General features: G+C 41.3%; 199 protein-coding genes, 13 tRNA genes and 1 other RNA gene (2 of these 213 only partly in view). 132 read left to right on the forward strand and 81 right to left on the reverse strand.

Annotated features, from left to right (window positions below; translation table 11 throughout):
• From ftsW to IEZ33_RS07910, 11 genes are all read left to right on the forward strand, one after another.
• Window positions 1-804, forward strand: partial view of a putative lipid II flippase FtsW gene (ftsW, locus tag IEZ33_RS07860; protein ID WP_191603127.1) — the 3' portion only. 402 nt of this gene lie to the left of the window's left edge; only the last 804 of its 1,206 coding nucleotides appear in the window; the start codon falls outside the window, past its left edge; its stop codon occupies window positions 802-804.
• On the forward strand, window positions 788-1,867 hold the full coding sequence (gene murG, locus IEZ33_RS07865; protein ID WP_191603128.1) for an undecaprenyldiphospho-muramoylpentapeptide beta-N-acetylglucosaminyltransferase: 1,080 nt from the start codon (window positions 788-790) through the stop codon (window positions 1,865-1,867). The genes ftsW and murG overlap by 17 nt, the downstream gene beginning before the upstream one ends.
• Window positions 1,860-3,281: a UDP-N-acetylmuramate--L-alanine ligase gene (murC, locus tag IEZ33_RS07870; RefSeq protein ID WP_191603129.1), complete on the forward strand. Its 1,422-nt coding sequence runs from the start codon at window positions 1,860-1,862 to the stop codon at window positions 3,279-3,281. Before murG ends, murC begins: the two co-directional genes overlap by 8 nt.
• Window position 3,282: 1 nt before the next feature.
• Window positions 3,283-4,239 carry a D-alanine--D-alanine ligase gene (locus IEZ33_RS07875; RefSeq protein WP_338040946.1) on the forward strand — a complete coding sequence of 319 codons (957 nt, stop codon included), beginning with the start codon at window positions 3,283-3,285 and terminating at the stop codon, window positions 4,237-4,239.
• Window positions 4,236-4,919 (forward strand): cell division protein FtsQ/DivIB, encoded by a 684-nt coding sequence (locus IEZ33_RS07880; RefSeq protein WP_191603130.1) that lies wholly within the window; start codon window positions 4,236-4,238, stop codon window positions 4,917-4,919. The genes IEZ33_RS07875 and IEZ33_RS07880 overlap by 4 nt, the downstream gene beginning before the upstream one ends.
• 59 nt (window positions 4,920-4,978) lie before the next feature.
• Window positions 4,979-6,244, forward strand: a complete 1,266-nt coding sequence (gene ftsA / locus IEZ33_RS07885; protein WP_191603131.1) for a cell division protein FtsA — start codon at window positions 4,979-4,981, stop codon at window positions 6,242-6,244.
• A gap of 43 nt (window positions 6,245-6,287) precedes the next feature.
• Window positions 6,288-7,520, forward strand: coding sequence for a cell division protein FtsZ (gene ftsZ, locus IEZ33_RS07890; RefSeq protein WP_191603132.1), 1,233 nt, complete (start codon window positions 6,288-6,290; stop codon window positions 7,518-7,520).
• 103 nt (window positions 7,521-7,623) lie between these two features.
• Window positions 7,624-8,535 carry a UDP-3-O-acyl-N-acetylglucosamine deacetylase gene (lpxC, locus tag IEZ33_RS07895; protein WP_191603133.1) on the forward strand — a complete coding sequence of 304 codons (912 nt, stop codon included), beginning with the start codon at window positions 7,624-7,626 and terminating at the stop codon, window positions 8,533-8,535.
• A gap of 141 nt (window positions 8,536-8,676) precedes the next feature.
• On the forward strand, window positions 8,677-11,394 hold the full coding sequence (gene secA / locus IEZ33_RS07900; RefSeq protein WP_191603134.1) for a preprotein translocase subunit SecA: 2,718 nt from the start codon (window positions 8,677-8,679) through the stop codon (window positions 11,392-11,394).
• 15 nt (window positions 11,395-11,409) lie between these two features.
• Window positions 11,410-12,630: a bifunctional glutamate N-acetyltransferase/amino-acid acetyltransferase ArgJ gene (argJ, locus tag IEZ33_RS07905; RefSeq protein WP_191603135.1), complete on the forward strand. Its 1,221-nt coding sequence runs from the start codon at window positions 11,410-11,412 to the stop codon at window positions 12,628-12,630.
• Window positions 12,630-13,013, forward strand: coding sequence for a (deoxy)nucleoside triphosphate pyrophosphohydrolase (locus IEZ33_RS07910; RefSeq protein ID WP_191603136.1), 384 nt, complete (start codon window positions 12,630-12,632; stop codon window positions 13,011-13,013). The genes argJ and IEZ33_RS07910 overlap by 1 nt, the downstream gene beginning before the upstream one ends.
• Window positions 13,014-13,060: 47 nt before the next feature.
• Here the strand turns inward: IEZ33_RS07910 and IEZ33_RS07915 are convergent, their stop codons facing one another.
• The gene (locus tag IEZ33_RS07915) at window positions 13,061-13,858 is read right to left on the reverse strand and encodes a response regulator transcription factor (protein ID WP_191603137.1); all 798 of its coding nucleotides are present in this window, start codon (window positions 13,856-13,858) and stop codon (window positions 13,061-13,063) included.
• 113 nt (window positions 13,859-13,971) lie between these two features.
• Here IEZ33_RS07915 and IEZ33_RS07920 point away from each other — a divergent pair, with 113 nt between their 5' ends.
• The 12 genes from IEZ33_RS07920 to IEZ33_RS07975 all read left to right on the forward strand — a co-directional run bounded on the left by IEZ33_RS07920 (window position 13,972) and on the right by IEZ33_RS07975 (window position 33,303).
• Complete coding sequence (locus IEZ33_RS07920) at window positions 13,972-14,250, forward strand: peptidylprolyl isomerase (RefSeq protein ID WP_191603138.1); 279 nt, start codon at window positions 13,972-13,974, stop codon at window positions 14,248-14,250.
• 27 nt (window positions 14,251-14,277) lie between these two features.
• Window positions 14,278-14,706, forward strand: a complete 429-nt coding sequence (locus IEZ33_RS07925; protein WP_191603139.1) for a protein tyrosine phosphatase family protein — start codon at window positions 14,278-14,280, stop codon at window positions 14,704-14,706.
• Window positions 14,707-14,868: 162 nt separating this feature from the next.
• Complete coding sequence (locus IEZ33_RS07930; protein ID WP_191603140.1) at window positions 14,869-16,740, forward strand: retention module-containing protein; 1,872 nt, start codon at window positions 14,869-14,871, stop codon at window positions 16,738-16,740.
• 5 nt (window positions 16,741-16,745) lie between these two features.
• On the forward strand, window positions 16,746-17,000 hold the full coding sequence (locus IEZ33_RS07935; protein ID WP_191603141.1) for a hypothetical protein: 255 nt from the start codon (window positions 16,746-16,748) through the stop codon (window positions 16,998-17,000).
• 334 nt (window positions 17,001-17,334) lie between these two features.
• Window positions 17,335-17,760 (forward strand): hypothetical protein, encoded by a 426-nt coding sequence (locus IEZ33_RS07940; RefSeq protein ID WP_191603142.1) that lies wholly within the window; start codon window positions 17,335-17,337, stop codon window positions 17,758-17,760.
• A gap of 17 nt (window positions 17,761-17,777) precedes the next feature.
• The gene (locus tag IEZ33_RS07945; RefSeq protein WP_191603143.1) at window positions 17,778-18,110 is read left to right on the forward strand and encodes a hypothetical protein; all 333 of its coding nucleotides are present in this window, start codon (window positions 17,778-17,780) and stop codon (window positions 18,108-18,110) included.
• Window positions 18,101-24,997 (forward strand): beta strand repeat-containing protein, encoded by a 6,897-nt coding sequence (locus IEZ33_RS07950; protein WP_191603144.1) that lies wholly within the window; start codon window positions 18,101-18,103, stop codon window positions 24,995-24,997. The genes IEZ33_RS07945 and IEZ33_RS07950 overlap by 10 nt, the downstream gene beginning before the upstream one ends.
• Window positions 24,988-25,161, forward strand: coding sequence for a hypothetical protein (locus IEZ33_RS07955; protein WP_191603145.1), 174 nt, complete (start codon window positions 24,988-24,990; stop codon window positions 25,159-25,161). Before IEZ33_RS07950 ends, IEZ33_RS07955 begins: the two co-directional genes overlap by 10 nt.
• An 82-nt stretch (window positions 25,162-25,243) precedes the next feature.
• Entirely contained in the window at window positions 25,244-25,795 is a 552-nt protein-coding gene (locus IEZ33_RS07960) for a hypothetical protein (protein ID WP_191603146.1), read from the forward strand.
• 17 nt (window positions 25,796-25,812) lie between these two features.
• Window positions 25,813-31,152 carry a beta strand repeat-containing protein gene (locus tag IEZ33_RS07965; protein WP_191603147.1) on the forward strand — a complete coding sequence of 1,780 codons (5,340 nt, stop codon included), beginning with the start codon at window positions 25,813-25,815 and terminating at the stop codon, window positions 31,150-31,152.
• A 161-nt stretch (window positions 31,153-31,313) separates the two neighbouring features.
• A complete protein-coding gene (locus IEZ33_RS07970) occupies window positions 31,314-31,925 on the forward strand; it encodes a helix-turn-helix domain-containing protein (protein WP_191603148.1) in 612 nt (203 codons plus the stop codon).
• A 31-nt stretch (window positions 31,926-31,956) separates the two neighbouring features.
• A complete protein-coding gene (locus IEZ33_RS07975; protein WP_191603149.1) occupies window positions 31,957-33,303 on the forward strand; it encodes a class II 3-deoxy-7-phosphoheptulonate synthase in 1,347 nt (448 codons plus the stop codon).
• 90 nt (window positions 33,304-33,393) lie between these two features.
• Here the strand turns inward: IEZ33_RS07975 and bfr (IEZ33_RS07980) are convergent, their stop codons facing one another.
• Complete coding sequence (gene bfr / locus IEZ33_RS07980; RefSeq protein ID WP_191603150.1) at window positions 33,394-33,861, reverse strand: bacterioferritin; 468 nt, start codon at window positions 33,859-33,861, stop codon at window positions 33,394-33,396.
• Window positions 33,862-33,875: 14 nt separating this feature from the next.
• Window positions 33,876-34,340: a bacterioferritin gene (gene bfr, locus IEZ33_RS07985; RefSeq protein ID WP_191603151.1), complete on the reverse strand. Its 465-nt coding sequence runs from the start codon at window positions 34,338-34,340 to the stop codon at window positions 33,876-33,878.
• Between the two features lie 184 nt (window positions 34,341-34,524).
• Between bfr (IEZ33_RS07985) and IEZ33_RS07990 the strand changes: the two genes are divergently transcribed.
• On the forward strand, window positions 34,525-34,725 hold the full coding sequence (locus IEZ33_RS07990; protein ID WP_191603152.1) for a (2Fe-2S)-binding protein: 201 nt from the start codon (window positions 34,525-34,527) through the stop codon (window positions 34,723-34,725).
• Between the two features lie 20 nt (window positions 34,726-34,745).
• Here IEZ33_RS07990 and IEZ33_RS07995 read toward each other — a convergent pair whose 3' ends face one another.
• The gene (locus IEZ33_RS07995; protein WP_206696918.1) at window positions 34,746-35,486 is read right to left on the reverse strand and encodes an SDR family NAD(P)-dependent oxidoreductase; all 741 of its coding nucleotides are present in this window, start codon (window positions 35,484-35,486) and stop codon (window positions 34,746-34,748) included.
• A 3-nt stretch (window positions 35,487-35,489) separates the two neighbouring features.
• Window positions 35,490-35,924 carry a thiol-disulfide oxidoreductase DCC family protein gene (locus tag IEZ33_RS08000; protein ID WP_191603153.1) on the reverse strand — a complete coding sequence of 145 codons (435 nt, stop codon included), beginning with the start codon at window positions 35,922-35,924 and terminating at the stop codon, window positions 35,490-35,492.
• A 203-nt stretch (window positions 35,925-36,127) separates the two neighbouring features.
• On the opposite strand from IEZ33_RS08000, the gene IEZ33_RS08005 reads away from it, so the two are divergent.
• The gene (locus IEZ33_RS08005; RefSeq protein ID WP_240009668.1) at window positions 36,128-37,459 is read left to right on the forward strand and encodes a DUF3422 family protein; all 1,332 of its coding nucleotides are present in this window, start codon (window positions 36,128-36,130) and stop codon (window positions 37,457-37,459) included.
• Between the two features lie 33 nt (window positions 37,460-37,492).
• On the opposite strand, the gene fdhD is transcribed toward IEZ33_RS08005, so the two are convergent.
• The 3 genes from fdhD to IEZ33_RS08020 form a co-directional block, all read right to left on the reverse strand.
• Window positions 37,493-38,308: a formate dehydrogenase accessory sulfurtransferase FdhD gene (gene fdhD, locus IEZ33_RS08010; protein WP_191603154.1), complete on the reverse strand. Its 816-nt coding sequence runs from the start codon at window positions 38,306-38,308 to the stop codon at window positions 37,493-37,495.
• A gap of 84 nt (window positions 38,309-38,392) precedes the next feature.
• Window positions 38,393-39,802, reverse strand: a complete 1,410-nt coding sequence (locus IEZ33_RS08015) for a sigma-54-dependent transcriptional regulator (RefSeq protein ID WP_191603155.1) — start codon at window positions 39,800-39,802, stop codon at window positions 38,393-38,395.
• A gap of 35 nt (window positions 39,803-39,837) precedes the next feature.
• On the reverse strand, window positions 39,838-41,604 hold the full coding sequence (locus IEZ33_RS08020; RefSeq protein ID WP_191603156.1) for a transporter substrate-binding domain-containing protein: 1,767 nt from the start codon (window positions 41,602-41,604) through the stop codon (window positions 39,838-39,840).
• A 388-nt stretch (window positions 41,605-41,992) separates the two neighbouring features.
• On the opposite strand from IEZ33_RS08020, the gene IEZ33_RS08025 reads away from it, so the two are divergent.
• Window positions 41,993-42,967 carry a TAXI family TRAP transporter solute-binding subunit gene (locus tag IEZ33_RS08025; RefSeq protein WP_191603157.1) on the forward strand — a complete coding sequence of 325 codons (975 nt, stop codon included), beginning with the start codon at window positions 41,993-41,995 and terminating at the stop codon, window positions 42,965-42,967.
• Between the two features lie 177 nt (window positions 42,968-43,144).
• Window positions 43,145-45,742, forward strand: a complete 2,598-nt coding sequence (locus IEZ33_RS08030) for a TRAP transporter permease (RefSeq protein WP_191603158.1) — start codon at window positions 43,145-43,147, stop codon at window positions 45,740-45,742.
• A gap of 96 nt (window positions 45,743-45,838) precedes the next feature.
• On the opposite strand, the gene IEZ33_RS08035 is transcribed toward IEZ33_RS08030, so the two are convergent.
• From IEZ33_RS08035 to IEZ33_RS08060, 6 genes are all read right to left on the reverse strand, one after another.
• Window positions 45,839-47,374, reverse strand: coding sequence for a M10 family metallopeptidase (locus tag IEZ33_RS08035; RefSeq protein ID WP_191603159.1), 1,536 nt, complete (start codon window positions 47,372-47,374; stop codon window positions 45,839-45,841).
• Between the two features lie 185 nt (window positions 47,375-47,559).
• Window positions 47,560-49,494: a RecQ family ATP-dependent DNA helicase gene (locus IEZ33_RS08040; RefSeq protein WP_191603160.1), complete on the reverse strand. Its 1,935-nt coding sequence runs from the start codon at window positions 49,492-49,494 to the stop codon at window positions 47,560-47,562.
• A gap of 43 nt (window positions 49,495-49,537) precedes the next feature.
• Window positions 49,538-50,002 (reverse strand): CreA family protein, encoded by a 465-nt coding sequence (locus IEZ33_RS08045; protein ID WP_191603161.1) that lies wholly within the window; start codon window positions 50,000-50,002, stop codon window positions 49,538-49,540.
• A gap of 4 nt (window positions 50,003-50,006) precedes the next feature.
• Window positions 50,007-50,819: an ion transporter gene (locus tag IEZ33_RS08050; RefSeq protein ID WP_206696919.1), complete on the reverse strand. Its 813-nt coding sequence runs from the start codon at window positions 50,817-50,819 to the stop codon at window positions 50,007-50,009.
• Between the two features lie 224 nt (window positions 50,820-51,043).
• On the reverse strand, window positions 51,044-51,751 hold the full coding sequence (locus tag IEZ33_RS08055) for a GIY-YIG nuclease family protein (protein WP_191603162.1): 708 nt from the start codon (window positions 51,749-51,751) through the stop codon (window positions 51,044-51,046).
• A 92-nt stretch (window positions 51,752-51,843) separates the two neighbouring features.
• Complete coding sequence (locus tag IEZ33_RS08060) at window positions 51,844-52,470, reverse strand: O-methyltransferase (protein WP_191603163.1); 627 nt, start codon at window positions 52,468-52,470, stop codon at window positions 51,844-51,846.
• Between the two features lie 261 nt (window positions 52,471-52,731).
• Between IEZ33_RS08060 and thrS the strand changes: the two genes are divergently transcribed.
• The 25 genes from thrS (at window position 52,732) to IEZ33_RS08185 (ending at window position 71,132) form a co-directional block, all read left to right on the forward strand.
• The gene (gene thrS / locus IEZ33_RS08065; RefSeq protein ID WP_191603164.1) at window positions 52,732-54,669 is read left to right on the forward strand and encodes a threonine--tRNA ligase; all 1,938 of its coding nucleotides are present in this window, start codon (window positions 52,732-52,734) and stop codon (window positions 54,667-54,669) included.
• An 8-nt stretch (window positions 54,670-54,677) separates the two neighbouring features.
• Window positions 54,678-55,211 (forward strand): translation initiation factor IF-3, encoded by a 534-nt coding sequence (infC, locus tag IEZ33_RS08070; RefSeq protein WP_191603165.1) that lies wholly within the window; start codon window positions 54,678-54,680, stop codon window positions 55,209-55,211.
• Window positions 55,212-55,278: 67 nt separating this feature from the next.
• On the forward strand, window positions 55,279-55,473 hold the full coding sequence (gene rpmI, locus IEZ33_RS08075) for a 50S ribosomal protein L35 (protein ID WP_191603166.1): 195 nt from the start codon (window positions 55,279-55,281) through the stop codon (window positions 55,471-55,473).
• Window positions 55,474-55,518: 45 nt separating this feature from the next.
• Window positions 55,519-55,875 carry a 50S ribosomal protein L20 gene (gene rplT / locus IEZ33_RS08080; RefSeq protein ID WP_191603167.1) on the forward strand — a complete coding sequence of 119 codons (357 nt, stop codon included), beginning with the start codon at window positions 55,519-55,521 and terminating at the stop codon, window positions 55,873-55,875.
• Window positions 55,876-55,994: 119 nt separating this feature from the next.
• The gene (gene pheS, locus IEZ33_RS08085; RefSeq protein WP_191603168.1) at window positions 55,995-56,990 is read left to right on the forward strand and encodes a phenylalanine--tRNA ligase subunit alpha; all 996 of its coding nucleotides are present in this window, start codon (window positions 55,995-55,997) and stop codon (window positions 56,988-56,990) included.
• A 25-nt stretch (window positions 56,991-57,015) separates the two neighbouring features.
• The gene (pheT, locus tag IEZ33_RS08090; RefSeq protein ID WP_191603169.1) at window positions 57,016-59,400 is read left to right on the forward strand and encodes a phenylalanine--tRNA ligase subunit beta; all 2,385 of its coding nucleotides are present in this window, start codon (window positions 57,016-57,018) and stop codon (window positions 59,398-59,400) included.
• Between the two features lie 3 nt (window positions 59,401-59,403).
• Window positions 59,404-59,703, forward strand: coding sequence for an integration host factor subunit alpha (locus IEZ33_RS08095; RefSeq protein WP_191603170.1), 300 nt, complete (start codon window positions 59,404-59,406; stop codon window positions 59,701-59,703).
• A 276-nt stretch (window positions 59,704-59,979) separates the two neighbouring features.
• Window positions 59,980-60,056, forward strand: a tRNA-Pro gene (locus tag IEZ33_RS08100).
• 12 nt (window positions 60,057-60,068) lie between these two features.
• Window positions 60,069-60,144: transfer RNA gene (locus IEZ33_RS08105), tRNA-Thr, on the forward strand.
• A 50-nt stretch (window positions 60,145-60,194) separates the two neighbouring features.
• Window positions 60,195-60,270, forward strand: a tRNA-Thr gene (locus tag IEZ33_RS08110).
• A 29-nt stretch (window positions 60,271-60,299) separates the two neighbouring features.
• A tRNA-Thr gene (locus tag IEZ33_RS08115) sits at window positions 60,300-60,375 on the forward strand.
• Window positions 60,376-60,403: 28 nt separating this feature from the next.
• Window positions 60,404-60,479, forward strand: a tRNA-Thr gene (locus IEZ33_RS08120).
• 26 nt (window positions 60,480-60,505) lie between these two features.
• A tRNA-Thr gene (locus tag IEZ33_RS08125) sits at window positions 60,506-60,581 on the forward strand.
• Between the two features lie 10 nt (window positions 60,582-60,591).
• Window positions 60,592-60,667, forward strand: a tRNA-Val gene (locus tag IEZ33_RS08130).
• A gap of 47 nt (window positions 60,668-60,714) precedes the next feature.
• Window positions 60,715-60,791 (forward strand) — tRNA-Asp (locus IEZ33_RS08135).
• Window positions 60,792-60,844: 53 nt separating this feature from the next.
• Window positions 60,845-60,920: transfer RNA gene (locus IEZ33_RS08140), tRNA-Val, on the forward strand.
• Between the two features lie 47 nt (window positions 60,921-60,967).
• Window positions 60,968-61,044: transfer RNA gene (locus IEZ33_RS08145), tRNA-Asp, on the forward strand.
• 53 nt (window positions 61,045-61,097) lie between these two features.
• A tRNA-Val gene (locus tag IEZ33_RS08150) sits at window positions 61,098-61,173 on the forward strand.
• 47 nt (window positions 61,174-61,220) lie between these two features.
• Window positions 61,221-61,297, forward strand: a tRNA-Asp gene (locus tag IEZ33_RS08155).
• Window positions 61,298-61,350: 53 nt separating this feature from the next.
• A tRNA-Val gene (locus IEZ33_RS08160) sits at window positions 61,351-61,426 on the forward strand.
• Window positions 61,427-61,964: 538 nt separating this feature from the next.
• On the forward strand, window positions 61,965-62,990 hold the full coding sequence (locus tag IEZ33_RS08165; protein ID WP_191603171.1) for a helix-turn-helix transcriptional regulator: 1,026 nt from the start codon (window positions 61,965-61,967) through the stop codon (window positions 62,988-62,990).
• A 148-nt stretch (window positions 62,991-63,138) separates the two neighbouring features.
• Window positions 63,139-63,969 carry a hypothetical protein gene (locus IEZ33_RS08170; protein WP_191603172.1) on the forward strand — a complete coding sequence of 277 codons (831 nt, stop codon included), beginning with the start codon at window positions 63,139-63,141 and terminating at the stop codon, window positions 63,967-63,969.
• Window positions 63,966-69,290, forward strand: coding sequence for a tyrosine-type recombinase/integrase (locus tag IEZ33_RS08175; RefSeq protein WP_191603173.1), 5,325 nt, complete (start codon window positions 63,966-63,968; stop codon window positions 69,288-69,290). Before IEZ33_RS08170 ends, IEZ33_RS08175 begins: the two co-directional genes overlap by 4 nt.
• 412 nt (window positions 69,291-69,702) lie before the next feature.
• On the forward strand, window positions 69,703-70,221 hold the full coding sequence (locus tag IEZ33_RS20610) for a hypothetical protein (protein ID WP_476738643.1): 519 nt from the start codon (window positions 69,703-69,705) through the stop codon (window positions 70,219-70,221).
• A 188-nt stretch (window positions 70,222-70,409) separates the two neighbouring features.
• On the forward strand, window positions 70,410-71,132 hold the full coding sequence (locus IEZ33_RS08185; RefSeq protein ID WP_191603174.1) for an NYN domain-containing protein: 723 nt from the start codon (window positions 70,410-70,412) through the stop codon (window positions 71,130-71,132).
• 284 nt (window positions 71,133-71,416) lie between these two features.
• Here the strand turns inward: IEZ33_RS08185 and IEZ33_RS08190 are convergent, their stop codons facing one another.
• Complete coding sequence (locus IEZ33_RS08190) at window positions 71,417-71,806, reverse strand: hypothetical protein (protein WP_191603175.1); 390 nt, start codon at window positions 71,804-71,806, stop codon at window positions 71,417-71,419.
• A 37-nt stretch (window positions 71,807-71,843) separates the two neighbouring features.
• On the opposite strand from IEZ33_RS08190, the gene IEZ33_RS08195 reads away from it, so the two are divergent.
• A protein-coding gene (locus IEZ33_RS08195; RefSeq protein ID WP_420844856.1) for an IS3 family transposase occupies window positions 71,844-72,994 on the forward strand; the annotation gives its coding sequence in 2 pieces (ribosomal slippage) (window positions 71,844-72,081 and window positions 72,081-72,994; 1,152 coding nt in all).
• Here IEZ33_RS08195 and IEZ33_RS08200 read toward each other — a convergent pair.
• Both IEZ33_RS08200 and IEZ33_RS08205 read right to left on the reverse strand, forming a co-directional pair.
• Window positions 72,991-74,556 carry a UvrD-helicase domain-containing protein gene (locus tag IEZ33_RS08200; protein ID WP_191603176.1) on the reverse strand — a complete coding sequence of 522 codons (1,566 nt, stop codon included), beginning with the start codon at window positions 74,554-74,556 and terminating at the stop codon, window positions 72,991-72,993. The two genes, IEZ33_RS08195 and IEZ33_RS08200, sit on opposite strands and share 4 nt — an antisense overlap.
• A 2-nt stretch (window positions 74,557-74,558) precedes the next feature.
• The gene (locus IEZ33_RS08205; protein WP_191603177.1) at window positions 74,559-76,439 is read right to left on the reverse strand and encodes an ATP-dependent nuclease; all 1,881 of its coding nucleotides are present in this window, start codon (window positions 76,437-76,439) and stop codon (window positions 74,559-74,561) included.
• Between the two features lie 287 nt (window positions 76,440-76,726).
• Here IEZ33_RS08205 and IEZ33_RS08210 point away from each other — a divergent pair, with 287 nt between their 5' ends.
• The 3 genes from IEZ33_RS08210 (at window position 76,727) to IEZ33_RS08220 (ending at window position 79,351) form a co-directional block, all read left to right on the forward strand.
• Entirely contained in the window at window positions 76,727-77,323 is a 597-nt protein-coding gene (locus tag IEZ33_RS08210; protein WP_138611608.1) for a tyrosine-type recombinase/integrase, read from the forward strand.
• Between the two features lie 267 nt (window positions 77,324-77,590).
• The gene (locus IEZ33_RS08215) at window positions 77,591-77,905 is read left to right on the forward strand and encodes a hypothetical protein (protein WP_033103256.1); all 315 of its coding nucleotides are present in this window, start codon (window positions 77,591-77,593) and stop codon (window positions 77,903-77,905) included.
• A 3-nt stretch (window positions 77,906-77,908) separates the two neighbouring features.
• Entirely contained in the window at window positions 77,909-79,351 is a 1,443-nt protein-coding gene (locus tag IEZ33_RS08220; protein ID WP_191603178.1) for an SNIPE associated domain-containing protein, read from the forward strand.
• Window positions 79,352-79,520: 169 nt separating this feature from the next.
• Here IEZ33_RS08220 and IEZ33_RS08225 read toward each other — a convergent pair whose 3' ends face one another.
• Entirely contained in the window at window positions 79,521-80,429 is a 909-nt protein-coding gene (locus tag IEZ33_RS08225) for a LysR family transcriptional regulator (protein WP_191603179.1), read from the reverse strand.
• A gap of 112 nt (window positions 80,430-80,541) precedes the next feature.
• Between IEZ33_RS08225 and IEZ33_RS08230 the strand changes: the two genes are divergently transcribed.
• Together IEZ33_RS08230 and IEZ33_RS20715 are read left to right on the forward strand one after the other, a co-directional pair.
• Window positions 80,542-81,747, forward strand: coding sequence for an NADH:flavin oxidoreductase/NADH oxidase family protein (locus IEZ33_RS08230; protein WP_191603180.1), 1,206 nt, complete (start codon window positions 80,542-80,544; stop codon window positions 81,745-81,747).
• 393 nt (window positions 81,748-82,140) lie between these two features.
• On the forward strand, window positions 82,141-82,806 hold the full coding sequence (locus IEZ33_RS20715; protein WP_476738644.1) for a Fic family protein: 666 nt from the start codon (window positions 82,141-82,143) through the stop codon (window positions 82,804-82,806).
• Window positions 82,807-83,122: 316 nt separating this feature from the next.
• Here IEZ33_RS20715 and IEZ33_RS08240 read toward each other — a convergent pair whose 3' ends face one another.
• Window positions 83,123-84,034, reverse strand: a complete 912-nt coding sequence (locus tag IEZ33_RS08240; RefSeq protein WP_191603181.1) for a LysR family transcriptional regulator — start codon at window positions 84,032-84,034, stop codon at window positions 83,123-83,125.
• A gap of 171 nt (window positions 84,035-84,205) precedes the next feature.
• Between IEZ33_RS08240 and IEZ33_RS08245 the strand changes: the two genes are divergently transcribed.
• The 18 genes from IEZ33_RS08245 to IEZ33_RS08335 all read left to right on the forward strand — a co-directional run bounded on the left by IEZ33_RS08245 (window position 84,206) and on the right by IEZ33_RS08335 (window position 104,945).
• On the forward strand, window positions 84,206-85,651 hold the full coding sequence (locus IEZ33_RS08245) for a dihydrolipoyl dehydrogenase (protein WP_191603182.1): 1,446 nt from the start codon (window positions 84,206-84,208) through the stop codon (window positions 85,649-85,651).
• A 122-nt stretch (window positions 85,652-85,773) separates the two neighbouring features.
• A complete protein-coding gene (locus IEZ33_RS21005; protein WP_191603183.1) occupies window positions 85,774-85,863 on the forward strand; it encodes a thioredoxin domain-containing protein in 90 nt (29 codons plus the stop codon).
• A 474-nt stretch (window positions 85,864-86,337) separates the two neighbouring features.
• Window positions 86,338-86,889, forward strand: a complete 552-nt coding sequence (locus IEZ33_RS08255; RefSeq protein WP_191603184.1) for a carboxymuconolactone decarboxylase family protein — start codon at window positions 86,338-86,340, stop codon at window positions 86,887-86,889.
• A gap of 59 nt (window positions 86,890-86,948) precedes the next feature.
• A complete protein-coding gene (locus IEZ33_RS08260; RefSeq protein WP_191603185.1) occupies window positions 86,949-87,413 on the forward strand; it encodes a nuclear transport factor 2 family protein in 465 nt (154 codons plus the stop codon).
• A gap of 46 nt (window positions 87,414-87,459) precedes the next feature.
• Entirely contained in the window at window positions 87,460-88,104 is a 645-nt protein-coding gene (locus IEZ33_RS08265) for a glutathione S-transferase family protein (protein ID WP_191603186.1), read from the forward strand.
• Between the two features lie 44 nt (window positions 88,105-88,148).
• Entirely contained in the window at window positions 88,149-90,182 is a 2,034-nt protein-coding gene (locus IEZ33_RS08270; protein ID WP_191603187.1) for a 2Fe-2S iron-sulfur cluster-binding protein, read from the forward strand.
• Between the two features lie 771 nt (window positions 90,183-90,953).
• Window positions 90,954-91,721, forward strand: a complete 768-nt coding sequence (locus IEZ33_RS08280; protein ID WP_191603188.1) for an FCD domain-containing protein — start codon at window positions 90,954-90,956, stop codon at window positions 91,719-91,721.
• A gap of 43 nt (window positions 91,722-91,764) precedes the next feature.
• On the forward strand, window positions 91,765-92,811 hold the full coding sequence (locus IEZ33_RS08285; protein WP_191603189.1) for a LacI family DNA-binding transcriptional regulator: 1,047 nt from the start codon (window positions 91,765-91,767) through the stop codon (window positions 92,809-92,811).
• 166 nt (window positions 92,812-92,977) lie between these two features.
• On the forward strand, window positions 92,978-94,075 hold the full coding sequence (locus tag IEZ33_RS08290; RefSeq protein WP_240009669.1) for a mandelate racemase/muconate lactonizing enzyme family protein: 1,098 nt from the start codon (window positions 92,978-92,980) through the stop codon (window positions 94,073-94,075).
• Window positions 94,076-94,200: 125 nt separating this feature from the next.
• Window positions 94,201-95,163: an ABC transporter substrate-binding protein gene (locus IEZ33_RS08295; RefSeq protein ID WP_191603190.1), complete on the forward strand. Its 963-nt coding sequence runs from the start codon at window positions 94,201-94,203 to the stop codon at window positions 95,161-95,163.
• 74 nt (window positions 95,164-95,237) lie between these two features.
• Entirely contained in the window at window positions 95,238-96,824 is a 1,587-nt protein-coding gene (locus tag IEZ33_RS08300; RefSeq protein ID WP_206696920.1) for a sugar ABC transporter ATP-binding protein, read from the forward strand.
• A 13-nt stretch (window positions 96,825-96,837) separates the two neighbouring features.
• Window positions 96,838-97,848 carry an ABC transporter permease gene (locus tag IEZ33_RS08305; RefSeq protein WP_206696921.1) on the forward strand — a complete coding sequence of 337 codons (1,011 nt, stop codon included), beginning with the start codon at window positions 96,838-96,840 and terminating at the stop codon, window positions 97,846-97,848.
• On the forward strand, window positions 97,845-98,849 hold the full coding sequence (locus tag IEZ33_RS08310; RefSeq protein ID WP_206696922.1) for an ABC transporter permease: 1,005 nt from the start codon (window positions 97,845-97,847) through the stop codon (window positions 98,847-98,849). The genes IEZ33_RS08305 and IEZ33_RS08310 overlap by 4 nt, the downstream gene beginning before the upstream one ends.
• A 110-nt stretch (window positions 98,850-98,959) precedes the next feature.
• Window positions 98,960-100,588: a GMC family oxidoreductase gene (locus IEZ33_RS08315; protein ID WP_191603191.1), complete on the forward strand. Its 1,629-nt coding sequence runs from the start codon at window positions 98,960-98,962 to the stop codon at window positions 100,586-100,588.
• A gap of 211 nt (window positions 100,589-100,799) precedes the next feature.
• Window positions 100,800-101,819: a sialic acid TRAP transporter substrate-binding protein SiaP gene (locus tag IEZ33_RS08320; protein WP_206696923.1), complete on the forward strand. Its 1,020-nt coding sequence runs from the start codon at window positions 100,800-100,802 to the stop codon at window positions 101,817-101,819.
• A 24-nt stretch (window positions 101,820-101,843) separates the two neighbouring features.
• Window positions 101,844-102,419, forward strand: coding sequence for a TRAP transporter small permease (locus IEZ33_RS08325; RefSeq protein ID WP_191603192.1), 576 nt, complete (start codon window positions 101,844-101,846; stop codon window positions 102,417-102,419).
• 12 nt (window positions 102,420-102,431) lie between these two features.
• Complete coding sequence (locus IEZ33_RS08330; protein ID WP_191603193.1) at window positions 102,432-103,709, forward strand: TRAP transporter large permease; 1,278 nt, start codon at window positions 102,432-102,434, stop codon at window positions 103,707-103,709.
• Between the two features lie 180 nt (window positions 103,710-103,889).
• Entirely contained in the window at window positions 103,890-104,945 is a 1,056-nt protein-coding gene (locus IEZ33_RS08335) for a sugar kinase (protein ID WP_206696924.1), read from the forward strand.
• A 395-nt stretch (window positions 104,946-105,340) separates the two neighbouring features.
• On the opposite strand, the gene IEZ33_RS08340 is transcribed toward IEZ33_RS08335, so the two are convergent.
• From IEZ33_RS08340 to IEZ33_RS08360, 5 genes are all read right to left on the reverse strand, one after another.
• Entirely contained in the window at window positions 105,341-107,245 is a 1,905-nt protein-coding gene (locus IEZ33_RS08340; RefSeq protein ID WP_191603195.1) for a monovalent cation:proton antiporter-2 (CPA2) family protein, read from the reverse strand.
• A 218-nt stretch (window positions 107,246-107,463) separates the two neighbouring features.
• Window positions 107,464-108,906 carry an aldehyde dehydrogenase gene (gene aldA, locus IEZ33_RS08345; protein WP_191603196.1) on the reverse strand — a complete coding sequence of 481 codons (1,443 nt, stop codon included), beginning with the start codon at window positions 108,904-108,906 and terminating at the stop codon, window positions 107,464-107,466.
• Between the two features lie 14 nt (window positions 108,907-108,920).
• On the reverse strand, window positions 108,921-109,931 hold the full coding sequence (allD, locus tag IEZ33_RS08350; protein WP_191603197.1) for an ureidoglycolate dehydrogenase: 1,011 nt from the start codon (window positions 109,929-109,931) through the stop codon (window positions 108,921-108,923).
• A 12-nt stretch (window positions 109,932-109,943) separates the two neighbouring features.
• Window positions 109,944-110,963, reverse strand: a complete 1,020-nt coding sequence (locus tag IEZ33_RS08355; protein ID WP_191603198.1) for a zinc-binding alcohol dehydrogenase family protein — start codon at window positions 110,961-110,963, stop codon at window positions 109,944-109,946.
• Complete coding sequence (locus IEZ33_RS08360) at window positions 110,963-112,459, reverse strand: mannitol dehydrogenase family protein (protein ID WP_191603199.1); 1,497 nt, start codon at window positions 112,457-112,459, stop codon at window positions 110,963-110,965. The genes IEZ33_RS08355 and IEZ33_RS08360 overlap by 1 nt, the downstream gene beginning before the upstream one ends.
• 57 nt (window positions 112,460-112,516) lie before the next feature.
• Here IEZ33_RS08360 and IEZ33_RS08365 point away from each other — a divergent pair, with 57 nt between their 5' ends.
• Both IEZ33_RS08365 and IEZ33_RS08370 read left to right on the forward strand, forming a co-directional pair.
• A complete protein-coding gene (locus IEZ33_RS08365; protein WP_191603200.1) occupies window positions 112,517-112,660 on the forward strand; it encodes a hypothetical protein in 144 nt (47 codons plus the stop codon).
• Window positions 112,661-113,068: 408 nt separating this feature from the next.
• Window positions 113,069-113,272, forward strand: a complete 204-nt coding sequence (locus IEZ33_RS08370) for a DUF4172 domain-containing protein (protein ID WP_240009694.1) — start codon at window positions 113,069-113,071, stop codon at window positions 113,270-113,272.
• Window positions 113,273-113,616: 344 nt separating this feature from the next.
• On the opposite strand, the gene arsJ is transcribed toward IEZ33_RS08370, so the two are convergent.
• From arsJ to IEZ33_RS08395, 5 genes are all read right to left on the reverse strand, one after another.
• The gene (gene arsJ, locus IEZ33_RS08375) at window positions 113,617-114,828 is read right to left on the reverse strand and encodes an organoarsenical effux MFS transporter ArsJ (protein ID WP_191603201.1); all 1,212 of its coding nucleotides are present in this window, start codon (window positions 114,826-114,828) and stop codon (window positions 113,617-113,619) included.
• A 10-nt stretch (window positions 114,829-114,838) separates the two neighbouring features.
• Complete coding sequence (locus tag IEZ33_RS08380; protein WP_191603202.1) at window positions 114,839-115,849, reverse strand: ArsJ-associated glyceraldehyde-3-phosphate dehydrogenase; 1,011 nt, start codon at window positions 115,847-115,849, stop codon at window positions 114,839-114,841.
• Between the two features lie 136 nt (window positions 115,850-115,985).
• Window positions 115,986-117,008: an ACR3 family arsenite efflux transporter gene (gene arsB / locus IEZ33_RS08385; protein ID WP_191603203.1), complete on the reverse strand. Its 1,023-nt coding sequence runs from the start codon at window positions 117,006-117,008 to the stop codon at window positions 115,986-115,988.
• 11 nt (window positions 117,009-117,019) lie between these two features.
• Entirely contained in the window at window positions 117,020-117,781 is a 762-nt protein-coding gene (locus IEZ33_RS08390; protein WP_191603204.1) for a metalloregulator ArsR/SmtB family transcription factor, read from the reverse strand.
• 341 nt (window positions 117,782-118,122) lie between these two features.
• A complete protein-coding gene (locus IEZ33_RS08395) occupies window positions 118,123-119,298 on the reverse strand; it encodes an MFS transporter (RefSeq protein WP_191603205.1) in 1,176 nt (391 codons plus the stop codon).
• Between the two features lie 183 nt (window positions 119,299-119,481).
• Between IEZ33_RS08395 and IEZ33_RS08400 the strand changes: the two genes are divergently transcribed.
• The gene (locus IEZ33_RS08400; RefSeq protein WP_191603206.1) at window positions 119,482-120,363 is read left to right on the forward strand and encodes a LysR family transcriptional regulator; all 882 of its coding nucleotides are present in this window, start codon (window positions 119,482-119,484) and stop codon (window positions 120,361-120,363) included.
• Window positions 120,364-120,545: 182 nt separating this feature from the next.
• On the opposite strand, the gene IEZ33_RS08405 is transcribed toward IEZ33_RS08400, so the two are convergent.
• Window positions 120,546-121,535 carry a zinc-dependent alcohol dehydrogenase family protein gene (locus IEZ33_RS08405; protein WP_191603207.1) on the reverse strand — a complete coding sequence of 330 codons (990 nt, stop codon included), beginning with the start codon at window positions 121,533-121,535 and terminating at the stop codon, window positions 120,546-120,548.
• Between the two features lie 112 nt (window positions 121,536-121,647).
• Here IEZ33_RS08405 and IEZ33_RS08410 point away from each other — a divergent pair, with 112 nt between their 5' ends.
• Together IEZ33_RS08410 and IEZ33_RS08415 are read left to right on the forward strand one after the other, a co-directional pair.
• On the forward strand, window positions 121,648-122,541 hold the full coding sequence (locus tag IEZ33_RS08410) for a LysR family transcriptional regulator (RefSeq protein ID WP_191603208.1): 894 nt from the start codon (window positions 121,648-121,650) through the stop codon (window positions 122,539-122,541).
• Window positions 122,542-122,696: 155 nt separating this feature from the next.
• Window positions 122,697-123,638 carry a 2OG-Fe(II) oxygenase family protein gene (locus IEZ33_RS08415; RefSeq protein ID WP_191603209.1) on the forward strand — a complete coding sequence of 314 codons (942 nt, stop codon included), beginning with the start codon at window positions 122,697-122,699 and terminating at the stop codon, window positions 123,636-123,638.
• Between the two features lie 152 nt (window positions 123,639-123,790).
• Here the strand turns inward: IEZ33_RS08415 and IEZ33_RS08420 are convergent, their stop codons facing one another.
• Window positions 123,791-124,588, reverse strand: coding sequence for an SDR family NAD(P)-dependent oxidoreductase (locus IEZ33_RS08420; RefSeq protein ID WP_191603210.1), 798 nt, complete (start codon window positions 124,586-124,588; stop codon window positions 123,791-123,793).
• 512 nt (window positions 124,589-125,100) lie between these two features.
• Between IEZ33_RS08420 and IEZ33_RS08425 the strand changes: the two genes are divergently transcribed.
• On the forward strand, window positions 125,101-126,270 hold the full coding sequence (locus IEZ33_RS08425; RefSeq protein WP_191603211.1) for a coiled-coil domain-containing protein: 1,170 nt from the start codon (window positions 125,101-125,103) through the stop codon (window positions 126,268-126,270).
• 100 nt (window positions 126,271-126,370) lie between these two features.
• Here the strand turns inward: IEZ33_RS08425 and IEZ33_RS08430 are convergent, their stop codons facing one another.
• Window positions 126,371-127,531 (reverse strand): iron-containing alcohol dehydrogenase, encoded by a 1,161-nt coding sequence (locus tag IEZ33_RS08430; protein ID WP_191603212.1) that lies wholly within the window; start codon window positions 127,529-127,531, stop codon window positions 126,371-126,373.
• 221 nt (window positions 127,532-127,752) lie between these two features.
• Here IEZ33_RS08430 and IEZ33_RS08435 point away from each other — a divergent pair, with 221 nt between their 5' ends.
• Window positions 127,753-128,628, forward strand: coding sequence for an AraC family transcriptional regulator (locus IEZ33_RS08435; RefSeq protein WP_191603213.1), 876 nt, complete (start codon window positions 127,753-127,755; stop codon window positions 128,626-128,628).
• A gap of 96 nt (window positions 128,629-128,724) precedes the next feature.
• On the opposite strand, the gene IEZ33_RS08440 is transcribed toward IEZ33_RS08435, so the two are convergent.
• The 6 genes from IEZ33_RS08440 to IEZ33_RS08465 form a co-directional block, all read right to left on the reverse strand.
• Window positions 128,725-129,498 carry a 3-hydroxybutyrate dehydrogenase gene (locus tag IEZ33_RS08440; RefSeq protein WP_191603214.1) on the reverse strand — a complete coding sequence of 258 codons (774 nt, stop codon included), beginning with the start codon at window positions 129,496-129,498 and terminating at the stop codon, window positions 128,725-128,727.
• 30 nt (window positions 129,499-129,528) lie between these two features.
• Entirely contained in the window at window positions 129,529-130,857 is a 1,329-nt protein-coding gene (locus IEZ33_RS08445; protein ID WP_191603589.1) for a TRAP transporter large permease, read from the reverse strand.
• A gap of 46 nt (window positions 130,858-130,903) precedes the next feature.
• Window positions 130,904-131,512 carry a TRAP transporter small permease subunit gene (locus tag IEZ33_RS08450; RefSeq protein ID WP_191603215.1) on the reverse strand — a complete coding sequence of 203 codons (609 nt, stop codon included), beginning with the start codon at window positions 131,510-131,512 and terminating at the stop codon, window positions 130,904-130,906.
• A gap of 96 nt (window positions 131,513-131,608) precedes the next feature.
• Complete coding sequence (locus tag IEZ33_RS08455; RefSeq protein ID WP_191603216.1) at window positions 131,609-132,667, reverse strand: TRAP transporter substrate-binding protein; 1,059 nt, start codon at window positions 132,665-132,667, stop codon at window positions 131,609-131,611.
• Between the two features lie 286 nt (window positions 132,668-132,953).
• The gene (locus tag IEZ33_RS08460; RefSeq protein ID WP_191603217.1) at window positions 132,954-134,372 is read right to left on the reverse strand and encodes a sigma-54 interaction domain-containing protein; all 1,419 of its coding nucleotides are present in this window, start codon (window positions 134,370-134,372) and stop codon (window positions 132,954-132,956) included.
• Window positions 134,373-134,655: 283 nt separating this feature from the next.
• Complete coding sequence (locus IEZ33_RS08465; protein WP_191603218.1) at window positions 134,656-135,132, reverse strand: BamJ family beta-barrel-assembly machinery protein; 477 nt, start codon at window positions 135,130-135,132, stop codon at window positions 134,656-134,658.
• Window positions 135,133-135,320: 188 nt separating this feature from the next.
• Here IEZ33_RS08465 and IEZ33_RS08470 point away from each other — a divergent pair, with 188 nt between their 5' ends.
• The 4 genes from IEZ33_RS08470 (at window position 135,321) to IEZ33_RS08485 (ending at window position 137,017) form a co-directional block, all read left to right on the forward strand.
• Window positions 135,321-135,752: a GNAT family N-acetyltransferase gene (locus tag IEZ33_RS08470; RefSeq protein WP_191603219.1), complete on the forward strand. Its 432-nt coding sequence runs from the start codon at window positions 135,321-135,323 to the stop codon at window positions 135,750-135,752.
• Between the two features lie 79 nt (window positions 135,753-135,831).
• Window positions 135,832-136,023 carry a CopG family transcriptional regulator gene (locus IEZ33_RS08475; RefSeq protein ID WP_191603220.1) on the forward strand — a complete coding sequence of 64 codons (192 nt, stop codon included), beginning with the start codon at window positions 135,832-135,834 and terminating at the stop codon, window positions 136,021-136,023.
• A 110-nt stretch (window positions 136,024-136,133) separates the two neighbouring features.
• Window positions 136,134-136,472 carry a zinc ribbon domain-containing protein YjdM gene (locus IEZ33_RS08480; RefSeq protein ID WP_191603221.1) on the forward strand — a complete coding sequence of 113 codons (339 nt, stop codon included), beginning with the start codon at window positions 136,134-136,136 and terminating at the stop codon, window positions 136,470-136,472.
• Between the two features lie 164 nt (window positions 136,473-136,636).
• On the forward strand, window positions 136,637-137,017 hold the full coding sequence (locus tag IEZ33_RS08485; protein WP_191603222.1) for a VanZ family protein: 381 nt from the start codon (window positions 136,637-136,639) through the stop codon (window positions 137,015-137,017).
• A 66-nt stretch (window positions 137,018-137,083) separates the two neighbouring features.
• Here IEZ33_RS08485 and IEZ33_RS08490 read toward each other — a convergent pair whose 3' ends face one another.
• Window positions 137,084-137,584, reverse strand: coding sequence for a lactoylglutathione lyase family protein (locus IEZ33_RS08490; RefSeq protein ID WP_191603223.1), 501 nt, complete (start codon window positions 137,582-137,584; stop codon window positions 137,084-137,086).
• A gap of 94 nt (window positions 137,585-137,678) precedes the next feature.
• On the opposite strand from IEZ33_RS08490, the gene IEZ33_RS08495 reads away from it, so the two are divergent.
• Window positions 137,679-138,584 (forward strand): LysR family transcriptional regulator, encoded by a 906-nt coding sequence (locus IEZ33_RS08495; protein WP_191603224.1) that lies wholly within the window; start codon window positions 137,679-137,681, stop codon window positions 138,582-138,584.
• Between the two features lie 66 nt (window positions 138,585-138,650).
• Here the strand turns inward: IEZ33_RS08495 and IEZ33_RS08500 are convergent, their stop codons facing one another.
• A complete protein-coding gene (locus IEZ33_RS08500) occupies window positions 138,651-139,400 on the reverse strand; it encodes a DeoR/GlpR family DNA-binding transcription regulator (protein WP_191603225.1) in 750 nt (249 codons plus the stop codon).
• 168 nt (window positions 139,401-139,568) lie between these two features.
• On the opposite strand from IEZ33_RS08500, the gene IEZ33_RS08505 reads away from it, so the two are divergent.
• From IEZ33_RS08505 to IEZ33_RS08530, 6 genes are read left to right on the forward strand one after another with little or no spacing between them, the layout of a single operon-like run.
• Entirely contained in the window at window positions 139,569-140,549 is a 981-nt protein-coding gene (locus IEZ33_RS08505; RefSeq protein ID WP_191603226.1) for an ABC transporter substrate-binding protein, read from the forward strand.
• 5 nt (window positions 140,550-140,554) lie between these two features.
• The gene (locus tag IEZ33_RS08510; protein WP_191603227.1) at window positions 140,555-142,252 is read left to right on the forward strand and encodes an ABC transporter permease; all 1,698 of its coding nucleotides are present in this window, start codon (window positions 140,555-140,557) and stop codon (window positions 142,250-142,252) included.
• The gene (locus IEZ33_RS08515; RefSeq protein ID WP_191603228.1) at window positions 142,240-143,283 is read left to right on the forward strand and encodes an ABC transporter ATP-binding protein; all 1,044 of its coding nucleotides are present in this window, start codon (window positions 142,240-142,242) and stop codon (window positions 143,281-143,283) included. The genes IEZ33_RS08510 and IEZ33_RS08515 overlap by 13 nt, the downstream gene beginning before the upstream one ends.
• Window positions 143,280-144,503 carry an MBL fold metallo-hydrolase gene (locus tag IEZ33_RS08520; RefSeq protein ID WP_191603229.1) on the forward strand — a complete coding sequence of 408 codons (1,224 nt, stop codon included), beginning with the start codon at window positions 143,280-143,282 and terminating at the stop codon, window positions 144,501-144,503. Before IEZ33_RS08515 ends, IEZ33_RS08520 begins: the two co-directional genes overlap by 4 nt.
• On the forward strand, window positions 144,500-145,054 hold the full coding sequence (locus IEZ33_RS08525) for a histidine phosphatase family protein (protein WP_191603230.1): 555 nt from the start codon (window positions 144,500-144,502) through the stop codon (window positions 145,052-145,054). Before IEZ33_RS08520 ends, IEZ33_RS08525 begins: the two co-directional genes overlap by 4 nt.
• A complete protein-coding gene (locus IEZ33_RS08530) occupies window positions 145,051-145,503 on the forward strand; it encodes a phosphatase domain-containing protein (protein WP_191603231.1) in 453 nt (150 codons plus the stop codon). The genes IEZ33_RS08525 and IEZ33_RS08530 overlap by 4 nt, the downstream gene beginning before the upstream one ends.
• Window positions 145,504-145,747: 244 nt before the next feature.
• On the opposite strand, the gene IEZ33_RS08535 is transcribed toward IEZ33_RS08530, so the two are convergent.
• The 4 genes from IEZ33_RS08535 to IEZ33_RS08550 form a co-directional block, all read right to left on the reverse strand.
• A complete protein-coding gene (locus tag IEZ33_RS08535; protein ID WP_191603232.1) occupies window positions 145,748-146,635 on the reverse strand; it encodes a LysR family transcriptional regulator in 888 nt (295 codons plus the stop codon).
• A 186-nt stretch (window positions 146,636-146,821) separates the two neighbouring features.
• Window positions 146,822-147,214 carry an acyl-CoA thioesterase gene (locus IEZ33_RS08540; RefSeq protein WP_191603233.1) on the reverse strand — a complete coding sequence of 131 codons (393 nt, stop codon included), beginning with the start codon at window positions 147,212-147,214 and terminating at the stop codon, window positions 146,822-146,824.
• Between the two features lie 53 nt (window positions 147,215-147,267).
• On the reverse strand, window positions 147,268-148,275 hold the full coding sequence (locus IEZ33_RS08545; RefSeq protein WP_191603234.1) for a GGDEF domain-containing protein: 1,008 nt from the start codon (window positions 148,273-148,275) through the stop codon (window positions 147,268-147,270).
• Window positions 148,276-148,432: 157 nt separating this feature from the next.
• Complete coding sequence (locus IEZ33_RS08550; RefSeq protein ID WP_191603235.1) at window positions 148,433-148,777, reverse strand: SUI1 family translation initiation factor; 345 nt, start codon at window positions 148,775-148,777, stop codon at window positions 148,433-148,435.
• Between the two features lie 141 nt (window positions 148,778-148,918).
• Here IEZ33_RS08550 and IEZ33_RS08555 point away from each other — a divergent pair, with 141 nt between their 5' ends.
• Complete coding sequence (locus IEZ33_RS08555; RefSeq protein ID WP_191603236.1) at window positions 148,919-149,416, forward strand: hypothetical protein; 498 nt, start codon at window positions 148,919-148,921, stop codon at window positions 149,414-149,416.
• Between the two features lie 93 nt (window positions 149,417-149,509).
• Here IEZ33_RS08555 and IEZ33_RS08560 read toward each other — a convergent pair whose 3' ends face one another.
• The 4 genes from IEZ33_RS08560 to IEZ33_RS08575 form a co-directional block, all read right to left on the reverse strand.
• The gene (locus tag IEZ33_RS08560) at window positions 149,510-151,564 is read right to left on the reverse strand and encodes a TonB-dependent receptor (protein WP_191603237.1); all 2,055 of its coding nucleotides are present in this window, start codon (window positions 151,562-151,564) and stop codon (window positions 149,510-149,512) included.
• Between the two features lie 277 nt (window positions 151,565-151,841).
• Entirely contained in the window at window positions 151,842-152,582 is a 741-nt protein-coding gene (locus tag IEZ33_RS08565; protein ID WP_191603238.1) for a pseudouridine synthase, read from the reverse strand.
• Entirely contained in the window at window positions 152,579-153,520 is a 942-nt protein-coding gene (locus IEZ33_RS08570) for a D-2-hydroxyacid dehydrogenase (RefSeq protein WP_191603239.1), read from the reverse strand. Before IEZ33_RS08570 ends, IEZ33_RS08565 begins: the two co-directional genes overlap by 4 nt.
• Window positions 153,521-153,532: 12 nt before the next feature.
• Entirely contained in the window at window positions 153,533-154,153 is a 621-nt protein-coding gene (locus IEZ33_RS08575; RefSeq protein ID WP_191603240.1) for an arylesterase, read from the reverse strand.
• 35 nt (window positions 154,154-154,188) lie between these two features.
• Here IEZ33_RS08575 and IEZ33_RS08580 point away from each other — a divergent pair, with 35 nt between their 5' ends.
• From IEZ33_RS08580 to IEZ33_RS08605, 6 genes are all read left to right on the forward strand, one after another.
• Complete coding sequence (locus tag IEZ33_RS08580; protein WP_191603241.1) at window positions 154,189-154,884, forward strand: ABC transporter ATP-binding protein; 696 nt, start codon at window positions 154,189-154,191, stop codon at window positions 154,882-154,884.
• 7 nt (window positions 154,885-154,891) lie between these two features.
• Window positions 154,892-157,354 carry an ABC transporter permease gene (locus IEZ33_RS08585; protein WP_240009671.1) on the forward strand — a complete coding sequence of 821 codons (2,463 nt, stop codon included), beginning with the start codon at window positions 154,892-154,894 and terminating at the stop codon, window positions 157,352-157,354.
• A 27-nt stretch (window positions 157,355-157,381) separates the two neighbouring features.
• Window positions 157,382-159,712, forward strand: a complete 2,331-nt coding sequence (locus tag IEZ33_RS08590; protein ID WP_191603242.1) for a DNA polymerase II — start codon at window positions 157,382-157,384, stop codon at window positions 159,710-159,712.
• A 70-nt stretch (window positions 159,713-159,782) separates the two neighbouring features.
• Window positions 159,783-162,377, forward strand: coding sequence for an EAL domain-containing protein (locus tag IEZ33_RS08595; protein ID WP_191603243.1), 2,595 nt, complete (start codon window positions 159,783-159,785; stop codon window positions 162,375-162,377).
• An 88-nt stretch (window positions 162,378-162,465) separates the two neighbouring features.
• Window positions 162,466-163,026, forward strand: a complete 561-nt coding sequence (locus IEZ33_RS08600; protein ID WP_191603244.1) for a TetR/AcrR family transcriptional regulator — start codon at window positions 162,466-162,468, stop codon at window positions 163,024-163,026.
• A complete protein-coding gene (locus tag IEZ33_RS08605; protein WP_191603245.1) occupies window positions 163,019-163,294 on the forward strand; it encodes a glutaredoxin family protein in 276 nt (91 codons plus the stop codon). Before IEZ33_RS08600 ends, IEZ33_RS08605 begins: the two co-directional genes overlap by 8 nt.
• Window positions 163,295-163,305: 11 nt before the next feature.
• On the opposite strand, the gene IEZ33_RS08610 is transcribed toward IEZ33_RS08605, so the two are convergent.
• Both IEZ33_RS08610 and IEZ33_RS08615 read right to left on the reverse strand, forming a co-directional pair.
• Entirely contained in the window at window positions 163,306-164,076 is a 771-nt protein-coding gene (locus tag IEZ33_RS08610; RefSeq protein WP_191603246.1) for a TatD family hydrolase, read from the reverse strand.
• Window positions 164,076-165,266, reverse strand: a complete 1,191-nt coding sequence (locus IEZ33_RS08615; RefSeq protein WP_191603247.1) for an EAL and HDOD domain-containing protein — start codon at window positions 165,264-165,266, stop codon at window positions 164,076-164,078. Before IEZ33_RS08615 ends, IEZ33_RS08610 begins: the two co-directional genes overlap by 1 nt.
• A 108-nt stretch (window positions 165,267-165,374) precedes the next feature.
• Here IEZ33_RS08615 and IEZ33_RS08620 point away from each other — a divergent pair, with 108 nt between their 5' ends.
• Window positions 165,375-166,310 (forward strand): chemotaxis protein CheV, encoded by a 936-nt coding sequence (locus IEZ33_RS08620; RefSeq protein ID WP_191603248.1) that lies wholly within the window; start codon window positions 165,375-165,377, stop codon window positions 166,308-166,310.
• A 57-nt stretch (window positions 166,311-166,367) separates the two neighbouring features.
• Here IEZ33_RS08620 and IEZ33_RS08625 read toward each other — a convergent pair whose 3' ends face one another.
• Window positions 166,368-167,006: a UPF0149 family protein gene (locus IEZ33_RS08625; protein WP_191603249.1), complete on the reverse strand. Its 639-nt coding sequence runs from the start codon at window positions 167,004-167,006 to the stop codon at window positions 166,368-166,370.
• A 93-nt stretch (window positions 167,007-167,099) separates the two neighbouring features.
• On the opposite strand from IEZ33_RS08625, the gene IEZ33_RS08630 reads away from it, so the two are divergent.
• The 5 genes from IEZ33_RS08630 (at window position 167,100) to IEZ33_RS08650 (ending at window position 171,137) form a co-directional block, all read left to right on the forward strand.
• Window positions 167,100-168,857 carry a RecQ family ATP-dependent DNA helicase gene (locus IEZ33_RS08630; protein ID WP_191603250.1) on the forward strand — a complete coding sequence of 586 codons (1,758 nt, stop codon included), beginning with the start codon at window positions 167,100-167,102 and terminating at the stop codon, window positions 168,855-168,857.
• A gap of 23 nt (window positions 168,858-168,880) precedes the next feature.
• Window positions 168,881-169,375 carry a SprT family zinc-dependent metalloprotease gene (locus tag IEZ33_RS08635; protein WP_191603251.1) on the forward strand — a complete coding sequence of 165 codons (495 nt, stop codon included), beginning with the start codon at window positions 168,881-168,883 and terminating at the stop codon, window positions 169,373-169,375.
• A gap of 90 nt (window positions 169,376-169,465) precedes the next feature.
• Window positions 169,466-169,621 (forward strand): hypothetical protein, encoded by a 156-nt coding sequence (locus tag IEZ33_RS08640; protein WP_191603252.1) that lies wholly within the window; start codon window positions 169,466-169,468, stop codon window positions 169,619-169,621.
• A gap of 103 nt (window positions 169,622-169,724) precedes the next feature.
• Window positions 169,725-170,561, forward strand: coding sequence for a tRNA 2-thiocytidine(32) synthetase TtcA (gene ttcA / locus IEZ33_RS08645; RefSeq protein WP_191603253.1), 837 nt, complete (start codon window positions 169,725-169,727; stop codon window positions 170,559-170,561).
• A gap of 9 nt (window positions 170,562-170,570) precedes the next feature.
• A complete protein-coding gene (locus IEZ33_RS08650) occupies window positions 170,571-171,137 on the forward strand; it encodes a YfaZ family outer membrane protein (RefSeq protein ID WP_191603254.1) in 567 nt (188 codons plus the stop codon).
• A 78-nt stretch (window positions 171,138-171,215) separates the two neighbouring features.
• Here the strand turns inward: IEZ33_RS08650 and IEZ33_RS08655 are convergent, their stop codons facing one another.
• The 12 genes from IEZ33_RS08655 to ccoN all read right to left on the reverse strand — a co-directional run bounded on the left by IEZ33_RS08655 (window position 171,216) and on the right by ccoN (window position 182,768).
• Window positions 171,216-171,758: an adenine phosphoribosyltransferase gene (locus tag IEZ33_RS08655; RefSeq protein ID WP_191603255.1), complete on the reverse strand. Its 543-nt coding sequence runs from the start codon at window positions 171,756-171,758 to the stop codon at window positions 171,216-171,218.
• 23 nt (window positions 171,759-171,781) lie between these two features.
• The gene (gene fnr, locus IEZ33_RS08660; RefSeq protein ID WP_191603256.1) at window positions 171,782-172,540 is read right to left on the reverse strand and encodes a fumarate/nitrate reduction transcriptional regulator Fnr; all 759 of its coding nucleotides are present in this window, start codon (window positions 172,538-172,540) and stop codon (window positions 171,782-171,784) included.
• A 27-nt stretch (window positions 172,541-172,567) separates the two neighbouring features.
• Window positions 172,568-173,926 carry an oxygen-independent coproporphyrinogen III oxidase gene (hemN, locus tag IEZ33_RS08665; protein ID WP_191603257.1) on the reverse strand — a complete coding sequence of 453 codons (1,359 nt, stop codon included), beginning with the start codon at window positions 173,924-173,926 and terminating at the stop codon, window positions 172,568-172,570.
• A gap of 155 nt (window positions 173,927-174,081) precedes the next feature.
• A complete protein-coding gene (locus tag IEZ33_RS08670) occupies window positions 174,082-175,044 on the reverse strand; it encodes a sulfite exporter TauE/SafE family protein (protein WP_191603258.1) in 963 nt (320 codons plus the stop codon).
• Entirely contained in the window at window positions 175,044-175,196 is a 153-nt protein-coding gene (gene ccoS / locus IEZ33_RS08675) for a cbb3-type cytochrome oxidase assembly protein CcoS (RefSeq protein WP_191603259.1), read from the reverse strand. The genes IEZ33_RS08670 and ccoS overlap by 1 nt, the downstream gene beginning before the upstream one ends.
• Window positions 175,197-175,218: 22 nt before the next feature.
• Entirely contained in the window at window positions 175,219-177,597 is a 2,379-nt protein-coding gene (locus IEZ33_RS08680) for a heavy metal translocating P-type ATPase (RefSeq protein ID WP_191603260.1), read from the reverse strand.
• A 3-nt stretch (window positions 177,598-177,600) separates the two neighbouring features.
• The gene (locus IEZ33_RS08685) at window positions 177,601-178,071 is read right to left on the reverse strand and encodes a FixH family protein (RefSeq protein WP_191603261.1); all 471 of its coding nucleotides are present in this window, start codon (window positions 178,069-178,071) and stop codon (window positions 177,601-177,603) included.
• Between the two features lie 55 nt (window positions 178,072-178,126).
• The gene (ccoG, locus tag IEZ33_RS08690) at window positions 178,127-179,539 is read right to left on the reverse strand and encodes a cytochrome c oxidase accessory protein CcoG (RefSeq protein ID WP_338040947.1); all 1,413 of its coding nucleotides are present in this window, start codon (window positions 179,537-179,539) and stop codon (window positions 178,127-178,129) included.
• Between the two features lie 100 nt (window positions 179,540-179,639).
• Entirely contained in the window at window positions 179,640-180,536 is an 897-nt protein-coding gene (gene ccoP / locus IEZ33_RS08695) for a cytochrome-c oxidase, cbb3-type subunit III (RefSeq protein ID WP_191603262.1), read from the reverse strand.
• A complete protein-coding gene (locus tag IEZ33_RS08700; RefSeq protein ID WP_191603263.1) occupies window positions 180,529-180,708 on the reverse strand; it encodes a cbb3-type cytochrome oxidase subunit 3 in 180 nt (59 codons plus the stop codon). The genes ccoP and IEZ33_RS08700 overlap by 8 nt, the downstream gene beginning before the upstream one ends.
• A 9-nt stretch (window positions 180,709-180,717) precedes the next feature.
• Complete coding sequence (gene ccoO / locus IEZ33_RS08705; protein WP_191603264.1) at window positions 180,718-181,320, reverse strand: cytochrome-c oxidase, cbb3-type subunit II; 603 nt, start codon at window positions 181,318-181,320, stop codon at window positions 180,718-180,720.
• A gap of 11 nt (window positions 181,321-181,331) precedes the next feature.
• Complete coding sequence (gene ccoN / locus IEZ33_RS08710; RefSeq protein WP_191603265.1) at window positions 181,332-182,768, reverse strand: cytochrome-c oxidase, cbb3-type subunit I; 1,437 nt, start codon at window positions 182,766-182,768, stop codon at window positions 181,332-181,334.
• 199 nt (window positions 182,769-182,967) lie between these two features.
• Here ccoN and IEZ33_RS08715 point away from each other — a divergent pair, with 199 nt between their 5' ends.
• Together IEZ33_RS08715 and tusA are read left to right on the forward strand one after the other, a co-directional pair.
• Window positions 182,968-183,552, forward strand: coding sequence for an alpha/beta family hydrolase (locus tag IEZ33_RS08715; protein ID WP_191603266.1), 585 nt, complete (start codon window positions 182,968-182,970; stop codon window positions 183,550-183,552).
• A gap of 52 nt (window positions 183,553-183,604) precedes the next feature.
• Complete coding sequence (gene tusA, locus IEZ33_RS08720; protein WP_191603267.1) at window positions 183,605-183,838, forward strand: sulfurtransferase TusA; 234 nt, start codon at window positions 183,605-183,607, stop codon at window positions 183,836-183,838.
• A gap of 27 nt (window positions 183,839-183,865) precedes the next feature.
• Here the strand turns inward: tusA and IEZ33_RS08725 are convergent, their stop codons facing one another.
• From IEZ33_RS08725 to IEZ33_RS08755, 7 genes are all read right to left on the reverse strand, one after another.
• Complete coding sequence (locus IEZ33_RS08725) at window positions 183,866-184,378, reverse strand: sugar O-acetyltransferase (RefSeq protein ID WP_191603268.1); 513 nt, start codon at window positions 184,376-184,378, stop codon at window positions 183,866-183,868.
• A 96-nt stretch (window positions 184,379-184,474) separates the two neighbouring features.
• Complete coding sequence (gene tal, locus IEZ33_RS08730; RefSeq protein ID WP_191603269.1) at window positions 184,475-185,425, reverse strand: transaldolase; 951 nt, start codon at window positions 185,423-185,425, stop codon at window positions 184,475-184,477.
• On the reverse strand, window positions 185,425-186,474 hold the full coding sequence (gene dusA / locus IEZ33_RS08735; RefSeq protein WP_191603270.1) for a tRNA dihydrouridine(20/20a) synthase DusA: 1,050 nt from the start codon (window positions 186,472-186,474) through the stop codon (window positions 185,425-185,427). The genes tal and dusA overlap by 1 nt, the downstream gene beginning before the upstream one ends.
• A 518-nt stretch (window positions 186,475-186,992) precedes the next feature.
• The gene (locus tag IEZ33_RS08740) at window positions 186,993-190,013 is read right to left on the reverse strand and encodes an aminotransferase class III-fold pyridoxal phosphate-dependent enzyme (RefSeq protein WP_191603271.1); all 3,021 of its coding nucleotides are present in this window, start codon (window positions 190,011-190,013) and stop codon (window positions 186,993-186,995) included.
• A 502-nt stretch (window positions 190,014-190,515) separates the two neighbouring features.
• Window positions 190,516-191,196, reverse strand: coding sequence for a type 1 glutamine amidotransferase domain-containing protein (locus IEZ33_RS08745; RefSeq protein WP_191603272.1), 681 nt, complete (start codon window positions 191,194-191,196; stop codon window positions 190,516-190,518).
• Window positions 191,197-191,261: 65 nt separating this feature from the next.
• Entirely contained in the window at window positions 191,262-192,293 is a 1,032-nt protein-coding gene (locus IEZ33_RS08750; RefSeq protein WP_191603273.1) for an NADP-dependent oxidoreductase, read from the reverse strand.
• A gap of 123 nt (window positions 192,294-192,416) precedes the next feature.
• On the reverse strand, window positions 192,417-193,010 hold the full coding sequence (locus IEZ33_RS08755; RefSeq protein WP_191603274.1) for a TetR/AcrR family transcriptional regulator: 594 nt from the start codon (window positions 193,008-193,010) through the stop codon (window positions 192,417-192,419).
• 213 nt (window positions 193,011-193,223) lie between these two features.
• Here IEZ33_RS08755 and IEZ33_RS08760 point away from each other — a divergent pair, with 213 nt between their 5' ends.
• The 4 genes from IEZ33_RS08760 to IEZ33_RS08775 all read left to right on the forward strand — a co-directional run bounded on the left by IEZ33_RS08760 (window position 193,224) and on the right by IEZ33_RS08775 (window position 197,687).
• Window positions 193,224-193,991, forward strand: a complete 768-nt coding sequence (locus IEZ33_RS08760; protein WP_191603275.1) for a response regulator — start codon at window positions 193,224-193,226, stop codon at window positions 193,989-193,991.
• A 10-nt stretch (window positions 193,992-194,001) separates the two neighbouring features.
• The gene (locus tag IEZ33_RS08765; protein ID WP_191603276.1) at window positions 194,002-195,591 is read left to right on the forward strand and encodes an ATP-binding protein; all 1,590 of its coding nucleotides are present in this window, start codon (window positions 194,002-194,004) and stop codon (window positions 195,589-195,591) included.
• A 111-nt stretch (window positions 195,592-195,702) separates the two neighbouring features.
• Complete coding sequence (locus IEZ33_RS08770; protein WP_191603277.1) at window positions 195,703-196,428, forward strand: hypothetical protein; 726 nt, start codon at window positions 195,703-195,705, stop codon at window positions 196,426-196,428.
• A gap of 221 nt (window positions 196,429-196,649) precedes the next feature.
• On the forward strand, window positions 196,650-197,687 hold the full coding sequence (locus tag IEZ33_RS08775; protein ID WP_191603278.1) for a DUF2235 domain-containing protein: 1,038 nt from the start codon (window positions 196,650-196,652) through the stop codon (window positions 197,685-197,687).
• A 125-nt stretch (window positions 197,688-197,812) separates the two neighbouring features.
• On the opposite strand, the gene IEZ33_RS08780 is transcribed toward IEZ33_RS08775, so the two are convergent.
• Together IEZ33_RS08780 and IEZ33_RS08785 are read right to left on the reverse strand one after the other, a co-directional pair.
• Window positions 197,813-198,001, reverse strand: a complete 189-nt coding sequence (locus IEZ33_RS08780; RefSeq protein WP_191603279.1) for a DUF6435 family protein — start codon at window positions 197,999-198,001, stop codon at window positions 197,813-197,815.
• Between the two features lie 313 nt (window positions 198,002-198,314).
• Window positions 198,315-198,527, reverse strand: coding sequence for a hypothetical protein (locus tag IEZ33_RS08785; RefSeq protein ID WP_191603280.1), 213 nt, complete (start codon window positions 198,525-198,527; stop codon window positions 198,315-198,317).
• A 459-nt stretch (window positions 198,528-198,986) separates the two neighbouring features.
• Between IEZ33_RS08785 and IEZ33_RS08790 the strand changes: the two genes are divergently transcribed.
• Window positions 198,987-199,544, forward strand: a complete 558-nt coding sequence (locus IEZ33_RS08790; RefSeq protein ID WP_191603281.1) for a YaeQ family protein — start codon at window positions 198,987-198,989, stop codon at window positions 199,542-199,544.
• A gap of 92 nt (window positions 199,545-199,636) precedes the next feature.
• Here IEZ33_RS08790 and IEZ33_RS08795 read toward each other — a convergent pair whose 3' ends face one another.
• The 4 genes from IEZ33_RS08795 to IEZ33_RS08810 all read right to left on the reverse strand — a co-directional run bounded on the left by IEZ33_RS08795 (window position 199,637) and on the right by IEZ33_RS08810 (window position 204,060).
• Window positions 199,637-200,389, reverse strand: coding sequence for a dienelactone hydrolase family protein (locus tag IEZ33_RS08795; RefSeq protein WP_191603282.1), 753 nt, complete (start codon window positions 200,387-200,389; stop codon window positions 199,637-199,639).
• Window positions 200,390-200,485: 96 nt separating this feature from the next.
• Window positions 200,486-201,118: an ATP-binding cassette domain-containing protein gene (locus tag IEZ33_RS08800; RefSeq protein WP_191603283.1), complete on the reverse strand. Its 633-nt coding sequence runs from the start codon at window positions 201,116-201,118 to the stop codon at window positions 200,486-200,488.
• 12 nt (window positions 201,119-201,130) lie between these two features.
• On the reverse strand, window positions 201,131-202,828 hold the full coding sequence (locus IEZ33_RS08805; RefSeq protein WP_191603284.1) for an ABC transporter permease: 1,698 nt from the start codon (window positions 202,826-202,828) through the stop codon (window positions 201,131-201,133).
• Window positions 202,829-202,869: 41 nt separating this feature from the next.
• Window positions 202,870-204,060, reverse strand: coding sequence for an ABC transporter substrate-binding protein (locus IEZ33_RS08810; RefSeq protein WP_191603285.1), 1,191 nt, complete (start codon window positions 204,058-204,060; stop codon window positions 202,870-202,872).
• 185 nt (window positions 204,061-204,245) lie between these two features.
• Here IEZ33_RS08810 and IEZ33_RS08815 point away from each other — a divergent pair, with 185 nt between their 5' ends.
• From IEZ33_RS08815 to IEZ33_RS08825, 3 genes are read left to right on the forward strand one after another with little or no spacing between them, the layout of a single operon-like run.
• On the forward strand, window positions 204,246-205,391 hold the full coding sequence (locus tag IEZ33_RS08815; RefSeq protein WP_191603286.1) for a succinylglutamate desuccinylase/aspartoacylase family protein: 1,146 nt from the start codon (window positions 204,246-204,248) through the stop codon (window positions 205,389-205,391).
• Complete coding sequence (locus IEZ33_RS08820; RefSeq protein WP_191603287.1) at window positions 205,378-207,681, forward strand: ATP-dependent helicase; 2,304 nt, start codon at window positions 205,378-205,380, stop codon at window positions 207,679-207,681. Before IEZ33_RS08815 ends, IEZ33_RS08820 begins: the two co-directional genes overlap by 14 nt.
• 56 nt (window positions 207,682-207,737) lie before the next feature.
• The gene (locus IEZ33_RS08825; protein ID WP_191603288.1) at window positions 207,738-208,694 is read left to right on the forward strand and encodes an isopenicillin N synthase family dioxygenase; all 957 of its coding nucleotides are present in this window, start codon (window positions 207,738-207,740) and stop codon (window positions 208,692-208,694) included.
• A 75-nt stretch (window positions 208,695-208,769) separates the two neighbouring features.
• Here IEZ33_RS08825 and IEZ33_RS08830 read toward each other — a convergent pair whose 3' ends face one another.
• The 4 genes from IEZ33_RS08830 to IEZ33_RS08845 form a co-directional block, all read right to left on the reverse strand.
• Window positions 208,770-209,543, reverse strand: coding sequence for a class II glutamine amidotransferase (locus IEZ33_RS08830; protein ID WP_191603289.1), 774 nt, complete (start codon window positions 209,541-209,543; stop codon window positions 208,770-208,772).
• 123 nt (window positions 209,544-209,666) lie between these two features.
• Window positions 209,667-211,334 (reverse strand): methyl-accepting chemotaxis protein, encoded by a 1,668-nt coding sequence (locus IEZ33_RS08835; protein WP_191603290.1) that lies wholly within the window; start codon window positions 211,332-211,334, stop codon window positions 209,667-209,669.
• Window positions 211,335-211,578: 244 nt separating this feature from the next.
• Window positions 211,579-211,986 (reverse strand): phosphoribosyl-AMP cyclohydrolase, encoded by a 408-nt coding sequence (gene hisI, locus IEZ33_RS08840; RefSeq protein WP_191603291.1) that lies wholly within the window; start codon window positions 211,984-211,986, stop codon window positions 211,579-211,581.
• 15 nt (window positions 211,987-212,001) lie between these two features.
• Window positions 212,002-212,862, reverse strand: a complete 861-nt coding sequence (locus tag IEZ33_RS08845; RefSeq protein WP_191603292.1) for a 6-carboxytetrahydropterin synthase — start codon at window positions 212,860-212,862, stop codon at window positions 212,002-212,004.
• A 196-nt stretch (window positions 212,863-213,058) separates the two neighbouring features.
• On the opposite strand from IEZ33_RS08845, the gene ffs reads away from it, so the two are divergent.
• An RNA gene (gene ffs, locus IEZ33_RS08850) (signal recognition particle sRNA small type) lies at window positions 213,059-213,155 on the forward strand.
• Between the two features lie 159 nt (window positions 213,156-213,314).
• On the opposite strand, the gene IEZ33_RS08855 is transcribed toward ffs, so the two are convergent.
• Entirely contained in the window at window positions 213,315-213,629 is a 315-nt protein-coding gene (locus tag IEZ33_RS08855; RefSeq protein ID WP_191603293.1) for a hypothetical protein, read from the reverse strand.
• A 603-nt stretch (window positions 213,630-214,232) separates the two neighbouring features.
• On the opposite strand from IEZ33_RS08855, the gene IEZ33_RS08860 reads away from it, so the two are divergent.
• From IEZ33_RS08860 to IEZ33_RS08925, 14 genes are all read left to right on the forward strand, one after another.
• Window positions 214,233-215,102: a DUF4394 domain-containing protein gene (locus IEZ33_RS08860; protein WP_240009672.1), complete on the forward strand. Its 870-nt coding sequence runs from the start codon at window positions 214,233-214,235 to the stop codon at window positions 215,100-215,102.
• 414 nt (window positions 215,103-215,516) lie between these two features.
• Window positions 215,517-216,767: an NAD(P)/FAD-dependent oxidoreductase gene (locus IEZ33_RS08865; protein WP_191603294.1), complete on the forward strand. Its 1,251-nt coding sequence runs from the start codon at window positions 215,517-215,519 to the stop codon at window positions 216,765-216,767.
• A gap of 334 nt (window positions 216,768-217,101) precedes the next feature.
• Window positions 217,102-219,612 (forward strand): bifunctional diguanylate cyclase/phosphodiesterase, encoded by a 2,511-nt coding sequence (locus tag IEZ33_RS08870; RefSeq protein WP_191603295.1) that lies wholly within the window; start codon window positions 217,102-217,104, stop codon window positions 219,610-219,612.
• A 54-nt stretch (window positions 219,613-219,666) separates the two neighbouring features.
• Window positions 219,667-220,917 (forward strand): ABC transporter substrate-binding protein, encoded by a 1,251-nt coding sequence (locus IEZ33_RS08875; protein ID WP_191603296.1) that lies wholly within the window; start codon window positions 219,667-219,669, stop codon window positions 220,915-220,917.
• A gap of 161 nt (window positions 220,918-221,078) precedes the next feature.
• A complete protein-coding gene (locus IEZ33_RS08880; RefSeq protein WP_191603297.1) occupies window positions 221,079-222,377 on the forward strand; it encodes a DEAD/DEAH box helicase in 1,299 nt (432 codons plus the stop codon).
• A gap of 121 nt (window positions 222,378-222,498) precedes the next feature.
• Window positions 222,499-224,187: an ATP-binding protein gene (locus IEZ33_RS08885; protein WP_191603298.1), complete on the forward strand. Its 1,689-nt coding sequence runs from the start codon at window positions 222,499-222,501 to the stop codon at window positions 224,185-224,187.
• A gap of 257 nt (window positions 224,188-224,444) precedes the next feature.
• Window positions 224,445-225,449 (forward strand): ferrochelatase, encoded by a 1,005-nt coding sequence (gene hemH / locus IEZ33_RS08890; RefSeq protein ID WP_191603299.1) that lies wholly within the window; start codon window positions 224,445-224,447, stop codon window positions 225,447-225,449.
• Window positions 225,449-226,156 carry an HAD family hydrolase gene (locus tag IEZ33_RS08895; RefSeq protein ID WP_191603300.1) on the forward strand — a complete coding sequence of 236 codons (708 nt, stop codon included), beginning with the start codon at window positions 225,449-225,451 and terminating at the stop codon, window positions 226,154-226,156. The genes hemH and IEZ33_RS08895 overlap by 1 nt, the downstream gene beginning before the upstream one ends.
• 30 nt (window positions 226,157-226,186) lie before the next feature.
• On the forward strand, window positions 226,187-226,642 hold the full coding sequence (locus IEZ33_RS08900) for a hypothetical protein (protein WP_191603301.1): 456 nt from the start codon (window positions 226,187-226,189) through the stop codon (window positions 226,640-226,642).
• Window positions 226,643-226,666: 24 nt separating this feature from the next.
• Window positions 226,667-227,173 (forward strand): topoisomerase DNA-binding C4 zinc finger domain-containing protein, encoded by a 507-nt coding sequence (locus IEZ33_RS08905; protein WP_191603302.1) that lies wholly within the window; start codon window positions 226,667-226,669, stop codon window positions 227,171-227,173.
• Between the two features lie 172 nt (window positions 227,174-227,345).
• Window positions 227,346-227,726: a sirohydrochlorin chelatase gene (locus IEZ33_RS08910; protein ID WP_191603303.1), complete on the forward strand. Its 381-nt coding sequence runs from the start codon at window positions 227,346-227,348 to the stop codon at window positions 227,724-227,726.
• Window positions 227,727-227,768: 42 nt separating this feature from the next.
• Complete coding sequence (locus IEZ33_RS08915) at window positions 227,769-229,163, forward strand: Wadjet anti-phage system protein JetA family protein (protein ID WP_191603304.1); 1,395 nt, start codon at window positions 227,769-227,771, stop codon at window positions 229,161-229,163.
• Window positions 229,157-229,804 carry a DUF4194 domain-containing protein gene (locus IEZ33_RS08920; protein WP_191603305.1) on the forward strand — a complete coding sequence of 216 codons (648 nt, stop codon included), beginning with the start codon at window positions 229,157-229,159 and terminating at the stop codon, window positions 229,802-229,804. The genes IEZ33_RS08915 and IEZ33_RS08920 overlap by 7 nt, the downstream gene beginning before the upstream one ends.
• Window positions 229,805-229,816: 12 nt before the next feature.
• Window positions 229,817-230,686: the start of an SbcC/MukB-like Walker B domain-containing protein gene (locus tag IEZ33_RS08925; protein ID WP_191603306.1), read on the forward strand. 2,574 nt of this gene lie beyond the right edge of the window; the window shows 870 of its 3,444 coding nt (coding positions 1-870); its start codon is at window positions 229,817-229,819; its stop codon lies beyond the right edge, outside the window.

Raw genomic sequence — 230,686 nt, forward strand, 5'->3', positions numbered from 1 at the left:
TATATGTCTGGTTATCTTGTTCGGCGCTCCGAGCAAGTTCGTGAAAAATTGAGTGGTTTTCTTTTGCCCTTGATCTTAAGTGTCATTTTTCTTTTTTTGTTATTGTTAGAGCCTGATTTTGGCGCTTCTGTTGTTCTTTTGGGCACTGTAATGGCCATGCTGTTCATGGGAGGGGCCAAAGTTTACCAATTCTTGTTATTACTTTTTGGTGCTTTTGTTGCGTTAGGTTTGGTTGCTGTCTCTGAAAGTTACCGAATGAAGCGTTTAATGAATTTTACGGATCCTTGGGCGGATCCATTTAACGGTGGCTACCAATTGAGCCAGGCCCTAATAGCTTATGGAAGAGGGGAATGGTTTGGGCTTGGATTGGGTAATAGTGTGCAAAAATTATCTTATCTGCCCGAGGCGCATACGGATTTTGTCTTTTCAATCTGGGTTGAAGAGACCGGTATGATTGGAGGCCTACTGTTAATACTGTTGTTCGGCTTGATGGTCAGTAGAGCGTTTAAAATCGGTAACGATTCATTGCAGCTCTCTCGACCATTTACTGGTTATCTTTGTTATGGATTCGCCATTTTAATCGTGGCTCAGGTAGTCATTAATATTGGTGTTAATACCGGCTTGTTGCCAACTAAAGGGCTGACTTTGCCCTTAATTAGTTTTGGAGGAAGTAGTTTAATAATTACGTTAACTAGCCTTTTTATAATAGCGCGAGTTGACATTGAAAATAAACGTGTTTTAGCTGTTGTTGAAAACGAAATAGAGCCAAAAAATATGGGGTTAGACCGTGTCCAAGACTCTTAAAGTATTAATTATGGCTGGTGGAACAGGCGGTCATATTTATCCCGCGTTGGCTTGTAGTGAAGAATTTAAAAAGCAAGGTATAGAGGCCGTTTGGCTTGGTTCAAAAGGAGGGATGGAAGAGCGCCTTATTGGTCAGGCTACGGAGATTCCTTTGCATTTATTGTCTATAAAAGGCGTACGGGGAAAGGGGGTGTTGGGGTTGTTTATTGCCCCATTTAGAATTGTATATTCCATAGGCCAAGCGTTGTCTATTTTACGTCGCGAAAAACCTGATGTTGTTCTTGGTATGGGAGGGTTTGTGGCGGGACCTGGCGGTATTGCGGCAAAATTATTAGCGATTCCCTTGGTTATTCATGAGCAAAATGCCATTGCAGGTACGACCAATCGTCTGCTTTCACGTTTTTGTGATCTTGCTCTTTGTGCTTTTGATGGTGCTTTAAAAAAAGGCCTAACTTTAGGGAATCCAATTCGTTCAGCTATTACAGAAAATGTAAACAGAGAGAGAAAATTTGATAATGCTCGTCCTTTAAAAGTACTTGTTGTGGGTGGAAGTTTGGGGGCGAAGGCTATTAATGATGTTATTCCTCAGGTTCTAAAGAATTGGGGCTGTTCTCCTCGTTTATCTATTTGGCATCAAACGGGTAGTAAGAATTATGATGAGGTTTTGAGTTCTTATCACTCGTTTGATCTTGACTCGAGAGTTGAGGCTTTTGTTGAAAATATGGACGCGGCTTATTATTGGGCTGACTTGGTAATTTGTCGAGCTGGTGCCATGACAGTAAGTGAGTTGTCTTTAATCGGACTGCCTTCAATATTAGTACCTTACCCTTTCGCTATTGATGATCATCAAACGGCAAACGCACACAGCTTACAAAAATGCGATGCGGCGATTGTTGTGCCGCAAAAAGAGTTTACTGTAGAAAAAACAACCTGCCTTTTAAAAGAATTTGTAAATGACCGAGCAAGGTTGCAGAAAATGGGAGAGAATGCAAAAAAAATGAGTTTCCCGAATGCAACAAAAGACGTTGTTTCCCAATGTTTAGGACAAATAAAAAATGATTGATATGACAGCGCACTACAATATACCCACGATGAGACGTATTCAGAAAATTCATTTTATCGGGATAGGTGGTGTTGGTATGTGTGGCATTGCAGAGGTGCTGCATAACCAAGGTTATCAGGTTTCTGGCTCTGATATGAATGAGTCCTCTGTAACAAAAAGGCTTGAAAGCTTAGGTGTATCGATTGTTATTGGTCATTTTGAAGAGAATGTGCATGACGTTCATGTGATTGTGGTTTCTACCGCAATTAATCAAAGTAACCCAGAAATTCAATGGGCTAAGAAAAACAGGATACCCATTGTCAGGCGCGCTGAGATGTTGGCTGAGTTAATGCGATACAGGCATGGAATAGCGGTTGCAGGAACTCACGGAAAAACGACAACGACAAGTTTAATGGCTTCTGTGCTTGCGTCGACAGGTGAAGCGCCTACGTTTGTTATTGGTGGACGCTTAACGAGTGCGGGGACGAATGCTCAATTGGGGAGTAGTGCCTATTTGGTTGCTGAGGCAGATGAAAGTGATGCCTCTTTCTTACACTTGCAGCCTCAAACGGTTATTGTGACAAACATTGATGAGGATCACATGGATACTTATCAAGGTGATTTCGAAAATGTGAAAAAAACATTCATTGAATTCATTCATAATTTACCTTTTTATGGTCTTGCTGTTCTTTGTGTTGATGACAAGAATGTACGTGCTATTTTGCCTCAAATAAGTCGTCCTATTATGACTTACGGAATTGAGGAAGAGGCCGATGTTTATGCTACAGATATTGTGCAATCCGGCCGCTTTTGTGAGTTTATTGCGCATAGACCGGACTCAGAACCATTAAAAATTCGATTGCCTATGCCGGGCAAGCATAATGTTTTAAATGCGTTGTCAACAATTGCTGTCGCAACGGACTTAGGTGTTGACGGCGCGGCAATTCAAGCTGGTTTAATGGGGTTTGAGGGAGTTGGAAGGCGTTTTCAAGAGCAATCATCTTTAACGCTCAAAGCGGGTGGTGAGGTGATGTTCATTGATGATTATGGCCATCACCCTCGTGAAGTAGAAGCCACAATAAAAGCAATTCGAGAGGGGTGGCCTAATAAGCGTTTGGTTATGGTCTATCAACCCCATCGTTATTCACGAACCCGTGATTTATATGAAGATTTTGTTCAGGTGCTTTCTCAAGTGGATGTGCTTTTGTTATTAGAAGTATATGCCGCAGGTGAGACGCCAATTAATGGCGCTGACAGTCGCTCTTTATGCGGTAGCATTCGACAAAGAGGCAGTGTGGATCCAATTTATGTTGGAAAGTCTGACGATTTAAGTTCCATTTTATCAAATGTATTAAGGGGCGATGATTTGATGATTACGCAAGGTGCTGGTGATATAGGAACTATCTCCAAAAAATTATCTGCCGAGGGTATTTGATATGCTGTTAAAGCCTCTGAAAGAATCTAAAATCGCTGTAATTTATGGTGGCCGATCTTCCGAGAGAGACGTGTCGCTTGAAAGTGGGAGTATGGTTGCTCAAGCTTTGTTGAATAAGGGTTACCGCATTGTTGAAATTGATTTATATGGTGAAAATGGGTCTTTTGATCCAATTGCTCAATTACAGGAAGTCGAATTTGATTTGGCTTATATTGCGCTGCACGGTGGTGAAGGAGAGGATGGTAGAATTCAAGCTTTATTAGAAATGATGGAGAAGCCATATACTGGTAGCCGTCCTTTAGCCTGTGGTTTTGCTATGGACAAGGTTTTAAGTAAAAAATATTGGAAAGGTATAGGTGTCCCTACGCCAAACTATCTGTCCTTTAATACCATCCCATCCATTGAAGAGGTGGAATCTCACTTATCTTATCCTGTTATCGTAAAGCCATCTCGCGAAGGGTCTACAATCGGTATTAATAAGGCCTTAAATCGTTTGGAAATGGAGTCTGCTCTTAATGAGGCGTTGAATTACGATTCTGAAATTTTAGTTGAGCAATTTGTTGATGGACCTGAATTTACAGTAACCATTATTGATGATATGGCTTATCCAGTTATTGGTCTAAAGCCTGCCGATAACCATAGGTTGTATGACTATGAAGCAAAATATATTGCTAACGATACTCAGTATTTGTTGCCTTGTGGTTTAAGTGGGCCGGAAGAGGAGTGTGTTAAAAATATGGCTTTGCAGGCGTATCGGTCTCTTGGTTGTACTGGGTGGGGGCGTGTTGACGTAATGCAGGACCAAGCGAATGGTTTTTGGGTGTTAGAAGTAAATACGTCTCCTGGAATGACTTCTCATAGCCTGGTTCCCATGTCGGCCGCTCATGTAGGTATTGTGTATGATGATTTGGTTGAAATGATAGCGTTACTAGCGTGGAGAGATGGTAAAGCATCATGAGAATGTTGGCGTTATTTGGCGCTTTTTTATTGATTTTTATAGCTGTCTTTCAGGGTTACATAGAAAAGCAAAATTGGTTTGAAATTGAAAGAGTAATTGTTGAGGGTGATTTAACCTATACCTCTAAGCCTGAGCTGCATGATAGTTATCGTAGTCTTATCGGTCAAAATCTTACATCATTGAGTTTGCCTGATGTCATGTCTCTGGCAATAAGCCCTGCTTGGGTTAGATCGGCTTCTGTTAGGAAAGTCTGGCCGAATGCGATTCTAGTTCGTGTAGAGGAGCATGCTCCTCTAGCAATTTGGGGGGAGAGGCAGCTAATTGCCACAGGCGGGAAAATAATTTCTCCATTAGTGGTTCCGAATGTTCCCTTGCCACGGCTGTTTGGGCCAGATGGTACTCAGAAATCAGTATTAGAGCAGTTTGAATTGGTTAGTCAAGTACTATCTTCTACGGATTTACGTCCCATGAAATTGGCGCTTGAAGCGAGAGGCGCTTGGTCAGTTACACTATCGAACGGATTGTTTGTTCGGCTAGGAAGAGAGGATGTTTTAGAGCGCCTGCAGCGTTTTATTGCCGTGTATAAAAGCGATTTATCAGGTAGAATAGATCAAATTGTGGGTGTTGATGCTCGCTATCCTCACGGTGTATCAGTGGCGTGGAAGAAAGAGGTTCTGTAATTGGTCTGGATTTTGCTTTTTACTGAATGTTTATTGTACAGTTTGATTGGGAAATCTAAATGATAGTTGGTTTGGATGTAGGCACGTCGAAAATTGTTTGTTTGGTTGGTGAAGTAACTGACGATGGTCGTGTTGAAGTTGTTGGTGTCGGTTCTCATGCAGCCAAAGGTATGAAGCGTGGGGTAGTGGTCAATATCGAGTCGACTGTGCAATCTATTCAAAGAGCCGTTGAGGAAGCTGAATTGATGGCTGGATGTAACATCCATTCTGTTTTTGTCAGTGTTACTGGTAGTCATATAAGATCTTTAAATTCTCATGGGATTGTTGCGATTAAAGATGGAGAAGTGCAAGAAGCGGATATAGAGCGTGTTATCGATGCTGCTCAAGCGGTTCCTATGCCTTCTGATCAACGTGTTCTCCATATCTTGCCTCAGGAGTTCAGTATCGATGCTCAAGAAGGAATTAAGGATCCGCTGGGGATGTCTGGAGTGCGGCTCGAAGCGAATGTGCACATGATTTCTGGTGCTGCGAATGCGGTAATGAACGTTGAAAAGTGCATTAAAAAATGCGGTCTAGGTGTTGATGGTGTTATTTTATCCCAATTGGCATCAAGTCACTCATCTCTGAGTGATGATGAAAAAGATTTAGGTGTTTGTCTAGTTGATATCGGTGCGGGCACCGCAGACTTGGCCATTTGGATAGACGGATCGATTCATCACACCTCTGTTGTTCCGGTGGCGGGGGATCAGGTTACAAATGATATTTCTATGGCATTAAGGACGCCGACACAGCACGCTGAAAACATTAAAATTAATTATGCGTGTGCTATGTCTTCAATGGCAAGTTCTGATCAATCAATTGATGTGCCAAGTGTTGGTGACCGACAGTCAAGAACAATTTCACGTCATGCGTTGGCTGAAGTTGTGGAGGCAAGATATGAAGAAATTTACAGTTTGGTTCTCGATGAGTTAAGACGAAGCGGTTACGCAGAGCGTATCCCTGCTGGGGTTGTTTTAACGGGTGGGACGTCTCAAATTGAAGGTGCTATTGACTTGGCTGAAAAAGTGTTTGATATGCCTGTAAGGCTCGCCTACTTAGATGAAGTGCGAGATGTGTCTGAAGTGGTTGATAGCCCTATATATTCGACAGGTGTTGGTTTATTAACACTTGGTGGTAAAGATTATGGCTCAAAAGGTATTTCATCTTCTAGAGCGCAAAAAATAATGAGTGAAGTTCCTGATGTAGTTAACGTTGATACTAGGTCTCCAGTGAATATTTCAGCAATGTGGCGAAATATGAAGCATTGGTTTCAAAGTAATTTGTAGTCAGGAATAATAGCAAGTAACTAATTTGAGGAGCGATAGGTCCATGAGTGTTTTTGATTTAGCTGATGATAATGTCTCTGATAACGCTGTAATCAAGGTTATTGGTGTTGGTGGTGGTGGCGGTAATGCTGTCCGTTATATGTTGGAAAATCGCTTAGAAGGTGTTGAGTTTATTTGTGCAAACACGGATTCAAAAGCGTTAGTAGGTTTTGAGACAGGTGTTTCTTTACAGCTTGGTTCGACAATTACTAAGGGGTTAGGTGCTGGTGCAAACCCAAGTGTCGGTCGCGATTCCGCTTTAGAGGATGAAGAAAAAATAACTCAACTGATTTCCGGTGCCGATATGGTATTTATTACGGCTGGTATGGGGGGCGGTACAGGTACGGGTGCTGCTCCTGTTATTGCTAGGGTAGCTAGAGAGTTAGGTATATTGACGGTTGCCGTTGTCACTCGTCCATTCCCTTTTGAAGGTCGTCGTCGGGCAAGGGTAGCTGATGAAGGGGTTCGCGAGCTAAGAGAGAATGTTGACTCTCTAATTATCGTACCTAATGAGCGTCTGTTGCCTGTTTTAGGTAAAAATATTTCTTTGTTGAAGGCCTTTGGTGAAGCAAATAATGTTTTGTTTAATGCCGTTCAGGGGATAACGGACTTAATCATGCGACCAGGTTTGATTAATGTGGATTTCGCCGATGTACGTACTGTTATGTCTGAAATGGGTATGGCAATGATGGGGACTGGCACCTCTACTGGTGAGGACCGTGCTCGAGTTGCCGCTGAATCGGCAATTCACAATCCGTTACTTGAGGATATTAATCTTAAAGGTGCTAGAGGTGTATTGGTAAACATCACGGCTAACGAAGAGGTTGGGCTTTCTGAATTTACAGAGGTTGGTTTAATCATTGAAGAGTATGCGTCTGAAGATGCAACTGTGGTTGTAGGGTGTGCAATTGATCCTAGTGTCGGCGACGAAATGAGAGTGACGGTTGTTGCAACAGGTTTGGAGCGTTCAGAAAGTTCTGTTGTAGACTCTGCTTCAGCATCCTTAAACAAGGTTGTGGGCGACACTGTTGTGTCCTCTGTTTCAAGTGCATCAGTTGCACCTGTTAGTGATGTTAAATCTGTTATTGCTCCTAAAGTGGTTAGTGAATCTCCAGTTCAGGTATCTGCCCCAGATTCTGAAAAGAATGACTCTGATGGTAATGCAAAGTCGACTTCCTCCGATGAAAAGCTCTCTTATTTAGATATTCCTGCTTTTCTGCGTCGACAGGCGGATTAAACAAAGTAAGCAATGTGCAAAGTTTGCATTGTTGTTTGTGTAAAATGGGTTAAATTGTTATTATAATGTTTATATTTTAGGTCTTTTTAATTGTAGGAAAGCAATGATACGTCAGCGAACCCTTAAAAATATTATTCGCGCTACAGGAGTTGGTCTGCATTCTGGCGAAAAAGTATACTTGACTCTTAAGCCAGCTCCAGTTAATGCAGGTATTATCTTTGTTAGAACTGATTTAGAGCCAGCGATGGAAGTTCATGCAAATGCTGAGGCTGTAGGCTCTACAAATTTAGCGACAGCTCTATCCAGTAATGGCGTTACCGTTAGTACTGTTGAGCATTTGCTTTCTGCAATGGCGGGCTTGGGAGTTGATAATGCTTATGTGGAAGTAAGTGCAAGTGAGTTGCCTCTTATGGATGGGAGTGCGAGTCCGTTTGTATTTTTGCTGCAATCGGCTGGTCTTGAAGAGCAAAATGCTTACAAGAAATTTATTAGAATTAAAAAGCCTGTGGTTGTTAGGGATGGAGACAAGTTTGCCTCTTTAGAGCCTTACTCAGGATTTAGGTTGTCATTTTCAATTGACTTTGATCATCCAGCGATTGGTGAAGATGTGCAGTCTACGGTTGTTGAGTTTTCAACAACGTCTTTTGTCAAAGAAATAAGTAGAGCTAGAACGTTTGGTTTTATGAAGGATTTAGAATACTTCAAAAATAACAATTTAGCTCGCGGTGCAAACATGGAAAATGCCGTTGTTCTTGATGAATATCGTGTCTTAAATGATGAGGGCTTGCGCTACCACGATGAGCTTGTTAGGCATAAGGTTCTCGATGCTATTGGTGATTTGTATTTGTTGGGGCACAGTTTGATTGGCGAATATAAGGCGAACAAATCAGGTCACGCGCTTAACAATGCATTGCTAAGAGAGCTGTTGGTTCAAGAGGATGCTTGGGAATACGTCGTTTTTGAAAGTGAAAGCCAACTATTGCCTATTTCGTATTCTGAGCCTGTTACGGCTTAGTTTCTCGTATTATAAAAACGGTAAAAGGCTGAGCATTGTGCTTGGCCTTTTTTTTGTGTCTGTTTTCTTGAATATATTATGTTTTGTCTATATTGATCTGATAGACTCTAGTAATTATTAATTGGCGGCGTTGAATTTAAGATGTTAGGAAATGTCATAAAAAAAATTATCGGTACTAAGAATGACCGAGAAGTGAAACGATTTAAAAAAATTGTTAATCAAATTAACCAGTTTGAAGCTAGTCTTGTCGATTTGTCTGATGATCAGCTAGCAAAAAAGACGCTTGAATTTAGGGAGAGATTCTCTTCGGGTGATACTTTAGACTCCATGATGCCTGAAGCATTCGCAGTAGTTAGAGAGGCGAGTAAGCGAGTTATGGGTATGCGCCATTTTGACGTGCAGTTAATCGGCGGTATGGTCCTTCATGAAGGCAAAATTGCTGAAATGCGAACAGGTGAAGGTAAAACGCTGGTTGCTACCTTAGCTGTTTATTTAAATGCTATAGCTCAAAAAGGCGTTCATGTTGTTACTGTGAATGATTATTTGGCGAAAAGGGATGCGAACTGGATGCGCCCTTTGTATGAGTTTTTAGATATGTCTGTTGGTGTTGTTCATTCTGGACAATCTAGGGAAGAAAAGCGTGCTGCGTATTTAGATGATATTACTTACGGAACCAACAATGAGTTTGGCTTCGATTATTTACGCGATAATATGGTTTTTAAACTGGAAGATCGAGCTCAGAGAGATCCTTTTTTTGCTGTAGTTGATGAAGTTGATTCGATTTTAATAGATGAAGCTAGAACGCCTTTGATTATTTCAGGTGCTGTTGAGGATAGTTCTGAGCAATATCGAAAAATTAACATGCTAGCGCCTCTACTAACTAGGCAGGATGAAGGTGAAGATGCTGAAAGTGGGCACTACACATATGATGAATCACAAAGAAACATAGAGCTTACAGAAAGTGGTCATACTTTTGTTGAAGAATGGCTTGTTGAGCAGGAAATGCTATCGGAGGGCGATAGTTTATACGCGGCCACTAATCTCACTTTACTGCATCATGTTCACGCCTGTTTGAAGGCATATGTGATTTTTCAGAAAAATGTAGATTATGTTGTTCAGGAAGATCAAATTGTTATTGTGGATGAGCATACCGGTAGGACAATGCCTGGTCGTCGTTGGTCAGAAGGGATTCATCAGGCCGTTGAAGCAAAAGAAGGTGTGACAATTCAAGCGGAAAGCCAAACCCTTGCATCAACAACGTTCCAAAACTACTTCAGATTATATGAAAAGCTTTCTGGAATGACGGGTACTGCTGACACTGAAGCATTTGAATTTCAACAGATATACGATTTAACTGTTGTTGTTATTCCAACCAATAATGCTGTGCAACGTAAAGATTATAATGACCTTATCTTTATGACAACAGAAGAAAAATATGCGGCGATCGTTAAAGATATTTTAGAAAATGTTGAGTTAGGGCGCCCATTACTTGTAGGTACCGCTTCAATTGAATCTTCAGAGCTGTTATCTGATCATTTGGAAAAACAAGGCATTAAGCATAATGTACTAAATGCAAAACAACACGATAGGGAAGCTCAAATTATTGCTGAGGCTGGCCGTCCGGGAGCCGTTACTATTGCTACCAACATGGCTGGCCGTGGTACGGATATTGTACTTGGTGGTAACTTGCAGGTTGAAATTACTCAATTGGGTGAAAATGTACCTCAGGAAAAAATAGATGCACTTAAGCTTGAGTGGCAAACAAGGCATGAGGCTGTTTTGGCGTCAGGTGGTTTGCATATAATTGGTACTGAACGACATGAATCTCGTCGTATAGATAATCAATTACGAGGTCGTTCTGGTCGTCAAGGTGATGTGGGTTCTTCACGCTTCTATCTCTCTTTAGAAGACAGTTTAATGCGAATTTTCATGTCTGATCGTATTAAAAACATGATGAAAGCGCTTGGGATGGAGAAAGGTGAGGCGATTGAGCATAAGATGGTTTCTAATGCCATCGAAAAAGCTCAGCGTAAGGTTGAAGGACGCAACTTCGATATGCGTAAACAATTGATTGAATACGATGATGTCGCAAATGATCAAAGGCAGGTGATTTATAATCAGCGCTTTGAAATGATGAAGTCTAGTGATTTGTCCATGGTTATTGTTGGTATGCGTGAAGAGATTGTTGCGGGGGTTATTGATGAATTTATTCCGCCACAAAGTGTATTTGATCAATGGGATTTAGCTGGTTTAGAAGAAAAGATCCTTCAAGACTTTTCATTGAGTTTGCCTATTCAGCAATGGGTATCAGATGATAAGCAACTCTACGAAGAGCCTTTACGAGAAAAAATTCTGACGGCCTTTCTTGATGACTATACTGAGAAAGAAAGTGTTGCTGGAGCAGAGTCTATTCGTATGTTTGAGAAGCAGGTGCTTCTTCAGGTCTTGGATTCACTATGGAAAGAACACCTTCAGACAATGGATATGTTGCGTCAAGGTATTCATTTACGAGGGTATGCTCAGAAGAATCCTAAACAAGAGTACAAAAGAGAATCATTTGAACTATTTCAAAACTTACTTGAGCAAATTAAATTTGACGTTATTCAGATTGTAACTCAAGTTAAAGTTCAATCACCTGAAGAGTCTCAAAAAATTGAGCAGGCTCGCAGGGAGTATGAAGAGAAGATGAAATTAAGTGCTTCTCATGCGTCTCCATCAGGAGCACTTGATGCGCCAGAGAATTCGCAAAAATCAGATTCTGACTCAGAAGATCTAACCGTTCCTAAGGTTGGTCGGAACGAAGTTTGCCCATGTGGTTCTGGTAAAAAATATAAACATTGTCATGGTAGTTTAGTTTAGATTGGAGTTTTATTAATGGCTGTTGGTGAATCTAAGTTTCCAGAAATTCCTTTAATTGATGGTGTTCGTATTGGCTACGCCAAGGCGGGTATAAAAAAAGCAAATCGTAAAGACGTTGTGCTTTTTGAGATTTGTGAAGGGGCATCTGTTGCGGGTGTTTTTACATTGAACGCATTTTGTGCGGCACCAGTAACCTTGTGTAGAGAGCATTTGTCAAAAGCGCCTGCACGTTTTTTACTCATTAATACTGGCAATGCTAACGCAGGTACCGGTGTTAAAGGCATGAGCAATGCGCAAAAATCCTGTGCTGCAGTGGCCGAAATTGCGGCTATAGAACCGGCACAGGTTTTGCCGTTTTCTACGGGTGTGATTGGTGAGCCGCTTCCGATTGATAAGTTGTTGTCTTCGTTACCTGAGGCTTTTAGTCGTCTTTCTTCTGGGAAGTGGCTAGATGCTGGGGAGGGTATTATGACAACAGATACTCGTCCTAAGGGGGCCTATCGCTCTTGTGAATATGAGGGGTTGTCATTTAACTTGGCAGGTATTTCAAAAGGCGCAGGCATGATTCGACCAAACATGGCGACGATGCTCGGTTTTGTGGCCACTGATGTTGCTATAGATCAGAGCCTACTTCATGAAATCCTCAAAGATGTGGTTAATAAGAGTTTTAATCGAATAACTATTGATAGTGATACCTCCACAAATGACTCCTGTATGTTGATTGCAACGGGCAAAGCAGGTAATGAAAAAATAACTGATTTGAGCTCGGATTTTGCAAGGTACTTTATTGAGCAGCTTACCTCTATTATGCAAGAGCTCGCTCACGCTATTGTAAAGGATGGCGAAGGCGCAACTAAGTTTGTTTCAGTTGAGGTTGCAGGTTCAGAGTCAAAAGAGGATGCAACAAAAGTGGCTTTTGAGATTGCGCATTCTCCTTTGGTTAAGACGGCACTTTTTGCATCTGATCCTAATTGGGGGAGAATTCTTGCTGTTGTGGGGAGGGCGGGGCTAAAGTCATTAGACGTTTCAAAAGTAGCGATATTTATTAATGATGTTGAAATTGTGAAGGAAGGTGCGCGTTCTGATTCATATACTGAGGAGTTGGGTCAATCGGCTATGTCACCAGAAAATATTCATATAAAAATTGATCTTGGTCTAGGGCTGTCTTCGGATATTGTTTGGACTACAGATTTGTCCCATGATTACGTAACCATAAATGCTGAGTACCGTACCTAATGATTATTGATGTAGCCGCCGGTGCCGTTGTAAGGGATGGTTTGGTGTTTGTGGCTTTCAGATCTGATCTTAAACATCAAGGTGGGCTGTGGGAGTTTCCTGGAGGTAAGTGTGAACTGTCCGAGGCAGCTGATTTGACTTTAAGAAGAGAGTTGAAAGAAGAGATTGGTGTTGTCGTTACCTCGCAAAAATACGTCTTTTCTGTTGAGCATGACTATGGAGATAAAAAAGTACGATTGCACTTTTATATTGTCGATGGTTTTGAAGGAGAGCCCTATGCCGCAGAAGGGCAGCTAGTGAAGTGGGTGTCTCTTGATCAGTTGTCAGACTTAAATTTTCTAAAGGCGAATCAAGAGTTTGTAAGTTTTTTGCAAAATCAGTAGTATACTTTAGTGTGCGGGTTAAATTAAAAAAGCGCATTAGCGCTTTTTTAATTTAAAATATTGCTAAGCAGTTCCCTGACTGTGTTTGGGTCAAATGGTTTGTCGCAAATAGCATCTACTCCAGCTTGCGCTATATTGGCTAAATGAGATTCGTTTGACTCAGAGCTTACCATTAATACGGGGATTTGAGCTAGCTCAGGGGTCATTCGTATTAATTCAGTTAATTCCCGGCCATCCATTTCAGGCATGTTATAATCTGTTATTACTAGGTCATATTGTGTGATTTCAAGAAGAGAGATAGCATCTTTTCCGTTCTCAGCTTCATCAAACTGTTCGATTCCCATACTCATCATGGTTCTCATAATGTGCTTTCTGGCAAGACGGCTATCATCTACTACTAGTACTTTTAAGTCTTTTGGATCGAAAAATTCAAGATCAATGTCTGTATTGCTAATGTAAGATGTAGTTGCCTTAATGGCTCGAGTTAGGTCTTGGCTATCAAAAGGTTTGGGTAAAATGGCCAACACGCCAGATTGGCGTAAGCTTTCTAGATAGACCTTGTTACGTTCGCTTGAAATTAACATGAAGGCTTGTCCTTCAGTCTCTGGGTTGTTTCTGATCTTTTGTAGTAGGTCGTCAGCCGTGCCATCGGGCAAATACATAGAAGAAATGATGAGGTCGGGAGAATGTTCTTTTAGGATATTAATCGTGTCATTGATATTTGATGCCTCTTCTATATTGTTGATGCCAGCGCCAGTCAATGATCTAGTAATTAACTTTCTTTGAACGTCCGAAGGTTCGATAAGTAAAACGGATAGATCTTGGGTAAAGATTTGATTTGCCATTTATTTTCTCGTATTCAATATTCTATAGTTTTGATTGAGGTTATCATAAAGTTAATAAATAATGTTTACTGTTTTGTTTGTAAAATGTATTTCTACAGAGCGAGGGTGTTTAAATGGCGATGGCTAGTGCATGTCATATATTGGTAAAGACTAAAGATGAGGCCAATAAATTAAAAGTGAGATTAGATAAAGGAGAAGACTTTTATCAGTTGGCAAAAAAACATTCTACTTGCCCTTCATCTAAAAAGGGGGGAGATTTGGGGGAGTTTAAACAGGGGGATATGGTTAAGTCATTTGATCAAGCTGTGTTTAAAGGTCCGTTGTTAAAGGTTCAGGGTCCAATAAAAACCCAATTTGGGTTTCATTTAATCAAGGTGTTGTACCGTAATTAGTTATATTTATCGTTAAGAGAGGTTTTTGTGTTTAAAGCTATTAAAGTAACTGAAAATTATTATGTATCGCCACAGATTTTTCCTGAAGATTTGCTAGAAATAAAGAAAATGGGTTTTGATTCAATTATAAATAATCGTCCAGATGGTGAATCAGAGGATCAGCCAGTAGGTGAGGAGTTGAGGGAGGCGATTGAAACTGAAGGGTTTACATATTATAAAAACTCAATTGTATTGACAAACTTGACACAGCGTGAAGTGGATTTGCAGGCTGGGTTTTTAGCAACCTCTAAAAAAACGTTAGCGTTTTGCAGAACGGGGACTAGATCATCAGTCCTATGGGTCTTAAGTGAGAATCGTAAAGGGAAAAACTTTGATGATTTAGTTAAGTTTGTCGAATCTAAAGGTGTTGCTTTAGATCGCTGCATGGAGATTATGCAAAAAAATAAAGTTGATTAAGTTAATTGCTGGAGACAGATTTATTGGTGAAAGGTCTAATCAACCCTAAATTAAATTGTGATCATTAGTTAGTTAAATTAGTACCAAGGTACAGTAGTTTTTATGCCGCAGATAACCTATTTTATAGAGTAATTAAAACTCTTCGAAGGAATAGGTACAAATATGAGTGACAATCAGCTTTCATTTGCAACATTAGGTAATGCAGTGGGTTTTGTGGTTCAAGCGAGCGGGCAGGTTCGTGTTCAGTCAATAGATGGACAAGAACGAACGATTAATGTTGGTGATCCAGTATTCTATGGTGAGTCAATAACCTCAGCTGTAACTGGTGCTGCAATTATTGAATTTATTGATGGTTCTCAGATCGTTATAGAAAGCGATGCCTTTGTTGAAATAACGGACGAAGTGTTCTCTTTAGACGAAACTGAAGAGTTAGTAGCTGACTCAGCCGCCGATGTTGAAGCATTGCAGCAGGCCATTTTAGCTGGGGTCGACCCGACGTTAGTACAGGAAGCTCCTGCCGCTGGTGACCAAGCACCTGCCGATGATGGGGGGTTAGGTGACTCGGCATCAGTTAGTAGAACAGGCGACTTCTTTCTTCCTGACTATGGTTATGATACATCTGCGAGATCGTCAGAAAATAATGTAAATATAGTTAATGAGCCAAATCAAGTAGCGGTAGCTCCGACGCCAACACCGACTCCAGCGCCAACACCGACGCCAGCGCCAACACCGACGCCAGCGCCAACACCGACTCCAGCGCCAACACCGACGCCAGCGCCAACACCGACGCCAGCGCCAACACCGACTCCAGCGCCAACACCGACGCCAGCGCCAACACCGACTCCAGCGCCAACACCGACGCCAGTGCCAACACCGACGCCAGTGCCAACACCGACGCCAGTGCCAACACCGACGCCAGTGCCAACACCGACGCCAGTGCCAACACCGACGCCAGTGCCAACACCGACGCCAGTAGCACCTTCAATTACTTTAGGAAATGATATTTCCGTTGATGAATCCCAGGGTACAGTGACTATTGTTGTTACTAGAAGTGGTGACCTTTCTATAGCTTCTTCAGTAGACTTTACAACTGTTGATGGAACTGCTTTAGCAAGTGATAACCAGCAACTAAAAGATTATGAAGCGCAGCAAGGGACGGTTGTATTTTCTGTGGGAGAGTCAACTAAGACGATTACAATCAATATTGTCAATGATAACCTTTTTGAGGATTTAGAAAATTTTTCTATACAATTGAGCAATCCTGTAAGCGCCTCAATTGTTGACGGTGAGCAATTAATAACAATTGTTGATAACTCAGAAGACACCGTATTGGTGAGCTTAACCGGCCCAGGTTCGGTCGTCGAAGGGGAAACCACAACCGATTACACCGTGTCCTTGGACACCGCGGTACCGGCTGGCAAGTCTGTGACCGTGAACTTAAGCTACACAGGCACCGCAACCGACGGCACCGATTACACCGGTCAAACCAGTGTGGTGGTAACGGGGCCAGCGAGCACGGCGACCTTTACGTTAGCGACCTTAGACGATGCGTTGGCGGACAATGGTGAAACCATCATCATTGACATCGATTCCATTGTGGACACAGACGGCGCGTTTGAAGCGATAGCGGAAGACACCAACGCCAATCAAGTGACGACCGTGATTAACGACCAAACCGGAACCGATAATCCTCCGGGCACAGAAGATACTGTGTTGGTGAGCTTAACCGGCCCAGGTACGGTGGTTGAAGGGGAAACCACAACCGATTACACCGTGTCCTTGGACACCGCGGTACCGGCTGGCAAGTCTGTGACCGTGAACTTAAGCTACACAGGCACCGCAACGGATGGAACGGATTACACCGGTCAAACCAGTGTGGTGGTAACGGGTCCAGCGAGCACGGCGACCTTTACGTTAGCGACCTTAGACGATGCGTTGGCGGACAATGGCGAAACCATCATCATTGACATCGATTCCATCGTGACACAGACGGCGTTTGAAGCGATAGCGGAGACACCAACGCCAATCAAGTGACGACCGTGATTAACGACCAAACCGGAACCGATAATCCTCCGGGCACAGAAGATACTGTGTTGGTGAGCTTAACCGGCCCAGGTTCGGTGGTTGAAGGAAACACAACCGATTACACCGTGTCCTTGGACACCGCGGTACCGGCTGGCAAGTCTGTGACCGTGAACTTAAGCTACACAGGCACCGCAACCGACGGCACCGATTACACCGGTCAAACCAGTGTGGTGGTAACGGGGCCAGCGAGCACGCGACCTTTACGTTAGCGACCTTAGACGATGCGTTGGCGGACAATGGAAACCATCATCATTGACATCGATTCCATGTGGACACAGACGGCGCGTTTGAAGCGATAGCGGAAGACAGCACGCCAATCAAGTGACGACCGTGATTAACGACCAAACCGGAACCGATAATCCTCCGGGCACAGAAGATACTGTGTTGGTGAGCTTAACCGGCCCAGTTCGGTGGTTGAAGGGGAAACCACAACCGATTACACCGTGTCCTTGGACACCGCGGTACCGGCTGGCAAGTCTGTGACCGTGAACTTAAGCTACAGGCACCGCAACCGACGGCACCGATTACACCGGTCAAACCAGTGTGGTGGTAACGGGGCCAGCGAGCACGGCGACCTTTACGTTAGCGACCTTAGACGATGCGTTGGCGGACAATGGCGAAACCATCATCATTGACATCGATTCCATTGTGGACACAGACGGCGCGTTTGAAGCGATAGCGGAAGACAGCAACGCCAATCAAGTGACGACCGTGATTAACGACCAAACCGGAACCGATAATCCTCCGGGCACAGAAGATACTGTGTTGGTGAGCTTAACCGGCCCAGGTTCGGTCGTCGAAGGGGAAACCACAACCGATTACACCGTGTCCTTGGACACCGCGGTACCGGCTGGCAAGTCTGTGACCGTGAACTTAAGCTACACAGGCACCGCAACCGACGGCACCGATTACACCGGTCAAACCAGTGTGGTGGTAACGGGCCAGCGAGCACCGCGACCTTTACGTTAGCGACCTTAGACGATGCGTTGGCGGACAATGGTGAAACCATCATCATTGACATCGATTCCATTGTGGACACAGACGGCGCGTTTGAAGCGATAGCGGAAGACAGCAACGCCAATCAAGTGACGACCGTGATTAACGACCAAACCGGAACCGATAATCCTCCGGGCACAGAAGATACTGTGTTGGTGAGCTTAACCGGCCCAGGTTCGGTGGTTGAAGGGGAAACCACAACCGATTACACCGTGTCCTTGGACACCGCGGTACCGGCTGGCAAGTCTGTGACCGTGAACTTAAGCTACACAGGCACGCAACCGACGGCACCGATTACACCGGTCAAACCAGTGTGGTGGTAACGGGGCCAGCGAGCACCGCGACCTTTACGTTAGCGACCTTAGACGATGCGTTGGCGGACAATGGCGAAACCATCATCATTGACATCGATTCCATCGTGGACACAGACGGTGCATTTGAAGCGATAGCGGAAGACAGCAACGCCAATCAAGTGACGACCGTGATTAACGACCAAACCGGAACCGATAATCCTCCGGGCACAGAAGATACTGTGTTGGTGAGCTTAACCGGCCCAGGTTCGGTGGTTGAAGGGGAAACCACAACCGATTACACCGTGTCCTTGGACACCGCGGTACCGGCTGGCAAGTCTGTGACCGTGAACTTAAGCTACACAGGCACCGCAACCGACGGCACCGATTACACCGGTCAAACCAGTGTGGTGGTAACGGGGCCAGCGAGCACGGCGACCTTTACGTTAGCGACCTTAGACGATGCGTTGGCGGACAATGGCGAAACCATCATCATTGACATCGATTCCATCGTGGACACAGACGGTGCATTTGAAGCGATAGCGGAAGACACCAACGCCAATCAAGTGACGACCGTGATTAACGATCAAACGGGAACTGATAATCCTCCGGGCACAGAAGATACTGTGTTGGTGAGCTTAACCGGCCCAGGTTCGGTCGTCGAAGGGGAAACCACAACCGATTACACCGTGTCCTTGGACACCGCGGTACCGGCTGGCAAGTCTGTGACCGTGAACTTAAGCTACACAGGCACCGCAACCGACGGCACCGATTACACCGGTCAAACCAGTGTGGTGGTAACGGGGCCAGCGAGCACGGCGACCTTTACGTTAGCGACCTTAGACGATGCGTTGGCGGACAATGGTGAAACCATCATCATTGACATCGATTCCATTGTGGATACTGACGCTGCGTTCGAAGCGATAGCGGAAGACACCAACGCCAATCAAGTGACGACCGTGATTAACGACCAAACCGGAACCGATAATCCTCCGGGCACAGAAGATACTGTGTTGGTGAGCTTAACCGGCCCAGGTTCGGTCGTCGAAGGGGAAACCACAACCGACTACACCGTGTCCTTGGACACCGCGGTACCGGCTGGCAAGTCTGTGACCGTGAACTTAAGCTACACAGGCACCGCAACCGACGGCACCGATTACACCGGTCAAACCAGTGTGGTGGTAACGGGGCCAGCGAGCACGGCGACCTTTACGTTAGCGACCTTAGACGATGCGTTGGCGGACAATGGCGAAACCATCATCATTGACATCGATTCCATTGTGGACACAGACGGTGCATTTGAAGCGATAGCGGAAGACAGCAACGCCAATCAAGTGACGACCGTGATTAACGACCAAACCGGAACCGATAATCCTCCGGGCACAGAAGATACTGTGTTGGTGAGCTTAACCGGCCCAGGTTCGGTGGTTGAAGGTGAAACCACAACCGATTACACCGTGTCCTTGGACACCGCGGTACCGGCTGGCAAGTCTGTGACCGTGAACTTAAGCTACACAGGCACCGCAACCGACGGCACCGATTACACCGGTCAAACCAGTGTGGTGGTAACGGGGCCAGCGAGCACGGCGACCTTTACGTTAGCGACCTTAGACGATGCGTTGGCGGACAATGGCGAAACCATCATCATTGACATCGATTCCATTGTGGACACAGACGGCGCGTTTGAAGCGATAGCGGAAGACAGCAACGCCAATCAAGTGACGACCGTGATTAACGACCAAACCGGAACCGATAATCCTCCGGGCACAGAAGATACTGTGTTGGTGAGCTTAACCGGCCCAGGTTCGGTGGTTGAAGGTGAAACCACAACCGATTACACCGTGTCCTTGGACACCGCGGTACCGGCTGGCAAGTCTGTGACCGTGAACTTAAGCTACACAGGCACCGCAACCGACGGCACCGATTACACCGGTCAAACCAGTGTGGTGGTAACGGGGCCAGCGAGCACGGCGACCTTTACGTTAGCGACCTTAGACGATGCGTTGGCGGACAATGGCGAAACCATCATCATTGACATCGATTCCATTGTGGACACAGACGGCGCGTTTGAAGCGATAGCGGAAGACACCAACGCCAATCAAGTGACGACCGTGATTAACGACCAAACCGGAACCGATAATCCTCCGGGCACAGAAGATACTGTGTTGGTGAGCTTAACCGGCCCAGGTACGGTGGTTGAAGGAGAAACCACAACCGATTACACCGTGTCCTTGGACACCGCGGTACCGGCTGGCAAGTCTGTGACCGTGAACTTAAGCTACACAGGCACCGCAACCGACGGCACCGATTACACCGGTCAAACCAGTGTGGTGGTAACGGGGCCAGCGAGCACCGCGACCTTTACGTTAGCGACCTTAGACGATGCGTTGGCGGACAATGGTGAAACCATCATCATTGACATCGATTCCATTGTGGACACAGACGGCGCGTTTGAAGCGATAGCGGAAGACACCAACGCCAATCAAGTGACGACCGTGATTAACGACCAAACCGGAACCGATAATCCTCCGGGCACAGAAGATACTGTGTTGGTGAGCTTAACCGGCCCAGGTTCGGTGGTTGAAGGGGAAACCACAACCGATTACACCGTGTCCTTGGACACCGCGGTACCGGCTGGCAAGTCTGTGACCGTGAACTTAAGCTACACAGGCACCGCAACCGACGGCACCGATTACACCGGTCAAACCAGTGTGGTGGTAACGGGGCCAGCGAGCACGGCGACCTTTACGTTAGCGACCTTAGACGATGCGTTGGCGGACAATGGTGAAACCATCATCATTGACATCGATTCCATTGTGGACACAGACGGCGCGTTTGAAGCGATAGCGGAAGACACCAACGCCAATCAAGTGACGACCGTGATTAACGACCAAACCGGAACCGATAATCCTCCGGGCACAGAAGATACTGTGTTGGTGAGCTTAACCGGCCCAGGTTCGGTGGTTGAAGGGGAAACCACAACCGATTACACCGTGTCCTTGGACACCGCGGTACCGGCTGGCAAGTCTGTGACCGTGAACTTAAGCTACACAGGCACCGCAACCGACGGCACCGATTACACCGGTCAAACCAGTGTGGTGGTAACGGGGCCAGCGAGCACCGCGACCTTTACGTTAGCGACCTTAGACGATGCGTTGGCGGACAATGGTGAAACCATCATCATTGACATCGATTCCATTGTGGACACAGACGGCGCGTTTGAAGCGATAGCGGAAGACAGCAACGCCAATCAAGTGACGACCGTGATTAACGATCAAACGGGAACCGATAATCCTCCAGGCACAGAAGATACTGTGTTGGTGAGCTTAACCGGCCCAGGTTCGGTCGTCGAAGGGGAAACCACAACCGACTACACCGTGTCCTTGGACACCGCGGTACCGGCTGGCAAGTCTGTGACCGTGAACTTAAGCTACACAGGCACCGCAACCGACGGCACCGATTACACCGGTCAAACCAGTGTGGTGGTAACGGGGCCAGCGAGCACCGCGACCTTTACGTTAGCGACCTTAGACGATGCGTTGGCGGACAATGGTGAAACCATCATCATTGACATCGATTCCATTGTGGACACAGACGGCGCGTTTGAAGCGATAGCGGAAGACAGCAACGCCAATCAAGTGACGACCGTGATTAACGACCAAACCGGAACCGATAATCCTCCGGGCACAGAAGATACTGTGTTGGTGAGCTTAACCGGCCCAGGTACGGTGGTTGAAGGAGAAACCACAACCGATTACACCGTGTCCTTGGACACCGCGGTACCGGCTGGCAAGTCTGTGACCGTGAACTTAAGCTACACAGGCACCGCAACCGACGGCACCGATTACACCGGTCAAACCAGTGTGGTGGTAACGGGGCCAGCGAGCACGGCGACCTTTACGTTAGCGACCTTAGACGATGCGTTGGCGGACAATGGCGAAACCATCATCATTGACATCGATTCCATCGTGGACACAGACGCTGCATTTGAAGCGATAGCGGAAGACAGCAACGCCAATCAAGTGACGACCGTGATTAACGACCAAACCGGAACCGATAATCCTCCGGGCACAGAAGATACTGTGTTGGTGAGCTTAACCGGCCCAGGTACGGTGGTTGAAGGGGAAACCACAACCGATTACACCGTGTCCTTGGACACCGCGGTACCGGCTGGCAAGTCTGTGACCGTGAACTTAAGCTACACAGGCACCGCAACCGACGGCACCGATTACACCGGTCAAACCAGTGTGGTGGTAACGGGGCCAGCGAGCACCGCGACCTTTACGTTAGCGACCTTAGACGATGCGTTGGCGGACAATGGTGAAACCATCATCATTGACATCGATTCCATCGTGGACACAGACGGTGCATTTGAAGCGATAGCGGAAGACAGCAACGCCAATCAAGTGACGACCGTGATTAACGACCAAACCGGAACCGATAATCCTCCGGGCACAGAAGATACTGTGTTGGTGAGCTTAACCGGCCCAGGTTCGGTGGTTGAAGGTGAAACCACAACCGATTACACCGTGTCCTTGGACACCGCGGTACCGGCTGGCAAGTCTGTGACCGTGAACTTAAGCTACACAGGCACCGCAACCGACGGCACCGATTACACCGGTCAAACCAGTGTGGTGGTAACGGGGCCAGCGAGCACGGCGACCTTTACGTTAGCGACCTTAGACGATGCGTTGGCGGACAATGGCGAAACCATCATCATTGACATCGATTCCATTGTGGACACAGACGGCGCGTTTGAAGCGATAGCGGAAGACAGCAACGCCAATCAAGTGACGACCGTGATTAACGACCAAACCGGAACCGATAATCCTCCGGGCACAGAAGATACTGTGTTGGTGAGCTTAACCGGCCCAGGTTCGGTCGTTGAAGGGGAAACCACAACCGATTACACCGTGTCCTTGGACACCGCGGTACCGGCTGGCAAGTCTGTGACCGTGAACTTAAGCTACACAGGCACCGCAACCGACGGCACCGATTACACCGGTCAAACCAGTGTGGTGGTAACGGGGCCAGCGAGCACGGCGACCTTTACGTTAGCGACCTTAGACGATGCGTTGGCGGACAATGGCGAAACCATCATCATTGACATCGATTCCATTGTGGATACTGACGGTGCGTTCGAAGCGATAGCGGAAAGCGCACAGAATCAAGTCACCACAGTGATTAATGAAACGGGTACACAAGACACCGTGTTGGTGAGCTTAACTGGCCCAGGTACGGTGGTTGAAGGGGAAACCACAACCGATTACACCGTGTCCTTGGACACCGCGGTACCGGCTGGCAAGTCTGTGACCGTGAACTTAAGCTACACAGGCACCGCAACCGACGGCACCGATTACACCGGTCAAACCAGTGTGGTGGTAACGGGGCCAGCGAGCACGGCGACCTTTACGTTAGCGACCTTAGACGATGCGTTGGCGGACAATGGCGAAACCATCATCATTGACATCGATTCCATTGTGGACACAGACGGCGCGTTTGAAGTGATAGCGGAAGACAGCAACGCCAATCAAGTGACGACCGTGATTAACGACCAAACCGGAACCGATAATCCTCCGGGCACAGAAGATACTGTGTTGGTGAGCTTAACCGGCCCAGGTACGGTGGTTGAAGGAGAAACCACAACCGATTACACCGTGTCCTTGGACACCGCGGTACCGGCTGGCAAGTCTGTGACCGTGAACTTAAGCTACACAGGCACCGCAACCGACGGCACCGATTACACCGGTCAAACCAGTGTGGTGGTAACGGGGCCAGCGAGCACGGCGACCTTTACGTTAGCGACCTTAGACGATGCGTTGGCGGACAATGGCGAAACCATCATCATTGACATCGATTCCATTGTGGACACAGACGGCGCGTTTGAAGCGATAGCGGAAGACAGCAACGCCAATCAAGTGACGACCGTGATTAACGACCAAACCGGAACCGATAATCCTCCGGGCACAGAAGATACTGTGTTGGTGAGCTTAACCGGCCCAGGTTCGGTCGTTGAAGGGGAAACCACAACCGATTACACCGTGTCCTTGGACACCGCGGTACCGGCTGGCAAGTCTGTGACCGTGAACTTAAGCTACACAGGCACCGCAACCGACGGCACCGATTACACCGGTCAAACCAGTGTGGTGGTAACGGGGCCAGCGAGCACCGCGACCTTTACGTTAGCGACCTTAGACGATGCGTTGGCGGACAATGGTGAAACCATCATCATTGACATCGATTCCATTGTGGACACAGACGGCGCGTTTGAAGCGATAGCGGAAGACACCAACGCCAATCAAGTGACGACCGTGATTAACGATCAAACGGGAACCGATAATCCTCCAGGCACAGAAGATACTGTGTTGGTGAGCTTAACCGGCCCAGGTTCGGTCGTCGAAGGGGAAACCACAACCGACTACACCGTGTCCTTGGACACCGCGGTACCGGCTGGCAAGTCTGTGACCGTGAACTTAAGCTACACAGGCACCGCAACCGACGGCACCGATTACACCGGTCAAACCAGTGTGGTGGTAACGGGGCCAGCGAGCACCGCGACCTTTACGTTAGCGACCTTAGACGATGCGTTGGCGGACAATGGCGAAACCATCATCATTGACATCGATTCCATCGTGGACACAGACGGTGCATTTGAAGCGATAGCGGAAGACAGCAACGCCAATCAAGTGACGACCGTGATTAACGACCAAACCGGAACCGATAATCCTCCGGGCACAGAAGATACTGTGTTGGTGAGCTTAACCGGCCCAGGTTCGGTGGTTGAAGGTGAAACCACAACCGATTACACCGTGTCCTTGGACACCGCGGTACCGGCTGGCAAGTCTGTGACCGTGAACTTAAGCTACACAGGCACCGCACCGACGGCACCGATTACACCGGTCAAACCAGTGTGGTGGTAACGGGGCCAGCGAGCACCGCGACCTTTACGTTAGCGACCTTAGACGATGCGTTGGCGGACAATGGCGAAACCATCATCATTGACATCGATTCCATTGTGGACACAGACGGTGCATTTGAAGCGATAGCGAAGACAGCAACGCAATCAAGTGACGACCGTGATTAACGACCAAACCGGAACGATAATCCTCCGGGCACAGAAGATACTGTGTTGGTGAGCTTAACCGGCCCAGGTTCGGTGGTTGAAGGTGAAACCACAACCGATTACACCGTGTCCTTGGACACCGCGTACCGGCTGGCAAGTCTGTGACCGTGAACTTAAGCTACACAGGCACCGCAACCGACGGCACCGATTACACCGGTCAAACCAGTGTGGTGGTAACGGGGCCAGCGAGCACCGCGACCTTACGTTAGCGACCTTAGACGATGCGTTGGCGGACAATGGCGAAACCATCATCATTGACATCGATTCCATTGTGGACACAGACGGTGCATTTGAAGCGATAGCGGAAGACAGCAACGCCAATCAAGTGACGACCGTGATTAACGACCAAACCGGAACCGATAATCCTCCGGGCACAGAAGATACTGTGTTGGTGAGCTTAACCGGCCCAGGTTCGGTGGTTGAAGGTGAAACCACAACCGATTACACCGTGTCCTTGGACACCGCGGTACCGGCTGGCAAGTCTGTGACCGTGAACTTAAGCTACACAGGCACCGCAACCGACGGCACCGATTACACGGTCAAACCAGTATTGGCTGGTGGTAACGGGCAGCGAGCACGGCGACCTTTACGTTAGCGACCTTAGACGATGCGTTGGCGGACAATGGCGAAACCATCATCATTGACATCGATTCCATTGTGGACACAGACGGCGCGTTTGAAGCGATAGCGGAAGACAGCAACGCCAATCAAGTGACGACCGTGATTAACGACCAAACCGGAACCGATAATCCTCCGGGCACAGAAGATACTGTGTTGGTGAGCTTAACCGGCCCAGGTTCGGTGGTTGAAGGTGAAACCACAACCGATTACACCGTGTCCTTGGACACCGCGGTACCGGCTGGCAAGTCTGTGACCGTGAACTTAAGCTACACAGGCACCGCAACCGACGGCACCGATTACACCGGTCAAACCAGTGTGGTGGTAACGGGGCCAGCGAGCACGGCGACCTTTACGTTAGCGACCTTAGACGATGCGTTGGCGGACAATGGCGAAACCATCATCATTGACATCGATTCCATTGTGGACACAGACGGCGCGTTTGAAGCGATAGCGGAAGACACCAACGCCAATCAAGTGACGACCGTGATTAACGACCAAACCGGAACCGATAATCCTCCGGGCACAGAAGATACTGTGTTGGTGAGCTTAACCGGCCCAGGTACGGTGGTTGAAGGAGAAACCACAACCGATTACACCGTGTCCTTGGACACCGCGGTACCGGCTGGCAAGTCTGTGACCGTGAACTTAAGCTACACAGGCACCGCAACCGACGGCACCGATTACACCGGTCAAACCAGTGTGGTGGTAACGGGGCCAGCGAGCACCGCGACCTTTACGTTAGCGACCTTAGACGATGCGTTGGCGGACAATGGTGAAACCATCATCATTAACATCGATTCCATCGTGGACACAGACGGTGCATTTGAAGCGATAGCGGAAGACAGCAACGCCAATCAAGTGACGACCGTGATTAACGACCAAACCGGAACCGATAATCCTCCGGGCACAGAAGATACTGTGTTGGTGAGCTTAACCGGCCCAGGTTCGGTGGTTGAAGGTGAAACCACAACCGATTACACCGTGTCCTTGGACACCGCGGTACCGGCTGGCAAGTCTGTGACCGTGAACTTAAGCTACACAGGCACCGCAACCGACGGCACCGATTACGATGGTCAAACCAGTGTGGTGGTAACGGGGCCAGCGAGCACGGCGACCTTTACGTTAGCGACCTTAGACGATGCGTTGGCGGACAATGGTGAAACCATCATCATTGACATCGAATCCATCGTGGACACAGACGGTGCATTTGAAGCGATAGCGGAAGACACCAACGCCAATCAAGTTATCACCACAATTACTGACAACGACACTCCGGCTACTATCGAAGACAGTTCTGGTGTTGTATCAGAAGAGGGTCTTAATGGAGGTATTCAGGACTCGACTGCGCTTTCTGGCTTCACTGACACATCAGATTCTAATCAAGTTCAGGGATCGTTAGCGTTAACAGCCTCTAATACGTCTGCTCTTGTTGGCGAAATCGTATTAGGCAGTTTACCTGCTGGCCTTTTATCTGGGGGTGAACCTGTTATTTGGGCTTATGATGATTCTACAGGTACGGACAATGCGGCGATTGCAATTGGTTCGTTGGCTGATGGTACCGAAGTTGTTCGTATCACACTAAATAATGGTGATACATCAGTAAATGCTGATGGGCAGACACCACAAGCAAATGTAGGTTATCTTGTTAGCCTAAGTAAACCGTTAGACCATTCAGATACAGCAGGCGAAGATACGTTTGGTTTTGGCTTCGATGTGAGTATTTCTGATGGCGTTAACCCTAGTGATACAGCTTCTATATCCATAACGGTTGAAGATGATGCGCCTGTTATTAATACTTCGGCAATTAATAATCCTGCTGTTGATATTATTATTAGTGAAACCAGTGTTACTAATTTTAAAGCCGGTTTTGAAAATCATTCCGATGGTAATAATGTTAAGTATTATGAAGTGGATAATGCTGATGATTATAAAGACAAAATCAGCTGGGGAACGACTGATTCGTCTAAAGCATCTTCTTATACTTTTGTAGATAATAGTGCGATTCGTTCTGGTGACAATGACCTGCTTGATCAGACATTCTTGTTAGGAACGTTTAGCCATAATAATTTCCCTATCAATAATGACCCCATAGACTCAGTATTTCTAAAGCTTGAGTTTGATGTAGTGATTGATGGTGTGACTGAAACGATCGAACATTCGATAAAATTAAACCACACAGAAACGAGTAATAATGGTGATGCTGAAGCAAATCGCGATATTGTCACCATAGAAGATGCGACACTAATTAAGACTATTACAGTCGGTGGGCGTAGTTTCGAGCTTGTTATTGAGGGCTTTAAAGATGCTAACGGCAATCTTGTTAACGAAATAAGAACCTATGAGAATCAAAGTAACCCATTTGAGTTATTTGCTACTGTTAAATCAACAGATGATCTCCCTGTAACTACGGGTAGTGTGAAAGAAAATATTGACTATCTTGTTGGTGCGGATGGTTCTGATACTGGTGTTGTCTGGGAGGGCGGTACTCTCGTTAATGGAGAGTATGTTATTGAAACAGATAATGGCATCTTCGTAGGTAAACCAGATGGTACTTATACCTTCACCCCAAGTAGAGAAGCCAGAAGTGAACTTGACGTTGGTGATTCTAAAGTAGTTACTCAGAACTTTAGTGTTACCGACAACGATGGTGATACGGCTAGCAGTAGTGTAACCATTACCTTAAACGGTGTTGCGAATGTAATTGCTCCTCTCGTTGCGGATATCATGACAGGTACAGAGGATGTGTTAACAGATGTCGCGGCTATCAATGGTGTGCTTGCCAATGATGGTGATAATTCTCTGACCGTTTCTAGTTTCAAAGTAGCTGGCCAGTCTGCGTTATCTGGGGAATCAATTACTATAGATGAAGGGATTTTAACCATTCAATCAGATGGTTCTTATAGTTTCACACCGACAGATAACTGGGCTGGGCCTGTTCCTGAAATTACCTATGTTACTAACAAAGGTACTAGCTCTACTCTTAATATATCTATTGAAGCGGTTGCCGATACTCCTTTGTTAGCGGTCGAGACACAAATAGATGTACAGAAAGAGCAAGTGATCAATATTAGTAATGTGACGAGCGATGATAACGGCTTTACCGTTACGGCTTTTGGTTCATCTGGAGATGAAACAACGGTTAGCACTCATTCCAACCCAAATGGTTTTGGCGTTAAGGGTGAGAACCTCAGACCTGATGGTACAAGTAATGGTGATAATTCTGAAATTGGAGGTTCAGAAACGCTAGTAGTTACCTTTGAAAATGTCGTTTCTTCTGTTGATGTCGCTTTTTCATGGAAACATTCTAATTCTTCAAACTTTAGTTCTGACGGTGAAACGGCTGAATATACTTTCTATAACGGAAATGCTGTTGTCGGAACTGGAACGAGTGTTGGAGGCAGTGATGGTGTTGACCCTGCTGTTGAGTTGAAACCTGACACTGGTGCTGAATTCGATAAAATTGTCTTTAGTGCGCCTCGTGCTGGTGATGACTATCTTATCAATTCCATTACCTTCGATAAAATGGAAAGTGAGGTTGTTACGGGATCGATTATCGTAGATGAAGAGTCATCTATTAAAATTGATATTACATCCAGTTTAACGGACACAGATGACTCTGAAACGCTAACCGTCGTATTGGAAGATATTCCGGCTGGTTTTACTCTTACAGACGGCAGTAATACATTTACAGCAGATACTACTACAACAAGTGTTGATATTACCGATTGGGCGATGAGTGATTTATCGTTACAAACCATTGATATTGATAATACGACTTCCTATACGTTGAATGTTGTCGCATCATCAACTGAATCATCAAACAATGTTTCAAGTTCTACTGAATTGCCAATCGAGATTACTGTTAATGCAATGCCTGATAATAATGGGGTTGTTGAAGGTGTCTTGGTAGACGGTATAGTTGAAGGTGTGGTGTATGTTACGTCTTCTGGCTTAAGCGGATTAACGGATGAAAATGGCGCTTTCGAATATCGAGAAGGGGACTCAGTAACTTTTAAAGTCGGTAATGTTGTGCTTGGAAGTGCTAATGCGGATGACCTTTCCAAGGGCAATGTCTTCTTACAAGATATTGCTGACGTATCGCGTTCTGATTTGAATAATGAGTACGTTGAAAACATGGCGGTATTCTTACAATCATTAGATTCCGATGGTAATGCTGATAATGGCATTACCATATCAAATGCCGTTCATTTAGCATTTGAAAATTCTAACCTTGATTTACGAAGTGTCTCAGAAGATGAGCTTAAAGCAGTGCTTTTGAATGTAAGTGATACTTACATTGATGAAGCTGACGCTATGGCCCATGTTAAGAGTATGTTACAGAAATACGGTAACCAGACAGAGTTTGATAACCATACTAATGATTCAATTGTTAAAGCCACGCTAGCGACATCTTTCATTAGTGGGTTACGCTATGAAACTCAATCGGGTGAAAGTGGCGACATTAATGATGGTGTATTTACTTATGATTCGGCTGGTGATGATGTCATTACTCTCTTCATTGGTGAAACCAAAGTTGCTGAGTTTAATGCTAATAGCATTAGCTCAGATGGTCTTATTACTTTTGCTGGGGCGGCTTTCTTATTTACCCAAGAAGAGCTTGTACTCTTACTTGAGTCTGATGAGTTAGAAGCAACACTTGAAGAGATACTTCAAGCACGAGCTGTCTTTGAAGAGCTTGTTGAATCTGTTGAAGAAAGTGAAGTCTCTGAAGAAGATAAAGTCACTGTAGAAGGTGATGTCTCTGAAGAAGATAAAGTCTCTGAAGAAGATGAAGTCTCTGAAGAAGATAAAGTCTCTGAAGAAGATAAAGTCTCTGAAGAAGATAAAGTCTCTGAAGAAGATAAAGTCTCTGAAGAAGATAAAGTCTCTGAAGAAGATAAAGTCACTGAAGAGGATAACGTCACTGAAGAGGATAACGTCTCTGAAGAAGATGAAGTCTCAGAACAGGATTTCTTTATTCCTGAAAATAATGATGCTTTATTCTCTGAAGAAGATGAAACTACTGAGGAAGAGTCGTTATTTATAATGGGTGAAGATGAGCAAAGTAATCTTCTTCAGTTTAATAGCGAAGAGGAAGCCCTGGATGTCACAGAGCTCCTTGTAGGCGCTGAAGATGAACCTTCTGATTCCGATGATCCTGATGCAATTAAAGCGTTCCTAGAAACTCATGTTACAGCAAGTGAAGGAGAAGTTCAGGTAGATGGAGAGCCTGTTGCTAAAGACTCTTCTGAGTTTGCCACAGGTGATACCGGAGGTTCAGTCACTGTCATCTTTAATGACCAATCTCACGATATAAATCCGGATGGATAAATACAGGCTTTTATAAGTCAAAGACCCGCTTAGGCGGGTCTTTTTTTAGGTGAATTCATAAAAACACCCTTGTTTTGTAGGTAATTCACTCGTCTTTTAGTAAACTCGATGTTAATAAAATAGAACTAAAACAAATATATGTGATTGGGATTAAATGCATTATGGTTAGTCGACCATCTCTTGAAACCGCTCAAGCTTCAGAACCAGACCGCTTTGTTGAGCCTTTGGAGTTAGGGAAAAGAGTTAAAGAAATTCGTTTAACGAAAGGCTGGACTCTTGAAGAGGTTAGCAAAAGAACTGGGATAGCTCGTTCAACGTTATCAAAGATTGAAAACGATCAAGTCTCACCTAGCTTTACTATTGTGCAAAAGCTGATTAATGGTTTAGAAATGGATTTACCACAGCTTTTTGTTGAAACCAGCGAGCATTCTATTTCAGGTCGTAGGGATGTAACTAAAAAAGGTAAAGGGGTGCCTCATCCAACGATTACTTATGAGCATGAATTATTGAATTCAAGCATAAGTAGAAAAAAGATGGTACCTTTCAAAACCATTATTCGAGCCCGCTCGTTTTCTGAATTTAAAGAATGGGTGAGGCATGATGGAGAAGAATTTTTATTGGTACTTTCCGGTAGTGTGAGTTTTTTCTCCGAATTCTATGAACCAATTGAATTACATGAAGGCGATAGTGTGTATTATGATGCAGCAATGGGGCATGCTGTTGTTTCAAGTTCAGTCAAAGACGCTGAAATACTGTGGGTTGTTGCACGCTAAAATTAATAAATAGAGAGGTAGTAAACAGGTTATGAAAATGTGGGATATAGCAAGTTGGAGAAATAAAGAAGCGTTACAGCAGCCAAATTATCCAGATATGGAAAAACTGCGTCAAGTCGAGAAAATGCTGTCGGATGTTCCTCCTCTTGTTTTTGCTGGTGAAGCGCGTCAATTAAAAACAGCGTTGGCATCTGTCTCAAAAGGCGAATCATTTTTATTACAAGGTGGTGATTGCGCAGAAAGTTTTGCCGAATTTCATGCTAATAACATACGAGATACTTTTAAAGTTATGTTGCAGATGGCCGCCGTGCTTACTTATGCTGGTAAATGCCCAATTGTTAAGGTTGGACGCATGGCCGGTCAGTTTGCCAAACCTCGATCGGCCGATACTGAAGTGATTGATGGTATTGAATTGCCAAGTTATCGTGGCGATATTATCAACGGAATCGATTTTACAAAAGAAGCACGCATTCCAGATCCAGAAAGATTAATGCAGGTGTATAACCAAAGTGCTGCTACTATGAATTTACTTAGGGCATTCTCACAAGGAGGCTTTGCTGATTTGCATCAAGTTCATAGATGGAACCTTGATTTTATTGCTAACAGCCCTGCCGGTGAACGCTATGAAGATATTGCCGCTAAAATTGATGATGCGCTGCAGTTTATGGACGCTTGTGGAGTCGGTGCAGGAGCCAATCAATTAAAAGAAACTGAATTTTATACTTCACACGAAGCATTGCTACTGCCCTATGAGCAAAGTCTGACTCGTCAAGATAGCTTAACAGGCGATTGGTATGACTGTTCTGCGCATATGTTATGGATTGGCGATCGTACCCGTCAATTAGACGGTGCGCATGTCGAGTTTTTGCGAGGCGTGAAAAACCCAATAGGCGTGAAAGCAGGGCCTAGTATGGATCCTGAAGACTTGTTACGGTTAGCCGATACATTAAACCCTGAAAATGAACCTGGGCGTTTAAATATCATTGTTCGTATGGGGGCGGATAAAGTTGCAGAAGGAATGCCTAAGCTTATACAAGCGGTTAAGAGAGAAGGGAAAAATGTTGTATGGAGCAGTGATCCTATGCACGGCAATACCATAAAAGCGTCAACTGGCTATAAAACCAGAAGTGTGAGTAGTGTGTTGCGAGAAGTAGAGCAGTTCTTTCAAGTTCATAAAGCTGAAGGTACTTATGCTGGCGGAGTGCACTTTGAAATGACCGGTCAAAATGTGACTGAGTGCGTAGGTGGGGCATTTAAGGTTACTGAAGATGATTTGGCAAGTCGTTATCATACTCATTGTGACCCTCGGTTAAATGCGGATCAGTCCTTAGAATTGGCTTTTATGATCTCTGAGTCTTTAAAAAAAGCTAGGGCATAGCGCACTGGTTTTACGTGATGTTTTAGACATAAAAAACTCTCTTGAGTCTTTACTTAAGAGAGTTTTTTTATAGATGTTAAACAGGACTCATTACATTTGAGATTGTAGGTAGTTTTCTAATCCTATCATTTTAATTAAACGAAGCTGCTGTTCTAGCCAGTAAGTGTGATCCACTTCCGTATCTTCAAGTAATTTCTCTAAGATTTCACGAGATTGGTAATCTTGCTCTTCCTCACAAATTTTAATGACTTTTTTGAGTTGTGCACCAACTTCGTATTCGATACGTAAATCGCTTTCAATCATTTCTGTCACATTTGAGCCAATTGCTAAACCATTTCGTGTTACCATGTCTGGTATACCTTCCAAGAAAAGCATTCTTTCAATTAATAGCGCGGCATGGCCTTTTTCGTCTTCTACTTCATGGTCAATACGTTCGAAAAGTTTCGTTAATCCCCAATCATCATACATACGAGAGTGAATAAAATATTGATCCATTGCGGCAAGCTCCATTGCCAGTAATGAATTTAATCCATCAATAACTCGTTGGTTACCTTTCATACTTTTCTCCACATTTATAGTTTACTTTGTAAGTAATTTTCAATTCCTACCTGTCTAATCAAGTGCTGCTGCGCTTCAATCCAGTCTAAATATTCTTCTTCAGATTCAAGTATTTCTTCAAGCATATCACGGCTTACATAATCTGATTGTTGTTCACATACCGAAATCGCTTCACGAAGGACAGTAAGTTGGTCAGTCTCGAAGTCTAAATCACACTGAAGCATTTCTTCAGTATGTTCACCAATTCGTAATCTGTCTAGGTGTTGAAGATTCGGTAAACCTTCAAGAAACAAAATGCGTTCTATAAGTTCATCGGATTGCTTCATGTCCTTGATAGACTTTTTATACGACTTGGAATTTAGCTCGTTAATCCCCCAGTTTTTGTACATACGAGCATGTAAAAAGAACTGATTAATTGAAGTAAGCTCAGCTGTTAGTACTTTATTCAGTATTTTTAATACTTGCGGATCACCTTTCATAACTTTCTCCTAAGATGTATCAAGAAACGATATAGGATAAATAGCTGTATTTCAAAGACAAATAAGTGTTGGAGCGTTTTTTTTAAAGATATTGAAAAAAAAGGATTGAAATATTATATGATGAGAATTATTATCGCTATATATGATAATCATTATTAATTACACTATCATGTAGGCTATTAAAATGTTCATTTGTATTTGTAATGCAGTTACTGACAACCAGATTAAATGTGCACTGGATAAAGGTGCCAAAACCATGTCTGATCTACATAAATCGCTTTCTGTTGGAAGTTGCTGTGGTAAGTGTGTTCGACCAGCTCGAGACATAATGAAGCAACATAAACTCAACAAAAAAATAGATTCTCTCTCATATAGAGTAGCTTAAATATCGGTAATTGTTTTACTTTACCAAGGTATCGGCTCAGCTTTCCAGTCCAGAAAAGCCACCTCAGAACTTGGCTGGCCATTAAAATTATTATTCTGGATTTTAAAAAGTTGTTTAGCAACAAATTCTGCAGTAAACAACTTACCATCAGGGACATTTTTTTGGAAAGGTTTTGACAGCTTGGTGTTAGTTGTGCCTGGATGAAACAAAATTAATTTTGTGTTTTTTGATTTCCTTGAAATTTCAATTGCAGCAGATGTAAACAACATATTAAGCGCGGCTTTTGATGCTCGGTAACTATACCAGCCCCCCAGTTTATTATCCCCAAGACTACCAACCCTAGCACTAAGAGCGATTATAGTGCACTTTTGCGTTTTGTCTAAGAGCGGCATGACACTGGCTAAGCACAGCATAGGTATTAAGGCATTGCTATTCATCAATCCATTAAAGTAATCATAGTCAAGTTCTGACAATTTCCTTTCTGGCATCTTATTTTCCATATGCAGTTGCCCATTAAAGATGATGACTTGGCTTACAAAAGAATTTGTCAAATTGATTTTCTGGGTAATTTTTGAGAGGCTTTCTTTTGAGTAGTCTGTCTCGTAATGACTAAGCTTTAGATTTTCGTAAATCGTATGCTCATTAGGCGTTCTACTCAGGCAGATCACCTGTAAAGACTTGTTTTGATTATTTAGCTCTTCAATATAGGCTTTAGCGATACCGCTGCTTGAACCAAATAAAATAATTGTTTCGTTCATCATTTTTTATTCCTTATTTACAGGACAATTTTGATCTGCTTTTGATGGGGGTTGACACTGATCTTTTTGGACGCACAATTTTGGTGACAGCAAGGAACTTATTCTCGTTCTGTGTCTCGCAAAAAATACATAGGCTTTATCAGCGAAGAAACGGATAACAGGCCAACGTAGTAGGTTGAGAAGAGGGTAATTAAAAAGTGTGTATTTGTCCGTTTTAGCCCATGCTTGTACAGTAACGTCAAGTCCATAAATCATATCTCCAGACTCTGTCTTTGCGTGCAGGATAGACAGGGCATGCTGAACGTTTATCTCAGGATAACGAGTAACAAAGTCAGCTGCATTTAAGTCCTCAAGATTAATTTGATCGTTTTTATCATGTCTCTTAAGTAACTGCATTTCGTGGTTACATAACGGACAATTACCATCATAGAAAATGATCATTATCAGACCTTATTTAGTGTTGTACATTTACATACGTTTTTTTTGGAAAAATGGATCGATGAAAATCGTTACAAGACGTAAATGTTAAGGAATAACCTAATGACTAAATAGTCGATTTAATCCCTTGCTAGGCCGATCTAAGACATTGTTACGTTTAGAATAAACTATTAGTATTTAGGAACATTATTTTTTTAGGTGACATTGTGGAGAGAGTTAACAATTCCTATGGACTTAAAGTTCATCCAATGCGAGATGAGCTGTATGCTGAATTGCATTCACGTCCGTTTCAGGTGTTAAAAAGCCCAGCCAGAGCAAGTTATTTGGCCGTACTTTCGAATGCTGAACAGAAAAATCAAGACTTTAAACATTTTTGCTTTTTATATGAAACGAATGGCTTAACGCCTCCCAAGGAAGATGGCGTTTGCATTGAGGTAGAAATTGGTAATTTGAAAATTCGAAGAGAGAAGCATATTGAGTTTATTTCTTATACCTTTAGTGAGTTAACCGTAAACCTTGAAAAAGACCCTTTTACCGATAATGCATTTCGATACTTACCAGATAATTGGTTACCAGCGTTACCGGGTACAGTCATAGCGGCCTTTCATATTGTTGTAGAAGATGCGAGAAATCAAATTGACCCTGATCTAAGTATCGCTAAAAGCTTATTTGAAAATATGCGTTTAATTGGCAGTCGGCCGCAGAATGGTGATGCTCAAGTGTGGACAAGTTTTCAGGTTCATAGTGATGGCTGTGGTCGCTTTCTGATCTACAATAAAAACATGAGCGACAGTCAACTAGGGCGTATGGTCCAACGTATTGTTGAAATTGAAACATATCGATTAATGGCTCTTTTATCCCTTAGTTTAGCGCGTAAATACAGCACCAAATTAGCCTTGATGGATGAAAAACTGGCCGATACAACAGGGCGCTTAGCTGAGTCAAAAGAAAAATTGGATGAATCCGCTTTGTTGCGTGAACTTATTGATATGGCGGCATGGGTGGAAGCCGCTAGAGCGAGAACGACGTTTCGCTTCAGTGCAACCATGGCATATCAAGAGCTAGTGATGACGCGATTATCAGAGTTAAAAGAAGATGAGGTCTCCGGGCACTTAACGATGACAGAGTTTATGACACGACGACTGGAGCCAGCGGTAAGGACCTGTAAAACCACAGGTGAGCACCTTGAGAACTTATCCAGAAGGATAGACAGAGTATCCGACATGATGAGAACGCGAGTTGAGATGTCTATTGAATCACAAAATCAAGAAGTCCTGTCCTCGATGGATCGTCGTTCAGAAATACAGCTTGCCATGCAACATACTGTGGAAGGCTTGTCTGTAGCCGCAATTAGTTATTACAGTGTTGGTCTAATTAAATTTCTAATTGAGGCGCTTTATGATAAAGGTATTCAATTCGATAAGAGTTTAGTGATTGGAATTACAGTACCATTAGTAATTGCAGGGGTATGGTTCGCTACGAGAAAAATACATAAACGTTTCTTACGCCTTGCTGAGGAAAAAGCGAACTCCAAATAGACTGTAATATAGAGTGTAATAAATCTTAGGTTCTTATTCCGATAAAGAAAAAATTCGAGGTTCATCTTTTTTAGGTAAGTGTATCAGTGTCAAGTTACTTCGTTTTGCAAGTGTGACAGCCAAGGTACTTGGGGATGCTAAATGTATCAGTCTAGATAAGCCTGCTCGTACGGCTTTTTGAATTAATTCCGTACTACAACGGCTGGACATCACAACACTGTGATTATGTAGATCTATATTGTTCATAAGAGCGTAACCAATAATTTTATCTAAGGCGTTGTGTCGTCCGATGTCTTCCATACAAATGATAGGTTGGTTGTGTTCTGATAGTAATAGTGCCGCATGAATGGCTCCGGTTACTTTGCCTAGTCTTTGAGTAGAGAAAAGTAATTCTCTTAGATGTAATAAATCTTCTTTGTTAATGTTATTACTTTTTGGAAGCGTATCTAGTTTTGGTAAGGCGTATTTAATGGATTCTACACCACATAAACCACAACCTGTTGCCCCTATCCTTGCCTGCTTTATTCGCTTAAAGTCATTAAGCTTTCTCGGGCTTAAATCCAAATTAATTGATAAACTCAATATGGTCGACTCAGCAGAATCGTTTTCTGTTTGCTGTAGAGTGAGGTCCCTTACTTCTGCTAAGTCATCAATCAAACCTTCACTTAGAGCAAATCCTATTACAAAAGCATCTAGATGGATAGGTGTTGTCATCATTACAGCATGGGCTATACCATTAATCGTAATCGCAACGGGTACTTCTTCCACTAAAGGGGTTAAAGCAATGTGAGACGCGTTGTTACCGAAGAGGTAGTCCACATTTTGAATACTGTTGAATGAAAAAGACATATCTTAGCCTGTTAAAATGGAAATGTTTTTATACTACTTTGATACACGACCGTCTAGCTATTCGGTTTTTGCAATGAAAAAACACTACCGTTTCATATTCTTAAGCCGTTTACTAAGAGCGGGTTGTGATATTCCAAGCATCTGAGAGGCAATGGATTGGTTGTTGTTTGATCGTCTCATAGCTTCTTCGACGAGTTGATCGGCAAGAGCGGATAAAGTGGGTAATTTTGAGCTATTTGGAAAAACGGCTGTAGGCTCTTGTTGTTGGAGAGGGTTTTCATTAACAAACAGAGATTGCAAAGCGGATTTATTTAATACGCCATCTTTTGAACGGCTAACGGCATCGAATAAAAGTGATTTTAATTCCCTGGTATTCCCTGGAAAAGGGTAATCTGCTAACTGATAAGCGAGTGACTTGTCATACTGCAGAGTGTCTATTTTCATTTCTTTACATGCTTGTTGAATAAAATGTTCTATTAAAATTGGTAAGTCGGACACTCTATCCCGTAGAGGGGGAATTGAGACCATATGTATTTTTAATCGGTAATATAAATCTTTACGAAATTTGCCTTCACTTTGACGTTTTTCTAGGTTTTGATGAGTAGCGACAATGATGCGAGCTTGCGATCGTTTAGGTTTATCGCTACCGAGTGGATAATACTCACCTTCTTGTAAAAGGCGTAATAATTTCACCTGCGATGACGCACTTAAATCGCCGATTTCATCTAGAAACAAGGTTCCTTGATTGGCTTTTTCAATTAATCCTGAACGATCTTTATCTGCCCCTGTGAATGCCCCTTTACTATGACCGAATAAAGTGTCTGCAAAAATATTGTCGTCGAGTCCGGCCACATTTATAGTGATCAGTTGGCCACTTCTTTGGCTTAACCTGTGTGTGGCTTGAGCAATTAGCTCCTTACCCGCGCCACTTTCTCCCATAATAAGGACCGGATGGCGAGTGGTTGCAATAGATTCTAAATATTGAAAAATTGACCACATGTTCGCATCGGCTGTAATAAAATTCGCAAAGGCTTCTGGTGTAGACAGATCGTTAGAGAGTACTTTTCGACGTAGGGCTTGGTTTTCTATTGAAAGCTCTTGGGTGCGAATGGCTCTTTTCAAACCTTCAAGTATTTCACTTGGGTCTGAGGTTTTTACAAAATAATCAAATGCCCCAAGTTTCACGCATTCAACAGCGGTTTCTAGTTGATTAATGCCACTCAAGATAATGACACAAACGTCTGGGTATTCTTCGTTTAGCCAAATAAGCAGATCTTTACCAGATACTTTTGGCATGGTTAGGTCAAGTAAAATTAAACCAATAGAATGTTGATTATTTTGCATTAATGCAGGGACATTTTCAGGTTGGGAACAAGAAACTAAATTAGTAAAGCCATGACGTTCAAAACTCAGTAATGTGCTCCTCAGGAAAGGGATTTCATCATCAACAAGCAAGATCTCAAATTGTGGGTAAAGATTAGATAATGTGTTCATAGAGAAGGCCTCGAAGTAACGGTGTTTAGGAAGAATTAAACGTCGGATGCTGAGAGAGAATTTATAATGGGTAGTTTTACTATGACCTTTGTCCCTAAGCCAACGACTGAATCGAAACTCATGGATCCATGATAAGAGGAAATAATACCAGAGGAGACGGAAAGACCAAGCCCTGTGCCACCCGCTTCTCTTTTAGTTGTAAAGAAAGGTTCGCTGAGTCTCGGCAGGTGCTCGGCTTTAATTCCCTTTCCTTGATCTTCAAGTGTGATGGTCGCTTCTTCTTTATCTACATCAAAATACGTCGAAAGTTGAATGCGTTTGTCTGTGTCTTCTAGGGAGTCACAGGCATTAATAATTAAGTTGATAATGACTTGTTCAATGCGCTGTGGATTAGCATAAATTGATAGATTTTTTGGGTCTAAATTGAGGTCAAAATGCGCGGTGGCATTGCGTATAGAAGCATCCACTAGTCGAACGGATGTGGAGATTAAATCGTTTAGTGGGACAAGATGTTTATTGTCCTCCGCTTCAACTCGAGCAAAGTCTTTTAAGTCATTAACAATGTCGCGTATTTTAATGGTGCTGTGATTCATCTCATGCATTATATAAGGTAGTTCTTCTTTAATTCTCGAAAAAGGCAGCCCTGCAAGCGTTATGTTTTCATATTCTGGGTGGCGCTCTAAGTAGGGGAGGGCATCTTCCCACGCGGACTTAAGTAATGGAAGATTGACTATTAACAGACCGGTAGGGTTGTTAATTTCATGTGCTACCCCAGAAACTAAAACGCCTAAAGAGGCCATTTTATCAGCTTGGATTAGTTGTTGCTGCTGATCTTTTAGTTGCTGAGAGCGTTTATCAACTTCTTTTCTTAGCATGCTATTCCAAACAACAACAGCCATAAAAATAAGGCTTAGGACGCCTAAGAAGTAAACGGCAAAAGGACCAATGGTCTTTATTAAGGAATCTTGCTTTTCAAGTGTGCCTAACCATTTATCGTAAATTTTTTGTTGAATACCGGTATTCTTTAAAATAGCCAACCCTTCACTAAATCTAGCAATTAATTCTTCATTCCCTGCGAGTGCACCATAACTTAAACGCTGGCCGCTTACTGGATTAAAGACGGGACGAATGTTGTTTAAATTAAGTTCTTTACTTAAATATAAACTTGGTAAATTTGCAACTAAGGCAAAATCATAGTTGCCTGCAGATAATTGTCTTAGCGCTTCGGTGTGGGTTTTTGTGGGAATAATCCTTGCGCCTAGATCTTTTTCAATAAGGAATTCATGCATGATACTGGCATCTTGAACTATGACAGATTTATTTCTTAACGCTTCAATAGAGTGAATTTTAGAGTCATCCGTACGCGCAAATATTGATTGATTCGTGATAGAGTGAGGGGAAGAAAAAGCAATGATTTTCGCTCTGTCATCAGAGTAAGCAATGCTTTGGAGTGCATCAAACTCTCCACTGTGTAAGCCATTTAACGCATTTTGCCAATCCGTCATAATAATTTCGATTTTAAGTCCCATGACTTGTGCAATGGCTTTTGTTAGTTCAACACTGTATCCACTTGCTTCTCCTTGTTCATTAAGATATTCGTAAGGGGGATAGCTGCTGTCGGCGGCAATTTTTATAACTAGGCTGTTCTCTCTAACCCCTGTTGCGGGGATCGCAGCATTATCTTTTAAAGAAGGAGGAGGAGGGGTGTCTGTCGTATTGGAATGTGTTTTAGTGGTGAAGAGCGATAGACTGATCAATAAACAATAAGTCATAAAATTAACTATGAGAGACGTTTTAGTCATATAGCAGCCTAATTCTTTATCTAATGAAGATAAGTTTAATTAAAATAGCTGCGTACACTAGCATTTTAATTACATGATTCAAATATAAGAGCCAAACATCTTTTTTCCATAACTTATGTTATAGAGAGGGCTCTCGATATATCTTTTATTATATTTCTACGTTTTTCTAATAATTTCAAAGGCTTTGATGGATTATAAGTAGGCGATTGGCCTATTTGGTGATTGACGTTTATAACGTTTGTTATAAATGAAATTGCTCCATTTTTATTGAAAATCATATTAACTCTTTATTTTCAATGATTTATGCTCGTTTTTGTTGATTGGCATAGCCATTGCTATGTAGTCTTTCGGTAAAGTTAATAACATTAAAATGCAAAAAGAGAGCGATATGACTATAACAAAAACAATCCTGAAATCTTTAATTGTCCCTACACTTGCAGGTGCCTCTGTACTAACGATGGCACAAAATACTGAGTTTGTTTCGATCGGTACTGGTGGCGTTACGGGTGTCTATTACCCTGCGGGTGGCTCAATTTGTCGTATGTTAAACAAAGAGCGCAAAACAACGGGTATTCGTTGTTCTGTTGAATCAACGGGTGGTTCCGGATATAACGTTAACAGTATTCGGGCTGGAGAGTTAGAGTTTGGTATTGCTCAATCAGATGTGCAAGCCGCTGCTTTAGCTGGTATTGGGCAATTTGAAGGGAATCCTTACCCTAAACTACGTTCTGTTTTCTCTCTTCATCCAGAACCCATCCATATGATGGCAAGAGCCGATTCAGATATTAAGACTTTTGATGATTTAAAAGGAAAGCGAGTTAACATTGGTAATCCTGGATCAGGTAACCGCTCAATGATGGATCTTCTGATGGCTGAAAAAGGTTGGACAAAAGACTCTTTTGCCATTGCCGCAGAATTAAAATCGTCAGAACAAGCTCAAGCTTTGTGTGACGATAAATTTGATGTGACGATCTGGTTATCTGGCTTGCCTAATGGTTCTGCACAAGAAGCGACAACAACATGCGACATTAACATGATTCCGATGAATGACGTTGCGGCTAAGAGCATCATGATGACGCGTAATGAGTTTTCTTCTGCGGTCATTCCTGGGGGCATGTACGCAGGTAATGAAAATGACATACCTACATTTGGTCCAAAAGCAACGTTAGTAACCTCGACTGATGTCTCAGAAAAAGCCGTTTACGAGTTAACAAAAGCGGTTTTTGAAAACTTTGACTCGTTCAAACGCTTACACCCAGCCTTTGCAAATCTGGATCCGGTAGAAATGGCTAGCTCTTCATTGGTTGCTCCGCTTCATCCTGGAGCTGAGAAATATTATCGTGAACAAGGTTACTTAAAATAAGCGATTGCTTATGTCGTAGTCTTTATTTATTCAGTGGACGACTTTTAAGCTCGTCCACTGAATTTTATGGTAATCACCCACCTTTTTCTAATTTCTGAGTATTCGCCTCGAAGGCGCTTTTTAAAAGTCATCCTTAATGTGTTGAATAATACAGAATGTTTAATTTCTGGAGCTTGAATGTCTGAGAATACAAACTCGTCCCCAACAGCGGAGGATCTAGATGATCTGATTGCTGAGGCGGATACAGGAAATCGTCAACCTAAAAGCCGCTTCGCCATTGCTCTTTTGTTAACGCTACCTCTTATTTGGTCTTTGTTTCAGCTATGGATTGGCTCACCTTTACCATCGCAATTCGGCATCGGGTTTTTAAATGATACTGAGTCAAGGGCATTGCATTTGGCTTTTGCCGTTATGTTAGCTTTTTTTGCTTTTCCTGCATTTAAATCCAGTCCACGAAGCCGTATTCCTTATATTGATTATATATTGGCTTTGATCGCTGCTTTTTGCGCGTCATATTTGTTCTTATTTTACGAAGACTTGGCCATGCGCCCTGGTTTGCCTACAACGATTGACTTAGTCGTTGCGGCAATCGGGATACTGTTAACCCTTGAGGCGGCTCGTCGTAGTTTAGGGCCACCGTTGGTTATTGTGGCTCTGTGTTTTATGGCGTACGTGTTTTTTGGTGACAGTGATTATGTGCCTGAAATTTTGCGTTGGAAAGGGGCTTCTATAGAAAAAGCCATGACTCACATGTGGCTGACAACGGAAGGGGTGTTTGGTATTGCATTGGGCGTTTCTTCGGGTTTTGTTTTCCTGTTTGTATTATTTGGTGCTTTATTAAATCAAGCGGGTGCGGGTAATTACTTTATTCAAGTTGCTTTTTCTTTATTAGGGCACATGCGAGGCGGACCAGCAAAAGCGGCTGTTTTATCTTCTGCTATGACCGGTTTGATTTCTGGATCTTCTATTGCGAACGTCGTGACCACTGGAACCTTTACCATTCCTTTAATGAAAAAGGTGGGGTTTAGTGCAGAGAAAGCCGGTGCTGTTGAGGTGTCGTCGTCCGTTAATGGTGTCATTATGCCGCCAGTAATGGGGGCCGTAGCATTCTTAATGGTGGAATACGTCGGAATTTCTTATATTGAAGTGGTAAAGCATGCCTTCTTACCGGCCACCATTTCTTATATTGCGTTGTTGTACATTGTTCACTTAGAAGCATTAAAAAGCAATATGCAGGGATTACCTCGAGTATCACCAGCTTATGGTTGGAAGATGCAGGTTTTACGCAGTGGTATTATTACCGCCAGTTTGCTGATTTTAGCCGGTGCTTTGTACTACTTAGTTGCGGCCATTCGTTGGGTCTTAGGTGATATTGCAAATATAGGCTTGTTGTTGCTAGTGATGTTTGGATACATTGGTTTATTGTACCTATCGGCAAAAACGGATGATTTGCACATGGATCATCCTGATGCCGAAATTGTCCGGTTGCCTTTGTTTAGTGATATTTACAAAGCCGGTTTGTATTATTTAGTGCCGTTAGTGTTATTGATTTGGTTCTTGATGGTTGAGCGGAAATCTCCAGGGTTGTCCGCTTTCTGGGCAAGCATGTTAATGGCATTTATTTTGATCACGCAGAAACCCTTAAAAGCCTGGTTTCGTAAGCAAGACAATATTAAAGCAAATGTTGTTGCAGGTTTCCTTGACTTGGTGGATGGGTTAAACACGGGTGCTCGCAATATGATCGGTATCGGGGTCGCAACGGCAACCGCTGGAATCATAGTCGGAACAGTTACATTAACCGGTATTGGCCAGGTGATGGCTGAATTTGTAGAGCTGGTTTCTGGCGGTGTGCTCATCATTATGCTGTTAATGGTCGCTTTAATTTCACTTGTGCTTGGAATGGGGTTGCCAACAACGGCCAACTACATTGTAGTTTCTTCGTTAATGGCCAGTGTGGTTGTCGAGTTAGGTTCTCAGAATGGCTTAATTGTGCCATTAGTCGCCATTCATATGTTTGTATTTTATTTTGGTATCATGGCGGATGTGACGCCTCCTGTTGGTTTGGCCTCTTTTGCCGCCGCGGCGGTTTCTGGTGGTGACCCTATCAAAACGGGGTTTACCGCATTTTTCTATTCAATGAGAACGGCGCTGTTGCCTTTCCTTTTTATCTTTAATACAGACCTCTTATTGATTGATGTGACCTTTATTCAAGGTGTTGTGGTGTTCTTTGTGTCATTGGCGGCGATGTTGATATTTGCCGCTGCAACGCAAGGTTATTTTATGGCGAAGAGTCGGCTTTATGAAAGTGCATTGCTGATTTTGGTTGCCTTTACTTTGTTCCGTCCAGGCTTTTGGCTGGATCAAATTATCGCGCCATTTGAGGTATATTCAGCCAATCAAATGTTAACGTTTATCGACAATCATGAAGATCTTAATTCAATTCGTGTTTCTGTTGAAGGAGAAAACATCGACGGTAGATGGGTTGAGAAAACCGTAATCATGCCGCTTTCCTTGGAAGGTGATGCGGAAACACGACTAGCCAATGGAGCGGGTTTAGAGCTGCGAGACGAAGAAAGTCGTATCTTGATTGATAATCTAATGTTCGGGCAGTTCGCTGAGCAGCAAGGCTTGGATTTTGATTGGGAAATTACGCAATTTCAAGTAGAGGCGGACAGACCTAGGAAAGAGTGGTTCTTTATTCCTGCGTTCATGTTGGCCCTATTAGTTGCATTTATACAGAAAAGACGATTAAGGAATGAAGGTGCTCTTGCATAAATTAGTTTAGTTTATTTATAGATAAGCCGCTTCGTTGCGGCTTATCTATTTTAACGCCAGCTAATAAGGTGTCGCTCATGTCTAATAGAAAGGGTGTTAAGCAAGGGTGATGCTGCTATTGTCATTAAACACTAGTGTCTCAATGCCAATGATTTCTGCTGAAAAGTGATCACCAATCAGAGTATACCCTGAATCAGATTTTACGTAGCTTACGGATGATGAGGGCTTATCAAGATAGATTGAGTCGAGGCCGTCTCCCCCGTTGACTTGATCGTATCCACCCTCGTACAGTTGGATTATGTCATTACCAGAGCCTGTATCAATCCTGTTATCGACGGCATTGTCACGCACAATATCATTTCCTGAGCCTGTCGTAACATTTTCTATCCAAACACCAAAGGCAATGGATAAACTGTTCTCTCCTGTGTAAAAAGAGCGGCCATTATCATTAAATACTTCGTTTACAAAATCTGAATAGTCGGGTGCGTTCTGAGTAGTTAGCCATTCTAAGGTATCGGACACCTGTTGATTGATACTTCGGACATCTACTGACGAAAGTTGTCCTGGTCTAAGGTCGATTGAGCTGTTTCCAGTGGTGTCTGCTAAGTTTATTGTATCTGTACCACCTGCATCCCAAATAGTAAGGTATTTTTTCTGATCAAAAGACAATGAGTAAGTATTATTGCCTGTGGCATAGGATGAGTTTACGCCATAAATCGCCTGTAAGGCCGCAACATCTAACACACTAAAGGAATCTTTTAAGGCGCTTTGACTGTAAACCACATTGATTCTAAATGTACTCGGGTCATAGCTAAACATTGGAACCAATTCTCTTACGTCCGTATAAGACATGATTGAGTAATCAGAATTTTCAAAATTACTGCTTAGAGGGTTGGGGCTCTCAAATGAATGCTTTAGTCCAAGGGCATGACCAAGCTCATGAGCCAGAGTGTTGTAGGCTGTTCCGCCTTTCTGATAATCCTCTTCGGTTTGGTAAGTGTTATTTAAAAATATCTCTCCTCCAATTGGCTGGGTGGAGGGGTAATAAGCGAATCCATCTGTGGCGTTTGAAAAAGTTAACGAATTAAAGTTAATGTCGCCTTGAGTGGATGATACTTCGGTAAACTGTAATAGAGTAAGGTTAGAAACGTCATTTAATACTTGCTTGCTTGCTGTTTGAGCGGCTGCACTTAAGGCTTTCCATCCACCCTGCGGCCCGGACGATAAGTAAGCGCTTGATAGTTCCGAATAATAATAGTTGGGAAAAGAGGTGTTGAAACTGTAAGTTAGGTTTGTGTCTGACCAGTAGTCTCCAGAAGCAAGAGAGATAACGTTGGGGCTATTTAATGATTGTATTGAGGCCGCATCGACATCCAGATCTTGAGTGCTGAATTCCTCCGGGTTGGTTTGCGTCGCATCCAATTCTAAACTGTTTAGTCCAACGTTGTTAAAAAACTCAATAACATCTTGCTTGCTTATTCCGCCATAAATTTCAGCCAGCATTTGGTTTGTCACGCCATAGGCCAAGCACGTTTGTAAGATGACGCTTGGATTATTAATGTGCGTGATAATGAAAGTACGGGCTTCCTCAATAGAGATGTTAAACGTATTTAAATGATCTGTTGCTGTCATCGTAGGTTGCCTCATGAGTTGGCGTGGTTGCTCTAGCGTTTAAGTGTGCAAAGCGTTGGCAGAATAGTGATTTTGTATCTAACTTGTATTTATTATAGAAGAAGACTCTCATAACTGGCCATAAAAACGCTCAACTTAAAGGGTAAGTTAAGTGCAAAGATAGCCAGTGTTAGGATGGCTGAAGGTTAAAAGTCAGTTAATCTAAGTACATCTTGATAGCGTAAAGTATTACATGATCCAAACCCAGGCAATTCTCTGGCTTTAATTTTGGTAAACAGAGGTTGGGTTAATCCTAGTAAAAAGCGGCACTGTAATTTTTGTGTTATCCAGTCATTTGCTTGCGGAGATTTTTGACTAATAGCGTAGGTTAACTCAGCAAGGTGTTCTTCAATTAGCTCTTTTGGTGGGATGTAGGGTGTGTTTGAATAAGACAGTTTAACAGGTTTTCCTAGGCATGCTGAACAGTGGCGGCAGTTTGACGGAGCGTTCCAATCATCAAAATAATTTGCCAGGCTTTGGTTTAAGCAACTTTCTAATTCGAAAAACTTAATTAAGGTTTCAATGCGTTTTATTTCACTTTGCTCTTTTTCAAGGAAATAGTGTTCAAGATGGCTTGTGAGTTGATTTGTATGCAATTTTTCAGTATTTACTTCATAAACATCCGTTATGCCTTTGGTGCTTAACTCAATAAGACCTTTTTCAGATAAATACTCTAAGGCGGTCATTACTCTGGATCGGTCTGCACCGTAATCTTGATATAAAGTGTCAAAATTAACGTCTCCCCATACTCGCTTAAAATATGTGTGTTGAAATAAGGCGTTTAAGAAGTGTTGCCTTTCTCCTGTAAAAGAAGCAAGGATAGCGTTTTTATCTTGGATGAAATGATATTTCACATCGGAAAAATAGCTGTATTTAGGTTGGATAATTTGCAAAAGCTCTAGTTGAACCAGCATGGTTTTAAAGGGAAGTTGTCTGATATTGCATGCATTCGCCACTTTCAGCATTTGCATAGACCATTCTTTATTTTCACTCTCATGTTTTATTGTATCGAGCAAGGCTTCTATGCTGTGGTGTTCTGGTGTATCAGAGTAAATGAAATTCTCAATTGTATGGAGGCCATCAAGGTTGGCTAGTAAAATACAATTTGAGGGTTTTCCATCTCGGCCTGCGCGACCGATTTCTTGGCTATAGCTTTCGATTGATTTTGGTAAATCATAGTGAATGACAAAACGTATATTGGCTTTATCTATACCCATTCCAAACGCAATTGTTGCAACGATGATATCGATTTTGCTGTCCATAAAATTACTTTGAATGGCTTGGCGGAAGTCACTTTCCATTCCAGCATGATAGGCTTGTGCCTTAAGGCCCTGTTGTCTGAGTGTATTGGCTAAGGTTTCCGTTGTTTGTTGTTGTGTGACATAAACAATACCACAGCCATGTTGCCTAGCTAATGTATCAATCAGAACGCTGTCTTTTTCTTCTTCTAAGACACTTCTAATATCGATATTAAGGTTTGATCGGTAAAAACCGGTTTGGACAATGTGTTCTTTATTTATGTTAAATTTTTCCGCCATGTCGTGTTTGACTTTAGCGGTAGAAGTGGCGGTAAGCAGTAAAACTAACGGTATTTGTAATTCGTCTCTATAAAAGGGGAGCTTTAGGTAATCAGGCCTAAAGTTATGACCCCACTCAGACAAGCAATGCGCTTCGTCTACAACAAGCATCGAAATTGGAATGGATTTGATAAACCGCCGAAAACGTTCATTTTTAAAGCGCTCCACAGACACCATGAGTATTTTAACTTCGCCTTGTCTTATGCGTTGTAATCGCATTTGGTATTCATCGGGTGTCAAGCTGGAGTCTAGGCTGGTGGCCGCAATGTCGTGAGAATCTAAAAAAGACAGTTGATCCTTCATTAAAGCTAAAAGGGGAGATACTACTAATGTCAAATTTGGCAATTGTAGTGCGGTAAATTGATAGCATAATGACTTACCTGACCCGGTAGGAAAAATGGCCAGCGAAGAGTGTCCAGCTAATAATTGTTGAATAGTTTCTTCTTGCCCTGGGCGAAACTGTTCAAAGCCAAATGTCTTTTTGAGCGATTTAATTACGTCCATGTAAACGTTCCTCTGTTATATTTCATTGAATGCTCTTATTTTTCTATGGTGATGTTGAGGCGTTAAATGCCTCTGTTCCCCACAATGGCACAGTAGAAAGGCTGTGTTTAAAGCTGCCAGATGTCTCTTTTGTAGAATATGAAACGTACATAAGAGTCTGCGATTCTTTATCATAAATTCGGCGTATTTTCATATTTTTGAAAAATATACTTTTCGATTTTGTAAATATAATTTCACCTGATTTTGAATCATCGATACTGGTTATCATTTCTGGTGTGATTTCTCCTGTTTGACGACAGGCAATAGATGAATCACTCGGATCCGAGAAGTCTAAATTGGCTTCAATGCTTGCAACATGACAGGTTACGCCAGTTACTATCGGGTCAACTAATGTATTGAGTTTTATATCCTTGGTGGTTAACAAGCCAAGGCTTACATCGCCAACTTCGCTGTTATCACAAGCCGTTACTAAGGTTGTTAAGGTTACCATTATGGCTAATTTACGCATGAGATTATTGATCCTTTTGTTCAAGTAGCTTGCTAAGGTGGGCAATTTGCTGCTCAAGAGCTTTTACCTGACCTTGTGTGGCGGGTAGTGCATCGTCCCCCGCTTCTTTGTCGCGAGCATTTTGGTGTTCTTGTGTCATGATCTCTAAAATAGTACCAACCATCATATTTAAAAAGACAAAGGCTGTTAAGAAAATAAAGGACAAGTAATACGCCCAGCTTATTTTATAAATGACCATTGTTTCATACATGATATCGGTCCAATCTTCAAAGGTTGCAATTCTGAAGAGCGTTAGCATGGATATGGAGACATCGCCCCATAAAACGGGGTTTATATGGGCAAAAAGCATGCTGCCAATGGCGGCGTATATATAAAAAATGACGAACATTAATAAGGCAATATAGCCCATTTGGGGGATGGCTTTAAGTAAGGAGTTTACCAATAATCTCAACTCTGGGATCATTGATACCAGTCGCAATACTCTGAATATCCGTAATAATCGGGCAATAAGCATTGTCGAACCTGCTGCAGGGTATAGACTGCCAAGTACTATGATGGTGTCAAATATATTCCATCCTTTGGAGAAAAAATGTTTGATGCCTTTGCTTGCAAAGTATCGAATGATTAACTCAATCAAAAAGAAAAGAGTAATAAAGGAGTCCATCCAGTCAAGTGCCAGCTCAACCGAAGGGTGTAATGCGTAAGTATGGGCTCCAACGGTTAACGCTGAAATAATAATGACGGCGATAACAAAAGATTGAAAAAGTTTACTTTGGTCGATACGTTGGAACCGCTTCTGTAACTGCGACAACATCATATAATGTTTTACCTACTAAGGAGTGAAAAGAAGGAATAAAAATCGAGATGGCATTATAGGGAATATATCGTATAAAAATAGACATATTACCGATACTTTACTTTTTTTCAAAATGGGTATGATGCAAGAGAGGCTGTGAGTGAAAGTGGGAGTGTCGCACAGGGGGGATATGAAAGGAAGTAGCGAGCATAGAGGCTATGCTCGCTAAATAGCACTAGAGTGAATTACCCTTTGCGGCGACGGAACGCAGATGTGGAGGCTTTCGAGGTTAGATCGATTTTCGCCATGATCTGAGCCATCTCATCAGCTTGTGCTTGCTGTGCAGATTTTAAACGTTCTTCGCGCTCTTTCTTTGATTGTTTTTCCGCTTCTCTAAGCAGTTTTTGAATAGCCGCCTTACTCTTAGGTCTAGCGATGGTTGGTGTTGATGTTTTCTTTTCGCTGTTTTTTTGAGCCGGACCATCTAGACGATCTTCACCAATTAATTCACCAAAAAAAGAGGTTGAAGTTGGTTTAGGTTCTTCTTTTTTTGGTAGTGCAACGGTTTTTTTTGCTGTTGTTTTACGCGTGGTTTTCTTGACCGGTGCCGTTGTGGAAACCCCATTTGAGTCAAACATGGCTTTTTTGCCAAAATTGGCTAATGCTGGTTTTGCAGCAGATTGACCTATTTTATAGCCTCGTAAGCTTATGCCATTATAGATAGATACATAATCTTGTTCTAGCTCATATAGTTCTTCTTTATCGTCCGTTTCATACAGTTCTTCAACGGAAAATGCATCAGCCCCAAATTCACGGATTTCATCGTACAAAGGAAAGTCTAACCCTTCGTTTGATGCTTCGACATATTGCTCAAAGCGTTGGAATCCACTATTAAAAGATGTGCCGATATAGTGTTTGTTTGTTTCGTTATTAGTGATTTTAAAAACGACCAAAATCGCTGCCTCTTTGAATTTTTTGAATAGCATAAGACACGAGATAATAAAAAGAAGATCCTTCTATTATCCGCGTATCTCTTGTAAATGTATTAGTGTTTGATAACTAAGTTTAGACCATCACGAATATTTAGATGGACATTTTCAACGCGATTGTCTTGAAATATGCGTTGATTTAATGAATTAACAGCTTCATCACTGTTTTCATTTGGATTGAGAACTCGTCCTTGCCATAAAGAGTTATCTATGACAATTAAGCCTCCTGATCTGACTAAAGGAACAACAGCTTCATAATAATTTAGATAATTACGCTTATCTGCATCAATGAAAACAAAATCCAAGCCGGCTGGTATGGTTTTTATTGTTTCTAACGCTTGACCAAAAATAGGTGTGATTTTGTGTCCGTATGCACTACGGTCAAAAAATGATTGAGCAAAATCAATTGCTTTTGGGTTGGTTTCACAGCAAATTAACTCACCATTGTCTGGCATACCTTCCGCGATGGAAAGGGCTGAATAGCCAGTAAACATACCAATTTCTAAAGCACGTTGTGGTTGAGTCATTTTTGCAAGCAACTTTAGCGTTCTACCAATAATCTTGCCCGATAGCTTATTTGGATACCCCATATCGGAATAGGTACTGTCAACTAATTCTAGTAACAGTTCCGGTTCTGATTGAGTGGTATCAATACAGTAATTATCAAGCGCGTTATGGGTCATAAAACCTTGTAAAATCGAGTTGCTGTGAAACAGTCGGTAATTTTACCTTGCTAATGGTGAAAGTCCAAGGGGAATTGTTGAAAAAAAGAGACTATTTATTTTAAAAAATAGAATTGATAAAAATTGGCTTATTGCAAGACTTTTTATTAGAAAAAACACTAAATAAATTAGCATCATAGGTAAGTAAATGTTAATTTACAGGCTTAACTTTACATGTGCTCTTTGGTATGGAGCACCACTGACTCCGAATAGGGGAAAAAAATGCCTGAGATTACTTTGCCTGACGGCAGCAAACGTTCGTTTCCAAATTCTGTGACTGTTATGCAGGTTGCGCAAGATATAGGTCCTGGTTTAGCAAAAGCAACCGTTGCTGGACGAGTGAATGGTTCTTTAGTTGATGCCTGTGAACTGATTGAAAATGACTCAGAATTGAGTTTGGTCACTGGTAAAGATGAGGATGGTCTAGAAATCATTCGTCACTCTTTTGCTCATTTAGTGGGGCACGCTATTAAACAGTTATTTCCGACTGCAAAAATGGCTATAGGCCCGACGATCGACAACGGCTTCTATTACGATGTTGCTTACGAGCGTCCTTTCACAAATGAGGACATGGCGGCGATTGAGAAGCGCATGCAAGAGCTGGTTAAAAAGGATTATGACGTCGTCAAGGTTATGACGCCTATCCAAGAAGCACGAGCTCAATTTGTCGCGCGTGATGAAGATTATAAAGTAGCGTTAATTGATGGGATGGATGAGTCTGTCACCCATGTGGGGCTGTATAATCACGAAGAATACATGGATATGTGTCGTGGTCCTCATGTGCCAAATACGAAAGTGTTGCGCCATTTTAAATTGATGAAGCTGGCTGGCGCTTACTGGCGCGGTGATTCTAATAACGAAATGTTACAGCGTATTTATGGTACGGCTTGGAATGATAAAAAAGAGCTGAAAGCGTATCTGACTCGTTTGGAAGAGGCGGAGAAAAGGGATCATCGAAAACTAGGTAAGAAACTTGATCTGTTCCACGTTCAAGAAGAAGCGCCTGGGATGGTGTTTTGGCATCCGAAAGGTTGGACTCTGTATCAGGAGATAGAGCAATACCTTAGAGTGAAGCAAAGAGAGAATTCATATCACGAAATTAAAACACCTCAAATTGTGGATCGCGTTTTATGGGAAAAATCAGGTCATTGGGGTAAGTTTAATAGTGGTATGTTCACGACTCACTCAGAAAATCGTGATTATGCTATTAAGCCGATGAATTGCCCTTGCCATATACAAGTGTTTAATCAGGGGCTAAAAAGCTATCGTGATTTACCTCTAAGGTTTGCTGAGTTTGGCTCTTGTCACCGTAATGAACCATCAGGATCTTTGCATGGTATAATGCGAGTGCGTAATTTTGTCCAAGATGATGGTCATATTTTTGTAATGGAAGACCAATTGCAAGAAGAGGTGTCTGAATTCATTCGCTTGTTACATGAGGTTTATCAAGACTTTGGTTTTACCGATATTATTTATCGTTTATCTACTCGCCCAGAGCAAAGAGTGGGTTCTGATGAAGTATGGGATAAATCTGAAAAAGCCTTAGCTGATGCATTGGATGCCGCTGATTTGGATTGGCAGGAATTGCCTGGTGAAGGCGCTTTCTATGGTCCAAAAATTGAATTCTCTTTAAAGGATGCTATTGGTCGCGTCTGGCAATGTGGTACTATACAGGCTGATTTCTCAATGCCAGGCAGATTAAGTGCTCAATTTGTATCGGAAGATGGCTCTAGGCAGACGCCTGTGATGCTGCACCGAGCAATTGTTGGTTCTTTAGAGCGTTTTATTGGTATTTTGATAGAAGAGACAGAAGGGAGTTTCCCAACTTGGTTGGCTCCTGAACAAGTTGTAATTATGAATATTACCGATCGACAAGCGGATTTTTGCGAAGATTTAGCAAAAAGATTCAATTCTAATGGCTTTAGAGCAAAACTAGACTTGAGAAACGAAAAGATCGGGTTTAAAATTCGTGAGCATACAATACAACGTGTGCCTTACCTTATCGTGGTAGGGGATAAAGAAGTTGAGCAACATCAAGTTGCTGTAAGAACCCGTACCGGCGAAGACCTCGGCGTCATGAGTGTTACTGATTTTGAGGAATTGCTTCGAAAAGAAGTCGCTCGCCGTAGTCGTAAACAAGAATTGGAGATTTCACTATAAAAGGCAATATGAACCGCGGACGTCAATCAAGTAAGCAACGTCCGCTAATCAACGAAAACATACAAGCCACCGAAGTACGTTTAATAGCGGAAAATGGTGATCAAGTCGGTGTTGTTTCGATTGAAGAAGCACTAAAGGCAGCAGAAGAAGCTAAGTTAGATTTAGTGCAAATTGCAGATTCTGATCCTATTGTTTGTAAAATAATGGATTATGGTAAGCATATTTTCGAGCAGAAGAAAGCTAAGGCCGCTCAAAAGAAAAATGCGAAACAAATTCAAGTAAAAGAAATGAAATTCCGTCCAGGGACGGAGGAAGGGGATTATCAGGTAAAACTCCGCAACCTGATACGTTTCCTTGAAGGTGGGGATAAGGCTAAAGTATCTTTGAGATACCGCGGTCGTGAAATGGCACATCAGGAGCTTGGTATGCAACTTATGAATCGAGTCGCTTTAGACTTAGAGGAGTATGGTGCAGTAGAGCAAGCTGCGAAAATGGAAGGTCGTCAATTGACTATGGTGCTAGGCCCCAAAAAGAAGAAGTAATTTTGGTTGTCCAATCGGATGGCAGGAAATTGCACTAACATTAACGAATGCGAAGTGGTTTTTAATAATGAACAAAATTAAGTCACACAGTGGCGCAGCTAAGCGTTTTAAGCGTACTGCGAATGGTTTTAAGCATAAACAGTCTCATACTAGTCATATTTTGACTAAAAAATCGACTAAGCGTAAGCGTCAACTTCGTGCTTTGCACCAGGTTGCACAGAGCGACAAAGCGTTAATTGTTCGCATGTTGCCTTACATTTAAGTATTTGGTCATTTTTAGTTAATTAATTAGTAAAAGGTTTATATTATGCCTCGCGTAAAACGTGGTGTTCAGGCTCGTCGCCGACACAAAAAGATTCTAAAGCAAGCTAAAGGTTATTACGGTGCTCGTAGCCGTGTGTTTCGTGTAGCGAAACAAGCGGTTATCAAAGCGGGTCAATATGCATACCGTGACCGTCGTCAGCGTAAACGTCAATTCCGCGCATTGTGGATTGCCCGTATCAACGCAGCGGCACGTATCAATGGTTTGTCTTACAGCCGTTTCATTGCTGGTTTGAAAAAAGCAGCAATTGAAGTTGACCGTAAAGTATTGGCTGACCTAGCTGTGTACGAGAAAGAAGTTTTTGCTGCAATCGTTGAAAAAGCGAAAGCAAGCTTGGCTTAATTTCTGACGTAGCATGACAGGTTTCTTTGTTCTTATTCTGTAGAAATAAAGAAGTCTGAAGCAGTCTTTAATAGGGGAAGAGCTATGCTCTTCCCCTATTTTATTTTTGGGAGTAATAAATGGAAAACCTGAAGCAAATTCTCTCGGATGCGCTAGACGCTGTGTCTTCTTCCGAAAGTGAATCTTCCTTAGATGAGATTCGAGTTAAATATCTTGGTAAGAAAGGCGAGTTGACGGCTGTTTTAAAGCAGCTTGGTAATGTATCGGCTGAAGAGCGCCCTAAAATTGGTCAGCTTGTCAACGAAGCAAAAGCCCAAGTTCAATTAGAAATAACGAACAAAAAAAACGCATTAGCAGCGATTGCGTTAAACGCCAAGCTTGCCAATGAAGCCATCGACGTTACTTTGTCTGGTCGCGGTCAAGAAGTGGGCGGTTTGCACCCTGTAACACGAACCCAAGAACGGATTGAGGGTTTCTTTAAAGGTATTGGATTTGATGTTGTTGGTGGTCCAGAAATAGAAGATGATTATCACAATTTTGAAGCGCTAAATATTCCAGCGCACCATCCTGCTCGCGCTATGCAGGATACATTTTATTTTAACGCAAATACTGTTTTGCGTACTCACACGTCTCCTGTTCAAGTTCGAACAATGGAAACATCTCAACCGCCAATCAGGATCGTTTGTCCTGGTAGAGTGTATCGTTGCGATTCAGATCAAACTCACACGCCAATGTTCCATCAAGTTGAAGGGTTGCTAATTGATGAGAATATTTCTTTTGCCGATTTAAAGGGTACATTACAGCAGTTTTTGAATGTGTTCTTTGAAGAAGATGTGAAAACTCGATTCCGCCCGAGTTACTTTCCGTTTACAGAGCCTTCTATAGAGGTCGATATCTGGCGTATTAATAGTAAGGGTGAAGGCTCTTGGTTAGAGGTTTTGGGTTGCGGTATGGTGCATCCTAAAGTGCTGGAAATGTCTGGTATTGATTCTGAAAAATACACTGGCTTTGCTTTCGGTATGGGTGTTGAGCGTTTTGCTATGCTGCGCTATCGCGTAGACGACCTGCGTATGTTCTTTGAGAATGACTTGCGATTCCTTAAACAATTTAATTAATTTATAACGGCTCAAGGTACTTTCTATGAAATTTAGTGAGAATTGGCTAAGAGAGTGGGTCAATCCTGCGATTAGCAGTGACGAGTTAATGGCTCAAATTACAATGGCTGGACTGGAAGTCGATGAAGTTTCTGGTGTAGCAAATGAGTTTTTGGGCGTGGTTGTCGCTGAAATTATTGATGCGGAGCCTCACCCTAATGCAGATAAATTGCGCGTTTGTAAAGTAAGTGACGGCATTGACGTTTATCAAGTTGTTTGTGGGGCGCCAAATGCACGTGCAGGAATTAAAGTGGCTTTTGCTAAAATTGGTGCCGTTCTGGGTGCAGATTTTAAAATTAAAAAAGCGAAGCTTCGTCAAGTTGAATCCATGGGGATGCTTTGTTCAGCGGCTGAGCTAGGTCTGAGTGAAGAGAATGATGGCATCATTGAATTGGCATCGGATGCGCCCTTAGGTGAAGATTTACGCCAATATTTGGATTTAAATGACGTCATTATTGATGTTGATCTAACGCCAAATCGCAGCGATTGTTTAAGTATTGCTGGTCTGGCAAGAGAAGTGGGTGTATTAAATGAGCTTGATACCACCCCAATAGCTGTTTCAGAACACAAGCCTGATATTGAAGATGTTTTTCCAGTAAAAGTAGAGACCCCTTCAGCTTGTCCTCGTTATTTAGGGCGAGTTATCAAAGGTGTTGATTTGTCCGTGAGCACACCACTTTGGATGGTTGAAAAACTACGTCGCAGTGGTATTCGATCTATTGACCCAATTGTTGATATAACAAATTACGTGATGATCGAGCTTGGACAACCAATGCACGCGTTTGATTTGGAGCAGCTGTCAGGTTCTATTGTTGTTCGTATGGCACAAGAGTCTGAAAAAATTCTTTTATTAGACGGTCAAGAAATCACTCTTCGCCAAGATACTTTAGTTATTGCAGATGAAACGCGTCCTTTAGCTATAGCAGGTGTTATGGGAGGGGAAGGCTCTGGTGTTTCAGAAGGTACGAAAAATATCTTTTTAGAAAGCGCCTTTTTTGCACCTCTTGCGCTAGCGGGTAAGGCGAGATCGTATGGCTTACACACAGACAGTTCCCACAGGTTTGAGCGAGGAGTGGATTCACAGTTGCAAAATGAGGCAATTGAACGAGCTACTGCGTTAATAGTCAGCATTACGGGTGGTCAAGTTGGTCCTGTTGTTGGTGTTGTCGATGAGCCAGAATTACCTCAGTTAAATACGGTGACACTTCGTCGGAAAAAATTGGATCAATATTTGGCCGTTTCAGTTGATACGGCTATTGTAACCACTATTTTACAGCGCTTAGGCTTAAATGTAACAGAAGTGACAGACCAGCATTGGGTGGTTCAGTCCGCAAGTCATCGTTTTGATATTGCAATTGAGGCGGATTTAATAGAAGAAGTAGCCCGTGTATATGGCTATGATAACTTGCCTTCGTCTATGCCTGCCGCGTCAATTGATTTTAGCTCAGTTGAAGAGGCCAAAACGCCGCTACAGACACTAAGATCTACATTGGTTGCTTATGGATATCAAGAGGCTGTTACTTATAGTTTTATTGATCCTGTTGTTTCTCAGCAATTTTATCCTGAAATTGAGGCGATCAAACTGGAAAATCCAATTTCGGTTGATATGGGGGTGATGCGCCCAGGTATTATTCCAGGACTTGTTAAGGCGTATTTACATAATCAAAACCGACAGCAGTCTCGTGTTCGTTTATTTGAAACAGGGCGTCGTTTTATTGGTTCGGTAGAGGCGTTGTCTGAAATGGACCAGCAGGAGCGTTTGTCAGGCTTAATTGCTGGAGCTGCTTCACCTGAGTCATGGTGTCATGCTAGTGAAAAAGTGGATTTTTATGATTTAAAGGCGCATTTAGATGCGTTGTTTGCATTAAATTCAGGAGAGTCCCCAGAGTACCGTCAAACTCAACAAGTGTACTTGCACCCAGGTCGTTCAGCTGAGGTATTGGTGGGAGGTGAAGTCATTGGTGTGATTGGTCAGTTACACCCTCAATTGTCTAAAACGTTGGGCTGTAATCAGGATGTTTATGTATTTGATGTCTCTTTAGATGTTGTGCTTAATGGGAAATTACCGCGTTACCAACCCATTTCGAAATTTCCTGAGGTTAGGCGTGATTTAGCTTTGTTGGTGGATAAAGAGACGGTCGCAAAATCTTTGCAAGAAGTCATTCTGTCAGTAGCTGGTGATGGCTTTAAAGAAGTGCATATTTTTGACGTTTATCAGGGCCAAGGTATTGATGAATCGAAAAAAAGTATCGCTTTGGGCTTGACGTGGCAGCATCCTTCACACACTCTTAGTGATGAAGAAATAAACAATTCGTTAGATATTATCGTCAGTGAGCTGAATTCGAAGTTAGGTGCGGTAATTAGGGGGTAATTTATGGGTGCGTTGACAAAAGCAGATATTGCAGAAAATTTAGTTGACCAGTTAAGTGTCAGTAAAAAAGATGCTAAAGATTTGGTTGAAGGCTTTTTCGATGTCATTAGAGAGACTCTTGTTGCTAGAGAGCAGGTTAAGTTATCTGGCTTTGGCAACTTTGAAGTCCGAGAAAAAAGTCAGCGCCCTGGTCGGAATCCGAAAACGGGTGAAGAGATCCCTATCACCGCCAGAACGGTGGTTACCTTTAGGCCGGGTCAAAAGCTTAAGACCAAGGTCGATGTCTATATGAAGGACAGGTAATCTTTAGATCTAGATGCACTGCCGTAATATCGAACGGGTGAAAGTATCAAGCCACACAGTCCTAATTGTCTGTGTGGCTTTTTTCTGTTTGTTTCGTTGGTTTTTTAGACAGTTAGCCTTTTATGGGTAACTTCTTGATGAATATACAAACAATGTAAGTAAACTTTATTAAATTAAACTAAAAAAATAAAAAAAACTCTTCCCTTTTCAGATCGTTATAGTAATATACGCACCCGCTGGCAACGACAAGTTCTTTGTCAGCAGAAGGTTATCAGGCGGGGCGTAGCGCAGTCTGGTAGCGCACTAGCATGGGGTGTTAGTGGTCGCAGGTTCAAATCCTGCCGTCCCGACCAAGTAGTGATTTAGCCGCTATAGCTCAGTTGGTAGAGCATCTGACTTGTAATCAGGGGGTCCCGAGTTCGACTCTTGGTGGCGGCACCATTATTTGATTAGACCATTGAATGAAATGTTTTTTGTAATATTTCTACGAAGCCGATATAGCTCAGTTGGTAGAGCATCTGACTTGTAATCAGAGGGTCCCGAGTTCGACTCTTGGTGTCGGCACCACTTAGGTGTTATCGTAGAATTAAAATGTTGCCGCTATAGCTCAGTTGGTAGAGCATCTGACTTGTAATCAGGGGGTCCCGAGTTCGACTCTTGGTGGCGGCACCAAGCAAAAAAATGAAAAGATTTAAGATATGCCGCTATAGCTCAGTTGGTAGAGCATCTGACTTGTAATCAGGGGGTCCCGAGTTCGACTCTTGGTGGCGGCACCATTAAATCAGTAAGAAAATTAAGTAATGCCGCTATAGCTCAGTTGGTAGAGCATCTGACTTGTAATCAGAGGGTCCCGAGTTCGACTCTTGGTGGCGGCACCACTTAGTTAGCGGGTGTGTAGCTCAGTTGGGAGAGCGTCGCCCTTACAAGGCGAATGTCGGGAGTTCGAACCTCTCCACACCCACCATCTAAAGCGATGTAAACGCTTCGTCGTCAGACGCAAAATTGATAAATGGAGCGGTAGTTCAGTTGGTTAGAATACCTGCCTGTCACGCAGGGGGTCGCGGGTTCGAGTCCCGTCCGTTCCGCCATTTATCCTAATATGATAATTTGGCAAATTGTTTGAATGCGAAAGCATGAAAATGGGTGTGTAGCTCAGTTGGGAGAGCGTCGCCCTTACAAGGCGAATGTCGGGAGTTCGAACCTCTCCACACCCACCATCTAAAGCGATGTAAAGGCTTCGTCGTCAGACGCAAAATTGATAAATGGAGCGGTAGTTCAGTTGGTTAGAATACCTGCCTGTCACGCAGGGGGTCGCGGGTTCGAGTCCCGTCCGTTCCGCCATTTATCCTAACGTGATAATTTGGCGAATTGTTTGAATGCGAAAGCATGAAAATGGGTGTGTAGCTCAGTTGGGAGAGCGTCGCCCTTACAAGGCGAATGTCGGGAGTTCGAACCTCTCCACACCCACCATCTAAAGCAATGTAAACGCTTCGTCGTCAGACGCAAAATTGCTAAATGGAGCGGTAGTTCAGTTGGTTAGAATACCTGCCTGTCACGCAGGGGGTCGCGGGTTCGAGTCCCGTCCGTTCCGCCATTTATCCTAATATGATAATTTGGCAAATTGTTTGAATGCGAAAGCATGAAAATGGGTGTGTAGCTCAGTTGGGAGAGCGTCGCCCTTACAAGGCGAATGTCGGGAGTTCGAACCTCTCCACACCCACCATCATTTTATCCTCAGTAATTTTCTCATAATCATCTGATTTACAAGATTTTTTCTTACCTTTATGTCACATGATATTTGTGACCAATCTGTGACCATATTTATTTTAAATATGTTGTGTGACTTCAGTGTGACCAATCTGTGCCATAAATGGCAATTTCTATTTTTTAATGCCACATTTCAAAAGCATTTCTTGTATGTTTTTGAGATTCGTACTAATGAGTCACAGATCCTCTAGTTCTGTTTTTCGAGTACCTTATTTCACCTTATTGACTCTTACTATCTCTCTGCTAATTTGTAATCTTTGTTGCTTTTTGTGTTCGCTAGGTTTTGTGTGAATGGATTTATAGTTGATGCTAGTGTGACTAGGGTTTTTGTTAGTCGGTGCTTAAAGTGTCGCTGAGGATGGGCTGTACTCGGTTTTTTCGAGAAGTGTGGGCTTATATAAACGAGAGTTATTGGGTTTTAAGGGAATATCTAACTAACAATCAAGGTACTCTCTAGGATAGAATTTATTTTAAATACGTTATGAGTATATAAAATGGACCATATCATTCGATATATCTGCATACTGGAGCAAATGCCGATTGCGCCTAAGCCTAGTATTTCAACAAAAGATATGCTCGAAAAGCTGGAAGAAAAAGGCTTTTCGGTAACCCTTCGTAGTTTGCAGAGAGATCTTGCTGCTTTAGCAAAATACTACCCTATAATCTGCAACAATAAGGTTCGCCCGAACAGATGGTGCTTTACTGAAGACTATCAGGGGAGTTTTGCATCAATGGATGTGCCATCTGCTGTAAATACAATTTTAGTTAATGAATATCTGCAAAGCATCATGCCTGCACCGCTTCTGGCGCAATTGAATCCTCAATTAAATAGAGCGAAAAGCTTCTTAAAATCACAATCTGATAAGACGTATGCTAGTTGGATGGATAAGGTAAGAATTATTCCGGATGGTAAGTCTCTCGTTCCTGCCTCTATAGACCCCGATGTCTGGGAATTAATTTGTGATGCAATTATGTTTAATAAGGCTTTAGACGTTGCTTACTGTAGTCATAAGAAGAATGAGCTAAAATCTTTTACTCTGCATCCGTATGGGTTAATGGTTCGTAAAAGTGCCACCTATGTTCTAGGTTCTTATAATGATTATAAGGACGTTCGACAGTATGCTCTTCAGAGGTTTAGGTCTTTAGAATTTTCTCGTGAAAGCTTCCGACCCAACCCAAACTTCTCTGTTAAAAAATATATTGATAGTGGAGAATCTGGTTTTAAATACTCTGATGAGCCAATCCATTTAAGTGCTCTTATTTCTAAGGATCTGGCAAAAAGGCTTGAGGAAACCAAGCTAAGTGATTCTCAACTGATTTTGAATACTCCTAACGTTGAATGGTTTCTCTTACGTGCCGTTGTTCCTGATGACTGTGATACTCGTGTTTGGTTGCGTGGTCAGGGGGCTAGTGTTGTTGTGCATGAGCCAGCATTTTTGAGAGAGGAGATGATGAGTGAAGCAGCGAAATTATTGAAGCTTTCTGATGAATTATTAAGAATGGGTGTTTGTATTTCATAAATGTTACTTTTAGTGAAAATTGTTAATTTATGTAAATAGGCGTCATTTTGATGTTTTTCGATTTTTAAATTTTTTCAAAGCTGTGTAAATTCTAAACAATATTAATGAGTTATTGTTGGAATGAAATGGAAGTCGCTTTGGAGGTTTGATGATAAAAAATGTATGCAGAATTAACGTAAAGCTTAAAGATGTCACATTTGATAAAAAACTAAATGCGATTGTATTTAGTAATATCAGCAAGAGCGGGAATAAGTCAGTAGACTTGATAGGTAACCTTGTCACAATACTTGCAAAAGTTGCTAATGGTAAAGGCTCTCCAATAGAAGGTCGTAAGAAGGATGCTGGCTTTAAACTTGATGCGAGAAAGTTTTCAGTCGCCGCGCTTGAGGAGCATATTCAGATAAATTATGACTTTTCAGATAGCTCTCCTGATCTCCTTAATTCTGTAAATGAAATTGTTTGTGATGTGTTGAATCTACATTTCAAGGGTATGACAAAGTCCATCGAACAGCTTAATGAAGTTGACCAACCTGCGTCAGAGTCATATGAAGCATCTGGCTTTTCAAAAGTTCAAGATGCGTTTGAGGCTATTAAAATTCTTCACGAAATTGCATGCAATCAAAGAGTTAAAGAGTTTGGTATTCAAGTAGAGGGGCACGAAGAGCCTCATCAAATAGAGATCCTTAGTCCGCCTGAAAAACCCGATTTTAAACTTGATGCTAAAGAAATTTCATTTCTGAATTATGAAATAAGTGATGTGCACAAGAAAGGACCGAGTATTGAAATTATCCCTAAAAGTGGTAAAGGTAAAAAAGAAGTGCTTGTTAGTGCTGAACAATATTCAGCATTGGAGAAAAGTAAGGGTTTTTCAATTGATACTTATGTGCTGTATGACTTTGTAGTTAAACCGTTGGCTGAGAAAAAATTTGAATTGATTCATTTTTCGTTTAGTAGTACTCAGATGGAAATTACGCATTGAACCGGCATCCGCTACTAAAAAAAGCTCTTGAGAATAGTCTGCCAGAATTTGCAACTGTTAAACTTCAACGGATTGGTGGGGATTTGCTTAGCTACTATCTCGTTAAGTCCGGGAGTTCTGATGCTGAAGCCAATATTACTTTGGATGAATCATGTATCTTAAGTGAAGTTGACTTTGAGGCCACGTTGGATGAAGCCGGAAAAACATGTAAGGGCAGGATCAATCAATATCAGCTTCTTTCTCTGTTGTCTCTAAATTTAAAAATACTCTCTAACGACATTGATCCAATTGTTGTTCATAAGTTAATGGCATCTATTTACTATGCTTTACTTTCTCGTGAGGCAAAGTTAAGTTTTGTTACGATTGCTGAAGCGGCTGATAATATTCGGTTAATTTTGTCACATAGGGCTAATAGTTCAAAGATAAAGCAAATCCCTAATCAGTTGACAGTAATTGAAACACTCGAGTATTTCTGTACTGAAATAACCGACCAATATGTGGTTTCGCAGGCTTATTTAAAAATGGTTCGAGATGGCTGGAACCTATGCTCAAATCATAAAGAAGAGACACCTTCAAAGGTAAAAAAAAGGATACGTTCAAGACGGCCTGAAGTAGGAGTGGAAGAGCCAGTCAGCGTCGAGCCATTCCCTTTTTCTGGGAATGACTTAGATATCGAAGATACCCCTGATGTTGGCAACATCGAGCTAGACCAAAATTCAATTAATCCATCAGCAAAAGCTGAACGTGACTTATTTAGAAATCAAATTCTATCGGCTAAAGAACAATTTGGCCTCACATTTGTTACTTACCGTCTAACGTCTTATGAGCTTAGCAAAGCAATTCAATGGATTAATAGTGCACAACCGACTGTTAGTTCAACGCTCGCATTTTTAACTATCTTAACGTCTTTGAAATTGCATGAGGTGCTTGGTTTGCATCTTTCTGTATCAGAGGGGGATACTGACAGCTTCAAAAAAACTGATGGATCTTATGGCATTGTTGACATCGCATCAGGGATATATTGGCGCAAAGAGCTTGATATCGCTGATCGTTACGAGCCTAGTGATAGAGATTTTAAATGGCTGTTACCGCATACTGAATGGTTGGCTTTACCAATACCAAATTCATTTCTGAAGTTGTTTCGAACTTTCTTTGCCGGATATCAAGCAGGTTTAATTGAACAAATTTTACCGGATGAAATTTTACAGAAAGCGAATGATTTGTTAACGAGAGCATGTGCTGAAATAGTTCACTATGGTTGCTTAAATAGGCGCCTTAGCCCCAAAGTGCTTCGTTATTTGCTTTACGGGTGTGTGGCATCTCATTGTGGCCGGCATAAGGCGGCTCTTATCTTTGCTAATAATGAGTTTGGCTTATCAACTTGGCACTACTACATGTCTGACTCGACTCGTCATTTGCAGTTAGCTTTCATGAATACTTGCAGGGAATCATTAGGGTTTGATTTCGAACATCAATTAGATCTTGCCGAAGGAAACTCAGTCATAGGCTCTAGGCTAGCTATTAATAAAACAGCTTTTTCAGTGCGTTTGGCTGAAAAAATGTCAGCTTTAAATGCTTCTCTAAGAAATGTAAGAAAGGAAAAGTCTCTTGATGCTTTGCGGGGCGTTTATAATCAGCTCGTCTCTTACACGGTATTGATGTTCTGTACAGTGACGAGTCATCGTCGAAACAAAAGCATTTTTGTCGAGCATTATTGCTGGAACGAGGATTATACAAGTGTACTGATAGCCGACAAAATCCATTTTGGTGAGAGTTCTACTCGTATCATCCCAGTGCCTGAATTAATGACTAAGCAGATCAGCAACACCCTTGGATGGATTGAGCAAATCATTAAAAGGGTTAAATTGATCGATAAAAAAGTGGCTGTGAAGCTTAACGCATCCATTCACCGAGATAGTAATGCTTCTTTTCTAGGGTTGTGGCTGGATAATGGAGAATTAGCGACACCGAGCACTTCACAAGTTGAAGTGTTTATGGGAGATGACTGGACTTTACCGCAGAATGCAGTGCGTCACCTTTCCTATCATACGCTATTTGCTTTCGAAGAAGCCGTTCCATTCTTGGACCATCAAATGGGGCATATTTCTACCGATATGCACTCGTTTCAAAACACCTCTTTGATGCAGTATGGCGGCCCTGAAGTTGAAGTACATCGAAATGTCATATCAAAATGTCTTGATGGACTCGGTTTTAGCTTACTTGGACGAACAAGCTTTTCTCATTCGACGATGCACAACAAAGGGCAATTTGTCCCAAGGTCTATTCAGAAAAAGTCTCGCAATCAATCGAAAAATTCTAAGCAAAAAATACAGTCTGACTTGAAGTTTTTGTTGGATAAAGCAATTAAGACAAATCAAGACTTTTACGAGCTGTTGTCTGAGTATTACGGGGACGACCCATATCTGCATGAACAAGCATTGATATTGCTTAAAAATCTGGAATTGAGCGATGGCGAGCGGACAGAAATTGACAGAGATGAATTACATTCTGCATTAGGTAGTTATTTTAAAAAATCTCCTGTAGCTAAGGCGGTCTTGCCTTACGATGTAATGCTCAGTGAGCGGAACTACACACAGATTAACTCGGCATTTCATGATTTCACGCAAGCATTAATCACTCACCCTAAGCAGGTTTCTTCAGAGACCCTGAGTAGTATCTTACTGTTCTCCATGATACTTGATGGTACAGGGGAGCTTTCTCCAGCGATGCTTCGTAAATCAGTGAGAATTAGCTCAATAAAGTATTCAAATGGTTACCTCACAGCGAAGATAGATAAAGAGAAACTCGTTTTCTTTGGTGGGTTGTCTGCGTTGCTTCTAGCAATGTTGATCAAAAGGGAGGAAGTCCATCATATTACCCTTAACCCACAAGCATTAGAGCGATTGATGAATGGTAATTCTCCTGAGGTTAAAGTCGATAAGCGGGCTGCTAGCGGGTATGCAAAGCTATCAGCGCTGTTCCGGCAGAGGCATGATAAAAAAATGACTCTTAGTAAGCTGTATCAACTTATTGATCATGCACCTAGGTGGTCAGAAACGGGCGCTCTTTACGGGCTACGCCAAGGAACCCTCAGAGTAAAAGGGTTTTCAGAGCATACTCTATTAAGAATGCTAGATCGCAAGCATCGTTACATCATGCCATCAAATGGAGAAGCTACAATGAACGTTATTGCAGAGCGTTCATTTTTTAAGGCAAAGTCACGTACGAACGATTATTTTAAGCAGTTTATGGCAGACTTCCGTAACAAACTCAGTAAGTACCCTGGCACATCAAAAGAGAAAATCATCTGTTTTTGGCAAGAACAAATTTCGTCAAATACATTAGAAAAACTTTCTGATCTCGTAAAGGCTTCCAAGGAATTACCAGAAATTATTGTACTTGTTTTAACATGGTTGTACGTAATTTCTGGGCGAAGAGGGCAGCGTTATGGCGGTTTAGCTCCTTCAACCATTCTAACTTACTTCTCAAAAGTTGTTCCGCGTCTTTTTGAGTTTGCTGCAAATCAATCTTTGACGACATTTGACTACGAAGATTTTTCAGATCTTTATCAAGATATTATTGATGCGGGAGATATTGAAAACCGCGCTGAAAGAGCAAAGATATTGGTTCGTTTTCATTCTGTTATTCATGAGTATTTTGGTGTCGCTAAATTTGATTTTCGTGATTTGGATGTCGAGGAAGATGAAGAGAGTTCGACTGGCAGAATTATCATGCCATGGGAATACGGGCAAGCACTCTCGCTTTTGCTATTAGATAAAGATCTGAACGCAGAAGAGCGGTTTACGAATGCAGCAATTTTGATCTTATGTTGCCGTCTAGGATTGAGGCGAGAAGAAATACGGAGATTAAAGTTAAGAGATTTCTCATGTGAGGAGCAAGTGCTTTATGTGAGGACGCACCGCATATCAAAAGAAACTGTTCGGGTAAAATCGAAAAGCGGAAATCGTCGGATTCCATATTCATTGTTTTTGAACGAGGAAGAGTTGGAAATACTAGGTTCCTGTATCGAGAAAGCAAAAGGGCAGAAAAATAAGTCTGTCCCGCTTTTCTTTGACTCAGTCAACCCGAAAGAAATACGCCATATGGACAGTCAGTTTAGCCGCGTTATTGAGACACTAAAGCTCGTGACGGGTGAGCCAGATATGCGATTGCACGATGGGAGACATACTTTTATCAGCTTTACTGCCTCATCACTCGTTCTCGAGGATCGCCAACAAGATCCGATTTCAAAGGTCGTTAAAGAATGGGTGCGCACTGATACATTTTCTGGTTTTCAAAAACGTTTCATGGAAAGAGCTATCTCCATACCTTCAACGCGCCATGCTTTGTTTCCAGCATTGGCTCTCATGGTCGGCCATTCGAATGCTACAACAACATTATCATCTTATACTCATCTGATGGAGTATTGGAGGTGGCTGTCCGTTGAACTGGAATTTAAAAGAGTTAAATTATTGGATTGTACACTTTCTAAGCTTATTCGTGTTGATCGGAAGCGCTTCACAGAGATGAAGAGTGAACAAGGGCTGTCTGCAAGTTATGTCGTACTAAAAAAAACGCAAAAAGAAAGTCCTCTTGAAGAGGAAGCCTATCAAATTGAGTCGTTTGATCAAAAGCCGGCATTAAGCTCTAGGGGCAAAGGCGATGTGACTACTCAAGTCCTCCAGATTCAGAAAATTGAAAGAGCGCTAAGATATCTAGAGGACTCAGAAAGACAGTCTAATGAGACGCCTGATGTAAATCCTGTGGGACCGTCCGACCTGCATTACGAGTTAACACACTATTATGTTGAAACTGTAAGGCATGCTTATCAGACTGTTTTAACCAATGATGTTTCATATAGAGCATATCAAATACCATCAAATGAAGAGGGTGTAGAATTTATTGGGCAATCTCGCCTCTATGAAGCAAGAAATTACTTTAAGGATCCTGCTTTTTATAATCTACTAACCCATTTAATTAGTTTTCAACAATCAAATGAACAAGCATTTTCTGAGCTCAGAAAAGTCTGGGCACAATCATGGTATGACGCCAAAAAGAAGATGTGTATTCCGCTTTCACAGGTTTGCAATGCAAAAAGTATTTTCTCTACGTGCCTACTGAGCTTTGATTTAGGGGATGAAAGAATAAACCGCCGTGTTGGTGGTGTTGTATATGATTCATTACCATTAACAAGGCTTAAGCTAATCGATGAACCTCTTTCAATTCAACAGTTTAGTCACTCGATGTTTCTATTGATGGTTTTGTCAAACCTTATCAACATTGGCTTGCATTTCCAAAATGAACTTCCAAATAAAAGCTAAAATCAGTGCTGACATTGCATGATTGTTGTCTGAAACAGCAGTAAGTTACAGCAAATAATTACGCCCACAAATTACAAGGAGTGATTTTGGTTTGAAATTGCAGTACCAGATGATCGGCAAGCTTTATGGTGGGATCAAGGTTATGGCGCGGTTATCTATGTTTGTGAGCCAAAGAATTGGATAGAACTGGTTTAAAAGTGCATCAACCATCGCTGATGATTACCTTGACATGGTAGAGGTCGGCGATTCGAATTCGCCTAGTCCTACCAAAATTTTTACTTACTACTTAGTAAGTTACGAAAGCCGAACCCATTCATCAACTATTGTCAGTGAAAGATCGGCATTCTCTCTACCATCATAAGCCAACATAAAGCTGTATGCTATCCATCACCTACTGTCAGTGAAAGAGGTGGTGGGGAGTAACCGAAGCGGCAATGGGCTTCAAATCCGAGTCAGTAAAGGAGCCATCAAAAAGTTACATAAACAACGCTCAACTCAGCATTCACTTTACAGCCTGACAAGGTTCTTGCTCACCCGTTACCAAGAAGCACAGATCTCGGTAGAGAAGCGGGACGATTGGCTCTCACGTTCCTTCGAAGAATACAGCGTCGATAATGCTACCGTGAGAGAAATCGATGAAGTCATCAATGTGCCAAATATTGGGCCTGTCGTGGTGACTCGTCACGCGCTTGAAAGGTTCGTGGAACGGCTTTCAGATGGTGCACATAAGCATCCTTGGAAGGCTTTGTGCTCAAAGTTGCTATGCTCAGAGCTAACTAAAACCCAATTGCCAGAAAAAGTTGCTACCCAAAAGGTAAAAAAGTATGCACGAGAGGCCGAGTTCTGGCAACATGTGGGAAGCAAGATGTACTTTGTTATGGTTACGGGTGACTCAATTAAAACGTTGGTTACGGTTTTTGCAGTAAAGTGAGCTAATATAGCATTCGAAATTTCTGAATATTACTTACGTGCCAAAAGTAGACCCTCCCGCATAACACGTTTCTGCGCCTTTTTGTTTAGAGTTGTTACTCATAACATTTCTGAACAATCCCATTTGAACAAAGATTGCTAATGTCGATATAGTGCAACTAAATACATAAAGATGGTTACGTACGGATTATGAGTAACAGAAAAATCGCGGTATTAATTGATTCAGAAAATACTCCACACTCAAAGTTAAACCTGATTATTGAAGAACTGTCTAGTTTTGGGCAGATCATCGTTAAACGTGCATATGGCGATTTTTCTACTGAACAACTTAAAAACTGGAAGCAGCCTTTAAATGAGTTAGCGATTCAAGCTAAACAGCAATTTGCCTATACATCAGGAAAAAACTCGACAGACTCTTTAATGATTATTGATGCAATGGATCTCTTGTATAGCCAAAGGTTTGATGCTTTTGCTTTGATATCCAGTGATAGTGACTTTACAAGTCTTGCGACGAGATTAAGAGAGTCGGAGATACATGTCATTGGAGTAGGAAAAGCGATGACTCCGACTTCGTTTAAAAACGCTTGTGATGATTTTGTAGCGATAGAGAACTTAAACGCTGATGTTGACCTTGGGGAGTCGCAACCAAGCTCTAATCAAGACACAGAACGCGAGTTATGGCGATTAATGCATCAGGCTTGGCAGAACTATCGTGATGAATCAGGGTGGGCAAAACTAGGTGAAATAGGTAAGTACTTAAAGAGACTAAAGCCAGACTTTGACCCTCGAAACTTCGGGCTGAAGAAGTTATCTGACTTTTTTGACAAATATCCAACGCGTTATAGAACCCGTAATACTAAACGTTCTGGCATGGAGTTTCAGCTGATAACAAAGGCAAGCAAGCAAAAATGATGTGCTGCCTTCGTGCATTCGGTAACTCAAAATTGCCCCTAAATGTGTTTAGATATTAGTTGTCAAATAAGTAAAGTTTAAATTGCTATACATAAATCTAATGTAGCTTTATATCTCGGAAGGAAAATGATGAATAAAAACGGTTTTCCAAGAAGGGTTCCTAAAAAAGGGGGAATCTCCTCAATGTTCATATTAACTAATTAGCTGATATAGATTAGAAAGATTGAAATTTCTACCCAGAAAACTCTAGGGCAGCAGATTTTCATTGCTGACAATAACCTAAATTATTGCTCTATACTTATCACTTCGTAGCCATTTGCCCTAATCTGTTCTAAATCTTGTTCGCTTAAAGTGATTATATTTTTCGCTGACTTAGAATAACTTCTATGAATTGCCAAACAGAGTAAGTGAGTCGGTCTTGTCATACCGACATAAAGTACCTTTTTCTTCGCCTCAAAGCCTTTCTTCTTCTTGCCTTTTAATAGAGGCAATAGTTGATTTATATCGTATCCCTTTTTATATGTTTCCATAATCAGAGTGGCAGTATGGGTTTCACCTTTTGCTTTATGTATTGTAGAAACAGATATATCTATTGGGATGTCTTCAACAACAAATGAAATTTTATTCGACTCATTTTTGTTTTTTGGTTGAATCGCCCCCTCTATCTTAGACACTCTTTAACTATATAATGTACTTAAAGAGGAGCCCAACATGGCCGGCGAACGATATAACGAAGAATTTAAGATGGCAGCGGTTAAGCAGGTAACTGAAGGTGGTTATTCAATTGCTGATGTTGCTAAGCGTTTAGGGATAACAACTAAAAGCCTTTATCACTGGCGTGATCGCTATGGCGAAAACGCTCACTCCTACCAAGAAAAACAATCCAATTCTGATGAGTTACGCAGACTTAAAGCAGAACTTAAGCGTGTAACAGAAGAGCGCGACATCCTAAAGGAAGCCGCCGTGTTCTTTGCCGCCGAGTCGAAGAAAAATACACGTTAATAAAAGCTCGCCGACAGAAATACCCTGTGCGTACGCTCTGTCGCGCATTAGAAGTCCACCCCAGTGGCTTTTATGCTTGGCTTTCAAACCCCGTTAGCAAACGCGCCAAAGAAGATGATTATTTACTGGGTTTCATAAAGCAATATTGGCTAGAAAGTGGCTGTGTTTATGGCTATCGCAAGGTCTATAAAGATTTACGATCAACAGGTGAACAGTGTGGCAAGAACCGCGTATATCGACTGATGCGAACGGAGGGGCTTCAAGCTCAACGAGGCTATAAGAGGAAAAATAACTATGGCGGTGGAGAACGATCAACGATTGCACCTAACCTACTTAACCGAGAGTTTGACGTTGAAAAGCCAAATACCGTTTGGGTAACTGATATTACGTACATTCGTACACGAGAAGGCTGGCTTTTTCTTGCTGTGATCATTGATCTATTTTCAAGACAAGTAATTGGCTGGTCTATGGATGGCCGTATTAATACAGATTTGGTACTTAATGCTATTACAATGGCTTGTTGGCGACGCAAGCCAAAGGGTGAGGTTATTGTTCACTCAGACCAAGGGTGTCAATACACGAGCTATGATTGGCAAAGTATGCTTAAAGCTAATAATTTAGTCCCAAGCATGAGTCGTAGAGGAAACTGCCATGATAATGCGTGTGCAGAAAGCTTTTTTGCACTGTTAAAAAGAGAACGTATTCGTCGTAGAATTTATAAGAACAAAGAGGAAGGTAAAGCAGATATATTTAATTATATTGAGCTGTTTTATAATCCAACTCGACGTCATGGAAATAATAATGACTTGTCACCAATGGAGTATGAAAAGAACTATTTTTTGAAACAAAGCAGTGTCTAGGAAACTAGGAGCGATTCAGGTGTTCTGTAGTCAGAAACTACGGTAATGAGTTTATCTGGCTCGTATTGGAACCCCATAAAATCAGCCAGTAACTGTAATGATTTTTCAAGATGTAGATTGAGGTCAGCCTTACTGGAAAGCTCATCAATGATGTTAAGTGAGTTCAATTTTAACCCATCCAGAATAAATTTATTGTTGACCTTCAGGTAGTGAATTAGCGTCCTTACCGTAAACTTACTCTCTTCATTTTGGATTCCTATCACACCTAGGTAATGAACTATCAAATCCCAATAAACGTTATTGATAAAGCATGGCGTAATTTCACAACTACTATTGAAAAGCTTATCTCTAATATTGTCTCCATCAATAAGTTCAGGACGATTTATAGCATGAGAATCGATATAGCTCGGTATGGTGTGATAGTTGTTATCCTTTGCTATATTTCCAATAGCTTTAAATACAGGGTTATCCTCCAAATGCAAGTTGTGTCTCTTAATCAACTCTGCAAACTTATGTAATACCTTATCAATATGAACATCATCGAATACTATGACTACCGGATTAATGCTTACTTGACTACTACTAACAAGTTTATGATCTGTTATTGAGAAACTGCTAGCTGCCTTGGATATTTTGGGAGACAATCTCTTAGTATCACATATCTTAATATGCTCATCATCAACATCCCATGTCAATTCATCTAAACTTTCAAAGTTAAATATTGATTGGTCATTATCACCGATTCTTTGAATGATAGAATCCGATTTTCCGAATATCTTTCTCAGTAGTTCAAATTGGCTATTATCTGTATCTTGAGTCTCATCAACAAAAACATATCTGAATCTTGAACTGATGACACTTGCTATTTCAGGGACTTCTTTCAGATATTCTTCTGCCAAGTCATAGCAGTGTCTATATGTTAAATAACCTCTTGAGGCTATTTGATTTACAACTTTACTTTCAAGGTAAGATCTGAGCTGGGCATAAAATGGTCTTGTACTGTTAACCATTGTTTTTTCCCTTCCTCCAGATTGCTTTAACACAATTTTGTCGTCATATACCTCTAAGTTGTCTAAAAACCTCTCAACACTTTTAAAATTATTTTCTTGGCACCGCCCTAATAAAATCTTACCAATCCAGTGGGAATTCATTAAAGAGACCAGTTTCTGATTGAATATTTCAGAATCTATTGTCTCGGGCTTTTTCCCAAATATCTTCACATACATAGGTATTGCCAAGTATTTATTAATAAAAGACTGAAATGTTCCTACATGGTTGGGATATCCAAGAATCTTGCTCCCGTTATGGCCAAGCTTACGTTTGATTTCATCAACAGCAACATTGGTGTGAGTTAGAACTAAAATGCCACTTTTATCTGGGAACGGCATTTTACTGGCGAGTATATCCAGCTTAGCAACCAATGAGGTAGTTTTCCCTGCCCCCGGACAAGCCTGTATATCTTTTGTGACGGAACATTTGATAAACTCTTTACTCCCATCATCGAACTTTAGGGAGAGTTTCTTCTCTACATTTAAAATATCTTGTTCTGTTATCGGACTCATACTTATTTGCCCGTCACATTCTTAATCGCATTAACCAAATAGCTAAGGTTTTCATCTGCTTCTACGCCTTCAAAATCGGCGTCAATGATAAAGTCTGCGAAAACCTGAGCTACAACAGCTTTTGAAATTTTCTTATCGAGCATGATCTTCTTGTAGATATTGTAAGCGATTTCATCAACGCTCAAATTATCTTCATCTTTCCATTTCTTATATTCGACCTTAGCTTTTTCAATGAATGCAACTTTTTCTTCTTTGTCATACACATAATCATTTGACTTTGTTTTGTGGCAAATATAAACAGCTTGGTGGAACAATTCACTTAAACAACTTCTAGCGATGCTATATTCAAGAGTCCAATAAGGCGCAACAAAAGCGGTTATAGGGGCTTCATATTTATCTCGAATGCCTTGAGCTGTTTTTGTCCTCATCTCTTCAATCTCTACTGAATTCATTTCAACTTTAATAGTTTTGCCTTCTCCATCTTTAAGATTATTTTCATTTGAGTCTTTTTTATTTTTAGTTTGCTTATCTTCATGAATAAAAGGTCTTACATCCACATCAGTTATCAATGAAACATCAAGAATTAATTTTTTTTCGTCCTGTCTCAAGAATATATTTGAATAGCGCAAGAATGCCGTACTACCTACATTTACAATAGACACACCATGCTGTGAAAGATCACGACCTAACTTTTTGGCAAAAGAAGGTAGCAAAATATTTTCAGCATCCCCTTCGACTAGAATCACTCCATTGGCAAAAAACAAGTTAGACTTAGTTGAGTCAAGGAAACGCTCCAGAAATAAATAATCTCCCTTTCTCAGCTTTGTATGCTCTTGGCCCATTGGATATAAACATCCATCTTTGCATAGTACTAAGTTTTTCAATTTGACTTTAGAAGCCAAGCTAGTGCTATGAGTTGTGAGTATGAACTGAATTTTGTTCTCTTCACAAATCTTTTGAATAGCCTCAATCAGCCTGATTTGTGTTTGTGGATGCAAATGAGCTTCAATCTCTTCGATCAACCCTAACTTCAACCCCTGATAGTTGCTTTTTTTCAGCAATAATAGCTCTGCGGCTATATACAAAAGGTTATGGGAACCAAGACCTTGATTGGTGTTTTCAGATACAGATTGGTTGAATAATCTTAGTGATAACTTTTCTAAAACCGATTTGAGTGAGCTATCACTTACATTAAACCTTGAGTTGAGCTTATTGTTTTCAAGAGAAAACTTATCTAGGTATGTGTTTATATCTAAAAGCAACTCTTTCCCATCATGAGTTGTAAAGAATTTTTCTATAGCCTTATTCGTCAAGGACATTATTCGAAGTAAGCGATGGCTTTCTTCATCTTCGAAAACATCATGGTTATAAAGAATTTGAGATAAACGAGATCCCTTTTTCGGTGTTAGTTCGCTTTCAGCATCACGTAGTGGCTTGAGATATGTTGCCCTAAGTAAGTCACGCGCTTCGCCATTAATTGTAGTCCCTTCATCATCACTGCCAGCCTTAACCTCGTAAAAGACTCTGCCATTTTTTCTTGTTGCAGATATCCATACCTTCAAGAAGAAATTCTTCTCTTTATCAGTACCTAGCCAATCAATAAAGTGCTTTGCAGAGTGTTTATCAAAACCCTTAAAGGTACATTCAACTCGGAATACAGTGGCTCTATGAGATTCGTCTTTGCTTGGTTCTAAATAGAAGTCTTCAACGCAAGGTCTTAAATACTCGTAACTTTGAGTATTTAACACATACTTAATAGCATCTACAATCGCTGTTTTTCCTGAATCATTTTCACCGACTAATAAGTTTAGGCCAGAATTGAACTCAACATCTAACTGTTCATACCTTCGGAAATTTTCCATTTTCAAACAATGTAAATACATTTTTATATCCTTTCAACAAATGACAAATATACCTTTAATCCATATCGTGATAATGTTGTTTTATAAATCAGAGGGTTACTTTCTGATTAGTTTATCACCCTAACTTAGCTGCATATAGTGTGTTTTTTGATATGTGTACCATATTAAGATTACTCAAAGTAAGTTTTTCCCATAACTTAGTTAATTCATGAACGGCTAAGTAGCAAGTTAGCTAACACGTTTTTGTCCAAATCCTAATCAGTAATACATCCACTATCCTCATAGTGACTTTTAAATAGGAGGTCACTATGAAACCAGAACTAAACCACAATGCTACTGGTGTGAAACGTCCTTTCAAGCTAGAAGAGATTTGGCGTATTCGCACTCGAATTGAAATTCAAAACAACTTGATGCAATTAGCTTTACTTAATTTGGCTATAGATAGCAAGCTAAGATCATGTGACTTACTCTCTTTAAAAGTTCGAGACGTCACTACTCTCGATCAAGTATTTGAAAGGGTTCAATTAACGCAGAAGAAAACTGGGATCGAAGTTCAATTTGAGATAACTCCGAGAACACAACAAAGTATTATCCATTGGATTCAAGAAGTTAAATTGCAACCCAGTGATTATTTGTTTCGGAGTATACGTCGCTCTAATCAACCAATAAGCTATTCATATTACAGGTCTATCATCAGGAGCTGGGCTGAGCAATTAGGACTTGATTCTGACCTTTATGGAACTCACTCAATGCGAAGAACCAAAGCGACTTTGGTTTATGCTCGAACCAAAAATATACGTGCCGTTCAGTTACTACTTGGTCATACAAAAATTGATAACACCATCAGATATTTGGGAATAGAGATTGAAGACGCCATTAAAATATCGAGAGAAACCGATTGTTGATTTAGCGCAGGCAGTGTTCTTATGCTGCCTTTGCCCCAAGATTAGTCAGCGACTGCATGAGCCATTACTCCCCAGGCCATCATTTGGAATATTTTTTCTAACTCAAAGCAAGGAGCTAATCTGCCTATAAGAAACATAGATATTTGAAACCTTAGCGCTCTCATAGCTATAGACTTTATGTAATCTGTTTGATTTCAATGTAACCCTTCCAATTTTGTTGTGCTAGCATCGGAAGCATAATTCTAATTTGCTTAGAGGAGAAATGCATTGGCCAGACGAGGAAGTGGTTTAAGGACGGCTATAAAGGTTGTTAAAGCTATAGATAGGGCCAACAAACAAGCCGCCCGCGAAACTCAGCGTAGAGAGAAAGCTCGGCAACGTGCTGAAGCTCAAGCACTTAGAGAGCATGAAAAAGGTGTGCGTGAAGCTCAGCGAGAACTAAAGCGGCAAGTAAGACAGCAACAATCCGCAGCAAAGCAAGCATTTAAAAATGCGCTATCAAATGCAAATGAAGAGTACCAAGACCGCTGCGAAGAACGAGCCGCACTTAGAAAGCAATTCATACAAGAGGTTTTAAGGTAAACAATGGATAATAATTTACTGATATTAGCAGGCATATCTTTGTTAGCAGTTTTGCTGACCTATATAGTGACGAAACGCTCTGCGGATAAAAAAGTTGGACAGTACAAGTCAATAGATGAAGCGTTAAAGAAAGCCAAAGAAGAGCACGAGACATTAAAGAAAGCAAATGAATCTCTTCAGCAAACTAATGAGATAGCAAAGCAGGCGCTTTCCAAAATTAACGCTGAAACTGCCGACCTACAAGCTTTGAAAGGACAAGATGACTCTCTTAAAGTTAGTATTCTAGAACAGCAACAGTCTCTTGACGCTGCCCAAAACACTCTAAATGAACTTAATGCCAATATTGAAAAGAGCGAACAGGATCTGAACGAGCTTATGGGTGGGATAGACTTGTATTCACGACTCGATGAATATACTGCTCATGGTCATTTTGAAATGCCACAATATCTCTACGAAACATCAACTCGCTATTCTGAAGAGATCAAAGACATACGGCAGCAGCAAAAAGACATGATTAAAGCGAAAACCGCAGTCACCTTCCCTGAAACGACCGTTATTTCTAATGATAAGTCTTTGAATAAAAAAATCCTCAATGGTCAAGTTAAGCTAATGCTAACTGCGTTCAATATTGAATGTGACATGCTTATTGGCAAGGTTTCACCAAGCTCATTTGGTCGTACGCTGGAACGAATCGAGAAACTAGCAAACAATCTAGAAAAGTCAGCTGCGACAATGGAGTGTGGCTTTGATATTGACTACATCGAACTAAAATTCGAAGAATGTAAGCTTCAGTATCAATATACCCTGAAGAAGCAGGAAGAAATTGCCGAGCAGAAGCTCATCAAAGAGCAAATTCGTGAAGAGCAGAGAGCAATAAAGGAGTTTGAAAAAGCTATTGCTGAAGCTGAGAAAGAAGAAAAAATGTATCGAAACCTTCTTGATAAAGCTCAGCAAGAGCTTGCTCAATCTAATGAACAAGAACGTAGTGAAATGGAACAAAGAATAGCCATTCTAGAGCTGCAATTGGCCGAAGCTGAAGCCAAAGAAGAACGTGCCAAGAGTATGGCGGAACAAACTCGTAAGGGCCATGTGTACGTGATAAGTAACATTGGTTCCTTTGGAGAAGATGTTTACAAGATAGGTTTAACGCGTAGGCTAGAGCCTATGGACAGAGTTAAAGAGCTTGGTGATGCCAGTGTACCATTCCCATTTGACGTACATGCCATGATTTATACTGATGATGCACCTGCACTCGAAACAGCTTTGCACCGTGAATTCCATTCTCAACGTGTTAATGCAGTTAACATTCGTAAGGAGTTCTTCAGTGTCGATCTAGAGGAAATTAAAGATGCCGTTGAAAAGATCGCTGGAGTAGATGCTCAGTTCAAAATGACCGCTCTGGCGGAAGACTATTACGAAAGCCTCCGTCTTAGTGATGCCGCATGATTTAACAGTTTTGTCCGTCTTCGAGTCAGCCAGATCAACGCTGGCTCACCTTTGCCCCATAACGAGTTAACGTAATTACTCACTAGCAGATCGCGCCAGTCGATTTAACATACATTTTCTCATGTCTGCATACGTTTCGGTGATGTTCTACAACCTCCCACAAGGAAAGCTATGCAGGAAAAGCAATTGAAACCATTTGTGCAGACCTTTCTCTAAGTAGTTCCCTGAACGCTATTACTGCAGGGCTGACTTGTTTTCTACTTGGGCAGATTAAGTGGAGTTCTATAGGTGGTGATTGATAATCAGGTAAAAGTTGTACCAATTTTCCACTGCGTAAATCTGAAAAGACATCTATCTGGGATCTATATGCAATACCTTTCCCGCTAATAGCCCAGCGTCTAACAATATCTGTATCATTACTTACTTTATTACTGCTAACTTTGATTCTGTAGCTTCCGGACTTATCCATATATTCCCAGTTGCTAAATAGGCGACCATCTTTCTTGTGTAGCAAACAATTATGCTTTCTTAAATCCTCAGGATGTGAGGGTTCACCAAATTTGTATATATAGTCAGGCGAAGCACAGGTGATCCTATCCATAGTCGCAATATGAAATGAAACCATTGTTGAGTCTTCTGGCCTTCCATAACGAAGGGCAACATCAACTTGATCCAGAAAAAAGTCAGAAAGTGAGTCACCTACATTTAAATCTATCGACAGGGTGGGATGTAGATCTGCCAATTCATCTATCCAAGGTAGAACTATATTGCGCCCTAAATCCGATGAAACCGACAACCTTAATTTTCCACTGATCTTGCCCTGCAACTGATGAGCTGCTATCCGCCCATGCTCCAAACTCTCCAACGCCTGTCGACAATGGAACAGAAACTGCTCTCCTTGTGATGTAATTCGGAGCTGCCTTGTCGTTCTTATAAATAATTGTATATCTAGCTGTTTTTCTAATCGCCGGAGGGCGGAACTGACAGCAGATGGCGTGATACCCAATTGTTTCGCAGCTTCAGTTATGCTGCCAGTTTCTACTATTCGAATGAATAGATTTAGATCCGAAGTGTTCATTATTAACTTATTTTTAATAGTATTTGAATTATTGGTGTGTTTTTAGTTTATTAAAAAATGTTAATAATGTCTTTACCGCTCCATAAAGAGTTTAGATTCGCAAGAGGTAAATATGACCAATTCAGCAAGCTCCGATCATTTGCTTAATCGTCCACTAGAGCTTCCCTGTGGCGCTGTTATTAAAAACAGGCTTGTAAAATCAGCCATGTCAGATTCACTTGCAGATGGGGAGGGTGATCCCACAGATGCCCAGGCTCGACTTTATGAAAGATGGGCAGAGGGTGGCCTTGGATTATCTATCATTGGAGAAGTGCAGGTAGATCCACGCTTTCCTGAAAAGCCCGGTAATCTAGTATTAAGCGCTGACTCGGATCTAAAGGCTTTGCACTCTTTAGCCTCACGTGCCTCGACTAATGGCGCTCATATATGGCCCCAGTTAGGTCATGCCGGAGGACTTTCGTATTTGTCCATAAGCCAACCGAAAGGGCCATCCGCCCTGAAAATTGGTGGCTTTCGATGTGCTGGAATGTCGGATACAGAGGTGTCTCAGTTACCGGACATGTATGCTAGAGCAGCAATACTAGCAAAAGATGTTGGATTTACGGGTGTTCAGATTCACGCAGGCCATGGATTTTTACTCAGTCAGTTCTTGTCACCACTATTCAATCGCCGAAAAGACCAGTATGGCGGTTCCATAGAAGCGCGATGCCGGATTATTGTCGAGATAATTGATAAAGTGCGAAGTGCCGTTGGCGCTTCATTTCCTATCGGAATTAAGATCAACTCTTCAGATCAATTGGAGGGTGGCTTAACACAAGAAGATGCTTTAGAAGCTATTCGTATTCTCGATCAAACTTCAATTGATTTGATAGAGTTAAGTGGAGGCTCCTATTTCCCCGGAGCAAAATCCAGTTCTGACAGCTCTTCTAGAGGCCCTTATTTTGTCGAATTTTCAGAAAAAGCAAAGAGTCTAACTAGTATTCCTTTAGTAGTTACGGGCGGCTTTAAAACCCGTGAACAGGCGTTAAACTCGTTGGCAAATGGTACTGTCGATTCCGTTGGATTGGCGCGTGCATTGGTATTGAATCCTGAGCTTGCGAATGATTGGCTAGCCGGAACTAGTGATAAGCCTGATTTTCCTAGGTTTGAGGCTCCGCCTCAAGGAGGAATAACTGCTTGGTACACCATGTTTTTAACCGCAATAGGCAATGATAGTGAAAGCAATTTCGATCTTGATCTTTCATCAGCTATCCATCTTTACGAGGAGCGTGATGAGAATCGTTGCGTGACATGGCAGCGAAAATTCTCTCGCTTCTGAAGGTATCTGATATTTCTTCACTTCAAACATGGCTAAACACATGAACGAAGTGCCTGTTATTCAGTGTTGTTAAGGTGAATCAGCATAGGTATCTTCTCGCCTTAACAAATTACTAACGGTTATCCAATGAATGAATCTGGAGCGCAGACTCTAAATGGCTTTTGTCCAAAAACATGTTTGAGCGAACCTCCTCTACTCGCTCAAAGCGGAAAATCATATATTTGGCTCATTAGCGTTACCTGTTTTACTAATCACAACCGCTAGTCAAAAATACACACAATTCCTTCATCTATCTGGCCAATCGCTCTTACGAGGATCTTTAGCATGTAAGCTCTATGAAATTTTCTGGAGCTTACAATGAGAACCCCTTTGTTACCTTGATTCATCCTATGGGTGACCATCCCAATCAATATTTTCTTTCTATTCATCTTTCCCGCACATGCCAGTGATGGGCCATTCTATCAGCGTGGTCAGGAAGGCTGGTTTTGGTATCAGGCCATTCCAAGTGCCTCGTCTTATGATTCAGTTAATGGATTGTTGAAAAAGACGGATGCACATCCTCTTATTGCTTCTGCTGCATTTCACTATGAATTTGAATTTATTCATCCTTTTAGTGATAGAAATGGTCGCATAGGTCGTTTTTGGCAGACACTAGTATTAAAGGATTGGCATCCTTTACTTGCTTTTTTGCCTGCAGAGACCGTCATCAAAGCGAGACAAGAAGAATATTATCAGTCGCTTCGAGAAGCGGATGCTAAATCTGACTGCAGTGTCTTTATTGAGTTATTGTTGTCTGCTATTAACCAGTCACTTACGGAAGCGATTCAGTCAGAGGAAAAAGCGCGGGTAAAAACAACAGATCAAATATTAGAGGTTTTAAAAGAGTCTCCACACTTAGCCCTCATCGACGTTGCTAACCGAATAGGTCGTTCTGTGAGTACTGTAGAGAGAGAGGTTTCAAAATTAAAGCAGGGAGGGCGCTTAGAGTACCACGGCCCTAAAAAAATGGTGTTTGGTTGGTCAGAGAAATTTGAAGTAGTGGTATCTTATTCTAAATAAACTAAGAAAGAGAGTAGGTAATGTCGACCAGAAAATGTGAAAAAGTTAAGTTCACCCCTTGCGGGGACGGGTTAAGTTAAATTACTTATGGATATAACGGAAAGAGTGTCGAAAACAGCTACGTCAGCTGAATTGTTGAGTTGCCAACACTTTCGGCAGAAATCCTAAAAGCTATCCTAAATGGTAAATACCTTCAAACGTGACCTTATTTGATCTTACTGCTGATTCATTAAAAAATTAAGGTCGTAGCGGGGGAGGACCAGAATAGAGAACGGCCGCCAATGAACTTTTTTATTTGCCATTAATTATTTATGCATTAAGTCTTACCCACATTAATAAAAGGGTTTTCTCTAAGCCTTTGTGCAGCCAATTCAATAAACGAACGCACCTTTGCATTCGCTCGTCGGCCTTCAACATTGACCACATTTACCGGCAGTGGATCCTCCTCGTAATCGGTCAGGACCGCTTTAAGCGTACCTTTTTTTAGCTCCTCACCAACCTGATACGACATCAAGCGCGTAATGCCTCTGCCTTCAATGGCCGCTTGTAAAGCGGCTGCATTTTGATTACACATTAATCTGGGACTAAGTTTTATCAGTTCTTTTTTTCCGTCATTCTGAAATTGCCAGGTTGTGGTACTTTCGAAGGTGGCAGGAAAAATCAAATCATGTTCTATTAAATCCTCTGGGTATTTGGGCACACCGCGTTTCTTAAAATAACCGGGCGAGCCACATACAATACGTCGAACAATGCCAACCTGAGAGGCGAATAAGTTTGAATCCTTTAAATGACCAATGCGAATGGCGACATCGAGCTCCTCTTCTAGCAAGCTTGTGACTCTATCGTAAAACATCGCTTTTACACTGACCTCTGAGTACATCCCTAAATATTCGTTAACAATAGGCATCACATGCTTCTGACCGAACAACACCGGCGCAGTTACTGTCAGTATTCCTGATGGAGTACTGTAAACTCCTGCTGCCGAAGCTTCGGCCTCTTCCAAATTTTCAATAATACGTTGCATATCATTAAAAAAACGCGTTCCCGACTCCGTCAAACGTACCAAGCGAGTTGTGCGATTAAACAGCTTGATCCGCAAGCGTCCTTCTAGCTCCGCGATTGCACGTGTTGCCGTGGGTGCTGACATCCCAAGTACGTCAGCCGCGGAAGAAAAGCTTTGTTGTTTTGCTACTTCAATAAACACTTTAATGGTTTGTAATTTATCCAAAATGGATACCTCTATCTAGTTAACTCCTACGATTATTTCATTTTAAACAAATATTAATTACATAAAAAAACAATTATTTCACAAAATTACCCCATAAACTGTATTTAACTATAACGAACACTGACATGTTTAGGTCTTTTTCTCTGAAGGGCTATATTTTGAGGATTACACATGAAGAACACACGATCTGTTGACGTTGCTATTATCGGCGCAGGTACATCTGGTATGGGCGCCTACCGCGAAGCCCTTAAACACACCGACAATATTGTGCTTATTGAAGGAGATCAATACGGTACCACCTGCGCACGCGTGGGCTGTATGCCTTCCAAGCTACTGATTGCCCCAGCCGAAGCACGACACCGCGCCGAAAAGTTCGATGCCTTTGGTTTGCGCGGCACCTTGCCCGAGGTAGATGGCAAAGCCGTGATGCAGCGCGTACGCGATGAGCGCGATCGTTTTGTGGGTTTTGTTAAAGAATCAGTAGAAGGTTTTAAGCCCGAACACCGTATTATGGCAAAGGCCAGATTTATCGACGATCACACCTTGGCACTCTCTAACGGTGAGCGCATTTATGCTCAGCGCATTGTAATTGCCGTCGGTTCACGCCCGAGCCACCCAGAATTTTTTAGCGCTGCGGGCGATCGTCTGATTACTAACGACCACGTCTTTTATTGGGACGATTTGCCGGAATCGGTGGCGGTATTTGGTGCGGGTGTGATTGGTTTAGAACTTGGCCAAGCACTGCATCGCTTAGGTGTGAAGGTGCACCTGTTTGGCCGAGACAATGGTGCCGGCCCCTTAACCGACCCCGAAGTCACACGCTACGCCTACAATACCTTCCGCGAAGAATTTCCGTTCCACGGAAACGCGCATATCGAGCGTATTTCGCGTGAAAGCAATAAAGTGAGTATCACCTATCAAGATAATTCACAAAGCGAAGTCCTTACAGAGACCTTCAATTATTTGCTCGCCGCAACCGGCAGGCGTTCCAATATCGACCAACTCAACATCCACAACACAAGCTTGGCACTCGACGAGCGCGGTATTCCCGTATTCGATCGCCTCTCCATGCAGTGTGGCGACAGCCATATTTTTATCGCCGGCGATGTCAATGGTGATATTCCCTTGTTACACGAAGCCTCGGACGAAGGCCGTTTGGCCGGTGAAAATGCCGCGTTGTACCCCAATACGCTTAAACGCGCGCGCAAAACCCCGTTGGGCATTGCGTTTTCCGATCCACAAGTCGCCATGGTCGGCAAGTCTTACCGTGAACTTAGTCAAGCCGGTGACAACTTTGCGATAGGCTCAATTAGCTTCGAAGACCAAGGCCGTAGCCGTGTCATGCTGGTCAACAAAGGCCTGATGCGCCTCTACGGTAACCCCGAAACTGGTGTGTTATTAGGTGCCGAGATGATTGGCCCCGAGCATGAGCATCTGGCGCATTTACTGGCTTGGTGCATCCAAATGCGTATGACTGTCGCCGATATTCTGCAAATGCCCTTTTATCACCCGGTTATTGAAGAAGGATTGCGCAGTGGTCTGCGCGATTTATTGCAAAAAATGGGCATGGGACCACAACCACCATTGCGCTGCATTGATTGCGGCGTAGGAGCTTAAATTATGTTGGATTTATACATTTGGAATACACCTAACGGCCGCAAGACCATCATCATGCTGGAGGAAATACACCCTCAAACCAATCGACATTGGCACAGGGACTCAGAAAGAGCCTGATTTTTTTGCACATCAACCCCAACGGGCGAATACCCGCTCTGTATGATCATGAAACCGGTGCACGCGTTTTTGAGTCCGGTGCGATATTGCTGTAATTGGCCGAAAATACCCCGCCGGCGACGCGCTGTTACCTCGTACACCGGTAGAGCGCGCCGAGGTATTGGGCTGGACCTACTGGCAAACCGGCGGTTTTGGTCCGATGCTCGGCCAATACAATCATTTTTCCAGCCTCAATGACGACTCACCTACGGCGCAGAACGGCTTACCGTATGGCCAACAGCGTTTTAAAGATGAGTCATAGTGCTTTCTACGCGCCATCAGTATCCGGCCTTTTCGGCTTCACAGTGATGCCACCTACACAGGGTACTCTAATAGGTTCCGTCATCCTTGATAGCGAATATGCTAGCAGCGCAACGTGCTTAAACATATCAAAACAGCCAGTCAACACGATTATTGTCAAAAATAAAATAATAAATTTCAATAATGCCTAATTATTTCTCGAGATTGAAAGATTATAGTGAACCTATCTTAAACACTTAGCTAAAAACTAACTCAACGGAGAACACAACATGTCACGTATCAATACACCAAAAAATATCCAAGAAGCACCAGCGGCCGCTCAGCCTTTACTCGAGGCTGTAAACAAACAATTAGGAAGTGTGCCTAATCTGTTCCGCATTACCAGCAACAGCCCACACACACTGGAAGGTTACTTGACACTCAATGGCGCATTGGCCAAAGGTACACTGCCTGCAGCAACAAGGGAGCGTATTGCTTTAGCCGTTGCCGAAATCAATGGTTGTGACTACTGCCTCGCGGCTCATAATTACTTGGGGCAAAATTTAGCAGAATTAAGTCGTGAAGAAATTAGCGTTAACCGTCGCGGTAGCTCACTCGATGCCAAAGCCGCTGCTGCTGTTGAATTCGCCGCAACGCTGGTCAAACAACGCGGCAAAACCTCTAAGACCGACTTTGATGCGGTTCGTGCAGCTGGATACAGCGACGCGCAAATTATTGAAGTTATTGGTCATGTGGCCTTAAACACCCTCACTAATTACCTTAATGAAACGCTTCAAACCATCGTGGACTTTCCCAGCATCGATGCAATAAGCGCTGCTTAATTTATCACCGAGCCGCCATATAGGCGGCACCCACTATGTATTAAGTGATAGGAGTTATTATGTCACGGTCACCCTTACCCCCCTTTAACGAAGCAACTGCTAAACAGAAAATTCGCTTGGCCGAAGATGGCTGGAACAGCCGTGAACCGCACAAGGTTGCAAAGGCCTATGCCGTAGATTGCCCATGGCGCAATCGGGCTGAATTTATTACTGGGCGAGAGCAAATTGAAGCGCTTCTGACACGCAAGTGGACCCGCGAATTAGATTACCGTTTAGTGAAAGAGTTGTGGGCTTATACCGAAAACCGCATTGCCGTACGTTTTGCTTATGAATTTCGTGATGACTCGGGCCAGTGGTTTCGCGCTTACGGTAACGAGAATTGGGAATTCAACGCAGAGGGTTTAATGCAGCGCCGTATCGCCAGCATTAATGAGCATGTGATTGACGAACAAGACCGCTTGTTTCGCTGGCCACTGGGTCGACGCCCCGATGACCATCTCGGCTTAACCGAACTTGGTCTTTAAGTATATTTAAATTCGACAAATTTATATTACCTATTAAGGAAAAATCATGAACACAAAATTCGCTACCCAAAATGCGCCTATTAAATTGTACAGAAATCCGCTCTCGGGTCACTGCCACCGTGTTGAGCTAATGTTGTCGTTATTAGACATTCCTTACGAAACCATCGACCTGGACATGGCCAATGGCGCTCACAAAGCACCGGACTATTTAAAAATTAGCCCTTTTGGTCAAGTGCCCGCTATCGATGACAACGGATTTACGTTGGCTGACTCCAACGCCATCATTACCTATTTAGAAAAGAAATATAACGATGGCTACAATTGGTATCCGCAAGATCCTGTTAAGGCGGCTGAAGTACAACGTTGGCTATCGGTTGCAGCTGGTGAAATTGCCTACGGCCCTTGCGCTGTACGCTTAGTAAAAGTGTTTGGTGTCGATCTTGATTACGATGTCGCCAAGAAAAAAACCAATGAATTATTTGAAGTTATGGAGCCGCTTTTAAATACTCGCCCATATCTAGCAAGCGAGGCCATCACACTCGCTGATGTAGCCGGTTACAGTTATATCTCCCACGTGCCAGAAGGCGGCGTGAGTTTGCAACCTTATCCTGCGATTCGTGCCTGGCTTGAGCGTATTGAAGCACACCCACGTTTTGTGGGCATGAAGCGCACACCTGTACCTGCGCAATAATATTGTATTGTCACTATTTTTTAACAAACGATCAGGACATAACCATGAATCAGCTACCGTCTTCTCAGTTTCACAATGGCGAAATTGCCGTCCAGCAACGTATAGGCGTAGCTGACATGGTCGCACAATACAGCGAAGGGTTTATTCGCCCCGCAATGCCTGATCAGCATCGCGAATTTTTTTCGAATTTACCCATGGTGGTGGTTGGTATTACCGATCACGATGGTTACCCTTGGGCCATGCCTTTATTTGGCCAGCCCGGTTTTATTCAATCACCCGATGCAAAAACACTCGATATTTCAAGCCCACTGGTACTGGCAGAAACACTAAAACTCAATTTTAATGAAAATCAAAAAATAGGTTTTCTGGGTATAGAGTTACACACACGCCGTCGCAACCGTATGAATGGCATGATTTCAACAATAGGCCAAGATGGCTTTTCAATTTGCGTTGACCAGAGTTTTGGTAATTGTCCTCAATATATCCAAAAACGCGAATTGACTTGGGTTGATAAACCCTATGTCTATTTCGATACCCAATATCTTTGCTTGATGCATGCACTCGATACGCGCAGCACAGTTTTAATTGAATCGACAGATACTTTCTTTATCGCCTCTCGAACCAATATTTTTTCAAGCAATGAGCGCAGTGGTATTGATGTCTCTCATCGCGGTGGTAAGCCAGGTTTTATTAAAATTGAAGGCGACACTTTATACTTCCCCGATTTTAGCGGTAACCGTTTTTTTAATACTTTAGGCAACATTCAGTCTGATGAGCGAGTCGGTTTATATTTTCCAAATCATGCGACTGGTGACGCGGTATTTATTTCTGGTGATGCACAAATTCTTTGGGATGCTGAGAACGCAGCTGAATTTGAAGGTGCCGAGCGTATTGTGTCGGTCAAAATTCGCAATAGCCTTTTTATCGACAATTATTTACCTATGCGTGGCGATCTAAAAGAGCTGTCGCCATCTTTAATACACACCGGCACTTGGCAAAAAATTCAAACCGAGCACACTAGCGAAGGTCTAGCACGCTACAGAAAATTTACAATCACTCAAAAAGTACAAGAAAGCCAAGATATCAGTTCTTTTTATTTTAGCCCGGCTGATGGCCAAGCGGTAAGCACTTATACACCAGGACAGTTTTTACCCATCCGCATTTGGCAAGATGGTGCAGGCACCCCCATTTTACGCAGCTATACGCTATCGCGCGCACCTGAAAAAGATACCTATCGTATTTCGGTTAAACGCGAAGCAAAAGGCCTGGCATCGCGCATGTTGCACGACACCTTTAACATTGGCGATAGCATTGAAGTTGGCCAGCCAGCCGGACAATTCACACTGGCCAGTAATGATCACGCCATCGTTCTTTTATCAGGTGGTGTAGGTATTACGCCCATGATTGCCATGTTGCACGGTTTGATTCGAGACATAGAACAAGGCGCCAAACAGCGTAATGTCTGGTTTGTGCACGGCACTCAACACTCAGCCAGCCATGCCTTTGTTGATGAACTTAACACACTGGCCAAACAGCATACTTGGCTGCAAGTTCACACTGTGTATTCACAACCTAAACCCAGTGATAAGAAGGGAGAACAATACGACAGTTTCGGCAGAATATCCGCTGATTTACTGAAACAGATTTTGCCCTTTGATCACTTTGATTTTTATTTATGTGGTTCAGTGCCTTTTATGCGCTCACTTTACTCGGGGTTAATTGCAACAGGCGTGGCTAAATCCAATATTTATTATGAATTTTTTGGTGAAGGTTCAATTGAAGATAACGGCGTCGAACCAACACCAGCCGCTGAGCGCGCCGAAATACATTTTGCTAAAAGTAATATCACCGCCATCTGGACTCCAGAGGAGGGCACGCTATTAGAGTTTGCCGAAAAACAAGGGTTGAAACCCATGTACAGCTGTCGCACCGGCAACTGCGGTGCCTGCAGTTGCAAAATTAGTGCTGGCGATGTGAGTTATGCAAACCCCACTGCTTACATGCCAGAGGAGGGGAAAGTGTTAACCTGTAGTGCGCTTCCTGCGGCCGACACTCAAATCATCAGCCTCGATCTTTAATAACACATAACTATTCACTACTTACCTATTGATAAGTGCCGAACACAAACACCTCAGGCCATACCGTGAAGATATTATTTTTGATGACACTACTTCCATTAACATCCACTTTTGCTTTTGCACAAAACCGTGCCTGAGTGGATGCTAAAAAGCAAGATGGTATCTTAGTTCGTTCTTAAGGGAATTTACTGCATTATCCTTAAATCTCGAACTTTATTTCTTTGATATTATCACGATATAGACAAATGAATCTTCTGAGTTCAATTAGCTCCAGCCTATACTCAGTAACACTCACAATGCCTTCATCTATCTGGCCAATCACGCTAACGGGGATCTTTAGCATGTAAGCTCTATGAAATTTTCTGAAGCTGACAATGAGAACCCCTTTGTTCCCTTGATTCATCCTATGGGTGACCATCTCAATCATTATTTTCTTTCTATTCATCTTTCACGCTCATGCCAGCGAGGGGCCATTCTATCAGCGTGGTCAGGAAGGCTGGTTTGGGTATCACTCTAGATGCGGTCATAACTTGGCTTTTATATCGAATGGTAAGAAGGAAGATGACAGTCATGGGTGATGGCTCTAAGATTTCGCTTTCTTAAGACTAATTAAACGATGTAATGCAGAGACAAAATTGTCTGACTTGTTCGTAACCTCCCTAGACTGTTTCTTACGAAATTAGCATAAATACAGATTTTAACGTCGTTTGTTTATGACAATGGTGTGAGGTTTGTATAAAATAATCAAAGTTTAATAATTAAGAACTCTTTATGTCACCTAATAGTCGCCGTTATCAACAAGTTGGTAAACAAATTAAAAATACTTTACTTTCAGGAGAGTTGCCCGTAGGTGGTCGTTTACCTTCGGAACGGGATTTAAGTGAACGTTATAATGCTAGTCGAGCAACCATTCGTGAAGCCATCATTATGTTGGAGTTGCAAGGATTGGTTGAAGTTAAGCAAGGCGCAGGTATCTTTTTTGTTGAAAATATAGACTCAAATACGCTTATTGCAGAAGCAGAAAGTAATATTGGTCCCTTTGAACTATTACAAGCACGACAGTTGTTAGAAACTAATATCGCTGCTTTTGCGGCCACTCAAATTTCAGCCACCCATGTACGAGAAATGCGGGACTTGTTACGTGAGCAAGAACTGGAAATTAATGGTGATAGTAAGCGTTTTAATGAGCTTGATCATAATTTTCATATGGTCATTGCAGAAGCGACGCAAAATAATATGCTCATTGTGATGGCTCAATCTATGTGGGATAACGTCAGAACGGAAAACCCGTTATGGGATGCGTTAAATTCACAGTATTTCCATGAAAAACGGTTACAGTCATTGTGGTTGTCTGATCACAAGAACATCTTAATCGCGTTGCAAAAACGCTCACCGCAAGAAACAAAACAAGCCGTTTGGCAGCATATTGAAAACGCTAAAAAAGAGCTTTTCAAATTAGCAAATGTGGAAGAACCTGATTTTGAAGGCTTTCTTTTTGCGGCGAATGCGGTGCCTACCCTAAAGAATGAAGCAGAATAAAGATGTTACTTTGCTAAAAATGCTTTATAAAAGGTGGTAACGCGTGCCTAAGGAAAAAGAAAAAATGGTGCAAAAAAAGCATTTAACTTTAAAAGATATTGCTAAACAGTTAGGGGTGTCTACCGCAACTGTTTCGCTGTCCATAAATAATAATCCTCTGGTCGCAGAAAAAACACGTCTGTTAGTACAGCAAAAAATCAAAGAAGTCGGCTATGTTTACAACCGGCGTGCTGCTAGCCTGATTACAGGTAAAAGCGGTATGGTTGGTTTAGCGGTACATGATTTCACGAACCCATACTTTACGGAAGTTTGTGCCAGCGCTGAAAAGACCTTATCCGAAAAAGGACGAATGTCTTTACTCTGTAATAGTTATGAGAATATTGAACAACAGGAGCGTTTTATTAATGCTTTAATTGAGCACAATTCTGATGGTCTCTTGTTGTGCCCAGTTGTGGGGACGGGTATGGATGCGCTAAGGCCTTTACTTGCTAGAGGTTTGCCCACTGTGTTGGTAACACGGGATATTGATGGATCAAATATGGATTTTGTAGGTAATGACGAGCGATTTTCTTTGCATTTAGCCACTCGACATTTACTGTCTCTTGGGCATAAAAGAGTCGCTTTCATTGGTGGCCATATTGATGCAAAACCGGCCAAAGAAAGGCGCTTAGGTTATGTCGATGCCATTAAGTTACATGGTTTGCCTCTAGATGAATCATTGATGTTTGATTGCGAAAATAAATCGGAAGCGGCCGAAGCTCTTTTACCGAGCGTTCTGTCTATGGAATCTCCTCCAACCGCTATTGTTGGGTTCTCTGATTTAATTGCATTAGGTGTGTTATCTGCCTTAATTCGGTTGGGGCTGGAGCCAGGAAAGGATATAGCGGTTGTAGGTTGCGATAATATTGCTGAAAGTAATCGGCATTACACTCAATTAACAACCATTAATGTGCAAAAATCCTTAATAGGACAAATGGCCGCGACCTTCTTATTTCAGCGATTAGCTGACCCCTATATGCCACCCCAAAGAAAAATCTTTGATTCTGAGCTTATCATTCGCCGTTCTTGCGGTGCCTATTTAAAAAGCTAGTCTTTCTCTTCTTGTGTGTTGTCCTTCTTTTATTAAGGAATATCAAGATTAAATTTAAATCGATTTAAATTTAATCTTGATATTCCTTTGCCTTTGTATTATAAATTTAAATCGATTTAAAAATAATAAAAACGAGAGTGTATTGTCACTTTTTAGGAGACAAATAGTGAATGATTCGATCATAAAATCGATAGATGTACAGTTATTCGCCGTGCCATTAGCGGAGGTTTTGTCCGATGCGATGCATGGAGATCACACACATTTTGAGCTACTAACTGTAACGATTACATTATCTGATGGATCTCAAGGTACAGGTTACACCTATACTGGAGGCAGAGGTGGTCAGGCCATTCGATCAATGATTGAAGTCGATCTAAAGCCTATGCTACTAGGTAGAGATGGATCAGAAATTGAAGCCATTTATAGAGATATGGAGTATTGCATTCACTACGTTGGTCGTGGGGGAATAGCTTCTTTTGCTATTTCTGCAATTGACATTGCGTTATGGGATTTACGCTGTCGAGCACTCGGAAAACCATTGCATCAATATAATGGTAATCAAAATAAAGTTGCTAAAGCCTATCGTGGCGGTATCGATTTGAATTTTTCCTTAGAGCGTTTACTAAAAGAGGTCCAAGGATATGTAGATGCAGGCTTTAATGCCATTAAAATCAAGGTTGGACAATCGACTCTAGAGGAGGATATTGCCAGAGTTAAAGCCGTTCGTGAGCGAATAGGGGACGACATTACCTTTATGATTGATGCCAATTACTCCATGACAGTTGAACAGGCTATTACGGCGGCAAATGCTTTTGCTGAATACAACATATTTTGGTTTGAAGAACCCACGATTCCAGATGATTATACTGGTTTCGCACGTATTGCTGAGAACACACCTATCCCTTTAGCAATGGGGGAGAACCTGCATACTATTCATGAATTTGGCTATGCCTTCCAGCAAGCTAAGTTGTCTTTTATTCAGCCAGATGCGTCAAATTGTGGTGGTATTTCTGGATGGCTCGCTGCCGCTAAAATGGCTAAGCAATCTAATATCCCTGCCTGTTCCCATGGCATGCAAGAGTTACACGTAAGTTTAGTCGCTTCCCAGCCAAATGCTGGTTGGGTTGAGGTTCATAGCTTTCCTATTGATCAATATACATTGCGTCCTTTAGTCATGGAGGGTGGTATGGCGGTTGCTCCTGATACTATTGGTATTGGTGTAGAGTTTGATTGGGAGAAATTATCAATTTATAAAATTAATTAAAATTTAAATCGATTTAAAAATATTAATATACTGTACCCGGAGGTGAATATAGAAAAGTAGGCGCTTGCTATAGATTTCGTTCAAACAGGTAACGTAAAAATAAAAATAAATTTGGAGATGTGAACATGATATTTAAAATGACGGTTGTTTCGGCTTTAATCGGTGTGTTGTCCAGTGCTGCAATGGCAGACTTACCTGCATTAGAGAAAAAAGATCGCTATAAAGTGGGTTTTGCTCAAACAGAAAGTAATAACCCTTGGCGTATTGCGGAAACAAAAAGTTTTAAAGATACAGCCGCCAGCTGTAACTGGGATCTTGTGTACACGGATGCGGCAGGTTCGGCCGCAAAACAAGTGTCTGATGTGGATTCTATGATAGCTCAAGGGGTAGATGTTATCTTCCTACCTCCTCGAGAAGAAAGGCCTCTTCTGCCTGCCGTATTACGAGCTAAAGGACAAGGTATTCCGGTTTTCCTCGTAGACCGCAGTGTGGATGAAAAAGTCGCTAAAGCGGGTCGTGATTACGTTACTTTCTTAGGATCGAACTTTATTGAACAAGGTGCTATTGCTGCGAACTGGTTGATTGAAAAAACAGGCGGTAAAGGCCTTATTTTAGAACTTGAAGGAACAACTGGATCATCACCCGCAAATGATCGTAGAAAAGGCTTTGATGATGAAATCGCTAAACATTCTGGTATGAAAATCCTCGCATCTCAATCGGGTGATTTTGCACGAGATAAAGGCCGAAAAGTAACGGAAACCTTGCTGCAAACCTACCCAAATGCGGATGTTATTTATGCACACAATGATGAGATGGCGATTGGCGCTATTCAAGCATTGGAAGCGGCGGGTCGAGTGCCAGGTAAGGATGTGTTGATTGTTTCTGTTGATGGTACTCGTGATGCTTTACAAGCTATTTTGGATGGCAAAATGGGGGTCACAGTTGAATCAAGTCCATTCTTTGGACCACTTGCTTGTGAAACGATGACGCGTTATGCCAACGGTGAAAAGATTGAACCTTGGGTGCGTGTTACAGACCGTGTGTTTACTATTGAAAATGCCGCACAGCATATAGATGAAGCTTATTAATACAATCTATTAATCCTCTCGAGCGGAAAGTAATTTTCCGCTCTTTTTTCTTCCTAGTTTTAACTGAGGTTTAGATGAACCACTCCTATCCTTCGGCACAACAAGGTGCCCGCTTTTCCTCTACGTTATCAAATGTTGGTGATGTGGTTTTGCATATGAAAGGCATTCATAAGCATTTTGCTGGTGTTCCTGCATTATCTAATGCGGAGCTAAAAATTAAGGCCGGTGAAGTGCATGCGATAATTGGTCAAAATGGTGCAGGAAAATCTACCCTCATCAAGGTACTTAATGGTGCCCATAAACACGATGAAGGCGATATTTATTTTATGGGTGAAAAGGTTTCTTATGCCTCGCCTCATAAAGCCCAAATGGCAGGCATTAGCACTATTTTTCAAGAAGTGAATCTGATCGGCTACCGTTCCATTACCGAAAATATTTGTCTTGGACATGAACCGAAGCGTTTTGGGATGGTGGATTGGCGTAAAGCCCATGAACACGCTAGGGAAACGTTATCTCGCTTTGGTTTGGATTTAGAGGTTGAGCAGCCTCTTAGTACTTTTAATATCGCCATACAACAACTGGTTGCGATTGCTAGAGCGGTCGCCTTAGACGCCAGAATCGTCATTATGGATGAACCTACTTCCTCACTAGATGAGCGTGAAAAGGAAGTCCTATTTCGTGTCATTAAAGAATTAAAAGCCTCCGGTGTGGCGATCTTGTATGTGAGTCACCATCTTGATGAGTTGTTTCAAATTTGTGATGAAATTACCGTTATGCGAGATGGAAAAACGATTGGTCAACGCTCTATTGATGAGATGACAAAGCTGGATATGGTCGCCGCCATGCTAGGTAAAGACCCTGAAGACATAGCGAAAGGGGGAGCCACTAATTTTGCCTCGACAGGTCGTGCGAGTGATCAGGTTTTATTATCAGTAGAAAACTTAGAAGGGGCTGGCTCACTCAAAGATGTTTCTTTTGATTTATGTAAATCAGAAATTCTAGGGCTTGCTGGCTTATTGGGTTCCGGTAGATCAGAAGTAGCGAGAGCTATTTTTGGATTAGATAGCGATTTGAAAAAAGGCGAGGTTTTTCTTAAGGGTGAAAAAATGGATTTCACTGATCCAAAGGCGGCTATAGAAAAAGGTTTTGCCTTTTGCTCTGAAGACCGTAAAGAGGATGGAATTATTCCTCAGCTGTCCGTAAGAGAGAACCTCACTCTGGTGCTGCTACCAAAAATTTCTAAATACGGTTTGATTGATGAGGTCAAAGAGCGCCAATTGGTCTCGGATTTTATACAGCGGCTTGGTATCAAAACCGCTTCAATGGAGCAGCCTATCTCCCAACTCTCTGGCGGGAACCAACAAAAAGTATTGTTGGCAAGGTGGCTGGTGACGAACCCAAATATCCTCATTCTAGATGAACCAACCCGAGGAATTGATGTTGGAGCAAAAGGAGAAATTCAGTCTTTAATTCGACGTTTGGCCGATGAAGGGTTAACTGTCTTGATGATTTCTTCTGAATTTGAAGAGTTAGTAGAAGGTGCCGATAGAGTCATCGTTTTGCAAGATGGGCATAGCATACAGGCATTGTCGAATGATCAGCTGACAGAGAATGCCATTATGAAAGCCATCGCCCAAGAAACACGTCATCCTGTTGCATGAGTGGAGAGACAAAATGAACAGTTCAACGTTAGCAGAAAAACCGAAATCAAAGATGCCGACAGTCGGCACAAAAATAGCCGCGCAAATAAAAAATAATGGGGCGTTATGGGCCTTCTTTTTATTATTGGTAATTAATATTTTGATTACCCCTAATTTTTTACAAATCCAAACCTTATATGTGAATTTAACTCAGGTTGCGACGGTGGCGATTGTAGCGATTGGTATGACCCTAGTCATTGCTTCTGGAGGGATTGATCTTTCAGTGGGTGCTCTTATGGCTTTGGCGGGTACGGTAGCTCCGATGATTTTTTTATCGGATTATGGCGTGGCGAATCCAGAATTGGGTTTGTTTGTTGCCATAGTGGTCGCGATCAGTGCGGCTGGAGTGGCTGGTTTGTTTAATGGCTTTCTTATCAGTAAGTATAAAATTCAACCTATTATTGCAACCTTGATTCTCTTTATTTCAGGGCGAGGTATTGCCCAGGTGCTTACTAATGGAGAGTTACAGACCTTTGACAACCCCAGTTTTGAATTTATTGGGACTGGGCGTGTTTTTGGGGTACCTGTACAGGCATGGATCACTCTTGTATTAGCGCTGTCTATCGCGTGGGTACTAAAGCGTTCTATTTATGGTCGTTACTTATTAGCTGTGGGGGGGAATGAAAAAGCAGCAGAACTTGCTGGTGTTCCAGCCAAAAAAGTGAAATTAGTGACCTATATGGTCTGTGGAATACTGGCTGGTATCGCTGGCATCATTTCTACGGCAATTAATTCCGCTTCTGATGCAAACCAAACGGGTCAGTTAATGGAGCTGGATGCCATTTCGGCCGCCATAGTAGGTGGGGTATTGTTAACGGGAGGGAAAGCGCCAATCCTTGGTGCGGTTTTAGGTGCGGCCATTATTCAATTAGTGGGTTATACCCTATTAGCGAACGGTGTTCACGATGCGGTCGCTATGGTGGCTAAAGCGGTGATTATTATTGTTGCTGTTTATCTACAACAAGTGAGAGGGGCTAAATCATGAATATATTGTCTATGATGTCAAACTTACCGGGCATGAAACGCAAGAGAAATACGTCGAAACAAGCGGAAGGCGTGTTGGTCGCGCTTATGTTGATTACTTTTTTTGCTAGTTTGCGTTATGACGCTTTTCTAAGTGAATACAATATCATGACGTTTCTGTCTTATAACTCTATGTTTATTTTGATTGGCCTTGGAATGTGCTTTGTCATTATGACTGGCGGCATTGATTTGTCTGTGGGTTCGGTCGTTGCACTGTCGAGTGTGGTCGTCGCTCATGCAAGTCCTTACGGTATTGAAGTCGCGTTACCTGTTGGAATCTTAGTTGGCGTTCTTACTGGAGCGATTAATGCCTTTGTCATCACAAAATTAAAGATTGTGCCATTCATTGCTACCTTAGCCATGATGTTAGGTGCCAGGGGGATGGCGTTAGTGCTATCCGATAATCAATCAGTGCAAGTCTCTTGGGACAGTAATTTTACTCAGTTTGGTCTTGGTAAAATGTTTGATTTCATCCCGTGGCCAATTGTCGCGATGTTGGTTGCCTTTGTCTTTTGCTGGATGTTATTGGAAAAATTTGCTTTTGGGCGCCATGTTTTATCCATTGGTGGTAATGAAGAAGCATCGAAGTTGATGGGACTCGAGGTAAATAAAACCCTATTTGGTGTGTATATATTAAGTGGCGCGTTAGCCGGTTTGTCAGGAGTAATGTTGGCATCAGGGTTTGGCGCGGGACAACCATTAGAGGGGTTAGGTTGGGAGTTATCTGCGATTGCGGCCGTAGTTGTTGGAGGAACGCTGTTAACGGGTGGCTTAGGTTCTATTACCTCAACACTATTGGGTGCTATTTTATTAGGGTTAATTTTTAATATTCTAAACTTTGAAAATGGCCTTGGCACCATCAGTTTTAGTGCTTATTGGCAGTCCGTTATTCGAGGTGGGTTCTTACTGGTTGTTGTGGTTATTCAAGCTAAAGTGATTAACAACAAAATGCGTCGAACCTAGTTCTAGCGAGTACTCTAAGAGTGACTTTGTTGTTTGTGACATCTTTGTTTTCATGGTGTTTTGTTAGGCATTAAAATTTTGCCTACGAACCTGCCATCTTGAGGTTAGATATGCGTTCTCAATATAAATACATAGTAGTTGGTGGTGGCTCTGCGGGTGCTGTGGCCGCCGCAAGACTGGCGAAAAAAGAGACGGCTGGCGTTTTATTATTAGAAGGGGGGTATAGTCACAAGCATCCGTTACTGGACATGCCTGCCGGTATTTTTAAAATGATCAATGGCAGCAAATACATGCGTTATTATCACACCACCCCTCAAGCTCATTTAGGGGGAAGAGTGCATGATATTCCGCAAGGTAATGTGTTGGGCGGTGGTTCTTCAGTTAATGCTCAGGTATATATGAGAGGTCGTGCCAGTGATTATAATGAATGGCAGCAGATCCTAGGTGGGGACGCTCAATGGGGGTGGGAGCATGTGCTGCCGTACTTTAAAGAGATGGAGTCGAATAATCGTTTATTGAACGAGTATCACGGCGCTTCCGGCCCCGTGCAGGTGTCGGATCCTCAGCATATCGATGATTCTTCTCGAGCATTTGTGCAAAGTGTACAAGCACAAGGAATTCCTTTTAATGACGATTTTAATGGCGTACAGCAAAAGGGCGTCGGTTTTTATCAATTTACAAATCGTAATGGTCGTCGTAGTAGCACGGCTTATGCTTTTTTAGGTGGAGATCAAACGCCGAATAACCTAGAGATCCAATTACAGTGTCGAGTTCATAAAGTCCTTATTGAAGAAGGCGCTGCGGTTGGGGTTATTTATGAAAATGAGAGTGGTGACGTTTTAGAAGCACGTTTAGATAATAGTTCCGCTGGAGAGGTGATTTTAGCCGCTGGCGCGTTAATTACTCCTAAGCTATTAATGCTTTCTGGGGTCGGTTGCGCGAAGCAGCTTGAGCAGCACGGTATTCGCTGTCTTGTTGACTTACCTGGTGTTGGAGAAAATTTAATTGATCATCCCGAAGTCCCAATCATAGCGACAGCGAAAAAAGGTTTTGGTTATTTTAAACAAGGAGAGGGCTGGCGGATGTGGCGTAATGGTTTGCAGTTTGCCCTGTTTGGCTCTGGGCCTGTCACGTCGGCGGGGGTGGAAGCCGGTGCTTTTGTCAACCCAACAAGTGTCACTAAAGAGGCGACAATACAGGCATTTTGTGTCCCTATGGTCTATCTAGATAGAGATGTGTTGAATCTTGTAAACCATGATTATGGTATGACGATTACCACGGTTGTGGTCAAACCTGTCTCCCGAGGGTATGTACGTTTAGCGTCTTCGAATGCAAACGATCAGCCTCTAGTGTGCCCTAATTTATTGAAAGAAGAGGCCGATTTGTCAGCCATGATAGAGGGGCAGCGCTTTTTTATTAAATCCTTTCAAACACCACCACTAGCAAATTCTATTACATCTATTGTTATACCTGACATAAATTCATTATCAGATGCGTGTTTGGCAGAACATTGTCGTAAAACGGTCAAAACAAACTATCATCCTGCTGGAACCTGCAAAATGGGTGCCGCGGAAGATCCTATGGCGGTGTTAAATAACCGCTTACAGGTCAAAGGTATCAAAGGGTTAAGAGTTTGTGACATGTCAGCCGTACCCAATATTAATGCGGGTAATACAAATGCGGTTGCTATGATGCTTGGGCAGCGTTGTGCTGATTTTATTTTAGCTGATGATAATTGAAAGATAACTCATGCCGTACCAATTAATAAATTGGTTGACCAAAATAGTATTTTAATTTACTATTTTTAAATCGATTTAAATCTGTTTAAATGATTAAAACGATAGATTAATATTTCTCTTTTAAATCAAATTAAAAGTAGACAAAATAAAAATAAAAACTGTTTGATTGAATTATATTGGTTCAAATCAAACAAATCTAAGAGGCTCTATTATGCTAAAGCAAGTATTCTCTGCGCGACTATCTAAAGATCAATTCGACCGTCGTTCCGCTCTATCTATGATAGGTATGACGGCACTTACAATTGGTTTATTTTCCGGGTCAGTTCAAGCCGCTACCACCATTAAATGGGCTCATGTATATGAAGTCGGCTCCCCGTATCATCAGGCGGCGCTTTGGGCAGCGGAAGAAATGACAACGAAAACAGATGGGCGAGTCACTATTAAAGTTTTTCCGGCATCGTCTTTAGGTAAAGAAGTAGAGTTAAATGAAGCCTTAAATTTTGGTTCGGTTGATATGATCTATACCGGTGCTATTTTTGCTGGCAGCGCCTATAAACCATTAGCGCTTTCTGGGTTACCTTTTGTGATTCGTAATTATGACCATTGGAAAAAATATCGTGATAGTGAATTGTTTGATGGGATAAAAAAAGGCTATGAAAAAACTACTGGGCACGATATTACTGGCTTTACCTATTATGGCGCTCGTCATGTAACCTCTAATAAGCCGATTAATTCCCCTGAAGATATGGAAGGAATGAAAATTCGTGTTCCCAATGCACCTATGTTCCTTATGTTCCCAAAAGCAGTCAATGCCAACGCCTCTCCGCTAGCCTTTTCTGAAGTGTATTTAGCATTACAACAGGGTTTGGTTGATGCTCAAGAAAATCCATTACCAACGATTAAATTCAAAAAATTCTATGAAGTTCAAAAATACATTAACCTTACGGGGCATATGACTAATTCCTTAGTGACGGTGGTTTCAGGTATGACTAAAAATCGGCTTAGTAAAGAAGACTATGCCTTATTAGATGAGGTTTCTGTAAAGGCCGCAGCTCGTGCATCGGATGATATTAATGAAGCGGAAGAAAATTTAGCCCAATGGTTCCGAGATCAAGGTTTGCAAGTAGTGGAAGTAGATAAAAAACCTTTCCAAGATAAAGTAAATAGTTATCTAAACTCTATTGATTCTGGGTTCTCTAAAGAAAATTTATCTGGCATTAGTGCGCTGTAACGCTGAATTAAAGGAGGGTGCAATATGGGTCAAGCTTCTAACAAGACAATGTTGAATTCGTCTGACTCTGAGTCCCCCAATTTGGTTGATGAGAGCCAAATTGAGGAACCGCTAGATTTTAAGTTGATTGATCTACCCGTGATGATTTTATTTTGGGTGTTGATGTGTATTGTTTTTCTGCAATTTTTTACACGCTATATTTTAAATGATTCACTTGCATGGACAGAAGAAATCGCACGATTTTTACTGGTATTAGTCGGTTTTGTAGGTTCTATAACAGCCGTTAGGAAAGGCAGCCACATTTTTTTAGAGTTTTTGTATCGTTTTATTCCAAGTTCTTTAGCTAAAGTATTGTCCGTCTTTTCTGAGGTGGTGTGTGTTGTTTTTTATGGCGCTTGTGCTTGGATGTCTTCACAAATTGCCATGCAGACGCATCAAACCTTGGTGTCGGTCGAATTGCCTAAAAGCTACATTTATTGGGTCATTGCGTTTTGTTTTGTTGCTATGTCTCTTTATTCCTTCGGTAAAATGGTGATGAAAATGAAGCTTAGCCATCATCAAATTGTCATAAATATTGAAGAACAAGCTACTTCTGTTTAACAAAGGTGTGATATGTCGATTTTTCTATTGTTCTTAATATTGTTTATTTTGCTTATTATCGGTGTACCAGTGGCTGTTGCCTTAGGTGTTTCGTCCCTCGTTTTTATTCTAATTGAAGGGATGCCAAGTGTTGTTGTATTACATAACATGGTTAATGGTGTTAATAGCTTCCCATTAATTGCGATTCCTTTTTTCATCCTGGCGGGGCATTTAATGAACACTGGTGGGATTACTAATCGTATCTTTGCCTTCGCTCGAGCATTGGTTGGTTGGTTGCCTGGAGGTCTAGGCCACGTTAATGTTGGTGCGAGTGTGGTGTTTGCAGGCATGTCAGGAGCGGCTGTAGCGGATGCTGGCGGTTTAGGAAATGTTGAAATTAAAGCCATGAAAGACGCAGGCTATGATTCTGATTTCTCCGTTGGTATCACCGCGGCATCCTCAACGATTGGTCCAATTATCCCTCCTTCTCTTCCTTTGGTTATTTACGGAGTCGTTGCGGATACTTCCATAGGGCAACTTTTTGCAGCGGGCTTGATCCCTGGATTACTCATGGCTTTTTCTTTGATGGTTATGGTGTCATGGTATGCCAAAATTCGAAATTACCCTAAAGATGAACGCTTTAGTTTACCTAATCTTTGGTTTGCTTTTAAAAGGGCTTTCTTACCTCTGTTAACCCCCATAATTATAGTCGTTGGCATTTCTACTGGAGTATTTACTCCGACTGAAGCCGCGGTAGCCGCCGTTGCTTATGCTCTATGTTTAGGTGCCTTTGTCTATCGTTCTTTAAGTATTGCAAGTGTTATAAGAGTGTCGCAAGAAACCATTGAAACTACGGCGTCTATTCTTCTTATTGTGGCGAGTTCGACTATTTTTGCTTGGATTTTAACGGCCAACCAAATTGCCGATTTGTTTGCCCATAGCCTATTAGGTTTCACAGATAATGCGGTGCTTATTTTATTGATCATGACCTTGTTGGTATTAATTTTAGGCTGTTTCATGGAAACCATTGCGGCTATTACTATTTTGGTACCGGTGTTGTTACCTGTAGCGGTGCAAATTGGAATTGATCCTGTGCATTTTGGTATCATAATGATTCTGAATTTAATGCTTGGCTTATTAACCCCCCCTGTTGGTATGGTGCTCTATGTACTAGCCAAAGTGTCTAATACACCTTTTGAACGCTGTGTTATTGCAACGGCGCCTTTTTTAATCCCTCTTGTTGTTGTTTTGCTACTATTGACCTTTATTCCAGCGATTACCATGTGGTTACCAAACCTTATTTATCGTTAAATAAATAAGGTAATGTGATTAGCCCTCTTCTCTATTTAGCTGTTTTTTGAAAGGAAGGCTTTTTTGGTTATACATCTTGGTACTCAAAGGGTATGATTTTAACGATTATTGGTTAACCAAACTGTGGTATATTAGATTTTTTGTAAACAATAATAAGATCGTTTTATAAGGTTGGATGTCGTGGAAATTATTGCAAAAGAGTTGAGTCATATTGATTGTATGGCATTAGGTGAAGTCATGCTGCGCCTTGACCCTGGTGTGGATCGTATTCGTAAAACAGACCAGTTTCGTGTATGGGAAGGCGGTGGTGAATACAATGTGATTCAAGGGTTAAGCAGTTGCTTTGGTCATAAAACAGGCATCATAACAGCCTTAGTCGATAATGAAGTGGGCCACCTGATTGCAGGTCTGGTTCAAAGAGCGGGTGTGAGTACTGACTGGATTGAATGGAAAGAGCATGATGGTATTGGTCGATCTGTTCGAAATGGAATGTATTTTATGGAGCGTGGTTTTGGAGAACGAGGAGCAAAAGCGGTCATGGATCGTGGACATACTCCTATTTCACAACTAACGGTTAAGGATATTGATTGGGATGCTCTGTTTGCTAAGGCGAAGCCTCGTTGGTTCCATGTTGGTGGTGTCATGGCCGCCTTGTCTGAAAGTTCACCAAGCGTGGTTGAGGCTTCAATGATAGCCGCGAAGAAGCATGGTGCAATCGTCTCTTATGATTTAAATTACCGTGCTTCCTTATGGAAAGACAGAGGTGGGCGAGAGGCGGCAAATGCATGTAATGCACGTCTAACTCAAAAGGCAGATGTACTTTTTGGGATTGAATCCCTTCCAAGAGAAGTCGATACATTAGATAAAGAGGTGTTTTCAGAAGCGCTTCATTCTATGAAAGCACGCTTTCCGAATGTCCAACTGTTTGTTACGACTATGCGAATCGTGAAAGATGCCTCTCATAATGACTGGGGTGGGCTGTGTTTGCATAATGGCGAGATTTTCGCCTCACGTGATTACAATAACTTGCCTATATTTGATCGTGTTGGTGGCGGAGACGCTTTTGCCGCTGGCCTTATTCATGGGCTTTTGAATGATCAACCTATGCAAACCTGTATTGATCTGGCGGCCGCCCATGGTGCTTTGGTTATGAGCACAGCGGGTGATAATTCTATGTCGAGCAAAGAAGAAGTGTATGCTTATGCTGGTGGCGCAGGTGCGGCCGCTAATCGATAAAACTGGCTTTTAGGTATGTAAAGAAACGTCTTTCACCTTCATTGGAATTCGTTTCTTTAAATCTTAAAGGATGGTTACTGTTAACAAAAAGGACAAGGGAAAGTAATAATGGCCGTCATGCCAAGATGTAATATCGTCTGAGGGTTCCAGATGTACGTTAGCCCTGTCACTTTTGGTCTTAGGGATGAAGGGTGCTGATGCTAAAAATGCGTGGTCCAAACCCATAATAAATTGTGATGTGTTTGTTATAAAACGTGATAACTAAAGAGATGACACTATAGTTTTATTATTTCCTGTTGATATAAAAGCCTTAAATGAGAATTGACCTCGCAAGCCACCGTTTGAGGATTGATAACGAGGTAATTTATTGGGTAATTTGAGTGTACTCTCTTGAATCACTTTTTGGATTCCGTATTCCCTTCACATTTAGAATAATCAGTCGTATAAGAGTCAGGAATTTCTTCTGTTTGGCTTGTTTCCATTGCATGATTGAGCTCTTCTTCGAGCTGTATAAACAGCGCTCTATAATTTTGATCAAAATCTCCTTTTTGACGCCATACTTCATATAAGGCTTCGCCACTCTTTGCTTCGGATTGTTGGAATGTTTGTCTGACCTGATTGGCTTTTTTCAAAGAAAACCCTAAATCGGTCAACGCCTGCGCTCCTAGTTCGACCGCTGAATAATAGGTTTCTATGACAACGTAATCGGCCCCCGCGTATTTAGAGGCATAATAATGCCCCCGGTCATAGGCACGTGCCAATATTTTTATATGAGGATACGTGTGTTTCACGTATTTGATTAATTCAACGGAACGGATTTTATCGTCAATGGCGATGATCAACAGGCTAGCTTGTTCTATACCCGCTGTATGCAAAAGGTCTGGACGTGTCGCATCACCATAATAACTTTTGATGTTAATCGAGCGTAATATGTCTATCATGCTGGATTCGTGATCCAGTACCACCGTTGGGATTTTATTAGATACTAGGAGTCGATTGGTAATCTGCCCAAAGCGTCCCGCTCCCGCAATAATAACAGACCCAAGTTGGTCAATATTGTCTTCCTCCCTTTGATTGCTGGTTTTTTGATAACGAGGCAAAATTACTTTATCAAAGAGAATAAATAGTGCCGGGGTAAAAAACATGGATAGGGCCACAACCAAAGATAGTGGTTGAATAATAGGCTCTGGCAAAACGTTTTGTTGGCCACTAAAACTTAATAAAACAAAGCCAAATTCTCCCGCTTGAGCCAGACTCAAACTGAATAACCAGCGATCACTGCCCCGGAGGTTAAACAGACATGATAATAGAAGTAATATGACCATTTTTAATAGCATTACCGCGAAAGTTAAACCGATAATGAGGGCAAACCCTTCACTTAATAAGGTGAAGTTAATGCCAGCTCCCACTGTGATAAAAAAGACACCAAGTAAGAGTCCCTTAAACGGTTCTATATTGGATTCGAGTTCATGGCGAAATTCTGAATTTGCTAACACCACGCCAGCTAAGAAGGTTCCTAATGCGGGAGAGAGCCCAACTAGACTCATTAGTGCGGCTACGCCAATGACTAGCATCAGTGCGGTAGCGGTGAAAATTTCACGTAAACCTGAGTCGGCTACAAATTTAAAAAGGGGTCGACTTAAATAGTGTCCACCAATGACAACAATCGCAATTGATGCAATGACCACCAAGGTGTAAGCCCATCCAGGTATACCAGCGACTAAACTGAGTTCGGCATGTTTCTCTGCGGCGTCGGTGAATGTGGCTTGCGACAGTTCAATGAGTTCAGGTAAGGCCAGTAAGGGTATGAGTGCCAGCATGGGGATAACAGCCATGTCTTGGAAGAGAAGGACTGAGAAGGCGTTTTGTCCCCCATCCGTTTTTGTTAATGATTTTTCATTAAAGGTTTGCAAGACTATCGCGGTGGAAGAAAGAGAAAAAATTAAGCCAATGGTGAGAGCAACAGACCATTCTTCCACAAATAGTGTGGCAATAAAGGCCACAGAGACAGTGGTTAAAACAATTTGCAATCCACCTAATCCCATTAATCGATGGCGCATTTTCCAGAGCATTTTTGGCTCTAACTCTAGACCGACTAGGAACAGCATCATGACGACACCGAATTCAGCATAATGTTGAATACTGGTGGTTTCATCACCGACTAAGCCGATAATGGGACCGATAATGACGCCCGCGATTAAATACCCAAGTACGGATCCCAGTCCTAAACGTTTTGCAATAGGGACAGCAATGACCGCAGCGGCTAAGTAAATAAAGCTGTAAATAAAGTACTCGGTCATTGTTTACGTCCTTAGGGGATTGGTATTCGGATGAGGAGGGCGCTTCTTTTGATTCAATTAAGGCATTTATAGGGTATTTTAGAGCATTAATGAGTAAGTGTCAGATAAGAATAGCGGTGTTCAGAAGCATGATGGTAAGAGTCGTGATCGATATGAAGTGAGCGTGAGTACTGGGCATCAAAACACAGAGTGATGATACACTCTGTGTTTTGATGGTATTAGTCAAAATTAACGTAAAACGTTTTCTTCTCTAAATACTGTTCAAAACCATACTTTCCATCTTCACCACCGGTACCACTGAGCTTATAGCCGTTGTGGAAGCCTTGATGTTGTTCACCATGACCGCGGTTGATGTAGACCTCTCCTGATTCGAGTTCATCAACTAAGCGCAATATGGTTTTCATGTCCTTGGTGCATACCATAGCGGCTAATCCGTACTCGCTATCGTTAGCGTAAGTAATGACTTCATCGAGTGTGGAGAACTTAATCACGGGGAGGATAGGGCCAAATGACTCTTCATGAACAATCGTCATTTCTTGAGATACATTGGTTAACACCGTTGGTTCGAACCAAAAACCCTGTTGGTATTGACCGTGTTGTAAACGCGCACCTCCTGTCGCAATGTGAGCGCCTTCTTTTACACTAATGGCAACCAGATGCTCCATTGCTTCAATTTCTTTCTGGTTAATCTTAGGGCCCAGATCCGTGTCTGCGAGCATAGGGTCACCGACTTTAAGTGCTTTCACCTTAGCAAGGAAAATGGCCATAAAATCATCATAGATGGCTTCATGAATATACATACGCTCATTACAAGTACAAACCTGACCGCAGTTGTCAAAACGTGAATGCAAGGCCGCGACGGCGGCTTGCTCAAGATCCGCATCTTCAAGGACAATAAAAGGGGCTTTACCTCCTAGTTCTAATTGCACATGAGCCAAGTTATCGGCCGCTGCTTTGACGATGGCTTGACCTGCAGGCGTACTGCCCGTCATGGAAATCATCTTAGTATCAGGGTGTCGTACAAGCGCATCACCTAGGGTTCGACCTCCACCGGTTACTATATTAAGTACTCCTTTTGGTAGACCAATATGTTCAGCAATATGACCTAGCTCTAACGTGGCTAACGGCGTTTCTGTTGTGGGTTTGACGACGATAGTATTGCCTGCAATAAGCGCAGGGCCAATCTTTCGTCCTGCTAATGCTAAAGGAAAATTCCATGCGGTAATGGCGACAATGACTCCCCGAGGTACTTTATGAATCCAAATATGTTCATTGGGGTTATCAGACTTAACAATATCGCCATCCATTTGGCGAGCCCAATCACAGGCGTATTCGATAAAGCTGCAAGTGGCTTCCACTTCTCCTAACGCCACTTTCAATAATTTTCCCTGTTCTGTTACTAAAAGTTCCGCTAAGAATGACTTTCTATTACGTATTTCCGCCGCAAATTTACGCATGATGTCGGCCCGTTCTCGGGCTGGTTTTCGGCGCCATTCTATTTGAGCGGCTTTGGCTGAAGCCATGACATAGTCGGCATCGTCTTGGTCGCCTTTTTGAATGCTTGCAATCACTTCTTCAGTTGACGGGTTAATAACCGAATCGGTGTTACCGGATTTCGCTTTTATCCATTCACCATTAACGAACATATCATATTGTTTCATAGGGCCTGCTTCCGTTAGTGGTTTGTTAAATATTGATAGATTGAAGTCGTAACGGGGACGCCATTTCTTTGACAGTCTTCAAGATAGGCTGTTTGAGGTTCATTTGGCGCTAAAACTTTATCAAAACCGGGTGCAGGTTTTACTTGATGCAGTTCAGAAACCATCTGAGCCATCATATTTGAAAAACTGTGTCCGCCAAATTTACTTGGGTCTATCACAATCATCAAGCTGGCGAGCTTTCTCATTTTGTCATAGTCATCATACATTCTAACAATATGGTTACTAAAATTGGCTCCCATAAGCATGCCTGTTAGTGCGTCAATTGCCATGGCAATACCGGAACCTTTATGGAACCCAAAAGGAAGCAGCGTTGTTGCCGCATGAGGATCTGTTGTCTCGACACCATCTTTGTCGATAGCGAGTCCAAGACTGATTGATTGTCCTGTCTCTTTGGCATGCAATAATTTACCAAAGGCGGTGGCACTTGTGGCCATGTCGATAATGACAGGGTTACCATTTTCAACAGGGAAGCCGAACGCAATGGGGTTTGTTCCCCAAAACGCTTCAGCACCGCCAAATGGTGCCACACAGGTGTCTGTTTGAGTCATAGAAATAGAGATAAGTCCTTGATCAGCCGCCATTTGAGCAAAGTAAGATAAAGCACCGCAATGGGAGGTGTTTTTTATACTGACAAACCCCACTGCATGCTCTTTGGCTATGGTTATCGCTTCCTCAGTTGCCTTGATTAGCGCACAATGCCCCATACCATCATCTCCATCTAGTATCGCTACTGAGGAAGAAATTTTCTCAATGGTCATAGTTGGGTCTGGATTCATGCCACCTTGAGATAAACGGTGGCAATAATGTTCTACTCGAATAACCCCATGAGAGTGTACGCCGTGTGAATCTGCATGCACTAATACATCCGCTACTTGTTTGGCGATCGTTTCAGGGTACCCAGCTTGCTGCAATTTGTTAAAGGCTAATGTATGTAGCGTCTCAATTTTTATTCTTGTTGTCATCATAGTTTCCTTTAATTAGTCAAATCGAATCACGCCTTTAACAAGGCCTTTATTTTTTACAACGTTGTTTTCGTAATCTAAGCCAATGGTGTCAAATTGAAATTCTTGGTTGACCATAATTTTTTCGCTGATCTTTTTTGATTCGAACAGATCAATCACTTTGGTAAAATCTTCAAAAGTGGCGTTGCGGCTTGCAATCAGAGTGGTTTCTTTTTTATGGAAAGTGGGGTCGTCTAGCTGTAAATCCCCTATATATAAACCGATGAATACAATTTTTCCGCCATGACGAATTAAATTGACGCTGTTTGACATGGAGGCTTTATTTCCTGTTGCGTCCATCACTGTGCAAGCCAGGTTATTATTAAATGCTTCACAAAGGTCATCCGTGTAGCTTGCTTCAATTGGGTTTAAGGTTTTGACTCCAAGGACGGATTCAGCATGTACTCGGCGTTCATCACTGACGTCAGCCAATATCACATTTGCGCCATTAGCTAAGGCAATCGCGGCCGTTCCCAAACCAATGGGGCCAGCGCCAACAACGAGAATATTTTCATTTTGTTTTGAGTCTGCACGACGATTTGCATGAGCACCGATAGCAAAACACTCAACTAAAGACGCAGCGGCTGGGTCAACCGAGGTGGGTACAGGGATGACATTGCTGGCTTTAACGGCCAAGTAATCTTGAAAACCGCCGTCTTGATGTACCCCATATAACGAAATTGTGTCACAGCAATTGGTTTTACCTTCTTTACAGGCCGCGCATTCTCCACAAGCAATGGCTGGGATAACAACAACATATTGATTCATTAATTCCTCAGGACAATCATCTCCTACTTCTTCCACTAAGCCGCATATCTCGTGACCTAGTATGCGAGGATAAGAAAAGAAAGGTTGGTTACCTGTATAAGCATGAATATCGGTACCGCAAACACCAACGGCTTTAATTTTTAATAGTACCTCATCGTTTTTAATGATCGGTTTTGGCGTTTCAATATAGTGAATTTTAAACGGTTTTTCGCATAGTAATGATTTCATTATTGGGTCCTTAATGAGTGAGATAAGCCATTAAGAACAGCTCGAATCCCTTGTTCCTCAATGGCATTGTAAAAATAGATGATTTGCTTTGATAACTCTGGATACTGCAGAAAATCCTTGTTAAAAACTGGCTTAAATGAAAGTAATGATTCACTTAATGGCGCTGAATTAGACTGTGTTAGCAGTCCAGTTAATGCCTGGTCTTCAGGGTCGACTAGGGTAAAGTCTGGCGAATGTTTACCTTGAATAAAATGCATCCAACCGGCTAATAATAAAGAAAGTAACTGAGGTGGCCGTTCTTTACTGAAAGGGTCGGTTTTGATTAGGGTTAAAATAGGATCAATCGCTCTAGGCGGTAATTTTTGTGAGCCATCCATCGCAATTTGAGCGGTTTGGTGCTTAATGTTTTTGTTACTAAAGCGTGATATCAAAGAATGAGCGTATTCGATTAAGTCCACATTCAAATCGGCGGATAATGAAAGCGCTTGTTCCTGTGTCATTAGCGCTAGGGTAAGCGTTTTCAGTGTACTGTCTTCCATACACTCATAGATATAAGTATGACCGCAAAGGGAGCCAATATAAGCCAAAAATGAATGGGAGCCATTGAGCACCCTCAATTTCATCTCTTCATAAGGAAGAACATTGGTCACCATTGTCGCTCCAGCAAGTTGCCATTTTGGTCTACCATTGCAAAATTGGTCTTCAATTACCCATTGTTTGAAATCTTCACTGATCAAACCAAAGTCATCAGCAACTCCCATCTCTTGCTCAAGATCTAAAAAGGCGTGTGTGTCCATCGCGGGAACGATTCGATCAACCATGGTGCTAGGAAAAGCCACTTGATCTTTTATCCATAGGGCTAGGTCTGGATCCACTAATGTGGCATAACCTAAAATCGCCGCTTTGGTTTTATGCCCATTTTCTGGAATGTTATCGCAAGACATAACACTAAATGGGGGCTTTTTTTGAATCCTTCTTAGACGTAACGCCTCAGTAATTATACCGATGGCGGATATTGGACTCTGCGGAGAAGTGAGATCTTGCAATATAAGTGAATGCTCTTTATTTAAAAGGCCTTCGGGAGTAAGGCAATAGCCTTTTTCGGTAATAGTAAGGGAAACAATCGCGACTTGAGGTTCACACATTTTTGCTAATGCGACCTGAACACCTTGATCAGCAATGTTCATGGCACCGGTAAAAGAGCGTATGACTCTTTTTGTTGTGCTATGAGTACCTTTCTCAACAAGAGTGGCTAAGTTATCTTGTTTTGCAAAGGCCTCTGTTAGCTTTCCTTTTCGAAAGAGATTAATGCCGAAAATACCCCATGGAGTACTGTCTGCTTCATTGACTAAGTCAGTGTAGACGGCTTGGTGAGCACGATGAAATGCACCAAAACCAATATGGACAATTTTGGTCTGAAGAGTGGCTCTTGAGTAGTGTGTGCTCTCAATGGACTGAGACTCTATTGCATCAATAAAACGGGTTCTGGAAGACATAATACTCTCTATTGGTTAACCAATTATTGTTAAACTATATAATACATCAGTCCAAAAATGAAATACAAAATACCAATATTTTTGTGTACTGTGTTAAATACCGCTTTTGGTGCGGCAAAGTCCAGCCAGGGCGAGCTGAAGTCATTCAGTGCCGCGTTGTTTAGAGAGCACCGTCGCTTATTGGACAAAGTCACTGATTAGCTGACGGCTTCAGAGCTTATCTTTATCTTCAGCGCGTCAGATGGATAAGAATTCACTATTTGATGATGATAATCAGCTGGTGGACATGATCATTTTAGAAACCTTATCTCAGTAGGCCGGTAACTATTTCATTGAACGACGGTTCATTTGTTGGCGCGACGGACGTTATCAGTGTCATGAGAGATTGGAAGTGATATGAATATTCGGCTTAATCACATCAAAGCCAGATGTGATTGTGGGTTTTATTCGCATCATGTTTTGATTTAAATAGGCTGTTATTTAAATCAAAAGGCGACAAAATGTGGATATGGCAACAAGCAGATTGGGCAAACTTTACCTGGGATGAAAAAAATCATTGAGCTCAAGTTACGAGACATTTGCTTTCACCGAGGAATGTTGTTGGACAAGATGTCGAGCCAACCTAAAGACCAAAAGCAAAGTATGTTAGACACGCTATTGGCAAACATTATTCATTCGAGTGCCATTGAAGGTGAGAAGCTCACTGCTTTTTCTGTTCGCTCGTCGTTGGCGAACAAGCTTGGGCTTTCTGAAGAAAAGTCCTGCCCAACCGCTTCTCGTCATTTAGCGGCTTTGGTGCTGCTAGGTTGCTGAGTAAAAAGTGAAGCAGGAGGGCGGAGCACTCGATATAAGCTCGTGCACTTTAGTTAAAAATAAGTGCATTGGTGGGAAGGCTCCAATAGAACCAGAGGTCGTGTCAAAATAGTGGTTTAAGGTTTAAGGTTTAAGGTTTAAGGTTTAAGGTTTAAGGTTTAAGGTTTAAGGTTTAAGTCCGATGTGAATCAAAGTTTTTAGAGGTGTCTATTTTACTCACAAAAAAGTGAATGCCAAGCAAGGTTCTTTGATAGTAAAAGCCGCTGCACTTATTAAGAAAGATAACTGACAAAATCATTCACCAAGGCTGGTATTGAGCATCTAGCCTTGGTGAATAGTTTACGTCAAACCTGTTTTGAAGGCAGCTTTATAGAAACCAAACCCGCTATAACAATAAAGACAAACGAAATGGCTAAACAAGCCGCAAGTCCATATAGCTGAAACACCCAACCAGACAAAACCGTGCCAACCAACCGGCCCATGGCATTTGCCATATAGTAAAAGCCAACATCCAGTGAAACCCCATCCGCATTTGCCATACTGACAATCAGATAACTGTGAAGTGATGAGTTGATCGCGAATAATAGACCAAAAACCATTAAACCCGTAATCAGTATGGTTTTTACCTCCCAATCTAACAAGAGTGAGAAAGTGATGATTAGCGTGACCAGTGCCAGTAGACTGGCCCACTTCACAGTTTCTTTTGCTGGGGAAAGGTTGTCTTTAAAATTGATGAGCTTAGGTGCCATAGACTGTACTATGCCGTAACCAATAACCCATAATGCCAAGAAACCTCCGACAGTCCAATGATCCCATTCAAAAGCTTGAGACAAATACACGGGCAGAGCCACAACAAACCAAACATCGCGGGCACCAAATAAGAATAACCTGGCGGCCGACAAGGTATTAATAGAACGACTCTTTGAAAAAATGTCGGTAAATTTAGGCTTATTCTTAGCTTTACCTAAGTCACTCTTCAAGCTATATAGGCTGTAGCACCACACAAGTGTCAATACTCCAGCCATCAATAACATGGCGCCTTTAAAGGATAATAAGGTTAATAATAAACCACCTAAGAAAAAACCAACGCCTTTCAGTGCATTTTTGGAGCCAGTTAATACAGCAACCCATTTAAATAATGTGCCCTCTTGCCCAGAAGCAACCAGTGTTTTGATTGAGCTTTTGGCGCTCATTTTGTTTAAGTCTTTGGCAATGCCGGAAAGCGCTTGAGCAATCATCACATACACAACGGTTAACCATTCAGCCGGAACCGCTAACATGAGTAAGGCTATAACCTGAATGGCTAAGCCTATGTTCATCGTTTTATTGAGGCCTAAACGAGCGCCTAAGAACCCCCCAACCAAATTAGTGACAACACCAAAAACTTCATAAAACAAAAACAACATAGCAATACTGATTGGGCTATAGCCCAAAGCATGGAAATGCAGCACGACTAACATGCGCAGAGCGCCATCCGTTAAGGTAAATGCCCAATAGTTACCTGTTACAACGAGATATTGTTTAATATCGTCTGATAATGAGGCTAAGCGATTCATAGTATTTACGTTAACCTTTAATTGATAAACCAACTTTACGAGCGAGTTCTGCCGTTCTGTTGGCGTATCCCCACTCGTTGTCATACCAGGTATACAGTTTCACTTGAGTTCCGTTGATAACCATTGTTGACAGCGCATCGATTACGCTTGAGCGTGAGTCTGTTTTATAATCAATGGATACCAGTGGCTTTTCTTCGTAACCAATAATGCCTTTTAATGAGCCTTCAGCCGCTTCTTTCATCCAAGTGTTAATTTCAGCTTCAGTCGTTGGACGCTCAACTTCAAATACACAATCAGTAAGAGATGCATTCGCCAATGGTACACGCACCGCATGACCGTTCAGCTTGCCTTTTAACTCAGGGAAAATGTGCGTAATAGCCGTTGCTGAGCCTGTTGTGGTTGGGATTAAACTCATACCACAAGCACGCGCCCGACGTAGATCTTTGTGTGGCGCATCCAAAATGGTTTGGGTATTGGTAATATCATGGATAGTCGTCATTGAACCATGCTTAATGCCAATTTTATCCTGTAACACTTTAACTACTGGAGCTAAGCAGTTTGTTGTACAAGAAGCGGCTGTTACGATTGAATGCTGGTCAACGTCATAAAGGTGGTCATTAACGCCCATGACGACATTGAGCACACCTTCTTCTTTTACTGGTGCTGTGACCACCACTTTTTTAACGCCTTGATCTAAGTAAGCTTGCAATAACTCAACCTTTTTCATCTTACCTGATGCTTCGATAACCACATCACAGTTAGACCAATCAGTTTCACTAATTGCTTTATTCTGAGTAACACAAATAGCGTGATTATTAATGATGATATCCGAATCATGATGGGAAACATCATGTGGCCAAATGCCATGCACTGAATCGTACTTTAATAAATGCGCAAGCGTCTCAGCGTTGCCTGCAGGGTCATTAATTTGTACAAACTCAATACCTTGCCAGCCAAAAGCGGCGCGTAATGTTAAGCGACCCATACGACCAAAACCGTTGATGCCAATTTTTATAGACATTATTTAGCTCCTATTGTGTGAAATTTACTGAAAGATGAACGTTGTACTGGGTGAAAAAGTGTCTTTGGACGAAGCTAGCGCCGTTATCCAGTGTTAATTTGTCATAGGGGTGAGTTTGCATAAAAACCTCTAATAATTATTCGTTAAACCAATGTTTTGTTCTGTTTACTATAGCGACAAGAGACAGCATAACGGGTACTTCAACGAGTACTCCAACGACCGTCGCCAAGGCCGCGCCTGAGTGCAAACCAAACAGGGAAATGGCAACGGCTACCGCCAACTCAAAGAAATTGGATGTGCCAATTAAACACGCTGGTGCCGCTATGTTGTGTTTAAGCTTGATCTTTATGGCAATAAAATAGGTAATAATAAAAATGCCATAGGTTTGAAGAATCAATGGAATGGCTATTAAGACTATGTTGAAAGGTTGCTCAATAATGGTATTGGCCTGAAAACCAAACAACAGCATTACTGTTGCCAACAAACCAATGATTGAAAATGGTTTTATTTTCACTAATAAATCAGTAATAACAGCTTCATTACGACCTGAATGATTTAAGTATCTTCTTGTTAAGACGCCTGCTATTAGTGGTAGCAATACGTACAAGATGACAGAGATAAACAAGGTTCCCCAGGGAACACTAATATCATTGACCCCAAGCAATAAACCTGTGATCGGCGCAAAGGCAAAGATCATGATGATGTCGTTAACCGATACTTGGACTAAGGTGTAGTTTGCATCTCCTTTGGTTAACTGTGACCAGACAAATACCATCGCCGTACAAGGTGCGACCCCTAATAAAATCATACCTGCGATATATTCTTGGGCCGTTTCAGGTGAAACGAAATCGGCAAACAACCCTTCAAAGAACAACCAACCTAAAGCGGCCATAGAAAACGGTTTGATAAGCCAGTTGATCATTAAGGTTAACACCAGGCCTTTTGGGTTTTTACCGACTTCTTTTATCGTTGAAAAATCCACTTGAACCATCATAGGGTAAATCATTACCCAGATGAAAACGGCAACGATGACGTTGACATGAGCGACTTCAAGCTTTGCTATAATGGCAAAGAGCGGGGGATAAACAACGCCTATTGCCATACCCGCAGCGATTGATATTGCAACCCATAATGATAAATAACGTTCAAAAATTCCCATTGGTAATCTCCTTAATTACAGCAACTTGCCACACGAGTCGGGCGATCTCCCATCGCATTTAACCTAGCCAGTTCTTGTTCGATGAAAGCGGGATCATTTACGACCGTTGAAGTAATAACCTTCTTCATCCACTCAGACAGTGTTGGGTTAATTGAGTAAAATACCCATTGCTGATGTTTTCTATCAGATAAAATGCCGTTTTTTCTAAGCTGTGCTAAATGACGAGAAACTTTAGGCTGACTCTCTTCATTTAATGCTGCCATTAGCTCACAGACACAGGCTTCTTTTTCTACGGCAATAATGAGTAGCGTTTTTAAGCGTATATCGTCTGCCAGTGCTTTGTAGAAAGTGGTCGGTGTGATTGGTTCTGGTTTTTGCTTTTCTTGTATCAGCAAAAACATTTTTATCCGCTCATTTATCTCTTGTAGCGTTTTTTCAAACGGATTGCTCTCTTTACGGGAGCGAGGCTCAGGAATGTCCCAAGCCATGCCATTATTTGCATGTATTTTGTTGTCGCACTCTGTAGCCGCTTTATCACATAATGTGATGACAAAATCGAAATGAATTCTGGCGACTTCATCAAGGTGTTTTGAGTGTAAATTATCAGTAGACAAACCAAAGTGCTCAATAGCCGAAAGCGCGCGGGTATCAACGCTATGTGGCTCGGTGCCAGCACTAAAGACGTCGAATTCGCCTTTTCCATGATGCTTTAATAGTGCTTCGGCCATAATGGATCTTGCCGAGTTTTCAGAACATAAGAAGAGAACTTTCATGAATTAATCCATAATAAATTTATTATATAATAAATTTGTTATGGGTTTTTTGCAAATGCTTTATGTACATCTCGGTCGTCAGGCATACGAACGGTTTGCCAGTTAACTGGTCAGTCAGTTATCCGCTATAGAGAGCGCTTTAGTTTCTTCTCTCTATAGAATTTCTGGAACGGATAATGAGAACTTTTTTGTTCGCTTGAGGGTAGAGACTCAATGGATAGCTTGCTGTAGCCCTATCACTGCAATCGAGTGGCCACTCAACATTAATCGAAAAGATAAGCGGTTTTACTCTATTGAAAACTCATGATGTTTGTCGTTGGGAATGTCTTCCCAACGTTAGGTTAAGCTTTTTGTTTTTGATCACGAGAATCAAGGAAGCCAGAGATTCTTGTCAGAATGAGAGCGAATCCAACGATTAATGCACCTACCCAAGACGTATCCATTAATTCCATATCTTCAACAATGGCCCCGCCAACAATTGAACCAAAAGCAATACCAACATTGAAAGCGGCAATGTTGAGTCCTGAAGCGACATCTACGGCATTAGGGGTGTACTTTTCGGCTAACTGAACAACGTAAACCTGTAAACCAGGAACATTTCCAAAAGCGAACGCTCCCCAAACAAGTACAGTAAGGACCGCCCCGATTTGATTACCTGCCGTAAAGGTAAAAACAAGTAGTACTAACGCCAGTACAGTGAAAATGATTTGTAACGCTTTTACCGGTCCAATTTTGTCTGCAAGCTTGCCGCCCCAGATATTACCAACAGCAACAGATACCCCATAGACCAGCATAATCAGCCCAATAGAGCTTGGGGCAAATCCAGATACGTTTTCCAGTATTGGCGCTAGGTAAGTAAAGGCTACAAAGGTGCCCCCATAACCAACCGCTGTCATTGCGTATACCAGAAGTAGTCGTGGCTGAGTCAGGACTTTTAATTGTTCAGATACTTTTGTGGGGGACGCTTTTTTTAAATTTGAAGGCACCAAAATGGCACTTCCAATTAAAGCGATTAAACCAAGAATAGATACAATTAAAAATGTTGCTCTCCAGCCTAATTCTTGTCCAATCCAGGTTCCTAACGGAACGCCAGTGACAAGAGCAACCGTTAAACCAGTGAACATAATAGCAATAGCACTCGCTTCTTTGTCCTTTGAAACTAGGCTTGTAGCAATGGTTGAGCCTATCGAAAAGAAAACCCCATGGGCTAATCCTGTTAGTATTCTAGCGAATACTAGGGTTTCATAGCTTGGGGCCTTCCAAGCGATGAGATTACCAAAGACGAAGAGTCCCATTAATGTTAAAAGGACGGATTTTCGGTTCCAACGACCCGTTAACGCTGTAAGTACCGGCGCGCCAATGGCGACCCCAAGTGCATACAGGCTTACCAGCAGGCCTGCTGAGGGCAATGAGACAGCTAAATCTGAAGCCATGGTTGGGAGTAATCCCACAATGACAAACTCTGTTGTTCCAATAGCAAAGGCGCTGAGCGTCAATGCGAGAAGTGCTAACGGCATATCCTATATTCTCTTTTTTTAGGTTAGAAAAACACAGCCACACATACCTTCATTGAAGTATTGCGTCGCAACTTGAGAGATATTCTGCGTTAAATAATAATTGTTAAAAACAGTAGATTTCACAAATGATATTTGTTAAAAATGAAACAATATGGTTGTGTACTAGTATGTAAGAGATTCGTTATGAGAACAAAATCGGATGATTTAGAGATTCTACTTTCGGTAGTGGATACAGGCGGATTTACAGCCGCAGCCGAATTCCTTGACATACAGGTGGCTCGAGTATCCAGAGCGGTAAGTAAGGTGGAAAGTCAGTTGGGGGTGACGATATTAAATAGAACCACAAGGCGTATCGAGTTAACGGATGAGGGACGTCAGTTTATCGATTCTGTGAGAGTAGGCTTGATGCATTTGCAACAAGCAGAAGAGGACATTATCTCTCGTGGGGAGTTACCTAAAGGACGGCTACGAGTCGACGCGGCTAGCCCGTTTGTATTTCATCAATTAGTTCCTTTGGTGCAGTTATTTAATCAAACTTTTCCTGATATCGAGTTGGAATTAACCTCAAATGAGGGTTTTGTCGATCTACTTGAAAAAAAAACCGATATCGCCATTCGCATCGGTGCATTAAGTGACTCAACGCTACATGCTAGACCTCTAGGAAGAAGTTTACTTTACATTGTTGCGTCACCTGACTATTTAGCGAAACGTGGCTTCCCTAGTAAAAGCAGTGATTTAGTTCATCATGAGACGATCGGTTTTTCAACACCGAAAACGCTCAATGACTGGCCTCTTAAAGGGTTTGTACGGCTGACACCAACTTTACTTTCAAGTAACGGTGAAACGATCAGACAACTTGCGTTAATGGGGAATGGAATAGCTTGTCTATCAGGGTTTATGGTGAAGAACGACATTGCGGAAGGGCGGTTAATCCCTCTACTAGAAAATGAAAGAATGGGTAACTCAGACAGAGAGCAAATTAACGCGGTATATTATAAAACGTCGTCTCTTGCCAAAAGAATTACGGCTTTTATCGACTTTATTCACCCTAAATTGGAATTGTAGTTTTCTCAATATTAGTTAGATCAGTGACTCGTTTAGACTATTTTTGTCCTATTACTAAAAGGAAATTTTTTAAATCTAGAGGTTATCCCTCTCCCTCAGTAAACGTGTTTACTGTACTCAAATAGCGAATTAATTAGAGAGCCTATTGAGGCTCTCTCTAGAGAGTAAGTGAGCAAAAGGGTTTATAGCGTCACTACAACTTTCCCCATTCCTTGGCCACTTGCTAGACGATCATGTGCTTTGCCAATTTCTTCTAAATTAAAATGCTCTTCATCTACAACAGGAACGAGTTTGCCTGCGTCCACGATGTCAGCAAGTTTTGCTAATATTTCACCATGTTGTTCACGCTTATGGTTGTGCAACATAGGTATGAGCATAAAAACAACGTGTAAAGACAAGCCTTTGAAGTGAGCGGTAGTTAAGTCTATTTCGGCCATAGATACGGTTGTTGCTACTTGACCATTAAGTGCGGCTGCATCAAATGACTTAATTAGATTTGCACCGCCAATTGAATCATAAACAACGTCAAATCCAGCACCTTGAGTATGTTTGCTCACATAGTCAGACACTGTCTCAGTTTTATAATTGATGGCTGTTGCACCAAGGCTTTCAATTAATTTTGCTTGTTTTTCACCGCCGCCAGTCGCATAAACATTGGCGCCGAAATAGTTGGCAAGTTGTAATGCTATGTGGCCAACGCCACCCGCACCGCCATGAACCAATACATTTTGATCTTGGCTAATACCAGCCCGAACTAAGCCTTCATAGGCTGTGATACCTACTAAGGGTATGGCGGCGGCTTCGCGCATCGAAAGGCTTTTGGGTTTATGAGCAACTAACTTTGCATCTGCAAGTATATATTCTGCTAACGCACCTTGTAAGTCGGCTAAACCACCAGCGCAACCGTACACTTCGTCACCTACGGCAAAGCCGGTTACATTTTCTCCAACAGCTTCAATAGTACCAGCAAAGTCCATTCCTAATACGCCTGGTAATGCTGGTGACAAAGGGCCTAACTCTTCACCCATTTGTCTTATCATCATATCCACTGTATTAACACTCGTTGCGGCCACGCTAACTAATATGTGTCCTGCTTTCACTTCAGGCCTGTTTATTTCGGCGGCTTTAAAAACACTACTGGAACCGAACTCATTAATGATCATCGCTTTCATTTGACTATCCTTTCTCTAATTGTTGAGAGAAGTATATGTACAAATATTATTATTGATAATATAGTCATCTGGCTAATCAGTTTTTACTTTTTATTAATAATGGCTTAACCAAATGAACATTGAATACATCAAGCTCTTCGTTCGAATAGCGTCAACGCATAACATCAGCTTAGCAGGCAGTGAATTAGGGTTGTCACCTCCTGTAGCCAGTATGCATATCAGCAAACTAGAAAACTCACTTGGTGTAAAATTAATACATCGAACCACTCGAAAAGTGTCCTTAACCGTGGAGGGGAAAGCATTTTTACCTCACGCTGAGGAAATATTAAATGCTGTTGACAATGCTAGGGTGGCTGTAGGAGTAGGAAGCTTTACTCCTCAAGGAACCATTAGAGTTTCTGCACCAGCGTCTTTTGGTCGCATGCATATTGTTCCATTTCTAAAAGAATTTACTGAAAAGCACCCTCATTTGAAAATTGATTTACGTCAAAGTGACAGCATTGTTGATATGGTTGAAGGCGGTTTTGATATTGCTATTAGAAACGCGTCTTTAAATGACTCAACTTTAGTGGCAAGAAAGCTTGCACGAGATAAACGAATCATTTGTGCATCGCCAGAATACATTAAGAAATTTGAAGAGCCGAAAACTCCTCAGGACATACTAAAGCATCAATGTATCAACCTTATCGGTATTGATAACTGGACCTTTCAAACACCTGACGGAATACAAAAAATTAAAACTAAAGGGTCGATTAGAATCGATAACGGTGAGTCCATAAGAGATACGTGTATTGATGGAGGAGGTTTAACGCTTTGTTCAATTTGGTGTGCCTATAAAGCGTTACAAAAAGGTGAGCTTGTTCAAGTGTTAAAAGATTACCCGTTAGTTTCAGATACAGCTATTTGGGCAGTGTATCCCAGTTCAAGATTGTTGGCCCCGAAAGTGAGGGCATTTATCGACTATTTCATCGGATGTTACGGAGAACCCCCTTATTGGGAGCGTTAATACAAGAACGATATTTTTAGTTTTTAGTGCTAATTGTTAATGAAATGTTAATTCTGTATTGCTTTCAGAATTATTTATTTAAATTTTAATATGTAATAAATTCGTTTCTCTATAATTTTCGGGTAACTACCCAGTAAAAATCGAGAGAAAATGAGATGAGAAGCACTGATACTTTTATTAAAGACACATCCTCTAGCCAATTAGAACGTGCTCGTGCATTAGCGTTACCTTCAAGAGAAGCGATGCTGAACCGTGCACCGTCTGTACAAAATTTTTGGGATAGTAATCGGCAATTACTTATTAATGCCTGGCATGAATGGGATAAAAGCGAAACAAGTTGTCTCACAATGCCTGATAAGACACTAATCGATTCGAAACTACGTAATGCCGTTGAACAAGCCTGGAAAAAACCGGCGGAAGAACAGGCGGTAAAAGCGTTGTTACAAGAAGTATCTCCAGATGTTTTTCAATTTCAATTTTTCGATCCTGAGCGCCTTGTCGATTTGCGTACTTACCTTGACGCTGTTTCTGATGCACAAATTCCACTACGTCCTCCTTACGGCATTGTCTTAAATCGTCGGGGGGCAATGCTTGATAAACGCTCCGAAGGTTTTCTGGCGGCACCCAGTTTTCAGGACTTTTATCGCGATCTAGTTGATACATATATGCGACCGATTGCTCGCATGCTGTTCCCAGATGTGGTGGGCTATGATACTCAAACGTTTGGTTTTTCCATTCAATGGCAGGCAGGAATGGATGCATCATTACGTACTCATACTGACGCATCGGCCGCGACACTAAATATAAACCTGAACTTACCAGGGGAAGCGTTTGTGGGGTCTGAAGTCGATTTTTACGATAACGCTACAGGTGAGGTAAATAGACTTTCATTTAAACCTGGGACGGCCATGATTCATCGAGGGCGTGTTGCCCACGCGGCTCGACCAATAACCAGTGGTACACGTACTAATTTTGTCTTGTGGTTGTATGGAGAGCGTGGCCAAATACCATTGCAAAACACCTTGCCTCAATCAATTGATGTTGGGCAACGTTGGACTGTACCTCCAACCAAGCAGGACGATATTGCCCCTTTCTAATGGTGCATTTTTAGTTACTGTATGCATAAAAGGGTATTGAAAGAAGTTAATGTGTGAGCTTCGAATAAAATCTTACTGACACTTAAGATCAACCAACATCCTTTAAGGCAACCATGTTAATAAAAATAAACGCGGTTATATTTTCGTGTGCGTTAGTAAATTAAACTTTCAATTACTTGCGTAACTGCGGCCATTTTTTTAGCGTCCATTGCGTCTTCATGTGGTGATGAAAAGCGCCCAATATCATTATCAAAATATAAGCCGGATGCATTTGCGAATTCATTGGATAAAACGGCGTTAACCAATACGTCTGCGCCTATTTGTAAATTACCGCCTGCAACCCCATAGGCCTGTTCAACCATTTTGCTCCCCAAAAATGATTTAGGATTTACCGCAATAATGCTTGGCCCATTAGCACCCAGTCTCTGCGCCATTTGTCTAGACCACATTGTTAAGGCGAGTTTACTTTTTGCATACACAACGCTGTCAGGAAGAGTGCTCGGCGTTGTTAACTCTTCTGGCAAAACTGGAGCTTGTGCTGCAGAAGACAAATTAATCACACGACTTTGTTTGTCCAGTAGAGGTAACAATTCTTGAGTTAATAAATAAGGGGCGATAGTGTTAACCATAAAGCGCACATCAAAGCCGTCTGAGGTTACTGTTTCAGGGACAATGAAGACACCAGCATTATTAATAACAGCATCTAATGTCTTGTGGTCACGTTTGATGATCGAAGCTAACTCTTTTACTTCCTTTATGTTGGATAGATCAGCCTGATAGGTAAAAAATTGTTCAGCAGGGTACGATTCAGAGAATTTCTGTTTAACACTCGTTAATTTATTTTCACTTCTACCATGAATTAAAACACGATGTCCTAACTTGAGGAGCGAATTAGCTGTGGCTAATCCAATGCCATCGGTTGAGCCTGTGATTAAAATTGTTTTATTCATTACGTCCACCTTTTACTGTGTTTCTATGTCTATTTAAATACGATATAAGCGGTAAGTTGATTAACTCTTAAGTCTTTTTACTCAATTTATCGCTTCAATTTAGCGATACTCTGCTAATTTGATTCGTTAACGTGAATTGTTGATTTTTCTTGGTTGAAATTTATATAAAGGTAAACGTTTATTGATTTTAAAATCACTTATGAGGCCGTATTGAAACGGCGAATACCTATAATCTACTTATCTTATGTGCTTAGGTTTTTTTTACAATATAGCCATTAGAGTAATGAGTTTTAACTTTATGTTAATAATAAGATTTACGATTATTTCTGATATTTATTTGAGGTTGAATTAGTACGCTCTGGTATCAATAATGTCTGCGTAGAGAGAAATAAGTCGCATCTGCTCTGTTTATTGAACGTCTACTGTTTATACTATCTTAGTGGTCAGATGCGTTTTCAATAGCCTAAACGGCACCTTGACACTCAAGAACGCTTAAATAGAAAAGGAATAAGATGAACTTTTTCAAAAGTAATCGTGATACTTTGATCGTGATGTTCTTAGTATCGATATGCTGGATAGGCTTTATTGATCAGTATGCCGAAGCGTATATTAACCGTTCTATTGCGACTTCTTTGTTGTCATTTGGGACAGCCAAGGCGTTTAATGCGACGGTTTCAGTTTTATCTACCATCACTTTACAAGTGCCTTTGATTGGTTCTATTCAAATAGGGGAGTTACTGGACCCTCTAAATGATTTGGTGGAAGATTTCTCTACCATTATGAAGTATTCCATTTCCTCTCTATTGATCCAAAAATTCATTGTCGAGATATTGCAGACCATACACTTTAAATTATTTTTGACGGGTGCTGCGTTGGCCTTTATGGTGACAAAATTTTATTTTAAAGCGAGTAGAGTGCTCACTTATAAGGTGTTTATTATCGCTTTGGCTTGTAAGTTTTCCATTGCGTTAGTGGCGGTAGCCTCTAGCTTTGTTGACAGTGCTTTTATTAACGAACATATCGAGCAAGAAAATCACATCCTTGATGCTTTTCCTGTCTCAACGTCACAGCTCAATCAACAACTTGATTTAACCAGTGAAATGAAGCAGCAGTTAAAAATAGACATGCAACAGAAGCAAGCGGAGATTACGGCTCACTCTATTGAGATAGAAAATTTAAAAGCGGAAAAGAAGCGTCTTGAATTGGAAATGTCGCAGCTGAATGACTCTATTTTAGAAAGTACAGCGGATGCATCGTTATTGAATAAATTCATTAATCGGTCACCTGAGTTGACCGATTTACATGAACAACGAGCGGCTCTTCGAAGTAAATTGTATGTCCTCAAAAATCAAATTGAGAATGCACAAGACGAAATACAGGATAGGCAACAGGACTACGAATCCTTGGAGAGGCAATATCAAGATGATGGAATGAGTACGTATCAAAGCCTTAAGAATGGTTTGAATACTTTTGCTTTTGCAGCGAAAAATAAAATTGTCGGTTTTGTTGACTCCCTAAATTTAGCTACGGACAATTTTCTGAATCTAATGGCGCTGTTTATTTTTAAAACTATGCTGATTCCTTTCGCTTTTTTGTTGGGGATGTATAACGTATTTAAGCTTGTTTGGGGTATGACACCTAAGGAGGTTGTGAAACCGGTCCGTGAAGACAGGTTGAACTGACACGTTCATTTTAGTGCCTTACAAAAAACGAAGGTAGGTCATCAGAAAAGGCCAGCTACACCGCTGGCCTTGATAGTTTGAGCGACGTTTTCCTAAAAGCCTATTTGGCCGCGATTAAAATTTTGCGGACGATATCCAAAGTTAGGTCACCGCTTTCAGATAGCGCGGTCATACCCACATTTTCTAAGTTGGCAATGACTTTATCAATACCAGTATCGTCAATACCGTAATGGCTTAGGTTTGTTACGATGTCAAGAGAGTTGAAAAATGCTTCAGTTTGATCGATGGCCTTATTGATTTTTTCCTCTTCTGTGCCTTCAGAGATCCCCCAAACGCGCTCAGCAAATTGCACTAATTTAGCGTATTTTTGCGCTTTACGTTCGCGTAATAAAGAAGGGATGACGATGGCTAAAGTACGACCATGAGCAATATCAAATAAAGCGGTTAATTCGTGGCCGATCATGTGCGTTGACCAATCCTGAGGGACGCCCACGCCAATGGCACCATTTAGCGCATTTGTGGCGGACCAAATAAAGTTTTTACGCGCATTTAAGTCGTCATTGTCTTTATAGGTAACAGGCCCAATTTCGATTAAGGTTTGCAGTACCCCTTCGCTAAATCGATCTTGAATACGTGCATCAACAGGGAAGGTTAGGTATTGTTCTAATACATGGATAAACGCATCGGCTACGCCATTAGCAATCTGTTCTTTTGGTAGTGTTTTTGTCAGTTCTGGGTCTAAGAAGGAGAACTTTGGAAACACTAGAGGTGACATAAATGGGCGTTTTTGGTGTTCAAGTGTGATCACGCCACCCATGTTCATTTCAGAACCCGTCGCGGGTAGTGTTGCAACACAGCCAAGTGGCAAGGCCGCTGTGGCTGGAACCGGTGCAAAACCATGGGATAACAAGGAAGCGTAATCTTCTGGTTCCGCTTTAGCGGCTAGGGCAATAAATTTTGTGCCGTCCATAACCGAACCGCCACCGACAGCAAGTAAGAAATCGATCTTATTTTCTTTGGCAATATTGGCGGCATTGATGAGCGTTTCAAACTGAGGATTAGCTTCGATACCTCTGAACTCAATGACATCACGTGAACCTAAAGCGGCAATCACCTTATCAATAGTGCCGTATTTTTTTGCACTTTGCCCACCAAAAGTCACCATTACTTTAGCGTCAGCCGCAATCAATTTGTCGAGCTCCGCAATACGGTTTTCACCGAAGACGATATGAGTAGGGTTGTAATAATCAAAATCTAACATTTAAGTAATCCTGTGAAGTTGTAGAATGTGATATGCACTATAGTTCTGATTAATGAGTATTCGTATACATAAATAGTCTTTTCTGATGCATAATCCTTCAAGGATGGATTTTAATGGTGTAAAGGGATAGATTTAATCACACCATTTCGTAGTATGTGTTCTGATTCTGTAAAATGACGTTCTATACAAGTAGAAATACGAGAAGCAGCAGAGGGTGATCGGTGTTGAATAAAATAGATGAACTCAAATGGTTAATTAAACAAAATATTCAACATGAAGGCGTCACGCCTTTAGAAATAGAAGGTGTTGGTGTGTTGCAATGGAGTTGCCCCCAAGCACGTACGCCGGTTCTCTATGAACCGCTTATTTGTATGATGGGACAAGGCGAAAAAGTATGCAGTGTAGGGGAGTCGGCTTTTCTGTATAAAGAAGGTGATTACTTTATTAATTTTTTGCCTATTCCGGTTAGTGCTGAGGTGACATCTGCCTCAAAAGAAACGCCTTTTTTATCTGCGGTTATGAGTATAAATTTGGTGAAATTAGCCGATATGATTACTCGTATTGAGCGACAAGAGAAAAGTGCGATCAACACAGAACCTGAGAATGCCTCCTGCATCATTGTCGGTCAGGCCAGTGATGACTTGATTGATCTTTTTATTCGACTTATTAAAGTGGGAAGCAACACGACTGATGCGGCTATCTTAGGGGAGTTTGTCATGGACGAAATTTATTATCGATTACTGACCAGCGAACATGGCTATGCATTACGTCAATTATTGAGTCAGTATGGACACATTCAGCCGGTTTCGAGAGCGGTGAGTTTTATTCATGGTAATGTGAATGCGAGCATTCAAGTCGAAGAGCTGGCGAGCATTGCCAATATGAGCAAGACGTCTTTTTTCAATGCTTTTAAAAAGCTCATGCACGTATCGCCAATGCAGTATATAAAATCCATCAAGCTGCAAAAAGCTCAAATCTTGTTAAAACAAGGAATGCAGGCGAATGAGGCCAGTTATCAAGTAGGTTACAACAGCTTTTCTCAATTCAGTCGTGAATATAAGCGCTTCTTTGGTTTTCCTCCTTCGCAAACAGTGTAGAGCATTAACGTTAATGACAGTCTGACAGTAAATGATCAAAAGGGTTCATGCTGTTAAAAAGCCGATTAGGTGGATGTCTAATCGGCTTTTTATGGGTTATTGCGCTGTATACCCACCGTCAATAACAATGGCTTGGCCAGTGACACCTCTTGCGGAAGGGCTGCAAAGAAATAAGCAGTAATCCGAAATTTCATCTACGGTTAATAATCTTCGTTGTGGTACGAGTGGCCAAATCACTTCTTCTAATACATTTTCTAATGCGACATTGCGTGTTTTGGCCAAATCCTGTAGCTGGTTTCGTACTAAAGGCGTATCGACGTACCCAGGGCATAGCGCGTTGACAGTAATGCCAAAAGGCGCTGTTTCTAATGCGGTTACCTTGGTTAATCCAATCACACCATGTTTGGCGGAGTTATATCCCGCTTTTCCTGCAAAACCGATTAAACCATTGATTGAGGCCATGTTGATAATTCGACCCTCTCCTTTTTCTTTCATAGAAGGCAGTACTTTTTTTATGGCTAAAAAAGGCGCAATCAACATAATATCAATCAGCTTACGGTATGTGCTAGCAGGAAAGTCCTCAATGGGAGCCACATGCTGTAATCCCGCATTGTTAATCAGCACGTCTATGTGCCCAAACCGAGCCATGGCCGCCTCTATCGCATTCATAAAGGCGATTTCTTCCGTTACGTCACAAATAAAGAAATCACAACAGTTTGCATAGTCCACTAGCGTTAATCTTGCGGTTGTAATCGCTTCTTCGCTGAAATCCAATATGGCTACATTCATGTTAGCTTTTAGAAAGGCTTGCGCGATTTCCAGACCAATGCCACTTGCCGCTCCTGTGATCAGTACGGTTTTTTTCTTCATTTCAATTTCTCCAAACAGCGGGTGCTATATCTAGCCGTAAATCACTTCGGGTAACCAGAGCACAAGATCTGGAAAAACGAATACTAAGAGCACAGCGAATAGCTGCAATAAAATAAAAGGAATGACACCTTTATAAATATGCATGGTGGTCACACTTGGAGGCGCTACTCCTTTTAAATAAAACAATGAAAAGCCAACCGGAGGCGTTAAAAAAGAGGTTTGCAACGCTAAAGCGAAGAGGATGACAAACCAAACAAGGTCAAAGCCTAATGCGACGACTACGGGTCCAACAAGAGGTAATAAGATCAAGCTTATTTCTAACCAATCTAAGAAAAAGCCCGCGACAAAGGTGATCAGTAAAATAACAATGATAATGCCTGTTGGCGACAATGGGATTCCATGAAGCAACTCGCTAATGAATTCGTCCCCTCCTAACGTTCTGAGTACCACAGCAAAGGCGGTCGCACCAAGAAAAATCCCAAACACAAAGGCTGTTGTGATGGTGGTTTTGCGGCAGACTTCAGATAAGACTTTCAGATTAAAGCGTTTATTACCAATGGCTAAAAGAGTGGCTCCAAATGCGCCAACGCCAGCGGCTTCTGTTGGGGATACAATGCCCATGAAAATGGACCCTAATACCGCAAGTATTAAACCTAGAGGTGGTAGAACGGCGGTTAAGGTTGACCAAATTAATGCGCCTGTAATCGGCGGTAAATCTTTAGGAGGTTGGCATACCTTCGGATTAAATATCGCGGCCAAAATGACGTAAATAATATACAAAGACCCCAGTAATAACCCTGGCATTAAGGCGCCCATAAACAAGTTACCCACTGACAAGGATAATTGATCCGCCATAATGATAAGCATGATGCTTGGAGGGATTAGAATACCTAAGGTACCTGAAGACGCAACAATACCGCTGGCAAAAGATGGCGAGTATTTTTGTTCCAACATCACGGGCATAGAAAGCATGGCCAGTAACACGACAGAGGCGCCAACGATGCCAGTGGAGGCGGCAAACAAAATACCTATTAAGATAACGGCAACACCGAGGCCACCACGAAAACGACCAAACAAATTAACAAAGTTTACCATTAATTTTTCAGCCACCCCTGAGCGTTCAAGCATCAGACCCATAAAGATAAACATGGGGAGGGCGACTAACACCCAGTTACTCATTTGAGCGTAAATACGTTGAACTATGGTGCCGTAAATACGCCAGTCCGTCATGTAATAGGTATCCCAATCAAGGTACTCAGAAGATAAAATACCAATAACACTAAATACGATTGAAAGACCTGCAAGAATCCAGGCAACAGGAAAGCCTGTGAAAATTAATAAAATAAAACTGCCAAGCATGGCAATGACTAAAAACTCATATGTTTCTAACACAGTATTCCCCTGCTTATAAATCTTCAGATGAAGTGGATGAGAGTGCTCGAGCGCCTTTAAGATAGGCAATGCAGCGCAAACAACGAGATACAGCCGCGATAACAAGTAGGGCGATCGCAAGCAAGATAAAGGATTTTATGATCCATCTCATTGACAGACCGCCAAACGATGGAGAAACTTCATTGAGTCGATAGGCGCGCTGTACGAATGGAAGTGCGTATTCAAAAACGACAAAACAAAAAGGCAATAGTAAGACGGATAAGCCAATAATTTCTATCCAAACTCGCGTTTTCATAGACCAATGTTCCGCCATAGCATCTACACGAACGTGACCGTCGTGAATAAAGCAATAGGATAATCCAAGCATAAATCCAACGGCATACAGGTGCCATTGCAGTTCTTCTAATGCCACAAAATTGGTGTTGAAAAAATAGCGCATTAACGCATTGCCAACGATTAGCAGCATTAAAAAAAGCCATAACCAAGAGGTAAGTCTGCCCACACCTTCAATACACTTTTCTAAAAAAAGTGACAATCTAGTATGGGGTAATTTATTTAGATTGGAGTGCGATAGCTTGGCTTCAATCTTGGCTAAATCAAGTTGAGGGTTAGAATGGGACATGCATTTCTCCTTTAAGCCCTTGGTGATGGATCACCTTGTGGAAAACGTCGGCACTTACTGTGCCGACACACTTAATTGGGTTTTAAAGAATGAAGACTATTTAGTATTCCAATCACGTGGTAAATAACCGTAGTTTTTCCAGGCGCTGTTTTCTTTTTGGAAGTCTTTCATAGACGCATAGATTTTTGCAAAGGTTTCATCGCCTGCAGAACGACGAGCCATAACTTTATCCGTAGCGGTTTCAAAAGCGGATAAAATTTCAGGGGAATATTGATGCAACTCTACCCCTTTTTCTTTAAATTTAGCCAGAACTCCACCTTGTAGCGCTTCAGATTTAGCGATTGATAATGTATTTGCGGCGACGCAGGAATTTTCAATCAGAGATTGCGTTTGCTTATTAAGATCATTCCATTCATTTAGGTTGATATAGAGGAATTGGTTAGTAGACGGTTGATGCCAGCCTGGTAAGTAATAATGTTTGGCGACTTGATAGAAACCTAATTGCTCGTCTACTGTTGGAATAGAGAACTCAGTACCATCTAGAACACCTGTTTCAAGAGCTTGATACAGTTCACCACCAGGGAAGACATTTACGGACATACCAAATTCAGTCATGATTTCACCGCCGATACCGGCCGCTCGGAATTTTAACCCGTTCATGTCTTCTACTGACTTAATTTCCTTACGATACCAACCTGCGGCTTCAGGGCTGATTGTGCCACATAAGATAGGATAAACATCGTATGGCTTGAATAGCTCTTTGAGCATTTTATCGCCGCCGTGATAATACATCCAAGCCGTAAATTCGTTTGATTCAAGGCCAAAAGGAGTTGCGCCAAAAAGTGCGGCTGCGGGTACTTGTCCCCATTCATACCCCATCCAAGAATAACCTGCTGAAATATTTCCTGAACTAACGTTATCAAAAATACTCAGGGCTGGAATTAAGGTCCCTGGTTCAAATACTTGCAGTTTAACTCGGCCGCCGCTGGTCTCATCTAGCATTTTAGAGACTTCAGGCATGGTGTCACCTAAAGCAACTAAAGAAGAAGAGAATGCCATCGGAACTTGCCAGCGAATTTTATCAAAGTCAGCATGACTAGGCATAGAGAGAGTGATAGCTGTTAAGCAAGAGGCCGTCATTAATACTTTTTTCATGGTTACTGTCCTATTATTCTTGTTGTGTGTTTTATATTTATTCCATGTAGGCAATAGAAAATACAGTGCAGAGTTTATCTATCAAAAACAATGCCAAAAAAAATAAAATGATAAAAAACAATTGGTTATGGTTTATGTTGTTTTTTTTAAATAATGCAAAAGAAAAAATTCCGAAATTTCGGACGGTTTATCGATTTATTGAGAAAATATCTGTCCGAAAAATCGGTCTATGTTTTTTTTATCGGACAGTTAGACGGTGATTTTAAGTTTTTATTCGACCATTTGGTTAACTCAATCCATGCTTATCGAGTTTTTCATAGAAAGTGGATTTACTTATGCCAAGTTTTTTAGCCGTTCTCGTTCTGTTGTCTGCGCATTCAAGAAGGGCGGCTTGAATAATGCTTCGTTCCGCTTCATTTAGCTGCTCTTTTAAGGTCCCTTGTTTCAAGTTCGTAAGGGGTTGAGTTGGGTTTGTTTGGTAATCACTCGTTTCTGATGCCAGTTGAGATGGCAATAATGACAGAGGAATCTTGCGCTCATTACTGGTATAAAAAGCCGCTTCCATTACATTTTCTAATTCACGAATATTTCCAGGCCAATTGTAAGCTAACATAGCGGTTAAGGCTTGAACGGTTAGTTTTGGTGCTCTACGCCCTGTTCGTCGCGATAATTTTTGCAAGAAAAAGTCAGCCAGCTTTGGTATGTCTTCTCTCCTTTCTCTTAAGGGGGGGAGTGTCAATGAGACAACGTTAATCCTGTAATATAAGTCTTCCCTAAAATCACCACTTTCAATCAAGGATTCCAGTGGCCTGTGGGTCGCTGTTACCAGTCTTATGTTGAGTGGGGTGGCTTTTATGCCACCGACAGATTCTACTTCCCTGTCTTGTAATACTCTGAGCAATTTGGCTTGCATTGAGCGTGGCAAATCACCAATTTCATCCAGAAACAAGGTGCCCCCATTAGCCAATTGAAATTTGCCGGCTTTGCCCCCCTTTTTGGCTCCAGTAAAGGCGCCTTCTTCATAGCCAAAGAGTTCACTTTCTAATAAATTTTCAGGAATAGCCGCACAGTTTACCTTAATAAAAGGATAATCCGCTCTGTCAGAAAGTTGATGGATTGCATGCGCGTAGAGTTCTTTCCCCGTCCCGGATTCTCCACGAATCAATACGGTCACATCACCGGATGCCACTTGCGTCACTTTTGTACTTAGGGATTTCATAACTTGGCTGTCGCCAATAATATCGTTTAAATGAAAGCTAGCACCATTTTTAATCTTATCCGCGGAGAGTGCTTTTTGCTGAAAAAAATCTTGTTCTGCAAGTAAGGCTTTTATATGGCTGTTAATTTGTTTCCATTCATGTGTGTCATGGAAAATGACTGTCCCAACAGCACCAATAATGCCCCCCTGGGAAACGATTGGAAAGCGACTGGCTATCATATTGCTGCCAAGGATTTTTTGGAATGAAAGTCGCTCTGCTTTACCTGTTTGTACCGTAATATGCATCCGAGTGTTTTCAATAACATCAGTCACTTTCTTACCTTTTACATCGTCAGCTTTAACACCTAAAAAACGCGCATAAGGTCGATTAATAAAGAATATTTTTGCCTGATGATCGACGATAACAACCCATTCTTCCATGGAGTTTAAGATTGTTTTGTAACTGTTTGCCGCTTGAGTTAATTTTTCGAGAGAATCATTAGGCATATTAGCGTCCATTGTCGTATCTAAAAAAAGGAAAGGAAGAAGGTGTCATGGCTTGGTTTTATTAAGGATGCTAGCGGATGATGTTGCCAGAATAAAGCCTTTTAGCGAGAGGGATAAGGAAACTCTACCTTAGCAAGAAACAAGTCTGTGCTTAAACCAAAGATATTACGTGTTATTACTCATAAGTCAGTAGACACTACGTTATTCTGATTTTCATAAAGTAGTGTCTACTGTTAGAAATAAAGTAACAATGTATGATTTTTTAAGAGACAGTAAGTCTTAGTTAAGGGTTTATCGCTAGCAGTTCAACATCAAAAATCAGAGTAGAACCGGCTGTAATCATTCCAGTAGAACTGTTTCCGTAGGCCAGAGTGCTTGGTATGTAAAAGCGACGCTTTTCGCCTACCACCATTAGTTGTACACCCTCGGTCCAGCCGGCAATGACTTGATTTAACCCAAATGAAATAGGTTCGCCTCTGTCAACTGAACTATCGAATATGCGTCCATCGATTAAGGTGCCATGATAGTGAACTTTTACTGTGTCTGTTGCCTTAGGGTGTATGTCCCCAGATCCCTCTTGAAGTACTTTATATTGTAAACCAGAGTCTGTTGTGTGCACATCGACGTTCTGTTTATTTTCTTCTAAAAAAGCGTCGCCAGCTTTGACATTTTCAATGGCTAATTCTTTGTTCTTCTTACTTTTGTTGAAAAGAAAGAAACCGATGGCGACGATTGCAATTAATAAAATGATTTTTGACATAATAAGTTGTACTCAATTAAATATCTGTCTCTATAAATGGAGTCGTGACTTTATCTGGGATAAGATGCTTGCTCAAGTAATAATGCATTTTTTGTGGGGTGCTTGATGCATTTTTGCCTGAAATTATAGGACTTACCGTGCTTAAAGGATAAGTGTGTGTCGTAATTATTAAAAATAATTAGGAGTAAATGATGTCTAAAGTTCGATTAGCAAATTTACAGGATGTGATCGAAATTAACGAACTGTCATTGCATTTAGGCTATGAACAAGCGCCTCTTAATGTTGCCACGCAAAGGTTAGAGTATTTATTAGAATCACCACTGGATGACGTTTATGTATTTGAAAGTAAAGGCCATGTCTTAGGCTGGATTCATGTGTTTTGTGCGAATCGATTGGCGTCAGAACGATTTTATGAAATAGCAGGTTTGATCGTCGATCCAAAAGCCAGAAAGCAAGGTGTTGCCCGTCAATTGGTAGAGGCGGCTTCAAAGGCATCAAAAGAGCAGGGTGTAAAATTAAGGGTGCGCTGTCATTCAGACCGAAGCGAGGCACATTTGTTTTATCAAAAAATAGGTTTGACCCTTGTCAAAATACAACATGTCTATGGGTCCAATGAATAACCTTTTACATTAAGGTGTGTCTAAAAAAAACCTTAGACATTACAATCAAATGATAATCTCTAAGCCGTGGAGTAAACCAATGGAAAATAAAACAGCTCGATTTACCGTCTTGCTTGATCCTCGTAAGAAAAAAGCCTTTGAACAACTGTGTGCATCGCAAGACTTAACGCCGTCCCAAGTAACTCGTCAACTTATAAGACGTTATCTCGAGCAGCACGAGGTTGATTTCTTAACACTGGAAGGTGATGCCAAATCGTCTGTCGATTCCTAGTGAAGGAAGCGAAGAATAGGTTATAAAAACATTATCATGTGATGATAATTTTATTATGTTTAAGTTATAATTCGATCGAAAATTATCCGTACTTTATCTGAGAGGTAACCATGAGTCTTCCAAATTGTCCAAAATGTGAGTCAGAATATGTGTATCAAGATCAAGAAATGTTGATCTGCCCAGAATGCGCTCATGAATGGAACCCTAATGAAGTGACTGAAGAAGAGGACGATACATTGATTCTGAAGGATTCAAACGGTACCTTACTTGCGGAAGGTGATAAGGTGACGTTAATAAAAGATTTGAAAGTAAAAGGGACGTCCACCGTGCTTAAAATTGGCACAAAAGCCACAATTAAGCGTTTTGTAGACGGTGATCATGACATTGATTGTAAAGTAGATGGCGCTGGCGATATGATGTTGAAATCGGCGTTTGTTAAAAAAGCGTAATGTATTTACACTTTCGGTGATTTAAGTTTTCTACAGTAAACAAGTGGTTGCCTATTGCTCGTTTACTGTCCTTTTTTTATTCTAGGCTATTTATCTTGTTTTTTGAGTCATTCAAATAGAAGTCGTTACACCCCCTAATAAATGACTCATCTGGTAGGGCTTTAATGTTAATCACTAATCCGCTATTGGTATTTTTTTACAAACAACGGCAAATCCTTGGTTTTGTGTGTGGGTTTATCGCCATCAGTGTGTCTACGCTAACACCAATAGACCAATTACCTTCAGTGTCAGGCTCTGACAAACTGCATCATGTTATTGGTTTTGGCTCCTGGGTGCTTCTCAGTTGTTTAGGGTCATTTAACCGGCTCCTAAAGATGAGCGTCTTTATTTTTATCTGGGGTGGGGTGATTGAGCTTATTCAGCCCTATGTCAATCGATACGGAGAATGGCAAGATTTTGTGGCCAACAGCATTGGCATTCTTTTGGCTTTGTGTTTGGTGGCGGTATACCGAAGATACTGTATGAAAGCGTTAAATCACCTATGACGAGTCCCTTCCATTTACATAGGTGATTGCCGTAGCTTACGCAATTATTAATACGTATTTTAGAACTTAATAAGCCCCTTCACTGTATATTAATTCGTAGCTGTGACTGTAAATTTCTAGAATATTACCAAACGGATCTTCCATGTAAATCATTCGATAAGGCTTTTTGTCTGGATAGTAATATCGAGGCTTTTGCATGCGTTTTTTGCCCCCTGCGGCGACAATACGCTCAGCCAATTCTTCAACATTTGGGTCTTGCACACAAAAGTGGAACACCCCCGTTTTCCAGTATTCAAAGTTGTTTTCAGGCTGTTCTTGATTTACGAATTGAAAGAGTTCTACGCCAATGCGGTCTCCAGTTGATAGGTGAGCAATTCGAAAGCTATTCAACCCGGCGCCAAAAACATCGGTACACATTTCACCGATCGGACTGCCGTCTTCTTCGATTTGAGTGGGTTCCATAATCAGATACCAGCCTAAAACTTGAGTGTAAAATTCAACGGCTTTATCTAAATCGGGAACAGAAATTCCGATGTGCGAAAAGGTTCTTGGGTAAACATTAGTCATAACATGATCTCCTGTAGTCGTTAAGCTTGTAGATTAAGGAGAGTTCGTTATTATTGGAAATTATGTTTTTTTATTATTTTGAGTAAATTTTGTTATGATCAGTCCTGTCTTGTTAAGAAGCTTTTGTACTTTAGTGGAAAATGGACACTTCACACGGACAGCGGAAAAGCTTCATATGACACAATCCGGTGTCAGTCAGCATATAAAAAAACTAGAGGGGTTGATTGGAACAGACCTCTTGGATCGTGATGGAAAGTCGTTTGAGTTAACTGAGGCGGGTAGGAATTTATACAAAGAAGCGAAGAAAATAGTTAACGCTCTGACTGACCTAGAAACTAACGTGAAATCTGATCCTGCTTATGAAGGTACGGTTAGGATTATGTCACCAGGAAGCATAGGTTTAAAACTCTATCCAAATCTCTTAAAGCTACAGGCCTGTTACCCAAAATTAATCATTGATTATCGATTTGGACCAAACGTAGATATTGAGCAAGCTCTCCTTGATAAGCGCATTGACTGTGGGTTGTTAACTAGTGTGCCAACAGAAAGTGGACTGTCTTGTAGGCCAATAGGGCAAGAAAGTTTACTATTGGTTATGCCAGCGATTGTAAATGATGATGCTAATACGCAAAGACAGCCACCCGATTGGCGGACTTTAGAAAGGCTTGGATTCATCGACCACCCAGATGGAACTCATCATGCTACTGTCTTATTAAGTGCGAACTACCAAGAGTTTAAACATATACGAGAATTTGAAAAAAAGGGTTTCTCTAATCAAATTCATTTAATCTTAAAGCCCGTAAGTTTAGGCTTGGGTTTTACGGTATTGCCACGTTATGCTGTTGAGAGCTTTCCGCATTCAAACCTTATCTCTGCTCAGCCATTAGTGAATCCAGTGACAGAAACGCTCTATATTGCGACACAGAGTGCAAACCGTATACCACAACGAGTAAATACAGTGATGGATGTCATTAAGTCGTGTTTAGAAGAACACCTATGAAAGAAACAGCTTGAATAAGGGCGTGGCAAAATCGAAATAGGGTTATAGCGTGAGGGATATCATGTATTAATAAAGTACTTCAATGCCTTGAGCCTGCAGCTTGCTGAGTAACAATTGGGACGGTTTTACGTCCGTGATTAGGCAGTGGTAGTTATTAACACGATTCCAAACACAACGAGACTCAAGGTCAAACTTTGTGCTGTCTAGCAGTAAAATCCGATAATGAGCGTTATCAACCAAAGTTTCTAAAGACATGATATCCTCGTCTGTGAAATCAAAGAGCTCACCCTCTTTATTGATCGCGGCCACTGAGAAAATCCCGACATCCGCTCGATAGCGTTGAAAGAAGCGTACGGCATCCCCGCCAATGACATCTTGATCGCGCTTACGCACACGGCCTCCGGCGATGGTTAATTCGCAATCTGGGTGTTCGCATAGATTGCGTGCAGCATGCAAATTACAGGTCATAACCTGCAACCCTTTCAATTCATTTAGTCTAGAGGCGACTTCTGAGACACTGGAACCTGTTCCAAGGAAGACAGACTGGTAATCCGTTATTTTTGTAATACACAGATCGGCAATACGTTGTTTGCCTTCTAAATTGCGAATTCTGCGCTGATCAAAGCGAATATTTTGTCTATTTGGAAAGGGCACTACTTCGCCGTGACTACGAAGCAGTAATCCTCGCTCGGTTAAGTGACGGATATCCGTACGAATGGTTTGCACAGAAACAGAAAATTCATCTGCAACATCGTTTAATGACTTACGACCGTTTTTGTTAATCCATTGGACAATGTCCTGTTGTCGTTTATTCATAATACTAAGCCCTGTTAATGTTATGTAAATCGCTCGCGAAAGAGAGATTCGTTAAAGCGAAAGCGTTTTTTAATTAAACGAAAGTTTCGTGTCACTTTAATGTCAAATTCAGTCGCTATTGTAGAGTCTTACCTTAAACACTCACTTTCAAACAAAGAGCATTTCACAATGAAACTTAAATATGGTTTATCAACACTTCTTGCTGTTTCTTTCACTTTGCCTTTGAGCGCTCAGACGATGGAAACCTTAACACTTTATACCAGCCAGCCAAATAAAGATGCTCAGCTGACAGTGGACGCATTTGAAAAACAAAATCCTGATATCAAAGTCGATTGGGTTCGCGATGGCACGACAAAACTAATGACCAAGCTACGTGCTGAGCTAAGCAGTGGTGTGGTTAAACCAGATGTTTTATTAATTGCCGACAGCGTTACGATGGAGTCTATGGTTGTTGATGATTATTTGTATGCCTACAACAGTCCATTTAAAAAGGATTATGAGCCAGCGCTGTATAATGAGAAGGGCTTTTATTATGGAACAAAACTGATTACTACAGGAATTGTTCGTCATAGTCGAGCGCCAGAAAGGCCATTGGATTGGCATGATTTGGCTCATGCTGAGTACAGAAATCAGGTGGCTATGCCAAGCCCTTTGTATTCTGGTGCGGCGTTGATTCATTTAGCGACATTGACAGAAGATAATGGTCTAGGTTGGCACTATTATGAGCAGTTGCATACGAATAAAGTGATGGCTCAAGGTGGAAATGGGGGCGTCTTAAAGGCGGTATCTTCAGGTTCAAAACCTTATGGTGTGATTGTGGATTTCTTAGCGATAAGAGAAGCCAAAAAAGGTTCCCCTATCGAATTCATCTTTCCAAAAACCGGCGTGAGCATGGTCACTGAGCCAGTTGCCATTATGAAAGGCTCAAAAAACAAGGAGGCCGCAAAACGATTTGTTGATTTTGTATTATCAAAGCAAGGTCAGCAATTAGTGTTAGATCAGGGATACTTACCGGCGCGTAGTGATATGCCTGTCCCAGACGGTTTCCCAAGTCGTGCTGAAATTACACTCATGCCATTTAATGCGGCTAAGACCTTAGAGAATAATGCGGCGAATAAAGCGCGTTTTAGTGCGATTTTTGAAGGTTAATGAAAATGCTCATTCGCACTTCGGACAGCCAGCTACGTTGGCTGTCTTTACTCTTATTCTTATTGATTGCTTTAATCAGCCTGCTACCAAGCTTAAGGTTATTAACAGAAGCTGTATCTAGCGTCAGTTTTACGGCTTCTTCTCCTTTGTCTGATGTATTAACCAGCGAACGCACTTGGAGAGCGCTAAAGAACAGCTTCTATACTTCGAGCCTGGGCACATTGATTGCTGTGTTACTAGGATCTGGGTTTGCTTTTATAGTGTCTTTAACGAATATACGACGCCGGCCTCTATGGGTATTCTGCTTCATGTTACCCATGATGATTCCACCTCAGGTAACGGCCTTAAGTTGGTTGCAATTGTTTGGTCCTGCCAGCCCATTATTAAATACATTCGGCATAGCCCCTGAATTAGGCAGTGCAAACCCAATGTATTCAGCAGAAGGCATTGCTCTGTTGCTGGGCATTCAAAGCGCTCCTTTAGTTTTTCTGGCGCTACGCACACAGTTAATGAGCCTGCCTCAAGATATGATCGAAGCGGCGAGAATGGCCAATGCGCCTCAGTTTCGTATCTGGGTTGATATTATTGTTCCTTTATCTCGAAGTGCTTTGGTCGCGGGGGCGGCATTGGCGTTTGTGTCATCATTAGGCAATTTCGGTATTCCTGCCATGCTTGGGATTCCAATTAACTATTTGGTACTACCAACATTGATCTATCAACAAATGGCGGGCTTTGGCGAGGATATTCTGAGTGAAGTAGCGGGGCTGTCGATGATCATTGCCTTGTTGGTATTAGCTGGGATGTTAATGCAACAATGGTTACAACAGCGAAGTCAGTTCGCTTTAATAGGCCATACTGCGCAACCAATATTCTTTGATCTTAAGAAGGCAAGAATGCCGACTGAATTTGCTTTAGGAATGGTCTTAAGCTTCATTTTAGTGATTCCTTTAATTGGCTTGATTATCAGCTCTTTTGTACCAGCACTTGGAATGCCGCTCAACAGTAACACCTTTACATTAAACGCCTATATTGAAATGGTCAGTAATCAAGGGTCAACAGCGAGAGCCTTTGCTAATAGCGGCACGTTGGCCTTTTTTACCGCTATGGTGCTTATGTTGGTTTGTTTGCCACTTGGCTATTTATTGATGCGCTTACCGATGAGGGTCAGAGCGGTAGTGGCTAGTCTTATAGAAGTGCCGTACGCAATACCCGGAATTGTCTTGGCGATTGCTTTTATCTTATTGTTTGCTAAGCCACTTCCTATTATTAATGTGAGTTTATATGGCACCTTAGGGATCATATTTTTAGCCTATTTGTCATGCTTTCTCAGTGTGTGTTTAAAGCCTGTCATGACGGCGATGTCTCTTTTGGATGCTTCTCTTGAGGAAGCGGCTCAATTAGCGGGCGCCAACTCTATACAAAGATTAATGCACATTGTCTTGCCATTAACCGCCCCTGCTTTTTTTGCCGGTGGCCTACTGGTCTTCTTAATTTCAATTAACGAACTAACCGTTTCCGCGCTTTTATGGAGTGCGGGTAATGAGACGTTAGGGGTGTTGATATTTAATCTAGATGAAAGTGGAGACAGTGTTTTAGCCTCGGCGATATCAGTACTTGTTGTCTTACTCGTGGCGATACTGATGGCTTTATTGAGCTTGCTAGCTCCACGTTTACCAAAAGGAATCATTCCATGGCACGATTAACATTACATAACGTGAGCAAACACTTTTCAGAGCAGTGTGTCATTAATGATTTGAACTTAAGTATTGAGCCCGGTTCTTTTGTGGCGTTATTAGGCCCAAGCGGTTGTGGTAAATCGACTATCTTAAGAATGTTAGCTGGCTTTGAGTCGGTGAGTTCAGGAGAAATTCGCCATGGTGAATGCTGCCTTTCGAGTGAACAACATCACGTGCCGACAGAGGCAAGAAACTTTGGCATGGTTTTTCAATCCTATGCTCTTTGGCCACATATGACGGTGGCTGAAAATGTCGGCTACCCGTTAAAAATTCAAAAAATTAAAAGGGCGGAAAAAGAGCAACGGATTAAAGAAGCCTTGTCTGTAGTGGAATTAGATGAATATGCGGATCGTTTGCCATCGCAGTTGAGTGGTGGCCAGCGACAACGTGTGGCTCTCGCACGGAGCTTGGTGACAGAGCCTGATGTGGTGTTGTTTGATGAGCCTTTGGCAAATTTAGATAGGCATTTACGGGCCACTATGGAAGACACTTTTAGGGCGTTTCATAAGCGCACTAAGGCTACAATTGTCTACGTTACCCATGATCAATCGGAAGCGATGTCCTTAGCTGATCACATTGCCGTATTACACAAAGGGCAGTTAGTTCAATGGGCTCCCCCGGAAGAATTGTATAACACACCAAAGAATGCTTGGTTGGCTAATTTTATTGGTCGTGGGTCCGTGCTGAAGGTGGCGCCCATTGAGCCCTTACAGTTCGTCAATACAGAAACCTTACATCGCATTTTACAATCTCATGATTCCGCGACGGATTCAAGTTCTGTGCTGGTTCGACCAAATGATATTCAATTTATGGCGGATGACGTTAATGCTCTACCTGTGCGTGTACAAGCGTGTATTTTTCGTGGAGAGCGATATGACATCGAGTTGACCCTGGCTGATGGGCAATTTTTGTTAGCCTATAGTGATCTTCCCATAAAAGAAACTGGCGAAAAGTTTGTTCGAATAAAACAAGCATGGGCTTTGGAGGGGGAGTCATGAAAATAAGTATCGATGTATTGAGTGGAATGGGTCGCAAAACCGCCGCGGCTATTTTATTGACTTTTTCTACATCTGGAAGGGGTCGCTCCGTGAGATTTTTATTGGATGCTGGTGGCGCATTAGAAGCGGGAGAGAACAAGGGCTGGGAGATGCCAGCAAACCTTGACGCCATTTTTATTTCTCATGACCATGAAGATCACATGGGAGCATTAAGAGAAATGGTTCAACAGGAAACACTGAGTCAAGTTCCAGTTTATGCGACCTTGGCCGTACAAAAACAACTTCCTTCAGGACTAAACTATAAAATATTGCCTGTTAGTGGTGCAATTACTGTGGCTGGCGTTACCGTTACGACCGGATCAGCCGGCCATTCATTTGGAGGCGTGTGGCTTCACTTCAATATTGGAAACGGCATCTTTTACAGTGGTGATTTTAGTATGGAGTCAACGCTTTATGCTTTTACAACACCACCAGAAGCTGAAATTGCCTTGTTAGATGCATCTTACGGTCTTTACGATGAGACTTTAGAGCAATGTAAACGTAAATTAAAGACGTTTTTGACGCAAGAGAAAGCGTTGCTTATGCCCGTTCCTCAAACGGGTAGGGCTTTAGAAATTGCCTGTTGGTTGTCTTCAATGGGTTACCATAATTGGAGCCTAGCCGCTGACTGCATTTCTCCTGAAAATGCATTGTCAGGTTCAAAAGAAGGGATTTGTGACGCCATGATTCCTGTTTTATCTAGCCTTAGTCGCAAGCCCTTTGATGTAAGTGCTAAAGTAATACTCTGTGGTGACCCTGATGGCATGAGTGGTGAGGCGTCAGAATTATTGGCGCAGCCTGAGCGTTATATCCCCATCTATACTGGCCATCTCCCTGAGCATGCTCAATACTCTGTTAAGAAAGGTGATGCTTTCTTTGTTCGCTGGAATGTGCATCCACGTCAGCGCGATCTTAAAAAACTCATTGACCAACTTCAATGTCAACTGTGCTTACCTTTGTTTCAAGCCATTAAAGACCTTTCTGTTTGGCAAAAAGCACTTGGAAACTGTATCACTACAGCCTCTTATTTAGAAGGTTATTACGAGGGCATAGATAAAGCGGAAAACTCACAGAAACAGCCCCAGATCAGCCAAGAAGTTGATCGAGGATACTCGGTTTCTAAAAAGAAAAACGGGCGCCATAAAGCACTTCAACTTCATTTAAAGGAGATGATTATATGACACTAACAAAAGCCCCTTTTGTGTTTGTACGGCATGCGCAAAGCGTTTATAACAAATCAGGATTGATTGGTGGTTTCACAGACAGCCAACTTAGTGAGGAAGGTGTTTTACAAGCACAAAAAGCGTCCTGTATTGTGTCAGGAGTAGAATGGAGTGCTGTGTGTACAAGTACATTGAAACGTACTCAAGAAACCGCGTCTTACCTTTTACCGGACTATCAACACAACGCATATGAAGGGCTAAATGAGCGCAATTGGGGTGATCTAGAAGGCGCCAGTATTTTGCAGCAAACGCCCTACGAACTCACACCGCCAAATGGTGAACCCTGGCCTGATTTTGAAATGCGTGTTGTAAAAGCCCTAAACACCATTTTGAGCCAACATGAATGGCCATTAATAATCGCCCATTCAGGCGTGTATCGAGTACTTAACAACATTATTAATGGCACACCTTATTGTCCTAGAGTCGGTAATGTAACGCCTATCACATTTAACCCCGATCAAGAGGGCTTTGGTTGGTCTGTTTCTCCCTATAAAGGAAAAGTAAAATGAGTCCGAATGCGGTAATTGTTGACCTAGATGGAACGTTGGCTGAATTTGATCATGCTCAAGTTTCTCATTGGGTGTTGGGTGCTGAAAAGCACTGGGAGCCTTTTTTTGATTATATGAAGGATGCGCCAGTAATTGAAAATGTTTTGCGTTTAGTCACCATTCTTAAGCAGCAAGGACAGAATATTTTAATTTGCAGTGGTCGCCCCGAGTCTCACAAGCAACACTCTATAGAGTGGATGAAAAAGAATAATGTCCCGTATGATGGGCTCTACTTAAGGCCAGATAATGCTGATGCCATGCCCGATGAGGAAGTGAAAAAGAGGTTGTTGGAAAAAATTCATGGGGATGGTTTCCAGCCTTGGTTAGTGCTAGACGATAGAGACGCCGTCGTTCAAGGATGGCGCAATTTAGGTATGACCTGTCTACAATGCGCTCCTGGAGACTTCTAATAACGCACTACTTGTCTTATTTTAGTGAATATTTTGCTAAGAGTAATAGACGCAAAAATAATCAATCAAAGTTTTTATACGGGCTGTTACATGACGATTAGGTGGGTGAAAGAGGAATTCTTACGCAAGGTAAGATTCCTTACCGTCAGTCTCCATCATCGGTGATCGGGTAGGGAAGTGCGTCTGTGTTGCGCTGTGTCTGCAAAGGAGTCAGATACGCTTATTCTTGGGTTGTAACGATTCGCTACCAGGGGTGGGCAGTAAAGTATTGGTCTAAATGGTCAATCAAAGCGCGTACGGAGGGGAGTAGATGTTTTCTGGACGAGTAGAGGGCGTAGATTTTTAAATCATTGGGCTTCCAGTCGGGGAGTACAACCTCTAACTGGCCACTTTTAATATAGGTATTCGCAAGATAAGTCGGCTGAAGAGTCAGTCCAGCATGGTTTAAAGCGGCATTTAATAAGACTGTCGCTTCATTAGCACTCAGTCGACAATTTACGGTTATGGCTTCGAATTGATCCTTTTTTGAGAGGTTCCAGACATAACGTTCATGGTTTTTATAACCTAAGCAGTCGTGCTGTTTAAGATCACTTGGTGTCATAATTTTTGAGTGGTTTGATAGGTATTTAGGAGAAGCGACCAGAACAGATTGACAAATTGCGATAGGCTTACCTATGAGTGATGGATGGGGGGTGGATGAAATGCGAATCGCCAAATCGATACTTTGCTCCGTCATATCTGTGACAGAATCTTCTAATTCAATATTAATTTGGATTTTGGGGTGAAGTGTCATGAAGTCCTGAATAGCTGGCAATAGCTGGTTAACGCCAAAAGACATACTGGTGGTTATTCGAATGGAGCCAGATAAGGAATGAGAATCTGAGGTTAAAGACTCTATATGATCCGCTTGTTTTACCCATGTTTCTATCTCTTTTAAAGCGTCTTCTCCTGCTGTAGTAAGTGATATTTTTCGCGTAGTTCGATGGAGTAACCGGGTACCTAACCAATCCTCCATGGCTTCGATGTAGCGTGTGACCATGGGTCTAGACATAGTTAACTTTTCTGCGGTTGCGGTGAAACTGTTTGAATGAGCAACATCGATAAACACTTTAGCGGCCGTAAGTCTGTCCATACAGATTCTCTTCGTTTCAATAAGTTAGAAAATAGAGGTTTATTATTGTGCAATATTCAAAACAGTTAGTAAGCAAGCGGCCAGTCTAACTGTCTTAGATAGCCGATATGTACAAGGGTCATGATTAACCACATTAGTAAAAGTTTGGCTTATGTGGTTTGTCTTTAATTGGGGGTGGTGTTTGTACTAGAGTAGCTTGTCTAAGTCTAAGAATCGAATCGGTCTACCTTTTTCGTTAATAGAGGTTCCGGTTACAACGGCCTTCAGTATTAATTTGTTATCTTGTGACCTGTGTATAGTTTGGTGAAAACAAAATTTTATTTTGCTGACTTTCTCTACGTGAGTTTCCACAGTAAATCTATCTTGGCTGACGAGGGGCAATTTATAGTCAAGCTCGGCGCGAATAACCACTAAATTTATATCCTTCATCGCCAGCTCAGTAAAGTTGATGCCTTTGCTTTTTAAGAATGTGTGTCGGGCATGTTCTAAATAGTTTTGGTAAACAGAGTTGTTCACTATACCTTGAATATCACATTCGTAATCTCTTACTTCAAACTCTGTAATGTGTTGCTCTTCCATGTTCCCCTACTTTTTGACTGGCTTAGAATATAAACGCAATTTAAGTGTGTATTTCAGTTCGTTGAAACCAAATTTCCGCCTTTTTCTTTGGCATTATTTAAGTATTTTTTAGCTCTGTCCAATAAATGTTGGCCTAGCTCTTGGCCCACTAAGGTCGAAATACCAATCGACACGGTTAGAGAAGTTATCGGTTCTTGTGTTTTTTTCGTGCGAATAACTTGGTTTTCAATTTGAAGTCTAATTTGTTCGGCAAATTGAACGTTAAAGCTTAAGCTCTCTTCACAAATGAGCACAGCGAATGTTCCTCCATCTAATCTTGATGTGATGGTGTTCTCAAGTTTCTTGGAGTGTAAAAATTGGCCTAAAAAACGGATAATCGCATTACCTACTTTTTTACCGTAACGCTTATTTATTGCCGACAGTTTATCTATGTCAATTAAGATGATTGACAAATCATCTTCAGCCGCATTAATCCATGAGTACAGGTAGCGTTCAAAACCTTGCGCATTAAGTAAACCGGTAATTGGGTCAATATCAGCACTTTCTTTTGACCGGTTGATTTCTTCTTTTAAGTTGGCTATTTGTTGCTGAATATCTTGAAGGTTACCCTGAAATACATCAGTGTGTTTAACCACTTTTAATGTGTTTGATTCAAGATATCGGAGGTTTCTTTTTATATTATCTAGGTCATTGTTGTTCTTTAAGGACTTCTTACTCTTTTCCAGCGATACTTTAAGTTTTGCTAAACCGTCAATCATTTCCTCTGAGCTTGATCCGATGTCATCAAGCATACCATCGAGTTGTTTAGTATGGTCGCTGGTTTTTTGTAAATCTTCATCTAAAATGAACTCTTCAAAAAGCTCTTTAGAGACGAAATCTGGTAAACCACCCAATTTTTGGATAGTAGAGTCCATTAAGTTATTAAGTTTTTTGTTTCGATTGGAAACATAGGTGTACCATACACCATAGTTATAGGGTGTAGGCGCAATGTTAAGTTTCATCATCAAAGGGACAGCTTTACGTAATAAGCTCACCGCCTGAGAAGGACTTTCTTGGCGCATCTTAACCTCTTAAAGAAGGTAAAACGCTAAATCCGTTTGGCGTAAAATAAGTTACAAAGTAATATCTTTGTTAAAGATACTGCATGGTTTCAATTAACTATCGAGATAACTATAAATTATATCGGAAGTGAACAATAATGCTATAATTTTATAATTATTATCCTCCTGATTTTTTAGCCTTTATACCTTTCAACAAAAGTAGTTGCAGTATTTTGTCTCTGTGGTCGCCTTGTATTTCAATGACATTGTCTTTTACTGTACCACCTGTGGCGCACTTTGCTTTTAATTCTTTGGCAAGTTTGGTGATATCTTTACTTTCTAACGCTAACTCAGTTATCAAGGTCGCGCCTTTACCTTTACGACCTTTAGTTTCGTACAATACTTTTACATTACCTGAGCCTATTTCATGATTGCTTTTTTTGCAACAACAGTCATTTATTGGACGTTGACATTGTGGGCATATTTTCCCAGTGTCAGTTGAATAGACTAATTTACTTGACATTTTACACTCGTTTTTAAAGCTCTTTGAATAAGAAGTTTATCATTTTTGATTCGGGTGACAATATTTAAATAGAATAATTCAGGAGGATGAACTTAAATTATTTACTACAATTATAGCATTGTTTGTAAAAGTTGATTTATTATGCAGCCTAAATACTCCATAACAAAAGCATTGATTAGCCATGTTCCAATGGTTCTAGAGTTGGCTAAAAGAGAGAACTTCTTTTATGAGTTTTACTCTTATTCTAAATTTGGAGCGCTTTCAGAAGCGAGCATTCGGACTCGGTTTGAGAAAAGCCAGGGTGAAGCTCACTACCTTGTAGTGGAAAATAAAAGTGCTGTGGTTGGGTGGATTGTTTTTGTTTTTCATAATGAAGAAGGCTCAAAGGGTGAGCTGCTCATAAAAATGCGTAAAGATCAGATTTATTTAGACGTCATTAGCCAAGCGGTAAGGAGTTTGTTACCCGTGCTTGGTTGCTGTGGCTTAGAACACCTAAGCACTCAAGTTGATGCAAATAATCAGTTTTATCATCGTTTGTTTGAAGCCGCAGGTTTAACGCCCGTACAGAGAATATTGCCTGAATCTAATCATAATAAATACATAGTGCACCTTACGGATTTTGTCTGGGATTTGTACTAGTTTACTGGTCATTTGTACCATGCTTTGACTAACAAAAAGAGAAAGCCGATCATAAAAAAAAATGATTTCATGACCGGCTTAATTTCGGAGATACTACATGCGGTAGGTAGCGCTGATTCCAACCGTTCGAGTTTGTCCAATGGACGCTCTTGAACCTCTAGACGCATAATAAACAACATCTTCATCGGTTAAGTTGGTTATATAGCCATCCACGGTAAGTGAATTATTTACATACTGAATACGTGCATCCGCTGTTATGTAATCGCCTGCTTGATACTCTTCTGTATTTTTCAAATCCGAATAATACTCACCTACGTAAGTAATATCAGCACCAAACGACCATTGGTCACCCACATATTGAGTGAACCCCAACCCGATGTTCTTTTCTGGTGCGCTAGGGAGCTTGTTTCCTTTGAAGGAATCAAAGTTATCGATTTTGCTGTGGAGCAGACCTGCAGAACCACGTATTTCCAAGTTTTGAGTTAGCCAAGTTGTTGCTTCGAGCTCTGCTCCATAAGTATGGGCTGAATCGATGTTATCGATATACGTTGAATCGATAAAGGCTTGGTAATCGCTATAGTCATTGAAGAAAAGGCTCACGTTCATCGTCGAGCCATTGTCAAAATGACTTTTACTGCTTAATTCATAAGCCAGCACTTCTTCACTGTCGTAGGTGTAAAAGTCGTAATTACCGCCCCATTCAAAACCAGAACCACTCGGGCTGTAGCCTTTTCGAACAGTAGCACCTAATGTGGTGTTATTAGAAATATCTTGAGTTATACCTAATTTAGGCAATAAGTAGGTTTTATCGTTATTCTGGTCTATTTGGCCAGTCCAATCAAAGCCACTGGTACGGTCTACCTTCTCATTTTCAACTCGTATACCCGCTATTAAATTTGTTGTATCTGAAAAGGAGTAAGCGCTTTCACCATAAATGGCTGTAGTGGTAGTCACGTCATCACTTCGCAAATAGGATGCATAAGTATAGGCGTCTTTTTTAGCTGCATAGAGACCTAAAACACCAGAGAAATTGGTGTTTTCTTGATTGAATAGCAACCTATTCTCAAAGAATACAGTTTCTTTATCTATGTCTACAGCAAAAGCATTTGGGTATTGTTCAAAATGAATGTCAGAATCACTGTAACCAATATGGAGAGAATTAGTAATACCTGTGTTTATTTGATAATCAATGTCGGCCGAAATGGCATTAACACTGGAATTTTGTAAGCGAATATTATCGCCTTCTTCATCATTCAACGTCATGGTCTGACGGCTGTAATTTGTCTCTTCATCATTCGCCCAGCTAAGATACTCGCCGTCGTATTTATGGTGTTCAACCGTAATCAATGCCGTAAGGTTCGGTTGTTCAGACGGTGTCCAAAGTAGTTTTCCGCGTAAGTTGATATTCTCAGCGTCACTGATATTAGGGATGCCATCAAATTCGGTATCGACTTCTTTATAATTCATCCAACCTTCGCCTTTGCTACCATCTATTGCAATGCGATAAGCCAGCTCATCATCCGTTAATGCGCCAGAAGACATTGCGGCCATATTATATTTTATATTACCATTTTTATACGTTTCTAAACCTGCTCTGATACTGGCTTCATCTGTGAAAGTTGGGTCATTTGTTTTGATGACAACAGCACCACCAATAGAGCTGGTTCCTTGTGTTGTAGATTGCGGACCACGTAACACTTCAACTTGCTGCGCATCCCAAACGCCACTCGGGGTGAAGTTATAACCTGACCAGTCTTGTGGGCTGCCATCAATTACTGTTGATACACGGGTTCTGGCACCTGTTACTAGAGCATAGCCACCCGTAGCGGGCCCATTACCACTTATCCCCCTTATAGAAATATTACCAAACCCAGTTGTAATAACATTAGGTGCTTCCGTAGCGACCATTTTTGAATTTTTTGTCTCACCACTTGCTAGTTGCTCTTGCGAAATGACGGTCACAGCTGTTGACGTATCTTTAATTGTTTTATTGATTTTTTCTCCTGTAATAATGAGCGAATCGAGTACAATTGTTTCCGCTGTTGCATAGGAAGACATCATCATGCCATTAACACCTATAACTGAAAGGGCGATTAGAGATAGGGACGAGGGGAATTTGGCTTTTATGCTTGTATGTGCGCGCGACATGGTAAATTTTTCCTTCATTTAAAGCAGTAAGTGGATCAAAGACCATGTGATTCTATTGTTAATGAGAATGATTTGCAATATCGTTAGTATTTTTAATGGTGTGAAATTGATTAAATTGATTAAGGTTCTGACAGTCGTTTGCAGGCTTGGTGATGAATTAAGTAGAGAGGGAAAGCTGAATCCATTCATGCCCTCAAAATGTAAGAAAGAGGTGACTGAGTCACATAGTCTCAGACTCGTTTTACAAAAGGTTTAGCGAAGTGCCTTTGATGCGTGTCTAACGTATTTTTACTGTACTGTCTTGATACGAAAGCCATTCAATAGCGTCAGAAAAACTCTGGGAATAAGGCGCGCTGATATCCATTGGTTGGCAATTTATAGGATGGATAAACTGAATAGATAAGGCGTGCAGAAACATCCTTTTTGGTAATTCATCCAGCTTGAAAAGTGCATTGTAATGTCGGCATCCGTAGCGCGTATCGCCAATAAGTGGATGAAAAATGTGTTTGAAATGACGCCTGATTTGATGTTTTCTGCCTTGTAGAGGGGTTATTTCGACTAATGAGCAGCGCGACTCATCATAACGGCTAACAGGGATAGGCAAGGTGAAAAGAGTCAATGTTTTGTAGTTCGTTTCGGCGTCTTTTTCTGTTCCTATTACTTTGGTTCGTGCGGTTCCTTTAACTTCATTTATCTTCGCAAGTGGGTAATCTATATGGCCTGTATTCGGTAAATGCCCTCTGACGATCGCATGATACGTTTTGTCTATTTCATGATTCTCAAATTGGTGGCCAAATTCTCTAGCCACCGCTGGAGACAGCGCTAATATCAATACTCCAGAGGTGGCTCTATCGAGCCGATGAACAGGAAAAACCCATTGACCAATTTGGTCTCTAAGTCTTTGCACCACGGCATCTTCTTCTTGTTTATCAAGATGTGTTCTATGGACAAGTAACCCTTCGGGTTTGTTGATCGCAATGATATGCTCATCTTGATACAGTATGGTTAAAGGTGTCATAGTGATGGCTGCAGTAGATACTCTTTTATTTGATTCATTGCAATATCCGCTAAGGTTTGCATCGCTTGATCGCTTGCCCATGCAACATGAGGTGTCAGTAGGAAATTAGGATAGTCCGCTAATTGATTTAAGGTGCTTGTATTAGGCATTGGCTCTCTTGTGGCAACGTCCATGGCCGCGCCAAAAATTTGTTTGGTTTGGACCGCTTCAACGAGCGCCTCTTCATCTATTAAACCGCCTCGACTCACATTTATTAAGATGGCAGAAGACTTCATTTTTTCCAGTTCTTGCTTACCTATCATAGAACGCGTTTCTTCAGAAAGAGGGCAGTGTAACGTAATGATGTCAGCTAGTTGAATCCCTTCCTCAAAGGAAATACGGCCTTCTCGAATGGTATCTGATCCCTTTCGTTCCGATAAAAGGCAGTGAATGCCAAAAGCTTGAGCGATTCGAGCAACATTTTGACCAATATTCCCGTTACCTATAATAAGCATGGTGCTGCCAGCTAAATCTCTGATGGGATGATCTAAAAAACAAAAATGTTTGGAATCAGACCAGACCCCTTTTTTAACGTCGCTAATGTAAGCATCTAAACTACGTTTTAAAGTAAGCAGTAAGGCGAAAGTATGTTCCGGAACACTATTCGCCGAATAATTTTCAACGTTTTTGACAATAATATTGTTTTCTTCACAATAATTTAAGTCAATGTTGTTGGTGCCTGTCGCGGTTACCTGAATCATTTTTAAATTTTTGCATTGAGATAGGACATCCCCAGTCAATACTGTTTTATTTACTAATATAATATCTGCATCGATTATTCGAGCCGCAATCTCTTCAGTTTGCGTATGTGGATAGTCAATCATCGTTAACGATTGAACCGATGAAGTAAATGTAATGTATGAAGGAAAAGAATCTCTGTCTAAAAAAACAACTTTCATGAATTTTCCTTATTATTTTGACAACATAGGTAATAGAAACGGCATAATGTTCTTAAGTACTTGTTTCTGCCCTTCAGCGTTAGGGTGTAAGCCATCATCCAACATGAGTGCGTCATTGAGTGCCACATTGTCCAACATGAAGGGAACATAAGCTTCGAGAGAAAACGCTTCAGCAAGTGATTGGTAAAGAGAGAAAAACTGATCCGTATAACGTTTGCCATAATTGGGCGGTATACGGTTTCCAATTAAGAGTACTTTTGCATCTTGTTCCATGGATTCTTGAATCATGGCTCCAAGGTTGTTTTGTGTTTTATTTAGAGGGTAGCCTCTTAGTCCATCATTGGCGCCAAGTTCTAGAATGACAATATCGGGTGAATGCGTCTTTAATAGTGTATTTAAACGGGCCAATCCACCTTGTGTGGTTTCTCCACTAATACTGGCATTAACAATAGAATAGTGTGTTTTTTGAAAGTCAGGTGTGTTTTCCAATAAAGAAACCCAACCTTGATCGACTTTGAGATTGTAAGACGCGCTTAAACTGTCACCCATAACGAGAATACTTTTGGCATAGCCGGTAGACGCAAGTAATAGGGTGGACAACAATAGAAATTTAATATGGTTTAAGAAATACATGTTTCTAACCTTAAAGAATGGGAATAAGTAAGTATATGATGACGAATCTTGCAATTAAAACACAAAATTTAACCCATACGGTAACAACAGCCGCCGATGACCTGACTATTTTGAATGATATTTCCATCAGTATCAGAGAAGGAGAAAGCGTGGCAATTGTTGGGGCATCTGGTTCGGGTAAATCTACTTTATTAGGATTAATCGCGGGTTTGGATGTTTCTTCACAGGGAGACATCTTTTTATATGGTAATAATTTATCCGAACTTGATGAAGAAGCCCGGGCCGATTTGCGCGGTGAGTATGTCGGGTTTGTCTTTCAATCTTTTCATCTTTTGCCTAGCTTAACAGCATTGGAAAATGTAATGCTTCCTGGTGAATTGAAGGGGGATAAAGACGCCAAAAATAAGGCCTCTGAGTTTCTCAAACAAGTTGGCTTAGAGCACCGTTTGCAACATTACCCACGTCAGTTATCCGGAGGTGAGCAACAACGTGTTGCGGTTGCCCGCGCTTTTGCCTCTTCCCCTAAAGTCCTATTTGCGGATGAACCGACAGGGAACTTAGATTCAGAAAATGGAAAAATAGTGACCGATCTTTTATTTGCCTTGAATGAAAAGCAAGGGACAACGTTGGTGTTGGTGACTCATGATGCAAACTTAGCCAAGCGTTGTTCACGCCAAATAATGATGGCTTCAGGAAAAATCATTGAGTCAGCGCCTTTAGGCCAGGAGTAAGTGAATCATGTTGGCGATTAAACTGCTCATAAGAGAAGTACGTAACGGTGATGTGCTGACATTGCTTTTTGCTTTAATTTTGTCGATTTCTACGGTAACAGGCATTGATTTGTTTGTAGATAGATTACAAACCTCTTTTACGATGCAATCCGCCACATTGTTAGCGGCAGATCGAGTGGTTAGAAGTAATGCGCCAGTGAGCCCTGAGAGGTTGGAATACGCGTTAGAGCAAGGGCTGGACACGGCGAAAAAAACCTCATTTTCCTCAATGGTTTTTTCAAATGATAACCTTCAACTCTCACAAGTCTCTGCTGTTACCAGTAATTACCCATTACGTGGTAGTTACCTTATTGATGATGAGGTTTTTGGTGCGGGTTATGTGAATGAGACTGGGCCAGAAAGTGGAGAAATTTGGGTGTCATCACGGCTTGCCAGTCTGCTAAATGTTGGTATCGGTGATACGGTACAAGTGGGTGAGGTTGACTTAGTTATTCGACATTATCTTGTTCGAGATCCTGGGTCTACCGGCTCCACTTTTGCTATTGCCCCAAGAGCTGTGATTAATCATGATGATTTAGCCAAAACGCAGGTTGTTCAACCCGGAAGCCGTGTGCGTTATTCATTATTGTTAGCGGGTAATGAAGACGCTTTAAATCAATATGAAACTTGGGTTACTCCGAACTTGCAGAAAGGAGAGCGTTGGAGAACACCTAAAAACGGTGGTCAAGGTATTAACTCGGCGATTGACAGAGCTGAGTCCTTCTTGTTGCTTGCTGGTACTTTAGCGGTTGTCATGTCTGGTGTAGCGATGGCCTTAGCGTCTTCTCGTTATGTTCGCCGTCATTTAACCCAAGTGGCTGTTATCAAAACATTGGGCGCTACACCTAAAAAAATAGCTCAACTCTTGCTGTCTCAGCTGGCCATCCTCTTTCTTGTTGGTACTGGTATCGGGTTAACACTTGGTTGGTTAATTCAAGAGGTGATTGCACTGAGTTTAGCCAGTTTGTTATCAACTGTTTTGCCAAGTGCCTCTATCACGAATCTGTGGTTGGGTATTCTGACTGGATTAATGTCATTGCTAGCATTTTGTGTTCCATTGTTGATGCGTTTATTCGATGTATCGCCTTTAACTGTGTTACATCCTGCAGGTAAAGTGCAATTAAAATCCTTGTCTCTGTATTTGATGGCTTTTATTGGTATGTACTTATTGATGGTGGTCTATACAGGTGGTGTATTGCTACCAAGTATTATGATGGTGGCCATTTTTGTAGTGGCATTAGCGATAGGTATTATTGGCTACGCTTTATTTAAACTCGGTAGAAAACTCACATCAGGGGCGGTAAGTGGCTGGCAAATAGGGTTAGCCTCTTTGCATCGTCGCTTAATGGGTAACCTGTTCCAACTTTTGGTTTTTACCTTGATCATTATGCTGGGGCTGATTTTGATTGGTGTGAAATCCAGTTTGATTACAGATTGGCAAAGACAATTGCCGGTGGATGCTCCAAATCATTATTTATTTAATGTGCAAGAAGGAGAAGTTCAACAAATTAGTGATATTGCTCAAGACCTCAGTATTCCAGTCAGTGAGTGGTATCCAATGGTTCGAGGCCGAGTTGTTCAGTTAAATGGGCAAGATGTTGATGATCTATATACAGCTGAAGATAAAGAACCAGAATTGATTTCAAGAGAAATGAATTTAACGTGGAGTAATCAGTTGGCCGAAGACAATGTTTTGCTGGAGGGCGAATTTGGTGCCAATGTTGATGGCTTATCAGTAGAAGAAGAGGCCGCCAAAGAAATGGATCTTAAACTGGGGGATACATTAGGGATTAAAATAGGAGGGTTAGACTATCAGCTACCTATAACGTCAATCCGTAGCGTTGATTGGAGCTCAATGAAGCCAAACTTTTATTTAATATTGCCGCAAAGTATTTTATCTGACTTCCCAGCTAACTACGTAAGTAGCGTATTTATTGACAAGCAAAATGTGCAGTCTTTTTACCAAAAAATGGCGGATTTCCCGACCGTATCCATGCTTAATGTGGGGGATTTAATTCTGCAGATACAACTCATTATTGCTCAAGTTTCACAGGCTATTCAGCTCGTCTTGTTCTTTATTCTTTCCTCTGCTGTTCTGGTACTTAATGCAAGTGTTAGAGCCAGTTTAGATGAAAGGCTTGAAGAGGGGGCACTATTAAGAACATTAGGTGCAAGTAAAACGCTCATTCGACAGTCAATGTTAGTTGAATTTGGTTTCCTTGGTTTCTCCGCTGGTGTTATTGGTGCTTTAGCGGCAGAATTAAGTTTGTTCGGATTGCAGGTTTTTATTTTTGAGCTTGCGCCAAGCATTCATCCCCTAATGTGGATTTTAGGGCCATCTACAGGCTTTATTGTCGTGTCTATCATTGGATTATATGCAGGTAAATCTGTATTAACAGTTCCTCCAATGAGAATGCTACGGTCGTTATAATCCTAAAACTAGGATAACTAAGGTTCTATGTTAAGAACGGACGAAGGTTATATAGTCAGTCGCCATGTTAGAGAGGTAAATGGTTCATTAGAAATGTCTTACTGGGTTAAAACAGCCAGTAAGACAGTTCATCTTATTCCTAATCGACAGTCCGCGGTTTTCTTCACTGATGTTCTTGCAGAAGAGCTATTAAATTCACTAAATGTCTATTTTGAAGATCACCATTATCTTAATTTCAATCACACAAAAGTCTTAACTGTGTATTGTTCGGGGTTGAAGTACAAACAGGATTTAATACAACGCCTTAAACACAGCGGCTTTTCTGTTTACGAAGAAGACATAAAGCCTCAAGATCGTTATTTAATGGAAAGGGGGATACGTGGTGCCATTCGCTTCATTGGAGAATGTGATGCCAGCGAGACCTATTATAAGCAAGCCATTCTGAAGCCTGCTGCGACTGAGTTATCAATACAAAATCCTCAGTGGAAGGTATGGTCGGTCGATATTGAAACTTCAGTTAGCCATAACACATTGCTTTCTATCGGTGTTGTTTCTTCAGAATTAACGGCAGTTTTTGTGGTGAGTTTATACCCTATAGAGGATGAGCGTTGTTTCTTTTTCAGTGATGAAAAAAGTTTGCTTTTAGCCTTTATGCGTTTTGTGCGCTTTCATAATCCAAACATCCTTATTGGATGGAATATCATCGGTTTTGATATGGCGTTTATCGACAGACGATGCAGAGCATTGGGTTTAAAGCCACAATTTGGCGTTGGTGGTGAGTCTTGGTCTTTACGTACTTCTGAAAGTGAGGGGAAATATTTTATAACCATTCCTGGGCGTGTTGTTTTAGATGGCATTGTTCTGCTTAAAGTGGGTGGTTATCATTTTGAATCTTATAGCCTTAACAACGTTAGTAAAGAAATTTTAAAGGATCAAAAGACGCTTCATGGAAGTGGGCGGTGGCAAGAAATAGAAGCATTGCATGCAAATGATTTGGCCAGTTTTGTTGATTATAACGTGCAAGACTGTGATCTTGTATTGCGTATTTTCCAAAAACTGAAATTGATAGAGCTGCAGCAAACACGCGCTGATTTAACAGGTATTCCCCTTGAACAAACGGGTGGGTCGGTGGCTTCTTTTGAAAACCTATATTTACCGCGGCTTCATCAAAGAGGGTTTGTGGCACCGGCATGGAATGAAGAGGCCTTTAAATCAAGCCCTGGCGGCTTTGTTATGAGTTCTTGTCCGGGTTTTTATAAAAACGTTTTGGTTTTTGATTTTAAAAGTCTTTATCCCAGTATTATTCGAACCTTTAAAATAGACCCTTTGGCGAGAATCAGCCATAACGAACCAAAAATAGCGGGCTTTTTAGGCGCTCGTTTTTCCTCTTTAGACGCGATATTACCAAATCTCATTGATGAGCTCACGAAAGCTCGCGAGCTGGCTAAAATTCAACAAAACGATATATTAAGTTATGCGATCAAAATAATTATGAACTCATTTTATGGGGTGCTTGGGTCAAATGTGTGTCGTTTTTATCATGCCGAATTGGCCAGTTCAATTACAATGAGAGGCCATCAAATACTGGAGCAGACAAAAGACTGGATAGAGGCGTGTGGTGCCAAGGTTATCTATGGTGATACAGACTCGGTTTTTGTTGTTTTTGATGAAGATTTTGAGAACGATCATGTAATAGGAAAAGGGAAGGCTCTGTGTAGAATGATTAATGAGAAGTGGCTAGATTATTGCCAAACGACATATCAAGTCTCATCTTATTTGGAGCTTGAGTTTGAAACCTATTACAGCCGTTTTTTTATGCCGACAATTCGTGGTCAGGAAGAGGGCAGTAAAAAGCGTTATGCGGGTTTATCAGAAGGAAAAGTAATATTTAAAGGGTTAGAGGCCGCTAGGAGTGATTGGACTCCATTAGCTAGGCGTTTTCAAAAATCCCTTTTTCAACATGTTTTCACCGATGAAGACCCTATCGAGTTTATTTTAAAAACCATTGAATGCTTAAAAATGGGGGAGTTTGATACTGAACTTATTTACTCGAAACGATTAAGCCGCCCTTTAAACTCTTATAAGAAAGTCATCCCACCCCATGTAAGGGCGGCAAAGATGAAAGAGCAATATAATATTCAGCAAGGCATTGGTAGTGAGTTCCATGAAGCTAAAAAACGCATTGAATACTTTTACAAGCGCTCAGGTGTGGTTCCCTTTTACTCAGAAGAGGGTCTTACTGAAATTGATTATGATCATTATATTGAAAAGCAAATAACACCAATAGCAGACAGTGTGTTAATTCATTTCCACACGAGTGTTGATAAACTATTGTCTAAGCAGTTAGGTTTGATTTAGTTTATAAAAACCAAGCAGTAATCTACGCTTTATTGGTGACATGGTTTGTGTTTAGAAAGGACGTTTACAAATGAAAGTAACTGATTTAAAAGTTTTTGTATTATTTGTAGCGCTCGTTATTGTTGCTTCTTTGATCGGGGTGAAAGCATTTAAAGCGGCCCCCTCCCCATTAAAAGATAATATCGAGGTGTATTCACTTGTCGATAGTGCCAATAATTTGACTATTGATACGCTTTTAGAAAGCAATGACCCCGTTTCTTTTTCATGGGTTAATCATGATGATTCAGATTTAAACTTCGGTTATTCTAACGACACCTATTGGATAAAAATCAACCTAATTGGGCCCGCAAAAAGTAGTCAATTTTTGAATCTCGATTACTCTTTAATTGATTTAATCGAGTTTTATGAGGTTCAGCATGGAAAAGTCGTAGCCGCCTACCATACTGGCGATGCCAAGCCATTTTCCTCTCGTGTATTTAACAGCAGCACCTTTACATTTCCATTTAATCATGGGGGGAATGGCTCTGAACTTTATCTGAAAGTCCATTCCGAAGGTATATTGAAGCTTCCAATTAATTTACTCTCTGCAAGTCAATTAATTGAAAAAACACAGCTAACGTCATTTGTTATAGGCAGTTATTTTGGTTTTATGCTATTTGCAGTGATTGGCTGTTTAATTGTGTTTGGCATTTCACAATACAATACGTTTTTTTGTTTTAGCGTCTATTTTTTCTTTTCATTACTCTATGGATTAAATTTTAGTGGCGTACTTTTTCAGAGGGTTTGGCCCAATGAACCTGAGTTAAATCAATATGCAACTAATATTCTTGGCTTTCTCTTGATTTATAGTCAGCTGGTGTTTGTGGAGAAATACTTAAACATTTCTCGTGAATGGCATGTGTCCGTTTTAACCTTATCTAAAATTGCTTCCTTGACGGCGCTTTGTTTTACATTCGCGCCTGGATTATACACCTTGATGAGCTTTTTTAGCCTTGTTTCGTTTGTGTTTGTAGCCTTGTTGTCTTGTGGGTTTTCAACCGTGTTTTTTTATCAAAAAACGGGGAGAAGATATAAAGAATTGTATTTCGCTTTGGCTTGGATTTTTTATACTCTGGCTTTAGCTGTGATGATATTGGACGCGATTGGTATTGTGTTCATGTCTGATGAAGTAAGAGTCTATGTGATTGCGGCTTTTGCAATGCAAATTGTATTCTTGGTGGCCGCCATGGTTGATAGCTATGAGGCCGCTAGGCAAGGCGCTATCAAAGACTCTATGAGAAGTGTACAAGAACTAGAACAGAGACAAATCATTGAGCGACACATGCTTTTCCAGGCCACTCATGACAACGCTTCGCTGTTACCCAAAAAACAAGTACTGCTTCATAATTGGCCTGTTATAAAAGAATACATACCAGTGAATAGGCAAGTAAACGTTGTTATTATTCATTTTGAGGGGTATTACTCCATTGTGTTGGCTTATGGTCAAGAAGTGGCTGATATGTTGGTTTTAGGTTTGCATGATCGTATAAAAAAAGAAGTGCAACTGAATAAACAGTTCGTAATAGTAGACGTGGATTGGAATAATGATAAAGCCGTTGTACTAGACTCACTTGATGTCTGTTTGGTTTATGTTGGTAGGGAAGGTGAAGATATAAGCGCTAGCTTGCTTGCTTTACATAAGCATGTCAGTAATCCCTTCCGCTATCAAGATATTCATTTGGATGTTGAGGTCGCCATAGGGCTGTGTGAACTTACTGGTGCAGAGACAATATCTTCCGCAATTCGCAAAGCTCAGGTGGCGGCGAAAGAGTCATCTCATAGAAAATATTGCTTACTAGAATACAAAGACACCCTTGAGTACGATCCAAAATACATCAATGTATTGCTATCAAAATTTAAGAAAGCACTTGAAAATAACGGCCTAGACTTGGTTTTTCAACCCCAGGTTAATACACAAGATGGATCACTTTTTGGGGTTGAAGCTTTATTAAGATGGTCGGACGAAGATGAAGGGGTGATTTCCCCTGAAATGTTTATACCAATTATAGAACAAAGCTCACTCATTAATGATTTGACGGATTTTGTCATCAAACGCGCCTTTATATTTTATTCACATCATGTCGCCTTGTTTGGCCCCGGAATACAGCTATCGATTAATTTATCTGCTCGTAATTTTTTGGACAAAGGTCTGATTAAATACGTTTCAAAATATTTAATAGAATTTGATGTAGACCCAAAGAAAATAACATTTGAACTAACAGAAACAGTCGTTTTAGGAGATCTAGCGGAAAGTAAAAAAACATTTGATCAATTGCTTGATATGGGTATAAATCTTGCTTTAGATGATTTTGGCACTGGTTATTCTTCTTTGCTGTATCTAAAAGAATTGCCATTTTCAGAACTTAAAATTGATAAAGGTTTTTTAGTAAAAGACTTTCATACGAAGCAAGGGGCCGGTCTTGTCAAAGCGGCAATTGCTTTGGGTAAAAGTCTAGACATGCTCGTTGTGGCAGAGGGTGTTGAATCGTTAGAGCTGGCTAAACAGTTAAAGCGTTATGGTTGTACAGTATGCCAAGGTTATTATTTTGCAAAGCCGATGCGTGAAGATGGTTTTTATACATGGTACAAGTCTTACAAAGTGAAAAAATATATTATTGAGGAATGATTTGGGCATTAAGCGTATACAGACATTAGATTCGTTAAGGTATTCTCTTCAGTCGCTCTTATTGACGCATGGCTGGGAGGATATTAGTGTGCAGATGATCACCCAAAAAATGGGTGTGAGTGTGGGTACCTTCTATAATTATTTTGATTGTAGATACGATGCGCTTACAGACCTGAAATCCGAATTAACTCAAGTCTTTAAAAACGATCTTGATATCTTGTTAAACACCTACGCCTATTCAACCGAGAAGATCACTATTTTAATTAAATATCTTATTATGCAGTCCAATGATGATTCGACTTGGTCCAACTATCTATACAGTGGTAATGCTTATTCTGAGCGGTTAAATCAGGGTATTAAAGATATTTTGATAAGCATCATTACAGAAGGCGAAAAACAAAAAATCATGCAGGTTGATGCGGTTAACTGTGCTATTGATTTTATCGAAGTGGGCTTATTTTTTCATGTTAAAAATGCGCTTGTTAATGGTGAGGAAAGTCATTCTTTCATTGATTTGGTTCTCATACTATTGGGTGTCACAAAAGAGAATAGAGAAAAGGTTATTGATATCATTTGTCCAATTACACCTTTATCTCAGTTGCCAATGTCATTTTTAACGATAAATCAATTTGAGGATGTATATGAATAAAGTGGTGATCTTATATGGCACGCTCGGCTGTCATTTATGTGATATAGCCAAGCAGGAAGTCGTAAATGTGACAAAAAATAGAGTTATAATTGAAAGTGTAGATATAGCCGATGACCTTTATTTGTTTGAAAAATATGGCACAAAAATCCCTGTTCTTGAAATTTATGGGACCTTTTTATTTTGGCCTTTTACGTCAGATCAAGTTGATCAAGCCTTAGATAATGCCGCACAGGTTGTGAATAAGCCGAATAGGCGCTACCTAAGGTAAATGCAGATCATTTAAATATTAAAAAGTCGCCTTGCATTCATATGTGTGATTTTTTCTATCTCTTCTACCGATTGCTCTCTAATTCTGGCTAGCTCATTTATAATATAAGGCAGGAATTTGGGGTGATTTTTTCTTGGTCTTGGGCGGATGTTTCTAGGAATAAGGTATGGTGCATCTGTTTCGATTAATAAGCGATTATTCGGAATGTATTTTACGGCTTCTTGTAAATCATGACCTCTGCGTTCATCGCATAACCATCCCGTTATACCTATATAGAGACCCAGATCTAAATAACGTTTTAGGGTCTCTTTGTTACCAGTAAAGCAATGTATCACTCCATTAAGGTGGGTTGCATTTGATAGCATTCCGATTACCGTATCTTCGGCCTCTCTTTCGTGTAAAAACAAAGGTAAATTCATTTCTTTGGCAATCTGTATTTGCTGATCGAAAGCAAAGATCTGTTGTTTAGGTGTTGAAAAATTTCGATTAAAATCTAGGCCAGTTTCACCGACGGCAACCGGTGAGTTCTCACGTATTAACGTGATAGCGGATGAGGTGGTATCTTCATTCCATTCGCTTGCATGGTGCGGATGACAGCCAATAGTATAACGTATTGAACTATTTGGGTGCGTCTTGCTAAGTTCTATAAGCTCATCGGATTCCGCTAAGTTAGAACTAATTGCAATAACCTTGCTTATATTTGCGGCTGTTAATTCAGCTTGAAATTCACTGAGTGCAGCCAAGTCGATTATGCTGTTTAAATTAACACCGATATCAATCATTAAAAATCCAACTCTCGTGTTTTTATTAAGCTTGTAATATACATTTTTTTGAGGGCTTCTTTATCGAGGTTAAAACGTTCGAAATTAGCAAAGGGTATCTCATTCCACCTACCTAACTCATATAAGCAGACTATTCTTAATACCTCTCCTAGCTCGCCCTGATGATGAATTAATGCGTTATTTATTTCGTCATCCAAAGGTAAATCATTGAGTAACACTTCTATATTTTCGTTAAAAAACACGGGTAAGTAAGAAAATAATCCAGTGATGAAGGCTCCTTCCTGCTTAGGGCAGAGTGTCTCCGCAATGGCCTGTGTAAAATAGGCCCGTGAGATAGCCATTCTGTAAAGACAGTCTGGTTTTCCGTCTATTGAGGTAAGTAATGCCATACCAAACCACTTAATTAGGTCTCTTAACCCGATTACTTCTAAGGCTCTTTGAACATTGGTAATTCTAAAATTACGATAATACATGGCCGATTTAGTAAGCTTTATAATTTTATATGACAGCGTGCTGTCTATTTCAATGGCGGCCGCAATGTCCTTTAGATTCACTAAAGGGGAGTTAATAAGAATGATTACTTTAGAAATAAGGCTTTTATAAATGGGGACCTTATTTCCTTTGACGTCTTCTCGAATATTTAATAAATCGCCAGAAAAAAGTTTGATACTAGTCAGGTCGCTAATTTTATCTAGCTGCTGTTTGATGCTGAGGTCCGTAATAATGATATGCAATTTTACGAATTTTTGCGCATTGGCGTAGGAAATCACATTGGATACGCCGTAGCGCTCTACACTGATTTTAACATATGAAAAAAAGGCGAGTTCTTTTTCTGTTAAATCGTCAAAGTCTGGATTAATTAAAGCGAGTTGATATCCATTTTCAATAATCGATTGTAAAAAGGGCGCTGATTCCTCAAGTTCTCTGTTAGAAGCGGTAAAGCAGATAACAATATTCTTAACTGGTAATAGCGGTACGGATTGGATGTCACTTAGATCTATATCTATTAGTAATGGTTTATTTTCATTTACTTTGTTTAAGGGTAGGTCGAGAAAAAGTGAGCTAAGAATTTCACTGATGTCATTTTTTGGTTGTAAAGACTTGTGCGCTAGTAGTAATTGATAAGCGTATATTTTATATTGAGAGTCAAGTATAGCCTGTCTGGCAAAGAGAGCGGTTTCTGGTTTCATTAGAGTCTCTGCTAAAAAATAAAAATAAATGACAGTTATTCGTTACCAATTACAATATCCAGTTTATAATACATAGTTAACGCTGGGAAATTTAGTTTGGAGTAAATTATGGCTGGTATGTTAGATGCCGTAGACCAAAGAACGCAGTTAGTGGGCGAAAATAGGCTCGAATTGCTTATGTTTAGACTAAATGGTCTACAAATGTTTGCAATTAACGTGTTTAAAGTTCAGGAAGTTGTTCAATTACCAAAGCTTAATTTAATGCCACATAGACACGAGTCAGTTGGTGGTGTGACGCATTTTAGAGGTCGTACTATTCCTGTAATCGATTTATCTCAATCTATAGGCATGAGGCCTCTTTCAACAGATCAATCCTGTAACCTAATCGTTACTGAATACAATAATTCCGTACAGGGTTTTATGGTGGGTGAAGTTGATCGCATAATCAATATGAACTGGAACGAGATTTTACCCCCTCCCGATGGCGTAGGTAGACAAAACTATTTAACGGCGATTACCAAAATCAATGAACGGATTGTAGAAATAATAGATGTAGAGAAAATTCTGGCCGAAATTTCACCATACAACACTGCAATCAGCGACCACATAGTAGATAAAGATTTATTATCCATGGCGACTGGGCTTGAAGTTTTAGTGGTCGATGATTCTTCTGTTGCGCTGGCTCAATGTCAGGCTACACTTGATTTTCTTGGTATTAAAGTACATACCGCAACAGATGGAAAGAAAGGCCTTCAATTGCTCAAAGCTTGGGCTGATAAAGGGGAAATTGTTCCTGAAAAGTTGCTGATGCTTATAACAGATGCTGAAATGCCAGAAATGGATGGTTACCGATTAACAAAAGAAATACGGGATGATCCACGACTAAAAGATCTGCACATTGTTTTGCATACATCGCTTAGTGGTAGCTTTAATAAGGCCATGGTTCAAAAAGTGGGTTGTGATGATTTTCTATCAAAATTCCAACCAGATAAGCTAGCGACAGTTATACAAGATCGTATGCGAGCGGTTGTTTGTAATGATTAATCGTCTCAACTGAAATCTAAAAGCCCGATATCAAGGATGTCGGGCGTATTTATTGTTTTATCTTTTTTTGCTGTTTTTCGAATTCTTTTTCTTTGCGTGATGCGTTTTTCTTTGCGGCATTTTTTTTTCAGGTTCAGTTCGAAGTAGTAAAAATAAATCCGTAATCACCTCGGGGATTTGATCAATGCAAGATTGGGTCAATTTTTCAGATTTACGAATTTCAATAATCTCTTCGTCATCAAACAAATCTGACGCGACCATCATTGGTAATAATAATTCAGCAATTTGTTCTTCTTTTTCTGAAGAAAACCAATCGCTTTCAGTTAGAAATACGCCTTCCATAAAACCACTCGCCCATTCTTGAAGTTCTGTTAGCTCCTCTTCGGACTCAGACATAGATAAGTCACAAGGAACTAAAAAATCTTCCTCAGATTCAAGCTCTATAGCGATATCGGCTTTAAGGCGAGTTAAGTAATTTATGATGGATTTTTCTTCTTTATCAGAAGAGAACGAAGGGGTTTCTTCAAATACAATTGGGATCCAGACATTTTCTGGTGTGTTGGAAGGGCAGATGGCTAATGCCGTTAGAAAACCGTGTGCCGTAATGAAATTGTGGCATTCTTCATGGACCGCATCCGAGTCTAAAAACAACTCTAATGTTTCCAGTTCTAAATCATCAAGTGTTTGATGTATCATTATTAGTCTTCCTCAATAAATGAATGGGCAGTTTATCGAATTACACAGCGAAAATCGATGTCGTTTTGGCCTGAATTATGGATAATTCATCCTATGGATAAGACTCAAGCATTGTTATCAAAATTTGGCTATAAACGTTTCAAACCTCTGCAAAAAGAAGCAATAGAATTCATTTTGTCTAATCAGGATGTTTTATTGGTTGCGCCTACTGGGGGAGGTAAGTCGTTAGTTTATCAAATGGCATCTTTATTGAAAGACGGGGTCGGCATTGTTGTCAGTCCGCTGCTTTCATTAATGCATCAACAAGTAGATTATCTGCGATCTCTTGGGATAAAAGCGGAATTCTTAAACTCGTCATTAAACCCAGGAGAACAAGATGATTTGGTATGGGCTTTACGACATAACCAAGTAGACCTTTTGTTCTTATCGCCTGAAAAGCTGATACAACCATCCGTAATAGGATTTTTATCTTATTTAGACGTATCCTTATGTGCTATTGATGAAGCCCATTGTATCACTCAGTGGGGAGATGGATTTCGTCCCGAATACAGTCAGTTAAATATTATTAAGAAACAGTTTCCAAATGTTCCTGTGATCGCTATGACAGGAACCGCAGACAGTGAAACACAAGCAAGCATAATTGATTCTTTATGTTTAGACTCCCCGAGAATATTGTCAGAAAGCTTTAATCGAAAAAATATTGAAATTATTATTTCTCAAAAAAAACAGTCTTTTAAGCAGTTACTGTATTTTTTGGTGCACGAAGTTACAGGCCAATCAGGAATCATTTATTGTCGTTCTAGAAAGAGCGTTGAACGCTTGTATCGAAATTTAAATGAATTAGGCATAACCAGTTATTATTACCATTCAGCTTTATTCGCAAGTGAAAAAGAACATAATGCCAATGCCTTTTTCTCTGACAAAGGCGCCATTATGGTAGCGACAACGGCTTTTGGTATGGGTATAGATAAATCTGATGTGCGTTTTGTTGTACACATGGACTTACCTACAACCGTGGAGTCTTATTATCAAGAAATTGGTCGTGCAGGGCGTGATGGACTGCCAGCTAAAGCTGTTTTGTTTTATGGTCTACAAGATTTTATTAAGTTGATCCAGTTTGAGCAAGACCTGATGACGCAACAAAACACGTTATCGTATCGAAAATCAACTCGGCTGTTTGCGTTTTTAGAAAGCAGAGGGTGCCGTCGAAAAGCACTATTAAAAAGCTTTAATGAAAAGATTAATGAGTGCGAAAACTGTGATCGTTGTAAAAACTCACTATCGCAACATAATGCAACAATAGCGGCGCAAAAGTTATTATCACTCATTTATCACACAAAAGGTTTGATTCCAGTATCGACATTGGTTCACATTTTACACGGCAAACTCACCCCGAAAGTGAAGTCTATTAGAGGCATGGAACTAGGGCTGTTTGGAAAAGGTAAAGAATTATCTGAAATTGGTTGGAAATCGTTAATGAGACAGCTCTTTGCTTTAGATTGTCTCACTATTTCAGGTGAGTTTGGCAATGAATTTGTTTTAACCCAGCATGCGAAACCAGTATTGCGAGGAGAAGTGGATATTGTATTGCATAAAGACTTTCATTTACCCTCAATGAAAGACACAAAAATCCAACCAGAGGCGCTTAACTGGATGGAAATCATGAGGTGGTATCGCGACACGAGTTGCGCTTCAATTTTTAGTGTTAGTCAACTACGGAAAATCTCCGAAGACGCACCTAAGACACTAGCGGCGATCAGTCGTTTGACTGGAATACCTATGGCAACACTCGAAGGGCATGCAATTGAAGGTTTGTTTGATATCTTACACGGCAAAGAGATTTCCGTTTAGTGACTAAGGAATTAACAAGAAAAATGCAGAGTAATGCAATCACGGCTGACGACCTTAATAGGGTAAAGAATTCCCTCTCTAAATACTTACAGTTAGCAGAAGAGTATTTTGAAAAACGTTTTGATTTCCCTACGTTTAATTTCAAACAAAGAGGGAAGGCGGCTGGTACAGCTCACCTTAGTAAAAACGAAATACGACTAAACTATTTTATGTACCAACAGGATCCTGACGCATTTTTAAACGAAGTCGTGCCGCATGAGTTGGCTCACCTTGTTGCTTACTCTTTGTATGGCGCAAAAATCAGTCCCCATGGTGCTGAATGGCAAAGAGTGATGATAAACGCAATGGCGTGCATTCCTAGGAGAACTCATAACTTTGATACGCCTAAACCAGCTAAGCTTTTTGACTATTATTGTCGTTGCCAACAACATCAGCTTACGATAAGACGGCACAATAAAATAACAAAAGGCACGGTCTATCTTTGTAGAAAATGTAGAGAACCGCTAAAAAGCCGTTAATATTAAGTATTTCTGCTTTAATATTTTGATCTACATCACGTTTGAAGCTATTATTCGTCCGCTTTTTTAATCTATTGTTAGGGAACTGGAATGAAGAACTTACTGAAATTGTTTATGGGATTTGGTCTAGGCGCAGTAACAGCTGTTGTTATTGAGGTGGCACCCATGATGGTTCCTGCCCTTTTGGGTGTTATGGCGGCTGTGGTTATTTTGGATTCCATTTCGGATTCTAAAGCATCAGCATAAAGCGCATATTTACATGTCTTTTTCGCATCAATCTGCATTTTTTAATGCGAGTGAATAGGGCATGCTGTAGAATGCCTATCGTCTAAATTATTGCGTGTTTGTGATGGAATTTTCAACGAAACCTAAAGAAAAAATCGAATTTAATAAGCTCCAGAAAAAACTGAGAAGACTAACAGGTCAAGCAATTGCTGACTTCAATATGATTGAAGAAGGCGATAAGATCATGGTTTGTTTATCTGGCGGCAAAGATTCTTACACAATGCTTGAAATATTGCGTAATCTTCAAGCAAGTGCGCCAATCAACTTCAGCCTAGTTGCTGTTAACCTTGATCAAAAGCAACCCGGTTTCCCTGAAGATGTGTTGCCTAATTATTTGCAATCAGAAGGTGTTGATTTCCATATATTGGAGCGCGACACATACAGTATTGTTAAAGAGTTAGTTCCTGAAGGCAAAACAACGTGTGGTTTGTGCTCTCGATTGAGGCGCGGCTCATTGTATGGTTTTGCAGATCAAATTGGTGCTACAAAAATTGCGTTGGGACATCACAGAGATGATATTTTAGAAACGTTATTTTTGAATATGTTCTTTGGGGGTAAGCTCAAGGGAATGCCTCCAAAATTGTTGAGTGACGATGGTAAGCATATGGTGATCCGTCCTTTAGCCTATTGCAAAGAGAAAGATATCGAAAAATTCTCTACAATTAAGGAGTATCCAATTATTCCTTGTAATTTGTGTGGGTCACAAGAAAACTTACAGAGACAAGTTATCAAAGATATGTTGCAAAAATGGGATCTTGAATATCCTGGTAGAACAGATACTCTTTTCACAAGTATGCAAAATGTTGTTCCATCTCATTTAGCGGACACTTCTTTGTTTAATTTTAAAGATTTGGAAACAAAAGAAGACGATTTTGATCGTCTTAACATAATTTCTTTATAGGACTTATTTATGATGTTTAAAAAATGGTCATTTTCAATCGTTACAGGTCTATGTCTTTCCGTTGGCGTATCTGCCGCTACATTTGAAGGCAGTCTCTCTGATCAATCCATCAAAGCAGATTTAAGTATCAGTAAAGACAGTTATTTTTTAGATCTTGGCGGGATGCATGATACGAAAGATGGTTCTTATGGTTACATTGGTGCTCATATAGAAGATAAGGATATCAGCAAAGACTACCCTGTCCAAATTGGACTTGGTGCGCGTCTTCTGGCTGTGGATGCAGACTTGAGTGGTAATGACTCAGGTATTGCTGTTGGTCTTGGTGGATTTTATCGTTACACCTTACCAAAAGCGAATCGCTTTAGTTTATATGGTTCCTTTTATTACGCACCGCAGATCTTATCTTTTGATAATATTGACAAGCTTTACCAAGCTGAAGTGCGTGGTGAGTACCGTACTTTAAGAAATGCCAAAGTGTTCATTCGCTATGGATTAACGAGTGTGGATTACAGCGGCTTTTCTTCAAATCATAAAATGAATGATAGCTTTGGTTTAGGCGTGTCTTTGGATTTTTAAATCCAAGCATTCGTTAAAATGAAGTGTTGTAAAAAAGGTGTCTTTAAGACACCTTTTTTAGTGCAATCGAGAAAAGGTTTACTCGCCGTCAAAAGCGCATAAACTAAAAACAGGGATATCGGCGTCACGGATTTTTTGGCTACCTTGTAGATCAGGCAAATCAATAATCGCGGCCACCTCATGTATATTTGCGCCTTGTGACGTTAAAAGCGATATAGCAGCAAACAGAGTTCCACCTGTAGCAATCAAGTCATCAAAAAGTAAAATGTTGTTGCCTTCTTCAACCGCGCCTTCTTGAATCTCAAGTTCGGCCTCACCGTATTCCAGGGCATAGCTTTGAGAAATGGTTTTCCCTGGTAATTTGCCTTTCTTACGAATTAAAATCAGTGGCTTCTGTAATTCATAAGCAAGCACGGCGGCAATGAGAAAGCCGCGAGCATCAATACAAGCAATGTGAGTGATATCGGATGCTATGTATCTGTGCACATAAGCATCTACGACCATCCTCATGCCTTTAGGGTCGCTAAAAATAGGAGTGATATCTCTAAAACTAATGCCTTCTTTTGGCCAGTCTTCAATGGTTTTGATTAGTGATTTAATGTAAAAATCATCATAAAGCATACAATTTATCGCCTTAGTTTGTGTTAAATGACCTCGATTTTAGCACAGTCTTCGGCGATGCCGACGAGTTTTTGCATTTCGGGTAAATTGATAATGGCAATTTCCTTACCATCTACATGAATCATGCCGTTTTTTTGAAAACGAGTCATAACACGACTCACCGTTTCCACAGCCAAGCCCAAATAATTTCCAATTTCTCCGCGAGACATGGCTAATCTAAATGAGGTAGCCGAATAGCCCCGTCGCTTAAAACGATCACTTAAATTCATGAGTAAAGAGGCTACTTTCTCATCCGCATTCTTTTTCCCAAGTAACACCATCATTTGCTGATCGTCACAAATTTTACGGCTCATTACTTTAAAAATCTGATGTTTTAAAGAGGGAATCTGACTGGAAAGCGACTCTAAGTGGGAGAAAGGGATTTCACACACACTGGTTGTCTCAAGTGCTTTTGCGGATACTGGGTAAGTATTACTGTCTATGCCGCTAAGGCCTACAAGCTCGCTAGGGCAATAAAAACCTGTTATTTGCTCTTCACCACTATTAGTGATATTAAATGTTTTCAGTGTACCGGTTCTGACCGCATAAACAGAACTAAACGCTTCACCTTGTTGAAACAATACATCGCCTTTTTTAAGTGGCTTTTTTCTTTCAATAATCTGATCTAGACGGTTTACGTCTTCATCGGCTAATGAAATCGGTAAGCATAAAGCGCTAAGACTGCAGTTTTGGCATTGAGAGGTCAATTTGCTATTAAAACGAGTAGATTGTAACGATGACATAAAAAACTCCCTGAACGAGTTGTTCTATTAAATTACTTTCGAATAACGAATGCCGTTATTTAAATATTGATCGAAAATCATGCAGACACAGCGAATAAGTATGCGACCTGCATTAGTGACTTCAATTTTATTTTGACCAAGTGTAACAATACCATCTTTTTCAAGTGTGTGTAGCTCTGCCAACTCTTTAGTGAAATAGCTTTGAAAGGCCATGTCGAATTTGGCGTTAAACTCTGCAAAATGAAGTTCAAAATGACAAATTAATGACATGATAACAAATTGTCTTATTAAATCGTCTTTTGAAGATATGTAGCCTTTGACTATTGGAAGTTGGCCGCTTTCAATCGTTTTCTGATAGGAAGGTAAATCTACAAAATTTTGAGTGTAGGTATTATTAAAATGGCTTATGGCTGACGTGCCAAACGCAATGAGATCGGTCTCGTCATGAGTTGTGTACCCCTGGAAATTACGTTTCAATTGCTTGTTCTGCTGAGCGATAGTAAGTGAGTCGCTTTCTTTTGCAAAGTGATCCATTCCGATGTGAATATAGCCTGCCTCGGACAGCCTTTCGGAAATGCGTTTTAACATGGCCAGTTTTGTCGTTGTATTAGGCAGAGATGTGTCTAAAATACGCCTTTGAGAAGGGAACCTCTCGGGTAAATGGGCGTAATTAAAAATAGATAATCGATCTGGACTCATTTCGATGACTATATCGAGCGTTCTTTCAAATGACTCAACGGATTGAAACGGTAGGCCATATATTAGGTCGAAATTGATTGAGCGAAAACCAAGACTTCTGGCTTGTTGCAATAGATCTGATACCAAGTTTACGGACTGAGATCGATGAATGGCTTTTTGCACTCTTTCATCAAAATCTTGAATACCTAAACTTAACCGATTAAAGCCCAATTCACGTAAACACGTGAGTTTTTCTAGGTCAATCTCTCTAGGGTCTACTTCTATGCTGTAATCACCAGAGTCATCATCTAATAAATTAAAGTATTGATGAATACTGTTAAAAAGAGTTTTAATAGAGTCGCATGATAAGAAGGTAGGAGTGCCTCCACCAAAATGCAGTTGTGTAACAGGCCTGTCGTTTTGAACCATTAATGACCTGAGGCGAAGTTCCTCTTCTAATAATTCAATGTATTCGCGGCCTTTATCGTATTGTTTTGTCACAACCTTATTGCAGGCACAGTAATAGCAAAGATGGGCGCAAAAAGGAATGTGAAAATACAGACTTAATGGCTTAGCTGATGGTGTGAGCATTTTCTCTATAAGTGTTATTTTACTGATTTCAGTGCTGAATTGTGGTGCTGTAGGGTAAGACGTATATCGAGGTCCAGATAAGTTATATTTCTCAATTAACTCTGTGTTCCAAAGCATGTCATTTTCCTATTAAAAATATTAATAGTATTTTAACGGTAGAGAGATAAGTTTTACCTGACCTATATCAATGATAATCGACAAGTAGCCAACGGCTTATGATCCTTTATCGTCATAAGCCTGTTTAAAGTCTTGTTGCTCACAGTCAGTCAGGGCTAATCTGCCTGAGAATGATCCATTTTGGCGTGATCCATTTTGGAGTGATCCATTTTGGCGTGATCCATCTCAGACATGTCATCGTGGTTCATTTGAGAATGATCCATTTTGGCGTGATCCATCTCAGACATGTCATCGTGGTTCATTTGAGAATGATCCATTTTGGCGTGATCCATCTCAGACGTGTCATCGTGGTTCATTTGAGAATGATCCATTTTGGCGTGATCCATCTCAGACATGTCATCGTGGTTCATTTGAGAATGATCCATTTTGGCGTGATCCATGCCAGCGTGATTATGGCCGAGTGGTATTGTCCATATTCCAAAAATAACTAAGAAAATGCCAGAAAGAATATCCAGTTTAAATTTCACCCAGATAGATTTAAATTGGAGTGCAAAAATACCCGTTAAGAGCATGGCTGGCATTGTGCCTAAGCCAAAGCCGACCATGAGCCAAAGTGCTTTTAGTGGTTCGCCAGTAGAAGATACCCAAAGTAGACTTGAATAGGCCAGGCCACAAGGCAGCCACCCCCATAAGAATCCTGCCGCAAGCGCCTTGGTGGGTGTGTTTACGGGTAAAATTGATTTTGCAGTAGGGCTGACAAATTTCCAGATAAATTTACCAATGGCTTCTATTTTTAGAATCCACTTATTTAACCCAATTAGGTATAAACCAGTCAGAATTAAAATGATGCCTGCAAAAGTCCGTATGGGGCCGCTGAGCTCAGTATAAAGTTCAAATGACAGAGAAAAGAAAGACGTTAATACAAAGGCAAAAAAAGCATAGGAGATAATGCGTCCAAAATTGTACAAGAACTGGATATTCAGTTTTGTAAATAGAGATTTTGATTGCGTTCCCATGGAGAGGGTCCCTGCAATGCCCCCGCACATGCCAAAGCAATGTCCTGCTCCAGCAAGTCCTATAAGAAACGCGGCTAAGAAACTAAAATCTACTTCTTGCATTATTTTTGATCCTCTTCGTCATCAAATAAAATTCGTTCTCCCTCACGGTCTAGATCATCAAATTGATCTTTCTTGACAGCCCAGACAAATATTCCCAGGCCAATGGCGACAAACAAGCCTGCTATGGGAACCAATAGATATAAACTTTCCATCATATGTCCTATTTAACTACGGTTATTTTGATAGCCTAGTTGCATTTAATACAACCAAAAGAGAGCTTGCGGCCATTCCTATCGCCGCACTCCATGGTGGAACCAGGCCAAGTAAGGCGGCAGGCAGCATAATGCCATTATACGATGCCGCCCAGAACAAATTCTGCTTAATGATTCTTTGGCATTTTTTAGCCAATATTATGGCACGGTATATTGTAGAAATATCATTTGATAGCAACAGCGCATCTGAATGTGTTTTTGCTAGATCTGAACTCTGACCCATTGCAATGGATGTGCTCGCACCCGCTAAGCTTGGAACGTCATTTAAACCATCGCCAACCATAATTGTATGATTCAAATCCGCTTTATTAGATAACCAGTGCCATTTTTCTTCTGGAGTTTGGTCGGTAATAAAATGATCAAAGTGAGTTGGATCAAGTATTGAGGACGCCGACGCATAGGTGTCTCCTGTTAGTAGTGTTGTAAGATATCCGGTTTTACGGAGATTCAATATCGTGTCAGGTGTTTCACTACGTAATCGGTCTTGCAAAATAAGTGTGCTTATTACATCTGATTTTGTGGCTAGAAAGAGTGTCAGGGCATTTTGTGATAGGGTTTGATCTTGCCAGTTTTTGCACCAGTCTTTAACGAAGTTTTGATTGCCTAAGCGGTATAAAACGCCATCAATCTCTCCTTCCACGCCAAGGCTGGTGTGATTTATAAGCTTTCTTGCTTGTAAGTGTTTTGTTGATTGAAATGCTTTTGCGATAGGGTGTATCGAATCTTTTTCTAACGTTGCACAAATGTTAATTGTACTTTCATTATCAGGGTTGGAAATTGAAACAATGTCAAACTTACCATAAGTAAGAGTACCTGTTTTATCAAAAGCGATGTGTTGGCATTTTGCTAAAGACTCAATAACGTGGCCTCGTGTAACAACAAGGCCATATTCTTTCAGCTTATTCGTTGCCGTTGTGAGGGCGACAGGAGTGGCAAGAGACAGTGCGCAAGGGCAGGTAACAACCAGTACGCTGACCATAACCCAATAGGCTTGGTCGGGATCAATAAAATACCAAACTCCGTACCCAAGTGCGGCAACCAGTAAAACGCAGAGAACAAAATAATGCGCTATTTTATCAGCCATAACGGCTATTTTAGGTTTTTCAGACAAGGCTCTTTGCGTTAAGCGCTCAATAGCGGCGGCACGAGTCTGGGTTCCAATAGCGGTGACTTTAACCTTGATGGTTTGATCTATGTTGATGGTGGACGCGGTAACAACGCAACCAATGTGCTTGTTTACAGGTAGGTATTCGCCGGTTAGGCTGGATTCATCTATATTTGTTTGACCTTCTATGATTACTCCATCCGTGGGTACGCTTTCACCTGGAGCAACCAGAATAATGTCATTCAACACCAGCTTTGATTTTGGATAAAGCAAAGTCTCGTTATTTTTAAAAAGGGTAACGGAACGCAATTCGTCGCTGCTTCTGTTGTTTCTTAATGCTTTATGTCGAGCACCTTCTTCTAAAAAACGACCTAGTAACAAAAAGAAAGTAAACATTGTGACTGAGTCAAAATAAACATGTCCATTGTCTATGAAGAGCGCGTATACACTACTCACATAAGCGAGCCCAATGCCTATGGATACTGGTAGGTCCATGGTGAAATGTCGAGTTTTAAGGTCTCTAAACGCCGCTTTGAAGAAGGGTGACGCCGAGAATAGAATAACGGGGGTGGAGAAAAAGAAACTTGACCACCGAAGTAGCTGTTTATAGCCATCATCCATACCTTGAATGTCACCCGCGTAAAGTGCAATGGCACTCATCATAACTTGCATCATGCCAACGCCAGCAATGCCGAGTTTAATAATTGAGGATTTTCTTTTTTCTACTCTAGTGGCGTCTTCCCCATCGGCACGATAGGGTTTTAAGTAGTAGCCAATATGGTTTGCGGCTCTATTAATGTCTTCTATGTCTATTTTTAATGGTTGCCAAATGAGCGTAGCAAGTGAGCTGCTTAAATTAATGTGCATTGACGTGACGCCATCTAATGCAGAAAGATGCTTTTCAATTAACCACGCACACGCTGAGCAGGTCATTCCGTCTATAGAGACTTGAATTTGATGATCTTGATCGTTTATGTGTACGTATAGAGGGTACACATCATCGTCTTTCAGTAAGGTAAAAGCATTTGCATAGTCATCGGTGTTTGCGTTACTGGGGTTGTCTGCATTGTGCGTTCTTTGGCGATAATACTGAGATAAATCTTCTCCTCTAATAAAATCTGCTATAGCTTGGCAGCCATAGCAGCAGAAGCAAACATCTTCACTGTCAATTGTTGAGATTATGTTTAGATTTCTTGGCACCGGATCGCCACAGTGAAAGCATGTGTTTTGTTTCATAAATTAAAATTCTAGGCTATCTGTAAGAGTTAAATCTAAGCGGCCTGACATTTGCCAACCGGCCTCAGACTCAATAGAAAGGTTCCAGTTGCCAGAAATGGTTTTTTCTAGTGATCCACGGTATTCATTGTCAGATATTTTTTGCAATGTCACTCTGAAATCTTTAGAGGCTGAAGCGACGTGGTAAAACTGTAAGCTGATCGTTTGCGTGTGAGCATTTTCAGTGACTAATAATATTTCACCAGTCAGGTTATCAATTCTCAAATTTGCTTTTATATTCAGGTCAGTCGCTAATTGCTTGCGGCCCAGCTCTTGGTTTATCCCCAGTCCTTCTTTGTAGTAATTGTCCTTTACCAAGTCTCGTGGTGAGTTTAGAGCAAAATAAATCTGGAAGACAGCGACAATCATGGAACTTAGTGGTACGCAGATGATAAACCAAGGCCAAAATTGTTTATACCAAGGGGTTGTTTTCACTCTATTCTCCTGTAAGTGATGGCCATGCAATTGTTTTTGAATAGCCATCTATGTATTATTTTTCTACTGGGCCAAGAAAACGGCTTTCTGTTGTCTTGCTGGCTTCATAGCTTGGGTCAATGGATTTCACAGTAAATGAAATTGTATTTTTTTGCTCTTGTAGTACATGTGGTGGAACTTGAATAGACAGTGGTATGGCACGTACTTCACCTGAATTCACCACGAATTTCTTACGACCTATCATATTAACTTGATCCAAACCCTCAACACTAAGCTCAAAAGTGTGTTTGCTTTGGTCCATGTTAATAATTTTGACTGTGTAGATATTTTCTATCATGCCACTTGGGGTCTGATTATATAGACGGTTTCTGTCTTTTAAAACATCTAGACCTAATGGTTCTCTGTCTCCTACAATAAAACTAAATGCCACAACCATGACCAGTACCGCAACGCCGTAACCAATTGCTTTAGGGCGCATTATTTTTGTTTTTTTGCCTTCAAGACGATTTTCAGTAGTGTAGCTAACCAGTCCACGGGCATACCCCATTTTGTCCATAACTTCATCACAAGCATCAACACACAGTGCGCAGCCGATGCATTCATACTGCAGGCCATCTCTAATATCGATACCAGCAGGACAAACGTGTACGCATTGGTTACAGTCAATGCAATCCCCCAGGCCTACTTCTTTTGGGTCAACACCCTTTTTACGTGCGCCACGACCTTCGCCACGTGCAGCATCATAAGAAATAACAAGGGTGTTGTTGTCAAACATGACTGATTGGAAGCGTGAGTAGGGGCACATAAAGGTGCATACCTGTTCTCTCATCCAGCCTGCAAACAAATAAGTGGCTCCGGTAAAAAAAGCAATCCAAAAATACGCCCACATATTCGCGTCAAAAGTAAAGAAATCTAAGGCGAGCTCACGAACAGGTGTAAAATAGCCAACAAAAGTTAGTCCAGTAAGCCATGAAAAAAGAACCCAAAGAGAGTGTTTTGAGAATTTTTTAAAAAACTTAGATTTGCTCATCGGCGTTTTATCGAGCTTGATACGTTGATTTCGAGAGCCTTCAGTCTTTTCTTCAATCCACATAAAGATCATGGTCCAGACAGTTTGAGGGCAGGTATAACCGCACCAAACACGACCAAACAGGGTGGTTAGCAAGAAGAGTGCAAAAGCCGCGATAATGAGTAGACCTGCTAATAAAAAGAAATCTTGAGGCCAAAAAGTAATACCGAATATATGGAATTGACGGCTTGGTAAGTCAAAAAAAACGCCTTGTCTATCATGGAAGTTAATCCAAGGCGTTAAAAAATAGCCTAACATTAAAATCCAAAGCATTTTTGTTCGAATTTTTTGGAAAAAACCAGTTATACGGCGAGTGTATATCTTTTTTCTTTTTTGATAGAGGTCGTACTCAACGGTCTCTGTTTCAATGTTTTTAAGAGGAATTTGAGAACTCATCATAATATCCTTAGGTGGAAATAAGAGAAACAATATGAAGAATAATACAAGAAATAAGGAGGGAAAGGGTGTGACATGATGCCACACCCTAGAGGTTTAATGCTTATTGATTTGACAAGCTATATACATACGAGGAAACAATGTGAACTTTGTCTTCTCCAAGTATTTCATTCCAGGCTGGCATTTTACCGTTTCGGCCATTACGCAGGGTTTGCATAATGCGTTCCTGAGAACCGCCATATAACCAGATGTTATCGGTCAGATTTGGAGCGCCAAATAAGTGATTACCTTTAGCGTCTTGGCCGTGACAAACCGTACAGTTTGTTTCGAAAATCTCTTTACCCGCTGTAACGGCTGCAGCATCTTCTGAGCGATCACTTAAACTCATGACGTATTGTGTTACTTGATACACACCTTTTTCGCCTAATGTAACACCCCATGCTGGCATAACAGCAACTCGGCCGTTCAATATAGTCGTTTTGATGTTTTCCGCTTCACCACCATATAGCCAATCATTGTCGGTTAGGTTAGGGAAGCCATAACTGCCCGTCGCTGCAGACCCGTGACAAACGGCGCAATTATTAGAAAACAGGCGTTGGCCAATGCGCATTGCTTGGTCATCTTGGGCTAGCTCTTCAATCGGTGTATTCGCAAACTGGGCAAACATTGGGCCAAATTCAGCCTCCGCTCTTGCAACATCTCGCTCATATTCATTGATCTGAGTCCAGCCTAATAGCCCCTTGAAGTTGCCTAAACCTGGATACAGCGCTAAATAACCTAATGCAAACAGAACTAGGATGACAAATTTCCAGTACCACCATTTAGGCAAAGGGTTGTCATATTCTTCAATGCCATCATAAGTATGGCCCGTTGTTACATTTGTATCAGAGTTATTTTTTTGACCTTTTCGAACGCTTGCTAAAAGCCAATAGCTACCAAATATAGAGCCAAGCGTAAGAATGGTAATCCACGCGCTCCAAAAACTACTAAGTTCATTCATGAGTATTTTTCTCCACAGGTTGCTTGCTTGGCATATCATCGTCGTCAGCAAAAGGTAAGTTAGCGGCTTCTTCGAAGCCCTTTTTACTCTTACCCAGAGTCCAAACAATTACTGCAATAATGGCAATAAATGCGAGTACCGTTGCTATGCTGCGAAGTGTTGTAATATCCATGCTTTGCCCCTATCGCTTAATAACAGTGCCAAGTTGTTGAAGGTAGGCAACCAAAGCATCAACTTCACGCTTACCACGTACTTCGTCTTTTGCATTTGCAATTGCTTCATCAGTAAAAGGAACGCCTACTTTACGTAATGCAATCATTTTGTTTGCTGTGTCATTACCATCAAGTTTTTGTTCAAATAACCAAGAAAATGCTGGCATATTTGACTCAGGAACAACATCACGAGGGTTGTATAAATGAGCACGATGCCATTCATCACTGTAACGCTGGCCAACACGAGCTAGGTCAGGACCTGTACGTTTTGAGCCCCATAGGAATGGGTGTTCATAAACACTTTCACCAGCAACACTGTATGGTCCATAACGTTCTGTTTCAGAGCGGAAAGGACGGATCATTTGAGAATGGCAGCCTACGCAACCTTCACGAATGTAGATATCACGTCCTTCAAGCTCTAGAGCCGTTAAGGGTTTTAAATTAGCAACCGGAGTGGTTGTTTTTTGTTGGAAGAATAATGGAATGATTTCCACCATCGCTCCAAAACTTATGGCGACTAAGATTAAGACAATCATTAGTCCCATATTTTTTTCAATTATTTCATGACGCATTTAATGGCCCCTTAAGCTGCTTGAGTATTCGCTTGTAGCGCATATTCTTTGTCACTAGCGCGAACAGTACGGTAAGTGTTATAGGACATGATTAGCATGCCAGATAAGAATAGCGCACCACCTAATGCACGAACGGCCCAGCCAGGTTTGCTTGCATCAACGGATTCAACAAAACTATAGGTTAAAGACCCGTCATCGTTAAATGCACGCCACATAAGACCCTGCATGATTCCGTTTACCCACATTGAAGAGATATACAGAACAGTACCAAGCGTCGCTAACCAAAAATGCACATTGATTAAAGAGATTGAATGCATTTCACCAGGCTTACGGCCTAATACGGCAGGCAGCATGTGGTAGACAGCACCAATACTCACCATCGCAACCCAACCAAGGGCGCCAGCGTGTACATGACCTATTGTCCAGTCTGTATAGTGGGATAGAGCATTAACCGTTTTGATTGCCATCATTGGGCCTTCAAAGGTAGACATACCATAGAAAGACAATGAAACAACTAAGAAGCGTAAGATAGGGTCTGTACGAAGTTTGTGCCAAGCACCAGATAAGGTCATTACACCGTTGATCATACCACCCCAAGATGGAGCAAGAAGAATCAAGGACATAACCATACCAACACTTTGCGTCCAGTCAGGAAGCGCTGTGTAGTGAAGGTGATGAGGGCCAGCCCAGATATAAAGAGAAATCAATGCCCAAAAATGCACAATAGATAATCTATAAGAGAAGACAGGGCGTCCAGTTTGCTTAGGAACAAAGTAATACATCATTCCAAGGAAACCAGCCGTCAGGAAGAAACCTACCGCATTATGACCGTACCACCACTGAACCATGGCATCTACTGCACCAGCATAAACTGAATAAGATTTCATTGCGGAAACAGGAACAGACAGACTGTTAAATATATGTAGAACCGCTACCGTTACTATGAAGGCCCCGTAAAACCAGTTTGCTACATAAATGTGCTGCATTTTACGACGAGCTACTGTGCCAAAGAAGACAACAGCATAGGAAACCCAAACTACTGTGATTAGCAAGTCAATTGGCCACTCAAGTTCTGCATATTCTTTAACTTGGGTGAAGCCCAACGGTAAAGTGATTGCAGCGGCGACAATAACCGCCTGCCAACCCCAAAAAGTAAAGCTGGCTAAGGTATCTGAAAATAGCCTGGCTTGAGTTGTGCGTTGAACAACATAATAAGACGTTGCAAATAGTGCGCTACCACCGAACCCGAAGATTACGGCATTAGTATGTAATGGGCGTAAACGACCAAAATGAAAGTATTGAATGTCTGCGAATATGCTTGGCCATACAAGTTGAGACGCAATCAATACGCCTAACCCCATACCAACCACACCCCAAACGACCGTCATGATGGTGAATGCACGCACCACTTTGTAGTTGTAAGTTGGGTGATCAAAAGCTGTGCTCATAGTTTCTTCCACAATCCACGTTGAGAGACTGACCTTGTTATTAAATTTTCTGCCCTAATTATTCAACTTATGCGCAATGAAAAGTCAAAGAAAAAGGACACGTTCAAACTAGCCTCCTTATTCTAAGTCTTTTTATCTTTTTTTTCTATTGAAGCAAGTTGTTTTTAATGGGTTTTCTTTGTCATAGGGCAATGTTTGTATGCAAAAACTTTCGGTTTACATGGCTCATGGCTCATCTTTAGGGCACGAATCGACATTTTTGTCTTCTTTGTCTGCGACAATTTGTCGCAACCTGAATTTTGATCTTGTGCCTGTTACTTTTGACTACATGAAGCAAATTGAACAAAGTGGCCGTCGCCGACCTCCCTCGAAGTTTGCTGGATTGGTTGACGAGTATTGCTCTGTAGTGAAGCAAGACGCGCCCTCAATTTTGTGCGGCAAGTCATTAGGTGCGCGTGTTGCAACTCAGTGTTCGCATTTAAAGGGGGTGAAAGGCGTTATTTGCTTCGGATTTCCTTTTTACCCTCAGGGCAAGCAGGAGAAGCATAGATTGGCGTTTTTAGAAAATTTAAGCGTCCCGTGTTTAATTATTCAAGGCACGAGGGACCCTTTGGGCAATTATGATTGGGTGAGTAAGCAGCAATTACCCAGTACGGTTACTATAAGTTGGTTTAAAGGTGCAGATCATGACTTTAAAGTGCTTAAGTCGATCGGTTTGAATCAGGAGCAGGTTATAGAGGATTTAGTGAAAAGAATGAGTGATTGGTTGACGACGATTGATTAAACTAAAGTGTGTTCATGTTTGTCTATGTAAGAATGATTAGTTAAGGATCCCAATGTTATTTGATGCTGTTTTAGATGCGCAAGGCTTATTATGTCCTGAGCCAGTGATGATGTTGCATGTTGAAATGAGAAAGTTAAAAGGTGGAGACGTGCTTAAAGTGTTGGCGACTGATCCATCTACGACTCGTGATATTCCGAAGTTTTGTCAGTTTTTAGGTCACACACTTGAAAAGTCGGAGCAAGATAATGATTTGTATACCTATTGGATTGTAAAAAAGTACAAATAGTCAGGCTTGATTTATAGCAAGTTGGTATTATCCGTAGAATCTCATGTTTTTAGGAATGTCTTTTCTCACTAAGACATTTGCCCCAATAATAGCACCTTCGCCAATGGTTACGCCGGGAAAAATTTTGGCGCCACCTCCAATCCAAACATTGTCTTCAATGGTCACTTTTTTTGTGAAGCAGTGACCAGCAACTCTTTCGTTAACGTCCCTTGGATGATCCACCGTATATATGTGAACGGCAGGGCCAAGTAGGACGTTGTTGCCAATGTGGATGGAGTTACTGTCTAGCAGAACACAGTTGAAATTCGCGTAAAAATTTTCTCCTACTGTGATGTGAGCACCATAGTCACACTGAAAGCCTGGCTCTAGCATGAGTGTGCCGTGCCCAGCAAACAATCTGGTAATGTGCTTCAAATTCCCTTTGCTTGGGTGTGCGTTGTATTTCGCGCAAGCGAGGCGGGCTTTTTCACGCATCAACCTAAGTGTAATATCAAGAGACGAGTAAGGTTCTCCTGCCAGCATTTTTTCATATTCTGTCATGGCTAAATTTTAATTCGTAAGTGTTATGACCAAGCGATGGCCTCATCTTAATAAAAAAGCGCCTATTGAAGGCGCTTTTCATATCCGTGTTCTTGTTTATAGCAAAGAAGCTAATTTTTCTTCCAGTTTGTTCTGGTCAATAGCAAAATTTCGAATGCCTTCTGAAAGCTTTTCAGTTGCCATAGCGTCTTGGTTCATTTCCCAACGGAACTCAGTTTCAGTAATGGCTTTAGGTGCCGGAATGACATTGTCTGTAGGGATAAGCTTACGCTCTAGTGTGCCTGTATCTTTTTCTAATTCCCCTAATAAAGCAGGTGCAATGGTTAAGCGGTCACAGCCAGCTAATTGTTCAATTTCACCAAGATTACGGAAACTTGCGCCCATAACCACAGTGTTATAACCGTGTTGCTTATAGTAGTTGTAAATTTCAGTTACTGAAACAACACCTGGATCGGTTTCGGCCGTGTAATTTTCACCGGTTGATTTCTTATACCAATCAAGAATACGTCCAACAAAAGGAGAGATTAAATACACGCCGGCTTCAGCACAGGCTTTCGCTTGGGCAAAAGAGAATAAAAGCGTTAAGTTGCAATTGATGCCTTCTTTTTCAAGCTCTTCAGCGGCTTTAATGCCTTCCCATGTTGACGCCGCTTTTATCAGTACACGGTCACGAGTGACACCAACAGATTCGTAAAGGGCAATTAATTTACGTGCTTTTTCTAATGTGGCGTCTTTATCAAAAGAAAGGCGTGCGTCTACTTCAGTAGAAATACGTCCAGGAACGGTTTTTAATATTTCCGCTCCGACTATGACAGCTAGCATGTCGCCAGCGTCTATAATTTGCTGTGCTTTATCATCGCTTTGCGTTTTTGCATAGGCAATGGCTTGATCAATAAAAGGCGCATACTCAGGAATTTGAGCGGCTTTTAGCATTAACGATGGGTTCGTTGTAGCATCTTGCGGTAAATATTCTTTGATCGCTGCAATATCGCCTGTGTCCGCAACAATGGTTGTAAAAGCTTTTAATTGAGTCAGTTTATTGCTCATTAGTGCGTTTCCTTTGTTTTGTTGATTTGCTGGTTTACCATATTTATGGCGTCTATTAATACATCGATTTTAGCATCGGTTTTGTGACCATTTTCAGATAGGTAACGACGAAATGCCTTACCGCCTGGTTGCCCAAGAAACAATCCTAGAATGTGGCGAGTAATGTGCATCAAACGCTCACCATTGGCTAACCGTTTTTCGACATAAGGTATAAAATTATTGAGGGCCTCGAAACGAGATGTCACTTTGGTGGGCTGGCCGAAAAGAGTTTTGTCAACCTCACTGAGGATCCATGGGTTGTGATACGCCTCTCGTCCGAGCATTACACCATCAATTTTAGTAAGGTGCGCTTCACATTCTGTCATGGTTTTAATGCCACCATTAAGAATGATTTCTAAGTCTGGAAAATCTTGTTTTAACTGATATACATAATCGTATTTTAAGGGAGGAATCTCACGGTTTTGTTTTGGGCTCAATCCCGCCAAAATCGCATTACGTGCGTGTACGATGAATGTACTCACCCCCGTTGTCGCTATGTCGCCGACAAAGTCTCGGACAACAGAATAATCTTCTTGGTCATCTAAGCCAATGCGATGCTTGATAGTAACCGGAATACTGGTCGCATCTAACATAGCCGACATGGCATCTTTTACTTTATCTGGGTGAGCCATTAGGCAGGCGCCGATTAAGCTATTTTGCACTCGATCACTTGGGCAGCCCACATTTAAATTAACTTCATCGTAACCGTATTCTTCGGCCAACTTAGCGCACTTTCCTAATGCAATAGGGTCTGCACCGCCTAGTTGTAAGGCAATAGGATGCTCGCATTCATCATAGCGTAAAAAACGAGCCGGCGAATCCCCACGCAAAAGTGCGCCAGTGGTTACCATTTCAGTGTATAGCAAGGTATGGGTGCTTAGTGTTCTGGCAAATACTCGAAAATCTGTAGTCGTAAGCTCCATCATGGGTGCGATACTGAAACGCCTATCGACTGTATCTTTTCTATCTGTGGAATTTAATTTGGTTTTATTAATTTTTTCAGTGGTCATGTATATGGTTTTTCTAACCTTAATCGTTGCTTTTTGATGTCTCAGTGTCGACAGGGTGTTTTCATTTTTTTTCAGAGCGTGAGTCTAAAAGAGATTCACGACTCAATATAGAAAGCATTAAAAATAGTATTCTCGAATTATGACATAAAATTACAGAATATTGATATGGCAACTTGAATAACTTCTGCAAAGAAGGGATTAATCGAAAATGATCTCTTATTTACCGACAATTCCCATCCTGTTAAATAAAAAAACGCGATTTTACGTCTCAATAGCCAGTATATCGCGGCTTACAGAAACCAAAATGTAATAAAATTACTTAATTTCGAACAGCATCACATACCTTTCTCTATTTGCCTGGTGTGTTAGCAATATTGGTCATAAACAGGGAAATGTGTTGATCGACAAAAGGGGGATCAATAACGCTAGTGACAATCAAGGTGATGTCCCGTCAGGTAGCTATAGGTGAGTGACTAAGAAGAAACGGTTAAATAAAAGACCGTCTCTTCTTATGTCGATTACTTATTCATATTTATTAAGCTTTGAGCTTCTGCCAGTATTTTATCCATAACATTGAGGATCATTATAGCATCTTGATGCTCAATACTAAGAGGAGGCCGAATTTTAAGGATATTATCGGCTGGGCCTTCAGTTCCCATTAAAATTCGATTTTCTCGCATGCGATTTTTGACGTAATCAGCGATATCGGTACCAGGCGTGCGAGTGACTTTATCTGTGACCAAGTCCAGCCCGATAAATAGCCCTTGTCCACGTACGTCACCCACAATGTCGTACTTGTCTTTTAGGAGGCGTAACCCATTAAGAAGTAGGTTGCCCATTTGCCGTGCGTTGTCCATTAAGTTTTCGTCATCGACGATATCAAGTACTTCTTTGCCCATTCTACAGGATAGATTAGAACCCCCAAAAGTAGAAAAGTATTCAGGCCCTTGGGCAAAGCTATCTGCGATCGCCCGAGTGGTTATTAGGACGCCAATTGGGTGACCGTTACCAATCGGTTTTCCTAGTACAACAATGTCTGGAACGACTTGCTGTTGTTCAAAAGCAAAATAATGCTCTCCTAAACGACCTAAGCCAGTTTGCACTTCATCTGCAATACATACACCGCCAGCGGCTCGGATACGGTTATAAACACTTTTCAGATAACCTTGTGGAGGGATAATTTGACCGCCTACACTTGGAAACGTCTCTGCAATAAAGCCAGCGAGTTTACCCTGTCTTTGTTGAATGTTTGACAAGGCCGTATCTACTTGTTGTGCGTACTTTTCTGCACATTGAGGATCATCTTTTCGATAGCGTCCACGATAATCATCGGCAACATCAATTAATTGTACCCAATCCGCTTGACCGACACCGCCTTTAGCGTTGAATTTATAAGCGGATATATCAATCGCGCCTGTCGTATTGCCATGATAACCATGATTTGGGGTGATCATATCTTTACCCCCTGTATGAGCTCGAGCTAAGCGTAATGCTAATTCGTTGGCTTCGGTGCCAGAGTTAACAAAAAAACAAACATCTAAACTCTTAGGCATTCGACTTACTATTTTATCGGCAAAAGCAATCTGTGTTGGATGTAAATATCGAGTGTTGGAGTTCATTCGTAGCAACTGATCCGCCGCAACTTGCTGAATGCGTGGGTGTGCATGCCCTACATGAGGTACATTGTTGTAGCTATCTAAATAAGGGCGGCCCCATTCATCAAACAAATGATGTCGCCAACCCCGCATAAACATGACAGGATCGGAGTAGGTTAATTTTAAATTTTCGCCAAACTTAGCTTTGCGTTGTTTGAGTATGTCTGCTTTTTGAACCGGGACAAACTGCGTTTTTTCGTCGTTGAGATTTAATAATGAGGCCGGGTTAGGGAACACCTCGTTCCACATGGTTAACTCATCCGGGTCAGCAACGCCCTGCCAATCGTGGCCAATTCCATCTAACGTTATGGCTAACTGAAAGTGCAAGTGAGGGTGCCATCCCCCGTTGTTGTCAGAAAATCCTAATTTTGCAAAAGGGGTTCCACTGGGAAGGGGCTGTCCAGGCTGTAAATCACTAATGGAAGCGGGGTCTAAATGACCGTATAACGTATAAAAGCAATCGCCTTCATCGCTGATATGGCTAAGAATGACCATACCGCCATAGTCAAGATAGTCATCGCGATTCACACAGCAAACAATGTGAGCATCCAATGGTGTGTATACCAAGGTCTCAGCGGGGGCAAATACATCTATCCCTAAATGCACAGTACGTCGGTTGCTGGCTTTGTAGGGGCCTTTTCGAAACGTTTCTTCAGTGTATATCAGGCGAGGTTCATTGTAGTACCCTAGCCAAATACCGTCTTTTTGGGTGTAACATTCACCAACAGTGCGTGCTTCTAGCGAGGTAAGCGCGAAGGGGTTACGCGGTGTGGTAGAGGCTTCTACAGATAGAGAATGCATAGGTGCATCAGACAGGTCTTGCCCCAATACTTGAGCGAAACTACCACGCTTTTTCTTTAACCAAGCCGTAATTCGAGATGCGCTGTCTGTAATGGGGATGTCGCATGCAACGCGCAGACGTGCATTGAGCATTTTGCCATCTAATAGATTATTTTCCAAAAAGTTCCATGCTGGAGTCTGACTGATCACAATGTATGGGTCATCTGGATTTTCTCGTGACATGAGCGTTGAGTTAATAACACTGACCGCAAGGCGCATGCGTAATAGAGGCCATAGCATCTCTATTTCTTCTGACGTTAGAGGGTATCTACTATGATAACCGCTAACGAATGCTTCCAGTGCGTGTTCTGGTTGCTCAGAATCCAATACTAGATAGGCCGCACTGATGGCTAAGTCACAAACTCTAGGGCCTGCGCACATATCGCCAAAATCGATAATACCACTCACTTTCGCCGCTTGAGTCAATGAACCTTGAATAAGAATGTTGTAATCATTTACATCGTTGTGAATGGCTCTTTGTGGAAGCGTAAGGAGAGAAGGGTAGATGGATTGATAATCTTCGATAATGTGTTGAATTAGGGCATGGCGTGAGGCCAATTGAATGACATTTATATGATCGGTAATCCACTGGGCTTGACAAAGATTCCATTTAAAATTGCGAATCAATGCTGGATGAGTAAAGTCATGTAATGCTTTATCCATCTCTCCAACAGTAACGCCTAATTCGCGAATAAGGTCATTACTTTTTGCTCCGAAGTGCGCATACGTTACGCCTTCAATTTTTTCAAGTAACCAAACGATGCGTTCTACGCCATTTTCATCGTTAACATATGTGTGTAACGTACCTTTTCGTGTCTTGATAATAGCAGGGATAGGTAAATCTGGAGCGAGTTGACGCAAATGATTGAAGGTTTGGCATTGCATATCAACAAAGCTTTCTTTGCAATCGGGGCGCATGACTTTTAACACATAATTTTGCTGACCAGTGGCCAGTAAATTAAGATCACACTCTCCATTTAATAAGCTCAATTTAGCATCTATACCCCAAACTTGCTGTAATACATTACTCCAAAACTCAGACATCTTTACTACTCCGTTTATTGACTACTATTTTTTATTGTACGGTCATCTTGGCATATGAAAAGCGTTGTAAAGTATTAATAACCTATAATACATACAGTCAAAAAAATACGATAATTCAACGCGTTTACGGTGATGATTCAGGTAGTATAAAGGGTGTTATTCCAGAGGTGTAATAGCCATTTCTGGGCTAAGGCATAAATAAAAACTATAGCTTCTTATTGTGATCTAGTATTTTTATTTGCACTATCAACAGTTCGGATGGCAAGCTTTCAGATCGGTATGGTGAAAATAGAGGTGTAAATAAATCAGATGCTTATAAAGAAGGAGTGAGATGAGCGGCTAAGTGTTTTATATGTGATGGTAGCAAATATAATAAGGTTGAAGGAGTAGGGTGCTGACGGGGGGCATTAAACCCTTTGTGCTAGTAGAATGTTTGTCTAGCACAAAGAGTGGGGCGCTTTATAAATAAAGGATGTTTGCTGTTTTATCTATATCGTATCTATTAAGCTTTTAATAATGCCATCATAGCTTGTGCTGCCGCTTCAGATGACGCTGGGTTTTGACCTGTTATTAGGTTGCCATCAACTTCAATGTGGCTTTCCCAGTCAGCGCCTTTTGTATAAAGGCCACCATTTTCTTTTAGTACATTTTCAACTAAATAAGGCACGATAGCGGTTAGTTGAACGGCGTCTTCCTCGGTGTTGGTGAACCCGGTTACCCTTTTGTCTTTGACTAAAAAACTACCGTCGGTATTTTTTGCGTGTCGAAGCGCACCAGATGCATGGCAAACTAGGCCAAGAGGTTTGCCTTGCTTGTAAGTGCTTTCAATAAGATCAATAGAGTGTTTGTCTTCAGTAAGATCCCAAAGTGGTCCATGACCTCCTGGGTAAAAAACGGCATCAAAGTCGGATTCATTAATGCTGTCTAGACGCACAGTACTGGCGAGATGTTTTTGCGCAGCGACATCGCTGTTAAATCGCTCGGTGCTTGTTGTTTGAAAGTCGGCACCTTCACTGCTTGGATCTAATGGTGGCTGTCCACCCAGTGGTGAAGCAATAACGATTTCTGCGCCGTTATCCACAAACTGATAATAAGGTGAAGCAAACTCTTCTAGCCAGAAACCTGTTTTGTTACCTGTATTGCCAAGCTTGTCGTGTGATGTTAATACCATTAAAATTTTCATATTTAACCTTCTAATAACGTTATATTGATGAGTAAATTATTAAACATTTCTTAAATAAGAGCGTATTAAATTGCTTCGTTAACCTTAATGGCCAGCTTGCCAAAGTTTTTACCTTCTAAAAGACCCATAAAGGCTTCTGGTGCTTTGTCTAAACCGTTAATTATCTGTTCACGATATTGAATTTTCCCTTCGGATAACCATTGGCTCATATCTTTAGCGAACTCATTGTATCTGTGTCCATAATCATCAAATATAATAAAGCCTTGCATTTTGATCCGTTTTACCAACAAAGTGCCTACAAGCATAGACATTCTGTCCGGGCCTTGTGGAAGCTCTGTGGCATTGTATTGAGAGATCAAGCCACATACTGGTACGCGGGCTCCGGTATTAAGCAAAGGTAATACGGCATCAAATACCTTGCCGCCTACATTTTCAAAATAGACGTCTATACCTTTGGGGCAAGCTTTGGCCAATTGCTCGCTAAAGTCATCACTGTAATGATCGATGCAAGCGTCAAAACCTAATACGTCAACCGCGTATCGACATTTTTCTGCACCACCAGCCACACCAACAACGTAACATCCTTTTAGTTTACCTATTTGGCCAACTGTTGCGCCTACAGGGCCTGTCACCGCCGCAACGACTAATGTATCTCCTGTTTTTGGTTGGCCAATGTCCAGTAACCCCATATAAGCGGTAAAACCGGGCATTCCCATGACGCCAAGTGCAAATGATGGGTTAGTTGGGTTGTCTCCTAATGGCATGAGGTCATTTCCATCTGATAAACCGTAGGCTTGCCAACCGGTGTAAGCTAAAACCCATTGACCCTTAGAAAACTTAGGGTTATTTGACTCTATTACTTGGCACACGGTTGCTCCGACCATGACCCCATCGAGCTCTACAGGGGCGGCGTAGGATTTGGCGTCATTCATGCGGCCACGCATATAAGGGTCTAATGACAAATAGACAGTACGCAGTAATACCTCTCCAGTAGAAGGCGTTGGGATGCTTGTTTCTTCTAATCGAAAATGGTCTGCCGATGGTTTTCCAACTGGGCGTGACGCTAAGACAATTCGTTTATTTAATTGATTTTGCATATGATTCCTGTTTTTAATAGACCGGTCGTCTAGTGTTTTGTTTGAAAATAACCTCCCTAAGGAGGTTTGCAATTTTGTTTTAATATTATGCCTAACTGCGGCGAATACTTTGAGAAATATTTTTTACTGCTTGGCGTTATTTAGCATAGATTCTGTTATGGACATCGCTTGTTTTAAACTGCTGTCATCTTTACTGAGCTTGGTCATTAAGCTTGCGCCTATCCATAAGTTATACAGCAGTTTGGCCGTGTCATCGGCGTTCACTTGTTGAATTGAGTTATCTGCTATGCCTTGCTTTATGCAGTCACTCAAAGCCCTTTGCACAAGCTGGGTGCCTTTAAAAAGGCTAAGGCGCATCGGTTCTGAGAGGTCAGATACTTCGGCGCTTAGTTTAACCACTAAGCATTTTTGCGATGAGCAAGAATGGGACTGGGAAGTTAACCAAGATTGCCAATAGCGATGCATTTTAGTGTAAGCATTTTCTTCATTAGCATGGAAAAGCTGGTTAAGCCTTAGTTTATAATCATCAAAATAGTGCTGTATTAAGGCCTCACCGAACTGCTCTTTAGATTTAAAATAATGATAAAAAGAGCCTTTAGGGATGTCTGCGGCGTTAAGGATCTCAGACAATCCAACCGCTACAAACCCTTTAGCAGAAATAAGCTGATAACCTGTTGCCAGAATATGTTGTTTGGTGTCTCGGGTAATTGTTTTCATAAGCACATAATAATAAAAAATAGACCAGTCGTCTAGTTTTGTCTATATGCCGTTAAACAGTAAATCATTTAGTGGCTTTAAAAAGAGAGAGGTGCAATGCTCACTGATTGGCTTGTCTTAAATTGTCCATAACGGTCACAAAAGTGATTTAGTGTTTGTTCGTTATTTACAATGGCCTTTGCTACACTTCGAGGCCTTAAATTAGGGGTTTCTATGGATAAAAAAATAATAAACGGCAAAAAATTGTTAGTAGTAGAAGATGATATTGAGCTGGCTTCTCTGGTTCAAGAATTTCTAAGCAAAAATGGCTATCTAGTTAATGTTGTTACAAATGGTACCGAAGCACCAAGCCAAATTTTGGAGCAGCAACCTGACCTAGTTATTCTCGATGTTATGTTACCTGGTTTGTCTGGAATGGATGTCTGTCGTATGGTGAGGCCAACTTATCAAGGTGCTATTCTGATGCTGACATCACTTGATGAAGACATTGATCAAATGCTAGGACTTGAATTGGGTGCGGACGATTATGTGATCAAACCTGTAAAACCTAGATTATTACTTTCTCGTATTAAGGCCTTATTAAGACGTTCAGACATACATAACCTTGCTTTGATCGATGTTCATAGCACGGAAATTGAAGAGTCTAATGCTCTATCATCAAAGAATCTGAGTACATTAGAGATAGATCTAAATAAAAGGCGAGTCACTATAGGCGGACAAGATGTTTACTTGACTACGGCTGAATACGACCTTTTAAGCTTACTAGTCGCTGATGCTGGAGAGATAGTGTCTCGAGAATTTATTTTACAAAGTCTTAGAGGGTTTGAATACGATGGGCTTGATAGGTCTATTGATCGACGTATATCTCGTCTTAGAAAAAAATTGGATGATGATCCAATCACCCCGCAAATCATTAAAACGATTCGCAGTAAGGGGTATCTATTTTGCGCACCTGTCCAGTTAATTGCAGGGACAAAGTGAGAGTCATGGCATGATTAAATTGTTTATAAGAATTTGGATCCTAGTATTTTTGCCACTGTTTTATTTGATTTATATTACCGCATACAATCCAATACACGCTGTTAACGATGCGGCTAGATTTGACCGAATCACCAAGAGCTTTAAAGGGACTTTTTTTCTTATAGAGCAGAACTTAGAGTCAAGGCCTCAATCTGAATGGGAGTCTGACTTTCCGTTAATTGCTGAGTCATTTAGTTATGAATTAACCTTAATTACTATTGACGATAAAATTGATTATCAAGGGGATTTAAAAAACCTTAATCAGGGCGAGTTTATTGTTTACAGCGATAATAATGGCTCCGACGCGATTATAAAGCGGGTTATGGACAGTCCTTGGTTTGTTCATATGATGTTAGGAGAGACTGAGGAACAAAGAATGCATAACCTCAGTAAAGGCACCGTTGAGCTTCTTAAAAAAACATTACAACGGACACCTCAATCTGAATGGCCGTCTCAACTGTCTGAGATTCAGACTGAGTTTGGGTTTGACTTAACTCTTACCGCTAAGGAAACCTTAGAAATTGATGCGGTGAAACACGTTCAACTTAATCGTTTTGGTATGACATGGTTAATAAATAGTGGAAATGAAACCGTAATTTACCAGCTAACTCCCGATGACGATATTATACTCAAAGTGGGTCCAATTCCTGTGCCTGGAGATATTCTCTATGTTTTTATGGCTGTCATTGCCGTATTCGTGACCGTTGTGTCGCTGAGTATTTTGATATTTGTATTTCCTCTTTGGCGAGATCTCAATAAACTGTCTAAAACGGCGTCTTTATTTGGAGAAGGGTATCTTGATCAAAGAGCCAGTATTGGTCGATTTTCCGCGATTTCTCGCCTTGCAAAATCTTTTAATTCCATGGCTGAACGTCTTGAGAAAATGGTCAAAAGTCAGAGAGAACTGACTAATGCCATCGCACATGATTTACGAACCCCGTTGACTCGGTTGAGTTTTGCATTTGAGATGCTTGATACGAGAGGCGCCACAAAAATGGAAAAGAAACGCTATAAAAATAGCATCACTTCTGGGATCGAAACGCTTGATTACTTAATCAATCAGATCTTAATGCTGTCCCGTTACAGTAGAGCGACTGATATTACACATTTTTCCCATAATGTCTTTGCGCAACAAATACATTATGAATTTAACTTGTTGAAAACTGAACACCCCGAAATTGTTTTTCAATTAGAGATATCAGATGAGCTGCAAAGTAAAAGTATTTTTATAGATAAGAGAGCGATGTTGCGTGCATTGAATAACCTAACGTCAAATGCACTTACTTTCACCAAGAGTACTATTCGTATTAGTTTTATTCAGTTTGGTAACGAATATAGGTTGTCCGTAGAGGATGATGGCGAAGGTATTAAAGAAGTTGATAGAGAAAAGGTGTTTATTCCTTTTAGACAACTTGATAATGAACACAGAGGAGCCGCTAAAGGTCATGGTTTAGGCTTAGCAATTGTCCAGCAAATTGCAGAATGGCACTCTGGAAGAGCGTCAGTAAAAACATCCAGAGTAGGTGGAGCCTATTTTGAAATTCGCTGGCCAGTTAGATAAATGGTCACATACTGTCCAAAAAGTGCCACAGACTTTATTAGATCCACGCTTAATAATGGTTGTTGTTTAATTCATCTAAATCAACCACCTTTAATAGGTTAAGGAAAGGCTATGACAGTTATCTTGCTTAAAAACCATTACTCTTCTCTAAAAATATCAATGTTATTGATTACTTCGGTACTTGTTAGTCAGCAAGTTAAAGCGGATGAAATGAATTACGCTATTGGAGGCAGCGCCGGATCCTTAGGCTTAGGACTTAGTGCTAGCAGTACGACACCATTTCACATTTTTCCGGGAGATAAAATCCAGTTGCGAGCGGTAATAAGTGGTTTTGAAGGAGATGATGAAATGGACGTCAGTATCGCTGGTATTGATTATGAGGCGACGGATTACTCTAAGTCTTCATTGCAAGGCGGCGTAGATTGGTATCCGATACAGTCATCTGGGTGGATGAATAAGTTTTTTATTTCCGGTGGAGTCATCTATCAGAATGATCAAGCAAGCTATTCAGCAGAAAACGACAAACCTTATACAATTGGCTCTACAAATGTCGCTCCAGGAGAGGTAGACTCATTTACAGCCGACGTAGAGCGTAATGACATTACGCCTTATATTAGTCTAGGTTGGGGTAATAAAATTGACTCGACAAGCGGCTTTAGTTTTCAGACTGAAATTGGAGTCGCCCTATCTTCAAATGAGCCAGCGGTAGAGCTTCAAATAAAGGGACTCAACCATAATGTGACGGCTGCTGATCTTGAAGAAGAGAAGAAAAACATCCAAGACGATTTAGGTGGTGTGGTTGGCTTTGCCAGCGCCTCGATCACTTATCACTTTTAACTGGGAGGCTATCTTACTCCTTAGGGAATGCTACGCGATGGTTTTTTGTGTGTAACAAAATGCGCATAATTTTCGGCCTGTATGTTTTTTGTACTGGATTGAGAGTGAATAACCGCTTAGTATGAATCTATGGGTGCTTTCAGTCATGTCTTAGTAAGGAAGCGTTGACTGCCCATCAATAAAGTTCATAGTCATAGTGATTGAAAGCTTAGGAGATAAGGATGACCAAAAGAATTGTGATTTGCGCTGATGGTACGTGGAATAAACCAGAAGTAGATCCTGCAAAGGATTTTCCCACGAATGTGTTGAAATTTGCTCGCTCGATACAGCCAGTAACCGATAACGGTATTCAGCAACAAGTATTCTACGATTGGGGTGTAGGGTCTTATTACCATTCAACAGTGGGAGGGGTAGCGGGTCTTGGTGTGCATAAAAATATTATGGATGGATACCGTTATATCATTCAAAACTATTCAGAAGGTGATGAAATTTATTTATTTGGATTCAGCCGAGGCGCTTATACCGTTCGCTCTTTGTGCGGCCTAATCAATAATTGTGGACTATTAAAGCGATCGAATGCGAATAGGGTGCAAGAAGCGTTTAATTTATATAAAAAATCTGGCAAAGCAAATAAACCGGATGGTAAAAACGCCATCGATTTTCGGGTCGCCCATTCTCATGAAAGTCGAACGATACATTTTGTTGGTGTGTGGGATACGGTTGGGGCAATGGGCATACCCATGTCATTTTTGGGCTTGTTTCGAGATCAAGATGAATTTTATGATTCGAAACTAGGCCGTAATGTTAATGTTGCACGGCATGCGCTGGCGATTGATGAACTTAGATCGGATTTTGAACCAACCATCTGGGAATCTCGTCCTGGAATTGATATAAAGCAGACTTGGTTTTCTGGTGTACACTGTGACGTAGGCGGCAGTTATAAGCCAGATGCAAACGGTTTGCAGGCATCAATTGAACCTTTGCGATGGATGGCCAAAGAGGCCTCAAGTTTTGGTTTGGTATTTGAGTCTCACTCTCTGCATGATGACGGTAATGCCAATGGCTTAGCAAAACTGAATCAATCTCGTCGGTCCTTTTACCGAGCGAGGGAAAAACACCTTCGTGAAATTCATCATGGAAAAGGAGACGTATTCATTCATAAATCGGTTAAGAATAGGTGGGACGCGGACACAAAATACAGACCTGAAAACCTCAAGAAATATGTTGAAACGTACGGATGGCCTGATCACTTTGAGTAGTAAATAGCATGAACTTTCTTTTTAATTTAAATCAATCAAGGTTTTAAAGACTGGCTCCTTTTAAACATGGCGTTTTACTTGATTATGTCGCTCACTTAATAGAGAGCGGCATAGACAAGGTTATTCTATGCCCCATTTTCTTTTTTCTTAGCCTCTAATGCTAAGATTTCTTTATAAATTTCTTCCGCCTCAAACGTAAGTTGAGCATACTTTTTTATATCGCCATTTCTTTGTGCCTGCATACCTTGCTCTAGTTTGGAGTCACGGAGTTTATTCAGTTTTTTTAGTGGATCAGACTTAAATATTGAAAACATAATCTCTCTCTAAAGTAAGGAATCTAAATAAATGTATGTCAATGCTTTTGAGTTACCGCATTATTGATACTATAGAGTGGTACGACGCTAAAGAGGGGTTGGATTACTTTTTCTGATGAAATTGTCAATTTCAAAAAACGAATCGGTGTGACTAAGGAATATATCAAGTTGAATTCATTCTGACTTGATATAGAAGACTGAATTAAAAAGGTTCTTATTCGATAAAAAGTTCAATTTAATCCAGTCAGTTGCCAACTTATTTGCTGGCTTAATGTTTAGCCGATTAAGGATGAATTCCCTTAATCGGCTTTATTTATCCATTACTGGGTTGCCTTTTGAGCTTAGTTTGATCGATCTCTTTGTTGGCGTGGTCTTGTTGTGAGCCTGATAATGGATGAATACGACCATTATCCTGATAAAAGCCAATGTCTTTTAACGTATGGCTATCTAGGCTTTTTAATGCTTGTTCAGCGTGCTTTTTAACGAAAAATTCTTTAATTGAGTTTAGTGCTGCAATAATGATCATATGATCTCTCCATATTAAATAATAAGGACGGGATCAATTTGGAAAAGGTATAAATACAGATGCCGCGTCGATCCGCGGCCAAGAAAAAGTCTAGTACGCAGACAAAGTAATCGCTTGTGTGGAACAGCGATTTACTGTGTTTTGATTAATGAAGGTAGTTGCGATTTGATTCAAATAAAGATGTTTCATTGCTTACCTCCAAACGTACTAAAAATTAAATTATGAGAAAACGTTATAAAAATATAACGTAGGTGTATTTGGCCGTATTTTGATCACTAAGTCAATGAAATACAGAAAAAAATGAAAATAAATGTGTTTTTATTAATGTGCTTTTAGTATTTTAGCGGGCAGTATTTATCCCCTTAATTATTTAGTGAAATTAAGGTGTCTATTCGTTGGTGGCTCTTAATAATGGTTTTTAATCCATCTTATCAATTTGATCATGAGGAATAAGGTTGAATGGCAATTAAGGCAACAGTATATAAAGCGAACCTTCAGGTCACGGATATGGATAGAAACCATTATGCAGGTTATGACCTGACGTTGGCTCTGCATCCATCGGAAACAGAGGAGCGCTTAATGGTTCGTTTGTTGGTATTTGCTTTATTGGTGGATCAAAAAGAAGGCCACGAGCAACTCGGTTTTTCGAAAGGCATCAGTACAGATGACGAGCCGGATTTATGGCAGAAGAGCTTAGCCGATGAAATTCTTTTATGGGTTGATTTGGGGCAACCGGATGAAAAGCGCTTACGCAAAGCGTGCGGTCGTGCTCATGACGTCGTGATCGTTAATTATAATGACAAAAGCGATATTTGGTGGGAACAGAATAAAGGGAAGGTGGCGCGCTTTTCGAATCTTTCTGTTTTGCAGTTCCCAGAAAACCAGGTTGTCGCGCTGTCAAAACTAAGCCAACGTTCAATGCAATTAAACATCACCATTCAGGATGGGGAGGTATGGGTGTCTAGTGAACTAGGGGAAGCCACAATCAGGCCACATTATCGTCTGAAAACGTCGTAGTTTAATTGCCGTTAAGCCTATTAAATAATAACGCCAGATTATCTCATTTGGCGTTATTATTCTCGATGAGAGCGTTCATCTTAAAACGTGTCTTAGTTTTGCGATGATTTTGAGAGTGTTTTTGAGAATAGACTGACGGCTAAGCGGTAACACTCTAATGCCAACGCAGGATCGTATCGATCTCCTTCATCCCGCATAAACGCATGTTGAGCATTAAATTCCAGCCAAGTAAAATTACGATCCGTATCGATTAATTGCTGATATATTTTTTGCCTGCCGGTTGTCGACACATGTGGATCTTGTTTGCCCCAAACACAGACGATTTCACCCTGAATATCTTTGGTTCGACTAAAAGAATCATTGCCTTCTTGACAAGGAATCGTGTTGGAATGTATGTCGGTTGCGTACAAACAAAATGCCGATTTAATTTCTGGGTTGAGAGCCGCGCGGTAGGCTAAATGTCCGCCAAGGCACACCCCCATACTACCAAATTGACCCGTGCAGTAGTCTTGTTTAGAGAAATAATCCATCATTGCTTGGGTGTCAGAGTCGTGAGCTTCTAACGTTTTAGTGAATTTGTCTGCATTTCCCTTTTCTTTACCAGCGTCATCGTAGCCAAGTACAGTACCAATAGGGTTTAACTCATGAAACACTTCTGGGACTATCACAATAAAACCATGCCCTGCCATAATACTGGCGGTGCGACCAATAGGCGCCGTTTGTTGGAAAATTTCTGAGTAAAAAATTATACATGGAAAAGCGCCACTTTCCTGAGGGCGATAGACAGTGCTGCGCATGACTCCTGTTGGTGTGTTTAAATCTACATCATGTTTTTGGATAATCATAAAGGCCTTATTTGAAATGAGACGGTTAAAACTGGAATTAAACGTGAGATTAGAGCGAAGGTCTAATGTTATTTCGCTCGATCTATTGCTTAGCGGTCATGAGCTGGTCAGTTGAATGCAGGTGCCGCCCATTTCTTTAGTATCTTCTTGATCATGGGTGACTAAAATAGTTGGCAGTTGAGCGCGTTGGATTTGTTCTAATACAAATGATCTCACGCCGTCACGCAATGTCTTGTCTAACTTACCAAATGGTTCATCTAATAATAGGTATTTAGGTTCTGATAATAACGTCCTCAACAAGGAAATACGCGCCTTTTGTCCACCTGATAGGCTCGAGGGTAAGTCGTAGGCTTTATCGACCAGATTAAATTCAGATAACCTCTCTAATGCCAGTTGGGACCTCTGTTTACTCTTGATACCTTCCGGGATAGCAAACAGTAAGTTTTCAAGATTGGTTAGGTGGGGGAACAAAAGTGATTCTTGATACAGTATTCCCACATTACGTCTTTCTATAGGTAAATGGCTAAGTTCTTGGTCATCTAGTTTTAAGCTGCCTGACGCTTGAAATGCAGGTGAAAGTGAGCCGGATAAATAGTCTAACAGAGTCGATTTACCACACCCACTTGGCCCCATAATACTCAGAACCTCACCTGGATTGACTAAAGCATTAAAATCGTTAAATAAGTGTTTTTCAGCAAGTTGGATCGTTATTTTTGTGAGTTTCAGCATAAGTGGGTGTCGTTAATTCGTGTCATTATTTAAAGTTTTTAATCGATAAAAGGCGATTTTCAATCGAAAGGGTGTCCAAACTTTAGGTAGCCAAATAGCCATTATAAATACAGACAATGGAAAAAATGCCTGTATAAGAGCCAATAAACTGACCAGCTTTCTTTCGCCCGAGGACGCGATAGTGACGGCTTCCGTTGTTAACGTATTAATCAGTCCATTACCAGCAATAAGCGTTGGTAAATACTGAGCCACACTGACAGAAAAACCAATGGCAAAAGCACTCAAAATTGGGGATGCGAGCATAGGAAGCTTGATTTGGATGAAGGTTTTGCAGGTCGAGCGTTTAAGGGCGCAAGCCTGTATGAAATAATCTTGGTTGTAATCTAAATAAGGGCCGTGAAGCGTTAAATACACGTAAGGTAACGTATAAAAAAGGTGCAACAGAATGACCGATATGTAATCGCCACTGAAACCTGATTTTATCAAGAATATTTGAATGCCAAATAAGAAGCCAACCTGCGGTAATAAGATGGGTAAATAAATTAATCGATCAAATAACGTTTTGCGGCCGACATTAATACGCTTCGATTCCAATAGCACCACGCTTATTATTAACGCCAATAAATTACTTACAATACCAATGAATAGAGTATTGGCACTTAAATCATAGACCAGACTGATGTGCCTATCTAAATTGCTGAGAGACCAAGAGCTAGGCAGTGTATTAGGGAATCGCCAGCGTTTGGCAAAAGACCAAATAAACAAAATGAGCAAGCTTAAAGCGACATTTAAAAGTAGGAAAAAATACAAAGAGCCTATTAATTTGAAGAGTTTTTTTGCGTAAGTCTGACGTGTCCCAGAAGTGGTCTTTTTCTTTGAATACAGGGTGAATAATTGATAACACGCTTCCCAGAGCATAAAAACAATCAGCACTAAAAATAATAAAAAGACAGCGCCAGCCGATGCCACAAATCGCTCGTTTAAATCGGATTCTTTAAACCATCTAAATAATGTCACAGCAAATGTTGATGGTGTGTTGGGACCAATGATTAACGCTAAATCCACCACCGTTAAGCTGAATGCCAGTACGACAAAAACGGGAAGACGTATTAAAGGGTAAATCATTGGGAAGAGTATTTTTTGCCAAACAGTGGATCGGCTGTACCCCATGCTCTGTCCAATTTTTAATGTATCGTCAGCTTTTATTTGGGTGAGGCACGCTAATATAATAAAAATTAAATAAGGCGTTTCTTTTACGATAAGAGCAAATATGAGGGATAAAGCGTATGGATCTTGTACCGTAATCCAGTTTGGCGGGCGATCAAACGAGGTAAAAAGACGAATTAACCAACCACTCGGGCTGAACAAAAAAAGTAACCCGATTGCCATCGCGGCGTGTGGTATGGCTAAGATAGGCGCTAAGCTTTTTTTCACAAGGGACAAGCCCCAGCTGTTATAAAATGCCGCGACGACTGAAAAGGCGATCAGTAAAGACGCTAAAGTGGCTAGGATACCGCTGAATAGAGTCAGTTGGAGGCTACTGACAAATTCAGGTGCCAAAAACAAATCCATCCATGGTTGAATGGAAACACGGTGAGCACCTAGAACAGGCAAATAATGAAATGCTGGCGCAACAATGCCGAGTACACCGACTATGATAAACAGCGCAATGCCCGCCATAATTGTGTTGCTGGCTAAACGTAATGTCATTGAAGTACCTTACGTAATATCAACAGCTAATACGCAAAAAATTATTTTGCATACCGTTGGCGCCATTCTTTTTCTAATGCCGGAACCCAGGAACTGTGTGGTTCAGGCACACTGTTATTTAACGCTTCCAGAGTTAATGTGGCTAAGCCTTTTGGTTGTGCGTCAAACAACAGTTGGTGCTCTCTTTCCATTTTTTCATAACTTAATACCGTTAGATCGCCCCAAACTTCACTATCTTGTTTTTTTAATTGGGCTTCTGGAGACAAAAAGTAGTTGGCAACCACTTGTGCGCCAGCGGTAGCCGGGGAGTTATTAGGAATGGCTAAAAAGTGGGTGTTACTGATGGTGCCTTGATCAAAAATATAAGAACGAACCGTTTTGGCTAAATTGCCTTTGCTGATTTGCACGGAGGCCGCCGAAGTATCAAAACTAAATGCTAAATCAATTTCTTGGTCGTCCAGTAAACGCATCATTTCATCTGCCCCTGATGGGAACGTTGTACCATTGCGCCACGCCACGGGGTGCAATTCGTCTAAATAATCCCATAATGGTGCTGTGGCGGCATTAAAATCAATTGTATCGACAGCTTGTGTTAATAGGTTTTTCTCTTTCATCAATTCATATAAAGCTTGTTTTAAAAAAGTTGTGCCGAGAAATTGTGGTGGCTCTGGATAAGTAACCCTCCCTGGGTGTGATTTCGCATAGACCAATAGGGAGGCAATAGATCGAGGTGGGTTAGGCAGTGTTTGAGTATCGTGAATAAAAACAACCTGCGCTTTCCCCCAAGGTGACTCCATACCGTCAACGGGCGTACCAAAATCCAGGGTTAGACTTTTGTTGGATGATTCATCGATGTATCGATAGTTAGGTAAATTAGTGCTAAAAGGGCCATAAAGAAAATCATTGTCTTTCAACGATCGAAAATTTTCACCATTCAGCCAGATTAAATCGACAGAACCATTACTCACATTTCCAGCGACTTTTTCAGCTAAAATACGTCCTATGGCATCGGCCGTATCAACCAGTTTGATTTGTTTTAGAGTGACGCCATACTGCTCTTGAATGTTTTGGCCAGCCCACTTAATGTAGTCATTAATGTTTTCGGAGCCTCCCCATGCATTAAAGTGCACTGTTTGGCCTTTGGCTTCGTTTAAGGTGGTTTGCCAATCGTTGGCGTGTACTGGATTTAAGCTTGCAGCGATTATAGAAAGTGCGAAGATTTGCTTCATCATATAGAAAACCGTTTTTACGTTAGAATTTGAATTCAAATAAAGTAACTCAATGTTATTTCAAGTATTATTTACTTAACAATACTGACTATGACGCTTTGTCAGGGAAAAAGTTCCCTAACATTACATAATACGCAACCTTCATAAAGCGTATCCCTATATTTAAGAGATATATTCAAGAGACGAGTATGCCTTATCAGATCATGACACACAATTTGCCTTCCGCAACGCCTGGAACCAGTAGGCTAATAAAAGCCCATCATTTTGGTAAGATAGGTGCTCGCCCTAAAGTGTACTTACAAGCGGGTCTTCATGCCGATGAGTGGCCGGGATTTTTAGTCTTGAATGCGCTCATAAAAAAACTAAAACAAGCTGAGCAAGAGGGGGCTATTTTAGGTGAGATTATAGTGGTACCCGTTGCCAACCCAATTGGTTTAGCGCAAAACTTTCATGGTTATATCCCTGGGCGTTTTGCCTTTAGTGATGGTGGCGGTAATTTTAATCGTAATTGGCCGCAGATTGCTGAAAAAGTAGAAAAAAAGATACGTCAAGATATCGATGGATCGCCTGAGCATAATACGGCATTGATACGTAAGGCTATCATGGAAGAGGTGATCAAGCTGCCTGAAAATACGGAGCTGCAAGGATTGCGCAAAACGTTGCTGCTTATGTCTATGGACGCCGATGACGTGTTGGATCTGCATTGTTCTGGTGAGTCTTGTATGCATGCGTATTTACCTCAAGAGTTTGAGGCGTATTTTAAGCCACTGTTAGTGCATCTAAAGGCGAAGCTCGGCTTATCTGAATTGGAAACAGGCGCGGCTTCTTTTGATGAAACAAACGTAGCCGTTTGGCGTCATTTAAAGAAAGATTTTGCCCATTTGGTTCCATGGGGGTGCCGCTCGCTTACCCTCGAGCTTAGAGGGGAAAATGACATCAGCAAAGAGATGGCAGAGGAAGATGCCGCTGGGTTATTTGCCTACTTGATTGATCGTAACGTCGTTAATGCTTTGCCGGTAGACCCGCCCCAATCAGAGCTCAGCTATTTCCCGTTAGATGCCATGGATCTTGTTAAAGCACCCTGTGCCGGCATTGTTTGTTATCACAAGAATATTGGAGATACAGTAGAAGAAGGCGAGGTAATTGGGGAAGTGGTTGACCTTATGAGCGATGACGTTGAGCAAAGCAGTCATCGGCTTATCTCCCGAACGAATGGTGTTTTATTTGCGCGTTTACAGCGGCGGTTAGTGATCTGTGGCGAGTCAATCGCTAAAATAGCGGGTAAAGAGCATTTAGCTTACAGAGAGATAGGAAACCTTTTTGAAGACAAATAACACCTCAACCTTTACGCATGAACAGCAACAGGTTATTCAGCATAATATAGCAACGCACGCCAAGGTAGTGGCGGTTGCTGGTGCGGGCAAAACCACTACTTTGATTGCGCGAATTGAATTTTTGTTGCAGCAGGGTGTGCCAATTCAAAAAATTGGCGTATTCATGTTCAATAAAAGTGCTCAAGAAGAGTTTTTGCAGCGCTTAACCTGTTACTTAAATGAACGTAGTTACCATCAAACCCCTCATGTTATGACGTTCCATAGCTTTGGTTTAAAACTGTGCCGACGCATGGAACAAGCTAATTTACTTTCGAGTGCCGATTTAATTACTGATGACTTTTCGCTGGTTCGTCTGATTCGAGAAGGCATGCAACAGTTGGTAAAAAAAGGTAAAAAAGTGTCCTTAATGGACGAAAAAGAGTGGTTAGAAGATGCCCTTATGTTTATCGATCATGTTAAGGCGGCGGCTGAAGATGCGCATTTAGTCTATAAGAAATCCAGTTTTAATTCTGATCGAGACTTTTTCCCAGATTTATATAACGCCATAGAAGGAATTCGAAAGCGACGTAACCAACGATTTTTTTCCGATTTAACACTCGATCCATTGGCCGCCATTGAGCAGGATGATTTAGCTGAACCTATCTTAATACAGGGATTGGTGCCGGATTATGACTATTTGTTAATTGATGAATTTCAGGACATTAATCCTTGTCAGTATCGGCTATTAAAAGCGCTATATAAACACAGTAAATGGATGATTGTTGGAGATGTTCAGCAGTGTATTTATGAGTGGCGTGGCGCCAATCCGCATATCATGTCAACCGAATTTGATGAAGATTTTCACCAGAGTGACACAACGAATAATAACGTTTCAAGCTATGCATTAAGCCAAAGTTTCCGTTTTGGACATCAAGTTGGTTTAATGGCATCGAATACTATTGATCGCAATAATGCAGAGAACCTGGTGATTGGTACAGGTAATACAACGGCCTTTTCTTTTGCTAAAAGTGAGAAGGCAGGGCAGGCGTTATTAACGGAATTAAAGCAGTGGGTCACTCAGGGAGAGCGGCTTGATGATGTGGCTGTATTGGTTCGTTTGTACAGTGACATGGTACCGGTTCAACTGGCCTTGATGCATAAAAATATTCCTTATCATTTGCATGGCGATTCACCACTGTTAGAGAATCGTCAAATCAGAATGCTGCTGGCCTACTTGGCGGTGATGGCAGAGGGTTTTGATAATCCCCAAAGGTTTCATAGTAAGCAAGATATTGATTATTTATTAACGGTACCGAGTCTGTCTCTCTCTATGAATGAAAGGCGTCAATTTTCACAGCGTTGCATGACATCCCCTCATTTGATCCCTCAATTGATTGAAGAGCTAAGTGACCAACAAGAGGGCTGGAAAGGTAAAAAATTACAGCAACGTTCAGATTGGTTAAGAAGTCTGGCTTTGTATCGGAATGACCCTGCTGGTGGTTTGCAACATACCATCGAAAAACTGGGCATTTATCGTTACTTTGAAAGTACCAGTAGTAAAGATATACAGGCTAAAGAAAAAATCGCTACCTGTGACGCTTTTATTGCTTATGTACGAGGAGTAGGGGGAACGGCCGATGATATTCTCGATCAATTATTGGCCTTGGCCAAATCGCCATCTGAAGAAGATCATAATCATGGTGTTCACCTTATGACGATTCATAAATCAAAAGGACTTGAGTTCGGTAAAGTCATTATGACTGGCTTACAGGAAGGGCGTTTCCCCTATTATGAAAAAGAAGTCGATTTAGCTCAGATTGAAGCTGAAAGACGGCTCTTTTATGTTGGGATTACTCGTGCAAAAAAACGCCTTGTATTTTTGCATCAACCAACAAAGTCAGAAAACAAGCTACTTTTGGAAGGGCGTTTATCAAATAAAAGAGTCACGACAGCTGGGCTCTCGCGTTTTGTTTTCGAATCTTGTCCTTTTATTGCTCAACAGGTGATTGAGGCCGAAGTCAAAATTGAGCAACATCAAGAGTTTGAAAACATTAAGATGGATAACCCCAAGGCAACACAACGCTATCTAGAAAGTGTTTCCTTTAAAAGTGCAAAAAAACTAAAAATTAACGTTCAAGAAGTGAGAACTTTGCAGGTGGGTGATCGTGTACGGCATGAAAAATTTGGCAGTGGTGTGGTATTAAACTTGGACCAAAAAGGCAATAAAATGATCATAATTGATTTTGATCTGGAGGGAGTGAAAACCTTTAATCCCAAGCACACCCGTTTATTGAAAGAAATGGCCACTTAAAGTTCACATGATAATATTGTTTATTTATGACAAGGTATTTAACTAGGGTGTAGCACATGAACACAATTCCTTTAATTGACTTTGAACGCTTGCAGCACGCTGATGCGGCATTACGTTCTACTGAAATTAGCAAGCTTGATCAAGCGTGTCGTGACGTTGGTTTCTTTTATTTGGTAAATACCTCCATTGACGCCTCTGAAATGGCTCAATTAATGGGCGCCGCGAAAACATTTTTTGCTTTACCTCAATCGGATAAAGAAGCCATTGATATTAAACACAGCCTTAATCACAGAGGCTATGGTAAAATTGGGGAAGAACAGCTTGATGAAATTAGCCAAGCTGATTGGAAAGAAACCTTCGATATGGCATTGGATTTCCCTATAGATCATGTGTTGGCGCAAACATACCCAAGTATGTATGGTCCCAATCAATACCCTTCTAAAGCCTCTATTGTAGAAGCGTTGCAGGATTATTATGTTTCTGCATTTAATGTGTCTATGGTCGTATTAACGTCGATGGCAAAGGCATTGGGTTTGGCTGAGGATTTTTTCATACAGTGCTTTAAAAATCATGTCACTGTATTGCGCATGATTCATTACCCACCGCGTCCTGGTGAATCTCATAACAATGGTGCGGGCGCTCATACTGATTATGGTTGCATTACTTTGCTACTGCAGGATGATATTGGTGGGTTGCAAGTAAAAAACCGTCAAGGGGACTGGGTTGATGCAACGCCAATTAAAGGATCCTTAGTGGTTAACATAGGAGACCTTATGCAACGTTGGACAAATGATCAATATGTTTCAACGGCCCACAGAGTCATTGCGCCGTTAAATGGCGTTCACCGTTATTCTTTCCCATTTTTTGTCGAACCTGATTATGAAACTCGTGTTGAGTGTGTGGAAACATGTCATTCTGCTGACGAGCCAGTTAAGTATGCTCCAATATTGAGCGGGGATTGGATTCAGTCACGTTTTGATGCAACCTACGCTTATCGAGAAAAGGAGAAATAATCTCAACCAGTAAGAGCGTCAATGAACACACAGCAATAGGTAAATTCTGTTGAAAGGTCTTACTGGTTGTTCCGTTTATTCGTCAAACAAAGTGGTGCTTTGAAATGGTTGGGTGGAGTCTAATACAGCAATGTGGCCTTCAGGAATAAGCGTCCAACCGTCCCCTGATAGCTCTATTGGTTCAGAACCAACAACCATGTAATCGCCAAACGATTTGCAATAGACAGTGGGTGGCAATTCGTCTGTAGAATAGCGAATAACGGTTAAGGTTTTTCCGTCGGATAAGCAGGATGCAAATCTTAACGGTTCTTCGATGTCGTGATCGTGCATTAGAGCGGCTATTTGCTTCATTGTCGTCGCAATAGCATGTTTGACGTTCTCTTCTAAGCCGTTGGCTAGCATGAGCAAGAAAATCAATTCCGAGTCCGTTGCCCCGCGTCGGTGCGAATACAAGTGCTCTGGAATCAATCTGTCTAAATGCCACCGGATTTTTTCATAGCCACCAATTTGGCCGTTGTGCATAAACAACCAGTTTTTATAACCAAAAGGGTGGCAGTTCGATCGGTTGGTTGCTGTGCCAGTTGAAGCTCTTACATGAGCAAAAAAGAGATTGCTGCGAATGTGTCTTGCAAGGCTCTTTAAGTTGCAATCACTCCAAGCAGGCATGACCTCATGATACAGACCAGGCTCGTCTCTTTCGTCGTACCAGCCAATACCAAACCCATCGGCATTAACCGTTACTTCCGACTTTCTAGCGCTTAAGCTTTGGTGGACAAGAGAATGTTCTGGTTCAAATAGCAAAGTTTCTATGTAAACGGGTATGCCTTTGTAGGCCATCCAGCGACACATAAAATGAGTTACTCCTAAACGATAAGGGCGATATTATTGATAGTAAGATTCAAGTTAATATGGCTAAACCAATACTAGAATGGAATAGCCATTTTTTAGCGTTAGCGTCACATTGTCTCGTGCTTAAATCTTGAAGTACTTTATTTTGTCAGATAACTGTTCGGCTAATTTATCCAATTCAGCAGACGAATCACTGATCAAATGAATAGATGCTGTTGTTTTATCAGCAATTTTACTAATATTGGTGATGTTGTGACTTACTTCTGAAGTGACTTGAGCCTGCTCTTCGGCCGTAGTAGAAATTAAATCGTTCATGCTGCGAATTTTGGAAACAGACTGATTGATATTGTCCAGTGATTGCTCCTCATGTTGCACTTGTTCAACAACACTGATGGATTTCTTGTGGCTGGAATCCATCGATTTTACGGCTTCAGTTGTGCCTGTTTGCAGCTGAGCTATCATTTTCTCAATTTCTTGTGTCGCATTTTGAGTATTCTGAGCCAATTGACGGACCTCATCGGCCACCACGGCGAACCCTCTGCCTTGTTCTCCGGCTCGAGCCGCTTCAATGGCCGCATTCAACGCTAATAAATTGGTTTGCTCGGCAATGCCCAGAATAACGTTTAATATATCGCTTATCTGATTTGTATTGGTTTGCAGTTCGTTCATTTTTTTCGCTGATTCTGACAAACCTTCCGCCAAGGTGTTGATTGATTTAATGGTACCAACAACAATTATACGTCCTTCTTCTGCCGCGACTTCGGCTTCTTGAGCCGCATTACTTGCATCGGTTGTTGATGAAGAAACATGCATTGCTGTTGATTGAATTTCTTCAATAGCGCGATTAATTTGTAAGGTTTCTGATTGTTGCTGATCCACCATGTCAGACGCATCCGCCGTGATCTCATTAAGACTGTGAGCGGCTTTTGTTAATTGGTTACTTGATTTAACAACATCTGAGAGAATTTCACTTAATTGAATCACCAGTTTGTTCATAGAGACTTCAAGCATGCCAATTTCATCTTTACGCTTTGTCTCAATAATGCCTTGACTGAGTTCGCCAGATGCGATGCTTTCCGCTCGAAGTACGGCTCGTTTCAAAGGGCCGCAAATGCCGCTTACTATGATTAAGCTAAAAATAAGGCCAACAATAATAAGAACAGACGACAGAACGATACTGGTTAGAGTAATTTGATCTTGTTTTAACCTTTGTTCTGCAAGGATGCTGGCATCGTACTCATTAAGAGATTGATTGATAAATTCCATCTGTGCGGATATTTCACTTAACACCGCTTGAGCTGCGCGGCGGCTTTTAGCCCCTTTAAAAGTATTGAGTTTGACCCAAAGCTCATAGGTTTGATTGGCCGCATTAAGGAAAGATTCTTGCTGAGTACTGAAGGTGTCGATGTGTTCCAGTAATGTGGTTAATTCTTTATTGTTAGGCATGATAGAAAGAACCTGACGAATACTTTCAAAACTGAGTTTAAGTTCCTGAGTGTATTCTGCAAACCTTTCGTGGGATTCCGATACTAGGGCGCTACCGGCGCCTTCTATGCTTTTTGCTAGGCTGACTTGAAAGAAACCGCGTTCAAACTCTACTGATTGATTAAGCAAAAGCTGACGACTGTTTTCAATATTCTTAACAAGCTCTAAACTATTGAATGACGCTTGGTTTAGATCGTTGATGATCGCTCGATTGGAAAGTGAAGTACTGGTTGTTAACACAATAATTGCAACCGAGAACATAACAACGAGTGACAGAATTTTAAAGCGCACAGAAAAATAGGACATATTGAGTCTCTTGGTAAGATTGATCTAAAAATTAACAAGCAATTATTAAGCCAATGTATTAATTTTAAGTGAATTACTCACTTTGCCAATTTAGTGTGTATTAGTGTAAACGTGAAAAAAACAAACGTCTATAAAGATATGAAATAGCAGGTTTTTTTATTACTTAAAAAAAGCCCTTTTAAGCAAGGGCTATAGGAAAAGTTAATGAGTGTTCTTAAATTTTTATGTCAAAGTGCCGTTAACTTCATGCCATAGGGTCGCTGTTGATGACAACATTGTTGGCACTTATCTCAAAAAAGAAGCAGTTTCGTCTGTTTGTGTGACAAGCGGCTCCAAGTTGATCGACCTTTAATAGAATGCAATCACCATCACAATCAAATGATATGGACACCAGCTTTTGCCTATGACCAGAACTTTCACCTTTGCGCCAGTAAGTTTGCCTAGAACGTGACCAATAGCAAACTTGCCCTGTTTCCAGCGTTTCTCTAATGGATTTTTTATTCATGTAGGCATACATTAAAACTTCGCCAGTATCATGCTGCTGAGCTATAGCACCGATCAAACCGTTCTCGTCCAACTTCAAATTAGCGAAAATGTCTTCTAGAGCAATTTCGCTGCCTTTATCTAAACTTTCGTATTGCTTTAAACTCATGTGAACTTAGCCTTATTAATTTGTCGTTGTCTTGCTAACAATAGCGCCTTTACCAATGCCTTCAAATGCATGCACTTCAATTTCCTGGCCTCGGTTTTCTTTTGCAAGCACTGTTGCAATATGATCCGCCAATAGTTCAACGGTGGTATCGGTCTCTATTAAATAGACGGCTTTCTCATTGATACTGAGATCGAACTGACCTTGGTTGCTCACATAGGAAAATTGGGTAAACCGGTAGCCATCCATTTCTTCAACATCGATCACATCTTCTGTTGTTCCTAAATAGATGTCCTTCCAGCGCGAAGCCCAATCCGCTTCTAGTTCATTTGAACGAATGCCGTTTTTATAAATTTCAATCGTAGAGCGGTGTCCATGGGCGATGCGTTGACAATTACCATCGTGCTTTTTTAAACCATGAGTGTAATGGTATTGTGCACCTTCATTTTTTTCAGGGTAAAAGCGGACGGTTAGGCCTGACAGATCAGCCGGTAATAGCGCTACTATTTGTGACTCAACCCATTTGGCTGTATTGCTTGGGGTAATCGATTCAAACGGCAATAAGCAAAACGCTTGATGGGGTGCCACACAATCAAATTTATGGCCATGTTCACCCTTAAATTTAAAATGCGTACGCTCATCGTATTCTTTGAACGAGACAAGAGGGTGGTCCGCCGGGATGGCAAGAGTATGATCAATATGATCATCCAACCATTTTTTAATCATTTTCTTGACGATACTAAAATCACACACCATACCCTCGTCATTTAATTTTCCTTCTAAAATCACATCGGTATGCCAACTCTCGCCAACAACGCCACGTATGGCATCATAATAGGAAAAATCGACATGGGTAAGGTTTTTAACAAATAGCTTCACGTGCACTTAACTCCAGTTAAAATCATTAGGCGTATCTTACCGTAAAGCCTAAAGACAGTATCTAACCAGAAAGTTAAAAAAATAAATTTATCGTTTTGTCGTAAGTAATTGAACAAGCTTAGCTTTATGGGTTGTATTTATTAAAAAGCTACGTATAATAAGCCCCAAGATCAAGCGATCTCCTCTATGGTGTCTCTGCTGGTCCCTTCGCAACAATAATTCGTTAATCTGGTCAGGTCCGGAAGGAAGCAGCCACAGCGGACGATTTGTGTGCCGAAGTGCGGCTGGTGGAGATGCCTCTCTAAATTTATTTAGAAATTCTCATTATCCTCATGCTTTTCTTATATGCACTTCACATAAAAACATCAATGTGTCTATTTCTCTAAGATTCAACGCGATAAAACGATTAAACAACACCTGAATTCCTTAGAAAATAAAAAAACTTCGCTTTTTCACCTTGCGTCACTGTTGTCGCCAGCACCGGAAAAAAGGTTTTTTTGTCTCTTATCAGGCGCTCTTAATGTTGAACAACCTAATGTTGTAGCATGCATTTGTTGTAAGTCGGGATTCATCCCGACAGGGTTCTTTAGAATCAGGCCCTCCATCTTGGAACCTAAAAATCCAACCACAGAGCGATAGAAAGTAAAACGTAAAAAATACGAAGGATTTTCAAGCGTACCTTCGTTAAGAGTACAAAAAAAACCGCGATATAAACAGGGACGTCGCCAATCTTGAAAAAGCAAATTCCCTATAAATAAAGCGGCCATTCATCAGACAGTTATAGCTATGGCTTTGCCACTGTATATCCGCTTAGTATCTTTTCAGGAAGCATTCCTTCATATACCCATGTACGCGAAATGATTGCCACTGATTTTAATAATGATGGATATCAAAGTGTATTGGTTGCGAACACCGGTTACAATTTGCAACCATATCCGGGTCAAAATAACTCCATGCTCAGTAATGACGGAACAGGTTTATTAGTCGAGCAAAAAGGTGATACGGTGAAGATTCTTTAACTGGAAAAGCTTTCAACACCGTCGTGGATGGATTGAGGTACTGGTACTCATTACATAAAGGACGTTATTCACTCAACGCAATGTGCGTGGCGATACTATGCCGAATTGGGTCATTGAATTAGCAGAAAGATTGGCGAAAGCGTATCGATAAAGATTGTCTAATAACAGTTGCATAGGGGGGGATTTTGGGAAGGGCACTTTAAGTCTCAGGCCATAGTTTTTTATAGCCAAGAAAAAAAGTTTTAAAAAATTACGTTTATTTGAAACTTTTTTTAAAAAGATGAGTATCTCTTTATGAGCCGCCCAAATGGGTGACACCTTGTTTACTTACGCAACTCATATAGGTTTATTATGAAAAAGACTATTTTTGCCGCCACAACCGCTTTCGCTATTTCTGCATGTTCAACTAACTTTTATGGAACATCAGACCAGCATGACCATACTTCCGCATACGCTCTTGCTAACAACGGCACGACCTTGATTACAATGGGGTCTATCATGTCTCCAGATAAAATGGCCTCCGTCACTTTAAGTCGTAAGCTTGATGCCGTGGCTTATCGCCCAGTTACTGGCGAGTTGTTGGGCTATTCCAACGGCGCGGTGTATTCTGTGAATACTAAGACAGGCAAACTAACCGATCTTGGTGCTAGCTTCTCAAAAGGGGCCATGATATCAAAGAATGCGTCAGCAACCGCGATGGATTTTAATAACAAAATCGATGCCGTTCGTATGGTGGGTTCTGACGGTACAAACCTGGTGTATTTCCCAATCGGTTTTGGTAACGAAGATAAGCGTGCCAATTCAGTATTAAAATTCACCTCAACATTCTATGCAAAAGACGACATCAGCGAAGGCGCGAAGCCTGAGATTTTTGCCAACGCGTACACGAACGCCATTGCCGGTGCAAAAGCGTCGAGCACTTTTCAGTTTGCGCTAGACAGTAAAACAGATTCCTTGGTCAGCCTTGCGAATAATGCAGGCGAATTAACAACAGTCGCTAAGATCACAGTTAATGGCAAGGCCGTTGATGTATCATCGATGGGTGGGTTTGATATTGTTTCTACCGAAGAAGGTTCTGACGCCGCTTACGCTGTATTACAACTTGAAGGTGACGCAACAGCCGGTCTTTATTCTATGAACCTTACGACAGGTGCCGCTACATTAATGGCAAGCTTACCAATGGGCGGCTTTAGTGGGTTTGCGGTCTCAGGCGGCCAATAATGACCAAGGGTGTTTTATTTAAGTAAAAAGAAAGAATCAAAGGCAATCTAGTAATAGATTGCCTTTTTCTCGTTAGCCCATTAATAAGAAATAACATCAGACATAATACATCACCCATCACTTCATTGATGTTTCTTTCGCTACCGTTATTGGGTGATAAGAGTCGTTAAAGTGATTAAGGAAAGTGTTTTGGCGTTCTTATTGTGGTTGATTAGTTCCTCGCTTTGATTAAAGGATGAAAGTTGTGTTTTTTTGTTATTTTCCTTAACAATGGGTGCCTTAAGACTTTCCTTTTTCCTTTTTCCTTTTTCCTTTTTCCTTTTTGAAATTGACATGAGTATTGCCGGCAGATTAGTTTAGTCAGTCTTGGTTTTTATATATGAACATAGACGTTTTGGTGAATAAGGGTATGTTATGGATTACGAAGTCATTGTTATTGGTGCTGGGATGGTCGGTACTTCCATTGCTTGGCATCTTCAGAAAAAGAAATCTCACGTTCTACTAATAGATAAAAAGCGTCCAGGGTCAGAAACATCTTATGGCAATGCTGGGATAATTCAGAGAGAAGCGATCCATGTACACCCTTTTCCAAAACAGCCGCTGGAATTATTAAAACTATTACCCAATAACCACACCAGTATTCGCTATCGTTGGCCCGCCGTTCTACATTATCGAAAAGAGCTACTCAAGTATTGGCAGTTCTCATCACATCATGCGGTTCAAAAAATAGAAAAAGAATGGCAAACGCTGATTATGCACTGCACAAGTGAACATCAAAAAATGATCACAGCGGCTAATATTGAGCCTCTCATTAAGCGCGATGGTTGGCTTGAAATACACAGAACGGAGGCAAAATTTAACGCGGCCATTGCACGTGCTAAGCAAAGTAATGATCTCGGTGTGGAACACAAAGTGCTTTCTTTGGAGGCGTTGCATATTCTAGAGCCTGACTGCAATTTTAACGGCGTAGTTGGCGCAATTCATTGGTTAAATTCCTGGCGGGTCTCAAACCCGGGTGCATTGGTTAATGCTTATGCTGAAAGCTTTCAAGATATAGGGGGAGAGTTAAGCGAGAGCGGAGTACATAAAATTGCGTCCAAAGGCGATGGATGGGAAGTCACGACGAATAGCGGTATTTTTTATAGCCAACATTTGGTGGTCGCGGCGGGCCCTTGGTCAAATGAACTGATTAACTCCCTAGGTTATGATTTTCCTTTATTTCCAATGCGCGGTTATCACCAACATTTTAAAGCGCTTAAAGAAAGTGGCATCAGTCACAGTATGGTCGATATTGATAAAGGTTTTGTCATGGGTCCTATGCAGCAGGGCATTCGTATAACTACAGGGGCTGAAATAACCTTGATGGATGCCGAAAAAAATCTAGGGCAATTATCGGATGTGTTGGCTTTTGCCCAAAAAGTAATCCCTTTAAGTGCCAAGGTTGACAGTGAGCCATGGTGTGGTTCTAGACCTTGTATGCCAGATATGAAACCGGTAATTGGAGCGGCCCATAAACATGATAATTTATGGTTTGCTTTTGGGCACGGTCATCAAGGTTTCACATTGGGGCCGATTACTGGGCGCATTATTGAGGAGTTAATTCATCAGAAAACGCCACTTGTTGATGTGGCCCCATTTAGTTCTCATCGATTTGGTAATCACTAAATATGCGATGACCTACCTGATTCCGTACTTTCTAATGTGAAAAGTCAACATTTTCTAATCTGAAAATTCGGCAGATATGCTGTTTATGGTTTATGCTTTTTAAGCAGCTAATTAGTCTAGTTCAACTAGACTAATAGTCCAAGGCCATTCTAAGTGACAATTGCTGAGTACGATTGCCATTTTATTTACTGGCCACATAGCATTTACTCGGTTTTAGACAGTCTATTTCATGTCATATTTGTGGCGCAATGGAGATGGGCGTTGTCATGTTTTAGTATTTTTTCTTTTAGGATTTTCCTTATTTAATAGCGAATTATTTTTTAAGCAGGTTTTAATGGCATCACTTGATAATAAACAGTTACTGAACTTGATTCGCTATGCTCCTGTCGTTGTGGTTTTTGTGTTTGCTTTAGCAGTGAGTTTTATTGCTATTCATAATCACCGTGAACTGGCGTCGCAGAGTATTAAAAATCTTCGTGAAGAACTTATCCTCCAGCGTAAAGAGACGATTCGCTCAGAAGTTCATCAAGTTTATAAACACCTCATGCTTGAAAAATCCCAGATTGAAAGTGACTTGAAAGAGAAAGCAAAACAACGTGTTTATGAAGCTTACAGTATCGCGAATTATATCTATGCGCAAAATATTGATAAGTCTAAAGAGGAAATCAGTCAACTTATTATCGAAGCTCTGAGGCCCGCTCGATTTTTTAATGAAAGAGGGTATTTTTTTATTATCAATGATGATGGTAACACGGTGTTGAATGGACAAAATGCTTACTTAGAAAATCAAAATACTTGGTATATTCAAGACTCAGCTGGCAATTTCATTATGAGGGATATGCTGGAAGTGACTAAGAATAACGATGAGGGTTTTCTCCGTTGGCGGTTTAAAAAACCTGACTCAGTGGATAACAGGGAGTTTGATAAAGTCGGATATATTAAAAAATTTGAGCCTTATAACTGGTCCATTGCTACTGGCGAATATGTGAGTGATTATGAATCCGATGTGAAGCAAGAACTGTTAAAGGGCTTTTCTGATTATGAATATGGGGACGATGGGTACTTTTTTGTACTAGACAGCCTAAGTGGCACTTTATTAGCACAGCACGATAATGACTTTCTGGGTCTCGACTTTATCATTGGTGAAAAAATTCCAAAGGCATTGTTTCTTGATTTTAAGAGCATAATTAGTAATGGAGGAGGCTATGTTCGTTATTCAAAGCCCCTTACCTTAAGTGGGGAAGTGGTGCTTGAGCAGGAGAATTATGTCAAAGAAGTAAAGGAATGGAACTGGATTATTGCGACTGGATTCAGCCTTAAAGCTTTTGAAAGGCATTTAAGCTTAAAAGAAGCGCAATTGGCAACGTTAAATCAAAAAAGTTTGGTCTATTTAGTCGCCTTGGCTTTCGTTGCCTTGTTTTTGTTGACGGTAACGTCTTTGTTTGTTGGTGGTCTGATTGCTCGACGATTTGAAATGTTCCAAAGCAGAATTAAGGATGACTTTCAGGAATTAAATAATACTAAAAATAATATGGAATACATGGCACTGCATGATGCATTAACAGGACTGCCAAACCGAGTATTAATGTTGCGGTACATTAAAGAGAATATAGAAAAATCCGAGGCTAGCGAAGAGATGCTAGCCGTTCTGTTTGTGGATTTGGATAATTTTAAAAATGTTAATGATTTGTATGGCCATCATGTCGGAGATTTGCTGTTAGCAAGTGTTAGTCAAAGGTTTACTACTCTGGTGCATGATGATTGTTGTGTATTTCGATTTGGTGGAGATGAATTCGTATTCTGTTTTACGAAATTGAGCCGTAAAAAAGATGCCGAAGAAAAAGTTAAGTTGGTTCAGGCCTCGATGATGGCGCCAATCTTTATAGAGGGTAAAACGCTTTACTTGGGTTGCAGTATTGGAGTGTCTTTGTATCCTGATGATAGCCGCAATGCCGATGCATTGATTCGTCAAGCGGATACAGTACTTTATAAATCAAAATCAGAAAAAAAAGGGCAAGCTCTATTTTACAGTAATCATATCAGTGTTCAAATGGAGAGAAAAATGCTGGTTCAACAGGAGCTGGCTCTTGCTATTGATTGTGGTGAACTTACGGTGCATTACCAGCCTCAAATAGATGTTGTCACTGGTAAAGTGGTCAGTGTAGAGGCCTTAGTAAGATGGGGGCATGCGAATTTAGGTAATATTTACCCTGATGAGTTTATTCCTATCGCCGAAGAAACTGGAATGATACATAAACTCGATATGTATGTATTTAAACGGTCTTGTGAAGATATTTTTAGGCTTTCTCCTAATGGAAAAGAATCACTGAAATTGTCTGTTAACATATCACCCACTCAGCTACTAGAGCAGGACTTCTCTTCTCATATATTTGGTATTTGCAAAAGCGTTGGTATTGATACTAAACGTATTACACTTGAGTTGACGGAAAATATTTTTATTCATGGACTGGAGATCGTACAACCTGTTTTAAGTCAGTTAAGAGGGTGGGGGTTCGGCTTTTCTTTAGACGATTTTGGGACTGGCTATTCATCACTGAGTTATCTAAACAGTTTATCGCTTACAGAAATTAAAATTGACCGTTCTTTTATTAGTAAATTTTTAGAAAATCATCAAAGTGACATGCTGGTACGCATGATTATTGGTATTGGTGGCTCTTGTGATTTAACTGTTGTTGCGGAAGGTGTGGAGACAGCGGGTCAATTTCACAAATTGAGCGGCTATCATTGTGATCTAGTACAAGGTTATTATTTTTATCGCCCTTTAACATTAAGTGGTTTGTCTGAGGTGGTTTTAACGGGTTCAAGCATGAGTGCCAGTAACTAGCATTGGATGTTTTGTCTTTTATTTGAGTGTAGATTAATAGGAGGGAGCTAATTTATGAAACTGACGTGGACACCATTGATAATAATTAGTTTCTTTTTTTGTCAGCCATCTTATGCTCGACAGGACATTGCGCTTTGGCGTCATGCCGCAAGTGAAATTGAAATGCAGTCGTCGTTAGGCGCAATAAAACGATTCAACATGAGTCAAGATAGGTGGAGGATTGTCCCGGATTTCATTCCTGAAACAGCTTATGCCTTATCTATAAAAGCGGCCGCTCAAGCCGAGATTCTTCCATGTATAATAGAAATTGACCAACCTACCGTTCCTAATTTTGCTTGGAACAGCTTTATAAGGCCGTTAGATGAAATGGCAGGTGATGTCTTTGACTCAATAAATCCACCTGGAAAAGGGGTCTATCAAGGAAAAGTCTATTCTGTTGGCGCTCATGATGTCTCACTAGCGCTTTTTACAACCAAATCGCTTATGAAAGACGTTGGTGTTCGTTACCCTACTATTGCGAAACCGTGGGATAAAAATGAGTTTATGGCTTTTTTAGATGCAGTCAAAGAAACGGGTAATTTTACTTACCCATTTGATATGCAGTCTCATAATAGAACGGAATGGATCCCCTATGCTTGGGGGGCCTTGATGATGTCATGGGGAGCCGATTTCATTGATCGCCGTGATTACCTAACCGTAGACGGTGTCCTGAATTCAAAAGAAGCGATTCAATTCGGTGAATGGATTCAGCACCTTGTGAATGAGGAATATATTAATGCATCCCCTGAAAATAGTACGGCATTTATTGATGGTGATATAGGTATCCAATATGGTGGTTCATGGGCGTTAAGTGATTATTTTGGTGCTTATAAAGACGATTTAGCTATCTTGCCGTTACCGGATTTCGGTCATGGTACAGTCAGTGGCGGCGGTAGTTGGCACTGGGCTATTACTCAAACATGTCGATACCCAGAAGCGGCAACAGAAATACTAGAATTTTTTGTGTCCTCTAATGAACAGTCTATTATGTCTGCAGAAATTTCGGGACTGTTTCCCACAAGCAGTCACGCCGCTGAGGCGACCGAAGATTATTCTAAAGAAGGTAAATGGCGTATATTGTTTGAGTTCTCTAAGGCATTTGCTTTGTTAAGGCCTGCAACCCCAGCTTATATTGAAATTGCTTCCAACTATAGAAAAGCCATGATTAATATTTTAAATGGTATGCCTCCAGAGTTGGCATTGGGGATGGCTGTAGATAGCATAAATGTTGCTTTTGAACGTAATCAAAATTATCGCCAACCCTAAATTTACAATAGGGAATAAACACCAATAGGCTACCCATTGAGTGTTTTCCCAGTACTATTAAAACCGTACTTCTTTGTTAAGTCTGTACGTGTCTCAATAATGGCGTGATAAGGTTAATTGAGGTAATCTACACAAAAAATAGCCTACTACGCGAGTCATTCATGAGTTTTTCTTCACTTCAGTTACACCCTACCTTGCTTAATACTCTTGCTTGTTTAGGTTATGAAACCCCGACCCCGATTCAGAAACAAGCCATTCCGTTAATATTGTCTGGAAGAGATATTGTTGCGGCGGCGCAAACGGGGACCGGAAAAACGGCCGCGTTTTGCTTGCCTTTATTGCAGTCCCTAACAGAAGGTAAGCGTGGCCCTGCGCATTCTGTACGTTGTTTGATTTTAGCGCCAACACGTGAACTTGCCGCGCAAATTGGTGGCAGTGTGCGTACTTACAGTAAAGATTTAAATTTACGTAGTCAGACCGTCTATGGTGGTGTTCAGGTTTACCCTCAGATAAATGGTTTAAAGCGAGGTGCTGATATATTGGTGGCTACACCTGGGCGCCTGATGGATTTGGTACAACAAGAAGCGGTTAACTTCTCTCATTTAGAGTCTCTAGTGTTGGATGAAGCGGATCGGATGTTGGATTTAGGCTTTGAGAAGTCGTTGAATGAATTATTAACTCTTATTCCTAAGCATCGTCAAACATTGATGTTTTCCGCCACTTATTCTGAACACATTAGAAAGCTAGCGAAAATGTGGCTATCCAACCCAGTGGAGGTAGCCATTAGTAAAGGTAACCAAGTTGCCATTACGGTTCGTCATCAATTATATCCTGTAGATAAAGCGCGTAAAGGAGAGTTACTGGCTGATCTACTTGAGAGACAGCACTGGGAGCAAGCGTTGATTTTTGCTAAGACTAAGCGAGGAGCGGATGAGGTAACAGAGCGGCTAGCGTCGCAGGGATTCAATGTGGCCGCGATTCATGGTGATAAATCACAGCCTGTTCGCCTTAGTACATTGGATGCATTTAAGTCCGGTAAGTTATCTTATTTGGTTGCAACGGACATTGCGGCTCGAGGCCTGGATATCCAAAGTCTTCCAGTGGTTATTAATTTGGATTTACCGCACGTAGCAGAAGACTATATTCATAGGATTGGACGGACTGGTAGAGCAGGGCAAGAGGGAAGGGCCGTTTCATTAGTGTGTGCTGATGAGTTTGATGCATTGCAAGCCATAGAAGCGCTTCTTAAAACGCGTATTATTCGTAAAGAAATGGCTGGTTTTGAGCCTGATCATCGTGTGCCTGACTCACATCCTAGATCCCAAAAAAAATCGATTAAGTCATCAAGTTCTAATAAATCTAAAAAGGATAAATCAAAAAATATTGAGCCAAAACCTGATGTAACCCAGGGTCCTGGCCTTCGAACGAGCCCTTTTGCCAAATTAACGACAAAAAAGTAGTTACTTTATTTGTATTTAAAAGTAAGTATCAAGCGTTATTGCCTGATTTTAGAGTATAGTTAAACACTCACTTCATAATAGTATTATTGACCGGCTAAAAATAATAAATGGTTTTTTATTAATGATGAATAACGATATGAAATCTCAGGAAAATCAATCATCAAGACTTGTTGAAGAAAAATTTCGCCTGATGGGTTTTCGAATACTAATCGTTCTATCAACGGTTATTACGGCCGTTATAATTTTTTTATCTCCAAATAATTTTTTCATAGCGATACTATTTCCTCTGGTCTGGTTTGTGCTATCCGGCGTTTCTCTTTTAAAGAAAAACTACAGTGCTGTGCTCGCTAAAGTGTGGGTGTTATTTACCGTCCCTCTAGTGCCATTTCTTGTCTTGTCTAACGGAATGGCACCCGCCGCACTGGTTTCTTTAGGTGCGATACTTGCCTCATTATTGGTTCATGGCTTGTGGCGTATCATTGCCGCTTTGCTGATCGCTCTTTCCACCTTCTTGGTGCCTTTTTCTGGATTAGAATATGATCCTGCAATCTTAGTTAGGTTATTTGTTGCCAATATGACCATTACAGTTGGCCTGTTGATTATTTTGCATTATTTAGAAAAAACCTTAATTGACAGCTTGGAAAAAACAGTGGCTTTGGAAGTGGCTCTTGAGGGACAGCGAAAAGCGAATGATGCTCAGTCATTGTTTTTAGCGACTATGTCCCACGAGATACGTACACCAATGAACGGTATTTTGGGCTTGTTAGACGCCGTTCTCACGGGAGAGCTTTCTAAAACTCAACGCTCACATCTTGTAAAAGTGCAGCAATCGAGCCATCTACTGCAAACCATTTTAAATGGCATTTTGGACTACTCTAAACTCAATGCTGGTAAGCTGGTATTTGAAACAACGCCATTTAACATGCGTCAATTATTAGTAGATGCCGCTTCTTTTTTTCAATTGCAGGCAGGCAATAAAGAGATAAGTTTGACTACCGACATTGATCCGCTGTTAGGAGACGCTCATTTAGGCGATTCAGTACGTATTACTCAAATCCTAAATAATTTACTCAGCAATGCTATTAAGTTTACCCATAAAGGGTCGGTCGTGTTATCTCTAGAAGTGGTTAACACTACAAGTGAGTTCCAGACATTAAGGTTTAGTGTTTCTGATTCTGGAATTGGTATATCAAGTGTTGAAAAAGAGCGCATTTTCTCGCCATTTATACAGGCAAATCAATCAACTAGTCGTATGTTTGGAGGGACAGGTTTAGGTCTACAAATTGTAAAAAGTCTGGTTGAACAAATGAATGGAGAAGTCTGGGTCGAAAGCGAAAAAAATAAAGGCAGTCAGTTTTATGTTATTTTAACATTACCTTTGACTACTCATGAACGGATTAAGCGGCCTGATAGCACAGAGTGCAATTCGCAGAAGTTTTTGGGAAAAGTGCTTGTTGTGGAAGATAACCCAGTTAATAGGTTGGTCGCCCAAGAATTGTTGCGTCCCGTTGTTGATGATGTGTTGTTTGCATTAGATGGGAGAGAAGCCGTCAAATTTGTAGATGAAAATAGGTTTGATCTTATCTTTATGGATCTTAATATGCCAAATATGGATGGATTTGAGGCCACTCAAAAAATAAGAGAAAAGCATAAGGATGTGCCTATTGTTGCATTAACGGCGGCGGTTTTGGCTGACGAGGTTGAAAAAGCGTTGTTGTCTGGGATGAATGGTCATCTGGCTAAGCCAATTGATATCAACAAACTATTAAATGTCATTAATCGTTACCTTACTCCACATGATTCACAATAGTTACGGAAACAACGGTGGCAAAATAATGTAATCTGCTGTGACTTTCTATTTATTGAGTAGCCATGACTTAACTTAAGTGCTTTTTTAACTTTGTGATAATTGGTGATCTAAGTAGCGAATATATTCGTAATGTGTGTAATGGTCTACGCTATAGGGTGTAATTTTTTGCTAGGTTAATAGTTTCAAATTTGTTTAAAAGGTGAGAGGTAAATGCCTTATACTAGCCATTGTAAACTTACGTTTCTGATAAGGTATTTATGACAACTTCATCCACACCAAAATTCGGCGTTTTAATGGTAAATCTTGGAACACCTGACGCACCAGAGCCAGCCGCCGTAAAGCGTTACTTAAAAGAATTTTTGTCTGACAGGCGCGTTGTTGATCTCAATCCAATACTTTGGCAACCTATTCTTAATTTAATAATATTAAATGTACGGCCAAATAAAGTGGCCAAAGCATACAAATCTGTCTGGATGAAAGAGGGATCACCTTTATTTGTTCTTGGTGATAGGTTACGTGAAAATATTGCTAACGAATTAAATAAACAGGGCGATATTTCGATCCCTGTTGTCCATGCCATGACTTATGGGAATCCTTCGATCCAAGAAGGCGCTAATATCCTTAGAAAAGCGAAAGTAAATAAGATTTTAGTGTTACCAATGTACCCACAATTTTCAGCGACCACAACCGCCGCTGTTTACGATAAGCTTATGGCGGGCTTGAAAAAATGCCCAAGTTGGCCTGATTTAATGCTTATAAAAGATTACGCAGATCATCCTTTGTATATTAAAGGCTTGGCGGAATCTATAAAGCAACAATGGGATAAACAAGGGGAAAAACGTCATTTAGTTTTGTCTTATCATGGCATTCCAAAGCGCTACGCTGATAATGGTGATCCTTACCCTAGACGTTGTCTTTTGACGAGTCAGCTGGTGGCAGAATCTCTTGGTTTAAATGAAAGTGAATGGACGCATGTTTACCAGTCTCGTTTTGGGAGAGAAGAATGGTTAAAACCTTATGCTATAGATGTTTTAAAATCTTTTCCAGAAAAAGGCATTAAACGAATCAATATTGTCAGCCCTGCATTTGCTGTTGATTGTTTAGAGACGCTAGAAGAAGTAACTTTTGAACTGGGTGATGAATATAAGGAATATGGCGGTGAAGCCTATGATTACATTCCTGCACTCAATGATTCAGAGCAACAAGTGGCCTTGTATTGTGAGCTAATTCGTCAAAATACGAAACAATGGGAATGTAATTAATGACAGAAATTGATTTTAAACGCATTAAAACGATAGCGTTCGATGCGGATGACACCCTCTGGAGAAATGAAGAAATCTTTATGGCCGCGCAAGATGACTTTATTCGCTTGCTGCTTGATTATCATGATGAGGCGTTTATCCGATCGCATCTTATAGGTATTCAGACTCGTAATCTGGCCACTTTTGGGTATGGTATTAAAGGGTTTACCCTATCTATGATAGAAACGGCTATTGAATTAACCGAAGGTAGAATACTGGGTAGAGAAATTCATGAAATTATACGGTTAGCAAAATCCATGGTGTCAGAACCAATTGAATTGCTGCCCAATATCGAAAGTGTATTGCAACAACTTCAAGGCCACTATCAATTGATGGTCATCACAAAAGGCGATTTATTAGACCAAGAAAGCAAGTTGGCTCGTTCAGGGTTGGTAGAGTATTTCAATTATATTGAAGTAGTAAGTGATAAAACCCCTAACGCCTATCTTGATATATTAACTCGCTACCAGATTGATAAATCAGAATTTTTGATGGTTGGTAATTCTTTGAAATCTGATATATTGCCTATCTTGGATGTTGGCTCAAATGCAATTCATATACCATATCGTTTTACCTGGGAGCATGAATTAGTCGATGACACCACGTTGAAATCGTACCCTAATATCCTTCGAATGAATGAAGTAAAAGAACTGCTTTCTTTCGTTTAACGATTCTTTAAAACTAAGAGATATAATTCAATGAAAAAAATGATAACTTTGTTTCTAGTGGGAATAACAACACTGACGATGAATGGCTTGCATGCAAATGAGACGATTGACAATGCTACAGAGTCTGTCAGTACCTTTTTCAGTGAAGTGAAGGAGTCAACGATAGAGACAACAGAGAAAGTTGTGGAAAAGAGTGCCGAAATTGGTAAAGAAGCCAGTAAAAGAGCAAAAGAATCTGGCGAAATTATTTGGAATAAAGCCAAAGACGTGGGTAAAGGCGCTTCCGATAAGACGGGTGATGTTCTAGAAAAAGGCGCCGAAATCGGTAAAGAAGCAGGGAAAAGGGCAAAAGAGTCTGGCGAAATTCTGTGGGACAAAACAAAGAAAGCAGGAAAAAATGCATCTGAATTTATCGGTGATAGTATCGATAAAGTAACCGAAGAAGACTGTAAGTCTGCAGATACAGACTGCGTTACTAAAAAATAATGTAAAAGAACGGAGTCAATTACCATGAAAGACTCTCGTACTACTATTCCAAACAAATCGGACACTTGGGAAGATGAATTCGCTCATCAACAGGATGTTGAGGTTACTTCACCTTTTGTGCGATACAAGTGCCCTAAGTGTCAGAATAGTTTGGTTAAAAGGTCGGGGAAAAGTGGTGTTTTTTGGGGGTGTGCTGGGTTTCCAAGTTGCGATTATTCTGCAAATGATGTTGCTGGGAAGCCAGTTCGCTCAATTCGATATTTATGTCCTTTATGCAACTCATTATTAAAAAAAATACAAAAAAACGCCATTGTTTTCTGGGGGTGCTCAAATTATCCGGATTGCTCTTTGACTTTAGAAGACAATGAAGGGAGACCAAAAGAAAGTAAAAAGTATCCTTGCCGTGTTTGTGGGCATTTTCTTGTTAGAAAGAGAGGAAAGAATGGCCATTTTTGGGGCTGTGTTGACTACCCTAATTGCCGTCATACCTTGAATGATGAGGATGGGCTTCCTGTTTTAAGGAAAATTTAATTTACTCTGTCTACCATTTATCATCGCGGCGTTATTTATAATGCCGTAATTTTTTCAACTTTCTTATATAAAGCAAAAGTTTATACGATAAACTAGGCTTTTTACTTTATGACCTTCTTTTTACCACTAATGACCGTTAAAATGGTGTAAATACAATTGTTTAGGTAGCTATATGGTTTTTTCAGAGTTTGATCATGTCATCTTACTGGCTCATGGAAGTACAGACCCTTTATGGAAAGTACCTTTTGAAATGATCTATGAAAGCATTGTTTCTGAGTCAGGCAGAGAAAAGTGTAGTTTAGCTTATATGGAATTATCGGAACCATCTTTAGAATCTACTATAGAAAAAATGGATGAATCTGTGAAAAGAGTAGCTGTTTTACCCTTGTTTTTCTCAGTTGGTCGTCACCTTCGTCATGATGTTCCAAGCATGATTAAAGCAATGCAAAAAGAAAACCTTACTATTGAGCTTTTGCCTCCGATTGGTGACGATGCGCGTATACGACAGGCTATGGTCGAGATTGTAAAAGGTCATTTAGGTGAAACGAGGTGATCCATACTGTAACTTTAGGGTCACCTTTAAGGAAGCGAATTAATGCTGTTTAAGTATCTCCCTGATGAGATTTTTCAGGCCTTAGCTGGTTCGAACCGACAACTTATTGAGACGGTTTTAATTGATTTAGCTGATGTGTTTTATGATCATGCTGAAGACCCAATTAAAGATAAATCAACAATCGTTGAGTCAATAGAAGACAGCTTGCATAAAATGGATATGCTGAGTTGGCAAGAAGATCACAAGGATGCGTTTGATTCCCCTAAAACAATTCATGAGTATGCCCTAAGAATTTATCATAGATTGGTTAATACGGGGTGGTTAGTAGAAGAACAAGAGCTTTATTACATTAGTGTGCTCATGTCGCCACAAATCTCAATGCTATTAAAAGCGCTGGTGGAAATTAGCCGTCATGGTAAACGTAATTATGGCGCAACTGTATTGAGTATTTTAAGTAATTTAGAGTCCGTTGCGACTGCACCTCAAGAGAGAGGGGTGACATTAAATCAGTCCGCTGAGGCGTGTCGTGACTTTTCCGCCCACTTAAATCAGATACTGCTGGGTATTCGTAGTTTGCAAAGAGAGTTGTTTGCCAGTAAAGACCCTAAGGCCATCGTGTCAGGCTTTTTTGATTTATTTGTCGATGGTATCCTCATTGCGGACTACAAAACGCTTAAAACAATTAATAATCCCTTTCGCTTCCGTCGAAAAATCCTAGAATTAACGCAATCTTTTTTGTCTGACTCTGAAATATTTAAACGTATTTGCCAATGTTATGCTGATCAGCAGGTGATTTCTTTTACCGCGGCGCAGGTGCTTGTTGAGAATGACTGTTTAACGATCATTCAAACTTTTAGCAATATTGAGCAACGATTAGAAAGAATTGACGAATATCGTTATCGCTTGGAAAAGAGGGCGGCCGACACAGCGCGTTATATGGACAGTTCGCGCCCTGGGATGGCGAATAAAATTGCTGGAATTATTACCGATGCGGCGTCTAAGTCACAGTTACCTGTTCTAAAAAGTGTTATCGGGTGTCGTATTGTTGGAATGGAATCGGCGGCATCGCCTACAAAAAGAAGAGAGCCTCCGTTGCCTCGCATCATTACGCCAGCGACTGTTTCTCAGAATGCCATTGCCGTTCGAGATTCAAATCGCCGTTTTCATGAAGCAAGACAAGTTACTGTGGCCAAATTACAAAGCTATGCTCAAAGGCAGCTTGGTGATACAGAAAATAAGCATATTCTCGACTTCACGATTGAAAGTGTAGAGGATTTTGTGTGTTTTGATCATCTGAGATATGTCGGTTCTCTAGGGGTTAACGCAAAACAGATTGAAGATGAGTTTGACGTTATTTTTACTGATAAATATGTTGATGTTCATGAATTTATAGAATGTCGTGAGTTTGTGGTTCGTCGCAGGAGTAAAGCATGCTAAAAGAACTTAAAAAGGTTTCCGAAGAGTCGGGAAAAGATGTAAAAGACTTTCAACACACGGCTAACTTTCTTTTAGCGAATCAATTTGCAAGTGCTTATAAACATGGTCAGCGAAAACATTATCTACTGGTCGAATCGTATCAGGATTATTTTAGTAATGTATTTGAAGCTTTAGGTATGAAGCTTTATGTTAATGAGAATGAGCGTTTAAGTGGTGTTTTACCCATAGAAAGAGAAGCATTTCTTCGTTTAAAAACAGATGAGACCTTGTTTTTATTAGTGTTAAGGCAACTGTACGAGGAAAAAATCGAAAATTTTGAAGTAGATAACGGTTTTGTGTCGACACATACTAATGCTGTTTTAGAGCGTTTTGTACAGCTTGTTAAACGTGATGTGCCAAATGAAACGCGCTTCAAAGATATTCTCAGTTTATTGAGTCGCCAAGGTGTCATTATACGTGGTAAGCCATTTGATGAAGATCCAAAAAATATCATGGTTAGCATTACGCCAGTTGTTCGTTTGATTGTTACTGAAGCGTATTTACGTCAACTTGAGTCCTTTACTGTATCGGATGACGATATGGATGAAGAAGATGAGTTATCAAATGAACAAGATTCTGACTCATCAATCGCCAGCGAGTAATTAGGTAGCTACATGAAAAGATTAAATAGAATTGTTTTGGTTAACTGGTACTTGCTGGGTGCTGAAGAGATTAACATCCGCGGTAATACGGCCATTATTGGGCCTACAGGGTCTGGCAAGTCTTCTTTATTGGATGCGATTCAAACGGTGTTGACGGGAGCCAGTAAGAGGCACCTTAATTACAACGCCAGTGCGAATGATGGTAAAGCGAGCGGTCGAAGCATCAGATCCTATATTTTAGGCATGATTGACGCTGGACAGGCCAATACTAAATCATTTGGCCCACAGCCTCGTCCAGATGCGGTAAGTTATTTGGGGTTGGTGTTTGAAGATTCTAATACCGGTAATGAAAGTACCGTTGGTCTTTGTTTGTCTGCGTCACTTGCCTCACCAGAAGAAGATATTTTAGGGCGCTTTGTGTTGCCAAATTACGGTGTTGGTAAAAAAGATTTTATTGATGCTTTGGAAGGACGCAGTTTTAAAGCGAAGCCTTGGCTGGAGGTACGTGAAGCACTGAAGAAAAGTTGTATTGATCCTTACATTAAATCAGGCAGTGCTTCTGCGACACAATTTATTAATCGATATCTGGAAGAGTTAAGTCCTAATAGCGACAGATTGATAACATTAGACAGTTTTCTTAAAAACTTTAAAAATGCACTAAAATTTGTTCCGATCGCCTCTCCAACTCGCTTTGTACAGGACTTTGTCTTAGCCGAGGCGCCATTGCAGGTTGGCGCTTATCAAAAATCTTTGCTTGAATACCGTCAGCTTGAATCGAAAACACAAGAAGTCTCGAAACGTATTGATGATTTAAATTTAATCGTTTTAGACTGTGAAAAAAAGCGCCAACAAGAACAAAACGTTATTAATTATCAGTGGATA

This window comes from Marinomonas algicola (genome assembly GCF_014805825.1).
In the GTDB taxonomy this organism is placed as follows: Bacteria; Pseudomonadota; Gammaproteobacteria; order Pseudomonadales; family Marinomonadaceae; genus Marinomonas; species Marinomonas algicola.

Excerpts from the sequence above, each read along its gene's own strand:
- murC (WP_191603129.1), top strand. The coding sequence starts at position 1,860 with ATGATTGATATGACAGCGCACTACAATATACCCACGATGAGACGTATT.
- IEZ33_RS07875 (WP_338040946.1), top strand. The coding sequence starts at position 3,283 with ATGCTGTTAAAGCCTCTGAAAGAATCTAAAATCGCTGTAATTTATGGT.
- IEZ33_RS07880 (WP_191603130.1), top strand. The coding sequence starts at position 4,236 with ATGAGAATGTTGGCGTTATTTGGCGCTTTTTTATTGATTTTTATAGCT.
- ftsA (WP_191603131.1), top strand. The coding sequence starts at position 4,979 with ATGATAGTTGGTTTGGATGTAGGCACGTCGAAAATTGTTTGTTTGGTT.
- ftsZ (WP_191603132.1), top strand. The coding sequence starts at position 6,288 with ATGAGTGTTTTTGATTTAGCTGATGATAATGTCTCTGATAACGCTGTA.
- lpxC (WP_191603133.1), top strand. The coding sequence starts at position 7,624 with ATGATACGTCAGCGAACCCTTAAAAATATTATTCGCGCTACAGGAGTT.
- secA (WP_191603134.1), top strand. The coding sequence starts at position 8,677 with ATGTTAGGAAATGTCATAAAAAAAATTATCGGTACTAAGAATGACCGA.
- argJ (WP_191603135.1), top strand. The coding sequence starts at position 11,410 with ATGGCTGTTGGTGAATCTAAGTTTCCAGAAATTCCTTTAATTGATGGT.
- IEZ33_RS07910 (WP_191603136.1), top strand. The coding sequence starts at position 12,630 with ATGATTATTGATGTAGCCGCCGGTGCCGTTGTAAGGGATGGTTTGGTG.
- IEZ33_RS07915 (WP_191603137.1), bottom strand. The coding sequence starts at position 13,858 with ATGGCAAATCAAATCTTTACCCAAGATCTATCCGTTTTACTTATCGAA.
- IEZ33_RS07920 (WP_191603138.1), top strand. The coding sequence starts at position 13,972 with ATGGCGATGGCTAGTGCATGTCATATATTGGTAAAGACTAAAGATGAG.
- IEZ33_RS07930 (WP_191603140.1), top strand. The coding sequence starts at position 14,869 with ATGAGTGACAATCAGCTTTCATTTGCAACATTAGGTAATGCAGTGGGT.
- IEZ33_RS07970 (WP_191603148.1), top strand. The coding sequence starts at position 31,314 with ATGGTTAGTCGACCATCTCTTGAAACCGCTCAAGCTTCAGAACCAGAC.
- IEZ33_RS07975 (WP_191603149.1), top strand. The coding sequence starts at position 31,957 with ATGAAAATGTGGGATATAGCAAGTTGGAGAAATAAAGAAGCGTTACAG.
- bfr (WP_191603150.1), bottom strand. The coding sequence starts at position 33,861 with ATGAAAGGTAACCAACGAGTTATTGATGGATTAAATTCATTACTGGCA.
- bfr (WP_191603151.1), bottom strand. The coding sequence starts at position 34,340 with ATGAAAGGTGATCCGCAAGTATTAAAAATACTGAATAAAGTACTAACA.
- IEZ33_RS07990 (WP_191603152.1), top strand. The coding sequence starts at position 34,525 with ATGTTCATTTGTATTTGTAATGCAGTTACTGACAACCAGATTAAATGT.
- IEZ33_RS07995 (WP_206696918.1), bottom strand. The coding sequence starts at position 35,486 with ATGATGAACGAAACAATTATTTTATTTGGTTCAAGCAGCGGTATCGCT.
- IEZ33_RS08000 (WP_191603153.1), bottom strand. The coding sequence starts at position 35,924 with ATGATCATTTTCTATGATGGTAATTGTCCGTTATGTAACCACGAAATG.
- fdhD (WP_191603154.1), bottom strand. The coding sequence starts at position 38,308 with ATGTCTTTTTCATTCAACAGTATTCAAAATGTGGACTACCTCTTCGGT.
- IEZ33_RS08015 (WP_191603155.1), bottom strand. The coding sequence starts at position 39,802 with ATGAACACATTATCTAATCTTTACCCACAATTTGAGATCTTGCTTGTT.
- IEZ33_RS08020 (WP_191603156.1), bottom strand. The coding sequence starts at position 41,604 with ATGACTAAAACGTCTCTCATAGTTAATTTTATGACTTATTGTTTATTG.
- IEZ33_RS08025 (WP_191603157.1), top strand. The coding sequence starts at position 41,993 with ATGACTATAACAAAAACAATCCTGAAATCTTTAATTGTCCCTACACTT.
- IEZ33_RS08030 (WP_191603158.1), top strand. The coding sequence starts at position 43,145 with ATGTCTGAGAATACAAACTCGTCCCCAACAGCGGAGGATCTAGATGAT.
- IEZ33_RS08035 (WP_191603159.1), bottom strand. The coding sequence starts at position 47,374 with ATGACAGCAACAGATCATTTAAATACGTTTAACATCTCTATTGAGGAA.
- IEZ33_RS08040 (WP_191603160.1), bottom strand. The coding sequence starts at position 49,494 with ATGGACGTAATTAAATCGCTCAAAAAGACATTTGGCTTTGAACAGTTT.
- IEZ33_RS08045 (WP_191603161.1), bottom strand. The coding sequence starts at position 50,002 with ATGCGTAAATTAGCCATAATGGTAACCTTAACAACCTTAGTAACGGCT.
- IEZ33_RS08050 (WP_206696919.1), bottom strand. The coding sequence starts at position 50,819 with ATGATGTTGTCGCAGTTACAGAAGCGGTTCCAACGTATCGACCAAAGT.
- IEZ33_RS08060 (WP_191603163.1), bottom strand. The coding sequence starts at position 52,470 with ATGACCCATAACGCGCTTGATAATTACTGTATTGATACCACTCAATCA.
- thrS (WP_191603164.1), top strand. The coding sequence starts at position 52,732 with ATGCCTGAGATTACTTTGCCTGACGGCAGCAAACGTTCGTTTCCAAAT.
- infC (WP_191603165.1), top strand. The coding sequence starts at position 54,678 with ATGAACCGCGGACGTCAATCAAGTAAGCAACGTCCGCTAATCAACGAA.
- rpmI (WP_191603166.1), top strand. The coding sequence starts at position 55,279 with ATGAACAAAATTAAGTCACACAGTGGCGCAGCTAAGCGTTTTAAGCGT.
- rplT (WP_191603167.1), top strand. The coding sequence starts at position 55,519 with ATGCCTCGCGTAAAACGTGGTGTTCAGGCTCGTCGCCGACACAAAAAG.
- pheS (WP_191603168.1), top strand. The coding sequence starts at position 55,995 with ATGGAAAACCTGAAGCAAATTCTCTCGGATGCGCTAGACGCTGTGTCT.
- pheT (WP_191603169.1), top strand. The coding sequence starts at position 57,016 with ATGAAATTTAGTGAGAATTGGCTAAGAGAGTGGGTCAATCCTGCGATT.
- IEZ33_RS08095 (WP_191603170.1), top strand. The coding sequence starts at position 59,404 with ATGGGTGCGTTGACAAAAGCAGATATTGCAGAAAATTTAGTTGACCAG.
- IEZ33_RS08165 (WP_191603171.1), top strand. The coding sequence starts at position 61,965 with ATGGACCATATCATTCGATATATCTGCATACTGGAGCAAATGCCGATT.
- IEZ33_RS08170 (WP_191603172.1), top strand. The coding sequence starts at position 63,139 with ATGATAAAAAATGTATGCAGAATTAACGTAAAGCTTAAAGATGTCACA.
- IEZ33_RS08185 (WP_191603174.1), top strand. The coding sequence starts at position 70,410 with ATGAGTAACAGAAAAATCGCGGTATTAATTGATTCAGAAAATACTCCA.
- IEZ33_RS08200 (WP_191603176.1), bottom strand. The coding sequence starts at position 74,556 with ATGAGTCCGATAACAGAACAAGATATTTTAAATGTAGAGAAGAAACTC.
- IEZ33_RS08205 (WP_191603177.1), bottom strand. The coding sequence starts at position 76,439 with ATGTATTTACATTGTTTGAAAATGGAAAATTTCCGAAGGTATGAACAG.
- IEZ33_RS08210 (WP_138611608.1), top strand. The coding sequence starts at position 76,727 with ATGAAACCAGAACTAAACCACAATGCTACTGGTGTGAAACGTCCTTTC.
- IEZ33_RS08220 (WP_191603178.1), top strand. The coding sequence starts at position 77,909 with ATGGATAATAATTTACTGATATTAGCAGGCATATCTTTGTTAGCAGTT.
- IEZ33_RS08225 (WP_191603179.1), bottom strand. The coding sequence starts at position 80,429 with ATGAACACTTCGGATCTAAATCTATTCATTCGAATAGTAGAAACTGGC.
- IEZ33_RS08230 (WP_191603180.1), top strand. The coding sequence starts at position 80,542 with ATGACCAATTCAGCAAGCTCCGATCATTTGCTTAATCGTCCACTAGAG.
- IEZ33_RS08245 (WP_191603182.1), top strand. The coding sequence starts at position 84,206 with ATGAAGAACACACGATCTGTTGACGTTGCTATTATCGGCGCAGGTACA.
- IEZ33_RS08255 (WP_191603184.1), top strand. The coding sequence starts at position 86,338 with ATGTCACGTATCAATACACCAAAAAATATCCAAGAAGCACCAGCGGCC.
- IEZ33_RS08260 (WP_191603185.1), top strand. The coding sequence starts at position 86,949 with ATGTCACGGTCACCCTTACCCCCCTTTAACGAAGCAACTGCTAAACAG.
- IEZ33_RS08265 (WP_191603186.1), top strand. The coding sequence starts at position 87,460 with ATGAACACAAAATTCGCTACCCAAAATGCGCCTATTAAATTGTACAGA.
- IEZ33_RS08270 (WP_191603187.1), top strand. The coding sequence starts at position 88,149 with ATGAATCAGCTACCGTCTTCTCAGTTTCACAATGGCGAAATTGCCGTC.
- IEZ33_RS08280 (WP_191603188.1), top strand. The coding sequence starts at position 90,954 with ATGTCACCTAATAGTCGCCGTTATCAACAAGTTGGTAAACAAATTAAA.
- IEZ33_RS08295 (WP_191603190.1), top strand. The coding sequence starts at position 94,201 with ATGATATTTAAAATGACGGTTGTTTCGGCTTTAATCGGTGTGTTGTCC.
- IEZ33_RS08300 (WP_206696920.1), top strand. The coding sequence starts at position 95,238 with ATGAACCACTCCTATCCTTCGGCACAACAAGGTGCCCGCTTTTCCTCT.
- IEZ33_RS08305 (WP_206696921.1), top strand. The coding sequence starts at position 96,838 with ATGAACAGTTCAACGTTAGCAGAAAAACCGAAATCAAAGATGCCGACA.
- IEZ33_RS08310 (WP_206696922.1), top strand. The coding sequence starts at position 97,845 with ATGAATATATTGTCTATGATGTCAAACTTACCGGGCATGAAACGCAAG.
- IEZ33_RS08315 (WP_191603191.1), top strand. The coding sequence starts at position 98,960 with ATGCGTTCTCAATATAAATACATAGTAGTTGGTGGTGGCTCTGCGGGT.
- IEZ33_RS08320 (WP_206696923.1), top strand. The coding sequence starts at position 100,800 with ATGCTAAAGCAAGTATTCTCTGCGCGACTATCTAAAGATCAATTCGAC.
- IEZ33_RS08325 (WP_191603192.1), top strand. The coding sequence starts at position 101,844 with ATGGGTCAAGCTTCTAACAAGACAATGTTGAATTCGTCTGACTCTGAG.
- IEZ33_RS08330 (WP_191603193.1), top strand. The coding sequence starts at position 102,432 with ATGTCGATTTTTCTATTGTTCTTAATATTGTTTATTTTGCTTATTATC.
- IEZ33_RS08340 (WP_191603195.1), bottom strand. The coding sequence starts at position 107,245 with ATGACCGAGTACTTTATTTACAGCTTTATTTACTTAGCCGCTGCGGTC.
- aldA (WP_191603196.1), bottom strand. The coding sequence starts at position 108,906 with ATGAAACAATATGATATGTTCGTTAATGGTGAATGGATAAAAGCGAAA.
- allD (WP_191603197.1), bottom strand. The coding sequence starts at position 109,931 with ATGATGACAACAAGAATAAAAATTGAGACGCTACATACATTAGCCTTT.
- IEZ33_RS08355 (WP_191603198.1), bottom strand. The coding sequence starts at position 110,963 with ATGAAATCATTACTATGCGAAAAACCGTTTAAAATTCACTATATTGAA.
- IEZ33_RS08360 (WP_191603199.1), bottom strand. The coding sequence starts at position 112,459 with ATGTCTTCCAGAACCCGTTTTATTGATGCAATAGAGTCTCAGTCCATT.
- IEZ33_RS08365 (WP_191603200.1), top strand. The coding sequence starts at position 112,517 with ATGAAATACAAAATACCAATATTTTTGTGTACTGTGTTAAATACCGCT.
- IEZ33_RS08370 (WP_240009694.1), top strand. The coding sequence starts at position 113,069 with ATGTCGAGCCAACCTAAAGACCAAAAGCAAAGTATGTTAGACACGCTA.
- arsJ (WP_191603201.1), bottom strand. The coding sequence starts at position 114,828 with ATGAATCGCTTAGCCTCATTATCAGACGATATTAAACAATATCTCGTT.
- IEZ33_RS08380 (WP_191603202.1), bottom strand. The coding sequence starts at position 115,849 with ATGTCTATAAAAATTGGCATCAACGGTTTTGGTCGTATGGGTCGCTTA.
- arsB (WP_191603203.1), bottom strand. The coding sequence starts at position 117,008 with ATGGGAATTTTTGAACGTTATTTATCATTATGGGTTGCAATATCAATC.
- IEZ33_RS08390 (WP_191603204.1), bottom strand. The coding sequence starts at position 117,781 with ATGAAAGTTCTCTTCTTATGTTCTGAAAACTCGGCAAGATCCATTATG.
- IEZ33_RS08395 (WP_191603205.1), bottom strand. The coding sequence starts at position 119,298 with ATGCCGTTAGCACTTCTCGCATTGACGCTCAGCGCCTTTGCTATTGGA.
- IEZ33_RS08400 (WP_191603206.1), top strand. The coding sequence starts at position 119,482 with ATGAGAACAAAATCGGATGATTTAGAGATTCTACTTTCGGTAGTGGAT.
- IEZ33_RS08405 (WP_191603207.1), bottom strand. The coding sequence starts at position 121,535 with ATGAAAGCGATGATCATTAATGAGTTCGGTTCCAGTAGTGTTTTTAAA.
- IEZ33_RS08410 (WP_191603208.1), top strand. The coding sequence starts at position 121,648 with ATGAACATTGAATACATCAAGCTCTTCGTTCGAATAGCGTCAACGCAT.
- IEZ33_RS08415 (WP_191603209.1), top strand. The coding sequence starts at position 122,697 with ATGAGAAGCACTGATACTTTTATTAAAGACACATCCTCTAGCCAATTA.
- IEZ33_RS08420 (WP_191603210.1), bottom strand. The coding sequence starts at position 124,588 with ATGAATAAAACAATTTTAATCACAGGCTCAACCGATGGCATTGGATTA.
- IEZ33_RS08425 (WP_191603211.1), top strand. The coding sequence starts at position 125,101 with ATGAACTTTTTCAAAAGTAATCGTGATACTTTGATCGTGATGTTCTTA.
- IEZ33_RS08430 (WP_191603212.1), bottom strand. The coding sequence starts at position 127,531 with ATGTTAGATTTTGATTATTACAACCCTACTCATATCGTCTTCGGTGAA.
- IEZ33_RS08440 (WP_191603214.1), bottom strand. The coding sequence starts at position 129,498 with ATGAAGAAAAAAACCGTACTGATCACAGGAGCGGCAAGTGGCATTGGT.
- IEZ33_RS08445 (WP_191603589.1), bottom strand. The coding sequence starts at position 130,857 with ATGCTTGGCAGTTTTATTTTATTAATTTTCACAGGCTTTCCTGTTGCC.
- IEZ33_RS08450 (WP_191603215.1), bottom strand. The coding sequence starts at position 131,512 with ATGTCCCATTCTAACCCTCAACTTGATTTAGCCAAGATTGAAGCCAAG.
- IEZ33_RS08455 (WP_191603216.1), bottom strand. The coding sequence starts at position 132,667 with ATGAAAAAAGTATTAATGACGGCCTCTTGCTTAACAGCTATCACTCTC.
- IEZ33_RS08460 (WP_191603217.1), bottom strand. The coding sequence starts at position 134,372 with ATGCCTAATGATTCTCTCGAAAAATTAACTCAAGCGGCAAACAGTTAC.
- IEZ33_RS08465 (WP_191603218.1), bottom strand. The coding sequence starts at position 135,132 with ATGTCAAAAATCATTTTATTAATTGCAATCGTCGCCATCGGTTTCTTT.
- IEZ33_RS08470 (WP_191603219.1), top strand. The coding sequence starts at position 135,321 with ATGATGTCTAAAGTTCGATTAGCAAATTTACAGGATGTGATCGAAATT.
- IEZ33_RS08475 (WP_191603220.1), top strand. The coding sequence starts at position 135,832 with ATGGAAAATAAAACAGCTCGATTTACCGTCTTGCTTGATCCTCGTAAG.
- IEZ33_RS08480 (WP_191603221.1), top strand. The coding sequence starts at position 136,134 with ATGAGTCTTCCAAATTGTCCAAAATGTGAGTCAGAATATGTGTATCAA.
- IEZ33_RS08485 (WP_191603222.1), top strand. The coding sequence starts at position 136,637 with ATGTTAATCACTAATCCGCTATTGGTATTTTTTTACAAACAACGGCAA.
- IEZ33_RS08490 (WP_191603223.1), bottom strand. The coding sequence starts at position 137,584 with ATGACTAATGTTTACCCAAGAACCTTTTCGCACATCGGAATTTCTGTT.
- IEZ33_RS08495 (WP_191603224.1), top strand. The coding sequence starts at position 137,679 with ATGATCAGTCCTGTCTTGTTAAGAAGCTTTTGTACTTTAGTGGAAAAT.
- IEZ33_RS08500 (WP_191603225.1), bottom strand. The coding sequence starts at position 139,400 with ATGAATAAACGACAACAGGACATTGTCCAATGGATTAACAAAAACGGT.
- IEZ33_RS08505 (WP_191603226.1), top strand. The coding sequence starts at position 139,569 with ATGAAACTTAAATATGGTTTATCAACACTTCTTGCTGTTTCTTTCACT.
- IEZ33_RS08510 (WP_191603227.1), top strand. The coding sequence starts at position 140,555 with ATGCTCATTCGCACTTCGGACAGCCAGCTACGTTGGCTGTCTTTACTC.
- IEZ33_RS08515 (WP_191603228.1), top strand. The coding sequence starts at position 142,240 with ATGGCACGATTAACATTACATAACGTGAGCAAACACTTTTCAGAGCAG.
- IEZ33_RS08520 (WP_191603229.1), top strand. The coding sequence starts at position 143,280 with ATGAAAATAAGTATCGATGTATTGAGTGGAATGGGTCGCAAAACCGCC.
- IEZ33_RS08525 (WP_191603230.1), top strand. The coding sequence starts at position 144,500 with ATGACACTAACAAAAGCCCCTTTTGTGTTTGTACGGCATGCGCAAAGC.
- IEZ33_RS08530 (WP_191603231.1), top strand. The coding sequence starts at position 145,051 with ATGAGTCCGAATGCGGTAATTGTTGACCTAGATGGAACGTTGGCTGAA.
- IEZ33_RS08535 (WP_191603232.1), bottom strand. The coding sequence starts at position 146,635 with ATGGACAGACTTACGGCCGCTAAAGTGTTTATCGATGTTGCTCATTCA.
- IEZ33_RS08540 (WP_191603233.1), bottom strand. The coding sequence starts at position 147,214 with ATGGAAGAGCAACACATTACAGAGTTTGAAGTAAGAGATTACGAATGT.
- IEZ33_RS08545 (WP_191603234.1), bottom strand. The coding sequence starts at position 148,275 with ATGCGCCAAGAAAGTCCTTCTCAGGCGGTGAGCTTATTACGTAAAGCT.
- IEZ33_RS08550 (WP_191603235.1), bottom strand. The coding sequence starts at position 148,777 with ATGTCAAGTAAATTAGTCTATTCAACTGACACTGGGAAAATATGCCCA.
- IEZ33_RS08555 (WP_191603236.1), top strand. The coding sequence starts at position 148,919 with ATGCAGCCTAAATACTCCATAACAAAAGCATTGATTAGCCATGTTCCA.
- IEZ33_RS08560 (WP_191603237.1), bottom strand. The coding sequence starts at position 151,564 with ATGTCGCGCGCACATACAAGCATAAAAGCCAAATTCCCCTCGTCCCTA.
- IEZ33_RS08565 (WP_191603238.1), bottom strand. The coding sequence starts at position 152,582 with ATGACACCTTTAACCATACTGTATCAAGATGAGCATATCATTGCGATC.
- IEZ33_RS08570 (WP_191603239.1), bottom strand. The coding sequence starts at position 153,520 with ATGAAAGTTGTTTTTTTAGACAGAGATTCTTTTCCTTCATACATTACA.
- IEZ33_RS08575 (WP_191603240.1), bottom strand. The coding sequence starts at position 154,153 with ATGTATTTCTTAAACCATATTAAATTTCTATTGTTGTCCACCCTATTA.
- IEZ33_RS08580 (WP_191603241.1), top strand. The coding sequence starts at position 154,189 with ATGATGACGAATCTTGCAATTAAAACACAAAATTTAACCCATACGGTA.
- IEZ33_RS08585 (WP_240009671.1), top strand. The coding sequence starts at position 154,892 with ATGTTGGCGATTAAACTGCTCATAAGAGAAGTACGTAACGGTGATGTG.
- IEZ33_RS08590 (WP_191603242.1), top strand. The coding sequence starts at position 157,382 with ATGTTAAGAACGGACGAAGGTTATATAGTCAGTCGCCATGTTAGAGAG.
- IEZ33_RS08595 (WP_191603243.1), top strand. The coding sequence starts at position 159,783 with ATGAAAGTAACTGATTTAAAAGTTTTTGTATTATTTGTAGCGCTCGTT.
- IEZ33_RS08605 (WP_191603245.1), top strand. The coding sequence starts at position 163,019 with ATGAATAAAGTGGTGATCTTATATGGCACGCTCGGCTGTCATTTATGT.
- IEZ33_RS08610 (WP_191603246.1), bottom strand. The coding sequence starts at position 164,076 with ATGATTGATATCGGTGTTAATTTAAACAGCATAATCGACTTGGCTGCA.
- IEZ33_RS08615 (WP_191603247.1), bottom strand. The coding sequence starts at position 165,266 with ATGAAACCAGAAACCGCTCTCTTTGCCAGACAGGCTATACTTGACTCT.
- IEZ33_RS08620 (WP_191603248.1), top strand. The coding sequence starts at position 165,375 with ATGGCTGGTATGTTAGATGCCGTAGACCAAAGAACGCAGTTAGTGGGC.
- IEZ33_RS08625 (WP_191603249.1), bottom strand. The coding sequence starts at position 167,006 with ATGATACATCAAACACTTGATGATTTAGAACTGGAAACATTAGAGTTG.
- IEZ33_RS08630 (WP_191603250.1), top strand. The coding sequence starts at position 167,100 with ATGGATAAGACTCAAGCATTGTTATCAAAATTTGGCTATAAACGTTTC.
- IEZ33_RS08635 (WP_191603251.1), top strand. The coding sequence starts at position 168,881 with ATGCAGAGTAATGCAATCACGGCTGACGACCTTAATAGGGTAAAGAAT.
- IEZ33_RS08640 (WP_191603252.1), top strand. The coding sequence starts at position 169,466 with ATGAAGAACTTACTGAAATTGTTTATGGGATTTGGTCTAGGCGCAGTA.
- ttcA (WP_191603253.1), top strand. The coding sequence starts at position 169,725 with ATGGAATTTTCAACGAAACCTAAAGAAAAAATCGAATTTAATAAGCTC.
- IEZ33_RS08650 (WP_191603254.1), top strand. The coding sequence starts at position 170,571 with ATGATGTTTAAAAAATGGTCATTTTCAATCGTTACAGGTCTATGTCTT.
- IEZ33_RS08655 (WP_191603255.1), bottom strand. The coding sequence starts at position 171,758 with ATGCTTTATGATGATTTTTACATTAAATCACTAATCAAAACCATTGAA.
- fnr (WP_191603256.1), bottom strand. The coding sequence starts at position 172,540 with ATGTCATCGTTACAATCTACTCGTTTTAATAGCAAATTGACCTCTCAA.
- hemN (WP_191603257.1), bottom strand. The coding sequence starts at position 173,926 with ATGCTTTGGAACACAGAGTTAATTGAGAAATATAACTTATCTGGACCT.
- IEZ33_RS08670 (WP_191603258.1), bottom strand. The coding sequence starts at position 175,044 with ATGCAAGAAGTAGATTTTAGTTTCTTAGCCGCGTTTCTTATAGGACTT.
- ccoS (WP_191603259.1), bottom strand. The coding sequence starts at position 175,196 with ATGGAAAGTTTATATCTATTGGTTCCCATAGCAGGCTTGTTTGTCGCC.
- IEZ33_RS08680 (WP_191603260.1), bottom strand. The coding sequence starts at position 177,597 with ATGAAACAAAACACATGCTTTCACTGTGGCGATCCGGTGCCAAGAAAT.
- ccoG (WP_338040947.1), bottom strand. The coding sequence starts at position 179,539 with ATGATGAGTTCTCAAATTCCTCTTAAAAACATTGAAACAGAGACCGTT.
- ccoP (WP_191603262.1), bottom strand. The coding sequence starts at position 180,536 with ATGAATGAACTTAGTAGTTTTTGGAGCGCGTGGATTACCATTCTTACG.
- IEZ33_RS08700 (WP_191603263.1), bottom strand. The coding sequence starts at position 180,708 with ATGGATATTACAACACTTCGCAGCATAGCAACGGTACTCGCATTTATT.
- ccoO (WP_191603264.1), bottom strand. The coding sequence starts at position 181,320 with ATGCGTCATGAAATAATTGAAAAAAATATGGGACTAATGATTGTCTTA.
- ccoN (WP_191603265.1), bottom strand. The coding sequence starts at position 182,768 with ATGAGCACAGCTTTTGATCACCCAACTTACAACTACAAAGTGGTGCGT.
- IEZ33_RS08715 (WP_191603266.1), top strand. The coding sequence starts at position 182,968 with ATGCAAAAACTTTCGGTTTACATGGCTCATGGCTCATCTTTAGGGCAC.
- tusA (WP_191603267.1), top strand. The coding sequence starts at position 183,605 with ATGTTATTTGATGCTGTTTTAGATGCGCAAGGCTTATTATGTCCTGAG.
- IEZ33_RS08725 (WP_191603268.1), bottom strand. The coding sequence starts at position 184,378 with ATGACAGAATATGAAAAAATGCTGGCAGGAGAACCTTACTCGTCTCTT.
- tal (WP_191603269.1), bottom strand. The coding sequence starts at position 185,425 with ATGAGCAATAAACTGACTCAATTAAAAGCTTTTACAACCATTGTTGCG.
- dusA (WP_191603270.1), bottom strand. The coding sequence starts at position 186,474 with ATGACCACTGAAAAAATTAATAAAACCAAATTAAATTCCACAGATAGA.
- IEZ33_RS08740 (WP_191603271.1), bottom strand. The coding sequence starts at position 190,013 with ATGTCTGAGTTTTGGAGTAATGTATTACAGCAAGTTTGGGGTATAGAT.
- IEZ33_RS08745 (WP_191603272.1), bottom strand. The coding sequence starts at position 191,196 with ATGAAAATTTTAATGGTATTAACATCACACGACAAGCTTGGCAATACA.
- IEZ33_RS08750 (WP_191603273.1), bottom strand. The coding sequence starts at position 192,293 with ATGCAAAATCAATTAAATAAACGAATTGTCTTAGCGTCACGCCCAGTT.
- IEZ33_RS08755 (WP_191603274.1), bottom strand. The coding sequence starts at position 193,010 with ATGAAAACAATTACCCGAGACACCAAACAACATATTCTGGCAACAGGT.
- IEZ33_RS08760 (WP_191603275.1), top strand. The coding sequence starts at position 193,224 with ATGGATAAAAAAATAATAAACGGCAAAAAATTGTTAGTAGTAGAAGAT.
- IEZ33_RS08765 (WP_191603276.1), top strand. The coding sequence starts at position 194,002 with ATGATTAAATTGTTTATAAGAATTTGGATCCTAGTATTTTTGCCACTG.
- IEZ33_RS08770 (WP_191603277.1), top strand. The coding sequence starts at position 195,703 with ATGACAGTTATCTTGCTTAAAAACCATTACTCTTCTCTAAAAATATCA.
- IEZ33_RS08775 (WP_191603278.1), top strand. The coding sequence starts at position 196,650 with ATGACCAAAAGAATTGTGATTTGCGCTGATGGTACGTGGAATAAACCA.
- IEZ33_RS08780 (WP_191603279.1), bottom strand. The coding sequence starts at position 198,001 with ATGTTTTCAATATTTAAGTCTGATCCACTAAAAAAACTGAATAAACTC.
- IEZ33_RS08785 (WP_191603280.1), bottom strand. The coding sequence starts at position 198,527 with ATGATCATTATTGCAGCACTAAACTCAATTAAAGAATTTTTCGTTAAA.
- IEZ33_RS08790 (WP_191603281.1), top strand. The coding sequence starts at position 198,987 with ATGGCAATTAAGGCAACAGTATATAAAGCGAACCTTCAGGTCACGGAT.
- IEZ33_RS08795 (WP_191603282.1), bottom strand. The coding sequence starts at position 200,389 with ATGATTATCCAAAAACATGATGTAGATTTAAACACACCAACAGGAGTC.
- IEZ33_RS08800 (WP_191603283.1), bottom strand. The coding sequence starts at position 201,118 with ATGCTGAAACTCACAAAAATAACGATCCAACTTGCTGAAAAACACTTA.
- IEZ33_RS08805 (WP_191603284.1), bottom strand. The coding sequence starts at position 202,828 with ATGACATTACGTTTAGCCAGCAACACAATTATGGCGGGCATTGCGCTG.
- IEZ33_RS08810 (WP_191603285.1), bottom strand. The coding sequence starts at position 204,060 with ATGATGAAGCAAATCTTCGCACTTTCTATAATCGCTGCAAGCTTAAAT.
- IEZ33_RS08815 (WP_191603286.1), top strand. The coding sequence starts at position 204,246 with ATGCCTTATCAGATCATGACACACAATTTGCCTTCCGCAACGCCTGGA.
- IEZ33_RS08825 (WP_191603288.1), top strand. The coding sequence starts at position 207,738 with ATGAACACAATTCCTTTAATTGACTTTGAACGCTTGCAGCACGCTGAT.
- IEZ33_RS08830 (WP_191603289.1), bottom strand. The coding sequence starts at position 209,543 with ATGTGTCGCTGGATGGCCTACAAAGGCATACCCGTTTACATAGAAACT.
- IEZ33_RS08835 (WP_191603290.1), bottom strand. The coding sequence starts at position 211,334 with ATGTCCTATTTTTCTGTGCGCTTTAAAATTCTGTCACTCGTTGTTATG.
- hisI (WP_191603291.1), bottom strand. The coding sequence starts at position 211,986 with ATGAGTTTAAAGCAATACGAAAGTTTAGATAAAGGCAGCGAAATTGCT.
- IEZ33_RS08855 (WP_191603293.1), bottom strand. The coding sequence starts at position 213,629 with ATGGCCGCTTTATTTATAGGGAATTTGCTTTTTCAAGATTGGCGACGT.
- IEZ33_RS08860 (WP_240009672.1), top strand. The coding sequence starts at position 214,233 with ATGAAAAAGACTATTTTTGCCGCCACAACCGCTTTCGCTATTTCTGCA.
- IEZ33_RS08865 (WP_191603294.1), top strand. The coding sequence starts at position 215,517 with ATGGATTACGAAGTCATTGTTATTGGTGCTGGGATGGTCGGTACTTCC.
- IEZ33_RS08870 (WP_191603295.1), top strand. The coding sequence starts at position 217,102 with ATGGCATCACTTGATAATAAACAGTTACTGAACTTGATTCGCTATGCT.
- IEZ33_RS08875 (WP_191603296.1), top strand. The coding sequence starts at position 219,667 with ATGAAACTGACGTGGACACCATTGATAATAATTAGTTTCTTTTTTTGT.
- IEZ33_RS08880 (WP_191603297.1), top strand. The coding sequence starts at position 221,079 with ATGAGTTTTTCTTCACTTCAGTTACACCCTACCTTGCTTAATACTCTT.
- IEZ33_RS08885 (WP_191603298.1), top strand. The coding sequence starts at position 222,499 with ATGATGAATAACGATATGAAATCTCAGGAAAATCAATCATCAAGACTT.
- hemH (WP_191603299.1), top strand. The coding sequence starts at position 224,445 with ATGACAACTTCATCCACACCAAAATTCGGCGTTTTAATGGTAAATCTT.
- IEZ33_RS08895 (WP_191603300.1), top strand. The coding sequence starts at position 225,449 with ATGACAGAAATTGATTTTAAACGCATTAAAACGATAGCGTTCGATGCG.
- IEZ33_RS08900 (WP_191603301.1), top strand. The coding sequence starts at position 226,187 with ATGAAAAAAATGATAACTTTGTTTCTAGTGGGAATAACAACACTGACG.
- IEZ33_RS08905 (WP_191603302.1), top strand. The coding sequence starts at position 226,667 with ATGAAAGACTCTCGTACTACTATTCCAAACAAATCGGACACTTGGGAA.
- IEZ33_RS08910 (WP_191603303.1), top strand. The coding sequence starts at position 227,346 with ATGGTTTTTTCAGAGTTTGATCATGTCATCTTACTGGCTCATGGAAGT.
- IEZ33_RS08915 (WP_191603304.1), top strand. The coding sequence starts at position 227,769 with ATGCTGTTTAAGTATCTCCCTGATGAGATTTTTCAGGCCTTAGCTGGT.
- IEZ33_RS08920 (WP_191603305.1), top strand. The coding sequence starts at position 229,157 with ATGCTAAAAGAACTTAAAAAGGTTTCCGAAGAGTCGGGAAAAGATGTA.